Raw genomic sequence first — 218,018 nt, forward strand, 5'->3', positions numbered from 1 at the left:
TGATGGTACTGCTCGGGAGACTGGGTGGGAGAGTAGGACACCGCCGGCCACTCATCTTTGGTGAGTGAGTACGTGGTTGAGGGGAGTGGCACCGCCTGCGGGTGGTGCTGCTCCCCTCATCTGCGTTGCAGGGGCTTCGTCAACGCTGCAGGTGCTCCAGCACCCGGCCCCAGTCGCCCGCGGGCAGGCTGTCGTTCTCCTGGTGCCACGCGATCGCTGCAGCCAGCTCGGCACGGGTCGGCACGGCCGCGGATCCGCCGAGTCGCTGCACCGACAGCGACGCCGCGAGCACCGCGAAAGCCACCGACGTCGCAAGCGACCACCCAGCGGTCCGGCCCCCGCAGAACGCGGCGACGAAGCAGTCACCGGCACCCGTGGGGTCCACCGCGGCGACACGAGGGGCGGCGACCTCGCAGCGTTCCCCGGTCGCGGCGTCCACCGCGATCGCACCCGCAGATCCCCGCGTGACCACGACGAGGCTCGTGCGGGCGGCCAGAGCGTCGAGCGCGGCGGTGGCGTCGGAGGTGCGGGTGTAGGCGAGGGCCTCGTCCTCGTTGGGCACGAACGCGTCCAGCTCGGCGAGGCGGTCAAGCACGGCGGTGTCCCACTGCTCGGTCTCGTCCCAGCCGACCCCGCCGACGACGAGCGTCCCGGCGGTGCGCAGCTCAGCGACCCAGGCGGGGATTCCCTCCGCGATGCCGACGTGGCAGGCGCCGACGGACGGCAGGGGAGCGGGGAGGGCGTCGGACAGCCACGTGGCGCGTTCTTCGTAGGTGACGAAGCTGCGGTCGGCGGCGTTCGTGAGGGCGACGGTCACGGCGGTGTGGACGTCGGGGAGCTCGGCGAGCCAGCGCAGGTCGAGGCGGTCCTCGGCGGCGAGCTCGGTGCGGACGGCCGCGCCGAACACGTCCGTCCCCGTCGCGCCGACGAGAGCGGTGCGGAACCCCAGCCGGGCGCCCGCGACGGCGCGGGTGGCCGTCCCGCCGGCGGTCACGCGGAACCCGTCGGCGAACACCTCGGCGCCGATCGTCGGTGCGGCGACGCCGGACATCACGAGGTCGCAGAACACGCGCCCGCCGAAGACGAGGTCGAGGTCGGGCACGGGTGGGCTCCTCGGAACGGGTGATCGATCGTGCAAGGGATCGCGCAACAGACTAGTCACGGATGCGCGTTCGGTCATAGTCTTCATGCGTGAACGAGCAGCGAGGGGTGGGCGCGTGAAGCTGGCGATCCTCGGGGGTGGCGGTTTCCGCACCCCCTTCGTGTGGCAGGCGCTGTTGCGCGACCAGGGCGACCCGCGGATCACCGCGGTGACCCTGCAGGATGCCGACGAGTCCCGCCTCGCGGGCATGCGCGCCGTGCTCGAGCAGCTCGCCGACGGGTTCGCCGAACCCCCCGTGCTGGAGACGACCACGGACCTCGACGTCGCGCTCGAGGGCAGCGACTTCGTGTTCTCCGCCGTCCGCGTCGGGGGTCTCGCGGGCCGCTGCGCCGACGAGCGCGTCGCCCTCGACCTCGGCGTCCTGGGTCAGGAGACGACCGGTCCCGGCGGCCTCGCGTACGCGCTGCGCACCGTCCCGTTCATGGTCGACGTCGCCGAACGCGTCAAGCGCCTCGCGCCGGACGCGTACGTCCTGAACTTCACCAACCCTGCGGGCATCATCACCGAGGCCATGCAGGGCGTGCTGGGCGACAAGGTCCTCGGCATCTGCGACACCCCCTCCGGCCTCGGCCGACGCGTCGCGATGCTGCTGGGGCACGACCCGGACCACGCCCGCCTCGACTACGTCGGCTTGAACCACCTCGGCTGGCTGCGCCGCGTCGAGGTCCACGGCCGCGACGTCCTGCCCGACCTGCTCGGCGACGACGGGCTGCTGGCTCACCTGGAGGAGCAGCACGTCTTCGGCGCCCCGTGGCTCAAGGCGCTCGGCGCGATCCCCAACGAGTACCTGTACTACTGGTACCGCAACGCCGAGGCCGTCGCCCGCATCCGCGAGTCCTCCCTCACCCGCGGGGAGTTCTTGCTCAAGACGCAGGGCGACTTCTTCGACCAGCTGCCCCGCGCGGGGTCCCGCGCCGCGCAGCTGTGGCGCGAGACCGTCCTGGACCGCAGCGCCAGCTACATGGCCGAGGCCAAGGGCGGTGAGCAGGGAGCGCCGGAGAACCCCGAGCCGCCGGAGACCGACCCCTCCCAGCAGGGCTACGCGGGGGTGGCGCTGGCCGTCATGGCCGCCATCAGCCGCGACGAGCCGTCGACCGCGATCCTCAACGTCCGCAACGGCGCGACGATCGCCGGGCTCCCGGCCGACGCCGTCGTCGAGGTCCCCGTGGCCGTCGACGGGTCCGGGGTCCGGCCGTTCGCGACGGCTGCCCCGGACCTGCACCAGCTCGGGCTCATGCAGCAGGTGAAGGCCGTCGAGCGGCACGTCATCTCCGCCGCCCTGCACGGTGACGAGTCCGAGGCGCTCCTGGCGTTCGCGACGCACCCGCTCGTGCGCTCGGTCGACATCGCCGAGAAGCTGCTCGCCGGGTACGTCGACCGGATCCCCGAGGTCGCGGCCGTCTTCGGCCGGTCCTGACCCCACCCCCCGAGAACGTCAGAACCTCATCGAGGAGTCCCCGTGCACGACGACCGTTCCCTGGTCGAGGGCCGCGTCCAGCGCGTCCTGAACCACCGCATCCGCCCGGCGGTCCACCCGCAGCGCGTCCCCATGACCCTGTCGGCGTGGCTCGTGCCGGACGAACCGGTGCCCGCCCGCGACGCCGTCGCGGCGTTGGAGAACGGTGAGTTCGGCGAGTTCTCGATCGGCACGACGTGGGGCCGGCCGTGGTCGACGACGTGGGTGCGCGCGCAGGCGCAGGTTCCCGCGGAGTGGGCGGGCCGGCGCGTCGAGGCGGAGTTCGACCTGGGCTTCGTCGGGGACTGGCCGGGCAACCAGGCCGAGGCCCTCGTGCACACCCTGGACGGCGTGCCGGTCAAGGGCGTCGCGCCGGACAACAAGATCGTGCCCGTCGTCCGCGACGCGCTGGGCGGGGAGAGCGTCGACTGGCTGCTGGAGATGGCGGCCAACCCCGACGTCATGGCCGACGACATGCGCCCGACCCCGCTGGGCGACAAGTCCACCGCGGGCGAGGCGCACCTCTACACCATGAAGGTCGCCGACCTCGTCGTCCTCGACGAGGAGGTGTGGATGCTCGCCGTCGACGTCGAGTGCCTCGACGACCTCATGCGGCACCTGCCGGAGTCCGAACCCCGCCGGTACGAGATCGCCCGCGCGCTGGACCGCGCCCTGGACGCCCTCGACCTCGACGACGTCTCCGGCACCGCCACCGCGGCCCGCGCCGAACTCGCCGGAGTCCTGGCGTCCCCGGCCGTCGGCAGCGCGCACACGCTGTCCTCCGTCGGGCACGCGCACATCGACTCGGCGTGGCTGTGGCCGCTGCGGGAGACGCAGCGCAAGACCTCGCGCACCTTCGCGAACGTCACCGCGCTCGCGCAGGAGTACCCGGAGTTCGTCTTCGCCTGCTCCCAGGCCCAGCAGTACGCGTGGGTCAAGGAGCGCTCGCCCGAGGTGTACGCCCGGATGCAGGCCGCCGCCGAGGCCGGCCAGTGGGTCCCCGTCGGCGGCATGTGGGTCGAGGCCGACGGCAACCTGCCCGGCGGCGAGGCCCTCGTCCGGCAGTTCGTCACCGGGAAGTCGTTCTTCCGCGAGGAGTTCGGCGTCGACTGCAAGGGCGTCTGGCTGCCCGACTCCTTCGGCTACTCCGGCGCGTACCCGCAGATCGCGCGGCTGGCTGGGATGGATTGGTTCCTCACCCAGAAGATCTCCTGGAACCAGACGAACAAGTTCCCGCACCACACGTTCCGGTGGGAGGGCATCGACGGGACGCAGATCTTCACGCACTTCCCGCCCGTCGACACCTACAACGCGGTCTTCTCCGCCGAGGAGCTGACGCACGCCGTCGAGAACTACTCCGAGAAGGGCCGCGGCACCCGCTCGCTCGCCCCGTTCGGCCACGGTGACGGCGGGGGCGGCCCCACCCGGGAGATGCTCGAGCGCGCCCGCCGGTTCGCCGACCTCGAGGGCTCGCCGAAGGTGACGGTCCAGGACCCGAACCGGTTCTTCGCCGACGCCCGCGCCGAGTACCCCGCCCCGCCCGTGTGGGCCGGTGAGCTGTACCTCGAACTGCACCGCGCGACGTACACGAGCCAGGCCCGCACCAAGGCCGGCAACCGCCGCAGCGAGCACCTGCTGCGCGAAGCCGAGCTGTGGGCGACGACCGCCGCCCTCAATGTCCCGTCGTACTCCTACCCGCACGCCGAGCTCGACCGGCTGTGGAAGATCGTGCTGCTGCACCAGTTCCACGACATCCTCCCCGGCTCCTCGATCGCGTGGGTGCACCGCGAGGCCGAGCAGACCTACGGCCAGGTCCGCGCCGACCTCGAGGCGCTCGTCGCCGAGGCCGTCCACGCGCTCGGCAGCGGGTCGCGCGTCCTGCTCAACACCGCCCCGCACGACCGCACCGAGGTCGTCGGTGACCAGCTCGTCCGCGTGCCGGCGTCCGGGTCGGTCGTCCTGGCCGACGCGGCGCAGGAGCCGGCGACGCCCGTCACCGTCACCCGCACCGACGGCACGCTCGTCCTGGCCAACGGCGTCCTCACGGTCGTCGTCGACGCCGACGGACTGCTGGCCTCCGTCGTCGACGAGGCGGGTGACCGCGAGGTCCTCGCCCCCGGTACGCGCGGGAACCTGCTGCAGCTGCACAGCGACTTCCCGAACTCCTGGGACGCCTGGGACGTCGACCTGCACTACAGGAACCGCGTCGTCGACCTCGTGGCCGCCGACGAGGTCGCGGTCGTCGAGGAGGGCCCGCTGCGGGCCCGCGTACGCGTCGTCCGCACCGTGCGGAACTCGCGCATCGAGCAGGAATACGTGCTCGCGACCGGTTCCGACCGCCTCGACGTGCGCACCGAGATCGACTGGCACGAGCAGGAGAAGTTCCTCAAGGCGGCCTTCCCGCTCGACCTGCACGCCGCGGTGAGCTCCTCGGAGATCCAGTTCGGCCACGTGCAGCGCGCGACGCACACGAACACGAGCTGGGAGCACGCCCGCTTCGAGACGGCGATGCACCGCTGGGTGCACGTCGCCGAACCGGGGTACGGCGTCGCCGTCGCGAACGACTCCACCTACGGCCACGACACGACCCGCGCCGCCCGCGAGGACGGGGGGTCGACGACGACCGTTCGCCTGTCCCTCGTCCGCGGCCCGCGGATGCCGGACCCGCAGGCAGACCAGGGCCGGCACGTCCTGTCGTACTCCCTCGTGCCGGGCGCGCAGATCGCCGACGCCGTCCGCGCCGGGTACGACGTCAACCTGCCGCTGCGCGAGGTCGACGGCCCGGCCGAACTGCCCGAGGCGCCGGTGACGGTGACCGGGGACGGGGCGACGCTGGAGACCGTCAAGCTCGCGCAGGACTCCTCCGGCGACGTCGTGGTCCGCATCTACGAGGCGTGGGGCGCGCGGGCCAAGGGCGTCCTGCGCACGTCGTTCCCGATCGCCGAGGCCACCGTCGTCGACCTCCTCGAGGACCCGGCGCAGGACGGGACCGCGGCGGCCCGCGGGGTCGCCTCGCTGCTGGAGGACGGGACCGTCGGGTTCGCGCTGCGTCCGTTCGAGGTCCTCAGCCTGCGGCTGGCCCGCGCGTGAAGGAGTGGCTGGAGCCCGAGCACGTCGGGCGCCGTCGCGAACCCGTCGGGACGATCCGGCGGGCCGTGCCCGACGACGGGTTCACCTGCGTCGACCTCGACGGCGACTGGCGGTTCCAGCTCCGGCCGCACCCCGAGGCCGCAGAACTCACCACCTGGCGGACCGCGCAGGTCCCCGGGTGCTGGACGACCGAACCCTCGCTGTGGGGGGAGGTGGCGGACCCGCCCTGGTACACGAACGACCAGATGCCGTGGCCGGACCTGCCGCCGACCCCGCCGACCGCGCACAACCCGACCGGCGTGTACCGCCGGGACGTCACCGTCCCGGCGGACTGGGCGGGCCAACGCGTCCTGCTGCACGTCGGCGCGGCCGAGTCCCTGCTGCTCGTCCGCGTCGACGGGGAGGACGTCGGGTCCAGCACCGACTCCCACCTCGCGGCCGAGTTCGACATCACCGCCTGGGCCGCGCCCGGGACGACGGTGCAGGTCGAGCTCACCGTCGTGAAGTGGTCCGCGGCCACGTTCGTCGAGGACCAGGACCAGTGGTGGCACGGCGGGATCACCCGCCCGGTCCGGCTGTTCACCCGGCCGGTGCTGCACCTGTCCGACGTCCGGACCGTCGCGGACGCGGACGGCCGCCTGTCCGTCGACGTCCGAGTCGGGTACGACGGGGGAGAGGGCGCGCGCCGCGGGTACCTGCCCGACGGGTGGCGCGTCGCCGTCCGCCTCGGGGACGACGCGCTGGCCTTCGACGCGGCTGCGCACCGGCGCGACCTCGACGACGAGCGCATCTCCCTCCACCGCGGCCGGGCCCGGTTCCGCGGCGAGTTCCCCGGGATCGCGACCTGGACGGCAGAGACGCCGGTCCTGCACGACGTCACCGTGGAACTGCGGGACGCCGACGGGACGCTGGTGGACTCCGAGGTCCAGCGCGTCGGGTTCCGCACGGTCGAGGTCGTGGGCCCGGACCTGCTCGTCAACGGCCGCCGCATCTTCGTCCGCGGGGTGAACCGGCACGACCAGGACCCGCTGACGGGCCGCGTCGTGACCACGGCACAGGTGCGCGAGGAACTGCTGACGCTCAAACGCTTCGGTTTCAACGCCGTCCGCACGTCGCACTACCCGAACGACCCGGCGTTCTACGACCTCACCGACGAGCTCGGGTTCTACGTCGTCGACGAGGCGAACATCGAGTCCCACGCCTGGGCGCACGAGCTGTGCGACGACCCGGCCTACCTGCCGGCGTTCACGCAACGCGTGGCGCGCATGGTCCGCCGCGACCGCAACCACCCGAGCGTCATCGTCTGGTCGCTCGGCAACGAGAGCGACTACGGCGCGAACCACGACGCCGTCGCCGCCTGGGTCCGCCGCGACGACCCGACCCGCCCCGTCCAGTACGAGGGCGCCATCAAGGACGACTGGACGGCCGGTTTCGCGGCCAGCGACATCGTCTGCCCGATGTACGCCCACCTCGACCAGATGATCGAGCACGTCACCCGGAACCCGCCGCTGCGGCCCGTCATCCAGTGCGAGTACTCCCACGCGATGGGCAACTCCAACGGGTCGCTGTCGGACTACTGGGCCGCGATCGAGTCGCTGCCCGGTCTGCAGGGCGGGTTCATCTGGGAGTTCGCCGACCACGGCATCCTGCAGCGCGAGAACGACCGCCTCCCCGCGGGCCTCGCCGGTGCGGGACGGTTCACCGACGGCGTCCCCGCCGAGGGGTTCCGCTGGGCCCACGGCGGCGACTTCGGGGACACCCCGAACGACGGCGCGTTCTGCCTCGACGGGGTGGTGCTGCCCGACGGCACGCCGAAACCGGTGATGTACGAGCACCGCGAACTCGCCTCGCCCGTGCGCCTCGCGATCGAGGACGGGGTGCTGCGCGTGCGCAACGCCCAGGACTTCTCCGGTCTGGGCCACCTGCGCGCACGGTGGGTCCTCGAGGCGAGCGACGGCACGTCGCTGACGGTGCCCGCAGACCTGCCGGACCTGGCCGCGGGCTGCACCGCCGTGGTCGAGGTCCCCGCAGAACTCGCCGAGGCCGGGGCCGGGGAGCGGTGGCTGCAGCTCGCCGTGACCCAGGCCGAGGGCACGGCGTGGAACCCCGCGGGCGCGGAGGTCAGCCGGCCGTGCGTCCGGTTGCCCGACCGGGAACGGACGGTCGAGGCAGGACCCGCGTCCCCCGTCGGGCTCGACGCCGCCGGTGCTCTGGACGCGACCGGGTTCGCGCGTCCCGGCCTCACGCTGTGGCGGGAGCCGACCGACAACGACCAGATCGCCGGGGACGGTGACCGCTGGACCGCCGCGGGTCTGCGCGACGGGGACCCGGCCGTCGTGGCCGTCGACGGCTCCACCGTGGTGTCCGTCCTCAAGACCACCGCGGGCGAGGTCCGGCACACCCAGCGGTTCTCGAAGGCCGGGCGCACCCTGCACGTCGAGGACCGTGTCGAACTGCCCGCTGGCCTCGAGGACGTCCCGCGCGTCGGCGTCCGCATCCGGCTCGCCGGGACGGCCACCGGCGCCCGGTGGTTCGGCACCGGGCCCTGGGAGACCTACCCGGACCGTCGCACCGCGCCCGTCGGGTGGCATGAGCTGCCCGTGCCCGACCTCGCCGTCCCGTACGTCCGCCCGCAGGAGAACGGCGCCCGCACGCACGTGCGCGAACTCGTGGTGACGACGACCGAGGGGGTGCTGCGGTTCTCCTTCGCCCAGCCCGTCACCGTCACCGTCCACCCCGACGCCGTCGTCGTGGACGGCGCGCACCGGGGTCTCGGGACGGCCTCGTGCGGGCCGAACGCACTGCCGCCGCACCGGCTCGCCGCCGGGACGTACACGTGGTCGTGGTCCGTGACGAGCGAACCGCGGTGAAGTTGCTGCTCGTCGGGCTGGACGGGGTCCGCGTCGACCTCGCCCTGCCCGACGTGGTGGCCGGGGACCCGGCGTTCTCGGCTCCCGACCACCCGGCGGACCCGCGGTTCGTGGCCGGCCCCCGCGAGAGCCCGGTCCAGGAAGGCACCACCGAACGGGTGGCGCCCACCCTGACCCGCCTCGCGGCCGGCGGGCGCGTCGTCCCGGTCTGGGTGACCCCGCCGACGGACTCCGGCCCCGGCTGGGCCTCGCTGCTCACGGGGACGACCCACGAGCAGAACAACGTGTGGTGGAACGAGTTCGTGGGTCACCGGCTCGCGCGCTGCCCCGACCTGCTCTCGCAGGTGTTCTTCGCCGACCCTCGCGCGCGGACCTTCGCCGCGTGCACGTGGCCGGCGCTCGTCGACCCCAGCGGGTCGGGGCCGGTGATCCACACCCGCCCGGACCAGCAGGTCGGCGGGCAGCACCAGCTCTTCGGGGCCACGGACTTCACCGACGGCTGCCGGTCGGCGGACCGGCAGGTGCGCACGCGGGCGGCGTGGGTCCTGAACCACGAGGGGCCGGACGCCGCGTTCGTGCACCTGGAGGGGACGGACGAGGCGGCGCACCGGCACGGCTCGGCCGGGCCGGAGTACCTCGAGGCGCTCGCGGCCGCCGACGAGCACGTGCGGTACCTCGTGAAGGCCGTCGCCGAGCGGTACGAGCAGCTCGGGGAGGACTGGCTGGTCGCCGTGACCACCGACCACGGGCACAAACCCGAGGGTGGGCACGGGGAGGACGAGGTCGTCGTGCGACGGTCGTTCCTGCTGCTGCACCGCATCGGCGGGCGGTTGCCGCCGGCGCTGCTCGACCTGGGGACCCTGCGCAGCCACGAGGTCGTGCCCGCGCTGCTGGCCGCCGTGGGCGTGCGACCGGGGTCCTACGCCGCAAACCACCCCGTCGGGGAGGTGCGGGACGTGCCGTCCACCGGCCCCACCCGGGACCTGCGCTTCGAGTGGTGAGGCCCGCAGGTCACGCGACCGGCGCGGTGCCCACCAGCTCGACCGCGACCCCGGCGTGGTGCAGGACCGAACTCGTCTCCCCGTCCGGCAGCCGGTCGGTCAGCAGGTGCCGGTAGGCGCCGACGTCGCACACGGTGGCCGTCCCGCTGCCGGGGAACTTCGAGGCGTCGGCCAGCAGCACGACCTCGTCGGCGGCGGAGATCATCGCCCGCTTGACGGGGACCTCCTCGGCCACGGTGTCGACCGAGTGCCCGCTGCGGCGGATGCCGCTCGTCCCGAGCAGGAGCAGGTCGGCCCGCAGCTGGCGCAGGCTCTCCTCCGTCAGGTACCCCACGAGGGAGCGGTGGGCCGGGCGGACCTGGCCGCCGAGCAGCACGAGGTCGACGACGGGGTCCTCGCAGAGTTCGGCGTAGACGGCGAGGTTGCGGGTGAGGACGGTGATGGGGCGGCCGTGCAGGTGCCGGGCGACCCGGCCGACGGTCGTGCCGATGTCCAGCAGCACCGACTGGCCGTCCTGCACCCGGGCGGCCGCGGCGCGGGCGATGGCCTCCTTCGGCCCGGCCTGCCGGTCGACGAGGTCGGCGTAGACGTCGTCGCGCACGTCGACGGGCCGGGCGCCGCCGTGGACGCGTTTGAGCAGGCCCGCGTCGTCGAGCTTGACCAGGTCGCGCCGGATCGTGGCCTCGGACAGCCCGAGACGTTCGACCAGCTCGGCGACGGCCACCGGCCCCTTCAGGCGGACGACCTCGACGATGGCCTCGCGCCGCTCCCTCGCTTGCACGATCGACAGAATACCTTGCGCGTTCGCGCATTCGGCAAGTAGCGTTCGCGCAACAACGCCAGTGCTGGCCGCCGAAGATGACTGTTCGGTCACGGCGTCCGGACGTCGAGAAGGGTCTCGCCATGAACCTGTCCCGTCGCAACCTCCTTCTCGGTTCGGGGCTGGCTGCCCTGGGAGCCGGGACGTTGTCCGCCTGCTCCACCAGCGGCACCAGCGGTGGTTCAGCCGGTGGCGGCAGCGAGAGCGGAACCGCCCTCTGGTACTGGGCCGGTGGCCTCAGCGACGACGTCGTCGCGGCCGCCGCGACCCAGTTCCCCGACGCCGGCATCACCCCGTCCGTCATCGGCGGTGACTTCAAGCAGAAGCTGCAGACCACCCTCGCCGGCGGGTCGTTCATCCCGCAGATCACGGGCGTCAAGGGCGAGGACATGCCCTTCTTCCGCACGGTGGCCGACAAGTTCACCGATCTCAACACCCTCGGCGCGCAGGAGATCGCCGCCGACCAGCTCGCCTGGAAGTGGGCCGAGGCGCAGACGCAGGACGGCCAGCAGCTCGGCTTCCCCATCGACATCGGCCCGACCGCGATGTTCTACCGCGAGGACATCCTGGCCCAAGCGGGTCTGCCCACCGACCCCGCCGCCGTCGCCGCCGCGACCTCCACCTGGGACGACTTCTACGTCTTCGGGCAGGAGCTGCACGCCAAGGTGCCGGGCAGCTTCCCCGTCGGGCAGCTCTCCACGGTCTTCACGATCGTCATCGGGCAGATCCCCCAGCGCTTCGTGTCGGAGGACAACACCTTCACCGGCGACAGCGCGGAGATGAAGCAGGCCTGGGACACCACCGTCAAGGCCCAGACCCTCGGCGTCAACGCGAACGCCTCGCAGGACAAGGACGCCAGCCTCGCCTCCGGGGTGATCGCCGTGGAGATGGGCGCCGCCTGGGCGGCCCTGGACATCAAGAACGCCGCCCCCGACACGAGCGGGAACTGGCGGGTCGCGAACAACCCGGTGAAGCCGACGAACTTCGGGGGGTCCTTCCTCACCATCCCCTCCGCGACCGAGGACAAGGAGGGGGCGTTCGAGATCATCAAGTGGATCCTCAGCACGCAGAACCAGGCGCAGGCGTACACCGACGCCAGCATCTTCCCGGCCGACCCCGCCGCCTGGGACCTGCCCGCGCTGACCGGTGGTGACGAGTTCTTCGGTGGCCAGAAGACCATCGACGTCTTCGGCCCGGCCGGCTTGGAAGTCCCCCAGCAGTACGTGGCCGCGTCCGACGCCGCCGTGTCCGCGCCGTACTTCAACGAGCTGACCAACGTCGAGACCGCCGGCAAGGACCCCGAGCAGGCGTGGAACGACGCCGTCGCCGCCGCCAGGGACATCGCGAAGCGACAGGGCGTGCAGTGAGTTCGGCCGGGGTGGACCGGGGGTTCCGGCGCGTCAGCGCCAAGCCCCCGGTCCGGGCGGGTGCTCCCCGGGGGCGCCTGCGGTTCTGGCCGCAGTACGTCGCGGTCAGCCCGTTCTTCCTCCTGTTCGCGCTGTTCGGGCTCTTCCCGGTCGGGTTCTCGGCCTGGTTGGCCTTCCACCGTTGGGACGGGCTCAGCCCCGTCACCTTCGCCGGGCTGGAGCAGTTCCGCTTCCTCGCCGCCGACCCGACCTTCCGCAAGGCCGTCGTCAACACCATCGTCATCTGGGTCCTGTCCACGGTCCCGATGCTCGTCATGTCCCTGGCCATCGCGGCCCTGCTGAACTCGGTACGCCGGTTCAAGACCTTCTACCAGGTCGTGCTGTTCCTGCCGAGCGTCACCTCGATCGTGGCCATCGCCATCTTCTTCAAGGCGATCTTCAACAACCGCGTCGGGCTGGTGAACCAGGTGCTGGAGGGCATCGGCCTGCCCGCGGTGGAGTGGCTGAACGGCTGGTGGACGATCAAGATCGTGCTCGCCCTGCTCATGACGTGGCAGTGGGTCGGGTACAACGCCATCATCTACTTCGCCGGGATGCAGGCCATCCCCGGGGAGGTGTACGAAGCGGCCAAGCTCGACGGTGCCGGGCCCCTGCGGGCCTTCTGGTCGATCACCGTCCCGATGCTGCGGCCGGTGATCCTCTTCACGGTGATCATCTCGACCATCACCGGGCTGCAGACCTTCACCGAACCGCAGGTCCTGTTCGGCACCAACGCCGCGGTCAACCCCAACAGCGGAGGGCCGGGACAGGCCGGGTTGACGATGGTCCTGTACTTCTACCAGCAGGCCTTCAACTACAACAACTACGGGTACGGCGCGGCCATCGCCTACGGCGTCCTGGCGATCGTCGGGGTCTTCGCCCTCGTCAACTGGCGCCTCGTCGCCCGGTCGGAGAAGTGAGCTCGATGGCTTTGCGCACCGTTCCCCCCGCCACCGTCGGGGCCCGCCCGCGCCGGAGCCGCGGCGTGCGGAACCCGGCGCGGTGGGCGCACGTCCCCCTGGGGCTGACCGCCCTGGTGCTGTTGTTCCCGTTCTACTGGACCGTGGTCATGGCCACGAACACGAACGCGGACTTCTACCGCCGGCCCCCCGAGGTCGTGCCCGGGACGCACCTGCTGGACAACGTCTCCTCGGTGCTGACCAGCCTGAACTTCTTCGGGTCGATGGCCAACACGTTCATCGTCGCGGCGTCCGTCACCGTGCTCGTCCTGTTCTTCGACTCGATGGCGGCGTTCGCCTTCGCCAAGTACGAGTTCCCGGGCAAGCGGTTCCTGTTCGCCCTCATGATGCTGTTCTTCATGCTGCCGGCGCAGCTGTCGACGGTGCCGCAGTTCATCACGATGAGCGAGCTGGGGTGGGTCGGGACGCTGCAGGCGCTCATCGTGCCGGCGGCGGCGAACGCCTTCGGCATCTTCTGGATGCGTCAGTACATCGCCAGCGCCATCCCGGACGAGATCCTCGACGCGGCCACCGTCGACGGGTGCGGTTTCTTCCGCCAGTACCTGCTCGTCGTGCTGCCCGTCATCCGCCCCGGCCTGGCGTTCCTCGGGATCTACACCTTCGTCGCGGCCTGGAACGACTACGTCTGGCCGCTCATCGTCCTGGTGAACCCGGACATGCTCACGCTGCAGGTCGCGCTGTCGCAGCTGAACACCACCCGCGGCACCGACTACGCGGTCGTCATGGCCGGCGCCCTCATGGCCATCGTCCCGCTCGTGGTGGTCTTCCTCCTCTTCTCCAAGCAGTTCGTCGCCGACTCCGTCAAGGGCGCGGTCCGCTGATGGGGCGGACCGTCGCACGCGCCGCCCGGCCGCAGGAGCGGGAGGAGACCGGCGCCCTCGTGGGAGCCGCCTTCTCCGCCGACCCCCCGCCGCGTCGGGCGCCCGACGGTCCCGACGGCGAGCGGTTCCTGCACCGGGTGGTGGCGGACGAGGACACCGGCCGGGTCCTGGCGACCGCCGCGGCCCGCCTGTGCGGGCAGTGGTGGGGTGGCCGCCGGGTCCCCGCCGCCGCCCTGGCCGGGGTCGCGGTCGACGTCACCGCGCGCGGGCGCGGCGTCGGGCGCGCGCTGGTCGCCGACACGTTCGCCGCCGCCCGCGCGGCGGGCGCGCACGTCGTCGCGCTCGTCCCCTCCACCCACGCCTTCTACGCCAAGGCCGGCTGCGGTGTCGCCGGCCGCCGGTCCGTGTACGCGATCGGGACCCACGACCTGCGGGCCCTGCCGCGCGACCGCTCGCTGACGTACCGGGAGGCGACGGCGCAGGACGCCCCCCGCGTCGCCGAACTCGTCGCCGCGCACGGCGCCCGCACCAACGGCGTCCTGGACCACGACACCGGGACCGGCTCGGCCGTCCCCTACGTCGCCGAGCGCGACGGCGCCGTCGTCGGCTTCTGCGCGCTGGGGCGTCGGCCCGTCCGTCCCGGTCACGGCGGGAACTACGCCGTCACCGTCCTCGACCTGCTCGGTGCCGACCCCGCCGCGGAGTTCGGGCTGTGGCGCGACCTCGCCGCCGACGAACCCAGCGCCCGTGAGGTGCACGCCCTCGTCCGCCCCGGCGGGTTGCTGGAACAGCATCTGCCCCGGCAGACCGAGGTCCTCGAGGACGCCACCTGGATGCTGGGCCTGCTCGACGTCCCCGCCGCGCTCGCCGGGCGCGGGTACCCCCGAGGCGTCACGGGCGGTGTCGTCCTGGACGTCACCGGCCACGGCGTCCTCACCCTCGACGTGGCCGACGGCGCGGGCACCGTCACCCCCGGGGGAACCCCGTCCGTGCAGGTCGGCCCCGCCGACCTCGCGTCCCTCTACGCCGGGCACCTCGACCCGTCCACGGCCCGGTTCGCCGGTCTGCTGCACGGCGACGACGACGCGGTCGGCCTCCTGCGCACCCTGTTCGCCGGACCGCCCGCCGTCATCGCCCGCCCGTTCTGAACCACCCCGGCCGCACCACCCCGACGAGGAGAGAACACCCGTGACCCTGCGCTGGGGAGTCCTCGGACTCGGCACCATCAGCCGCGCGATCCACCTGCCGCTCATCGCCCGGTCGCCCGGGCACGACCTCGCCGCCGTCGCCGACCTCGACCCGGACCGGTGCGCGGAACTCGCCGCCGCGTACGGCGCCCGCGCGCTCACCCCGGAGGAACTGTTCGCCGCAGGCGACGTCGACGCCGTCCTCGTCGCCACCCCCGGCCGGCACGCCGCGCACGCCGTCACCGCGCTCGAGGCCGGCAAGCACGTCCTGGCCGAGAAACCGTTCGCCCTGTCCGCCGAGGAGGTCGGCGCGGCGATCACCGTCGCCCGCCGCACGGGACTGCACCTGCAGGTCGGGTACATGAAGGTCCACGACCGGTCCGTCGACGTCGTCGGGGCCGCGCTGCCCGAGCTCGGCGCGGTCCGCCTGGTGCAGATCAGCGTCCGCCACCCCGTCGACGCGCCGCAGGTCGAGCACCTGCGGACGGCGCCGCCGGCCCCGCTGCCCACCGCGGCGGTCCCGCTCGTCGCGGCCGACGACGCCGCCGAGGAGCGCGCCCTCGACGCGTCCGTCGGCGCGGACACGTCGCCCGCCCTGCGCCGGTTGTTCCGGTCGGTGCTGTGCGGGTCCGTCGTCCACGAGCTGTCCCTGCTGCGCGGCCTCGGTTTCGGCACCCCCGAGTTCGACCACGTCGACCTGCTCGCCTGGGAGGGGGGAGCACCGCCCACCGTGTTCGCGACCGGACGCCTCGACGGCGGGGCGCGGTTCGTCCTGGACTGGGCGTGGACGCCGGACCGCCCCGACTACACCGAGACCGTGCGCATCACCACGACGGCCGGGGAGGTCGTCGTCGACGTCGCCCCGCCGTACCGGCTCGACGCGACGAGCCAGGTGACCGTCACCGGTCCGGACGGGACGCACCACCCGCCCGCGGGGGCCGACGGCGCGTTCCAGCGCCAGCTCGAGGCGTTCGCCGCCGCCGTCTCCGGTTCCGCCCCGCACCCGGGTTCGGCGCCCGAGGGTGCCCTGCACGACCTCGCAGCGCTGCAGCGGATCGTGGAGCTGGCGCGGTGACGAACCGGGTGAGCGGCCAGTGGATCGCCGGTGCCCCGGTGAGCTTCGGCGTCTGGGGTCCGCACACCGGTGCCCCCGACGGGGACGGCGACGCGATCCTGCGCACGCTCGCGGCGCAGGGGTACACCGGCAGCGAACTGGGCGACACCGGGTTCCTCGGCGACCCGGACCGGACCGCGGACGTGTTCGCGGCGCACGGGCTCGCGCCCGCCGGGGTGTACGTGGGGCTGCCGCTGGCGCGGGGGGAGTGGAGCGCGCAGGGTCGCGCCGCGTTCGCGCTGACCTGCCGCACCCTGCGCGCCGTCGTCGACCGGCACGCCCTCACCGCCGGGGACCACGGTGCCCCGGCGGCGCGGATCGTCCTGGCCGACGACGGGGCCCCCGGGCTGGACGCGCCGCGCGACCCGGCGGACCGTTCCTCCGGCCTGGACGACCGCGCGTGGGCGCGAGCCGTGGACGTGCTCGCCGAGGCCGTCACCATCGCCTGCGAGCACGGGCTGGCCCGGACCTTCCACCCGCACCTGGGCACGTTCGTGGAGTCCACGTGGGAGGTGGACCGGCTGCTCGCCACGACCCCGCTGGGGGTGACGCTGGACACCGGGCACGCCCTGCTCGCCGGCACCGACCCCGTCGAGGCCGCCGACCGCTGGGCCGGCCGGATCGACCACGTGCACGTCAAGGACGTCCGGCTCGCGCCCCTGCACGCGGCGCGCCGGGCCGGGCCCGCGTCGCTGCGGGACTGGTGGACGCAGGCCAACGTCCCCCTCGGACGGGGGGACGTCGACCTCGCCGGTGTCCTGGACGCGGTGCGCCGCACCGGGTACGCGGGGTGGCTCGTCGTCGAGCAGGACGCCGCCCCGCACGGCGGACCGCAGTTGGCGCAGTTCGCCGCGGACCAGGAGCGCAACCTGCGCGTGCTGCGGGAACTGCTCGGCGACTGACGGACCCGGTCAGCCGTGCTGCGCCGTCCACGCCGCGTGCAGCCGCGAGTACGGCCCGCCGGCGTGGGCGAGTTCCGTCGCCGGGCCCACCTCGACGACGTGACCGGAGTCGACCACGACGACCGTGTCCGCGGCCTCGGCCGTCGACAACCGGTGGGCGATGGCCACCGAGGTGCGGCCGGACAGGACCCCTTCGAGCGCGCGCTGCAACCGCACCTCCGTCGCCGGGTCCACCGACGACGTCGCCTCGTCCAGCACCAGCAGGTCGGGGTCGGCGACGTGGGCACGGGCCAGGGCCACGAGCTGGCGCTCGCCCGCGGACAACCGCTCACCGCGCTGCCCGACGGGGGTGGCGAGCCCCTCGGGCAACCCGTCCAGCCAGGCCGTCAGACCGAGGTCGGCGAACGCCTCCCGGACGTCGGCGTCGGTCGCGCCGGGACGGCCTCGGCGGACGTTGTCCCCGACCGTGGTGTCGAACAGGAAACCCTCCTGCGGGACGGCGACGACGCGGCGGTGCAGTTCCGCCGACGGCAGGTCGCGCGCGTCGACCCCCGACAGGAGGACCTGCCCCGCGACGGGGTCGACCAGCCGCGTGATGAGCCGGGACAGCGTCGTCTTGCCCGACCCCGTCTCCCCGACGACCGCGGTGCGCGACCCGGCCGGGAAGTGCAGCGTCACCCCGGCCAACACGACCGTGGCCGACCCCGGGTAGGAGTAGGCGACGTCCTGCACCCGCACGTCGACCGGCCCGCGCGGCAGCTCGCGGGGGTCGGCCGGTTCGGGGACCGAGACGGGCGTGTCGATGAGGTCGACGACCCGGCGCCAGCCGGCGAGCGCGTTCTGCAGCTCGTTGAGCACCTCCGTCGCGGCCTGCACGGGCCCGACCCACAACTGCGCCAGGAACAGGAACGCGAGCAACCGGCCGAGGGTGATGTCACCGTCGATCCCGAGGAGGGTGCCGACGACGATGACGAGCGCCACGACGAGGCCGGAGACGAACACCCCGGAGGAGAACGTCACGGCCGTCGCGGTCTGCGCCTTCACGGCCTGCTTGCGGTGCGCCTCGATGGCGGCGTCGATCCGCTGCCAGGACCGTTCCGACGCGGCGTGCGCACGGATGACGTCCGCACCCACCACCGTCTCCGACACCGCCGCGAGCAGGTCGCCCATCCGGACCCGGACGGCCTGGTAGGCCCGCGTCACCGGCCGCTGCAACCGCTGCCGCGCCAGCACCAGCGGCACGAAGCAGCCGAGGACGACGAGGGCGAGCTGCCAGGAGTAGAAGAACATCGCCGCCGTCGCCAGCAGCACCTGACCGGCGGACAGCACGAGCACGAGCATCCCGGTCTGCAGGAACGTCGAGATCGTGTCGACGTCGCTCGTCACCCGGCTCACGAGGGATCCCCGGCGCTCGCCGCTCTGGGTGAGGACGGCGAGGTCGTGCACGTGCCGGAACGCCCGCACGCGCAGGCTCGCCAGCCCCGCCTCGGTCGCGCGGAACAGGCGCACGTTGACGATCCACGCCGTGCCGGCGGTGACGAGGACGACGAGGGCGGCGACGGCGCACAGCAGGACGATGCGGCCGACGTCCGGGCCACCCTGTGCCTGCACGCCGGTGTCGATGGTCTGCTGCACCGCGACGGGGACGGCGAGCTTGCCGAGCGTCGTGGCGGCCGCGATGGCGAGGGTGAGGCCGATCCCCTCGGCGAACTCGGGGGTGAGTTCCCGGGCCCGCGCGATGACGCCCCGGTCCACGGTGCCGGTCCGGACGCTGCTCTGGACGCTCACGCGGCCCCCTCCTCGGCGGCCCGGTCCGCGGCGGCGCGGGCGTAGGCGGTGACCAGTTCCCGGTACCCCTCGTCGCGGGCGGCGACCTCGTCGGCGGGCCCGCGGTCGACGACCCGGCCGCGGTCGAGGTGGACGACCTCGTCGGCGAGGGCGATGGTGGCGGGCCGGTACGCGACGACCACGACGGTCGTGCCCGTCCCGGACTCCTCCAGCCCGTCCAGGACGGCGCGCTCGACGGCCGGGTCGAGGGCGCTCGTGGCGTCGTCGAGCACGAGCAGCCGGGGCTGCCGCACGAGCGCACGGGCCAGGGCGAGGCGCTGGCGCTGACCACCGGACAACGTCGAACCCCGCTCGCCGACGAGCTCGTCGAGGCCGTGGGGGAGGGCGGCGACGAAACCGTCGGCGCGGGCCAGGCGCAGCGCCCGCCACACCTCCTCGTCGGAGACCTCCAGGCCGAGGGCGACGTTGCCGCGGATCGAGTCGTCGAAGACGAACGTCGACTGCGGGACGAGAGCCGCGGCCCCGGCCACCTGCCCCTCGGCGAGGCGGCGGACGTCGACGCCGTCGAGCAGCACGTCCCCGGAGGTGGGGTCGACGAGCCGCACGAGGAGACCGGCGAGCGTCGACTTGCCCGACCCGGTGCCGCCGACGACCGCGACGGTGGTGCCGGCGGCCACGTCGAGCGTGACGTCGGTGAGGACCGGCGGCGGCTCGGGGTGCCTCACCCCGGGCTCGGCGAGCGGGTCCGCGGCGGGAGCCGGGTGGCGGTAGGACAGGCCCGTCGCGGTGACGGTGAGCGGGCCGCCGGCCGGCGCGGGGTGCGTGCCCCACTCGGTCCGCGACCGCTCCTGCAGCACGTCCTGCACGCGCGCGTCGCCCGCGACCGTGCGGGGCAGGTCGGCCAGCAACCAGCCGAAGGAGCGGACCGGGAAGGCCAGCAGGCTCAGCAGGTAGGCGACCTGCACGAGGTCGCCGACGTCGGTGGCACCCGAGGCGACGCGCACCGACCCGACGACCAGGACGAGCAGCGTGCCGAGGGAGGGCAGCGCCTCGATGACGGGGTCGAAGGCCCCGCGCGTGCGGCCGGCGGCGACGTTGGCGTCCCGCAGGCGTTCGGCGTCGGCGCGGAACCGGGTGACCTCCTCCTCGGCCAGGCCGAGGGTCTTGACGACCAGGGCGCCCTCGAAGCTCTCGTGGGCCGTGGCGGAGACCTCCCCGCGCAACCGCTGGACGGCGACGACGAGGGGGGACATCCGGCGCTGGTAGACGATGTTCGAGGCCAGCAGCGCCGGCACGACGAGCAGCCCGACCGCGGCGAGGACCGGGTCGGCGGCGACCATCGCGAGGCCGGCGAACAGGATGAGCACGGCGGTGCCCAGGGCGAACGGCAGGACCATCGTCGCCTGCCACGTCGCCTCGACGTCGGAACCCGCGGTGGCCAGCAACCGTCCCGCGGGGTGGGCGTGGTGCCAGGAGAGGGGCAGGTCGAGGTAGCGGCGCGCGAGGAGGCGCCGGTACCGCGCCTGCAGCGCGAAGGTGAAGGCACCGCCGAAGATCCGGCGCAGCAGCACCGAGCCGACGAGGACCACGGTGACGCTCATGAGCGTGGCGCCCGCGAGCCACACGTCGCGGGGGGTGACCGAACCCGAGCCCGTGAGGGCGGGGACGACGACGTCGCTCGTCACCCGGCCCACGAGGAAACCCGAGAGGGCGTTGCCGCCGCCGAAGATCACCGAACCGACGATCGCGATGCGGAAGGGGCGGGGCTCCTCGCGGATCCCCCGGGCCAGTGTTCGCACGCCGTCGAGGAACGTTCCACTCACTACCTGACCCTTTCACAGGGAAAGCGCTTCCGCTGCGGCGACGAGGTCGCGGTCCGGGTGCGCGCGCGGACGAGAAGATCGAGACAACCCCTTGACCATCGATCGTGCACGATCTACGGTCGACGACACCACGAACGGCTCGACGAGGAGCAGGCGCCGACGGCGGCGCCCGAGGAGGTGAGGACCGTGCCGCACCCCGCCAGACCCCGCGCCAGGACGACCAGGACCGTCAGGAGGGCTGTCTACGATGACGCTCGTGGACCAGACGAGGACCCGACGGGCACCGGCGCCCAGCCGCCAGATGCTCGCCGACCACGTCTACGACGCCGTGCTCGACCTCCTCATCGACGGCGAGCTGAAAGCCGGCGCGGCCCTCGGGATCGACGGCCTCGCCCGCGAGTTCGGCGTGTCCCAGACCCCCGTCCGCGAGGCCCTGGCCCGGCTGGAGTCCACCGGGCTCGTCCGGCGCACCGCCCTCAAGGGGTACCGGGTGGCGCCCGTGGCGACCCCGGAGGAACTCGTCCGGCTCATGCAGGCCCGTCTCGTCCTCGAACCGGCCCTCGCGCAGATGGCGGCCGACCGGCTCACCCCGCAGGTCCTCGCCGACCTCGAACGAGCCGTCCACGACCTCGCCACCGCCCCGCTCGGGCCCTCGTTCCACGAGTTCCGCCAGTACTGGGAAGCCGACGAGCGATTCCACCGCATCATCGCCGAGGCCGCGGGCAACGAGTTCCTGCTGTCGGCCTACCAGGCCCTCGGCGGCCAGATCCAGCGCTTCCGCCTCTTCGGCGGCGGGGGCGTCACCGATTCCGACCACTGCGTCGCCGAGCACACCCGCGTCCTCGACGGCCTGCGCACGGGCGACCCCGCCACCGCCCGGGCGGCGATGGCCGCCCACATCGCCGAGGCGCGCGACCGCGCGCTCGGGGCCTACGACGCCCCCGCCTGAACCACCCCACCCCCACCAGTCGCGATCCTGTGGCTGCACCCTGCCCCGGAGGGCGAACCATGAGCACCAGCACTGCTCACAACCCCGGCCTGTCCACCGACACCAACCACTTCCCCCGCTCCGCGCCGAGCGACCCCGGCGCCCCGCACGTGGAGTCCGCCACCGTCGTCGTCGACGCCGCCGGCGACCGCGGACCGCTCACCCGGCTGTGGGAGAGCATCGGCTACGACGAGATCAACTGGACGTACACCCCGACCGGCCGGACGCTGCTGGGCACCTTCGGTGAGCTGTCCCCGCGGCCGTTCCTCGTCCGCCCGCACTACGTGTTCTGCTCGGGCACGGGTTTCGGCATCCCGCACTGGGGCAACGGGAACGTCTACCACGAAGACGCCGACGGGAACCCGCACTACGACTTCACCATCGCCGACCAGACCTACGACGCGATCGTCGAGGCCGGCCACCACGTGCTCATGGAGATCGCCTTCACCCCGCGCGACCTCCTGCCGCCGGAGGCCGACGAGCTCGCGGTCGTCCCCAGCCCCACCGTCTACAGCAACTACGAGGCCGGCGCCTGGGCCTACCCGCCGAAGGACTACGAGAAGTGGCGCGGGCTCGTCGCCGCCCACGTCCGGCACTGCGTCGAGCGCTACGGCCTCACCGAGGTGCGCGAGTGGCTGTTCGAGCTGTGGAACGAACCGGACATCTTCTACTGGAAGGGCACCCCGGAGCAGTTCTGCGACCTCTACCGCGTCACCGCCGAAGCCGTGCGCAGCGTCCTGCCCGACGCGAAGGTCGGCGGGCCCGCGGTGACGGGCGGTGGCGTGGAGTTCCTGCGCACCTTCCTGACGTACACCTCCGAGCACGACGTCGCCCTCGACTTCGTCTCGTTCCACACCAAGGGGTCGGCCTTCACCCCCTGGCGCGTCTACGGACCCACGGGCGGCCCGGCACCGGAGAAGCAGAACCCCTCGACGCACAAGATGCTCTACGAGATCCGCCGCATGCAGCGCGTCGTCGCAGAGTTCCCGCAGTACCACGGTCTGCCCGCCATCGTCGACGAGTGCGACGCGGGCGTGCCCGCGCACTACAGCGTCTACGACAACGCGAACTTCCGGTTCCAGAACACCGAGTACTACCCGGTGTTCCAGGTCAAGCTGTTCAAGAAGATCCTCGACCTCAACGAGACCGAGACCGTCACCGTCGAGCAGGCCACGTCCTGGAGCTTCTACTTCGAGGGCGAGCGGTACTTCGAGGGGACCCGCGCGTTCCTCACGGCCGGGGGGATCGAGAAACCGCTGCTCAACGCCTACCGCATGGTCTCCCGCCTCGGCGGGCGCCGGCTCACCGCGACCTCGGACGCCATGAGCCCCGTCGAGGACCTCGACGCCGGCGACGGGCGCAGCATGCGCGAGGAGGTCGACGCGCTGGCCTCGGCGGACGCCGCGGGCCGCGTCAGCGTCCTCGTCTGGCGGCACACCGACGACCAGCACCACGAGGACACCCGGTCCACCCCCGTCGCCCTGCGCGTGGAGAACCTGCCCGACGGCACGTACGCGCTGCACCACCACCGCATCGACGCCACCCACAGCAACGCCCACACCGCGTGGACGGAGCAGGGCAGCCCGCAGGACCCGACGGCCGAGCAGCTCGCCGCCGTCAAGGCCCGGCAGGGTCTGGAGGAGCTCGAACCGGCCCGCGACGTCACCGTCAGCGGCGGGACGTTCTCGGCCACCGTCGAGCTCCCCCTGCCGTCGGTCTCGCTCCTCGTGCTGGAACCGCGGTGACCGCCCCGGAACTGGACGCCGTCCGGCTGCACGACGGCGTCGCCGTCCCCCAGCTCGGGGTGGGGGTGTTCCAGGTCCCGCCGGACGACGCGCAGCGCGTCGTGGAGGACGCCCTCGACCTCGGCTACCGGCACGTCGACACGGCCGCCGCGTACGTCAACGAGGCAGGGGTCGGGGCGGCCCTCGCGGCCAGCGGGCTGCCCCGGGAGGACGTGTTCGTCACGTCCAAGCTGCGCAACGGCGACCAGGGGTACGACTCGGCGCTGCGCGCCTACGACGACACGTGCGCCCGGCTGGGGGTCGAGCAGCTCGACCTGTACCTGGTGCACTGGCCGAACCCCGCGGCCGGCCGGTACGCCGACAGCTGGCGGGCCCTGCAGCGGCTGCACGCCGAGGGGCGGGTCCGGGCGGTGGGGGTCTCGAACTTCCTCGTCGAGCACCTGGACGCCCTGGACGGGGTCCCGGCCGTCAACCAGGTCGAACTGCACCCCACGTACCAGCAGCGCGGCCTCGTCGCGGCCTGCCGGGACCGGGGGATCGTCGTGGAGGCGTACTCCCCGCTCGGGCAGGGCGCCGACCTCACCGACCCCGCGGTCGTCGGGCTCGCCGAGCGCCACGGCGTCACCCCGGCCCAGGTCGTCCTGGCCTGGCACCTGCAGTCCGGGCACGTCGTCATCCCCAAGTCCAGCCGCCGCGCGCGGCTGGCCGAGAACCTGGCCGCCGCCGAGCTGGTCCTCACCGAGGACGAGCTGGAGGCGGTGAGCTCGCTGGACCGGGGCCACCGGACCGGCGGGGACCCGGCCACCTTCTCGCTCAGCCAGATCCGGTAGGGAGGCAACCCTCGATGGCGAGAACGATCAGCCCACCCCCGGCCGTGGCTCCGACGGAGCTCGCGACCACGGGACGCCGCAAGCGCGGGATCGACACCCGCCGCCAGACGATCTGGATCTGGGCGTTCCTCACCCCCACCATCGTCCTGTACGGCCTGTACACGCTGTACCCCATCGTGGCCAGCTACTGGTACTCGCTCGTGGAGTGGAACGGGTTCTCCTCCAGCCAGCGCTTCGTCGGGATCAGCAACTACCAGGCCGTCCTGGCCGACCCCGCGTTCTGGTCGTCGGTGCGGATCACCTTGGTCTTCATGCTGCTGGTCGCGCCGGCCCGCATCCTGCTGAGCCTGCTGCTGGCCATGCTGCTGAACTCGCCGAAGCTGCCGCTGCGGAACCTGTTCCGCACCGTCTACTTCCTCCCGGTCGTCACCACGACCGCCATCGTCGGGGTCGTCATGCAGTTCGTCTTCGACCCCGCCAGCGGCCCGTTCACGGCGTTCCTCAAGGCCTTGGGGGCGGACACCGGGATCGACTTCCTCGGCGACTCCGGGACGGCGCTCGTCACGGCCGCCGCGGTGTACGTCTGGAAGTTCTTCGGGATCACGATGGTCTACTGGCTCGCGGCGCTGCAGACCGTCCCGACGGAGCTGTACGAGGCGGCCCGCATCGACGGTGCCGGGGCGTTCCACATCTTCCGGTACGTCACGCTGCCGCTGCTCGTCCCGTTCCTGCTCATCATCACCGTGCTCACGGTCGAGGACACGTTCCACGCCTTCGACCTCATGCAGACGATGACGGGCGGCGGACCGTTCTTCTCCACCGAGATCATCGAGATCTACATCTACCGCTGGGCGTTCAGCGCCTCCATCCCGCAGCTCGGCTTCGCCTCGGCGGCCGCCGTCCTGTTCGGGCTGTTCGTCATGGTCGTCGGTGCGCTGCAGGCCTGGGCGCTCGTCGTGGCCCGCCGCAGCCGGAAGGACCTCTCGTGACCACGCTCACCCGCCCCGCCCGTCCCACCGCCCCGCCCGGCGAGGGGCTCGGTCGCCGCATCGCCCGCCGGGCCCCCTGGTGGGGCGTGCTGCTCCTGCTGGCCGTCCTCGCGCTCGTCTGGGTCTACCCGTTCGTGTGGATGGTGTCGGCCTCGCTCAAGAGCTCCCTGGAGGTGTTCACGGCCGGGCTGACGCTCGTGCCGGAGGACTTCGCGTGGGAGAACTACTCCCGGGCCTGGACGGACGCGAACTTCGGCCGGTACATGGTGAACACCGTCATCCTCACGGTGTCCACCGTCGTCATCGTCGTCGTCCGCTGCGCCCTCGCCGGGTACGTGCTGGGCCGCTACCGCTTCCGCGGGCAGAAGCTCATCATCGGCGTGCTCGTCGCGACGCTGTTCGTCCCGACCGGCTACACCATCATCCCCATCGTCAAGCTGTCGATGGAGCTGGGTCTGCTGAACTCCCTCACCGGGATGGTCCTGGCCCTGTCCGGGGCGGCCAACGTGTCCGCGATCCTCATCTACGCCGGCTACTTCCGGCAGCTGCCGAAGGAGCTGGAGGAGGCGGCGACGGTCGACGGCGCGGGTTTCGGGCGCGTCTTCTTCCAGATCATGCTCCCCCTGTCGATGCCCGTCACCGCCACCGTGGCGCTGCTGACGTTCCTCGCCACCTGGAACGCGTTCTTCCTGCCCCTCGTGTTCTCCTTCAGCGACCCGGACCTGCGGACCCTGTCGGTCGGCATGCAGGCCTTCGTCGGGGAGAACGCCACCGACTGGTCCGGGATGGCCGCCGCGGGCGTCATCTCGATCCTGCCCATCGTCGCGCTGTTCCTCTTCCTCCAGCGGTACTTCGTGGAAGGCATCGCCGGAGCCGTCAAGTCCTGATCCACGCGACCACCACCCCCGCACGACCACTCTCGACGAGGAGAACCGTCATGCCCCAGATCTCGCGCCGCTCGCTGCTCGCCGGCGGCGGCGGCCTGTCCGCCCTCACCCTGCTCGCCGCCTGCGGAGGCAGCAGCGGCAACGGTGCCGGCCCCGGCGCCACCGCGTCCCTGCGGTGGTGGGACCACTTCAGCGCCCTGCAGAAGTTCCACGCCGAGTGGGCGCAGAAGGAGTCCCAGGCCCTCGGGGTCGCCATCGAGTACACCTACAACGACGTCACCCGCTCCACCGAGGCGCTGCAGCTGGCCAACCAGTCCAACCAGCTGCCGGACATCTACAGCAACGTCGTCGGCCTGCCGCTCCCGGCGCTCGTCGCGGAGGGGTGGCTGCACGAGATCACGCTGTCGGACCAGGCCAGGGCCGCGCTGCCCGAGGGTGCCTACGCCGAAGGCATCACGACGATCGACGGCAAGCTCTACGGCCTGCCCCTGTTCAGCTACCAGCAGTACTCCGCGGCCCACTGGTTCAACGTGGACGTCGTCACCGACGCGGGCCTGGACCCCGACTCCCCGCCGGCGTCCTACGACGAGTACCGGTCCAACCTGGAGAAGATCGCGGCGAGCGGCGGCGACGCGGCCCCCATGGTGCTGGCTCTCGGCGGGGTGGCCCGGATGCGCGAGCAGATCGACGACCTCGCCCAGGCCGCCGGGTTCCCCGGGTTCCAGGGCGCGAAGTACACGACGGGGGAGTACGCCTACGACGACGACACCTACGTCGACGCCATCGAGTTCTGGAAGGAGCTCAACGACTCGGGGCTCATCCTCCCCGGCAGCGGCAGCCTGACCGTCGCCGACGCCCGCACCCGCTGGGCCTCCGGTGTCGCCGGGTACTTCCCCGACGGGCCGTGGTGCGCGGGCGGGGCGAAGAACGTCGTCCCGGCGTTCGTCGACACGATGGGCGTCGGCCCGATCCTCACCCCCGACGGGTCCGACCCGACGACCTACCGGGGAACCCCGGCGGCGCAGTTCTTCATCGCCGGCAACACCGCCAACCCCGAACCGGCGAACGCCGTCATCGAGTCCATGACGACGACGGAGTACCAGAAGGGCCTGGCCGCCGGCATGGACCAGCCACCGTTCGACCTGTCCGTGGTGCAGTCCGCCGACGTCATCGAACCGTACAAGACGTTGTGCGGCTGGTTCGCCGACACCGTGAAGCGGGCACCGGAACCCATCGTCCGGAACCCGCAGATCGCCCAGGTGCAGGCGGCGCAGAAACCCGTCAGCCCGCACCTCGGCGACATCGTCCAGGGCTACCTCGGCGGGGACGTCACGGACCTGCGGGGTGCGCTGCGCGACCTGAACGCCCGGTTCAGCGCCGACCGCGAGCAGGCCATCGCCGCCGCGACGGCCGCGGGGGCGCAGGTCTCGATGGCGGACTACGCGTTCCCGGACTGGCAGCCGGGGCAGGACTGGGTGCGCCCCTCGTCCTGACCCGCGGTCGCCGACCCCCGGGGTGCGGGCTCAGCGGGACGGCGCACACTCGAAGACGTCCGGGACGACCACGACGAGAACGAGGGAGAACCACCGTGCCCGACTTCGGCGACATCACCGAGAAGGCCAGCGACGCCGCCATCGAGAAGGCCGGCGACGCAGCGGACGCCAAGACCGGCGGCCAGCACGAGGAGCAGGTCGACAAGGCCCAGCAGGCGGCCGACGACAAGATCGGCCGGTGAGGTCGCACCACCTCGGTTGAGGTGGTGCCTCGTCCACGGGCCCGGGAACACCCCGGGCCTGTGGACAACTCCCCGGACTCCCGCGCCCGGCCGCCTACGGTGGGGCTCCGCCGATCGAGGGGGCCCCGTGGGAGGACAGCGCACCGTGCGCGAGGTGGACCGGAGTTTCGCGCAGTGGCTGGCCGGTCGGGCCCCCCACCTGGGGACCGACGAGCTCGCCGCGCACCTGCGCACCTGGCGCGACTCCCGCCGCGACCTGCTGCGCGCCCGCGGGGAGGACCGCACCGACCGGGTCCTGACCGCTCTCGACACCGGCGACGTCGGCACGCTCGTGCGGTGCGCGCACCTGCGGGCCGAGCTCGACGGGCTGGACCGCCGGGCCGAAGCGGCCGCGCTCGCCGCGGTGTGGGTCCGGTACGTCGTCTTCCTCCGCGAGCTGGGGGCCTGGACCGGTGACGAGCACGGCGTGGCCGCGCTGTGGGCGGTGGCCGCGACGGAGCGCCGGGACGGCCTGCTGGGCCGGGGCACCCACACCGTCCGGTCGGGCCTGCCGGTGGAGCTCGGACCCCTGCGGCGCACCCGCGTCGTCCAGGACGCCGAGGACGTCCTGCGCGGCCGGACCGCGGGGGCACCGTGGTTGCGGGCGCGGCTGATCGCGCTGGACTACCTGCGCCCCGACGGCCGTCGCGGTCCCCAGTGGCCCGCGTGGGACAGCGCCCGCGCCGAGGACGCCGCGTTCGCCCGGCGGCGCCTCGTGGTCGCCGAGCTCGTCCACCTGCTGCGCCACGACCGGGCCGCCGCCCTCGCCCTGGCCCTCGCGACGTCCGAGGTGCCCGCGGAGGTCGCCGCCGGTGGTCGCCGGCTGCGCGAACTCGTCGCCACGGGGCACGCGACGGAGCTCCTCGCCACCGGTGTCGTCCCGGGCCGCAGCCCGTGGCGGGTGCCCCGCGGTCTGCAGCTGTCCGTGCACGTCGCCCTCACGCGGCTGGCCGACGAGGGGGCCCTGGACCTCGACCGGCACGAGAGCGGGTCCGGGGCGGCCGCCCGGGCGGGCTGAACGTTCGCGGGACGCTCACGTCCAGGACCCCGCCGGTGGTGGAGCCGGCCCCTCCGGGGGTGACAGGCTTGCCAGGTGGACGACACCCTCGAACCCGGCTCCTACGCCCTCGGCCGGCAGGCGATGGCCGACCTGCGCGGACCCTTCACCACCTGGCTCGACGAGAACGTGCACGTCGACGAGGAGGTCGGGCCCGAGGCGGTCGTGGAGGCGCTCACCGTCGGCGCCGGGGGCCTGCTGACGCTGCGGCCCGGGGCACGGCTGACGCGCCTGACCCCCGAGGACGTCGACGTGCTCCTCACCCGCGTCCTGCCGGTGATGGTCGAGGACGTCGGCGCCGACGACCCCGCCGAGATGGTCGAGGACCTGCAGGCGATCTGGTGGCAGCTGCTGACGTTCCTGGGCCAGACGGGCCGCTGGCAGGGGACCCCCGGTGACCTGGAGACGGACCTGGCGCTCGTGGCCGGTGAGCCGCCGGAGCTGGCCGAGGTGCTCGCCGCCGCCGCCGCGGACGTCGACGAGGGCGAGGAGGACGAGACGGTCCTCGCCTCCTTCCCCGTGCGGGCCGCGCAGGCCGTGCTCGCCCACGTCGGCGACGGCCTGGAGGTGCCCGACGACGCCGAGCTCGCCGGTGACGACGTCACCGCGGTCCTGGCCGCCTTCGAGCACCCCATCCCCGTCACCGCCGACACCGAGGGGGAACCGCAGGAGCTCCAGGACGTGCCGTGGCTGCGCCAGGTCGTCCTCCTCATGCTCGACCTGGACCTGCTCGACGGTGCGGACGAGACGCTGCTCGTCCCGGGCGCCGAGGCCGACGGCTGGCTCGAGCCCGCCCCGGAGCAGCGCGAGCTGCGCCGTCAGCTCGTCGGGCGCTTCGTCCTGGAGGACCCGGCGACCCTGGAGGAGGGTTTCTCCGTCGCCGAGGCCGTCCTGCCCACCGTCCTGGCCTCCGCGATGACGGGCGAGCCCTTCGACGACGTCACCCTCGACGCCCTGGTCGAGGACGGCGCCGTCCTCGGCCCGGCCGCCGGGGTGGCCGTGGAGGAGCTGAAGGAGCGGCTGTCCGACCTCGGGGTGCTCGGGGTCCTGTCCGAGCGGGCGCCGTGGACGATCGCGCGCGGGTTCTGGCCCGCGATCGCCGCCGCGGTGGGGGACGAGGAGGAGGACGACCTGCTCGGCGGCCTCTTCGGCGACGGCGACCCGCACTGGCTCGAGGGCGTCATGGGTCAGCTCGGGCTCGGCGACGACCAGGTGCAGCAGATCCGCGGGCTGCTCGGCGGTCGCTGAGGGCGGACCGGCGGACCGGGCGCGGGTCAGTCGGTTTCGACGGCGAGGTCGGCCCACACCGTCTTGCCGTCCGCGGTGACGTCGACGCCCCACGCGTCGGCGACGGCATCGACGATGGCGAGGCCCCGCCCGCCGAGCGCGTCGGGCGGGGCGTCCCGTTCGCGGGGGGACCGGGTCGAGGAGTCCCCGACCGCGATCCTCAGCCGCCGCTCCGCCCCGTCGAAGCGCAGGGTGAGCCCGGCGTCGCCGGCGGTGTGCACGAGCGCGTTCGTCACGAGCTCGGACAGGACGAGCTCGGCCTCGTCGAGCAGCTCGTCCGCCGACCACGCCGTGAGGCGCTCGCGCAGGAACCCGCGGGCCGAGGCGACCGCGCGGATGTCGGCCGGCAACCGCAGCGCGGCGTCGAGCCGGCCCGCGTCCGCGCCCGCGAACGTCGCCACGAGGAGGGCGGCGTCGTCGGTGAGCCGGTGCGGGATCGCCGCCAGGACGGTCGTCGCCAGCTCCTCGGCGGTCGGGGCCGGCGACCGGCCCACCACTGCGCGCAGGGTGTCGTGCAGCGCCCGTTCGCCCCGTTCGGACCCCTCGCCGAGCACCTCCACGACCCCGTCGGTGTGCAGCACCAGGGCGCTGCGGCCCAGCAGCCGGTACCGCGTCGAGGGGTAGACGGCGCCGTGGTCGACACCCAGCGGCGGCCCGGGGTCGACGGCCAGCTCGCGGAAGCCGGAGTCGTCCACGACCAGCGGTGGGTGGTGGCCCGCCGAGGCCACCGTGAGGATGCCGGTCGAGGTGTCCAGCCGGACGAGGCAGCACGTCGCGAACCGGCCCGCGTCGAGGTCGACGAGGAGCCGGTTCGTGCGCTCCAGGGCCGCGGAGGGGTCGTGGCCCTCGCTGACGTAGGCGCGGACGGCGGTCCGCAGCTGCCCCATGAGCCCGGCGGCGCGCGTGCTGTGCCCCTGGACGTCGCCGACGATGAGCGCCACGTCCGCCCCGTCCGCCCCGTCCCCGACGGCGTCGTACCAGTCGCCCCCGATCTCCGCCCCGGCCAGCGCCGGGGCGTACCGCGTCGCGACGTCGAGACCCGCGCGGTGCGGCAGCCGCTGCGGCAGCAGCCCGCGCTGCAGGTCGCGGGCGAGCCGGCCCAGCGCCTCGTGCGAGCGGGACAGCTCGGCGCGCGAGGACCGCTCGGCGTCCAGCAGCTGCGCCCGCTCCAGGGCCACGGCGAGCTGCGCGGCGACGGCTGCGAACAGGTCGAGGTCGGTGTGCCCCCACGGGGAGCGCTCGCCCCAGTTCACGGTCAGCGTGCCCAGGACGAGGTCGTCCCGGCCGGTCAGCGGGACCACGAGCGCGACACCGACGCGGCCGGGGTCCATCCCGTCCAGGCCCCGGTACCGGTCGACGTCCGTCCCCGTCAGGACCACCGGCCGGCCCGTGCGCACCGCCTCGCCCATCGGGGTGTCCGCGGTGCGGTGGACGCGGCGCAGGCGGGAGCCGACCGGCTCGGGCAGCGGGGGGTGCGCCTCGCCGACGAGCTCGTCGCCGTCGAGGACGTGCAGGGAGGACGACGCGCAGTCGAGGACCTCGACGACCGCGGTGGGGATGCGGGCGGTGATCTCCGCGGTCGTCGCGCTCGTCTGCAGCAGTTCGGTGACGCTCTCCAGCAGGGCGCCCCTGGTGGCCGCCGCGGCCGCCGACCGCTCCGCGACCGTCAGGTGGGCCACCTGCACGGCGAGTGCGAGGCCGAGGGCCAGGACGCCGGCCGCTTCCTCCTCCTGCGCGCAGAAGGCGTGGTCGCGGGTCAGGGCGAGAGCGCCCAGCGCGCCGCCGCCCATCGGCACGACGAGCGCGTGCGGGGCCGGTGCCGCGAGCCCGGGCAGGTCCACGTCGCGCTCGACGAGGAGGTCCCCGCCGCGACCGGTGGCCCACGCGGGCGGGTCGACGTCGAGGAACCCCTCCCCGTCGACGAGGTAGAGGCTGCCGGACGCCGCCGGGCCCCTGCTCGCCCACAGGACGCTGTGGTCGGCGTCGACCGCCACCCGGGCGGCGCGCCCGGCCGACCGCAGCACGGCGGGCAGGTCACCCGCGGCGTCGGGGCGCGAGACGGCCCGGAGGTGGTGGTGCAGGCCGGCGAGCACCCTCGCACCGTAACCGGATCGGCGGTGCGCTTCCCGTCAGCCGCTGGGCCACAGCGACGAGGGCCCGCTGGAGAGCACCGCGGCCGCCAGCGCCCGGGAGGCGGGACGGTCCTGCGTCTTGGGGTTGGTCAGCAGGACGAGGTCGATCTGACCGAGCTCGGGCAGCTTGTGCTGCGCGCCGAGCGCCACGAGCTGGGGCGGGACGAGCGAGCTGGCCAGGCACGAGACGCCGATGCCCGCGGCCACCGCGGCGATGAGCCCGTTGACGCCGCGGCACACGCACGCCGACCGGTAGCCGATGCCGACCCGGTCCAGCGCCTGGTGCATCGCCGTGCCGCTGAGGGACGGGGAGGGGTACACGGCCAGCGGCACGGGCTGGGTGAGGTCGAGCCGCGTCGAGGGGTTGCCCACCCACACCAGCCGTTCGCGCTTGACGAGCTTGCCCTCGCCCGAACCGCGCGGGCGCTTGCCGATGAAGATGTCCAGGCGGTCGTTCTCCAGCCGCCGGTGCAGCGTCCCGGACTGGTCGACGGTCAGCTCCAGGTCGACGCGCGGGTTCTCCGACCGGAAGTCGCGCAGGATCTGCGGCAGCCGGGTCAGGGCGAGGTCGTCGGACATCCCGATGCGCAACCGGCCGACCGGGCGGGCGCCGGTGAAGTAGGCCGCGGTCTGCTCGTGCGCAGCGAGGATCGAGCGCGCGAAACCGATCATGGCCTCGCCGTCGGGCGTCAACGTCACCGAGTGGGTGTCGCGGTGGATGAGCTGCCGGCCCACGGAGTCCTCGAGCTTGCGGACGTGCTGGCTCACCGTGGACTGCCGGACGCCGAGCCGCGCGGCGGCCTGGGTGAACGAGTGCGTCTGCGCCACGGCGAGGAAGGTCCGCAACTGGACGGGTTCGAAGGTTCCCGTCGGCCCCTGTCCGGCGCTCACGCCCACCGCCCCGTCGCGCCCCATCACGAGTCGTGATGACTGATAAGCCCTCAACTGCGGTGCAGCCTACCCCGCGCGTCGCCGATGATGGTCACGCAGCGTCAGTGGCCCGGGGGCACCACCCGGGGCCGCCACCCAGGTCAGCACCCGCGAGGACAGCACGAGAGGCACCCGTCCGTGACACCGGCAGCCGCCGAAGCCAGCACCGAGTCGACTCCCACCGGTCCCCCCAGCGGCCGCCGCAGCGCCCGGACGGGCAGCACCTTCGCCGCCCTGCGCGTCCGCAACTTCCGCATCTACGCCACCGGTCAGGCCTTCGCGAACACCGGTGTCTGGGTGCAGAACATCGCCCTGGACTGGCTCACCCTCGAACTCACCGGCTCCCCGGCCGCCGTCGGCATCGCGATGGCCCTGCAGTTCCTGCCCATCCTGCTGTTCGGGATGCACGGCGGGATGATCGCCGACCGCTACCCCAAGCGGAACATCCTCCTGGTCACGCAGCTGTGCAGCGCGTCGGTCGCCACGACGCTCGCGGTCCTGACCATCTCCGGGCACATCACCGTCGGCGCGATCTACGCGATGGCCCTCGTGGGTGGTTTCGTCGTCGCCCTCGACAACCCCACCCGGCAGTCGTTCGTCGGCGAGGTCGTCCCCGCGCAGTACGTGCGCAACGCGATCGCCCTCAACGCCGCGGTGTTCCAGACGACGCGCCTGGTGGGGCCGGCCGTGTCCAGCGTCCTCATCGGGACCGTCGGGTCCGGGTGGGCGTTCGCCGTCAACGCGCTGCTGTACGTCGGGCCCACCATCACCCTCGCCTCGATGCGGACCGCGGAACTGCACCGCACGACGCCGCTGCTGCGCGAGAAGGGGCAGCTGCGCTCGGCCCTGCGCTACGTCCGCGACCGCCCGCACGTCGGCTGGACCATCGCCCTCGTCGGCGTCTTCGGCACCTTCGGGCTGAACTTCCCCGTCGTCCTCACCGCCATGGCCTCCGAGACGTTCCACGCCGGTGCCGGGATGTACGGCACGTTCAACATCGTCATCGCCGTCGGTTCCATCGCCGGCGCCCTCATCGCCGGTGGCCGCAGCCACGCCCGCCTGCGGCTGATCCTCCTGCTGGGTGCGGCCTTCGGCGCGGCGCAGACCCTCGCGGCGTTCGCGCCGAACCTGGGGACGTTCACGGTGATCCTCGTCCTCATGGGCGTGACGAACCTCGCCTTCCAGGCCATCGCGAACTCCTCCGTGCAGCTGTGGGTCGACCCCGAGTTCCGCGGCCGCGTCATGGGGCTCTACGTCCTGGTGTTCATGGGTGGCACCCCGATCGGCGGCCCGATCATCGGCTGGATCACCGAGCACGTCGGCGTGCGCGCCGGGATGGCCGTGTGCGGGATCGTGCCGCTCCTCGCGGCCGTGGTGCTCGCGGGTGTGCTCGCCGCGCGACCGGCGCTGGCACGCCGGCGCCGGGGCGCGGCGGTGCTCGCGGGCTGACCCGCCCGGCCCCGCGGCCAGGAGTTTTCCGGGTGCGACCGGGTGTCGACGCTGCGTCGCCGCCGGAATCGTCCTGTGGACGACGAGCGTCACCGGCACCGTCTCGCCGGTAGTTTCCCGCCCACCGGGAGGTGGGTGTGGACGAGTTGTCGGGGTTGTCGGTCGTGGCCGCGGACGCAGCGGCCGCCACCGCCCGTGCCGCCGCGGAGGCGGCCGCCGACGTCGCCACCGACGTCGGCCGCGCCGTGGCCTCGCTCGAGTGCTGGTACGGCCTCGCCCGCGACGGGTTCACCGACCGGGTGCTCGAGCTCGACCGGCACCTGGAGACGTTGCAGCGCACCGCGCGCGAGGGCGCCCACCTCGTCGCGGAGCACGCCCGCGAACTCGGGATGCTGCAGGGGCAGCTCGCCCGCGTGGACGCGGGCCGAGCGCAGGTGCGGTCCCGGATCGACGCGGGCGTGGGGGACCTCGCGACGTGGCACGCGGACTGGGCCGAGCTCGAGCGGTGGGACGCCAGCCGCCAGGTCGTCCTGGCGGAGTTCGACACCCTGACGCAGACCTTCGCCGCCCGCGTCCTCGCCGTCGTCGACCAGGTGCCGCGCCGGCCCCGCCGCCTCGGGGAGCACGTCGACGACGCGGCCCGGACCGTCGGCGGCGCCGCGCTGGACACGACGTTCCTCGCCGCGGGGTGGACGTGGGACCGGCCGGGGTGGACGACCGCGGTGCGCAGCGCACCGGCCGCGGCGCTGGACGCGGTCGCGCACCCGGTCCGCACGCTGGCCGACACCGTCGCCTGGGACGACTGGCGGGACGGGCGCTACGGCGCCGCCGGTGCGACCCTCGGGATGGCGTTCGTCGGCCGGGGTCTGCGCGGCGGACCCCTGGGGAAGACGCTGCCGGCGGGGCACCCGCTGGAGAAACACCTCGACGCGGGCGGGGATCCGAAGCCGCAGAGCCTCGACGAGCTCCACGACGGTGTGGACCTCGGGCGCAGCGAGGTGTTCTTCCCGGCGCACACGCTCGGACGGCACGTGGAGGTGGACGATGAGTTCCTGCACCAGCGGTTGGCGACGGGACGGGTCGAGGAGGGTGTGGAGGTGCTGAGGACCCCGCCACGCGCGTCGCGGTTCGTGGACCAGGCGACCGCGGAAGCGGTCATCGGGGACGCTCTGCGGAGTCATCGAGCTGAGATCGACGCGGCGGTGGCCTCCGGTGCGCGCCAGGTGCTGGTGATCGCTCCTGCGCCGTCGACGGCAGGTGTCATCTGGAGGAAGGACGTCAGTGGTGGGTTCGAGCGAGTTGAGGTGTCGACGGTGAAGGTCGTGTTGAGCAAGGCGCGTGACGGTTCGTGGTTCGTCCTGACGGCTTACCCGGACGGTCGATCGTGATCGGCTCCTTGATCCCCCTCGCGTACGCCGATCTGGACTGGGGCCTGTGCCCCCGCGAGCGGTTGGAGCACCTGCTCGCGACGAACGGCGTCAACTTCGTGCGAGAGCGTGAGGTCTGGAGCGAGCTCCTGTCGCGTGCGCGGGCTAGTGACGTCGAGAGCGAGATCGCGGGGAGCAGCGGTGTCCACTCCGTCCTGCCGCCGGAAGGAGTTTCCTGGACGCGGTGGGCGGAGTGGTTGGACCGACGACTGAACGAGGTCGCCGCCGATCCGTCCTCCACCGTGGACCTCCCGCCCCACCTCCCGGCGTGGCGGTCCTACACCGCCGAGGTGGAGGCCGAGGCCGAGGCCGAGGCCGTGGTGCGTCGAGCGCTGGCGGGAGTGATGCTGCCGGTGACCCCCACGGTGCGGGACTTCGTGGTGGTCGACGCGGGCGAAACGGTCGGTACGGTGCTCCGCGCGGATGACGATTCCACGGAGCCGCGACCGACGGCGTCACGCTTCCTGGGGGTCGTCCTGGAGCGGACCGACCGCCTCCGCGTCGTGCGGGTGAACGTTGTCGACACCAGGAGGGACGAGCGCTCTTCCCGGTGGATTTCCCGCTGGCCGGTGCTGACCGCCGTGCTCGGCGGGTGGTTCAGCGACGCGGCCCTGGGAGCCGGTGACCCGTGGTTCCAGCAGGCCACGATGCTGGCGTCCGAGAGCGACGCGGTGCTGGCCGAGCTCGTCCGGGAAGGGCGGGAACTGCTGCTCCTGAGCGACGCGGACCTCCACGCGTTCGCCGCGTCCTCGGGGTCGTGCATCCAGCCGCCCCACCTGCGGTGGTGGTTCGAGTGGATGTTCTGGCGCATCGAGACGTTCGACTGGAAGCGCCCTTCCTGACCGGTGTGGACCTGCCGTGGCGGTGGCGCGCCGGAACCGGCTCGGTCACGGGAAGCGCCCCGTCGAGCGTCGCCGGGTGCACCCGCCGGACGGGGTGCGGGCGTCGGGCAGGATGGACCGGTGGCCGACCAGGGTTCCTCGACGATGCGCTCGCTCGACCGCAGCCTCGACGTCCTCGACGTCTTGCAGCGTGCGCCGGGGCCGTTGCGCCTCAGCGACGTCGCCCAGGGCACGGGGCTGACGTTGCCGACGGTCTCGCGCATCCTGGCCACGTTGCAGGCCCGCGGGTACGTCGCCGCGGAGGGGCGGCGGTTCCGCGTCGGCCCGTCCGTCCTGGCCGCCGCCCACTCGTTCCTCGTCAACGACCGCCTCGTCACCGCCGCGCGCCCGTTCCTGCAGGAACTCGCGGCGAGCACCGGTCTCACGTGCTCCCTCTACGAGCGCGTGGGGTTCGACCGGGTGCTCGTGGCGCGCGTCGACGGGCGGTTCCCGTTGCGCTACGAACTGCCCATCGGCCGGTGCCTGCCGCTGCACCTGGGGGCCGGCAAGGCGATCTCCGTGGACTTCGACGAGGACGAGCTGTCCGCGCTGGCCGGTCACCTCGAGCGCCACCCCGACGTCAGCGGTGTCGGGTTGGACCGCGGCGCGCTGGTCGACGACCTGGACGCCCTGCGCCGCAACGGCTACCACGTCTCCGTCGGTGAGCGGGCCGTCGGGGTGGCCGCCGTCAGCGTTCCCGTCCGGACGCCGGCCGGGGAACCGCTCGGTGCGCTCTCGCTCGCCGGGCCGGTCGAACAGGTCCCTGCCGCTGAACTGCGCGAACGGGCCGGTGAGGTGCTGCGGACGGCGGCCGCGGTGGGGGAGAGCTGGGCCCGCGGCCTGTGAGGCGGGTCAGGCCGTGGTCGTGGCCCCGTCGTCCTCGGGTTCGTGCTCGGCCGAGCGGTCCGCGCGGCCGTAGCTGAGGACGAACGCCAGCAGGCCGGCCACGCTCGCCGAGACGAGGGTGGGCGGCCCGACCACCTCCGGGACGGCCTCGAGCCAGGTGCCCCGGCCCAGGACGAGGGCGACGGCCTGCGCGGCGACGAGGACGATCCCGCCGAGCACGAGCACGACGGTGGCGAGGGTGAAGACGAAGCGGATCACGGGCAGCGTGCGGGACATCGGTCGGCTCACCTTCGAGACGGGGGACGGGACGGGGTCAGACGGGCAGGACGCCCAGGCTGATGAGCACGCCGATCGCGAGGACCGGCAGGCAGAAGTACCCGACGAGGGGTTTGAACGTCTTGCCCGGGTCGGCGCCGGCGATGCCGCTGGCGACGTAGATCGGGGCGGCCGACGGCGGGGAGGCGCCCTCGGTGGAGGCGAACACCAGCACGGCGGACGCCGCGACGGGGGCGGGAACCCCGGCACCCACGAGCGTCACCACGGCGACGGGGCCGATGGCCGCCATCGTCGCCGACCCGGTCAGCGGGATGGCCACGGCCACCACGAGCACGCCGACGCAGATCGCGAGGATCCACAGGGGCGCGTCGAGCCGGCCCAGCAGCGCCGTCAACTGGGCGGGCAGCCCGAGGCTGGCCAGGGCCCCCGACGCCGCGAACGCGCTGACGATCGTCACGCCGACGACACCGATGCGCGGTGCGCTGTCCCCGAACAGCGTCCACCACTCGCGCGGCCGCTTCGGCAGCGCGTCGCGGCCGAGGACGGCCACGAGGACCGTGAGCAGGACGGGGATCCACAGCACGAGGCTGACGGCGTCCCCCACGTCGACACCCGTCCAGGAGTTCAGGGCCCGCCCGGTCGGGCCGAGCGTCAACGCGACGGGGACGGCGATCGCGACGAGCAGCAGGAGCGAGGTCCACCCCACCCGCACGCTGCGCCGCACGGGCAGCAGGTCGGCCGGGTCCATCGCCTGGATGCCGTGCCGGCGCACGATGACGAAGGCCGCGACGAGCCGGTACAGCAGGCACCAGGCGCCCGCGATGAACAGGGGCAGGACGATCTCGTCGGCGTCCATGAGCTGGGACACCCCGGCGGAACCGACGAGGATGAACATCGTCCCGCTGAAGGGGAAGGTGATCCCCATCCCCGCGCAGCCGGCGACGACGGTCGCGGACATCGCCGGTGTCACCCCGGACCGCTTCATCCAGGGGATGGTGATGGACCCGACGGCGGCCGTCACGGCCGCGCCGATGTGGGCGATGGCGGCGAACGCGGCCCCGCCGAGGATGCTCGTGTAGACGGGACCCCCGCGCACCCGCCCGAGCAGCGAGTTGAGGATGTCGATGAGCCGGAACAGGATCGGGGTCCGGCTCATGAGGTGGCTGGCCACGACGAACGCGATGGCGGCGTAGGTGACCTCCTCCTGCATCGCGTGCGCCACCGAGGTGGCGAGCAGGGAGAACAGGTCCCTCCCGGCGAAGGCCACGGTGACGAGCAGCCCGACGAGCATCGCCTCGCCGATGTTCCGCTTGAGCGCGGCGTTCCAGACGATGATCGAGGTGATGTAGGCGCCCAGCGCCCAGATCGCGATCACCGGGGTCCGCCGGAGGCGACGATCGCGGCACGGCGGGCGTTCTCGTCGGCCTGCACCGCGAGCGCGTCGGCGAGCGTGCGCTCGGCCTCGGCGGCCGGGACGACCACCACGCCGTCGCCGTCGCCCACGACGAGGTCGCCGCGGTTCACGACGACACCGCCGACGGCCACCGGGCGACCGGCCCAGCCGGGCCCGTTCTTGTAGGGGCCGGCGGGGGAGGAACCCACCGCCCACACGGGGAACCGGAGTTCCTGCAGTTCCTCGACGTCGCGGACGGCGCCGTCGACGACCATGCCCAGGACGCCCTTGACGCGGGCGCGTTCGGCGATGAGTTCGCCCATGAGGGCGCGGTCGGGGTCGCCCTGACCGTCGACGACGAGGACGTCCCCGGGCTGGGCGACGTCGAGGGCGGCGACGATGCCGATGTTCTCCCCCTTGCGGCAGAACACGGGCAGGGCGCGGCCGACGACGCGGGCGCCCGGCCAGACGGCGCGCACCCGGCCGGCGAGCAGGCCGAGGCGGTCGCGGGCGTCGCCGACGTTGGCGACGGGGACCCCGGCGTAGGCGTCGAGGATCCCCTGTTCCAGCCGGTGCTCGTCGCGCACCGCGCCGAGGTGCAGGTCGGCGGCGGCGAGGGTCATCGTCGGGTTCACCCCGAGTTCGCGCAGGACCTGGGCCGCGGCGGAGGACTCGTGGCTGCGCCGGAGCCCGTGCTTGACGGTGCCGCGGGCGAGGCGGTCCACCCAGGCGTCGCCACCCGCGAGCTGCGCGGCGACCTGAGCGCGCACCCAGTCGAGGTCACCCGCGGCCTCGCCCGCGGCGAGGGTCTCGACCACGAGGGCGCCCAGGCCCTTCATGAAGACGCTGCGCAGGAGTTTGCGGCGGGCCGCGGCCCCCGCCTCCCCGGCCAGGACCTCCACCTCGGCGCCCAGGGCGCGGAACTCGGCGGCGGTGGCCTCGGCGCCGTCGCCGGACACGACGAGCGCGGTGCGGGCCCCGCCGTCGGGCACCGAGCCCACGACGGCGACGTCGGCGACGGCGACCCCGTCGGCGCGGCGGGCCAGGCGCTGCTTGAGGGAGGGGGACGCCGAGTTCATCTCGACGAACACGGCGTCGGGCCCGAGGTGGGGCCGGGCCGCGTCGAACACGGCCTCGGCGTGCGCGGCGCCCGTCAGGCCCAGGACCAGGTGGGCCCCGGCGACCGCCTCGGCGACCGTCGCGGCGCGCACGACGCCCTCGGGCGTGGGGACGTCGGCCGGGTCGAACCCGACGACCGTGCGTCCGGCGGAGACGAACCCCTGGGCGTAGAGAGACCCGGCCTCACCGAGACCGAGGACGGCGACCGTCATCGACTACCTCCTCGTAGCAGGTGCAACTTTCATACAGTGAAAGCTACTAACACCAGCAGGTAGTCTGCGCCGGTCGCGGGTCCGTGGTCAACCCCGGGGACGACGAAGCGGCGGCCACCGGCGGGAGCCGGGGACCGCCGCGGCGGGGTGCGACGTCAGCGGGCGAGGACCTCCGCCCGCGCCGTGCCGGTGGTGCGCACCTCCCGGTACGGCTCGGTGGGGAACACCAGCTGCGTCACCGCGACCGGCCCGGCGAGGACCTCGACCGAGCAGCGGTCGAGCAGGACGGAGAACTCCCTCAGGCCCTCGGGCAAGGGGGTGCGGTCGACGCGGGCGAACTCCTCGTGGAAGTCTACGAGCCCCGACGCGCGGCGGTCGACGACGAGCTCACCCGTCACCACGGCCAGCCGGACCACGTCGTCACCGGCGGCGAACTCCCACGAGGCGGTGGTGCCGGGCGTGAACGCGCACCGCACGAGGGCGGCGGTCGGCAGGTCGTCGACCGGGCGGGTGAAACCCGCGGTCACCTCGGGGGAGAACGTCTGCACGAGCGTCGGCTCGCCGCCCACGCTCACCAGGGACAGGTCCCGCGGAGCGGTCATCGCCCCGCGCCACGGAGCGGTCGGGGTCAGCCCCGCGTACGTCGGCTGGGCCATCCACCCGAGCAGCACCCGGCGCCCGCCGGGGGCGTCGGTCCACGTCGCGACCGCGTACACGTCCGGCCCGACGTCGAACGGCCGCGGCGGGCCGCCGCGGAACCGCGCGCCGTCGAACGTCCCCACCCGGTACTGCACCCGCGATCCGGTGGAGTCCTGCACGCTCAGCAGCAGGACCCAGGACTCCTCCCCGTCCGGCCCGTCCAGCGGCAGGGGGAACAGGTCGGGGCACTCCCAGATGCCGACGCCGGGTTCGTCGCGGAAGCTCCCCACCTCGGTCCAGGTCCGCAGGTCCTCGGAGGCGTGGACGAGCAGCGTCCGCTCGTCGGCCTCGACCGTCACCATCCGCCAGGAGTCCCCGTACCGGAACACCTTCGGGTCGCGGAAACCCGTCGAGCCGCGGTCGAGCACGGGGTTCGCGGGGTCCTTGACGAACGTCGCGCCGTCCTCGCTGCACGCCAGCGACTGCGCCTGCTTCCCGTCGTCGTACGCGCTCGTGTAGATCGCGACGACGCGACCGTCGTGGACGACGGCGCTGCCGGAGAAGATCGACTCCTCGCCCTCGCGGGGGATCGCCACCGGGTGGTGCTCCCAGGTCAGCAGGTCGCGCGACGTCGCGTGGCCCCACGACACGTTCCCCCACACCGCACCGACGGGGTTGTTCTGGAAGAACAGGTGCCACACCCCGTCGCGGTGCAGCAGGCCGTTGGGGTCGTTGAGCCACGTGTCGTGGGCGGTGAAGTGCGCCAGCGGCCGGAAGTCCACCCGTCCGAACCTACCCGTGCGCGGGGGAGGTGTCCGGGGCAGGATCAGCGGGTGAACGCCTCCCCGGTCCCCGGCCGCTTCGCCGACGCGGACGTCGTCGTGACCGGTGCCGCGCACGGCATCGGCCGGGCCTGCGCGCGGCGCCTGGCCGCCGAGGGGGCCCGCGTCGCCCTCCTGGACCGCGACGTCGCGGCGGCCGAGGCGCTGCTGCCGGAGCTGGCGGGCACCGGCCACCGGGTGCGGGCCGTCGACGTCCTCGACGACGCCTCCGTCCGCGCCGCGTTCGACGGTCTCACCGCGCACGCGCTCGTCCACGTCGCCGGCCTGGCGCTGGAGCAGGGGGAGTTCGAGGACTCCCGCGACGAGGAGTGGACGGCCAACCTCGACCTCAACCTGCTCGGCGCGGTCCGGTGCACCCGGGCCGCGCTGCCCCTGCTGCGCGAGCACGCCACGTCCGCCGTCGTCCTCGTCAGCTCCATCAACGCCCTCGCCGGGCTGGGCGGTGAGGCCTACGCGGCCGCCAAGGCCGGGCTCGGGGCGCTGGCGCTGAACCTCACCCGCACCCACGCCCGGCACGGGGTCCGCGCGAACGTCGTCGCGCCCGGCACGATCCGGACCCGCGTCTGGGACGGGCGGCCGGGGATGCCGGACGTCTGGGCGGACTGGTACCCCCTCGGCCGCGTCGGTGAACCCGAGGACGTCGCGGCCGCCGCCGCGTTCCTCGCCTCCGACGACGCGGCCTGGATCACCGGCCACACCCTCCCGGTGGACGGCGGGTTCCTCGCCAACGTCCGCTGACCACCCCGGTCACAGGGGCGGGGCGACGAGCGCCTCGTACGCGTCGAGCTCGGCGAGGAACCCCTCCTTGACCTCCTCCGACGCCCAGGAGATGTCGATGGCGTTGCGCTGCAGCTGGATGAGCTCGTCAGGACCGAGGTCGGCCGCCCGGGTCAGGGCGACGAGGTTCTCCGTCACGTACCCGCCGAAGTAGGCCGGGTCGTCGGAGTTCACGGTCACCTTGACGCCGCGGCGCAGCAGGTCGGCGATCACGGGCGCCTTGCTGTCGTCGGTGACGAAGGAGTTCGAGACCGGGCAGCACGTCAGGCCGGTCCCGCGCTCCTGCAGCAGCGCCAGCAGCCGGGGGTCCTCCACGACGTTCGTGCCGTGGTCGACGCGGTCGACCTCGATCTCCTCCAGCGCCTGCCGCAGGTGCTCGAGGGTGTCCTCCTGGTCGACGTCGCAGTGCACCGTCACCTTGAACCCGGCCTCGCGGGCGCGGGCGAACAGGTGCGCGAACCTCCCCGGCGGGTTGCCGCGCTCGTCGGAGTCCAGGCCGATCCCGACGATCTGCTCGCCGAACCCCAGCATCTCCTCGACGACCTCCTCGGCGCTCTCGACCGGCATGTCCCGGACGATGCACAGGATCAGCCCCGCGCTCAGCCCCAGCTCGCGCTGCGCCTGCTCGACGGCGTCGTGGTAGCCGAGCACGACGTCCTCGAACGCCACCCCGCGGGCGAGGTGGACCTGGGGGTCGAAGAACACCTCGGCGTGGCGCACGTTCTGCTCCGCGGCCTTGCGGAAGTAGGCCATCGCGAGGTCGCGGAAGTCCGCGCGCGTCACGAGGACGTCCATCGCGGGGTAGTAGACGGCGAGGAAGGAGGCCAGGGAGTCGAAGACGTAGGTGGCCCGCACCTCCTCGACCGTGCTCTGGCCGATGTCGACGCCGTTGCGGCGGGCCAGCTCGAGCTTCAGCTCCGGTTCGAGGGTCCCCTCCAGGTGCAGGTGCAGCTCGACCTTGGGCAGGGCGGCGGTGAAGGCGTCGAGGTCCATGCCCCGATCCTGCCCCCTCGGCGACACCGGGTCGCCCGAGGAGGCGGTCGGACGAGGCGGTCGGACGAGGCGGTCGGAGGAGGCAACACGACCGCAACACGACGGCCACCGGACCGAAACCCACCGGGGCCGCGACCGGGGCACCCTGGGAGGCCCGGACCGAGGAGGTCGACGTTGCCCACGCCGTCCACGTGCCCCGTGCTCGACCCCCGCCTCACCGACGAGCAGGCCGCGCGGCTGCACGCCGCCCGCGCGCTCGTCGACGCCGCCCTCGCCCCGCGCCACCTCGCCGGGCTGGCCGTCGCGCGCGCCCGCGCCCGTCGTCCACCGGTGCTCCTGCCCGAGCTCGGCGTCGGCGCGCAGGACCTCGTCGTCCGCGGGGCCGCCGGGCCGCGGCCGGCGCGGCGCTACGTCCCGGACGAGCTGCGGCAGTCGGCGACGGTCCTCTTCCTGCACGGCGGCGGCTGGGCGCTCGGCGACCTCGACACCGACGACCTGCTCTGCCGACGGCTCGCGGCCGCCACCGGCGCCACCGTCCTCAGCCTGTCCTACCGCCTGGCCCCCGAGCACCCGTGGCCCGCGGCGCTCGACGACGCCTCCGCCGTCCTGGAGGCGCTGGCCGCCGGCCGGGTCCCCGGGCTCACCGGCCCGCTCGTCGTCGCCGGTCACGGGGCCGGGGGACAGCTCGCGGCCGTCCTCGCGCTGCGCGCCCGCACGGGCCGGGTGCCACCGCTGGCCCACGTCCTGCTGCTGTGCCCGCTGCTGGACGACGACCTCGACCGCGACTCGCACCGCCGCTACGGCCAGGGGCTGGGGTTGTCCGTGGACGACCTCGCCTGGTTCTGGCGCATGCACGTCCCCGACCGCGCGGCCCGGCACCGCAGCGACGTCGTCCCCGTCCGGACGGGGGACCTGGCGGGGTGCGCGTCCACGACGGTCGTCGTGGCGGGCGCCGACCCGGTCCGCGACGAGGGCCTGGCCTTCGCCTCCGCCCTGGCGCGCGCGGACGTCGACGTGCGGGAGGTCCTCGTCGAGGGGGTGCCCCACGCGTTCCTGACGACGCCGGGCGTGGCGGCGGGGGAGCGGGCGGTCCTCGAGGCCGCCCGGCACCTCACCGCGACCCTGTCCGCCGACCGGGTGCTGGACCTGCGCGAGAGCGTGCCGCAACCGCGCTGACCCAGGACGGGACCGGCGGGCCCGGGGCGCTCCTTCCACCGCGCCGGGGCTCTGGACGACCCGTATGGTCCCCGGGTGACTGTTCCCAGCATCCAGCTCCACGACGGCGTCACCATCCCCCAACTGGGTTTCGGGGTCTGGCAGGTCCCCCCGGAGCAGACCGCCGAGGTGGTCCTGCAGGCCCTGCAGGCCGGTTACCGCCACATCGACACCGCCGCCGGGTACGGCAACGAGGCGGGCGTCGGTGACGCGCTGCGCGCCAGCGGGATCCCCCGCGAGGAGGTGTTCATCACGACCAAGCTCGCCAACGACGAGCACGGTCGCGACAAGACCCTCGCCGCGTTCGACGCGTCGATGGACCGGCTCGCCCTGGACTACCTCGACCTGTACCTCATCCACTGGCCGCAGCAGGCCGACGACTACGTCGAGACCTGGCAGGCGTTCGAGGAGATCAAGGCCTCCGGCCGCGTCCGGACGATCGGCGTCTCGAACTTCCAGAAGACCCACCTGCGCAAGCTCATCGACGAGACCGGGACCGTCCCGACCGTGAACCAGGTCGAGGTGCACCCCTACCTCGTCCAGGAGGACCTGCGGTCCTTCAACGCCGAGCACGGCATCGCCACGGAGTCCTGGAGCCCGCTGGCCCAGCGCCTCGGGCTGGTCGAGGACCCCGTCGTCACCGGCATCGCCGAGGAGACCGGCCGGACCCCCGCCCAGGTCGTCCTGCGCTGGCACCTGCAGCAGGGGAACGTCGTCATCCCCAAGTCCGTCACGCCCGAGCGCATCGTGTCGAACTTCGACGTCACCGGGTTCGAGCTCTCGCCCGAGCAGGTCGAGGCCCTCACCGGGCTGAACCGGGACGAGCGCACCGGCCCGGACCCCGACGTCTTCGGCTGAGCGACGTCTCCGGCCGAGTCAGCCGAGGGGCAGTTCGAACCACACGGTCTTCCCGGCCCCGTCCGGGTCCAGCCCCCACCGGTGGGCGAGGGTGTCGACGAGCGCGACACCCCGCCCGCCGGTCGCCGTGGGCGGCACGTGCCGCACCAGGGGGCGCCCCGAGCCGCCGTCGCTGACCGAGACGCGCACCGCCCCCTCCAGGTGGTGCAGCCGGACCTCGATGGGCTCACCGCCGTGGCGCACGGCGTTCGTGACCAGCTCGGTCGCCAGCAGCTCCAGCGTCTGCCGGACCTGGGTGGGGAGGGTGACGGCGGCGAGCTGCTCGCGCAACCACGACCGGGTGCGCCGAGCAGCCGACGGATCGGCCTGCAGCTCCAGACGCGTCATGCCACCTCGTTCGTCCCCGTTCCCGCGCTCGTTCCCGTCCAACTCTGGCACCCGCGGGGCCCGGGGCAACCCGGACCCGCCGGACCGGGTGACGCCGGACCGGTCGACGGGGATGATGCACCGGTGCAGACGGCGCCGACGGACCAGACCCCGGGAGGACTGGCGCAGACCACCCTGCTCCCGGCCCACCCCGACGTCGACCTGGACCGCTTCGCCCGGCTCGGGACCCTCGCCCTGGGCGTGCCGGTCGCCCTCGTCTCGATGGTCAGCCGCCACGGCCAGGTCCTCCCCGGGGCCGTCGGCCTGCCCGAGCCGTGGCAGAGCGCCCGCCGGACGCCCCTGACGCACTCGCTGTGCCAGCACGTGGTCACCTCCGGGGACGTCTTCGCCGTCGAGGACGCCCGGCGCGACCCCCTCACCGCCGACTCCCTGGCCATCCCCGACCTCGGCGTCGTCGCCTACGCGGGCGCTCCGCTGCGGCTGCCGGACCCGCGCACCGGGCTGCCGACGGCCGGGGCCCCCGTCGTCGGGGTGCTGTGCGCCATCGACGGCCGGCCCCGCCGGTGGAGCCGGGAGCAGCTCGGGGTGCTGGCGGACCTCGCCGCTGCCTGCTCCGCCGAGCTCGGGCTGCGGGTGCTGGAGGAGCGCAACCGGCTGCTGCTGCGGCTCGGGGACGCCCTCGTCGGCGCCCGGTCCGTCGAGGAGGTCAGCTCCACGGTCGCCCGCGTCACCCGCTCCGAGCTGGGTGGCGCCTGGAGCGGCCTGCTGCTGCCCGACGGGCACGGGCGGCTGCGCTTCACCACGCTGGACGCGCTGCCCCCGGGCACCCTGCCCGCCTGGACGACCATCGACCTCGACGCGCCCGTCCCGGCCGCCGCGGCCGCCCGCGAGCGCCGACCGCTCCTGTTCGCCACCGTCGAGGAGCTGCGGGAGGCGTTCCCGCTCGTGGAGACGAAGGCCCTCATGCCCGACTTCGCGGCGTCGGCGTACCTGCCGCTGCTCGTGCAGGACCGGCTCGTCGGGGTGCTGTGCCTCGTGTGGGCCTCGGAGCGCCAGACGCTGGACGCCGAGGCCGACGTGTGGAGCGCGCTGGCGCGGTTCACGGCGCAGGCCCTGGACCGGGCGACGCTGGACGCCGAGCGGCGCTCGCGCGCGCAGGTGCTGCAGCAGTCGCTACTGCCGCGGCTGCCGGAGTCGACGGGGCGGTTGCAGGTGCGCGGCCGGTACGTGCCGGCCACGCGGGAGGAGCAGATCGGCGGTGACTGGTACGACGTCGTCGTCGGCCCCGACGGCGCGGTCACGCTGGTGCTGGGCGACGTGGTCGGTCACGACATGGCGGCCGCCGCGACGATGGCGCAGGTCCGGGGGCTGCTGCGGGCGTTCGTGTGGGACCGGGCGGCGTCCCCGACCGGGCCGGTGCAGCGGCTGGACCGGGCGCTGCCGGGTCTGGGGGTGGACGCGCTCGCAACGCTGGTCGTGGCCTGCGTGGAGGAGGGCCCGGACGGGTTCGCGCTGCGGTGGACGAACGCCGGGCACCCGCCTCCGGTGCTGCTGCACCCCGACGGACGCACCGAGCTGCTGGCCGCGGCCCCGGACCTGCTGGTGGGTCTCGTCGCGGACGCCCCGCGGCACGAGCACGTGGTGCCCGTCCCGCCGGGGGCGACGCTGGTGCTGTACACCGACGGGCTCATCGAGCAACGCGGCCGCAGTCTCGTCGGGGGCATCGAGCGGGTGCGGGAGTCGTTGCGCGGCAACCGGTCGACCGATCTGGACGTGCTGCTGGACACGCTGCTGGCGGAGCTGGTCGGCGCCCGGGGCGAGGACGACTGCGCCCTGCTCGCCGTCCGGTTCCCGTGACGGTCACAGCGGGGCCGTCAGCTCCAGGTTGATGTCGTCCGGGTCCTGCAGGGACAGGATCGCGATGCCCTGGTCGAGCTCGAGGACCTGACCGTGCTCGACGCCGCGGGCGGCGAGGCGTTCGGCGGCCCGCTCGAGGTCGGCGCGGGAGCCGACCCGCAGGCTGACGTGGTCCAGCCCGACGCGGGTGGAGACGAACCGGTCGCCGGCCTCGGCGACGGGGCGCAGGCCGAGGAGCTGGTCGCCGAGGGCGAAGACGCAGCCGCCGTAGAGCCTCTCGGGGTCCTCGCGGACCCCGGGGTCGGCGGCCTCGGCGCTGAAGTCGACGGCTGGCTCGACGTCGAAGACGTCCTGGTAGAACGCCTTCGAGCGGGCGATGTCGGTCACGGTCAGCCGGACGTGGTGGATGCCGGTCGGCTGCGCGGCGGGGGTGTCGGTGGTGGTCATGCGCTCAACCTCCTCCGCCGCGGGCCGGTCCGCACGCGGGAGCGGGCTAGCGTGCGGCCGTGGCCGGATCCCGCACCGCACCCCGCACCGCCTCCCTCACCGACGTCGCCGGGCTGCAGGTCGGGCAGGTGACCCGCCGCGGGGACGGCTGGCTGACGGGGGTCACCGTCGTCCTGCCCCCGCCGGGCACGGTCGGCGGGGTCGACGTCCGCGGCGGTGGCCCCGGCACCCACGAGACCGACGCGCTCGACCCCCGCACGCTCGTCCCGACCGTCGACGCCGTCGTCCTCACCGGCGGGTCGGCGTACGGGCTCGTCGCCGCGCACGGCGTCCAGCGGTTCCTCGCCGAGCGGGGGCGCGGCTTCCCCGTCGGGCCCGGGCCCGGGCAGGTCGTGCCGATCGTCCCGGCGGCCGCGGTGTTCGACCTCGGTCGCGGTGGCGTCTTCGGGAACCACCCGACCGAGGAGATGGGGTACGCCGCGGCCGAGGCCGCGACGAGCGGCCCGGTCGAGCGCGGTGTCGTCGGCGCCGGGACGGGGGTCGTGGTCGGGGGCCGCTGGAAGGGCGGTACGGGGACCGCGTCGGCGCGGGTGCCGGCCCCGGCCGGTGAGGTCGTGGTGGCGGCGCTCGCGGTCGTCAACGCGGTGGGGGTGCCCGTCGGCGCGGGGCTCGAACCCGGTCCGGGTGCCCCGCTGAACACGACGCTGGTCGTCGTGGCCACCGACGCCGCCCTGGACCCGGCGGAGACGTCGCGGACGGCGACCGCGGCCCACGCGGGGCTGGCGCGGGCGCTGGACCCGGTGCACACGCTCGCCGACGGCGACACCGTCTTCGCGCTCGCGACGGGTGCGGTGCCGTTGGCGGCCGACCGTCCCGCGCGGGTGGGGCAGCTGGTGGAGCTGCAGCGGGTGGCGGCCGACGTCGTGCGCGCGGCGGTGCTGGACGGGGTGGCGTCCGCGGAGCCGGTGGGGGACTGGCCCCGCTTCCCGGCCTGAGCCCCCGGCGGGTCAGGCCCCGGCGGTGCGTAGGTCGATCGTGCGGGTCGAGGGCGCTGCGGCCCGCACGCGGCCCTTGCCCGACCCCTTGGCGGCGTACATGGCCTGGTCGGCCTGCTGCAGGACGCGGGTGGCATCCTGGGAGGCGTCGGCCATCGCCAGCCCCACGCTGATCCCGACCTGGAACCGCCACCCCGCGACGGGGAACGGGTCGGTCATCGCGGCGACGACCCGCTCGGCGACGTCGGCGGCGGACGCCTCGTCGGGCAGGCCGGGGCACACGACGGCGAACTCGTCCCCGCCGAGGCGCGCGACGGTGTCGCCGGGGCGGACGGCGGCGGTCAGCCGGTCGGCGACGTCGATGAGGACGTGGTCGCCGGCCGCGTGCCCGCCGGTGTCGTTGACGGGCTTGAAGTCGTCGAGGTCGCAGTACAGGAGGGCGACCCGGTCACCGCTGCGGGCGGCGGCCGACAGGGCGTGCCGCAGCCGGTCCTCCAGCAGCGTGCGGTTCGGCAGGCCGGTCAGCGGGTCGTGCAGCGCGGCCTCGCGCAGCCGGCGCTGGACGAGCCGGCGCTGGGTGACGTCGGCGACCTGCACGACGGCCCCGATCTCCCCGGGGCGGCCGCCGTCACCGGGGGCGGGCCAGGCGGCGGCGGCCAGTTCCAGCCACACCTCGCCGTCGCCGTGCTGCAGCTCGGCGTGCCAGTGCGCCTGCCGGCCCGCCCCGACCTCGAGCGCCATCTCGGTGACGGCGGTGACGAAGGTCTCGCGGTGGTCGGGGTGGACCTGCTCGGACCAGTCCGACCCGACCTCGACGTCGGCGCCGAGCATCGACTGGAGGCGTTCGTTGACGCGGGCGACGACGGCGGACCCGTCGGGCCGCAGGCGCAGGAGCGCGACGCCGAGCAGGGCGTCGTCGAACGTGCGGCGGAAGACCTCCTCGCGGCGTTCGGCGGTGACGGTGGCGCGCTCGCGGGAGCGCACGACGAGGGACATGACGAGCGTGACGGCGCCGGAGACGAACAGCAGGGCCTGCAGGGCGAGGGACCCCGTGAGGCCCTCGCCGTAGGGGGCGGGGCCGCGGGCCGTCCCCAGGGTGGCGACCACGGCCACGACGAGCTGGCAGGACAGCGCCCGGCCCACCCCGAGGCGCGCTGCGCCCCACAGGACGGGGACGATGACGAGGAAGGCCCACGAGCCGCGCGTCGTGGTCCAGGAGACGGCAGCGGACAGCAGCAGCACCGCGGCCCACTCCGACAGCGCCGCCCGCGAGCGCCGCTCGTCCGCGGGGCGGGTGTCCGCGGGGGCGAGGAGGAGCAGGGGGGCCACGAGCAGGATGCCGAGCAGCTGGGCCAGGGCGTAGGGGGCGCCGTCGGTGCGGTCGGCGGCCTGGACGAGCAGGGTCGCCGCGGCGACCCCGGCACCGGCGCCGGCGGTGAAGCGCCAGGCGTCGCGTCCCCGTCGCAGGCGCGTGGACTCCCCCCGGCCGAGCGCGGTGATCAGGGCTGCGCCGACGCCGCACTGCAGCGCCTGCGCGCTGGCGAACACGGTCACCTCGATGCCCCGGACCTGCCCCAGGTGGCAGGCGAGGACCGAGCCGACGAGCGTCCCGGCGACGCACCACCACCGCCGGGCCGGCCGGCGGACGGCCAGGCCGAGCGCCGCTCCCGCCGCGGGCCACCAGACGACCTGGGTCAGGTCCTGGGTGCGCGTCAGGGCGGGCGTCAGCGCGGTGAGGGCGGCGACGACGAGGGCCGTCGTGACCGCGAGCCGGACGCCGCCGCCGCGCACGGGGGCGTTCGGGCGAGGGGTCGGGGCGCTCTCACCCGTCCGGCCCTGCGGGAGTCTCGCGATCATGGCCACCTCCTCGGCAGGTGGGACGCCGGCCTTGAGTGCTCCGACCGAGTGAATCACTTTTCGTGTCTCAATCGTCACATGGAGTCACTGAATGTCGGTGGAGCAGCCGCCCGCCGGGACGTCAGCGGGGGGCGGTGACCACGAGGTAGCGGGTCCTCGCGCCGGGCTCAGCGCCGGGTTCAGCGGCGGGGGCGCGGAAGGTGCAGTCGGCCGCCGGGCCCAGGGTGAGGCAGTCACCGGCGGCCAGGACGTGCTCGACGGTCCCCTCGGTGAGGGACAGCGTCCCCGCCAGCACCCAGACCTGCTGGTGGACGCGCGCGTAGGCGGCGGCGGGGTAGGTCACCGCGGCACCGGCGGGCAGCTCGATCTCGGTGAGCTCGAGGTGGGCGCCCGCGGGGGACAGGGACCGGCGCCGGTACCCGCTCGCCGGGTCGGTCCACACCGGGGCCTCGGCGCCCCGGACGACGCGCTCGTCCTGGCGGCCGGGCTCCTCCACGCGGGCGAACAGCTCCGACAGCGTCAGCCCCAGGGGTCCGCAGAGCCGCCCGAGCAGCGCGGCGGACGGCTGGGACGCGCCGCTCTCGACCTTCAGGACGGCCCCGCGGGAGACGCCGGAGGCCTCCGCCAGGGCGGCGGTGCTCAGGCGCCGGTCGAGCCGGGCCGACCGCAGCTCCCGGGCGAGCCGCGCACCGAAGCCGCCCGCGCCGCCCGCGTCGCCGTCGTTCACGGGATCCACTCTAGAGAACACTCCAGTGAGCACCAGCGCCCCGTTCGTGCCTACTGTGGTGGTCGTGACCTCCTCCGCGCCGCTGCCCGACCGCGCTCCCATGCCCGTCCGCACCCCGCCGCCCGGTGCCCACGCCCTCGTCGTCGGCGCCACCGGCATCACCGGCACCGCCCTGGCCGAGCAGCTCGTCGCCGCCGGCTGGCGCACCTCCGGCCTGTCCCGGCGGGCACCCACCGTCGAGGGGGTCGAGCACGTGCGCGCCGACCTGTTCTCCCGCGACAGCCTCGAGCGCGAGCTCGCCGCGCTGGCGCCCACCCACGTCTTCGTCACCGCCTGGGCGCGGCAGGACACCGAGACCGAGAACGTCCGCGTCAACGGCGGGATGGTCCGCGACCTGCTCGCCGTCCTCGGCTCCCGGGGAACGGTCCGGCACACCGCCCTCGTCACCGGCCTCAAGCACTACCTCGGGCCCTTCGAGGCGTACGGGCAGGGCGACCTGCCCGACACGCCGTTCCTGGAGGACGCCCCGCGGCTGGACGTGGAGAACTTCTACTACGCCCAGGAGGACGAGCTGTTCGCCGCGGCCGACCGGTACGGGTTCGGCTGGTCCGTCCACCGCGCGCACACCGTCACGGGCTTCGCCGTCGGGAACGCCATGAACCTCGTCCCCACCCTCGGGGCGTACGCCGCGATCGTCCGCGCCACGGGGCGGCCCTTCACGTTCCCGGGATCGCGCACGCAGTGGGACGGCGTCGTCGACCTCACCGACGCCGGCCAGCTCGCCGACCACCAGCTGTGGGCGGCCACGACCCCGCAGGCCGCCGACACCGCCTTCAACGTCGTCAACGGCGACGTCGTCCGCTGGCGCCGGCTGTGGCCGCGGCTGGCCGAGCACCTCGGCGTCGAGCCCGCCGGGCCCGGGCAGGAACCGCTGACCCTGGCCGAGCAGATGCGGGACGCCGAGCCGGTCTGGGCGCGGCTCGTGGCCGAGCACGACCTCGCCGAACCGGACCTGTCCAACGTCGCGTCGTGGTGGCACAGCGACTCCGACCTCGGCCGCGACATCGAGGTCCTCGCCGACATGACGCGCAGCCGGCTCGCCGGGTTCGCCGGCCACGTCAGCACCGAGCGCGCGCTGCTGAACCTCCTCGACCGCTACCGCGGGGCGCGGGTCCTGCCCGCCTGAGACCGCGCGCGGCGCTCGGCCTCGAGGAACCGGTCGTGCGCCGCGTGCGCCGTCACCCGTGACGTCACGTCGACCTGGTACCCGGCCACGTGGGTCACGTCCCCGCCGCCGGCCCGGATCGGCGCCAGCAGCAGCTCGTTCCAGAAGACCGACCCGTCGGCGCGGCGGTTGAGCAGCGTCTCGCGGACGGGGTCCCCCGCCGTCAGCGCCTCCCGGATGCGGGCCCGGGAGCTCTCGCTGGTCTGCTCGGTCTGCAGGAACCGGCAGTTCACCCCGAGCACCCGCCCGGCCGGGTACCCCGTCAGCGTCGTGAACGCCGGGCTCACCCAGCAGATCGGCAGGTCCGCCGTGCCGGCGTCGGAGATGACGAGCGAGACGCCGGCGGCGTCGAGGGCCGCCTGGTCGTACCCGACGAGACCGGGCAGGACGCTCGCGTCGAGCGCGGGCGGACCGTCGGGGAACGAGGACATCGGGACCTCCCTGGGCCGCCGGGCGGGGCGGGCGCCCCCGTCTAGATGATGCCCCGCACGCGCGTGCGGCGCAGCGGAACCGTCCGGCCGGTGCAGCCGGCGGTGCCCGACACTGGGTCCGTGAGCATCCCGCACTCCTCGCACTGGGGGGCCTTCTCCGCCGTCCCGACCGACGGCGGCGTCCAGGTCCTGCCCCACCCCGACGACCCCGATCCGTCGGCGCTGCTCGCCAACGTCGCCGCCGCGGCCACCCCCACCGCCCGGGTGCTGCGCCCGCACGTGCGCCGCGGCTGGTGGGAGGACGGGCCCGGGCCGGACGAGCGTCGCGGCCGCGACGAGTTCCTGCCCGTGGAGTGGGACGAGCTGCTCGACCGGGTCGCGGGGGAGTACCGGCGGGTCCTCGACGAGCACGGCCCGCGCGGCGTCTACGCGGGGTCGTACGGCTGGGCCAGCGCCGGCCGGTTCCACCACGCCCAGAGCCAGCTGCACCGGTTCTCCCACGTCCTCGGCGGTGCCGTCCGCTCGTCGTGGACGTACAGCCACGGCGTCGGCGAGGTCCTCATGCCCCGCGTCGTCGGCAGCCAGGAGCCCCTCATCTCCCCGACGTCCTGGTCCAGCGTCGAGGAGCACACCGACCTCGTCCTCGCGTTCGGCGGGCTGCCGGCGAAGAACTCCGAGGTCGCCAGCGGCGGGATCAGCCGGCACGAGGTGGCCGGCCGGCTGCGGCGCGCCCGCGAGCGCGGGGTCGAGTTCGTCCTCGTCTCCCCGCTGCGCGACGACCTCGCCGCCGAGCTGGGGGCGCAGTGGGTCGACGTCGTCCCGGGCACGGACGCGGCCCTGCTGCTGGCGATGTGCCACGTCCTGCGCGCCGAGGGCCTGCACGACGCCGAGTTCCTGCGGCGCTGCACCACCGGGTCGGAGGAGTTCCTGGCCACCCTGGAGGAGTTCACGCCGGAGTGGGCCGAGGGCGTCACGGGGGTCCGGGCCGCGACCGTCCGCGACCTCGCCCGCCGGGCCGTCCGCGGCCGGACGATGGTGACGGTGAGCTGGTCGGTGGCCCGCGCCCGGTTCGGGGAGCAGCCGTTGTGGGCGGCCGTCGCCTTCGCCGCGATGGTGGGGCAGATCGGTCTGCCCGGCGGGGGTTTCGGCCACGGCTACGCCTCCACCGGCGGGGTCGGCAAGCGGGCGGGGTCCTACCCGTTGCCGACGTTCCCGCAGTTCGCGGACCCGCTGCGCGTGCGCATCCCGGTGGCCCGCATCGCCGACGCGCTGCTGCACCCGGGTCAGGAGTACGACGTCGACGGCCGCCGCGAGACGTACCCGCACCTGCGGCTCGTGCACTGGGCCGGGGGGAACCCGTTCCACCACCACCAGGACCTCACCCGGTTGCAGCGGGCGTTCCGCGCCGCCGAGACGGTCCTCGTCCACGAACCGTTCTGGACCGCGACCGCCCGGCACGCCGACGTCGTGTTCGCCTCGACGACCACGCTGGAGCGCAACGACGTCGGGGCCGCCCGGTACGACGACCGGCTCATCGCCATGGGGCGGGTCCACGAACCCCTCGGCGCGGCTCGCGACGACTACGACGTCCTCGCCGCGCTGTCGCAGCGCCTCGGCACGGGCGAGCGGTTCACCGAGGGCCGGACGGGTGAGGAGTGGGTCGAGCACCTGTGGGAGGAGTGGCGGACCGGCCCCGCGGCCCGCGCCGGGATCACCGCCCCGGCCTACCGCGAGTTCGTCGCGGCGGGCGAGTTCGTGCTGCCCGCCGAACCCACCGAGAAGGTGATGTTCGCGAGCTTCCGCGCCGACCCGGGGACGTACCCGCTGCGGACGCCCAGCGGCCGGGTGGAACTGCACTCGGCGACGATCGCGGGGTTCGGCTACGACGACTGCCCGGGCCACCCGGTGTGGCTGGCACCGGAGGAGGTCCCCGACGCCGAGTTCCCCCTGCACCTCGTGGCGAACAACCCCGCCACGCGGCTGCACAGCCAGCTCGACCACGGCGCCACGTCGCAGGCGGGCAAGGTCGCCGGTCGCGAACCCGTCCGGATGCACCCCGAGGACGCCGCCGCCCGCGGGTTGCGGCCGGGGCAGGTCGTCGTCCTGCGCAGCCGCCGCGGCAGCTGCCTGGGCGGGCTCGTCGTCTCCGACGCGCTGCGCCCCGGGGTCGTGCAGATGTCCACCGGCGCCTGGTTCGACCCGGTCGCCGGGGCGGCGGCCGGGGTCACCTGCGGGCACGGGAACGTCAACGTCCTCACCCGCGACGTCGGGTCGTCGCGACTGGCGCAGGCCTGCACCGGTCAGCACGCCACCGTGCAGGTGAGCGCGTTCGAGGGCGTCCCGCCGCGCGTCACGGTGTTCGACCAGCCGTCCTGACGGCGAAACCCGGTGGCGGCCGCCCGGTCACCCCGGGCAACCTCGCCCGGGTGCTCCCCGTCGACCTGCACCCGTTCGCCGCCCTGCGCCTGACCGTGCCCCACCCCGAGGGGGACGTGGAGCTGCGCGCGGGGGACCTCGAGGGCGTCGTGGAGCTCTCCCGCGTCGCCGCCGCCGGCGTCCACGCCGACGACGCGATGCCCTTCGCGTTCCCCTGGACCGACTGCGCCCCGGACGAGCGGGCGCGCCGCACCTTCCGCTGGCAGCTCGGCGGGTGGGCGTCGTGGACGCCGCAGGACTGGCGCCTCGACTTCGTCGTGCGCCGCGCCGGGGTGGTCGTCGGCACGCAGTCGCTGGAGGCGCGCGACTTCCGGGTGCTGCGCGAGGTGAGCACCGGGTCGTGGCTGGGGCGCGGGCACCAGGCCCGCGGGACGGGCACGCTCATGCGCACCGCCGTCCTGCACCTGGCCTTCGCCGGTCTCGGCGCGGCGCTCGCCCGCAGCGACGCCTTCCTCGACAACCCCGCCTCCCTCGGGGTCTCGCGCCGGCTCGGCTACCGGGACGACGGTCTGCGCACCCTCGTCCGGCAGGGCGTGCCCGCCCGGACCCAGCGGCTGCGCCTGGACGTCGCCGACTGGAGGGCCCGGGCCCGGCCGGGCGTGCGGGTCGAGGGGCTGGAGCCGGTGCTGGCGGCGCTCGCTTAGCGTGCTGGGCCCGGCACTTCAAGTCCTGACGTGCCGGATGGGCCGAACGGGTCGGCGACCGCCGCCGGTTGGGGCATCATGGGCCTCCGAACACGGCGCGCCACCCACGAGGGTGCGCAGTGCCGCCGAGGCGGGGAGGAGCCGCACGTGACGACCGAGGGATGGCCTGACGACAGGCTCACCTCCTCCGACGCCCCGTCCCTCGTGCGCCACCACGCCGGGCCGGGCGCAGACCCCGACCGCTACGAGCTGCTGGGCGAGGCCGACGGCACGGACGAGGCGTGGCACGTGCTCGACCACCGCGCGGCCGCCGGTGAGGCCCTCTTCACCCTCGCCGCGCTGCGGCCCCGCGACGTCGCCGACCTGGAGGTCCGGCACGAGCCGGAGGACGGGCACGAGCCGGCGGACGGCCCGTCCGCGGAGCAGCTGTGGCGCGAGCGCGCGGCCGGGCTGGCCCGCGTCCGGCACGCGCGCCTGGCCGGGGTCGTCGCCACCTTCTCCGGCCCCGCCCCGCACCCCCCGGGCGGCGCCGCCGACGACGGACCCGAGTGGAACTACGCCGTCCTGGAGCAGGCCGCGGGCCGGTCCGTCGCCGACTGGCTGCGCGACGACCCCGGCGCCGGGGTGGAGGAGCGGTTCACCGTCCTGGCCACCGCGGCCAGCGTGCTCTCCGAGCTGCACCGCGGCTCCGAGGACGCCCCGCCGCTCGTCCACGGCGACATCACCCCGCGCTCGGTGCGCCTCGGTGGGTTCTGGCCCGCCGACGGCGTGCGGCTGGCCGGGGCCAGCCTCGGCGGGCTGCGCCGCGGTCCGCTGCGGCACTCCCCGGACTCCCCGTACACCGCGCCCGAGGTCCGCGCCGGTGCGCTGCCGTCCGCGGCCGGCGACGTCTTCGGGTTCGGCGCCACGGCCTTTTTCCTGCTCACCGGCTCGGCGCCCGCCACGTCCCCCGACGGGGTGGTCGAGCCGGCCCTGGTCCGCCGTCAGCTCGGCGCCGCCCCGCTCACCGCCCCCCACCCGGGGCTGGCCGACCTGCTGCTGCAGGCCCTGTCGCCGGACCCGTCGCAACGACCCGACCGGCTGCCCGCGTGGGTGAACGGCATGCGCGCCTTCGTCGAGCCGCGCCCCTCCCTCGATCCCCGCGACGAGCGGTCCGCGCCCACGCCGTTCGTGCCGCTCGCCCCGGTGGGCGCGACGCGGTCCCTGCCCAAGCGGCCCGTCGTGGTCGTCGTCGGTGCCCTCCTGCTCGCGACCGCGGGCACCGCGGTGGCCATCGCCGCCGTCCAGCAGGGCAGGCTGCGCGACGTCCCCAACCCGGTGGCGATCGTCCAGCCCCCGCAGGAGTCGGCGTCCGTGCCGACCGCGGCACCGACCACGTCGGTGCCCGCACCGGGCACCAGCGCGGCCGACACCGGGCAGCGGACCGGCGGCGGGGCGCAGGGGCCGACGACGCGGCGGAGCACCTCCGCGCAGGCACCCGCGCAGACCTCGGCGCAGGAGCCGGCCCAGACCCCGTCCGGGCAGCTGCCCGGGTCCCCGCTCCCGTCCTCCGCCGCCCCGCCGGTCCTCGTGCCGCCGTTCGCCACGAGCCGGCCCCCCGCCGAGACCCCCACCGCGTCGGCCGCCCCGCCGCTCACCGGTCCCGCGGCGCCCCCGACGACCGGCCCGCCGACGAGCACCCCGCCGCCGGCGCGCCCGACGCCGAGCATCCCCTCGACGATCCGGCCGCCCACCCGGACACCACCCGTCGTGGTCCCGCCCACCCGGACGCCGGTGGCGACCCCGCCGGTGGTGACCCCGCCGGTGGTGCCCCCGCCGGTGGTCACCCCGGGCACGCCCACGACGACGCGGTCCCCGGCTCCGTCGACCCCTCCGGCCGGCCCGCCGACGACCGGTCCCACGGGCACACCCACGACCGGCCCCGCACCCACGACCGGGACCAGGCCTGCGCCCGGGACCACGCCTGCGCCCGTCGACCCGCCCACCCCGCGCAGCGGGCCCACGCCGTGACCCCCGCTCAGACGGCGACGCAGCCCCGGGCGTCGGCCGCCTGACCCGTCGGCCGCGCGGCCACGAGGCGCCGGTGGCGGGGGTGCGCGGGAGCCCGCCCAGCTCGTCCAGCACGGTCACCGGGACGCCGTGGCGAGGGCCGTAGCGAGGCTGTGGAGGTGTCGTGCGGACCCACCCGGCCACCGTCCGGCGGCCGGTGGGTCCCCCGCGCCGACGCATACTGGGACGCCAGCTGCCGATGGAACGGCTGTCACCACCCATCCCCCGGAGGACCAGAGCCCCGTGGCTTCGCGACGCCCAGCACCCGTCCCGCCGAACCGCCCCGCCGCCCGCAAGGGGGCCGGTGGCGCGCGCCCGTCCGGTCGCCGTCCGCGTCGGCGCAAGGTCCTCGGCTGGGTGCTCGGCCTCGTCGTCGCCGGTGCGGTGCTGGCCGTGGGCGGCTTCGCCGCGGCCTACGCGTTCGTCGGGGTCCCGGACCCGAACAAGCTCGCGGACGCGCAGACGAGCACCGTCTACTTCTCCGACGGCACGACCGAGCTGGGCACGTTCGCGGCGCGCAACCGCGAGAACGTCACGCTGGACCAGGTCCCCGACCACGTCCAGAAGGCCGTCCTGGCCGCCGAGGACCGCGGCTTCTACGAGAACCGCGGCGTGTCCCCCACGGGCATCGCCCGCGCCGTGTGGACCAACCTCAGCGACGGGACGACCCAGGGCGGGTCGACGTTGACCCAGCAGTACGTGAAGAACTACTACCTGAGCGACCAGCAGTCCTACACGCGCAAGGCCGAGGAGTTCTTCATCGCGCTGAAGATCGACCAGCAGCAGTCCAAGGACGAGACGCTGCAGAACTACCTCAACACCGTGTACTTCGGGCGCGGCGCGTGGGGGGTCCAGGCCGCGGCCCAGGCCTACTTCGGGGTCGACGCCGCCCAGCTCGACGTCTCCCAGGGCGCGCTGCTCGCCGCGCTGCTCAAGGGGCCCAGCAACTACGACCCGCGCAAGGGCCCCGAGCAGACCGAGGCCGCCACGGCCCGCGTCGCCTACGTCCTCGACGGCATGGTGTCCGAGGGCTGGCTGTCCCCGGCCGACCGCGCGAGCGCCGGCCTGCCGGAGACGATCGAGGCGACGCCGAACAACCAGTGGCAGGGCCCCAACGGGTACCTGCTGAAGACGGTCGAGGACGAGCTGACGGGCAAGGTCGGGCTGTCCGAGGAGGACGTCGAGGCCGGCGGTCTGAAGATCGTCACGACGTTCGACGCGAAGGCGCAGGCCGCGGCCGTCGAGGCCGTCCAGGACCAGCTGCCCTCGACGCTGCCCGAGGGCTTCCACGTGGCGCTGTCCGCGATCGACCCGGCGACCGGCGGGGTCAGGGCGATGTACGGCGGGGCGGACTACCTGGCCAACCAGTACAACGACGTGACGCGGGCCCGGGCGCAGCCGGGGTCGACGTTCAAGCCGTTCGCCCTCGTGGCGGCGCTGGAGGACGGCGTCTCGCTGCGGACGACGTTCAACGGGTCCAGCCCGCAGACCATCGACAGCTGGCCCGCCCGGAACTACGGCAACGAGCAGTTCGGCCGCATCGACCTCGTCACCGCCACCGAGCACTCGGTGAACACCGTCTACGGCCAGCTCAACGAGGAGGTCACCCCCGCCAGGACGCGCGACGTCGCGGTCGCGGCGGGCTACCCCGAGGACACGCCGGGCATCGCCGGACCGCAGTACATCTCCAACGTGCTCGGGACGTCCTCCCCGCACCCCATCGACGTCACGCAGGCCTACGCGACGTTCGCCGCCCAGGGCACGCGCACCGACTGGCACACGATCGCCAGCATCGACGACTCCACCGGGACGCGGACCTACACCGCCTCGCCCACGACGACCCAGGCGTTCCCGGGCGACGTGGCCGCCGACGCGACCTACGCCATGGAGCAGGTCGTGAACTCCGGTACCGGCTCCTACGCCAAGCGGGTCAACCGGCCCGCCGCCGGCAAGACCGGGACGACGAACGACAACCTCGCCGCCTGGTTCGCCGGGTTCACCCCCGACCTGGCCGCCAGCGTCGCCTTGTTCCAGACCACCCCGGACGGGACGAAGAACGTCCCCCTCGAGCTCGGCGGCCGGGAGGTCACGGGCGGGTCCTACCCCGTCCGGGTCTGGACGGCGTTCATGCGCGCCGCCCTCGACGGCACGCCGAAGACCGACTTCCCGGACCGGGCGAACGTCGGCTCCTCGCGGGGTTCGTCCAGCTCCTCCTCGTCCAGCTCGTCGTCTCCCTCGTCGTCCTCGACGCAGCGGCCCACGCCGAGCGACACGCCCACGCAGACCCCGACGGACAGCCCGACGGACGACCCCACGGACGACCCGACGGACGCCCCGACGGCGACCTCGACGGGCAGCCCCACCGGGAGCCCGACCCGCTCCTCGGGGGGGTCGTCCGGGGGAGCCGCCGCGACGCCGGGCACCGGTGGCGCCTCGGCCCGGCCCACGGCCACCTCCACGGCCACCGCCGGTGCGGACGCCGCCGCCGGCGGGCAGGCGCAGTCCACGGCCCGCGCGGGAGCCACCCCGTCGCCCGCCGCGGCCACCGCCCAGGGCGCGCAGGGCACCCAGGGCACGGCGGACGGCGCCGCGAGCACCCGGTAGGGGAAGCTGCAGGGGTGAGCCCGCAGACGCCGGACCCCGCTCCCGCCGTGGAGCCGCAGGTGCACCCCACCGCCGTGGACCCGCTGGCCCGCGCGGGCAGCGAGGTCCTCGGCGGACCCGCCGGCCGCCGCCTCGGCGGCGACGGGCCCTGGTGGGTGCGGGCGCTGCCCGTCTCGCTCCTGCTCGCCACGCTCGCCGTCGCGCTGGGAGCCGTCACCAAGCACCACTGCCGCGCCCGGGGCTGGGACAGCCCCGACCAGTTCGTCCACGCCTGCTACTCCGACCTGCCGGTCGTCTACACGTCCTCCGGGCTCGCCACCGGGGCCGGGCCCTTCTCCCGCGGCGTGACGCTGGACCAGCCGCCGCTGACGGCCGCGCTGTCCTGGCTCGTGGCCCGCGTCGTCCCGCACGAGGTGAGCGCCGCGGCGCAGCGGGCCTACTTCGACGCCGCCGCGCTCGTCCTGCTCCTCGCCGCGCTCGTCGTCGTCGTCGCCGTGCACGCGCTGGCGGGCCGCCGCCGCGGCTGGGACGCCGTGCTGCTCGCCGCGAGCCCCGTGCTCGTGCTGACGTCCCTGCTCTCGTTCGACCTGGCGGCGCTCGCGCTGGCGACGGCCGGGCTGGCCTGCTGGGCGCGGCGCCGCCCGGTCGCGGCCGGCGTCCTGCTGGGCCTGGCCCTCGCGGCCCGCGCCTACCCGGTGCTGCTGCTCGTGGCGCTGGTGCTCCTGGCGGTGCGCACGGGACGGCGCCGCGCGGCCGGGACGACCGTGGGGACCGCCGTCGCGGTGTGGCTGCTCGCGAACCTGCCGGTGGTGCTGACGGCGCCGGACGCGTGGACCGCCCCGGTGCGGTCGTTCCTGGACCAGCGGGCGGGCTACGGCTCGCTGTGGCTGCTGCCCCAGCTCGTCCAGCAGGCCGTCGGCGCGCAGGGGGCCTCGGGGCTGCCCGGGGGTGCGGTCGTGGCCCTGACGCTGGGGGCCTGGGTGGTCTGGGTGCTGCTGGTGGCCGTGTTCGTCCTGTGGGCGCCGCGCCGGCCGCGGCTGGCGCAGGTCGCGTTCCTGCTGGTGGCCGGGTGCTGCGTCCTGGGCCCGTCCTTCCCGCCGCAGGCGTCGCTGTGGCTGCTGCCGCTGGCCGTGCTCGCGGTGCCCCGCTGGCGCGACCACGTGCTCTGGTGGGCGGCCGAGGCGGCCTACTTCGGGGCCGTCTGGCTCTACATCGCGGGCCAGACGAACACCGAGCGCGCACTGCCGCCGGAGCTGTACGCGGCGCTGCTGCTGGCCCGGGCCGCCGCGGTGGCCTGGCTGGTGGTGTGCGTGGTCCGGCAGGCGCGGCACCCGGCCGACGACCCCGTGCGCGCCACGCGCGGTCTCGACGACCCTGCGGGCGGTGACGTCGACCGGGCTCACGACGCGCTCGTCGTCCGCGTCGCGTGACGTCCGCGGCTCCACAGGCGCCGGCCGCGCGCCGGCTGTGAACGGGGGAGCGGGGCGCGGCCGCCGTGGCGGCACGGTGGACTCCGTGGGGCCGGTAGACTCGTCGGGTTCCCCTCCTCGTCGTGGCTCGTCCACGGTCGCGGGCGGGGGCAGACACGCACCGAGACCCTCCTGCCACGGAGAGACCGTGGCCGCCTGAGACCGAAGGAGGTGGGGAATGAGCGCGCGTCAGTACGAGCTCATGGTGATCCTCGACGCGGAGCTGGAAGAGCGGACCGTCGGTCCCTCGCTCGACCGCTTCCTCAACGTGGTTCGCCAGGGTGGTGGCGAGGTCGGCAAGGTCGACATCTGGGGCCGCCGCCGGCTCTCCTACGACATCAAGAAGAAGTCCGAGGGCATCTACGCCGTCGTCGAGCTCACCACCGAGCCCGCCGTCGCGCAGGAGCTCGACCGTCAGCTGAACCTCAACGAGAGCGTTCTGCGGACCAAGCTGCTGCGAGCCGAGGCTGCCTGATGGCGGGTGAAACCGTCATCACGCTGATCGGGAACCTCACCAACGACCCCGAGCTGCGCTTCACCCCGTCCGGCGCTGCGGTGGCCAACTTCACGGTCGCCTCCACGCCCCGCACCTTCGACCGCCAGTCGAACGAGTGGAAGGACGGCGAGACGCTGTTCATGCGCTGCGCGATCTGGCGGGAGGCGGCCGAGAACGTCGCCGAGTCGCTGACGCGGGGCACCCGGGTCGTGGTGACCGGCCGGTTGCAGTCGCGCACCTTCGACACGAAGGAGGGCGAGAAGCGCACCGTCATCGAGATGCAGGTCGACGAGGTCGGCCCCTCGCTCCGCTACGCCACCGCGAAGGTCAACAAGACCTCCCGCGGCGGCTCCGGCGGCGGCGGTGGTTTCGGTGGCGGCGGCGGGTTCTCCGGCGGCGGCAACGGCGGCGGTGGCAACAGCGGTGGCGGCGGCTGGGGTGGGAACTCCGGCGGCGGTGCCCCGCAGCAGCAGGACGACCCGTGGGCCACCGGCCCGTCCGGCGGCAGCCAGGGCGGCGGCGGTGGCTGGGGTGGCGCGTCGAACGACGACCCGCCCTTCTGACAGCTCTGAACACCATTCCATCCCAGGTGTGACGCCTGGGCTCTCACGAGAGGGGAGCACCACGATGGCCAAGCCGCCCGTGCGCAAGCCCAAGAAGAAGCAGAACCCGTTGAAGGCCGCCAAGATCGAGGCGGTCGACTACAAGGACACCGCGCTGCTGCGCAAGTTCATCTCCGACCGCGGCAAGATCCGGGCGCGTCGGGTGACGGGCGTGTCCGTCCAGGAGCAGCGTCAGATCGCCAAGGCGATCAAGAACGCTCGCGAGATGGCGCTGCTGCCCTACAGCAGCTCCGCGCGCTGAGAAGGGGTAGCGAGATGAAGCTCATCCTCACCCACGAGGTCACCGGCCTCGGGACCCCCGGCGACGTCGTCGAGGTCAAGGACGGCTACGGCCGCAACTTCCTCCTCCCGCGCAACCTGGCCACCCCGTGGACCAAGGGCGCGGAGAAGCAGATCGACGCGATCCGCAAGGCCCGCAAGGCCCGCGAGATCGCCTCGCTCGACGACGCCAAGGCCGTCAAGCAGTCGCTCGAAGCCCGCACGGTGGCCTTCGCCGCCCGGGCCGGCCAGGGTGGTCGCCTCTTCGGCGCCATCACCCCGGCCGACGTGGCCCAGGCGGTCTCGGCCGCCGGTGGTCCCTCGATCGACAAGCGCAAGGTCGAGATCCCGCAGCCGATCAAGACGACCGGCACGCACAAGGCTCTCGTCCGCCTGCACGCGGACGTCTCCGCGACGGTGACCATCGACGTCGTCGAGGCCACCGCCTGAGCCGGTCCTGCTGAACGACCGGAGGCCGGTCGCACCCCCGCGGGTGCGGCCGGCCTCCGTCGTCCCCGGCGCCGCGGTCCCCGGGTCAGGGGCGGGTGCCGACGCCGGTGACCATCCAGACGTCCCCGCGCTCGCGCCGCACGAGCGTCACCAGGCGCGCGAGGGTGTAGAGCCCGGCGAACGCGATCCACAGCCAGACCAGCCCCCACCGCCCCTGCGGCGCGAGCCACAGCACCGCGAGCGCGGCCGGGACGTAGCAGGCGAGGGTGACGACGCCCGCCCGGGCCAGGTAGCGGCCGTCGCCGGCGCCGATGAGGACGCCGTCGAGGACGAACACCCAGCCGGCGGCCGGCAGGCACACCGCGAGGACGACGAGGGCCGCCACGAGGAAGTCCCGCACCTCGCCCTCGGGGGCGAAGAACCCGGCCAGCAGCGGGCTGGTGAACCCCACGAGCAGCCCGAGGCCGACGCCGACGGCGACCCCCCACTGCACCATCCGCCGGATCGTGGCCCGCACGCCGTCGACGTCACCGGCCCCCAGCGACCGGCCGACGAGCGCCTGCGCGGCGATGGCGAGGGCGTCCAGGGCGAGCGCCGTCGTCGTCCACACGGTGTTCGCGACCTGGTGCGCGGCGATGCCGGCGTCGCCCTGGGCGGCGGCGACGAACGTCGTCAGCAGGGCCGCGACGCGCAGGGTCACCGTCCGCACGAGGAGGGGCACGCCGTCGCGGGCGTTGCGCAGGACGCCGACCGGGTGCGGCCGGACCCGGGCCCCGGTGCGCAGGACGCCGCGGGCGACGACGAGGGCCAGGGCGAGCGCCATGAGCAGCTGGGTGGCCGCCGTGCCGACGGCCGACCCCGCGATGCCCCACCCCACCCCGTGCACGAGCAGCAGGTTCAGGCCCGCGTTGAGCACGGCGCCGGCGGAGGCGACGACGAGGGGCGTGCGGGTGTCCTGCAGCCCGCGCAGCACCCCGGTGGCGGCCAGCACGACGAGCATCCCCGGCAGGCCGGGCAGGCTCCAGTGCAGGTAGGTCAGGGCGTACGGCCGGGCCTGCTCGCTGACGCCGAGCAGGTCCACGACCGGCCCGGAGCCCAGCCGCAGCACCACCGCGGCGACGACGCCGAGCCCCAGCGCCAGCCACAGCCCGTCCACGCCCTGGGCCAGGGCACCGCGCAGGTCGCCCGCGCCGAGGCGGCGGGCGACGGCGGCCGTCGTGCCGTAGGCGAGGAAGACGAAGACGCTGACGGCCGTCGCCAGGACGGCCCCGGCGATGCCCAGCCCGGCCAGCGGGAGGGTGCCGAGGCGGGCGACGATCGCCGAGTCGGCCAGCAGGAACAGCGGTTCGGCGACGAGCGCGCCGAGCGCGGGGACGGCCAACCGGAGGATCTCGGCATCACGGTCGGTCACCTTGAGCCCTCTTGACACAGCGTTACCCAACCGCAACAGAACCGACTTCCCCTCGTCCGGACGAACGTTCTCGTCTCCACAGCTGGTGGACAACCTGTGGGCGACATCGTCGCAGGTCAGAGGACCCCTAGGTCTGGCCGACCACGGGTCGGACCGCGCTGTCCCCCGGTTGTCCCCAGCCTTGTCCACCCCCTGTGCACAACGGTCCCCAGTCAGTCCACAGCCTGTCCACCGCCCTGTGCACAGGGACATTTGACCGGCGGACGACTCGTCGGTCACTGTGCCCGGGGACGTGTCGGAGCCGTCCGCTAGACCTGTGCCGAGGGATCGTCGCGGGGCGTCTCCGAGGGAAGAGGGTCTGCTGCTGTGACCACGTACGACGAGCCGCCGGTCGACGTCGGACCTCCCGACGACGGGGGGCGCGGGGGGCGCGGGCGGGAGCCCCGGGGCGAGTCGTTCGACCGGATGCCGCCGCAGGACATCGCCGCCGAGCAGGGCGTGCTCGGCGGGATGATGCTGTCCAAGGACGCCATCGCCGACGTCGTCGAGGTCATCAAGAGCCAGGACTTCTACCGCCCGGCCCACGAGCTGATCTACGACGCGATCCTCGACCTGTACTCCCGGGGTGAGCCGGCCGACCCCGTCACCGTCTCGGCGGAGCTGACGAACAAGGGCGAGCTGACCCGCGTCGGCGGGACGCCCTACCTGCACGACCTCATCTCCACCGTCCCCACCGCGGCCAACGCCGCCTTCTACGCGCGGATCGTCGCCGAGCGAGCGGTCCTGCGCCGCCTCGTCGAGGCCGGCACCCGCATCGTGCAGATGGGCTACGGCTCCGACGGCATGGACGTCGAGGCCGTCGTCAACAGCGCGCAGGCCGAGGTGTACGCCGTCACCGAGAAGCGGACCAAGGAGGACTACGCCGTCCTCGGGGACGTCATCGAGGGCACCATCGACGAGATCGAGGCCAGCTCCCACCGCGGGGAGGGCATGGTCGGCGTGCCGACGGGCTTCGCCGACCTCGACGGCCTCACCAACGGCCTGCACCCGGGGCAGATGATCGTCATCGCGGCGCGGCCGGCGGTCGGCAAGGCCCTGGCTCTCGACACGCCCCTGCCGACGCCGACGGGCTGGACGACGATGGGCGAGGTCGCCGTCGGTGACGAGCTCGTCGGCGCCGACGGACGCCCGACGACGGTCGTGGCCGCGACGGAGGTGATGTTCGACCGCCCCTGCTACGAGGTTCACTTCTCCGACGGGAGCGCGATCGTCGCCGACGAGCAGCACCAGTGGCCCCTCGACCGTGATGGTCGTCCCGTGGTCCGCACGACGGGTCAGCTCCGCGCCGACCTCTCCGCGGGCACCCCTGCCAGGATCGCGCCCGCCACGGTGCCGCAGCTCGTCGGTGCCGGGGGCGGTGGACCTGTGGAGGGCGCAGGGCACGAGGTCGTCGCGGTCGTCCCCGTGGCCTCCGTCCCCGTCCGCTGCGTGGAGGTGTCGGCTGCGGACCACTTGTACCTCGCGGGCCGGTCGATGGTCCCGACCCACAACTCGACGCTGGGGCTGGACATCGCCCGCGCCGCGTCGATCAAGCACGGTCTCGCCTCGGTCATCTTCTCCCTGGAGATGGGGCGCAACGAGATCGCCATGCGCCTGCTGTCCGCCGAGGCCCGCGTCCCGCTGCAGAAGATGCGCAAGGGGAGCATGGACGACGCGGACTGGACGCGGTTCGCCCGCACGATGGGGTCCATCAACGAGGCGCCCCTCTACATCGACGACTCCCCGAACATGTCGCTCATGGAGATCCGGTCGAAGTGCCGGCGCCTCAAGCAGCGGGCGGACCTGAAACTGGTCATCGTCGACTACCTGCAGCTCATGACGTCCGGCAAGCGCGTCGAGTCGCGCCAGCAGGAGGTCTCGGAGTTCTCCCGCGCCCTGAAGCTCCTGGCCAAGGAGATCGAGGTCCCCGTCATCGCGTTGTCGCAGCTGAACCGTGGTCCGGAGCAGCGCACGGACAAGCGGCCGATGGTGTCGGACCTGCGCGAATCGGGCTGCCTGACGGCGGACACCCGTGTCCTGCGCGCCGACACCGGCGCGGAGACGACCATGGAGGAGTTGTTCGCCCTCCAGGCGCGCGACGTCCCGGTGTGGGCGCTCGACGAATCGCTGCGGTACGTGCGACGACACCTCACCCACGTCTTCCCGACGGGTGTGAAACCCGTGTTCCGGCTGCGGACGGCGTCGGGCAAGGAGGTGCGGGCGACGGCGAACCACCCGTTCCTCACCTACGACGGGTGGAAGCCGCTGGGGGAACTCGCCGTGGCGGAGCGGCTCGCCGTGCCCCGGCACGTCCCAGGCCCGGAAAAGGTGGCTGCCTGGGCGGATGACCTCGTGGTCCTGCTGGCCCACCTCATCGGAGACGGATCGTTCGTCCGACGTCAGCCGTTGCGCTACGCGAGCGTCGACGAGGACAACCTCGCTGCTGTCGCGGCCGCCGCTGCGAGTGCTTTCTCCATCACGGCCGTGCGCGACGAGTACGCCGCAGCGCGCTGCACTTCCTTGCGACTGCCTGCGCCCTACCGCTTGACGCACGGCCGACGGAACCCGGTAGCCGAGTGGCTCGACGAGCTCGGGCTCTTCGGTCGCCGCAGCTACGAGAAGTTCGTCCCCGAGGAGGTGTTCCACCTCCCCAAGCGGCAGATCGCGCTCTTCCTCCGTCATCTGTGGGCCACCGACGGCAGCGTGACCGTGAACAAGGGCGGACGGGGAGGTCGCGTCTACTACGCCTCGACGAGTCGCCGCCTCGTTGATGACGTGTCGCGCCTGCTGCTCCGGTTCGGCATCTCCGCGCGTGTCCGGGAGACGACCAAGAAGCAGGCCTACCGTCTTGGGTACACCCTCGACGTGTCGGGTGTGGACGATCAGCGGCGCTTCTTGCAGGAGGTCGGAGTTCACGGGGCTCGGGGTGTCTCGGCGCAGCAGCTCCTCGACATCGTCCGTGATGTCCCGGCCAACACGAACGTCGACACCGTCCCTCGTCAGGTGTGGGACGACGTCCGGCGACTCCTGACCGAGAAGGGGATGACCCATCGCGAGTTCGCGGCAGCGATGGGGTCGTCGTTCTGCGGGAGCACCCTGTGGAAGCACGCTCCGTCACGCGCCCGCATCGGGCGGGTCGCGCAGATCCTCGAAAGCGCAGAGCTGGACGTCATGGCGGTCAACGACGTGCTGTGGGACGAGGTCGTCGCCATCGAGCCCGACGGTGAGGAACAGGTCTTCGACGCCACCGTCGTCGGCGGCCACAACTTCGTCGCCAACGGCATCGCCGTCCACAACTCGATCGAGCAGGACGCCGACATGGTCATCCTGCTGCACCGCGAGGACATGTACGAGAAGGAGTCCCCGCGCGCGGGGGAGGCGGACTTCATCGTCGCCAAGCACCGCAACGGCCCCACGGACACGATCACCGTCGCGTTCCAGGGGCACTACTCGCGGTTCGTCGACATGGCGACCTGAGGTGCCCCCACCCGCGCAGTGACGACGCGGCTGCCGTCCTCCTCGTCCCCGTCCCCCGGCGGGGCGGGGAGGACCTCCGCGACCAGCCCGTGCTGCCGCGCGCACGCCACGGCGGGGCCGGTCTGCTCCTCGTCGAGCTCGGAGAACAACCGCCCCCGCCCGGTCAACCGCTCCCCGGCCCCGGCCAGGACGCGCCGCACCAGGTCGAGACCGTCCGCGCCGCCGTCGAGGGTCCGCCGGTCCTCGTGCTCGCGCATCTCCGCCGGCAGGTGGGCGATCTCGGTGCTCGGGACGTACGGGACGTTGGCCAGCACGACGTCGAAGCGCAGCCCGGCCGGCACCGCGTCGAACAGGTCGCCGGTGTGCACGTGGGCGCCGGGCAGGTTCACGCGGGCGCAGGCCGTCGCCGCCGGCAGCAGGTCGGCGGCGTGGACGACGAGCCCGGGGACGCGGTCGGTGAGCGCACCGGCGAGGGCCCCGGTGCCGCAGCACAGGTCCAGCACGGTGTCCCCGGGACGGGCGTGCGCGGCCGCGGCGTCGACGAGGGCGGTGCTGCGGTGGCGGGGCACGAACACCCCCGGCGTGACGACGTACCGGCGGCCGTGGAACCCGGCCCACCCCAGGACGTCCTCCAGGCGCTCGCCCGCCACCCGGCGCGTGAGCAGCGGCTCGACGTCACCGCCGGCGGCGAGCAGGAGCTCCGCCTCGCGCTCGGCGAAGACGCAGCCCGCCGCCCGCAGGCGGCGCACCACCTCGTCCGTGTCCACCCGCGGAGTCTGGCAGGGGCGCCAGCGGGGGAGTGGGCCGTGGTCCGGAATCGACGGGGGGCTGCGGCGGTTGGCACCTGCGGAAAGCACCACCCGTCGAAAGGTCGCCGTCATGTCGCTCGCGCTCTCCGTCCTCGACCTGGCTCCCATCGCCCCGGGGCAGTCGGCGGGCGACAGCATCGCGGCGAGCGTCGCGCTCGCGCAGACCGCGGAGGAGCACGGCTACCGCCGCGTCTGGTACGCCGAGCACCACAACATGCCGCACATCGCCTCCTCGGCGCCGGCGGTCCTCATCGCCCACGTGGGGTCGAAGACGTCGACCATCCGGCTCGGCGCGGGTGGCGTGATGCTGCCCAACCACTCCCCGCTGAGCATCGCCGAGCAGTTCGGCACCCTCGAGGCGATGTACCCGGGGCGGATCGACCTCGGGCTGGGCCGTGCACCCGGTTCGGACGAGGCCACCACCTACGCGCTGCGCCGCGACCCGTCGCAGTCGGCGCAGTTCCCCGAGGACGTCCTGGAGCTGCAGGCCTACCTCGCGGGCCGCTCCCGGGTCCCGGGGGTCCAGGCCACGCCCGGTGGGGGGTCCGGCGTCCCCCTGTACGTGCTGGGCTCCTCGACGTTCGGCGCGCACCTGGCCGCCCGCTTCGGCCTGCCGTACGCGTTCGCCTCGCACTTCGCGCCGCAGCAGCTGCGCGCTGCGGTCGTCTCCTACCGCAACGAGTTCCAGCCCTCGGACCAGCTCGCCGAACCCCACGTCATCGCGGGGGTGAACGTCGTCGCGGCCGACACGACGGCGCAGGCGCGGGAGGCCTTCGGGCAGGTGCAGCGGCGGTTCGCGACCTCGCTGTTCGGTCGTGGACGCACGTTCACCGAGGCCGAGGTCGACGTCCTCATGGAGACCGCCGCGGGCCAGCACGTGCAGCAGATGCAGCACTACTCCGCGGTCGGCACCCCGTCGGAGGTCCGCACCTACCTGCAGGACTTCGCCCGCGAGGCCGGTGCGGACGAGCTCATCGTCGCCCACCAGGCGCTGTCCACGCCGGCCCGGCTGCGGTCGGTGCAGTTGACCGCGGAGGCGTTCGAGGGCGCGACCGTCTGAGCGGTCCCGGTCAGCGGACCGGGCCGAGCCGGGCCTGCACCCGCGCCACCGCGGCGCGCAGGAACGGCTCGCGCTCGGCCCGCGCGCGCCGTTCGGCGTCCGCGTCGTCGCGGTGGCGGGCATGCAGGTCGCGCAGCCGGTCGGCGAACGGGACCCGCACACCGCCGGGGGTCGTCGTCATGTCGCAGTACAGCACCGCGTCGGCGACCGGGCCGCCCTCGTCGGGGTAGACGTCGAGCAGGTCCTCCAGGCCCCGGGCGCGGGCGAGGAACCGCGCACCGCTGTGGTGGGCGACGAGACCCACGAGGCGCAGCGGCCAGCCCAGACCCTTGAGGTGGTCGGCCCCGTCGAGGGGGTGGAAGCCGGTCCGCTGCACGCCCGGTGCGTAGCCGACGTCGTGCAGGGTCACCGCCGCCACGAGCAGGTCCCGGTCCTGCTCGGGCACGGTGCGGGCGACCTCGGCCGCGGTGCGGGCGGCCGTGGCCGCGTGTTCCCACCGGTGGTCCACGTCCGCGAGCAGCTCACGGGCCAGTGCCAGCGCCTCCTCGGCGCTCGTGCCGTCCATCATCCGACTCCCCGCTGCTGGAGACCGCGTCGTCACCTGCGGCCGAGCCGTCACGACGACGCGCTCGCAGGTGACCTGCCAACAGTCGGTGGAACGTCCCAGGTCGCTGTGGGTTCCCGAGCCCGGGGGGCGGGATCACCAGGCGTAGGCCTCCGGGGCGGGCTTGCTGCCGTTCGGGAACGGGGCCGGGAAGAGCTCGTCGAGGCGGTCGAGCGCGGCCTGGTCCAGCTCCAGCTCCAGGGCCCGCAGCGAGCCCGTCAGCTGCTGCACGGTGCGCGGCCCGATGATCGGGGCGGTCACCGCCGGGCGGGTCAGCAGCCACGCGATGCCGACGTCCGCGGGGTCAGCACCCAGTTCCCGGCAGAACTCCTCGTACGCCTCGATGGCCGCGCGGTTCGCCGCGAGGCCGTCGGTGTTCGACGTGCCGCGACCCTCGTCCCCGCTGGCCTGCTTGGCCAGGACCCCGCCGAGCAGCCCGCCGGCGAGCGGGGACCACGGGATGACGCCGAGGCCGAGGTGCTCGGCCGCCGGCAGGACCTCCAGCTCCACCCAGCGGGACAGGAGGTTGTAGAGCGACTGCTCGCTGACGAGCCCGACGACGCCGCGTTCGGCGGCGCTGGCCTGGGCGGCGGCGAGGTGCCAGCCGGCGAAGTTCGAGGACCCCGCGTAGAGGATCTTGCCCTGCTGGCGCAGGACGGACATGCCCTCCCAGATCTCCTCCCACGGCGTGGCCCGGTCGACGTGGTGCATCTGGTAGAGGTCGATGTGGTCGGTCTGCAGGCGTCGCAGCGACGCGTCGCACGCCTGCCGGATGTTGTAGGCGGACAGCTTGCCGTCGTTGGGCCAGTCGGTCATGTCGCCGTAGAGCTTGGTCGCCAGCACCGTCTTCTCCCGGCGACCACCGCCCTGGGCGAACCAGCGGCCGACGATCTCCTCCGTCTCGCCCTTGTGGCTGCCGTAGCCGTTGGCGGTTGGGGGCACCTCCCGGCGCGCTAGCGCCGGGGGACGAAGAAGTTGACGCCGTGCTCGTGGGCGGCGTCCATCACGGTGCGGCTGTCGGCCTCGCTGGTGCGGGGGCCGAAGTTCATGGTTCCGAGGCACAGCGGCGAGACGCGTAGACCTGTGCGGCCGAGGTGGCGGTACTCCATCCCGAAACCGTACGCGCGGGGCGCGGCTCCGGCGCGGCCGAACCGTCCCACCTGCTGCCGGGCGCGGAGGGGGCCGTCGACGTCCTCGTCCTGGACGTCGCCCTGCCCGGTCTCGACGGTGCCAGGGCACGAGTTCCGCGAGGGGGCGGGGGTTTCGAGGGGGCGACGGGCGCAGCACCTCGCGTCGACGGAGGAGTGATCGGTGCGTGCTCGTGCTGGCGCGGCGCCGGTCCTGCGGCCCGACCACCGAGGCGTTCAGCAGGACCGTGACGGTGGTGTCGAGGGTGCTGCCCGGGTGGCACCCGGCCGGGAAGTTCAGCACCGGCCTCTCCGCAGCCGACGTCGCCGCCCTCGACGAGCCCGTCCGCGAGGCCGGTCTGCCCTCTCGCTCCGCAGCTGTGCAGCGAGCCGTCCGGGCCCTGGCCCCCGGTCGTGGTCGGCGACGACCGGGCCGACGCGGTCGCTGAGCGCCTGGGGCGGGGTGTGGTGCCGGCGACCAGCGACGTCACCGGGGTCTTCCCCTCCCGGGTGCTGCTCGCCGCCCAGGACACCTCCGAGGTCGGCGACCTGCCGGTCAGCGCCGTGCGCGGTGCACCGGCCGACCTCTACCGGCGGGAGAGCCGCAGCGTCACCGTGGCGGTCCCGTCGGCACGTGCGGGGTCGGGAGGGGCCGACCTGGCACGTACCGTGCCGGTCCACTCGACCGGCGCCGAGAACGTCAGCTCGTCCTCCGCGGCGCGTTCGACGTAGACCGACCACCCGTCCCAGGGCATCCACATGCCCCACCCGTCGTGCAGCGGGGGACGCGCACCGGGGTCGACGAGGTCCCCCTCGGTCCGGTCGACCAGGAGCGAGGCGGCGTTCCCGGTGACGCGGCGAGAGGGGGACAGGACCCGGCACGCGACGCGGTGCCCACCGTCGGGGAACGAGCCCGCGCTGATCGCGTCGAGGTGGACCGCGAAGACCCCTGCGCGGATGCGGTCCAGGTGGGCGGTGGTCCGGGGCCGACCGTCGCCGCCGACCCCGAAGCGGGCCACCACCAGCGCCGGTTCGCGGCCCCGGCGCACCTCGGTCGTGACGGACAGGTCGACGGTGAAGGCGTCGGCGGGGTGGGGTTCCGGCGGGGCGGGCTCCCACGGGTTCTCCCGGTCCCGGCGTCGGTGCGCCAGGTAGGCGACGTGGCTGTCGAACCACCCCGGCCGGCCCCGTTCCCGGCGGTCGTCCTCGGCGTCCAGGCCCCGTTGCAGCCTGCGGCGGGTCAGACCGTCCAGCGGGGTGACGGTGACGTCCGGTCGCCGCCCGCGCAGCAGGTCTGCTTCGGCCGCGGTGAGGGCGGCGGTGATGACGGTTCCGCCGTCGTCGACCTCGGCGAGGGTGTTCTCGGCGGCGTCCAGGACGCGGACGCCGAGGCTGGCGGTGGCGTAGGTGCGGGCCGTGACCCACAGGGCGTCGTCACCGGCGTCGATCCACACCGCGCCGGGCCAGCGGCCGGTGCGGGTGGGGGCGGGCAGTTCGCGCAGGTCGTGCTCGGCCCACCGCTGCTGGGGGTGCAGGTCGACGGGCAGCAGGGAGGAGTCGTCCTCGACCCAGCGGTCGGCGGCCAGGTCGACGACCAGGCTCGTCGTGACCGGCCGCAGGACGTCCAGGGTCGCCACGACCGCCCGGGCCCGGTCGGTGGGGTCGGGCCAGCTCGCGTCCACCCGTCGGGGGGCGACGACGTGGACGAGGCGACCGGGCAGGTCCGAGCGGGACAGCACACGGTGATCCTGCCCCGGCGGCGGCTGCCCGCGCAGCCCGGTTCCAGCGCCCTGCGGGACGCCGGGCCACCGCTCGCGGGCGCTTCTCAGGAGACCGGTTCGGTGGAGACGCTGCTCCCGACGTTGAAGACGATCACCTCCGAGCCCACGTCGACGCCGCACTCGCGCAGCGCGTCGGCCGCGTCCGGGCCGCAGAGCGAGTCGACCGAGGACGTCGTCATGCTGCCCCCGCCGCCGGAGACGTCGTCGCCCAACCCGACCGGAGTGCTGTCCGGGAGCACCAGGGACTCCGCGTCCTCGTCCCAGCTGACGCCGTCGGGCCACACCACCATCGACTCGCCCAGCCCGATGCAGGGACCGACCCGGGCGAGCTGACCGCCCAGTGCCGCCGCCATGCCGCTGTCCCACCGCCCGTCCGAGACCAGGAGGGGCCCGTGCAGCCTCGCCGAGGCCGAGGAACCGGAGCAGGCCGTCAGCAGGGAGACGCACACCAGGGCACCGGCGGCGGCCAGGGGTCGAACCATCGCGTCACGCTCCTCCACCACCACCACCACCACGGGGTCCGGCCTCGCTGGTGACCCGCGCTTCGACGCGCCGGCGGGCGTCGGCGTTCCCGGTCCTCCCGCGGGTAGGTCCCGGTGGAGCGGGGCTCGTCGCTCGGGTACGCGGTTCACCACCCGGATCGGGCGGTCCACGCCGGCCGGCGCCTGCACGGACTGCGCGGCGACGACGCACGCCGGCGCGAGGACGGCCGCGGTGTCCGCCCGGGTCCCGCCGTGCCCGGCCTCATCGTCTCCTCGCCCGGGGTCGCACCGGTGCGGCTGCTGACCGTCGTCGATCCCGCTGGCCGCCGGTCCCGGCGGTGCTGCCCGCGCGTGCCGGGCACCGGTGGCCGGTGTTGGGCCGACCGGGTCACCGGCGGTGCAGCGCCGGACCGCGGCTGCCGAGGACCAGAGCGTGGGGGGAGACGAGACGGGGTCGGCGCTGCGCGCCAGCCAGGTCTTCATCGTGCTGTGCGCCCCGGCCCTGCTCCTGCTCGCGCTGGTGGTGGTGCTGCTGGTGCCGGACGTCCTGCGTCCCGGCACCGCGCCCGGTGTCCTCGCGGCGGGGTTCGCGGCGCCGCCGGTGGCGCTGCTCGCGGTCGTGCGGCACCGCCGGACCGGGCGTCCGCAGGGGTGGTGGTCGGTGTGGGCGACGGCTCTCCTCGCCGTGCTGGCGCTGTGCGTCGCCGACCCGGTGTTCCGGCAGGCCACCGTCTCGGGCCTCGTCGTCGGTCCCCTCTACGTCGCGATGTTCTGCGGGAAGCGGTCGACGGTCCTGCACCTGGCCCTCACCGCGGTCGTCGCGGGAGTGCTGGTGGCGGTCCTGCCCGGTGAGCCGCTGGTGCGGGCGGTGCGCGTGATCGGGGTCGAGGTGGTCCTCGTCCTCACGGTCGCCGGGCTGGCGGTGCTGCGGGCCCGGCTCGACGCCGCGGTGACCCGCGCGGTGGCCGCCCGGGACCGGGCCGACCTGAACGCGGCGCGCGACCCGTTGACGGGTCTGCTGAACCGCCGGGGGTTGCGCTGCGAGCTGTCCGGGGTCGAGGACCGCCCCGTGGGTGCGGTGCTGCTCGACATCGACCACTTCAAGCGCGTCAACGACGCCTTCGGGCACGGCGCCGGGGACGACGTCCTCGTCCGGGTCGCGGCGGTGCTGGCCGCGACCGTCCGCCCCGGTGACCTGGTCTGCCGCATCGGTGGGGAGGAGTTCTTCGTCCTGGCCCCCGCCGGCGGGATCGAGGAGGTGGCGGCGCTGGCCGAACGGTTGCGCGCCGCCGTGGCCGCCGACGTCGGGGTGCCCCCGGTCACCGTCAGCGCCGGGGCGGCGGTGCGGTTCCCGGACGGCACGGCCGGGGACGTCGTCGACGAGCTGTACGCCCGCACCGACCGGTTGCTCTACCGGGCCAAGCACGAGGGGCGCGACCGCGTGTGCGCGGAGCCGGGGGCGGGGGCCGGAGCGGCGGTGCCCTCGGCGGGCTGACCGGTCGGGTCAGGAGGTGCCGCAGCACCACCTCACCGGCGCCTCCCGGGGGCGGCACCCGCCGCGACCACAGCGTCACCGCCCGCACGCCCGGGCACCCACCGCGCCCACGGCGGGAGCGGTGGGGGTCGGCACCGGGGCGGGGTGCCCGGGGCCGCGGCGCTCGTCACCGGACCGCCGGAACGCTCAGGACCCTGACTGTTGCGTCGATAAAACGACGGGTCCTCGGGCGTCGAGGCGATCAAGGAGGTCGAGGTAGTCCGTGTCGGTTCGTCTGCGCGATCTGCGCGTGTCCACGAAGCTCGTCGCCGGTTTCGGCGTCGTGGTGCTGCTGCTGGTGGTGATCACCGGTTTCGCGGTGCTGCGGCTGCGGGCCGCGCAGGACAACCTCGAGCACCTCTCCACCTCCGGCGTCGCCTCCGTCGCCGCGGCCGGTCACCTCGAGACCTCGTTCGGCACCGTCCGCGAGGACCTCCTGCGCGCCTCGCTGCCCGGGGCCGACATCGGGGCCGCGTTGTCGACCCTCTCGGACGACGAGGCCGCGCTGGACCAGACGTGGGCCGACTACCGGGCCGCGGGGCCCGCGGCCACCGCCGACCAGCAGTCCGCCTACACGGCCGCGCTGACGACGTACCGCGCTGCGGTGCAGGAGTTCATCACGGTCGGCACCTCCTCCGGCCCGGAGGCCGCGACCGCTCTCGCTGCGCAGGAGATCGCGCCGGCCGCCCAGCAGGTCAAGGCCGCGCTCGAGGACCTGACGAGCGCGGAGTCCGCCTCCGCCGCCGAGATCGCCGCCCGCGGCGGCGCCGACCACCGGCGCGACCTCGTCGCGCTCCTCGTCGTCGCGGCGTCGGCCGTGGCGCTGGCCGTGGCGCTCTCGCTGTCCACCGCCCGGTCGATCTCGCGTCCGCTGGCCCAGACGCTGCGCGTCGTCGAGGGGCTCGCGCAGGGCAGGCTGGACCGCCGCGTCCCGAACCCGGGTCGCGACGAGGTCGGGCGCCTGGCGGCGGCCACGAACGACTCGATGGACACCCTGACGACGTTGCTGCGCGACGTCACGTCCACCGCGGGTGCGCTCACCTCCTCCTCCCAGCGGCTCACGGGGGTCGCCTCGCAGTTGTCCGCCGGTGCGGCGCAGTCCGCCTCGCAGTCGCAGGTGGTCTCGGCCGCGACCGGGGAGATCAGCGCAAACATCGGGACCGTCGCGGCGGCCGGGGAGGAGATGACCTCGGCGATCCGGGAGATCGCGTCCTCGACCGCGGCGGCCTCGCAGACGGCGGCCACGGCGGTGGCCGCGGCGGCCGACGCCGAGGCGACCATCTCCCGGTTGGGGGCTTCGAGCCGGGAGATCGGTGAGGTGGTCAAGCTGATCACCTCGATCGCGGAGCAGACGAACCTGCTGGCGTTGAACGCCACGATCGAGGCGGCGCGGGCCGGGGATGCGGGCAAGGGGTTCGCGGTGGTGGCCGGTGAGGTGAAGGAGCTGGCGCAGCAGACGGCGCGGGCGACGGAGGAGATCGTGGCGAGGGTGAACGCCACGCAGGCCGATGCGGGGGCTGCGACGGGGGTGATCGGGCAGATCGCGGAGGTGATCGGGCAGATCGACGGGTTGCAGGCCACGATCGCGGCGGCGGTGGAGGAGCAGTCGGCGACGACGAGTGAGATGGTGCGCAACGTGACGGAGGTCTCGGGCGGGTCGCAGGAGATCGCGGCGAGCATCACCGGTATCGCGCAGGCGGCGGGTCAGACGACCGAGAGCGCGTCGGTGACCGCGGCCACGGCTGAGGAGGTCTCCCGCGCGGCGCACCGGCTGGAGGAACTGGTGGCGGGCTTCCGCCTCTGATCCGGGCGGGCGCCGGGGGACGGGACGGGCATGATGGCTGCCATGAGCAGCTTGCCGACCACGCCCGACCGGAACCTGGCCCTCGAACTCGTCCGGGCGACGGAGGCGGCGGCGATCCGCGCCACCCCGTACATCGGCCGCGGCGACAAGAACGGTGCGGACGGGGCCGCCGTCGACGCGATGCGCGAGTTCCTCGGCACCGTCGACTTCGCCGGTGTCGTCGTCATCGGCGAGGGCGAGAAGGACGAGGCGCCCATGCTGTTCAACGGCGAGGAGGTCGGCACGGGGAACGGCCCGGCCTGCGACATCGCCGTCGACCCCATCGACGGGACCTCCCTGACCGCGCTGGGCCGCCGCAACGCGATCTCCATGATCGCGGCCGCCGACCGGGGGGCGATGCTCGACGCCCACTCGGTCTTCTACATGGAGAAGATCGTCACCGGCCCCGAGGGGCACGGGGTCGTCGACCTGCGCCAGCCGGTCGGGGAGAACGTGCGCGCGCTGGCGCGGGCCAAGGGCAAGGACGTCTCGGAGATCTCCGTCGGCGTCCTGGACCGTCCCCGCCACGAGCAGCTCATCGCCGACATCCGCGCGGCCGGGGCCGGGACCCGCCTCCTGCTGGACGGCGACGTCGCCGGCGGCATCGACGCCGCGTCCTACGAGGGCCGGCTCGACATGTGCGTCGGCGTCGGCGGCAGCCCCGAGGGCGTCGCGACGGCGTGCGCGATCAAGGCGCTCGGGGGTCTCATCCAGGCCCGGCTCGCCCCCAAGACCGACGACGAGCGCCAGCACGGCCTCGACGCGGGGCTGAAGTTCGACCACGTCTACACCGCTGACGAACTCGTCAGGGGTGACAACACGTTCTTCGTCGCGACCGGGGTGACGGACGGGAACCTCGTCGGCGGCGTGCGGCGGCTGGGGCCGGTCATCCGCACCGAGTCCATCGCGCTGCGGGCCCGTTCCGGCACCATCCGGCACATCCGGGCCGACCACCTCGCCGAGAAGTGGCTCTGAGGTCCGCTCAGGACCGTTCCGTGCGCGCGGGTCGGTCGTGTCCGCCCAGCCACCCCGACGGCAACGTCCGCGCGCGCCGTCCCAGGGCCGCGCGGCGGGCCGCGGAGAACTCCACGAACTCCTCGACGGCCGGGTGGTCCCCGGCGCGGGTCCACGCGCCCACGACCCGGCCACCCGCGACGACCGTGCCGCGGAAGACCCCGTTCCCACCGGGGGTGAGGCGGCCGGCGAACTCGGGGTCCAGGACGGCGGACCGGTCGGCGTAGCCCAGCAGGAACTCGTCGAAACCCGGGAGCAGGTGCACCCGCCGGGCGGCGGTGCGGTGGTTCGCGACGAGGTCGGGCAGCGCGGGGTCGACGAGGTGTTCCGCGCCGTCGAACCCCTCGACCTGGACGGCGTCGAACTCGGCGCGGACGGCCTCGAACCCGCGCCGCGCGGTGCCCAGGGGCAGACCGGTCCAGAACGCGGCGTCGGCGGGCGTCGCCGGGCCGTGCCCGCGCAGGTAGCGGCGCGTCCACTCCGCGAGCGGATCCGGTGGAGCCTGCGCCGCCTGGACCCACGAGGCCGAGGGGACGAACAGCTGTTCCCGCCCGGCGAGGGGGCCCAGGCACACGTCGCCCGTGAGCGCGAGGTGGTGCAGCAGGTGGTAGCCGCGCCCGCCGCCCGTGGCCTGCCCCACCGCCTCGAGCGCGGCGAGCACCGCCGCCCGGGTCGTTCCCCCCGGCGGGCAGTGCGCGAGGACGGTCTCGCGGGCCACGGCGAGGTCGGCGTCGGAGATGGACAGCTGCTCGCGCCGTCGGCGGGTGGCCGCGATCGTGCGGGGGCCGCACAGGGCCAGCACCCAGGGCAGGTCGACCGCCCGCAGCAGGTGCAGGGTGCCGCGCATCGGCCAGGACCTGACCACCGTCCCGGCGTCCAGGGCGGCGGCCAGGCCGGTCGGTGTGCCGGTGCCGGTCGGGGTGGCCGTCCGCAGCGCCACGGCCGTCGCCGCGGCCCGCAGGTCCTGGGCCTGCACGGCCCCGAGGTGCGCCACGGCCGCCGCGGCGTCCTCGGACGGGGTGACGACCCGCTGGGCGACGAGTCGCCAGGTCCCCACGTCCTGGCGCCGGATCCGGAACACCGGCCCAGCCTGCCGGACGCCGGCCGGTCAGCGCAGCAGGTTCAACCCCGAGACGACGGACAACCCGAGCACCCACTTCTCGAACGTCCTGATGTCCATCCGCTTCGCGACCCACCACCCGATGAGCGCCCCCGCGACGACGGCCGGCGCCAGCCGCAGGTCCAGCCACAGCGAGTCGACGCTGATGAGGCCGAGGCCGACGCTGAACGGCACCTTGAAGCAGTTGACGATGAAGAAGAACCAGGCGCCCGTGCCGAGGAACGACATGACGCCCAGCCCCATGGTGAACAGGTAGATGGACATCGGGGCCCCGCCGGCGTTGGCGACCATCGTCGTGAACCCGGCGAGGAAACCGAGACCGATGGAGGCCCAGCGGCGCCTGGTCGCCGACATCGGCACGACGTCGGTGTTCTGACGCAACTTCCGCTGCCGCCAGACGTGGATCGCCACCAGCAGGACGAGCAGCGCGCCGATGGAGCGGCGCATGACCGTGTCGTCGACGAGACCGACGAAACCCGCCCCGGCCACGACCCCGACCGCCACGTACGGGAAGAGCCGCACCAGCAGGCCCCAGTCGGCGTGCCGGCGGTAGATGGAGATGGCGAAGAGGTCACCGAGGATGAGCAGGGGCAGGATGATCCCCGTGGACTCCTTGGCGGGCAGCACCGCGGCGAACACCGCGACGGCGATCGTGCCCGCCCCGCCGATGGAGGTCTTGGAGAACCCGATGACGAGGGCCGCCAGGTACAGGGGGATCAGGTCGGTCGTCGACAGGTCCAGCACCGGGGGAGCGTAACCGTGACTCGGTGCCGGTCGTGACGGACCCGTCCGTGCCCGGAGTCATGCACCTCGACCTCGACGCGTTCTTCGCGGCGGTGGAGCAGCGGGACAAGCCCTCGCTGCGCGGCAAACCCGTCGTCGTGGGCGGGACCGGTGGCCGCGGCGTGGTGTCCACCGCGAGCTACGAGGCGCGGGTGTTCGGCATCGGGTCGGCCATGCCGACGGCCCGCGCCCGCCGCCTGTGCCCCAACGCGGCCTACCTCGCGGGCCGGTTCGACGCCTACCGGGAGGTCTCCCGCCACGTCATGGACCTCGCCCACGAGTTGTCCCCGCTGGTGGAGCCGCTGTCGCTGGACGAGGCGTTCGTCGACCTCGCGGCCGTCCACCCCGGTCTCGACGTCGCGGCCGCGACCGCCGTCGCCACCGACTTCCGGGCGGCCGTGCGCGCGCGGACGGGGCTGACGGTGTCGGTGGGGGTGGGGGCGAGCAAGCTGGTCGCGAAGATCGCCTCGGACCTGCGCAAACCCGACGCCCTCGTCGTCGTGCCCCCGGCCGAGCAGGAGGCGCTGCTGTCCCCGATGAGCGTCCGCACCATCCCCGGGGTCGGCGCGGTCACGGGCGACCGGCTCGTCCGGGCGGGGCTGAAGACCATCGGGGCGCTCGCGGCGGCCGACGAGGCCGAACTGGTGCGGATGCTCGGCAAGGCGCACGGCACCGCCCTGCTCGCCTTCGCCCGCGGCGTCGACCCCCGGCCGGTCGTGGCCGAGCGCGAGGCGAAGTCCGTGTCGGCCGAGGAGACGTTCGCCGTCGACCTCACCGACCGCCGCGACCTCGCGGAGCGGTTGCGGCGCATGGCGGACCGGGTGGCGGCGCGGCTGGCGAAGGCGGGGTTGTCGGGGCGCACGGTGACGGTCAAGGTGCGGCGCTACGACTTCTCGACGTTGAACCGCTCGCGCACGCTGGCGCACGCGACGAGCTCGGCGCGGGAGATCGCGCACAACGCCGGTGAACTGCTCGCCGGTGTCGACGTCGCCGACGGGGTCCGGTTGCTGGGGGTCGGGGTGTCGGGGTTGAGCGAGTTCAGCCAGATCGACCTGCTCGCCGAGCTGGAACCCGACCCCGTGCAGGACGAGGAGACGGGCACCGCCGAGGAGGAACCCCTGGAGTCCCCGCAGCCCTACGGCCCGCCCGCGGCGCCGGGCTGGCGCCCGGGCCAGGACGTCGAGCACGCCGAGTTCGGGGCCGGTTGGGTGCAGGGGTCGGGCGCGGGACGGGTCACCGTACGGTTCGAGGGTCCGCACACCCCCGTCGGCCGGATCCGCACGTTCCGCGACGACGACCCCGCCCTGGCACCCGCCGACCCGCCCGTCTTCGACCCGGAGCACCTGTGAAACTGCCCGTCCCCGGCGGTCTGGCCGCCGAACCGTTGCGGCGCTGGCTGCTCGCGCACGCCCTGCCCGGGGCCGAGACGCACTCCGGCGGCGTGCACCGCAGGGTGTTCTGGACCAGCCGCGGCCCGGTGGAGGCCTCCGTCGACCTCGGGACGGGGGAACGCTGCGACGGCGTCCTCCTCGACGGTCCGCACCTGGACGAGATCGCGCCCGCCGTGCGCCGCTGGCTCGACCTCGACGGGCACCAGGCGCAGGCCGAGCGCCACCTGGCCGGGGACCCGCTGCTCGCCCCGCTCGTCGCGGCCCGCCCCGGGCTGCGGGTCCCGCGCGCGGTGTCGGGGGCCGAGACGGCGCTGCTCACGGTGCTGGGTCAGCAGGTCTCGCTCGCGGCGGCGCGCACGTTCGCCGGCCGCCTCGTCGCCGCGTACGGCACCCCCGTCGCCTCCCTGACCGCGTTCCCCACCCCCGACGCCCTCGCCGGTGCGGGCCCGGACGCGATCCGCGCCGTCACGGGGGTGACGGGGGCGCGGGCCAGGACGCTGCACGTCCTCGCCCAGACGCTCGCCGACGGCCTCGACCTGGACGCCGCGGCCACCACCGACCCCGCCGCGGCGCGCGCCGAGCTCCTCGCGCTGCCGGGCATCGGGCCGTGGACCGCGGACTACGTGGCCCTGCGCGTCCTGGGTGACTCCGACGCCTTCCTGCCCTCCGACCTCGTGCTGCGCCGCGCGCTGGGCGGGATCACGGCGCGGGAGGCGACGGCGCGCGCCGAGGCGTGGCGGCCCTGGCGCGGCCACGCCCTGCTGCACCTGTGGACCGCGGAGGTCTTCGTCGACTGACGTTTCGCTACGGTGCGTCGGTGCGAGGAACCGTCGTCGTGACCGGTGGCAGCCGCGGGATCGGGGCGGCGGTGGTCCTGGCGCTCGCCGCGCGCGGGGTGCGGACCTGCTTCGGCTACGCCACCCACCGGGAGGCCGCGGACGAGGTGGCCGCGACCGCGGCCGACCTCGGGACGCCCTCCATCGCCGTGCGGGCCGACGTGTCGGTCGAGTCCGACGTCACGCGCCTGTTCCAGGCCGCCCGCGAGCTCGGCCCCGTGACGGGTCTGGTCAACAACGCCGGCATCACCGCGCCGCGGTCGAAGGTCGTCGACCTGGACGCCGACCGGATCCGGCGGCTCCTCGACGTCAACGTCGTCGGGGCGTTCCTGTGCGCGCGCGAGGCCGTGAAGCACCTGACGGCCGCCGGCGGCGGGACGATCGTCAACGTCTCCAGCCGGGCCGCCGTCCTCGGCAGCCCGGGGGAGTACGTCGACTACGCCGCCTCCAAGGCCGCCGTCGACACCCTCACGGTCGGTCTCGCGCACGAGGTCGCCGCCGACGGGATCCGCGTCGTCGGCGTCCGGCCGGGACTCATCCGCACCGACATCCACGCCGCCTCGGGGGAACCCGGCCGCGTGGAACGGCTGCGGGGGACGGTGCCGCTGGGGCGGGGCGGGGAGGCCGACGAGGTGGCCGAGGCCGTGGTGTGGTTGCTGTCGGACGCCGCCTCCTACGTCACGGGCACGACGCTGGACGTGTCCGGGGGCCGCTGAGCCGCTCGACCCGCGCGCATCCTGACCGCCCTGGCCGGGCAGGTGGAGCACATCGGCTCGACGTCGGTGCCCGGCCTGGCCGCGAAACCCGTCGTCGACGTGGTCGTGGTCGTGGTCGTGGAGGACATCACCGTCGAGGAGGACCACCTCGACCCGCTGCTGGCCGCCGGGTACGTGCTGCGCGTGCGGGAACCGGGGCACCGGCTCGTCCGCACACCCGGGCGCGACGTCCACGTGCATGTCCACGTGCACGTCCACGGCCGCGGTGACCGGGCCGTCGAGGACCACCTGCTGCTGCGCGACCGCCTGCGCGTCGACGCCGCCGACCGCGAGCTCCACGAGGCGACCGAGCGCGAGCTGGTGGCGAGGACGTGGGACGACACGAACGACTGCGCCGAGGCCAAGACCGAGGTCATCACCGCCATCAGGGCGCGGGCGCGCCGGGCCCGGCGGGGAGGCTCCCGCCGGTGACCCCCGGGCCGGGTCCGGCCCGGCGCCGTCCGACCACTCGCGCTCGGGCCCGGACGTCCGCCACACTGGGGGTGCGCCGCCGGGCGGGACGTCGTGGGGAAGCTTCGTCCGGCCCGGCGGCGTCCGCACGTCCCGCCGGTCTCAGGGCAGCAGCAGGTCCCGGCGCGCCAGCACCACCTCGCGGAACGCGGCCGCCACCCGGGGCAGCTCCCCGTCGCGCCGGACCAGCCCCAGGACGCGCCTGGACCCCGGCCCGGTGAGCGGCCGTTCCACGACCCCGGCGAACGCCTCCGACGTGCCGCGCTGCGCGGCCGGCAGGACGGCCACGCCCAGACCGGCCGCCACGAGGCCCCGCAGCGTGTGGCTGTCCTGGCCCTCGAACGCGACGCGGGGCACGACGCCGTGCTGGGCGAACAGCACCTCGGCGGCCTCGCGCAGCCCGTAGCCCGGCTCGAACAGCACGAACTCCTCGTCGGCGACGGCCGACAGCGCGACGGGACCCTCCACGGCCATCGGGTGCTCGGCGGGGAACCCCACGACGAGCTGCTGCTCGACGAGCGGGTCGGTCCGCAGGCCGGGGCGGTCGGGGACGGGGGAGGTGAGGACGAGGTCCACCTCGCCGGCGGTGAGCTGGTCCAGCACGGCCCCCGCCGCCCCCTGGTGGAGCTGGAAGCGGACCCCGGGGTGCTCCTGCCGGAACGCGCGCACGAGCCCGGGGACGGCCGCGGCCCCGAGCGTGTGGAGGAACCCCAGCGCCACGCGGCCCGTGTCGACGGCGTCGTCGTCGCGCACGGTCCGCACCCCGCGGTCCAGGTCGGCCACGGCCCGCGCGGCGACGTCGGCGAGCGCCCGGCCCGCGGCCGTCAGCCGGACACCCCGCCCCTCGGGCACGACGAGCGGCACCCCCACGGCCCGCTGCACCCGGGCCAGCGCCCGGCTCACCGTCGGCTGCTGCAGGTCCAGCGCCTCCGCCGCCCGGGTCACGTGCCGGGTCTCGCCGACCGTCGCGAGCACCCGCCACGGCCCCGCCAGCGCCTCCGCCTCGTCCACTCCCGCAGTGTGCACCACGCCAGACGCATGATTCCGGCCCGGTCGGGGCATTGGACGCATGACTCACCCGTTCCTACCGTCGACGGGTGACCCTCGACGCCCGCACCGGCACCCCGCCCTGGCTGGGGCACGAGCGCGGCACCCCCGGCTACCGGCGCCTCGTCGTCGCCCTCTTCGCCGCGGGCGTCGCCACCTTCGCCCAGCTGTACTCGGTGCAGTCCGTGCTGCCCGCGCTCGCGACCGGCCTGCACCTGCGGGCCTCGCAGGCCGCGCTCGGGGTGTCCGTCGCGACCGGGGCGCTCGCGGTGTCCGTCGTCGGCTGGAGCGCCCTGGCCGACCGGCTCGGCCGCGTCCCGGCGATGGTCGTCTCCGTGGTGGTGGCCAGCCTGCTGGGCCTCGCCGTCCCGCTGGCCCCCTCGCTGGGGCCGCTGCTGGTCCTGCGCGCCCTGCAGGGCGCGGCGCTCGGGGGGTTGCCCGCCGTGGCGATGGCCCACCTCGCCGAGGAGGTGCACGCGCGCGAGGTCGCGCTCGCCGCCGGCGCCTACGTCTCGGGGAACTCCGTCGGTGGGCTCACCGGCCGCATCGTGTCCTCCGGGGTCGCCGACCTGTTCGGCTGGCGGTGGGGGGTCGCGGCCGTCGCCCTCGTCGGGATCGCCGCGACGGCCGTGTTCTGCGTCCTGGTCCCCCGCTCGCGGGGTTTCGTCCGGCACCGCCGCGCCGGCGGCCCGCCGCTGCGGGAACGGTTGCGGCGCGCGCTGTCCGACCCCGCCCTCCTCGTCCTCTACGCGCAGGCGCTGCTGCTCATGGGTGGTTTCGTCACGGTCTACAACTACCTCGGGTTCCGACTCCTGCAGGCCCCGTTCTCGCTGTCCCAGACCGTGGTCGGGTTGCTGTTCGTCGTCTACCTCGCCGGCACGCTGAGTTCCTCGGTCGCCGGGCGCCTCACCGCCCACGGCCGGTTGCGGGTCCTGCTGGGGGCGTGCGCCGTCTTCGCGGCCGGTTGCGCGCTGACGCTGTCGGGGCAGGTCGTGGTGGTCGTCGCCGGGCTGGTGCTGCTGACGGCGGGGTTCTTCGCCGCGCACGCCGTCGCCAGCGGCTGGGTCGGGGCGCGGGCTCAGCCGGGGGTGCGGGCGCAGGCCTCGGCGCTCTACACGTTCGCCTACTACGCCGGGTCCAGCCTCGTCGGCTGGCTCGCGGGCTTCGCCTTCGCCGGCGGTGGCTGGGTCGTCGTGGTGGGGGTCGTCACCGGGCTCGCCGCGCTCGCGGCCGTCCTGGCGACCCTGGGTCTGCGGAGCCGGACGCCGGCGGGCAGCATGGGGACGTGATCGAGGAACTCGCCGGTCTGGTCGGCGCGGGTGGGGTCTGCGTGCTCGAGGGCGCCGGGATGTCGACCGGCTCCGGGATCCCCGACTACCGCGGGCCGAACGGGTCCCTGCAGCGGCACACACCCATGACCTACCGCGAGTTCACGGGGTCGGCGGAGAACCGGCGACGGTACTGGGGGCGCAGCCACGTCGGGTGGGAGCACTTCCGCAGGGCGCAGCCGAACGACGCCCACCGGGCCGTCGCCGCCCTGGAACGTGCGGGGTTGCTGACGGGCGTCATCACGCAGAACGTCGACGGGCTCGACCTCGCCGCGGGCACGCGGGAGGTCGTCGAACTGCACGGGAACCTCGACCGCGTCGTCTGCCTGCGGTGCGGGGAGTCCACCGACCGCGCCGAACTCGCCGAACGGCTCACGGCCGCGAACCCGGGGTTCACCGGCCGCGTCCAGGAGTTCCGGGCGCTGAACCCCGACGGGGACGCCGACCTCACCGACGCCCAGCTCGAGGGGTTCACCACCGTCCCGTGCCGGCGGTGCGGGCAGGACGCGCTCAAGGCCGACGTCGTGTTCTTCGGTGAGACGGTGCCGAAGGACCGCGTCGCGCGGTGCTTCGAACTGCTCGACGGGTCCCGTTCCCTGCTGGTGCTCGGGTCCTCGCTGGCCGTCATGTCGGGCTACCGGTTCGTGCTGCACGCGGCCAAGCACGCCCGGCCCGTGGCGATCGTCACCGCCGGTCCGACCCGGGGTGACGCGAAGGCGACCGTCCGCCTCGACGCCCCCCTGCAGGACGTCCTGCCCGACCTGCTGCGCCGTCTCGGCTGAGCCCCCGATCGTCGAGACGCGGCCGGGCGGGCACCCCGGTTCCACCTGCACCCCACCCCGACCTGCTCAGCGCAGCGACCACCGCGGCGTCCGGGCCCTGGAGGAGGACGCTAGACGCCGGTGGGGTCGTGGACCGTCCCGGACGGGGGCTGGGACGCAGCCGTGGGCGAGGACACGGTGGTGGTGGTGGACGTGGTGCGCGCGTCCAGGGGGGCCGGGCGGCCGTACAGGTAACCCTGCACGAGCCGCACACCCAGTTCGTGCACCGCGGCGGCCTCCTCGGCCCGTTCGACCCCTTCGGCGACCAGGTAGGCGCCGCTCTCCTGGGCGAAGGTGACCAGGGCGCGGGTCAGGGCCTTCTTCACGGGGTCGGCGTCGATGTCGCGGATGAGGCTGATGTCGATCTTGATGACGTCGGGTCGCAGCTGCAGGATGTGGTTGAAGCTGGCGAAGCCGGCGCCGGCGTCGTCGACGACGATCAGCGCTCCGGCCGCCTTCAGCCGTTGCGTCGCCGCGGCCAGGGCGGGGTAGTCGCCGACCCGCGTGTGCTCGGTCACCTCGACCCCGACCATGCGCCCGGTCTGCCGCGCGCGGGCGCAGGCGCGCAGGAGGACGTCCTGGGTGGGCTCGTCGACGATGGCCTCGGCGGACAGGTTCACGCACATCAAGGTCCCGATCTCGAGGCGGTCCAGCTGCTGCAGCGCGGTGTGCGCGGCCAGCCGTTCCAGCTCGACGCCCAGACCCACCCGGGCGGCGGCCGCGAAGGCGACGTCGGGTCGGGTGAAGACGGTGTCGGGGAAGCGGGCCAGCGCCTCGTACGCCACCGCCTGCAGCCGGCCGCCGGGGGTGGCCGGAGAGGGGTCGGCGCGGTGAGCGTCGACGTCGTGGCCGGTGCCGGCCGCGGTCGGCGGGTCGGGCAGACGCCACACCGGCTGGAAGACCATGCGCACCGATCGCTGCTCGAGCAGGGCCCGCACCTGCTGCACCAGTCGCTCCTGCTCCGGCTCGACGGGGTCCGCGCTCAGCTCCCCGGGCGCGCTGTCGGTGTCGGCGTCGGCGTGGACGTCGCTGACGAGGTCGGCGACGAAGGCCAGGAAGGTGCCGGCGGTGTCGTCCAGCGCGGGGTTGGCGCTGCGGCTGAGGCAGCACACCATGCCGACCACGCGGCCGTCGCGGTCACGCACGGGGGCGCCGACGTAGGAACCGATCCCCAGGTCGGCCGTGACCGGCAGGTCGCGGGTGACGGGATGGCGGCGGGCGTCGGTGACGGTGGCCGGCAGCCCACCGGCGAGGACCCGCACGCAGAAGGAGCCGGACCGCTCCAACCGCGCACCGGGGTGCACGCCCATGGCCTCGGCGTCGCCGTCGACGACGTCCAGCACCTGCGCGTCCGGCACGTCCCGGTCGCTGCGCGTGGGGTCGACGTCGAAGTGGGAGGTCCAGGCCAGGTCCATGCCCAGGTGGGTGCGGGCGCGCTCCAGGATGCGCTGGACGCGCCGGTCAGTCGCACCGGCCCGCGCGGGGCGCAGCGGCTCCGTCGCCGTCCCGCCGGACCTGCCCGGGGCCTCGAACCCGGTGCCGGGGTGCGCCGCGGGGCCGGAGCGGGAAGGGGCGGACGTGGGCGACGACCGCGGTGCGCGGTGGTCGGAGTCACGGGTGCTCATCGTTGCCCCCTCTCGAGCTGGACGTTCGCGTCTGCGGTGACTGCTGAGCGCACCGGTGGTCATCTGTCGATCGGCAGGTCTCCGCCGGACTTGAGCCCTGCGCGGGGTCCGGCGCGTGGACGGTGACAGCTCGTGCGGTCCCGGTCGGGCAGGCGTCGTCAACGGGGCGGGTGCAGGACGGTGCGGTCGCGTCCGCTGCTCTTGCCCCGGTACAGCGCGGCGTCGGCCTGCGCGAGGGCCTCGGTGGCGGTGGTGCCCCGGACCCACTGGACGACCCCGATGGTGGCGCTCTGCCCGGCCGGGACGCAGCCGCGGATGCGGTCGGCGATGGCCACGGCGTCGGCACCCGCGCAGCGGGGCAGGACGGCGACGAACTCCTCCCCTCCCCACCGGGCCAGGACGTCGACCTCGCGCAGGCAGCCCCGGGCGGCGGCGGCGAAGTCGCGCAGCAGTTCGTCCCCGGCCAGGTGGCCCCGGGTGTCGTTGTAGGTCTTGAAGTGGTCCAGGTCGACCAGCAGGAACGACAGCGGCTCGCCGTCGCGGGTGGCGCGGGCGATCTCCCGGGCCGCGTGCCGGTCCCAGCTGCGGCGGTTGGCCAACCCCGTCAACGGGTCGTGGTCGGCGGCCCGGGCCAGTCGCTGCAGCAGCGCGTCGCGTTCGATGGCGGCCGCGGCCTCCCCGGCCAGGGTGCTGAGCATGGCCCGCGTGGTCGCCGGGACGTCGTCGACGGGGCGGTTCCAGACCACCGCGAGGACCCCCACGGACTGACCGGCGGTCCTCCCGGCCCCGCGCTCGAGCCCGCCGAGGTGCTGGGTGCCGGCATCGCCGGGGTCGTGGTCGGCACCGACCCCGGCGCGCACGGTGATCGGCTGCCACGCACCCGAGACCGTGTCGCAGACCGCACGCAGGCTCTCGTCGCGCCGCGGGTCGGCGGCGACGTCGGCGACGAAGAGGAACTCCCCGGAGGTGAACGACGTCGCGGCCAGGCTCTGCGGGAGGCCGTCGGTGGTCGCGCCCGTCACCCCGGCGGTCCCGGTCAGGGGCACGGGCAGTGCTGCGGCGAGGTGCGTGCCGGCGGGCAGCCCGGACGTCGCGGTCGCTTCCAGCCGCCCGCCGCGGGGCTGGAGCAGGAAGGCGGCATCGGCGTCCATGAGCTCCCGGACGGCGTCGCAGATGGCCTGGCGGGGGTTCTCGGCGGTGGTGACCGAGTGCGCGGCGCGGGCCAGGGTCGCCGCCTGGTCGGCGTGGCGGGTGAGCTGGTCGTGAGCGTCCTGCAGGGCGCTCTCGCGGGCGCGCAGGACCGACACGTCGTGCAGCGCGGCGACGGCGCCGGTCAGGACGCCGTCGTCGTCGTGCAGCGGGCGGGCCGAGCAGACCACCGCCCGTCGGGTGCCGTCGGGGGCGACGATGACCATCTCGACCTGGTCGACGGGTCCCTCGTTCAGGGCCCGGTGCAGCGGCAGGTCACCGGTGGGCAAGGTGGTGGTGCCGTCGGCGCTGCGCAGGTCGTAGGCGCCGGCGTGCTCGTCCAGGGACAACCGGGGGTCGATGGGCCGGCCCAGCCACTGCGTCGCGGTGCTGTTCATCGTCATCAGGTGCCCGTCGACGTCGGAGACGACGATGCCGACGCCCGCGCTGTCGAAGACGGCCTCGAGGAGCCGGTGGCGGTGGTCCGCCTCGGCGATGAGCAGCTCGGCCAGGGCGCGCTGCTCGTCGGCTTCGGCGACGAGGCGGGCGCTGAGGTGGGCCTGGCGTCGTCGTTCGAACAGGGAGACCACGACGCGGGACAGGTCGCTCAACGCGCCGAGCTGGTCCGCGGTCAGGGTGCGGGGGGCGGTGTCGGCGACGCACAGGGTGCCCAACGGGTGGCCGTCGTCGGTGACCAGGGGGACCGAGGCGTAGGCGCGCATCGAGCCCAGCCGGCCGTCGACGTGGGCGTTGCCCGCCAGGCGCGGGTCCAGGCTGGCGTCGGGGGTGTGGACCAGCTCCCCGTCGAGGAAGTGGGTGGCGCAGGGGGACTCGGCGCGCGGGCTGGTGGAGGCGGGGAACCCGACGGTGCTCAACTGCACCTGGCGGGTGGCGTCGAACAGGTTCAACGCCGCCAGGGGCAGCCCCGTCACGACGACCGCCAGCCGGGTCAAGGCCGCGACGTCCTCGCGGATGTCGGCGGCGGACTCGCCGGGGTGGCGGTCCGCGGCGGGCGTCACCCCCTCGAGCGGTGCGGCCTGCCCGAGCAGGCGGTACCGGGCGAGCGCCTGCAGGCGCCGGTCCTCCGACGACTGCTCCGCGGGCTGGGCCACCGCTGGATCCACCACCTTCCTGGTTCCTGTCCGCCCGTCCATCGGCTGCGGTCACGGGAACCTTCGCGGCCACCCGCCTCCGGACCCGGCCGGCTCCGCCGCCGGGCGCGCGCCCGGGGCCGGTGCCGGTGAGCTCACGGGGTCGTCGAGGTCGACTCCGACCGTTCGCCCGTGGACCGCCCGGACGCGCCGCGGCGCCCGGCGAGGACCATGACCGTCACGCCGAGGACGGCGGCGGCGATGGAGCCGGTGAAGATGCCGACCTTGGCGGTGGCCACGAGGGCGGGGTCGGTGTAGGCCAGCTCGGCGATGAACAGGGAGACGGTGAACCCGATGCCGGCCACCGCGGACACCCCGGCCACGTGCAGGGGCCGCACCCCCTCGGGCAGCCGGCCCAGGCCGGTGCGCACGCACAACCAGACGGCCGCGCAGATCCCGACGATCTTTCCCACGACCAGGCCGAGGGCGATGGCCCAGGTCAGGGAACTGCCCATCGCCTCGCCGAACAACCCCCCGCGGAAGTCGACACCGGCGTTGGCCAGGGCGAACAGCGGGACGATGAGGAACGACGAGAAGGGGTGCAGCCGGTGTTCGAGGGTGTCCAGCACGTCGCGGCCACCGACGGAGCCGGTGGGGGTGAGCAGGCCGAGCGCGACCCCGGCGATGGTGGCGTGCACCCCGGACTCCAGGGTGCACACCCACGCCGCGAGCCCCACGAGCACGTAGGGCCAGATGGCGTGCACGCCCAGCCGGCGCAGCAGGACCACGACGGCCAGCGAGGCGACCGCCCCGGCCAGCCAGAGGGCCGAGACGGTGTCGGTGTAGAAGACGGCGATGACCCCGATGGCGATGATGTCGTCGACGATCGCGGCGGTCAGCAGCAGCAGCTTGGCCCCGACCGGGACCCGCTTGCCCAGCAGCGCCAGGACTCCCACGGCGAAGGCGATGTCGGTCGCCATCGGGATGCCCCACCCGGCGGAGGCCGGGCCCGACGTCAGCGCGAGGAAGATGGCTGCCGGCAGCAGGACCCCGCCGACGGCGGCGACGGCCGGCAGGGCCGCGGCGCGGGGGTCGCGCAGTTCCCCGGTGACGAGCTCACGCTTGATCTCCAGGCCCACGACGAAGAAGAAGACCGCCATGAGCCCGTCGTTGACCCAGTGCTGCAGGTCCTCGGTGATCGCCGCCGGACCCCAGCCCAGGGTGAGGTAGTGACCCCAGAAGGAGGTGTAGGCCCCGGAGGCCGGGCTGTTGGCCCACACGACCGCTGCCACCGCGGCCACGACGAGGACCACCCCGCCGGCCGCCTCGTCGTGCAGGAAGTGCCGCAAGCGGTCGGTGAACCCCGACGGGGTGGGCGTGGAGGTGGGGGGTGAGGACGACATGTCGTGTGCTCCCGGAGCGGTGGTGGACAGGGTTCACCTCAGCGAACGCCGACCAGACTTCCCGGCACACCGAGGTCGAGGTTATCGCCGTCCCGGTCGGTGCGCGAACACCGGGCCCGGGACGGCGGGGTCAGGTCCCCGCCTCCTCCGTGCGGGCCAGCAGCACGGCGGAGGAGATGAGACCGATGTGGCTGAACGCCTGCGGGAAGTTCCCGAGGAACTCCCCGGACGTCGGGTCGACCTCCTCGGCCAGCAACCCCACGTGGTTCACCCGGGCCACCAGGCTCTCGAACAGTTCACGCCCCTCCCGCAGCCGGCCGCTCTGCACGAGGTTGTCCACCCACCAGAACGAGCACAGCAGGAAGGCGCCCTCGTCGCCCTGCAGGCCGTCGGGGGAGTCGGCGTGCAGGTAGCGGAACAGGAGCCCGCCACCGGCGGACAGCTCGCGGGCCACGGCGTCCACCGTCGCGACCATCCGCGGGTCGGCGGCGTCGACCACGCGCCGCAGGGGCAGGGCGAGCAGGCTCGCGTCGAGCGTCCCCGGCTGGTCGAGGTGCTCGGTGAAGCAGCCGTCCTCCTCGCTCCAGGCGCGGTCCAGCAGCTCGGTGCGGACCTCGTCAGCCAGGGTCCGCCAGTGCTCGGCGCGCCCGGGCCGTCCCGTGACCTCGGCCAGCCGCGCGAGGCGGTCGAACGCGACCTGGCACATCGCCACCGAGTAGGTGAACGGCCGGCCCGTGTCGCGGATCTCCCAGATCCCCTGGTCGGGCGTCAGGTGGTGCCGCTCGGCGAGCCCACCCAGCCGTTCGAGGTGTTCCCACTGCCCGTCGTCGAGGGTCCCGCCGTGCCGGACGTACTGGTAGGCGCAGTCGAGGATCTCCCCGTAGACGTCGTGCTGCAGCTGCCCGCTCGCGCCGTTGCCCCAGCGGACGGGAGCCGAACCCCGGTACCCCTCGAAACCCTCGTCCTCCACCTCGGCCGCCGGGAACGTCCCGTCCAGCGTGTAGAGGACGTCCGGGCGCCCGTCCTCCCGGGTGCAGGCCTGCAGGACCCAGTCCAGGAACGCGTCGGACTCCTCGACCATCCCGATGCGCCGCAACGCGTACACCGTGTACGCGGCGTCGCGGACCCACGTGAAGCGGTAGTCCCAGTTCCGTTCCCCGCCGATCGCCTCCGGCAGCGACGACGTCGGGGCGGCGACGACGGCACCGCTGGTGTGGTGGTCGCACAGCTTGAGCGTGATCGCGCTGCGCAGCACCAGGTCGGCGTACCGGCCCCGGTAGCTCACCCCCGCGCTCCACCGCCGCCACGCCTCGTCCGTGCGGGCCAGGGCGTCGGCGAGGGCGTCGGCTCCCAGGTCGAGCGGTTCCCCCCGCCACGACAGCGTCAACGCCCAGCGCTCCCCGACGCCGAGGTCGTGCTCGGCCCCGGTGTCGCGGGAGGACGACAGGTGCAGGCGGCGCTCGCCGCCGCCGGGCAGCGGGACGACCGCCCCCTCGACCGGCGCACCGTCTCGCCCGCGCAGGAGGCTGCGGACCGACACCGTCCCGCTGGTCACCTCCAGGAGCCGGCCGAAGGCGTGCGTCGCGACCGAGCGGCGGGGTTCCAGCGCCCCGTCCAGGAGCAGGGCGTCGGTGACGCGCAGCGTCCCGGTGCCCGTCGTCAGCTCGGTGACGAGCACCGCCGAGGACGGCAGGTAGTGCTGGTGGCTGCTGCGCAGGTCCTGCACCGGCAGGTCCCACCGGCCACCGCGGTCGGCGTCGAGCAGCGAGGCGAACACGGCGGGGGAGTCGAAGCGCGGCAGGCACGCCCAGGCCACGCGCGCGTCCAAACCCACGAGGGCGGCGGTCTCCCCGTCCCCGACCAGGGCGTGGTCGGCGATGGGCGGGTAGCGGTCGGCGAGGTCCCGGCGGACGTCGTCGGTCTGCACGGGGCGGTTCATCGTCGTCACGGGCGTCTCCCGGCTCGTGGCTGGCGGTGGGGGACACGTTAGGGCGGACCGCGGTGCGCCGCCCGCCGACGGTCGCGGGACGACCGGCCCGCGAACCACCCGTCCGGGCGCTCCGCACCGCCCCCGACGGTGCCGATGCCCACGTCGACCGCGCCGACCGTGAGGAAACCGTGCACCCGTCCACCGACACCGCTGCGGCCTCCCCCCGAGCGGGGGACGGCCCCGTGCGGGGCTGCGACCTGCCGCACCCGGTCACCGGCGTCCCCGACGCCTCCGCCGTGCTGGCCCGGCACTGCGTGAACGTCACCGGCGACCCCGACGGACCGGTGCTGCTGCTGGTGCACGGCTTCGGGGCCGGGCAGCAGGCGTGGCAGCGACTGCTGCCGCACTTCACCGACCACCGGGTCGTCCTGTTCGACGGCGCGGGGTCCGGTGCGACGCGGCTGGCGGACTTCGACCCGGTGCGCCACGGCACGCTGACCGGGTACGCCCAGGACCTCCTGGAGGTCTGCGCCGCGCTCGACCTGCGCGAGGTCCACGTGGTGGCCCACTCCGTCAGCGCAGTCGTCGCCCTGCTGGCCGCCGCGGCCCAGCCCGACCGGTTCTCGACGCTGTCCCTGGTGGCTCCCTCCCCCCGTTACGTGGACGACCCCGAGACCGGGTGGACGGGTGGTTTCTCCCTGCAGGACGTCGTGGAACTGCTCGAGTCCCTGGACAGCAACTACTACGCCTGGTCCGCGGCCGTGGCGCCGGTCGTCATGGGGACGCCGGAGGCTCCGGAGCTGGGCCGGGAGCTGACGAACAGCTTCCTGGGCACCCACCCCGACGCGGCCGCCACCTTCGCGCGGGCGATCTTCCTCAGCGACGCACGCTCGGTGCTGCCCCGGGTGGACGTCCCCACGGTCGTCCTGCAGTGCCGGCACGACGCGCTGGCGCCGCAGGAGGTGGGCGCCGCCGTGGCGGCCACCTTGCCGCACGGGCACCTCGTCCCCCTGCGGGCCACGGGGCACTGCCCGCACATCAGCGCCCCCGAGGAGGTGGCCGCGGCCGTGCGCGCCCACCTGCTCCGTCACGCGGGCGGTGCGGTGTGCCGGACCTGACACCGCCGGCGGCCGTCCCGGACGAGTGGTGGCAGGCGTCCCCGTGCGCCCACCTCGTCCTCGACGGGGACGCCGGGCTCGTGCTGGACGCCAACGGGACGTTCGCGGTCTGGACCGGTCTGAGCCGCGACCAGGTCGTGGGGACGCCCTTCGCGCGGTTGCTGCCGGTGGGGGACCGCATCGTGTGGACCACCCACGGACTGCCGAAGCTCGCGACGTCCGGTGCCGTGCAGGAGGTCTCGGTCGAGGTGCTGGGAGCCGGGGGGACGCGGCACGCGGCCTTCCTCAGCGCCGTCACCCTGCCCGACCCCACCGGCGGGGACGGCGGGGGCGGGTCGGGCGACCGCGTCCTCGTCGCCCTCTACGGGGCCCGGGAACGCCGGCGCTACGAGCAGGAGCTGCTGGCCTCGACCCGGGCCGCCGAGGCCTCCGAGGCGCGGCGGGCTCGTGCGGAGGCGCACCTGCAGCACCTGGCCCACCACGACCCGGTCACCGGGGCGCTGAACCGCGCCGGGCTGCACGCCGCCCTCACCGGCGCCCTGAGCACCGCCCCGGCCGAGGGGGTGGGCCTGGCCGTGTTCTTCCTGGACCTCGACGGCTTCAAGGCGGTCAACGACAGCGTGGGGCACGCCGGGGGGGACGAACTGCTGCGCATCCTCGCCGGGCGCCTGCGGGCCGCGTTGCGGCCCGAGGCCGTCCTGGCCCGGTTCGCCGGGGACGAGTTCGTCGTCCTGGAGTTCCTGGCCGGTGAGGCCGAGGCGGTCGCCCTGTGCCGTCGGCTCCTGGCGGCGCTGGCCGTCCCCGTCGTCGTGAGCGGGATCGAGGTCGTCCCCTCGGCCAGCGCCGGGATCGCCCTGGCGCAGGGGCTGGAGGACCTGACGGCCCCGTGCCGCGTGGACGAGGCGGTGGACGAGGCGGTGGACGCGGCGGCGGTCGGCGGTGCGCGGGCGTGCGGGGAGGCGGCCGACGCGTTGCTCCGCCGGGCCGACACCGCGATGTACCAGGTCAAGAGCAGCGGACGCGGCGGGCTGGCGGTGCACGACCTCCGGGGCGCCGACGGCGCCGCCGACCGGTTGCGGCTGCTGCAGGAACTGCGCACGGCGCTCGCCGAGGACCAGTTCCGCCTGCACTTCCAGCCCCGGGTCCGGTTGTCCGACGGGTCGACCACGGGGGTGGAGGCGCTGGTCCGCTGGCAGCACCCCGAACGCGGTCTCCTCAGACCCGAGGCGTTCATCGAGGTCGCGGAGGCGTCCGGCCTCATTCGCGAGATCGGCGCGTGGGTGCTGGACGGGGCGGTGGCGCAGGCGGCGGTCTGGAACGCGGCGGGTGCCGGTGCGCAGGTCAGCGTGAACATCTCGACGCGGCAGCTGAACGACCCCGACCTCGTGCTGCTGGTGACCAGCGCGCTGGCCCGGCACGGGGTTCCCGCGGCCCAGGTGGTGCTGGAGATCACCGAGACCGCGTTGATGGTGGACCCGGACGCCGCGCTGGTCACCCTGCGGGCCCTGGCGGAGCTGGGGATGCAGGTCGCCGTGGACGACTTCGGCACGGGGTACGCGAGCCTGACGTACCTGCAGCGGTTCCCCGTGCACGAGCTGAAGATCGACCGGTCCTTCGTCGCACGCGTCGTGGACAGCGCGTCGGACCGGGCCATCGTCGGCGCCTGCGTCCACCTGGCGCGTTCGCTCGGACTGGTCAGCGTGGCGGAGGGGGTGGAGACCCGGGAGCAGCGCGACGCGCTGGTGTCCCTCGGCTGCGACCTGGCGCAGGGGTACCTGTTCAGCCCGCCCCGGCCGCCCGGACCCCACCCCTGACCCGCGGTGCGGTAGAACGGCGGGGACCGATCGGGCGACCTGGGGGACGGGCGTGGGGAAACTGGTGCGCGACCACATCCCGGACGTGATCCGGGCGAACGGGGAGGAACCCGAGGTCCGGGTCCTGACCGAGGACGAGTTCGCCGGTGCGCTGCTCGACGAGGTGGTCGAGGAGGCGCTGGAACTGCGCGCCGCGACGAGCGTGGACGACCGGCTGACCGAGGCGGCCGACGTCTACGAGGTGCTGCTGGCCGTCGCCCGCCTGTGCGGCACCACGATCGAGGAGGTCACCCGCCGGGCGGACGCCAAGCGCGCGGCGCGCGGGGGGTTCGAGGACCGCGTCTGGCTCGACTGACGGGTCCCGCGCGGCGCCCGGGGCCCCGGGGGCTCTGAGATGATGGGGGCCTCATGCAGTGCTCGTACTTCGACGCCCACGCCTGCCGCTCCTGCACCCTGATCGAGCTGCCCTACGCCGACCAGGTGCGCGGCAAGGAGGAGCGCTGCGCCGAGCTGCTGGGCGAACACCCGGGCCTGCAGTGGCTGCCCACGGTGCGCAGCCGCGAGGACGGGTACCGCAACAAGGCCAAGATGGTCGTCGGCGGGACGGTGGAGCGGCCGACCCTGGGCATCCTGGACGCGGGCGGCCGGGGCGTCGACCTGCGGGAGTGCCCCGTCGTGGCCGACGGGATCCGCGCCGTGCTGCCCCAGGTCGCGCGCTTCGTGACGCGCGCCGGGCTCACCCCGTACGACGTGCCCCGCCGCCGCGGCGAGCTCAAGCACGTGCTCGTCACGCAGTCGCCGACGGGTGAGCTCATGGTGCGGTTCGTCCTGCGCTCCGACCGCGCCCTGGCGCGGCTGCGCGAGCACCTGCCGCGCCTGCTCCGGGAGGCGCCGGGCGTCGCGGTCGTCACGGCGAACCTCCTGCCCGAGCACAAGGCGGTGCTGGAGGGCGACGTGGAGGTCGCGCTCACCGGGCGGACGACGCTGCCCATGCCGCTGGGGGCCGTCGAACTGGACCTGCGCCCGCGCAGCTTCTTCCAGACCAACACGGACGTCGCGACGGCCCTCTACGGGCAGGTCCGGCAGTGGGTCGACGAGGTGGCCCCCTCCTCGGTCTGGGACCTGTACTGCGGTGTCGGTGGCTTCGCGCTGCACTGCGCGGCGCCCGGCCGCCGCGTCGTGGGCATCGAGGTGAGCGAGGAGGCCGTCGAGAGCGCGCGCCTGGCCGCGCGGGACCTGCCGGACGTCGAGTTCACCGCCGGTGACGCGACGTCCTTCGCCCTCGCGGCCACGGACGTCCCCGACCTCGTCGTGGTCAACCCGCCCCGCCGGGGCACCGGCCCCGAGCTGGCGGGCTGGCTCGAACGCTCCGGCGTCCGCCACGTCGTCTACTCCAGCTGCAACCCCGAGACGCTCGCCGCGGACCTGCGGGAGATGCCCTCGTTGCGGCCCGTGCGGGCGAGGGTCATGGACATGTTCCCGCACACCGCGCACGTCGAGGTCGCCGTCCTGCTCTCGCGCCGACCGGCGGCCTGAACACCGCGCGCCGGTCCTGCGGGAACTCCCCCCCCCGTGGAACGGTGGGTGGGGTTCTGCTCACCGCGCGGCGGTTTCCATCGTTGCAGAGGTGCTGGAGTTCTAGACAACGGGGTTCGGTGGCCCCTGTTCGACCGCTCAGGCGCAGGAGCCGTCGAGCCAGCTCTGCAGGACCCGGCACAGCGGACGGAGTTCCTCGTCCAGCTCGGAGAGCTGCGCGCGTCCGGGGTTCTCGATCTGCAGCCAGCGGCGCAGCATCGCCACGTACCCGCCGTGGACGGCGCCGGCGATGCTCTGGGGCGCCACGCCCCGTGCCTCGAACCCGTGCCGCCGGGCCACGAACGAGGCGACTCGGTCGCGCCACGCGGCCCACTGCTCGGACTCGCCCGAGCGCAACTCGGTGGACTCCTCCAGGACCCTGACGCGTTGCATCCAGAGCCCCTCCTCGTCGATGACCCGTTCCACCGCAGTGACGATGCTCGACCGGACGAGGTCCATCGTCGCGTCCGGGGAGGTCGCGACGGCGTCGAGCGCCTCCGCGAAACCCGCCGTGAACTCGTCGAAGCGCCACCAGATGATGGATCCCTTGGACGGGAAGTAGCGGAAGAAGCTCGTCTTGCTGACCCCGGCCGCCGCGGTGATCTCCGCCAGCGTCGTCTCCTCGAACCCCCGCCGCAGGAAGAGTTCGATGGCGACGGTCTCGATCTCCTCGCGGGAGGAGGCGGGCGGGCGTCCACGGCGCGGGGCGGCGGTTGCTTCCACCGACTGCTCAGTCACGGGTGACAGCGTGCCACAGCCCCGACTCCCGGGAGGGGGTTGTCGTGCCCGTCGTCACCCGGACGAAGGGGTCGGCGAGAGCGTGCAGGTCGACGCACGCGAGCAACGGGCCGGTGGCCGAACTCGTCCGCACGAGCGGGGCGCGTTCCTCGGCCGCGGCCTCGTCCAGGTCCTCCCGCCAGACGGGCCGCTCGATGTCGGACAGTCCCTCGACGACCAGCCCGACCCGCCGCGGGGGACCGTCCGGGTCCCCGGCCGGGGGCCGGACCAGCAGGACGACGCCCGCGGTGGGGTCGGCGAGCCGGCCGCGCCCCAGGAGCTCGGCCAGGTCGACGAGCGGCACGACGTCGTGGGCGGTGACGAGGGCGCCGAGGTCGGAGCGCCCGCCGATCCACGGCACGGGGTCGGCCGGGAACGGCACCACCCCGTCGACCTGGTGCAGGGGAGCGGTGACGGTCCCGCGGGCCCGGAACAGGACGACGGGCTCCAGGAGCGGGTCCCCGGTGCCGGCCCGGTCGGTGGGCGCCGTGGCCGACCCCGAACCGGTGTTGAGCGACGTGAGGGCGCTGACCTCGGGGTCGGCGAGCAGCGCGGGGACGTCCAGGACGAACGCCGGCCCCTGCGGCAACCGGGCGACCCCCCGCACGACGGTGGCCGCCAGCCCGTGCGAGACCGGGGCGAGCGAGTGCGCCGACGGCGCCACGCGCACGATGTCGAGCGCCTCGGCGAAGACGAGGGCGAGCAGACCCCGGTCGGAACGGACGAGCAGGGCCTGCCAGGCGGCGGTGCGGTCCGCGGGCGGCAACCCCAGCAGGGCCAGCGGGTCGAGCACCGGCAGGCGGACGTCGCCGTGGTCGGTGACGCCCAGGCAGGACGCCGAGGACAGCTGCGACGGCCGGGGGGTCAGCGAGGGCAGGGTGGTCTGGACGTCGGCGACGTCGAGCGCCAGCAGGACGTCCGCGGTGCCGTCGGCCGAGGTGCAGCGCACGACGAGGTGGGCCGGGTCGAGCTCACCGCCACCGGTCCCCGCCGGCGGCGCCCCACCCCCGTCCCGGCTCGTCGTCATGGCCAGGACGCCGGGGACGCCGAAGACGGCCGCCGGGTCCAGCAGGCTGCCCACCTCGCCCGTGCCCGGTCGCACGAACGCGGCCGTGAACAGGCGCTGGTCCCCGGCGGCGAGGGGCTGCAGCGCGGCGGTGTCCAGGGTGACGACGTCGTGCACGCTGTCGACGAGCAGCCCGAGGGCGCGGCCGTCGTGGACGAGGACGACGACCCCCATCGCCGCCTGCGTCGCCGGACCCGTGCCCGTCGTGCCGCTGAGCGCGGCGAGGTCGAGGACCGGCAGCACCGACTCCCGCAGGAGCACCGCCCCCACGAGCCCCGGCGCGGCCGTCGGGAGGGCGTCGAAGCGTTCGGGCAGGGGGACGACCTCGCGCAGCACGTCGACGGGCAGGGCGACCAGGGCGCCCTGCACGCGCAGCAGCCCGACCTTCACGACTCGGCGCCGGTCCTGGCCGCCAGGTCGGCGATGAGGGCGCGCACGACGGCGGAGGTGTCCTGCTGCAGCTGGGTGGCACCGGCGATCGTCGAGATCGACTCCGACGTCTGCGCGACGCTGCTCACGATGTTCTCGAACGCCTCCTGGGCGGCGCGGGAGACCTCGGCGCCCTCGGCGACGCGGGTCTCGGACTCGGCGATGAGCTCGGCGATCTGCCCGGCCGCGGTGGACGAGCGTTCCGCCAGCTTGCGGACCTCCCCGGCCACGACGGAGAACCCCACCCCGTGCTCACCGGCCCGCGCGGCCTCGATCGAGGCGTTGAAGGCCAGCAGGTTCGTCTGCGCCGCGATCTCGGTGATGACGCGGACGATCTCGGCGATCGACCCGGACGAGCGCCGGATGAGCTCGATCGCCGCCATCGAGCTCTTCAGCGCCTCGAACCCCGTCTGGGCGTCGCCGTGGGTCCGGGCGGCGAGGTCGCTGGCCTGCACGGCGTTGGTGGCGATGGAGTCGATGGAGTGCGACAGCTCGGCGACGGTCTCGGTCATCTCCCCGCTCTTGGCGGTGATGAGCTGTTCGAGCTGGGCCTGCGCCGTGACGTCGTCGGCGTACTTGATGACCTTGAACGGCCGGCCGCGCAGGTCGAACACGGGGTTGTACGTGGCCTGGATCCACACGTCCCGGTCGAACTTGCCGACCCGGTGGAACCGGCCCGCGATGAAGTCGCCCTTGCGCAACCGCAGCCAGAAGTCGCGGTACTCCGGCGAGACCCGGTACTCGGGCGAGCAGAACAGGCTGTGGTGCTGACCCTGCAGCTCCTTGAGCGAGTAGCCCATCGTCCGCAGGAAGTTCTCGTTGGCCGTGAGCACGTTGCCCTCGAGGTCGAACTCGATGACGGCCTGGGCACGGTCGACCGCCTGGACGCGACTGGCGAACTCCGCGTTCTCCACGGTGTTCTGCGTGACGTCCACGGCGTACTTGACGACCTTCAACGGTCGGCCCTCTGGGTCGAGGATCGGGTTGTACGTCGCCTGGATGAAGACGTCCGCCCCGGACTTGGTGATCCGGCGGTAGGTGCCCTCGTCGTAGTGCCCGCGCGCGAGCTTCTCCCAGAACCTCTGGTACTCCACCGACGCCGCGTCCTCGGGGTCGACGAACATCCGGTGGTGCTGGCCCACGACCTCGGCCTCGGAGTAGCCCAGCAGGGTGAGGAAGTTCTCGTTCACCGCGGTCACGGTGCCGTCGAGGGCGAACTCGATGACCGCCTGGGACCGGTCGATCGCCGCCACCCGCCCCTCCAGCTCCACGGCGCGCCGGGCGGCGCCGGTGACGTCGTAGGCGTACTTGATGACCTTGACGACCTTGCCGTCGGCGCCGAAGACGGGGTTGTAGGTGGCGCGGATGCGGATCTCCTGACCGCTGGCGCCGTAGCGGGTGAACTCCCCCGCCTCGGTGCTGCCGGCGCGCAGGCGGCGCCAGAACGCCGTGTAGTCCGGGCTCGCGGCGTAGGCCGGGTCGCAGAACGCGCGGTGGTGCTGCCCGACGATGTCGTCGGCCTCGTAGCCGAGGAGGTCCAGGGCGGTGTCGTTGGCCCGGAGCACGACGCCCTCGGGGGACAGCTCCACGACGACCTGGGAGCGTTCGACGGCGCGCGCCTTGCTGCGCAGGTCCCACAGCTCGGCGCGGGCGGTGCTCACGTCCGCCAGCAGCACGAGGGTCGCCCCGGTCCCGTCGATGCGCCGGGAGGTGCAGCGCGCCCAGCGCTCGCCCGCTGCGCCGTTGACGAGGGCCTCCAGGGCCTGGCTGCGGTCGCCGAGCAGTTCGGCCACGTCGCCGCCGGGCGGGGTGGTGAACAGGTCGGTCAGGCTCCGGCCCGTGAGCTCCTCGAAGGAGGAACCGAGCAGTTCGGTGGCCCGCGGGCACGCGTGCAGGACGGCGCCGCTGGTGGCGTCCACGACGAGGAAGGCCTCGCGCTCGGCCAGGAGCGCCGTGAGCGTCTGCTGCAGGGGGGCCGCCGACAGGTCGACGGGACGGACGGCGGTGGGGCGGGCGGTCACCCCCGCAGGATCGGCGCCTCGGGCGGTCGGCTTGAGCCCGGTGCGATGGCCTAACCTCGACGTGTGGTGACTGACGGGCAGCGGACGACCTACGTCGTCGTCGACGGCGAGAACATCGACGCGACGCTGGGGGCCTCGATCCTCGAGGGCCGCCCCGGGCCCGAGCAGCGTCCCCGGTGGGAACGCCTGCTGAACTTCGCCCGCACCACCTTCGACCAGCCCGCCAAGGGGCTGTTCTTCCTCAACGCCTCCAGCGGGCACCTGCCGATGTCCTTCGTGCAGGCGTTGCTGGCCCTGGGCTACCAGCCGATCCCGCTCGCCGGGGGCCCGGGGGAGAAGGTCGTCGACATCGGCATCCAGCGCACGCTGGACGCGCTCGTCGAGCGCGAGGGCGACGTGCTCCTCGGCTCGCACGACGTGGACTTCCTGCCGCAGGTCGACCGCCTGCTGACCGGTGACCGGCTCGTCGGCATGGTCGGTTTCCGCGAGTTCATGAACTCCCAGTACGCCGGGCTGGCCGAACGCGGCCTGAAGGTGTTCGACCTCGAGGACGACGTCCGCGCGTTCAACGTCGTGCTGCCGCGCGTCCGGATCATCCCGCTGGCCGACTTCGACCCGACGCGGTACCTCTGACGGTCTCGAGGGTGTCGGCGTCCGCGGCGGTCTTGTCGTCGCGGTAGCGCACGACGCGCGCGAACCGCAGGGCCACCCCGCCGGGGTAGCGGGTCGAGCGCTGCAGCCCGTCGAACGCGACCTCCACGACCTGTTCGGGGCGGACGCGGACCACGTGCCCGTCCTCACCCACCTGCAGCTCGCGGAAGCGCTGCGTCTGCCACGCCAGCACCTCGTCCGTCATGCCCTTGAACGTCTTGCCCAGCATGACGAAACCGCCCGTCCCCGGGTCCCGGGCGCCGAGGTGGACGGTGGACAGCCACCCCGACCGGCGTCCCGAGCCGCGTTCGACGGCCAGCACGACGAGGTCGAGCGTGTGGACGGGTTTCACCTTGACCCACGCCCCGCCGCGCCGGCCGGCCGCGTACGGCGAGGCCAGGTCCTTGACGACGACGCCCTCGTGCCCGGCGGCCACCGCCTCCCGCGAGAACGCGGTGGCGGCACCGGAGTCGGCCGTGACGAGGCGCGCGACGCGGTGCCGCTGCGGCACCAGGTCGTCCAGGACGTCCAGCCGCTCGCGCAGCGGCACGTCGAGCAGGTCGCGGCCACCGGCGTGCAGCACGTCGAAGAAGAACGGGGTGAGGACCGTCCCGACCCCCGCCGCCGTCGTCCGGGCCGTGCGGGAGGCCGTGTCCTGGAACGCCGCCGGTCGGCCGTCCTCGTCCAGCACGAGCACCTCGCCGTCGAGGACGACGTCGCCGCCGGGCAGCGCCTCGACGACCTCGACGACCTCGGGCAGCCGCGCGGTGACGTCCTCCAGCGTGCGGGTCGCGACGAGCACCCGACCGTCGCGGCGGTGCACCTGCACGCGGATCCCGTCGAGCTTGGTGTCGACGGCCACCGGACCCCCGCCCAGGCCGGTCAGGGCGTCGGCGACCGCCGTCGCGCTCGAGGCCAGCATCGGCAGCAGCGGACGACCGACCTCCAGCCCGAACCCCGCGAGCTCCGCCGCCCCTCCGTGCAGGGCCGCGACGACCGCCGCCACCGTCGAGCCGGCCAGCATCGCCGCGCGCCGCACGTCCGCGGCGGGTACGCCCGCGACGGCGGCCGCCGCGTCCTGCACGAGCGCGTCGAGCGCACCCTGCCGCAGCTCACCGGTGACGACGCCGCGCAGCCACCGCTGCTCCTGCGCTGTGGCGCGGCCGAGCAGGTCGGTGACCGCGGCCTCCCGGCGCCCCTTCGACCCGGTCCCGGTGAGCGCCGCGATCGCCTCGAACCGGGCGTGGACGTCGCGCACCTGCAGGGAGGGCACCGCGGCCGCCGGCGGCGCGGACGCCATCGACCGCCAGCCCAGCCCCGTCCGGCGCTGCGGCAGGCTCCCGGCGAGGTAGCTGGCCACGACTCCCGTCAGCTCCAGCCCCGCGGGGTCGCCCGGCTGCAGGCGGCGCAGCAGCGCGGCGAGCTCGGCGACCTTGCGCGTGCGCGCCCGGGTCGCGGCCACGGCGGCGGAGGTGGTGACGACGTCGGCGAGGAGCACCCGGCCATCCTGCCCATCCCCACCCGCGAGCGCCGTCCGTGTGCCAGGGTGGCCGGGTGCGGTGGCGCCGGGACGAGAGAGCTCATCCGAGCGGCTCCGGGGTTCCCCCGGGGACAGCACGTCACCTCCGGCACGACACCGCAGGATCCTGTGTGCGCTGCGCGCACGGTGGATCCCGCACCGCAGGACAGGTCGTCCCGGCCCACCGCACCCGTGCCTGACCGCCGGGGCGAGCCCGCCGACCCCGTCGCCGCGGCGCTCGCGGCGGCGTTCCTCGACGGCCCCTGGACGGTGGCCGACCTCGACCGGCGCGGTCGGTGGGCCGTGGGACGGCCCCGGGCGCGCTGGGTCCGGCAGCTCGCCGGGACCGTCCTGGAACGGTTCCCGCGTCCTCCGCTCGACGAACCCCGCGCGCTGCGGGCGTTCGTGGCGGGGTCCACCCCGTACGCGCGGGCCCGTGCCGCCGCGTCCGGAGCGGGCGAGCCCCTGCGGGTCGCGCACCTGGCCGCGACGACGACCGCGATGGGCCGCGACCGGTGGGGGGTGCCGGGTCTGGACACCGTCGCCGACCTCGCCGCGTTCCTCGACCTCGACGACGCCCACCTGGACTGGTTCGCCGACCTGCACCGCTTCCAGGTCCGCGCCCCCGCCGGGCCGCTGCACCACTACCGGTCGCGGTGGGCCGGGAAACGGGGTGCCCCGCGGCTGCTCGAGGCGCCGCTGCCGCGGCTGAAGGTGGTGCAGCGCACGCTGCTGCACCGGGTGCTGGCCCGGTTCCCGGTGCACGACGCCGCGCACGGTTTCGTCCCGGGCCGGTCGGCGTTGACGGGGGCCTCGCAGCACGTGCGGGCCCGGACCGTCGTCCGCTTCGACCTGGAGGGGTTCTTCGCCGCCGTCCCGGCCGGGCGGGTCTTCGGGTTGTTCCGCCAGGGCGGGTACCCCGAACCCGTCGCGCACGCGCTGACGGGTCTGGTCACCCACGTCACCCCGCTGACGGTGCTGCGGGCCATGCCCGACGGTGGCTCGGGGGACGAGCGGCACCGGTTGCGCCGCAACCTGTCCCGGGCGCACCTGCCGCAGGGGGCGCCGACGTCACCGGCGCTGGCGAACCTGGTCGTGCTCGGGCTGGACCGTCGCCTGGCCGGCTGGGCGCGGGCCGGGGGCCTGACGTACACGCGCTACGCGGACGACCTGACGTTCTCCGCGGCCGACGGCCTCGACCCGCACCGGCTGCGACGGGCGGTGGTGGCGATCGCCGCCGACGAGGGGTTCCGGCTCAACGCGGCCAAGACGCGGGTGCGGGGGGCCGGGGCGCGCCAGCTCGTCACGGGCCTGGTCGTCAACGAGCGGCTCAACGTGCCGCGCGAGGAGTTCGACCGGCTCAAGGCCGTGCTGCACCACTGCGCGCAGCACGGCCCGGACGGTCAGGACCGGGAGGGCCACCCGGACTTCCGCGCCCACCTGCTCGGCCGCATCGCCCGGGTGGAGGCCGTCAACCCCGCGAAGGGGCGGCGGCTGCGGGCGCGCTTCGACGCGATCGCCTGGTGAGCAGGCCCTGGCGCAGCAGCCAGCGCTCGAAGACGATGGTGCCGAACGGGGGGACCCCCGCCGCGAGACCGACCACGAGGGTCTTGACCGTCCAGCGCATCGTGCGGGCGGCCCACAACGTCGAGAGCAGGTAGACGACGAACCCGATCCCGTGGACCATCCCCACGACCGGGACCCCGCCCTCGTGGGGGGCGTGGACGACCCACTTGAGGAACATCGCGATGAGCAGCGCGGTCCACGAGATCGCCTCGAACGTGGCGATGAGGCGGAACCAGCGGGCGGCGAGCGGCCCGGACGTCATGGGGTCCTCCTTCGACGGGGTGGTCCCCCGAGTCTGACGGGCTGTCGTAGACGCGGGGACCAGCGGAGCTGTGGGATCGCTCACCCGAGGACGACGCGGTCCCGTCCCGTCGCCTTGGCCGCGTACAGGGCCGCGTCGGCGCGCGAGAGCAGGGCCGAGAGGTCGAAGGGGCCAGGGCCGGTCGCGGCGACGCCGGCGCTCACGGTCACGGGTGCGCCGGCGGCCGTCGAGGCCTCGGCCACCCGGTCGCGGAACCGGTTGGCGGAACCGACCGCGGCGTGGACGTCGGGCCAACGCCCGATCCAGGCGAGTTCCTCGCCGCCGAGGCGCACCAGCACGTCGTCGGGCCGGGAACACTCTCGCAGGGCCTGGGCCACGACGACGAGGACGGCGTCGCCGACGTCGTGCCCGTGGCGGTCGTTGATGCTCTTGAAGTGGTCGATGTCGGCGACGACGGCGGTGACACCCTCCCCGCCCAGCCCGGTGCAGGCGTCCCGCAGACCGCGCCGGTTCAGCAGCCCCGTGAGGGCGTCGGTGCCGGCCGCCCGCGTGGTCGCTCGCAGGGCGCGCCGACGGCCGTGCTCGAGCCAGGCGATCACCCCCGTCGTCGCCACGCCCGCGGCGACGACGGTGCAGACGTCGGCGAGGAGTCGCGGTGTCGAGGTACCGCCGTCCACGGCGTGCAGGAGGACGGCCTGTCCGACGGCGGCCGGCAGGACGACGAACGGCAGGTGCCGGGTACGGGTCAGGAGAGCGGCCGCGGCGCACAGCGCCAGCAGTCCGACCGAGGCCGTCGTGACGTTGCCCGGCCTCGGTGGGGACAGACCGCTCAGGGTGAGGACCACGACGTCGAGCGCGAGGGCGACGGTGACGATCGGACGGGCGGCGCGACGGTCCCGGCGGGCGGCCCGCAGCGCGACGACGGCGAGCACGGACCACAGCACCGCGCTCGCGGCGACCGGCGCGAGAGCGTCGAGGCTCCGCGTCAGCACGGCGACCGCGAGACCGGGCAGGTGCAGCGCCGCGAAGACGCCGAAGGCGACGGCCTCGACGCGGCCGTCGCGCAGGTCGAGGTCAGGCACGAGGAGAACATCGACAGGCACCGGTCTCACCTTGATCGTTCCGACCCGTCAGCCCGCCAGCACCTCCTCGCCCGCGCGACCGGTGCGTCGCACGAACCCCGGCACGTCCGCCGCGGGCATCGCCGTCCCGAACAGGTGCCCCTGCGCCCGGCGCACGCCGAGGGCCCGCAGCGGGGCGACCTGGTCGGCGTGCTCGACGCCCTCGGCGAGGATCTGCACGTCCAGCGCCCGGCACAGCGCGGCGATGCCCTCCAGCAGCGCGGTGTCCCCGCCGGTCGCCAGCGTCGTCAGCGAGCGGTCCAGCTTCACCGTCGAGACGGGGAACCGGCGCATGTACGACAGCGACGTGTAGCCGATGCCGAAGTCGTCGAGGTCGAGCCGGAAACCCGCGGCGACGACCTCGCGCAGCGACGCCGCGATGCGGGGGTCGTCCGGCAGTTCCTCGTGCTCGGTGATCTCCAGGTGCACCCGGCCGGGGTCGATCCCGTGGCGGGCGGTCAGCTCCGAGATCCAGCGGGCCGTGCCCCGGCGGTGCAGGCTGCCGATGCCGAGGTTCACGGCCAGGTGGAGCCCGCCCGCGCCGGCCGCGTCCCAGCGGGCGAGGTCGCGCAGCGCCCGGCCGGTGACGTGCTCGTCCAGGCGCGCCCCCAACCCCGCGTCCTCGGCGTGCTGGAGGAACCGGTCGGGCAGCAGGAGCCCGCGGCGGGGGTGGTCCCAGCGCACGAGCGCCTCGACGCCGACGACGCGCGGGCCGCCCTCGCCCGCCAGGTCCACGACCGGCTGGTGCACGACGAGGAGCTCCCCGACGTCCTCCGGGCGGCCGCCCTGCAGCAGGAGGGACCTCAGCTCCTGCTGCACGACCAGAGCGCCGAGGACCTTCTCGCGCAGCTGCGGCCGGTAGACCAGGGCGCGTCCCTTGCCGGCCTGCTTCGCGGCGTACATCGCGACGTCGGCGTCGACGAGCGCCTCCTCGAAGGCCACGCCCGCGCGCAGCGGGGCGATCCCGATGCTCGCGCTCACCCGGTAGGGCAACCGGTCGGGCTCGAAGGGCGCGTCGAGCGCCTCCAGCACGAGGTCGGCCGGGCCGCCGTGGTGGTCCTCGGCGGTCCACACGACGACGATGAACTCGTCCCCGCCGGTGCGGGACACGACCCCGTGGCGCCCCACCGCCCGGCGCAACCGGTTCGAGACCTCGACGAGCAGCGCGTCGCCGACGGCGTGCCCGCGCGTGTCGTTGATCTGCTTGAAGTCGTCGAGGTCCACGAGGCACAGGTGCAGGTCCCGGCCGTGCAGCCGTCGTCGCAGGTCCTCCGCCGCCCCGGGCAGCCCGCGGCGGTTCACCAGGTCGGTGAGCGGGTCGCGCTCGGCGCTGCGCTCGGCCCGCCGCACCGCGAGCGCGGCCCAACCGACGCCCGCGCAGGCCAGGACGTACCCGCTGGGTGCGACCACCTCGACGGCCACGTCCGGCAGCACGTGCACGCTGCCGAGCAGCCACAGCGCCGGCACGGTGCAGAACACCGGCAGCACGCTCAGCAGCCGCTGCCCGTCACCGCGCAGCGCACCACCCGCGCAGGGGGTGCCGACGTGGCGCATGCTCGGGTGCAGGGCGGCCGCGGCCAGCAGCACCACCGCCAGGCTCTGGGTGGCGTGCAGCACGTGCCCGCCACCGCCGAGCAGGTCGGGGCGGGCGGTGACGAGCGCCGCCACGGCCAGCAGCAGCCCCGCCGCCAGCAGCACGAGGACCGTGGCGGGGGCCGTGCCCGTGCGGGTCGTGAGGATCCGCAGCAGGACGATGGCCAGCACGATGTCGGCGGCCGTCCCGACGAGCACGGCCGGGTCGCGGCCCAGGCCGGTCTCGTGCAGCATCCCGAGCACCTGCGCGACGACGAGCGCCCCCGCGCACGCGGTGAGGACGACGTCGGGCCACGTGCGGCGGCCGGGCACCCGGGCCTGGCGCAGCGTGCGGACCACGAAGGGCACGAGGGCGAGGGCGACCACCTGCACGGCGACGACGCCCCACCGGGCCCACGACGTGCCCGGACCGGTGAGCAGGCACCCCGCCGTCGCCGCCGTCGCGGCGAGGACGAGGGCCAGGACGGCCCCCCACGCCTGCGGCAGCACCGGGCGGTGCCGGCGGATCCCGAGGACCGTCAGCGCGAGGGCGCCCACGTCGACGACGAGCGCGACGACGGTCCCCGCGCCACCGGTGGCGACGGGCAGCGCCACGAGGAGGCCGAGGACGGCCAGCGCCGCCAGCGCCGCCACGTCGCGCCTGGTCATGGCCCTCCCCGTGCTCCGTGGTCCGTGGGGAGATCCCCGCCGTCGGTGCTTCGGCGCGAACGGGTGTGGACTTGTTCGCCCGATCAGGGGGCGGTGCGGCTGGAACAGCGGTGCCCCGGGCACGGTTGGCGACCCCATGAGCGTGATCAGTCTGTGGGGCGGCGGCCCGTGGCAGGACCCGTCGAGGGCCGAGGAGGCGAGGGAGGTCGCGGCCGAGGTCGAGGAGCTGGGCTACCACCGCCTGTGGTTCTCCGGCGGTTTCGAGCCCGGTGTCCTGCCCGCCTTCGGGGAACTGCTCGACGCGACCCGCACCCTCGGGGTCGCCAGCGGCATCGTCAGCATCTGGACGGCCACCCCCGACCAGTCCGCGGAGGCGTTCGCGCGCCTGGAGGCCGAGCACCCGGGGCGGTTCCTGCTGGGGCTGGGCAACTCCCACGCCCCGGCGGTCGAGGGGCAGGGGCAGCGGTACGACAAGCCGTACACGCGCACGGTCGAGTACCTCGACGCGCTCGGCGACCGGGTCCCGTCCGAGCGGGTGGTCCTGGCCGCGCTCGGGCCGAGGATGCTGGAGCTGGCCCGCGACCGGACCGCGGGGGCGCACCCCTACTTCGTGACGGTCGAGCACACCGTCGCCGCCCGCGCGGCGCTGGGCGCGGGGTCGTGGCTGGCCCCCGAGGCGGCCGTCGTCCTGGACGAGGACCCCGCCACCGCGCGGGCCACGGCCCGCGAGCACCTGGCGACGTACCTCGCGCTGCCGAACTACACGAACAACCTCCGCCGCTACGGCTGGGGCGACGACGACCTGCTGCACGGCGGCAGCGACCGCCTCGTCGACGAGCTCGTCGCCTGGGGGTCGCTGGACCAGGTGGTCGCCGGGGTGCGCCGGCACGTCGACGCGGGGGCCGACGAGGTGGCGCTGCAGGTGCTGGGCGGGCGCGGCGGGTTCCCGCGCGCGGCGTTCCGGGAGCTGGCGGGGGCGTTGTCGGGCTGAGCGCCCACCTCCCGGTGCGGTGCCAGGTCGTGGTGGGCAGGAGGACACGCTCTCCTGCACCTCCACGACCCGGCGGCGCGGCGCCGGTCGACGGTTCACGGCACCTCCTGCACCGCTGACGTGCGCCCGGGGACCGTCCAGAGGAGCCGCGGAGCGCTTCCCGGCTCCGGCTCTGCTCAGCGGTCGTCACGGCTCTCGTCCTGATCCGGCTGGACGACCGACACCGGTGGAGCCCCGGCAGCAGTACCGACGGGGAGCGCGCGAGCTCCGCGTCCGGGCGAGGGGGACGAGCCTCCCCCTCCGCGTCGCTGCTCGGGCTGTCCGGGCGAAACCCGTGTTCCTCGATCTGCCGGCTGGTGGGCGCGCTTCCCGTCCGGAGGAGGTGATCGCGAGAGTTCGACCGGGGTGCGCACCACCGGTCCGGGATCGTTACCCCATCGAGACCCCGAATCCGTTCCGGTGGTCAATGAACTCCGATAGCCCTGCAGGGCAAAACGATCGCTGTCGAACCGAGCTGTGGACGAGACCTGTCGATCTGGACGGCCACCTCCTCGCGAGGGTGAGCTCGCAGCACCGGTGCGGTGCCGGCTCGAGATCTCGGTTACGGTCGACGCGACCTGATGGACGGAGAAGCGCGCCGCTCAGCGGTGCATGAAGAGGTTCACACCGAGAGCCCTTCTCGTCGTCTTCTTGTGCCCTGGACCGAGTGGTCCAGCGGTGTGCGGTGGGGTCGGCCGGGACTCGCGGCCGAGCATCGTGTTCGCAGCGCCGAGACACCGGCGTGCGACCGGGGGTCGAGGTCGTTCCGCCGCGCGTCGTCGTGGGTTCGAGGAGGATGAGGAGGTCGCCTGTGCCGGACGTGCACGCGCGAGGACTGTTCAAGGTGTTCGGCAGGAAGCCCGAGGAGGCCGTCCAGCGGTTGCGGGACGGGGCCACGGCCGCCGAGCTGCGGGCCGAGGGGATCTCGGCCGCGGTCGTCGACGTCGATCTCGACGTCGCTCCGGGCGAGATCTTCGTCGTCATGGGGTTGTCCGGATCGGGCAAGTCCACGCTCATCCGCATGCTCAACGGGCTGCTCAGGCCCAGCGCCGGCACCGTGGAGATCGACGGCCAGGACATCACGGCCCTCGACGAGACCGGTCTGCGGCGAGTGCGGCAGGACACCATGAGCATGGTCTTCCAGCACTTCGCGCTCCTGCCGCACCGCACCGCCCTCGACAACGCCGCGTACGCCCTCGAGCTGCGGGGTGTCCCGACGCAGGAACGCCGCGCCACCGCCGCCCGGGCACTGCGGCGCGTCGGCCTGGGCGGCTGGGAGGACCGCTACCCCGGTGACCTGTCCGGCGGGATGCAGCAGCGCGTCGGTCTGGCCCGTGCGCTGGCCGCCGGTACGGACCTGCTGCTGATGGACGAGGCGTTCAGCGCCCTCGACCCGCTGATCCGTCGCGAGATGCAGGACGAGCTGCTCACCCTGCAGGAGGAACTCGGGCAGACCATCGTCTTCATCACCCACGACCTCAACGAGGCCATGCGCCTGGGCGACAGGGTGATGGTCATGCGCGACGGGCGCAGCGTCCAGGTGGGCACGCCGCAGGAGATCCTCCTCGATCCCGTCGATTCGTACGTCGCCCAGTTCCTGGCCGACGTCGACCGGGCCCGCGTCCTCACGGCTGCTGACGTCAGCAGGAGAACCGGTCGCGGCGACGGTGCGGACGCCGTCCCGTCCAGCGCCCCCGTGGGCCGGGTCAGCGCCGACACCCCGCTGGCCGACCTGCTCGAACCCATGGCCGCCACCGGTGCCCCCATCACCGTCGTCGACGAGGCCGGCAACCCGCAGGGGTTCGTGGAGACCGCGGACGTCCTCGGTGCCCTGAGCGCCGCGACCGCCCCCCCGACCGGGGAGAGCCCCCGGGCCGCAGCGGAGAAGGAGGATGCCCGTGCGTGACCTGTTCCCCGTCCCCCGACTGCTCGTCGGGGACACCTTCGACGTCGCCTTCGACTGGATCACGACCCACCTGGCGTGGTTGTTCGACGCGATCGCCTGGGTGACCGGGGGGGCCACGGAGCTGTTGACCGACGCGCTGGCCTGGCCGCCGCCGGTCGTCCTGGCGCTGGCGCTGGCGATCCTGGGGGTGCTGCTGCGTTCGGTGACCTTCGGTGTCGTCTCCTTCGCCGGTCTGCTCCTGGTCATCAGCATGGAGCTGTGGACCGAGGCGATGGAAACCCTCGCCCTGGTGCTGACCGCCACCATCGCCGCGACGGTGATCGCTGTTCCCGTGGGGATCCTCGCCGCCCGGTACGACCGGTTCAGCACCGTTCTCCGGCCCGTCCTGGACTTCATGCAGACGATGCCCGCGTTCGTCTACCTCGTCCCGGCCGTCACCCTCTTCAGCATCGGCACCGTCCCGGGCGTGGTGGTCACCATCATCTTCGCGATGCCTCCCGGGGTCCGCCTCAACGAACTCGGCATCCGCCAGGTCGACGCGGAGGTCGTCGAGGCCGGCAACGCGTTCGGCGGGTCCCCGCGGCAGATCCTGCGCGGCATCCAGTTGCCCCTGGCCCTGCCGACGATCATGGCCGGCGTCAACCAGGTGATCATGCTGGCCCTGTCCATGGCCGTCATCGCCGGCCTCATCGGCGCCAACGGGCTCGGGTCCACCGTGACCACCGCCATCTCCCGCCTGAACGTCGGCCTGGGGGTCGAGGCCGGTCTCTCGGTCGTCGTCATCGCCATCTACCTGGACCGGATCACCGGCGCCCTCGGCACCGACGGCGGTCTGCTGCGCGCCCTGCGCCGGCGGGGAGCGGCCGGGACCTCCAGGGTCACGCGGTCGGCGGCGAAAGAACCCGCCGGCGTCTGAACCGCTCGTCCAGCACCAGAACCCGTATCGACAGGAAGAGATCTCGTGACCCAGAAGACAGTGTCCCGCGCCACCTTCGGCCGTCTGAGCGTCGGTCTCGCAGCAGCCGGGGTGGTGGCGGCGTGCTCCGGTGAGTCGGCCACCAACTCGGCCGGGAGCAGCCAGGCCAGCACCAGCGACGACGTCCGCACCGTCAACCTGGGGTTCCTCCCCGGGTGGACCGACGGTCTGAGCACCGCCTACCTCTGGAAGAACCTCCTCGAGGGTGAGGGGTACGCCGTGGAGTTCACGGAACTCTCCGACGCCGCCCCGTTGTACACGGCGCTCGCTCAGGGCGACGTGGACGTCTACCCCTCGGGCTGGCCGCAGGTGACCCACCAGGACTACATGAACCAGTACGGCGACCAGATCGAGGACCTCGGTGCCTGGTACGAGGGGGCCGTCCTGACCCTGGTCGTCCCGGAGTACACCGACGTCGACTCGATCGACCAGCTCGCCGGGCAGGGAGCTCGTTTCGGTGGCCGGATCGTCGGGATCGAACCCGGCGCGGGTTTGACCCGCATCACCCGCGAACAGGCCATGCCCGAGACCTACGAGGACGCCGACGGCGACGAGCAGCAGGGGTACGGCCTGGAGGGTGAGTACGAGCTCGTCACCTCCTCGACCGCCGCCATGCTCGCGGAACTGCAGTCGGCCACCGATGCCCAGCAGGACATCGTCGTGACCCTGTGGCGCCCGTTCTGGGCCAACACCTCCTTCCCGGTGAAGGACCTCGCCGACCCCCGGGGCGCGATGGGGCAGGCCGAGACGCTGAACTCCCTGGCCCGACAGGGGTTCGCCGAGGACATGCCCGACGTGGCGGACATGATGTCGAACTTCACCTTGACCGACGAGCAGTACGGCACGCTCGAGGACACGGTCGTGAACGAGTACGGCGAGGGCCGCTACGACGAGGGCGTGCAGGCCTGGCTCGACCAGAACCCGGACTTCCGGGAGAGCCTGAGGAGCTGATCGGCGGGAACTGCGCCTCGGGCTCCCACCGGGGCGTCGTCCGGTGCTGATGCCGCTGGTCCCGCGGGCCGTGACCCCGGTGCGCTCCAGGGCCGTGGCGCACCGCTCACCCCGACCTCGTGAGGGACCGAGGTCAGTCGTGCGCGCCGCTCTCGTGCCCGGAGTGCCCGACGGGTTCGAGCTGGAACGTCGCGTGCTGCACGGCGACGGGGAAGTGCTCGGCCACGCACGCCTGCAGCCGGTCCAGGATCTCGGGTGCGTGACCGTCCCGGAAGCACGTGTCGTCCAGGACGACGTGCGCCGACAGGACGGGCAACCCGGAGGTGATCTGGCTGGCGTGCAGGTCGTGCACGGCGTGCACGTGCGGCAGCTCCAGCAGGTGGCGGCGGACGTCCTCCAGGTCCAGCCCGGGCGGGGTGGACTCCAGGAGGACCGACGTCGTCTCCCGCAGCAGCTTCACCGTCCTCGGCACGATGAGGACGCCGATGAGCAGCGAGACGACGGCGTCGGCGCGGGTCCAGCCGGTGAGCGCGATGACGGCGGCCGCGACGAGGACGGCGATCGAGCCCAGACCGTCGTTGACGACCTCCAGCACGGCGGCCCGCACGTTGACGTTCGCCTCCCCGGTCCCGCGCAGGAGCAGCCACAGGGCGACGACGTTGCCGACCAGACCGACGGCGCCGAAGACGACCATGGCCCCGGAGCTCACCTCCGGGGGTGTCAGCAGGCGCCGCACCCCCTCGACGAGGACGAGGACGCCGACGGCGAGCAGGGCGGCCGCCTGCAGCGTGGCGGCGAGCACCTCGGCCCGCCGGTAGCCCCACGTGCGCTGCGCCGACGCCGGGCGCGCGGCGAGGGTCGCCGCGATGAGCGCGATCGTCAGCCCGGCGACGTCGGTGAGCATGTGACCGGCGTCGGCCAGCAGGGCCAGGGAACCGGACACGAGGGCGCCGACGGCCTCGGCGACGAGGACGGTCGCGGTGACGGCGAGGGCGGCTGTCAGCCGGCGACGGTTCCGGGCGAGGTCGGCGCCCCCGTGGCCGTGCCCGTGGCCGTGTCCGTGGCTCACCCGGCCACCGCCTCGGCCGCGCAGTGGTCCTCGCCGACCGCCAGCACGACGCCGAGGAGGTCCCCCAGGGCGTGGCTGAGCCGGGCGTCGGCGATCTCGTAGCGCACCCTGCGGCCCTGCGGCACCGAGACGACGAGGCCGCAGCCGCGCAGGCACGCGAGGTGGTTCGACAGCGACTGGCGCGAGACGCCGAGGAGGTCGGCCAGCTCCGCGGGGTACCCCGGAGCCTCCCGCAGCGCGAGCAGCAGCCGGGTCCGCGTCGGGTCGGACAGGGCGTGCCCGAAGCGGGCGAGGACCTCTGCGTGGCCGATTGCCTGCGGTGCGATCACGCGACGACAGTACATCGAGAACTGGACGATGGGGGACTTGACCCTGACGCGACGTCAGGCGTGAGCGTGCTCCTCGTGCGCTACGTCGTGGACACCTCCCACAGCACCGTCCCCCTCCCGGCCCTGGACGCCGAGCCCCCGCCCGTCGAGGACCGCGTCTACGGGATGCCGATGTTCCCCACGCTCCCGACCGCCGACCTGGCCGCGTCGGTCGGGTTCTGGACGCGTGGGCTGGGGTTCGTCGAGCTGTTCTCGATCCCCGGCCACCTGGTCCACCTGCGCCGGTGGCGCTTCCAGGACGTCCTGCTCGTCCTGGGCGAACCCCCGGCCGCACCGCCACCGGGCACCCTGAGCGTGGCGTGCGTACCGCGCCAGCTCGAGGAGGTCGCGGCGGCGTGCGAGGCGTTGCGGCCGGGCAGCACGAGCGGCCCGGAACGCCGGCCGTGGAACAGCGTCGACCTGCACGTCGTGACGCCGGAGCGGGCGCGGGTGGTGTGCACGGCGGTGCTGCCCCTGGACTCCGGCGCGGCGCGCGACCTGCGGGCGGTGGGCGTCGATGCGCCCCCGGTGACACCCTCGACGTCGTGGCGGAGACCGGACCGGGGCGGGGTGGGGTGCTGACCGTGGGCCGGGTGGCGGAACTGCTCGGCGTCAGCGTCCGCACGCTGCACCACTGGGAGTCGCTGGGACTCCTCTCCGCCTCCCGGACGGCCGGCGGGTACCGCACCTACGGCCCCGACGAGGTGGCGCGCCTGCAGCGGGTCGTGCGCTACCGCGAACTCGGGGTTCCGTTGGCGGTGGTCGCCGAACTCCTCGACGACGGTTCGCCCTCCGGCGGCCTGGACGCCCTGCGCCGGCAGCGGGCGGAACTCCTCGACCGGCTGGACCGGACCCGCGACGCCCTCGAAGCGGTGGACCAGCTCATCGACGCCACCGAACGTGGCACGACGCTCAGCTCGCAGGAGCAGGCCGCCCTGTTCGGCGCCGACTGGGACCCGTCCTGGCCCGGGCAGGCGCGCGAGCGGTGGGGGGGCTCGCCCCAGTGGCGACAGCACGCCGAACGGGCGGCCGACCGGGCATTCGCGGACTGGGCCGCGCTCGCCGCGCGGGTCGAGGCCCTGGAGGCCGATCTCGCGGCGGCGTTCCGCGCCGGGACCGCACCGGGTTCGGAGCGGGCCGCGGAACTGGCCGAACGGCACCGCGCGTCGGTGGCCGAGCACGTCGACTGCACGTACGCCGTGCACGTCTGCCTGGCCCGCGGCTACGTCGACGACCCCCGGTTCCGCGAGCACTACGACCGCCGCGAACCCGGTCTGGCCACGTGGCTGCGGGCCGTCGTGGCGGAGAACGCGCGGGCCCACGGCGTCGACCCCGCCACCGCCGTGTGGGAGTAGCGTTCCGCGGGTGAGGATCCACGAGGGCATCCACGACGACAGTGCGGACGGCGTGCCGGTCCGGGTCTACCGTCCTGACACCGAACTCCACCCCGAACCCCGGGCCGCCCTCGTCTGGGCGCACGGCGGGGGTTTCGTGGTCGGCGACCTCGACATGCCCGAGTCCGACGCGGTCGCGCGGCGCTTGCAGGAGAACGGGATCCTCGTCGTCGCGGTGGACTACCGCCTCGCCGGCCCCGGTACCACCTACCCCGCCCCGTCCGACGACGTGCTGACGGCGTGGCGGTGGGGCCGGGAGTTCTGCCGTTCCTCGGGTGTTCCGGTGCAACGCATCCAGCTCGGTGGCGCCAGTGCCGGCGGGAACCTCGCCGCGGGAGCGGTGCTGCGCCTGCTCGCGGGTGGGGGCGACGTCCCGGCCGCGGTGTTCCTCGCCTACCCGACGCTGCACGCCGTCCCGCCGGCCGCCTCGTCCGTGGCGCAGGCCGCCGTCGGGACGCTGCCGCAGGACGAGCGGTGGTCACCGGCCCAGGTCGCGGCGATGTACGAGGCGTACCTCGGGGGTCCGCTCGACGAGGCTCCCGCACCCGCCGTCCCCGGCACCGCCGACCTGGAGGGTTTCCCGCCGACGTTCGTCCTCACGAGCGAGACCGACGGGTTGCGCGGCTCGGCCGACGAGTTCGCCCGCCGGCTCGTGCTGGCGGGTTCGCCCGTGGTGTCGGTGTGCGAACCGGGCACGGTGCACGGCCACCTCAACACCCCCGGTCCGCTGTTCGACGCGAGCCTGCGGCGGGTCGTGCGCTGGCTGCTGTCGGCGGGTGAGCTCGCAGGCTGAACCTCCGACGGTCCACGGCGGCGGCCGTCGGCGGCACCGCGCGAGCGGCCGCGGTGCTCACCCGGACCCCGCTCGGTTCCCGGTCAGTCCTCGACGTCGAAGATCGTCACCAGCTTGGTGACCTGGAGCAGGTACAGCACCTGCGGCGCGGGTTTCACGAGGGTGACCCGGTGCGGTGCGGCCGCCCGGGTCAGGCGCACGAGGAACGAGGCGCCGGTGGACTCCAGGAACGTCACGGCGGACAGGTCCACGCGCACGGGCAGGCCGGCGGCGTCCGCGCGCGCGTGCAGGTCGTCGAGGACCGACCCGAGGGCCGCGTCCACCTCACCGTGCAGGGTGATGACGGTGAGCCCGGCCTCGTGGTCGACCTCGAGGTGACCGCCGTCGGTCGCCTCGTCGGGGCCCTGGTCGCGCTCGGAATCGCTCACACTGGTCCTTCGCTTCGTCGTCCACCCCGGTCCGGGGCGGTCTCACGGGGAGAGTAGGTCACGTCGGCTCGCCCCCACAGGGGCCGGCGTGGCGCGCTGGTCCCTCGTCCGCCCGCCGTCGTCGTGCCGCGGTCCGGGCCCGGGGGCGTCCTGCCGGCTGAGCCGGCACCACACGGTCTTGGCGAGGGCGGCGTCGTGGGGGTGGCCGTCCGCCCCGCCGCGGTCGGGGTGGTGGTCGACCCCCCAGGCCCGGCTGAGCAGGTCCACGAGGTGCACCCCGCGACCACCGAGGTCCGAGGGGTCGGCGAGCGTCGTCACGGGTGGTGCCGGGTCGCCGTCGCTGACGGACAGGACGACACCGTCGGCCTCCACGCACTCCACGCGCAGCAGGATCGGCGGGCCGGCGTGCCGGACGGCGTTGGTCACCAGCTCGGTGAGCAGCAGCTTCGCCTGGTCCAGGGGGGCGCTGGAGTGCTGGTGGCACCAGTGCTCCTCCAGGAAGTGCCGCGCCACCCTTCCCGACGACAGGGCGCCGGCGACGACCAGGGTCGAGGCCGGGGTGGGGGAACACACGTGTTCATCGTGGACGGCCGGGACGTTCCGCGCGCGCCGGCGCGTCACCGCACCCGGGGTGCGGGCTCCTCCGCGTCGTCGCGCGGCCGCCGGTCCGCGGGGGTGGGAGTGCGCGCGGAGACGATCGTCACGGCCCTCCTGGCCGGTTCCCCCGACCCGGGATCGTCCGACTCGCGGCAGGAGGGGTCACGTGGTGCGCTTCACCCGGACCGGGGGCACCGCCGTCCGGGAGACCCCGTGGAGAAGACCCCGTGGAGAAGACCCCGTGGATGCAGGACGCGCTGAGGTCGCCGACGACGTGCTCGCCCGGCGGGCGGCTCTGGGGGACCGCGACGCCTTCGCGCTCATCGTGGACCGGCACGGCCCGGCGCTCCTGCGGTACACCGGCAACCTGCTCCGCCGCGGTGACCAGGCGGAGGACTGCGTCCAGGACACCTTCCTCGCCGCCTGGCGGGGTCTTCCGTCCTTCCGCGGGGACTCCTCGCTGCGCACCTGGCTGTTCACGCTCGCCCGGCACGCGGCCTTCGCCCGGCTGCGGCGGTTCCCGGCCGGGGGCAGCCGCCCCTTCGTCCCCGTGGAGGAGGTGCAGGACCGGCTGCGTGACCTGCGGGAGGACCCCGAGCGGTCCAGCGTGGAGAACGCCCTGCGGGAGGCCCTGGAACTGGCGCTGCAGCTCCTGCCGCCGCGGCAGCGGACCGCCTGGCTGATGCGCGAGGTGGAGGGCATGAGCTACGAGGAGGTCGCCTCCGTCCTCGGCACCACCACGACCGCGGTGCGCGGACTCCTCGAACGCTCCCGGACCACCCTGGCCACGACCCTGGAGGAGTGGCGGTGACCACCACCCCGCAGCACTCCCACGGGGAGCAGGTGCTGGCCCGGGCGACCGGCTCGCTGCGCCTGCACACCCCCGCGGGCTGGCGGGTCTCCCGCGCCGACCTCCTCGAGACCGTCCGCCGAGCCCACCGGCCCGCCGCACCGGTCCGCGGGCGGCACGCGCTGGGGGAGTTCGTCGTCTCCTGCGACGTGCTGACCACCGGTGTGCGGGGGGCCGTGGACCGGCTGCCCCGGGCGGACGTCACCACCGTCCGCTGCGTCACCGACGCCGAGGACCACCTCGACCTGCTCACCGTCGAGACCGGTGTCCGCTACGGCGCCCACGTCCCCACCACGGCCGAGGAGGTCCGCACCGCCGTCGTCGCCGCGGTCCGCGACCTGCTCGGCGAGGTCGACGGCCTCCGGGTCCACGTCCACGTGGGCGACGTCTTCGAGTGACCACGCCCTCGTCCCTCCCTGCGGGGAGGGCCGAGGGCGAGGTGGTCAGCTCCGCCCGCCGGGCAGCAGGCCCTTCACGACCTGGGACGCCTTCTGCTGCTCGCCCTGCTGGGCCGTCAGCACGAGGAGGACGCCCGTCAGCGCGGGGACGGTCCACTGCAGCACCTTGAGCCGCTTCATCGACGTGGCGACGTCCGGCGGGGTGTCGGCGTTGGGGTCGACACCGGAGTTCGCCGGGGCCTTGGAGTCCTTGCCGAGCCGAGCCCCCTCGATCCCCGACCAGGCGGTGGCGCCCATCGCGGCCAGGGTGATGACGGTCTTGACGGCGGTGTTGCCGCGCGTGCCGGACTGGGCGACGACCCGGCCGCGGTTCGCGCGGAGCAGGCCGATCGCCCCCACCGAGTGGGCGGCCAGCGCCGCGGCGTTGACGGGCGCCCAGCGGGCCCAGCCGGCGGCGGCGACGTGCGTGCGGTCGGAGGGGTCGCCCACGGCGGCGGAGGCACCGTTGAGGCCGACCGCCCCGAAGAGCGAGCCGCCGAACCAGGCGGCGAGCCCGATGTCGTGCAGCGAACGGATGACGGTCTGACGTTCTCCCACGGTGTCCTGCTCCTCCTCGGTCGTCCCCGCCCGCGGTGACCCGCGGGCGGCGCCGGTGCGGTGACCGGCAGCCTCCCCCTACCCCGTGCGGTCCCCGGCAACCCCCCGCGGTCGGAAGTGCCCCGCCGCGGGCAGGGGGAGTGCGCAGGTCGGTGCGACCACGAAGCGCCGCGGCCAACGGACGAGGGGGAAGGCGTTGCCCCGCAACAGCTCCACCCCCGAAGACCCGCGCGAGGCCACCGTCGCCGGTGATGACGACCGCGCGATCGTCGAGGTCGAGGGCGTCTGCCTCGACGACGGCACCGGCCAGCCGGGGCGGGTCCTGCGTCACGGCCGGCCCGGCTGGCGAGCTCGCCGTGGTGACCCTGACCGGGGAGGACGTCGCCGGGGCGGCGCTGCGCCCCGAGCGGTCCGAGGTGCTCGGGCAGCCGTCCCCGGACGCCCGAGCACCGGGAACCGACCGGCCGGGGAGGCGTTCAGCAGGAGTGGAGGCACTGGGGGTGCTCGCGCGGACGCTGCGCGACAGGGACGGGGGCAGGGTCGACCGGCCCCTCGCCGGTGGCGGCTCGTTCCCCCTCAGCTGGGTGCGGTCCGGGCCCGCGGACGATGTGCCCGTCCTCTTCGTCCCCGGCGGGCCGGGCATGGCGACCGTCCTGCCCTACGAGCGGTTGCGGGCGACGGCGGCCGCCCACGGCGTCGGCAGCGTCATGGTCGAGCACCGCGGGACCGGGCTGTCGCGCGAGGACTCCCGCGGCCGGGACCTGAGCCTGGGCGACGTCACCGTGGAGGCGGCGGCCGACGACCTCGCGGCCGTGCTGGACCACCTGCGCGTCGAGCGGGCGGTCGTCCACGGCAGCTCCTACGGCACCTACCTGGCTCAGGTCTTCGGCGTCCGGCACCCGGGGCGCGTCGCCGCGATGGTGCTCGACTCACCGCTGCTGTCCGTCGCGGGCGACCTCGCCGACGTCCGGGCGCACCGGCGCCGCCTGCTGTGGGACGCCGACACGGACCTGGCCGCGGCCGTGCGCTCGGCGCCGGCACCGGCCGACGAGGTCGCCGCGGTCGTCCCGACCGTCTACGAGTTCGCCGGCCCCGACGCGCTGCTGCGCCTGCTGGCGGCCCGGCGCGAGGGGCGGCTGGGGACGGTGTGGCGGCAGCTGGCGCACCTGGTCGACGGCGAGTTCGAGGGCCGCGGAGTGCGGCACGTCACCGAACCTGACCTGGTCGCGGGCATCGCCTTCGGCCAGCTCGGGTTCGGCCTGCCCCCCGACGGCGGGCCGCTGGACCCGCAGGTGGCCTTCGCGCGCGTCGCCGCCGACCGCCCGCCCTACCGGGGGGAACCGTACGACCTGCCCTCGCTGCTGCCCGGTTTCCCGTGGCCGACGGTCGTCGTCTCCGGCGAGCGCGACCTGACGACACCCCGGTCCACCGCCGAGCGGGTGGCCGGTCTGCTGCCCGCGGGGGTCCTGCTCGACCTGCCCGGCCTGGGGCACAGCGCGATGGACACCCACCAGCGGGCGGCCGTCCTCGTCGCCGCCGCGGTCCGGGCCGGCAACGCCCGCCGGTTGCCGGCGCTGGCCGAGCGCATCGCGGCCCTGCCCCGGCGGGGGGCCTCGCGCTGGCTCGGCACGGCCGTGCGGGCGGCGGTCCGCCTCGGCGGGTAGGCCCGGTCCTCACTCACCGTCGGCGAGCACGAACGGCGACACCGAGTCCGCCCCGGCCCGCCGGAGCTGGCGCGCGGCGACCGTGAGCGTCCAGCCGCTGCGGGCCCGGTCGTCGACGAGCAGGAGGTTCCGGCCGCGGACGAGGTCCGGGTCGGGCAGCTCGAACCGGCGCACGACCTGGGCGAGCCGGTGCGCGGAGTTCACGTCCGTGCGCGTGGGGGAGTCCTCCAGCAGCCGGAACGTCGTGACGAGCGGCAGACCCGTGTACCGCGCCAGCCCCTCCGCGAGGTGGGACACGAGCTGCGGGCGCGAGGCCGAGCACATCGCCACGATCCCGTCCAGACCCGACCCGCGGGCCCAGTCGTCGAGCACCGCGGCCGCGGCGTGCCGCAGGGGGACCGGGGTCTGCTGGTCGGGCGACCCGGGGGCGAAGAGCGCGCGCACCGCGCCGCCCCAGCCGAGGTCGGTCGTCCGGGCCACGGCGCGGCCGGTGCGCGGTTGCTCGGCCGGGGCGATCCGTCCCGACAGCGCGACGTCGAGCCCCTTCATGCCCGTCGGCCACACCTTCTTGGGTTCCAGCGGGACCCCGGGGCGGTCGAGGTCGGCGCCGGCCCGCGCCACGGCGGCCTCGTCCACGTCGACCGGCACGGCGAAACCGCCGCAGTTGTCGCAGCGTCCGCAGGGCGCCGCGTCGGGGTCGTCGAGGGCCCGGCGCAGGAACTCCAGCCGGCACCCGTCGGTCGTGACGTAGTCGACCATCGCCTGCTGCTCGACCTCGCGGGTCGCGCCCACCCGCGCGTACCGCTCGGCGTCGTAGACCCACTCCTGCCCGGTGGCCTGCCAGCCGCCGCGGACCCGGCGCACCGCGCCGTCGACGTCGAGGACCTTCAGCATCAGCTCCAGACGGTTGCGCCGCAACGCCACCCGGGTCTCCAGGGCCTGCGTCGACAGGGGTTCCCCGGCGTCGGCCAGGACGCTCAGCGCGAGCCGCACGTCGTCCTCGGCGGGGAACCCGATCGAGGCGAAGTACCGCCAGACGTCCCGGTCCTCGGCGCCGGGCAGCAGGACGACCTCGGCGTTCTCGATGCCGCGCCCGGCGCGCCCGACCTGCTGGTAGTAGGCGATCGGGGAACCGGGTGCTCCCAGGTGCACGACGAACCCCAGGTCGGGCTTGTCGAACCCCATGCCCAGCGCGCTCGTCGCCACGAGCACCTTCACGCGGTCGTGGACGAGGTCGTCCTCGGCCTGCAACCGCTCGGCCGCCTCCGTCTGACCGGTGTAGGGGACGGCCTCGATCCCGTGGGACCGCAGGTGCTGGGCCACGTCGGCCGCCGCGGACACCGTCAGCACGTAGACGATCCCCGACCCGGGAAGCTCCGGCAGGTGCTGCACCAGCCACGCGAGCCGGTGGGCGTGCGAGGGCACCCGGACCACGGCCAGCCGCAGCGACTCCCGGTCCAGGGAACCGCGCAGGACGAGCACGTCCTCGAGGGTGCGCGTGCCCGTCACCGACAGCTGCTCGGCCACGTCGGCCGTCACGCGCTCGTTCGCCGTCGCCGTCGTGGCCAGGACGGGGATGCCGTCGGGCAGGTCGGCCAGCAGGGTGCGGATGCGGCGGTAGTCGGGGCGGAAGTCGTGGCCCCAGTCCGAGACGCAGTGCGCCTCGTCGACGACGAGCAACCCCGTCGTCGCGGCCAGCGGGGGCAGCACCTCGTCGCGGAAACCCGGGTTGTTGAGCCGCTCGGGGGAGACGAGGAGGACGTCGACCGCGCCGGCCCGCACCTCCTCGTAGACCCGCCCCCAGTCGTCGCCGTTCGTCGAGTTCACCGTCACCGCCCGCACACCCGCCCGCTCGGCGGCGGCGATCTGGTTGCGCATCAACGCCAGCAGCGGGGAGACGATGACCGTCGGCCCGGACCCCCGCGCCCGCAGGAGCGCCGTCGCGACGAAGTACACCGCCGACTTGCCCCACCCCGTCCGCTGGACGACCAGGGCCCGGCGCCGGTCCGCCACGAGCGCCTCGATCGCCGTCCACTGGTCCTCGCGCAGGGCGGCGGAGGGGTCCCCGACGAGGCGGCGCAGGACCTCCTCGGCCTCGGCGCGCAGGTCGGCGCGGGCGTCGAGGCCGGTGTCGAGGCCGGTGTCGGGGCCGGGAGCGGTGACGGGTGCGTCGGCGGGCATGCCCCGGATGCTGCCACCGTCCTCCGACACGGGGCGGCGGCGGACCGGGGGGCTGTGGACGACACGGCCACCCGCCGCCCGAGGGCGGGCACCGCCCGCCGACGCCGCCGTCCCACCGGGTCGCCCCGGCGGGCAGGTGCTTGACTGCGTCGGTGCGCTACGTCGTCATCGGAGCAGGAGCCATCGGCGGGACCCTCGGGGGCCGCCTGGGCCAGCACGGTCACGAGGTCGTCCTCGTCGCCCGTGGGGCGCACGCCGACCGCCTGCGCGCCAAGGGGTTGCGACTCCTGACGCCGACCGGTCCCGTCGAGCTGCACGCCCCCGTCGCCAACTCCCCGGCCGACGTCGAGCTCACCGCCGACGACGTGCTGGTCCTGGCCGTGAAGGTGCAGGACGCGGCGGGCCCGCTCGCCGACTGGGCCGCCGCCCCCGTCGGCGGCTCCACGGCCGGGCAGACGCTGCCGGTGGTCTGCGCGCAGAACGGCGTCGAGGGCGAACGGCTGGCGCTGCGCTGGTTCCGGCGGGTCGTCGGGGCCTGCGTGTTCCTGCCGGCCAGCCACCTCGAACCCGGTGTGGTGATCTCCGAGGGCGCGCCCGTCTCCGGCGGCCTCGTCCTGGGGCGGTACCCGCACGGGCGCGACGAGGTCGTCGAGCGCATCGCGGCCGACCTCGCCGCGTCCGGCTTCGCGACGGCCGTCAGCGACGACGTCATGGCCGCCAAGCGCGGCAAGCTGCTCGACAACAGCGGCAACGCGCTCGACGCGGTCTGCCGCCCGGGGCCGGGCTGGGAGGACCTGCGGGAGCGGGCCCGCGCCGAGGGCGAGGCCGCCCTGGCCGCCGCCGGGACCCCGGCGCTGGGCCGGGAGCAGGCCCTCCCGCAGCTGGCCGAGATCGGCTTCCGGACCGCGCAGGTCGCCGGGACCGAACGGCTGGGCTCCTCGAGCTGGCAGAGCCTGCACCGCGGCGGGTCCATCGAGACCGACTGGCTCAACGGCGAGATCGTCCACCTCGGCCGGCAGCACGGGGTGCCGACCCCGGTCAACGAAGCCCTGCAGCTGCTGGCGGCGACGTCGGTGCGCGAGGAGCTCGGTCCCCGCGCCTTCGAGGTCGCCGACGTCCTGGCCCGCTGCGGGGCCCGCACCGGGGGGCCCGCGGCGGTCGGCGCGGAACGGGCCTGAGAAGCTGACCGGCATGCGCGTGGACCACGTCGGCTTCGCCGCCGGGCCCCAGGGCTTGTCCGAGACCGCCCGGTCCCTGGCGGCACGGCTCGGCGTGCGCGTCGTCGACGGTGGGCCCCACCCCCGCTTCGGCACCCGCAACGTCGTCCTGCCGTTGTCCGAGGGCACCTACGTCGAGGTCGTCGAGGTGCTCGACCACCCCGTCGCCGACAAGGCGCTCTTCGGCCGGGCCGTCCGCGAGCGCACCGAGGCCGGCGGTGGCTGGTTCGCCTGGAGCGTCCTCGTCGACGACCTCGAGAGCTACCGCGACCGCCTCGGCGAGGAGATCGAGGAGGGCGTCCGCCGCCGTCCCGACGGGGTCGAGCTGCGCTGGCGGCAGATCGGCGCCCCCGCGCTCAACACCGAACCGCAGCTGCCGCTGCTCATCGAGTGGGACGGCCCGCAGACCCAGCACCCGTCGGCGCTGTCGCTGGCCGGCGGCACCCGGCTGACCGGTCTGACGATCGCCGGCCAGCGCTCGCGCGTCCGCAACTGGCTGGGACTGCCGCCGGAGTTCAGCACCGACCGCGTCGAGTTCACCTGGCTCGACGTCGTCGGCAGTCCCCGCGCCACGGGCCTGCGCTCGGTGACGTTCGAGACCACCCGCGGTACCGTCGAGATCTGAGCGACCACCCGGTGGACTGGCCCGACTGGCTCCCTTCGCTGACGGCGTCGGCCGTCGCCCTGCTCGTCGTCGACCTCGTCGTGCGCGTCACGGCCGTCGCCGTCGTCCCCGTCAACCGCCGCCCCAGTTCCGCCCTGGCCTGGTTGCTGACGATCTTCTTCGTCCCCTACCTCGGTGTCGCCGCGTTCCTGCTCATCGGCAACCCCAAGCTGCCGCGGGCCCGTCGGCGCAAGCAGCGCGAGATCAACCGGCTGATCCTGGACTCCACCAAGGGCATGGACCTCGTCTCCACCGAACACCCCTGGCCGCCGTGGCTGTCCGGGATCGTGGAGCTGAACCGCAACCTCGGGTCGATGCCGCTCGTCGGGGGGAACTCCGCGGTGCTGTGCGGGGAGTACGACGAGGCGATCCGGGCGATGGCGCGCAGCATCGACGCTGCCCGCGAGTACGTCCACGTCGAGTTCTACATCATGACCAAGGACGCCACGAGCGAACCGTTCTTCACCGCTCTGCAGCGCGCGGTCGAGCGTGGCGTGAAGGTCCGTCTGCTGCTGGACCACGTGGGGTCCCTGCGCTACCCGGGGTACCGCCGCACGATCCGCTTCCTCGACAGGATCGGCGTCGAGTGGCACCCGATGCTGCCCGTCCAGCTGCACAAGCTGAAGTACCAGCGCCCGGACCTGCGCAACCACCGCAAGCTGCTCGTCGTCGACGGCGAGACCGCGTGGCTGGGTTCGCAGAACGTGCTGGACCGCAGCTACAACAAGCGCGCCAACGTCAAGCGCGGTCTGCAGTGGCAGGACCTCATGGTCCACCTCGAGGGGCCGGTCGTGTCCGGGGTCGAGGCCATGTTCATCACCGACTGGTACTCCGAGACCGACGAACTGCTGCAGGCCGAACGGCCGGAGGTGTCCCCGGTGGGGTCGCCGGGCCGGCTGGAGTGCCAGGTCGTGCCGAGCGGCCCGGGGTTCGACGGGGAGAACAACCTCAAGCTGTTCAACGCGCTGCTCTACTCGGCCCAGCGCCGCATCTCCATCACGAGCCCGTACTTCGTGCCGGACGAGTCGATGCTGTCGGCGATCACGACGGCCGCCGAACGGGGGGTGGACGTCGAGCTGTTCGTCTCCGAGTACGGCGACCAGTTCTTCGTGCACTACGCCGAGTGCTCCTACTACGAGAACCTGCTGCGCTCCGGGGTGCGGATCTTCCGCTACCCCGCGCCGTACGTGCTGCACGCCAAGCACATGACCATCGACGAGGAGGTCGGCGTCATCGGTTCCTCGAACATGGACATGCGCTCGTTCATGCTCGACCTCGAACTCACCCTCATGGTGTGCGGGCGGGAGTTCTCCGAGGCGCTGCGCCGCGTCGAGGACGGTTACCGGGCCAAGTGCACCGAGCTGACGCTGGAGCAGTGGCTGGCGCGGTCGCGGATGCAGGTCATCAAGGAGAACGTCGCGCGGCTCACGTCCGCGCTGCAGTGAGCCCCCGGGCCCGCCGGACCCCCAGCGCCGCCAGTTCCAGGTCCGCCAGCGACCCCACGACCGTCGCCTCGCCCCGCAGCCAGGCCGTCGCGGGGTCGGGGTCGAGGCCCAGCAGGACCTCGCCCGGGCTGCGCTGCAACGCCCGCAGCGCCAGCACCCGTTCCCCGGCCGCGGTGCCGGCGAGCCGGTGCGCGTCCCGGACCCGCGCGGCCCATCGCAGGCGTTGCACGGCCCGCACGCCCACGACGAGCGCGATCGGCAGCAGCGCCGTCAGCAGACCGAGGACGACGGCCAGGTGGAGCACGGCGTCGCGCTGCTCACCGGCGGCCCGGGCCAGGGAGGCGGCGCTGTCGGCCGACCGGCCCAGCAGGTCCGCCACGTCGTCGCCGACCAGGGGCGCGCGCCCCAGCGAACCGCCCGTCGACCGCAACCCGTCGGCCAGCGCCGTCGACCCGTCCGCGAACCGGCGTGCCGGTTCGGCCACGCCCGCGACGGCCGCGTGCACCGCGCGGCCGGCCGCCACCGAGGCGACGACGACGAGCAGGCAGCCGGCGTCGGCGACCACCTGCCGGGTCCGGCGGGCGGGGAGGTCGGCGTAGAGGGGCACTGCTCCAGTCTGGTTCAGCCGGGCCGGTTCAGCCGAGCCGGGCGTCCACCCAGCACCACCGCCACGCCTCACCGGGTTCGGCGCTGACCACCGTCGGGTGCGCGGTGGCGGTGAAGTGGGCCCGGGAGTGCTGGAGCTCGGAGGAGTCGCAGCACCCGGTGTGGCCGCAGTGCAGGCAGGTCCGCAGGTGGACCCACGCCGTGCCCGCGGCGACGCACTCGTGGCACTCCAGCGGTGGCTCGCCCCAGCGGGCGGTCGCCTCCTCGCGGCCGACGGAGACCCGCAGGTGGTCGCAACCGTCCCCGCCCGAGCGCGGGGCCAGCGCGCGGTCGGGGGCCAGCGGCTCCAGCTCCTCGAGGCGGTCCAGCAGCGACTCCTCGACGTCGACGTCGGCCAGGGCGCGCCGCAGGACCTCCGGGCTCGCGGCGCCGCGGTCGCGGGCCTCGACGACGACCGCGCGTTCGGCGGCGAGCATCTCCAGCCGCAGCCTGGAGTACAGGACCGAGGGGGTCGTGACGTCCGTCAGGGGCCGGCCCAGCCGCTCCCACGCCGCGTGCGAGCGGGCCCGGGAACGGCCGCGCAGCTGCCTGACCACGTGCTCGGGTTCGTCGCCGGTCAGGAGGTCGTCGAGGCGCCGCAGCCCCGCGCCGGCCGCGGCGTCCCCGAGGGCGGCGGCCGCCAGTGCGTCCTGGGCGGGGTCGGGACCGGGGATCGCGAGCCGCCGGACGACCGTCGGCAGGGTCAGCCCCTGCACGAGCAGCGTGCCGACCACCGTGGCGAACGCCGCCAGCAGCAGGACGTCGCGGCCGGGCACGTCCCCCGGGATGAGCTGCGCGGCGGCGAGGGTCACGACCCCGCGCATCCCCGCCCAGGACAGCAGCAGGGACACCCCCGGTGACCAGGCGCGCGGACGCAGCCGCGGCACGGCGTGGAAGAACCCCGACGCGGCGAACACGAACGCGAACCGCGCCGCGATCGTCGCGGCCAGGACGCCGAGGCAGACGGCGAGGACGCGGGCGCCGGAGTACCCGCTGTCACCGGCCCCGGCCAGCAGCAGGGGGAACTGCAGCCCGATGAGCAGGAACACCGCGTTCTCCAGCAGGAACGCGACCGTCCGCCAGTTCAGCGTCTCGGCCACGCGGGAGGCCGCCGTCTGCACGCGCGGGGAGACGTGCGCCATCGCCAGGCCCGTGACGACCACGGCCAGCACCCCGGACACGCCGGCGGCCTCGGCGGGCAGGAACGCCAGGTACGGGGCGAGGAAGGAGACCGTGGTGTCCAGGACGGGGTTCTGGATGCGGCGCCGGGCGACGGCGAGCACGACCGCGACGACCCCGCCGACGGCGACCGCCCCCACGACGGTGAGGACGAACTGGCCGCCGATGCGCCACGGCGACAGCTCCGTCGTCAGCGCCGCCGTCGCCGTGGCGAGGGCGATGAGGGCGGAGGCGTCGTTGAGCAGGCTCTCCTCCTCCAGCATCGTCGCGACCCGGCGGGGCAGGCCGAGGCGCCGCCCGATCGCCGTGGCCGCCACCGCGTCCGGCGGGGCGACGACCGCACCCAGCGCCATGCACGCCGCCAGCGCCACCCCCGGCAGCAGCCACGACGTCGTCCAGCCCACGACGAGCGTCGTGAACACCACGAGGACGACCGACAGCAGGACCGTCGGGGTCTTGTTGCGGCGGAAGTCGACGAGCGACGTGGACGCCGTGGCGGCGTAGAGCAGGGGCGGGAGCAGGCCGTTGAGGACGAGCTCGGGGCCGAGGGTGAAGGTCGGGACCCCCGGGACGAGGGCGGCGAGCGCCCCGACGACGACGAGGACCAGCGGGGTCGGCCACCCGAACCGGTCGCACGCCGCCGCCACCGCGCACACCCCGACCGTCAGCGCCACGAGCGCGAACGCGATCTCCACGGCGCGGAGACTACGGCGCGCCCCTGCGCGGCGGGGCCGGTCCCACGGTGGCGACGACGTGGGACCGGCCCCGGGGTCCCGTCAGAACGGGTAGGACCCCGGCCGGCGGCGCACCGTGATCCACCGCGTCTCGGTGAACGCCTCGACGTTCGCCTCCACCCCGCCGTGCCGCGACCCCGTGCCCGAGGACCCGACGCCGCCGAAGGGGGCGTTCGCCTCGTCGTTCACCGTCTGGTCGTTGATGTGCACGATGCCGGTCGGGATGCGCTGCGCGAGTTCGTACCCGGCCATCGCGTCGGCCGTCACGATCCCCAGGGACAGGCCGTACTCGGAGTCGGTGGCCAGGGCCACGGCCTCGTCGTCGTCGCGGAAGGGAACGACGGAGGCGACCGGGCCGAACACCTCGTCGCAGTACGCGGCGGCGTCGCGCGGCGGGTTCGCCAGCACCGTCGGCCGGTAGAACAGGCCCTCGTAGGTGCCCCCGGCGCGCAGGTCGGCGCCCTTCGCGACGGCGTCGGTGACGAGGCCGTGGACGCGGTCGCGCTGCGTCTCGTCGATGAGCGGGCCGAGGTGGACCTGACCGGCCGCGGGGTCGCCCACGTGCATCGACTCCGCCTTCGCCGCGAGCTCGTCGACGTAGGACTCGTAGAGCGACTCGTGCACGAGGTGGCGGCCCACGGTCATGCAGATCTGCCCCTGGTGCAGGAACGCGCCCCACGTCGCGAGGTTCACGGCCTCGTCGACGTCGGCGTCGTGCCGGACGAGGAAGGCGGAGTTCCCGCCGAGCTCGAGGTGGGCGCGCTTGAGGTGCTTGCCGGCGAGCTCGCCGACGCTGCGCCCGGCGCGGGTGGAACCGGTGAAGGCGATGACGCGCACGCGCGGGTCCGTGACGAGGGCCTGCCCGACGTCGCCGCCACCGGGGAGGAGCTGCAGCACCCCCGGCGGCAGCCCCGCCTCCTCGAAGATCCGGACCATCGTCACGCCGCCGGTGACGACCGTGCGGGGGTCGGGCTTGAGCAGGACGGCGTTGCCGAGGGCCAGCGCCGGTGCGACGGCGCGGATGCCGAGGATGAGCGGCACGTTGAAGGGGGAGATGACGCCGACGACGCCGACCGGGACGCGCTGGGCCAGCGACAGCCGCGGTTCCTCGCTGGTCAGCACCGACCCCGACGTCGCCGACGGCAGCGCCGACGCCTCGTAGCACTCGGCGGCGGTCACGTGCAGGGCGAACCCGGCCAGCGGCGGGACGGCGCCGACCTCGCGCACGTTCCAGCCGGAGATCTCCTCGGCGTGCTCCTCCCACAACTGCCCGGCGCGGCGCAGGACGGCGGCGCGGGCGGGGTGGGGCAGGGCGGCCCACGCGCGCTGGGCCTTGGCGGCGCCCTCCGCGGCGCGGGCGACGTCGTCCGCGTCGGCCATCCCGACCTCGACGAGGGTCTTGCCCGTGGCGGGTTCGAGGCTGGGGGTGGTGCCGCCGCCGCCGGGCACCCAGGCGCCGTCGACGTGGATGCGGCCGGCGAAGTCCTGCGGGTCCAGAAGTGTCACGAGTCCTCCTCGACAGGTGTGGACCCCCATCGTGCCGGACGCGTCAGGGCCGCAGGACGGTGATCCCCGCCGTCGTCGCGGCGCCCACCTCGGCCAGGGCGCGGGGCCCGGCCTCCAGCGGCAGTTCGCGGGTCACGAGCTGCGCCAGCGGGAAGCGCCCCGAGGTCACGAGCGCCAGCAGGCGCGGGTAGTCGTGGGCCGCCATGCCGTGGCTGCCGAGCACCTGCAGCTCCCCGGCGATGACGAGGTCCATCGGCACCGCCGGTCTGCCCGCGGCCGCGGGCAGCAGGCCGACCTGCACGTGCCGCCCGCGCCGGCGCAACGAGCGGACGGACCCCTCGCACGTCGCCGGCAGCCCGACGGCGTCGAGGGAGACGTGCGCTCCGCCGCCGGTGAGGTCGCGGACCGCCTCGACGGCCCCGTCGGCGGCGACGGCGTGCTCGGCCCCGAACGTCAGGGCCAGGTCGCGGGCGGCCGGGGAGGGGTCGACGGCGACGACGCGCGCCCCGGCCGCCGCGGCGACGGCGACCGCGGACAGGCCCACCCCGCCCGCGCCGTGGACGGCGACGAACTCCCCGGCGCGCACGGCCCCCACGTCGGTGACGGCCCGGAAGGCCGTCGCCACCCGGCAGCCCAGCGCGGCCGCGGAGGAGGCGGGGAAACCCTCGGGCAGCGCCACGAGGTTCACGTCGGCGTGGTCGAGCGCGACGAGGTCGGCGAAGGAACCCCAGCCGGTGAACCCCGGCTGGGTCTGCGACCGGCACACCTGCTGGGCGCCGGCGGCGCACTCCGGGCACGTCCCGCAGGCCGTGACGAACGGCGTCGTGACGCGGTCCCCGACGTGCCAGTCCCGCACGTCGGCACCGACCGCGGCGACCGTCCCGGCCAGTTCGTGCCCCGGCACGTGCGGCAGGACGACGTCGTCGTCGTGCCCCTGCCAGGCGTGCCAGTCGCTGCGGCACACGCCCGTGGCCTCGACGGCCACGACGACCCCGTGCGGGGCCGGGGCCGGGTCCTCGACGTCGGCCAGGCGCGCCGGGGCGCCGAACCCGGTGACCAGGACGGCGCGCACGTCAGCCCTCGTCGAGGACGGAGACCAGCGCGGAGGCGTCCCCGGTGTAGTCGGCCGGCGTCAGCAGCGACAGCCGCGCCGCCTCGCCCTCGGGCAACCCGAGACCGGCGACGAACTCCTGCAGCTTCGCCTGGTCGACCTTGCGGCCGCGGGTGAGTTCCTTGAGGCGCTCGTAGGGCTTGGGCAGCCCGTGCACGCGCATGACCGACTGCACGGCCTCGCCGAGGACCTCCCAGTTGTGGTCCAGGTCGGCGGCCAGGGCCGCGGGGACGGCGTCCAGACCGGCCAGCCCGCGCCGGGCGTTCTCGATCGCCAGCAGCGAGTGCCCGAACGCGACACCGATGTTGCGCTGCATCGAGGAGTCGGTGAGGTCGCGCTGCATCCGCGACGTCGTCAGCGTCTCCTCCAGCACCCGGAACAACCCGCCGGAGACCTCGAGGTTGGCCTCGGCGTTCTCGAACCGGATGGGGTTCACCTTGTGCGGCATGGTGGACGAGCCGACGGTGCCCTGGCCGCGGACCTGGGCGAAGAACCCGTAGGAGATGTACGTCCACACGTCGGTGCAGAGGTTGTGCAGCACCCGGCCGAAGCGGGAGACGTCGGCGTACAGCTCGGCCTGCCAGTCGTGCGACTCGATCTGCGTCGTGAGCGGGTTCCAGGTGAGACCGAGCCCGGTGACGAACTCGCGCGAGACGGCCGGCCAGTCCGTCGAGGGGACGGCGGCGCGGTGCGCGGCGTAGGTGCCCGTCGCGCCGTTGAACTTGCCGAGGAACTCCGACTCCCCGACGCGACCCAGCTGGCGGCGCAGCCGGTGGGCGAGCACGGCGAGTTCCTTGCCGAGCGTCGTCGGCGTCGCGGGCTGGCCGTGGGTGCGCGACAGCATCGGCACGTCGCGCAGGTCGTGGGCCATCCGCACCACGTCGTCGACGAGGTCCGTCGCGGCCGGCAGCCAGACCTGCTGCACGGCGTCGCGCACCATGAGGGCGTAGGACAGGTTGTTGATGTCCTCGCTGGTGCAGAACAGGTGGGTGAGTTCGGCGACGTCGGCCAGCGACGTGCCCTCCAGGCGGCGCTTGATCCAGTACTCGACGGCCTTGACGTCGTGGACGGTGACGCGCTCGATCTCACCGAGTTCAGCGACGGCCGCCGCGTCGAAGCGCAGGGGGAGTTCGCGCAGGAACGCGGTCTCCTCGTCCGTGAGCCGGCGGACGCCGGGGACGACGTCGTGGGTGCCGAGGAACACGAGCCACTCGACCTCGACGTGGACGCGCCGTCGGTTCAGCGCGGCCTCGGACAGGTGCGCGGCCAGCGGCGCGACGGAGCGGCGGTAGCGCCCGTCCAGGGGGCCCAGCGCGGGCTCGCCCAGGTCGGCGGCGGTGAGGGTGGTGGCGGCGTCCGGCTCGTTCGTCACGGGCCACATGGTCCCACGCCGCCACCACCGCTCCCGCGGCTGCGGTGCGTACCCGGCCGGGTCAGGTCTTGTCGACCGAGGACTCCTTGTGCGCGGCCTCCTTGCCGGACTTCTCGCTCTCCACGATGACCTGCGGGTCGTCCTCGGACGCCTTGCGCTTCTGGCCGTACAGCTCGAAGTCGTCGGTCTTCTTGTCCGTGACCTTCCCCTCGGTCGTCCCCTGGGGGGTGTTCCACTCGACGTGATCGCCCTTCTTCACCATGGGGTCAGCGTCGGGGCACTCCCGGTACCCCGCACGTCAGGGCAGCGGGTGCCGGCGCAGCACGGGCTCTCCCGCGCGGGCGGGGTCCAGCGGGACGGGCGAGCGCAGCACCCCGGCGCCGAGGGCGAGGTGGCCGTCCGTCGTCGGGGTGCAGCGCAGGCCGCCGCGCCCGCGCAGCGCCCGGTGGGCCCCGGGGGCGGCGACGCGGTCCATCCAGGCGCACGGGTTCGCCGGCCGGCCGCCGTGGAACGTCACCGACCCGGCCGCCGTCACCACCTCGAAGTCGTGGCCCCGCAACGGGTCCAGCTCGACCCCGCGGACGACGACGTTGCGCCGCGCCAGCAGCGGGTCGGGGACGGCGTCCAGCTCCAGGTCGCGGGCGACGGCCTCCCACGCCTCCAGGGCGAAGAACGTGACCGCCGCGTCCATGTGCGCGGCCTTGCCGAAGAACCGGTCCCCGCGGATCCCCTTGCCGGCGACGACCTCGACGACGTCGGGGGTGTGCGTCGGGACGTCCGCCGCGCCGTCGCGGGGACGGCCGAAGTAGGCGTGCTCGGGGGAGACCAGCAGGTGCACGACCTCGACCGGGTGGTCGATCCAGTGCTCGTGGCCCGTCACAGGGCCAGGGTCTCGCGCGCGGCGCGGACCGCCTGCCCGGCGTACCCGCCGCCGAACAGGACGGTGTGCACCAGCAGCGGGTGCAACTGGTGCAGCGCCACGCGGCGACGCCACCCCGGCGGGGTCGAGGCGGCCTCGGTGTACGCGGCGAGCACGCGGTCCAGGTGCGGGAGCCCGAACAGCGCCAGCATCGCCAGGTCCGTCTCGGGGTGACCGCCGTGCGCGGCCGGGTCGATGAGCACCGCCCCCTCGCGCGACCACAGGACGTTGCCCGACCACAGGTCCCCGTGCAGCCGGGCCGGTGCGGACGGTTCCCCGGGCAGGTCCCCGGCGCCCAGGCGCTCGCAGACCGCCTCCAGGACCCCGGCGTCGGCCGTGGACAGGTCACCGGCGTCCCGCGCGGCGCGCAGGTAGGGGCGCAACCGCTGCTCGGCGTAGAAGGAGCCCCACGACGCCGGTTCCGCCGTCGTCATCGGCAGCGGCAGCGCCGCGATCCAGCCGTCCCCGTCCAGGCCCGGGGGCGGCGCGCCGAACCGTTCCGCCCCGGCCGCGTGGGTGCGCGCCAGGGACCGGCCGAACTCCTCGGCCGCCCCGGGGGTGGGGCGCACCTCCTCGACGCGCTCCAGGACCAACCCGTCGTCGCGGACGGCCAGGACGGGGCAGACGGGGACCGCGTCCGCGGCGGCCAGCCACCGCAGGCCCGCGGCCTCCGCGTCCCGCGGCCCGGGCCGGTCGTGGCGCTTGAGGAACGTCCCGGGCACCTGGTTCACCCCGCCATCTTCGCGCTGGGGACGCGGGACCGCAGCGGACGCCCCGGTCCCCACAGGGCGCGGTGCCGGCGGTCCGTCCACACCAGGGCCCGCCGCCGCCGCGGGCACCGACGCGCCCGACCTACGGTCGCCCCGGCGTCGACCACGGCGCCTCCCCCCACGGCAGGAGCTGAGCATGGATCCCGGTCAGGCCCACGTCGACACCCTGGCCCGCCGCCTCGCCGTGGAGGCCGACGACGTCCGCGCCGTCCGGCGCCACCTGCTCACCTCCGCGGACGTGGGGTGGACGGGCGCGGCCGCCACCCGCTTCCGCGCCGAGCTCGGCCTCGCCGGCGAGCGGGTCGACCGGCTGGCCCGGGCCGTCGAGGACGCGGCGGGCAGCCTCCGGGCGCACTCCGCTGCGATGGCGGGGGGTCCGGCGTGAGCGGCGGGATCACCGTCGACGCGGGGCTGGCCGTGGACCCCGACCAGCTCGACGCGGTGGCGGCGCAGCTCGCGGGGACGGCGGCCACGGTGGCCGGGGTCGGTGCCGTCGCCGTGCAGACGGCCGCCGACCCCGTGTTCGCGATGTCCGTCCCCCTCGCGCCGGTGACGGCCGCCCGGGCGGCCGGTGACCTCGCCCGGGTCGTCGTGGGGGGCGCCTCGGCCCCCGCCGTCGCCGCCCGGGTCCTGGACCTGGCCACCCGCCTGGAGGTGGTCTCGCTGCGCTACCGCGTCGGGGACGGGACCGCCGCGGCCGTCGTGGCGCTGGCCCGTCGGGCGGTGGCCGGCGCCGTCGTCGAGGCGGCCCCCGAACTGGCCGGTGCGGCCGGGACGCTCGTGGCCGCCGACGTCCTGTTCCGGGTGCGCGAGGCCGGGTACCGCGTCCTCGTCGCGGCCGTCGCCCAGGCCGTCGAGGGCGACGTCGACCTCGACGCGCTCGGCGCCACGGCGGCCGCCGAAGCGGGGGAGGTCGACGACCGGGTGCTCGCCGACCTGCGGGGCGCGGGGACGCTGCTCGCCGCGCACCCGGGGGTCGTCCGCGAGCTGGCCGCGTCGACGCCGTACCTGGCCGCGGCCGCCGGGGTGCCCGGGGTCGAGGACGTGGGGGACGTCGCCGCCCTCCTCACCTCCGCGGGCGCGGTGACGCCGCTGTTCCGCGAGACCCCCGTGCGGGTCACCCCGCAGACCGTCCCCCGAGCCGTCCCGTCCCGTCCCCCGCGCGGGCTCGCCGAGGTCCTGGACGGGGTGGCCCACCAGTCCACCGGGTACGAGGCCGCGCACGGGTCGGTGGGCGGTCGCCTGGCGAGCGCCGGGAAGCCGGATCCCGGCGGCCTCCGGCTGGAACGCGTCACCCACGCCGACGGGAGCGTCGCGTGGATCGTGGAGGTCCCCGGCACCCAGGACTGGACCCCGCTGCCCGGCAGCACCCGCACCCCGATGGACCTGACGACGAACCTGCGCGCCGTCGCCGGCGAACCCACGGCCACGGGAGCCGCCGTCGTGGACGCCCTGCGGCAGGCGGGAGTTCGGCCCGACGAACCGGTGCTGCTCGCCGGGCACAGCCAGGGCGGGCTCACCGCGGCCGCGCTGGCCGCCGACCCGGCCGTCGTCGCGGAGTTCCACGTCACGCACGTGCTGACCGCCGGGTCCCCGACCGACGGCCTGCCCGCCGCCCCCGGGATCCGCACCGTCTCCCTGGAGCACACCGGCGACGTGGTCCCCGCCCTCGACGGCACGGACGCGGAGGGCTCGGCGGACCGGACGGTCGTGCGGCGGGACGTCTCGGACGAGGAGGAGGTTCGCGAGAACCCCGTGGCCGCCCACGGGTGGTCGCGCTACCTGCGGACGGCGGCGCTCGCCGACGCCTCCGAGGACCCCGCGCTGAGGACCTTCCGCGAGTCCGGCAGCGCGTTCTTCGACGCTCCCGGGGCGCGGGTGGACGTCTTCGACTACACCGCGGAACGGGTGCCGTGATCCGCTCGCGCCCGGAAGCCCGTGGCGCGGCTGGTGCCCGCGCGCTCGCGAGCCGCACCGGTGCCGGGCACGTCGAAGGGGCAGCTGGCCGGCGCCCGGGCCGCACGGCGCTCCCCGGCCGTCGTCACGGTCGACCGGCGCTCCAGCGCCGACGACGTCCGGCTCCCGCACACCTCCCGGGCGGCCCCGGGGACGGACGCCTCCTAGGCCGGCGGCTGCGCCGCGCCGCGGGTCTGCCGCCCGGCGCTCGCGGTCGCCCGCAGCGTCGTCCCCCACCGGCCGACGTAGGCGGCCAGCGCCGGGGTGTCGGCGCCCTGGGCCTCGGCCTCCCGGTCGATGAGGTAGAGCCCCGGCGCCGGCACGGCCGCGCCGAGTTCGACGAGCACGGGCTTGAGCAGCAAGTCGGGTGCCATCGCGTGCGCCGGGCCGGCGCCGAGCATGAGCGGCACGGCGGTGACGCCGCGCAGACCCTCACCACCGGCGAACTGGTCGAGGAACAGCTTGAGCAGGCCGGTGTAGGTGGCCTTGAAGGTCGGGGAGGCCACGACGAGCAGGTCGGCGGAGGCGACGTCGGTGACGACCTGCCGCACGGTCGGGTCGCCCCAGCCGAGCAGCCCCGGGCCCAGGGTCGTGACGTCGACGACCTGGTCCACGGGCGCCTGCGCCACCAGCTCGGCCGTCGTGACGGCAGCGGTCAGCGTCCGGGAGGCCGGTTTGGGGTTCCCGGTGACGACGACGGTCCTCATCGCGGTGACGGGCCCGCTCACCCGGCGGTCTTCGGGGTCAGGGTGCGGAAGCCGGAGGAGTGCCAGACGAGGGGTTCGGTGTCGGGGGCGGTGCCGGCGGCCTGGACCTGCAGGAGGACGACGTCGTGGTCGCCGGCGGGGAACTCCGAGTGGACGGAGGCCTCGATCCAGACGGGCGCGCCGTGGATGAAGTGGGCGCCGCTGTCCGTGGTGGTGGTCCGGATGCCGGCGAAGCGGTCGGTGGCCTTCGACGCGAGCTGGCGGGCGGCCAGGTCGTGGGCCTCACCGAGCACGGAGACCCCGATGCGGGGGGCGGCCTTGAGCTTGGGCCAGCTGGTGGAGGTGTGCTGGACGGCGAACAGGACCAGCGGGGGGTCCAGGGAGATGCCGACCTGGAAGGAGGACGCGACCAGCACGACCGGTTCGGGGCCCTGACCGCTGTCGACGACGGCGGAGAGGGCGGCGACGCCGGTGGGGAAGAGGGCGAAGGTGGTGCGCAGCGCCATCGGGTCGGCGTCGACGGCGACGAGGTCGGGCGGGGTGGGGGTCTCGGTCACGGTGGGGCCTCCTGCTGGTGGGGACGTGGCGTCCGAGTCAACCGCACGCCGTCGCCCCGCCTTCCGCGGGCGTGACGGAAGTCGCAGCCCCGGCGTCCGTACCCTGGCGCGCATGACGACTCCCAGCACCCCCCCGGCCCCGCGGCTGCGGGCCAGCATGGCCAAGGTCCCGGCGTACGTCGCGGGGAAGCCGGCCGTGGCCCGGGAGGGCCTGGAGGTCTTCAAGCTGTCCTCCAACGAGAACCCGTACCCGCCGCTGCCGAGCGTCCTCACCGCGATCACCCGCGCTGCGGCGACCGTGAACCGCTACCCCGACCCGGTGGCGACGCGGATGGTGGCGACGATCGCGGGGACGTGGGGCGTCGAGCCGGCGAACCTCGCCGCCGCGACAGGCAGCGTGCGGCTGCTGGCCCAGCTCGCCGAGATCACCTGCGCCCCCGGGGACGAGGTCGTCTACGCCTGGCGGTCCTTCGAGGCGTACCCCATCACGGTCGCCATCTCCGACGCCGTGCCCGTCGAGGTCCCCCTGACGGCCGACGCCCGGCACGACCTGCCCGCGATGCTCGCCGCGATCACCGAGCGGACGCGGCTGGTCGTCCTGTGCTCGCCCAACAACCCGACCGGTCCGGCGCTGCGCCGCGGCGAGCTGGCGGAGTTCCTGTCCCAGGTGCCCCGCGACGTCCTCGTCGTCCTCGACGAGGCCTACCGCGAGTTCGTCGACGACCCCGACGTGCCGGACGGCGTCGACGTCGCGCGCGAGCACCAGAACGTCGTCGTGCTCCGGACCTTCTCCAAGGCGTACGGCCTGGCGGGTCTGCGGGTCGGGGTCGCCGTGGCCCACCCGGAGGTCGCGGCCACGCTGCGCAAGGCGGCCACGCCCTTCGGCGTCTCGGCCATCGCCCAGGCCGCCGTCGTCGCCTCGCTGCAGACCGCCGCCGAGGCCGAGCTGATGGAGCGGGTGTCCGCCCTCGTCGCGCAGCGCCGCGTCGTCGTGGACGGGCTGCGCGCCCAGGGCTGGGACGTCCCCGACGCGCAGGGCAACTTCCTGTGGCTGCCGGTGGGCGAGGACGCCGTGCCGCTGGCGGAGGCGTTCGCGGCCGAGGGGCTCGTGGTGCGCGCGTTCGCCGGCGCCGGCATCCGCGTCACCGTGGCCGAGGAGGCGGCGAACGCGCGTCTCCTGGACGTCGCGGGGGCGTTGCTCGCCGCGCGCGCCTGACCCCGAGCAGCCGGACCGGTCCACCCGCGTGGCGGTTCGCAACCTACGGTTCCGTAACGTACGCTCGCGTCACCTACGGAACCGTAGGTTGGTGACGATCGTCAGAGTGCTCGCACCCGACGACCCACGGAGGAACGCACGTGACCGACACGGCGGTCGGCCCGGTACGGGCCCACGCGCAGCAGCCCGCGCCCCGGCGGCAGGAGATGGTCCAGCTCCTCGACGAGCACGGGGTGCGCCACCACGACCCCGAGCACGACGTCGACCTCTCGCCCGCCGAGCTCCGCGGGCTCTACCGCGAGATGGTGCTCATGCGCCGCCTCGACAGCGAGGCCGAGGCCCTGCAGCGCAAGGGGCAGCTCGGCCTGTGGGCCGGCAGTCGCGGCCAGGAGGCCTCCCAGGTCGGTGCCGGCCGCGCGGTCCGCCGCCAGGACCAGCTCTTCCCCAGCTACCGCGACCACGGCGCGCTGCTGGCCCGCGGGGTGGACCCGCTGCACGTCCTCAGCCTCTTCCGCGGCGTCGACCACGGCGGCTGGGACCCGGTCGAGGTGGGGGTCCACCCCTACACCCTCGTCATCGCCGCGCAGATGCTGCCCGCCGTCGGGTACGCCATGGGCGTGCAGCGCGACGGGGCCGTCGGCACGGGCGACCCGGACCGCGACACGGCCGCCATCGCCTTCTTCGGCGACGGCGCCACGTCCCAGGGCGAGGCCGCCGAGGCGCTGAACTGGGCGTCGGTCTTCAACGCCCCGGTCGTCTTCTTCTGCCAGAACAACCAGTGGGCCATCTCCGAGCCGGTCTCGCGCCAGTCGCCCGTCCCGCTGCACCGGCGGGCCGAGGGCGCCGGGATGCCCGGCGTGCTCGTCGACGGCAACGACGTGCTCGCCGTTCTGTCCGTCGTGCGCAGCGCGCTGGACCGCGCCCGCGGCGGCGGCGGCCCCACCTTCGTGGAGTCCTTCACCTTCCGGATGGGGGCGCACACGACGTCGGACGACCCGACCCGCTACCGCCTCGCCGCCGAGGTCGACGCCTGGCGCGAGAAGGACCCGATCGACCGCCTGCGGACGTACCTGACCGCCGAGGGCGAGCTGGACGAGGAGTTCGAGACCGCCCTCGCGGCCGAGAGCGAGGCCTTCGCGGTGCGGCTGCGCGAGGGCGTGCCCGCCCTGCAGGACCCCGCCCCGGCCTCCATGTTCGACCACGCCTACGCCGAACCCCACCCCCAGGTGCTCGCCGAGCGCGACGAGTTCCTCGCCGCCTGGGAGCAGCAGGACGCCGACGCACACGCCGCAGCTCACGGAGGGACGCGCTGATGGAGACCATGGCGATCGGCCGCGCGATCAACGCCGGCCTGCGAGCGGCGATGGACCGCGACCCGCGGGTCCTGCTCATGGGTGAGGACATCGGCGCCCTCGGCGGGGTGTTCCGCGTCACCGACGGCCTGCAGAAGGACTTCGGCGAGGACCGCGTCATCGACACCCCGCTCGCCGAGGCCGGCATCGTCGGCACCGCGATCGGGATGGCGCTGCGCGGGTACCGCCCCGTCTGCGAGATGCAGTTCAACGGGTTCGTGTTCCCCGCGTTCAACCAGATCACGACCCAGCTGGCCAAGCTGCGCGCGCGTTCCCGGGGCCGGCTGTCGGTGCCCGTCGTCCTGCGCATCCCCAGCGGCGGCGGCATCGGGTCGGTCGAGCACCACTCCGAGAGCCCCGAGGTCCTCTTCGCCCACACCGCCGGGTTGCGGGTCGTCGCCCCCAGCACCCCGCACGACGCGTACTGGATGGTCCAGCAGTCCATCGCCTCGGCCGACCCCGTGCTGTTCCTCGAACCCGAACGCCGCTACTGGCAGAAGGGCGAGGTCGACACCGACCTCGGTCCGGGCCAGGTCACCCCGCTGCACCGGGCCCGCGTCCTGCGGCCCGGCACGGACGCGACCCTGGTCGCCTACGGGCCGACGACGCAGCTCGCCCTGGACGCCGCGGCCGCCGCCGCGCAGGACGGCACCGAGCTCGAGGTGGTCGACCTGCGCTCGATCTCCCCGCTCGACGTCGACACGGTCGCGGAGTCGGTGCGCCGCACCGGCCGCCTCGTCACCGTCTCCGAGGCGCCCACGTTCCACGGGCCGATGGCCGAACTCGCCGCGCGCATCCAGGAGTCGTGCTTCTACTCCCTGGAGGCCCCCGTCAAGCGCGTCGGCGGCTGGCACCTGCCCTACCCGGTCGCCCGGGTGGAGGAGCACTACCTGCCGTCGGTCGACCGCGTGCTCGACGCCGTCGAGCAGTCGCTGGCCGCCTGAGAAACCCCTACCCCCGAAGGACTCCGTTGAACCAGCGGTTCGCCCTGCCCGACGTCGGTGAAGGCCTCGCCGAGGCCGAGATCGTCTCCTGGAAGGTCCGGCCCGGTGACACCGTCGCCGTGAACGACGTCCTCGTCGAGATCGAGACGGCGAAGTCGCTCGTGGAACTGCCGAGCCCGTGGGCCGGCACGGTCGCCGAACTCCTCGCGGCCGAGGGCGACACCGTCGAGGTCGGCACGGACATCGTCGTCGTCAGCGACGGTTCGGCGACCCCGGAACCCGCGCCGGCACCGGCCACCCCGGAACCCGAGGCGGCTCCTGCGCAGGACGGGTCGGGTGCGACCCTCGTCGGGTACGGGACGAAGGAGAGCGCCCCCCGGCGCCGCCGCGGGACCCCGGCGCCTGCTCCCGCCCCGAGCGCCCCGGCCGTCCCCGCCGAGGTGCACGTCCTGGCCAAACCCCCCGTGCGCAAGCTCGCGCGCGACCTCGGCGTCGACCTCACCGCGGCGACGCCCACGGGCCCGGGGGGCACGGTGAGCCGCGCCGACGTCCTCGCGCTGGTGCCCGCCACGCCCGCCGAACCCGAGCGGCGCTTCGTCGAGCACGAACGCGAACGACACGTCCCGATCCGCGGTGTCCGCAAGGCGACGGCCGCGGCGATGGTGGAGAGCGCGTTCTCGGCCCCGCACGTCACCGTGTTCACGACCGTCGACGCGACCCGCACGATGAAACTGGTGCAGCGGCTCAAGACCGACCCGGAGTACGCCGGCATCCGCGTCTCGCCCCTGCTGCTCGTGGCCAAGGCGCTGCTCGTGGCGGCCAAGCGCAACCCCGACATCAACTCCACGTGGGACGAGGCCAACCAGGTCATCGTCGTGAAGAACTACGTGAACCTCGGCATCGCCGTCGCCACCCCGCGCGGTCTGCTCGTCCCGAACGTCAAGGACGCCGACGACATGTCGCTCAAGGAGCTCGCCGTCCACCTGGGTGAACTGGCCGCGACGGCCCGGGAGGGCAAGGCGAAACCTCGCGACCTGGCCGAGGGCACCATCACCATCACCAACGTCGGGACGTTCGGGATCGACACGGGGACGCCGATCCTCAACCCCGGCGAGGCGGCGATCCTCGCGGTCGGCAAGATCTCCCAGCGGCCGTGGGTGCACAAGGGCAAGGTCAAACCCCGCTACCTGGCTCAGCTCGGCCTGTCGTTCGACCACCGCATGCTGGACGGGGAGAGCGGGTCCCGCGCCCTGGCCGACATCGCCGCCGTCCTGGAGGACCCGGCCCGCGCGCTCACCTGGAGCTGACCGCTGCCGGCGGCAGGGGGTGGCCCGGGCGGGGGCTCACCCCCGGCTCGTCACAGGGGGCGGATGCCGTAGGCGTCGGCGAGTTCCTGGATGCGGCGGGCGCGACCCAGGCGCGGCAGGTCCGAGCCGTCGCGGACGACGCCGCCGCTGCGCTCGAAGTCGGCGATGAAGTCGCGCGCCCACGTGGCGTCCGAGACGTTGGGGCTCATGACCTCGTTGATGACGTAGGTCTGCTCGGCGTCCAGGCACAGCTTGCCCATCATGCCCATCGCGACGCCGACGCCGGAGGCCTCGCGCAGCTCGGGGTGACCACCGCCGGTGGTGGGTCCGTCGATCGGTCCGGGCAGCTTGCCGATGGCGCTGGCGATGACGAGCTTCGTGCGCGGGTAGGCCATCGCCATGTCCTCCGCGCTGGCCCCGGTGTCGCGGCGGTAGTCGCCGGAGCCGAACGCGAGCCGGAACGTGCCCTTGGCGCAGGCGATCTCGCGGGCGGCCTCGATGCCGAGCGCGGACTCGCACAGGGCGACGACGGGGACGGACCCGCCGAGGGCGTGCCAGGTCGCCTCGACCTGCTCACCGGCCTCGGTCTTGGCGAGCATGACGCCCAGGAGGTTCGGGACGCCCTTGAGCGCGTCGACGTCGTCGCGCCAGTGCGGGGTCGTCACGTCGTTGATGCGGACGAACGCCTGCCCGCCGCCCGCGAGCCACTCGATCGAGTCGGCACGCGCGGAGTCCTTGCGGCTGGGGTCCACCGCGTCCTCGATGTCCAGGACGACCTGGTCGGCGCGCGAGCGCGCGGCCACGTCGAAGAGGTCCGTGCGGGTCGCGTTCACGAGCAGCCACGTCCGCGCGTACTTGGGCTCGACGATGTGCACCTGGCGTTCGGCGGGTTCTGCGGTCATGGCACCCGACCGTAGCGCCGCCGCGACGGTGGGTCCGTCCGGCCGGCACGCCGAGTGGGGAGTCTCACGTCACCCCCGGGCCAGGACCCGTCCGCGGGCGGCGACGAGGTCGGCCACGGCCCGGTCGACGTCGGTGGTGCGCAGCCGCCCGTCCTCCACGACGACCCGGCCCTCGACGGTCGACAGCGCCAGCGGTGGGGTCGGTCCCACGACGAGCGCGACGACGGGGTCGTCGAGGTCGGCGTGACCGAGGCCGGTGAGGTCCCACAGGGCCAGGTCGGCCCGCTTGCCCACCTCGATCGAGCCGATCTCGCCGTCCCGCCCCAGGCACGTGGCCCCGCCGACGGTCGCCGCGCGCAGCGCGTCGCGGGCGGAGACAGCGGTCGGACCGCCGACGGCGCGGGCGACGTAGAGCATCTGCCGCAGCTCGTCGGCGAGGCTGCCCTGCTCGCTGGAGGCCGCGCCGTCCACGCCGAGGCCGACGGGGACGCCGGCGGCCAGCAGGTCGCGGGTCCGCGCGATGCCCGCGCCGAGCCGGGCGTTGGAGCTGGGGCAGTGCGCCACCGACGTGCCGGTGCGGGCGAGCGTGGCGATGTCGGGGTCGGACAGGTGGACGCAGTGGGCCAGCCAGACGTCCGGGCCCAGCCAGCCGAGGTCCTCCAGGACCTCGACGGGGCGGCGGCCGAAGGTCTGGGCGCAGTACTCCTCCTCGTCGGCGGTCTCGGCGAGGTGGGTGTGCCGGCGGATGCCGAGCTCGGCGGCCTGGGCGGCGCTCTGGCGCAGCAGGTCGGGGGAGACGGAGAACGGGGAGCAGGGGGCGGCGCCCACCCGCACCATCGCGCCCGGTGCGGGGTCGTGGAAGCGGGCGACGGCGTCGGCCGTCGCGGCCAGGACCGCGTCGACGGTCTCCACGACGGAGTCCGGCGGCAGTCCGCCGGCGGCGGCGCCGAGGTCCATCGAGCCGCGGGTGGGGGAGAAGCGCAGGCCGACCGTGCGCGCCGCCTCGACGGTCGCGGCGAGCTGGTCGCCGCCGTCGCGGGGGTGCAGGTAGTGGTGGTCGCTCGTCGTCGTGCAGCCGGTGAGGGCGAGGCGCGCCAGGCCCGCCCGGGCGGCGGCCTCGACGTCCGCGGCGTCCAGGCGCGCCCACACCGGGTACAGCGTCGTCAGCCACTCGAACAGGCCCGCGTCGACGGCGAAACCCCGGGTGGCCCACTGGTAGAGGTGGTGGTGGGTGTTGACGAACCCCGGCGTCAGCAGGTGCCCGCGGCCGTCGAGGACCCGGTCCGCGGTGGTCCCGGGCGGCGGGTCACCCGGCCCGACGGCGGCGACGACGCCGTCCTCCACGACGACGAAACCCCTCCGGTGTTCCGTGCCGGAGGGGTCGACGGTGGCCACGGCGGCCCCGGTGATCAGCAGGGTCGGCATGGGCCGATCCTGCCCGACCGGGGCCGCCGGGCGGTGCTGGTGCTCAGCGACGGCGCGGCGCGCGGTTCTCCGCACCGATCAGCCAGGCCTGCTTCTCCAGGCCGAGGATGAAGCCGTGCAGCAGGTCGGCGGTCGAGGGGTCCTCGGCGTCGATCGGGTCGTGCACGCGGCGGATGGTGTCGACCGCGCGGCGGGTCATCGCGACGATCGCCTCGACGGCGGCCCGGGTGTCGATCTCGTCCGCGCCGAAGTCGCCGATGGTCGTGGTGGTCGCGACGGTGGTGGGGCGGGCGTCGGGGACACCGCCGACGGCGCGCATGCGCTCGGCCGCGTCGTCGGCGTAGGTGCGTGCGGCGTCGATGAGCTCGTCGAGCTGCAGGTGCAGGTCGCGGAAGTTCGCCCCGACGATGTTCCAGTGGGCCTGCTTGCCCTGCAGGTGCAGCGCGGTGAGGTCGACGAGGACCTCCTGCAGACCCGAGTTCAGGCGCGAGCTGGCGTCGAAGCCGACGACGGCGCTCTGGGTGAGGCCGGCGGTGGTGATGTCGTCGATCGTGGTCACGGTGTCCTCCATGAGTGGGGTGTCGGGTCGGGGGTTCAGCGGGTGCGGGGGTTCAACGGGGTGCGGGGGCGCAGTCGGTGCACAGCCCCCACCACGTGACCTCCGCCTGGTGGACGACCGGGAAGCCCGGCGCCTCCGCGGGGGTCAGGCAGGGACTCGTGCCGACGGCGCACGGGACGTCGACGACGGTCCCGCACCCGCGGCAGACCAGGTGGTGGTGCTCGCCCGCCACCGCCGTCTCGTAGCGCGGGGTCGAGCCCGCCGGTTGGATGCTGCGCAGGAGGCCCGTCCGGGTCAGGTCCTCCAGCACGTTGTAGAGGCTCTGCCGGGACATGCGGTGACCCGCCGTCCCGAGCAGCTCGGCCAGTCCCGCGGCGGTCACGTGCGGGTGGTCGGCCACGGCTTCCAGGACCGTCCGCCGCGGGGCCGTGCTGCGCAGGCCGGCCTCGCGCAGCACCTCCTCCGGGGGGGTGCGGTCGGTCGGCGTCATGGTTCGAGAGTACACCTTCTTTGGACTGTGTCAAAAGAAGGTGAGGCTCGCTTTCGTTCGGTCAGCCTCACCACATCGTCTGCCGCAGAACGGGGCAGGGCCCCGGAGCGGGTGCTCCGGGGCCCTGCGGGGGTGTGCGTGCTGTCAGTTCTGCGCGCCGAGCTCCTCGCGCGCGGGGACGTCCTCGCTCGCCCCGGCGTGCCGGCCGCGCGGGGTGGCGGCGTCCTCGCCGAGCGCCGCCTCGATCGAGGCCTCGTCGAGGCCGAGGTCGCGCAGGTTCTCCACCGCCGCGTCGAACGCGGCCTCGCGGCGCTCCGCCTCCAGGGCCAGCTCGGCCATGGCCTGCTGGGCCGCCTTGGCCTGCTGGACCCCGCTGCGGAGGCGTTCGGCCAGTTCCCCGGGGGCCATCGACTCGTTCACGGGCTCGACGGTAGCGACGCCGGCGGCGACCGCGCCACCGCTGGTCGCCAGCGGCGCACCGGCCGCCTGGGCGGGGGAGGCGGCCGCGGCGGTCGCGGTGCCGACCGGGCTCTGGTCGGTGCCCTCGGGGGCCGGGCCGGCGGCCGCCGGTGCGCCGCCCTTCAGGGGCAGCGACGGCAGGAACAGCATGGTGACCAGACCGGCCAGCATGACGAACGTCGCGACGAGGTAGATCGTGCTCGTCGACTCGGTGAACCCGACCTTGAACGGGTGGGCCAGGACGCTCGGCAGCTGCCCCAGGACCGAGGTGTCGTCGGTCGCGCGGCCCAGCGTGGCCTGCAGGTCCCCGCCCCAGGTCTGCAGCGCCCGGCCGAACTCCGGGGTGGTGGACGCCGACTCGTAGGAGCTGGAGACCTTCTCGCCCAGGGTGGAGAACAGGATCGAGAGGAACACCGCGGTGCCGAGCGTGCCGCCCATCTGGCGGAAGAACGTCACCGAACTGGTGGCGACGCCCAGTTCGCTGCGCTTGGCCGCGTTCTGGACGGCCAGGATGACCGGCTGCATGTTGCCGCCCAGGCCCCAGCCCATGATCAGCATGACGATCATCGTCTGCCAGATCGGGGTGTCGGCGTTCACGCGGGAGAACAGGAACAGGGCGACGACCATGAGGCCGGTGCCGACGACGGGCAGGACCTTGTAGGTGCCGGTGCGGGCGATGAAGCGCCCCGAGAACATGCTCCCGGACATGATGCCGACGACGACCGGGAGCATCGCGAGCCCGCCCCTGGTGGGACTGAGGTCCTTGACGACCTGCAGGTACTGCGGCAGGACGGCGAACACCCCGAACATCCCCATGCCCAGGATGAACGAGCCCAGCGAGCCGACGACGAACGTGCGGCCGCGGAACATCCGCAGCGGCAGCAGGGCCTCGTCGCCGTAGGCGCGTTCGGCGAGGATGAACCCGACGAGGCCGACGACGCCGATGACGTAGCAGACGATCGACTTGGTGTCGCCCCAGCCCCACTCCCGGCCCTGCTCGGCCACGATGAGCAGCGGCACCAGGGTCGTGACGAGGGTGAGCGCGCCGGGCCAGTCGATCCGGTGGTGGCTGGACCGCTTGGGCAGGTGCAGGTTCTTGGAGACGACGAGGAGCGCGAAGGCGCCGATCGGGACGTTGAGCCAGAAGATCCAGCGCCACCCGGCCAGCCCCGCGAGGGAGTCCAGGCCGGAGAAGAACCCGCCGGCGACGGGCCCGAGCACGCTGGAGGTGCCGAACACCATCATGAAGTAGGCCTGGTACTTGGCCCGCTCCCGCGGCGGGACGATGTCACCGATGATCGTCAGGGCCAGCGACATCAGGCCACCGGCGCCCAGGCCCTGCAGGGCGCGGAACCCGGCCAGCTCGTACATCGAGGTCGAGATCCCGCACAGGGCGGAACCGACGATGAAGATGAGGATGGCGGCGATGAAGAACTTCCGCCGGCCGTACATGTCGGACAACTTGCCGTACAGCGGCGTGGAGATCGTCGACGTGATGAGGAAGGCGGTCGTGGCCCACGCCTGCAGCGAGAAGCCGTCGAGGTCGTCGGCGATCGTGCGGATGGCCGTCGAGACGATCGTCTGGTCCAGGGCGCCGAGGAACATCCCCAGCAGCAGGCCGGACAGGATCGCCATGATCTGGCGGTGGGTGAAGACCGGGGCCTCCGGTGCCGGCGCTGCGCCGGCGGTCGTGCTGCTCATGCGTTCTCCCCAGGGGCGGTCGTGGTGGTCCGGAGGCAGTCGGTGCGGGCTCGTTCGAGCCCACCGGCGAAGCGGGACAGCAGGGCGGTGAACGTCGCCAGGTCCTCGTCGGAGAAACCGTCGACCGCGCGGGCGAGGTGCTCGTGGCGCCGCTGCTTCATCTGGGCGACGACCTCGTGGCCGGTGCCGGTGACGTCCAGCAGGCTCGCGCGCCCGTCGTCGGGGTCGGGCAGCTTGCGCAGCAGGCCGCGGCGCATGAGCTCGCCCGTCTGCCGGCTCGTCGTGGACGGGTCGGTGCCCAGCCTCTCGGCCAGGGCGCTGCCCCGCAGGGGGCCGACGTCGGCCAGCACGTACAGGACGACGTGCATGGCCCGCTCGACGTCGCTCTCGCCGCGGGCGATCTGGGCCTTGAAGGAGTGCAGGGCCCGCAGCTGGCGACCGACCTGGTCGGCGACGGCGGCCACGAGCGCTTCGTGCCCGTCGAGGTCGGACGCGGTGGCCGGTGGGGTGCTGGCCGAGGTGCCGGCCGGCTCCTCGGTGGTGGTGCGGGTGGTCATCCGGGTGCCCCCACGGGTCTGTCGGGTGTGTCGTCTGGTCGAACGACCGTCGCGTGCTGTAACGGAGCACGGTCGTGCGGCGAACTACTCCCGGGACTTCGGCCCGGCCGGAGCGATCCTTGAGTGCTACACGCAACGACATGGACAAGCTAGCAGGCTCGAGCGAGGACCGGGGGTCTCTCATGAGGGTGGAGCGCGCACCGTGGGGACGGCGACCGGCGGGTGCCGGGTCCCGGGCGGCGGCCGGGTGGGCCGCGCTGTCGGGTGAGTCCTGCGCTACCGTTCCTGATAACCCTACGTACCAGGAGAGTCACTCAGTGTCGTTCACGAACTGGTCGCGCGAGACGACGCTGGCACCCGTGCCGCTGTCCTCGCGAGCGGCCCGGCACTTCGTGGCCGACTGGTGCATCAGCGAGGGCGTCATCGGCGACGTCGTCGACACCCTGCTCCTCCTGACGGCCGAGACCGTCACCAACGCCGTGCTGCACGGCCGCAGCGACGTCGTCCTGCGCATCGGCCGCGTCGGGTCCCGCGTCCGCGTCGCCGTCGGCGACGAGAACACCCGCCTGCCGATGCGCCGGGAGTCCGACCCCGAAGCCCTCAACGGCCGCGGCATCGCCCTCGTCGAGGCCCTGGCCGACGCGCACGGCGTCGACGTCGACCCCCTCGGCAAGACCGTCTGGTTCGACGTGGCCACCGCCCTGGCCCCCGTCCGGTCGGTCCGCGCCACCGCGTGAGCCCGCTCACCCGAGGCGTCGCGGGGGGCCGAGCCCCCGCTGGCGCGACCTACTCTTGAGGGGTGGCCGCTCCTCCCCGCACGGCCCGCAGCGCACCCGGCGCGAACGGCCTCCTGCTCACCTCCTCGGCCGTCGTCCTCGCCGCGCTCGCGGTCCTGCTCACCGCCCTCGCCCTCGCCGGCGGGCTGAACCCCTCCGTCCTCGGCGATCCCGGCGCCCTCGTCCGCTACGGGCTCCCGATCACCCGGACGGTGCACGACCTGTCCGCCGCCCTGGCCGTCGGCGGCTTCGCCGTCGCCACCTGCCTGCTGCCGCACCCCAGCGACGCCTGGGACCGCGCCGTCCGCGCGGCGGGTGTCGCGGCGGGCGCGTGGGCGGTCACCGCGTTGCTCGTCCTGGTCCTCACAGCGATGGACGTCATCGGCGCCGCGCCCGGTGCTCCCGGCTTCGGGGCCCAGTTCGCCCAGTTCGCCCAGTCGATCGACCTCGGGCGCGCCCTGCTCGTGACGACCGTCCTCGCCGCCGTCGTCGCCACCGTCGGCGCGGCGGCCGCGACCCCCACGGGCGCGGCGTGGGGCCTCGCGCTGTCCGTGCTCGCCCTCATGCCCCTGTCGCTGTCCGGCCACGCGTCCGGGTCGGCCTCGCACGAGACGGCCGTCAGCTCGCTGGCCATGCACCTCGTCGGCGTCACCGTGTGGGTCGGTGGGCTCGCCGCCGTGCTGCTCGTCCTGCCGCTGACCGGCCGGGGCGGCAGCACCGCCAAGGGGCGCCGGCCCGTCGACCTCACCGCGCTCGCCTCCCGGTACTCCACCGTGGCGCTGTGGTGCTTCGCCGCGGTCGCGCTGTCCGGGGTCCTCAACGCCTCCGTCCGCCTCGGCGGGTGGTCCGGGCTCGCGACCGCCTACGGGGCGCTCGTCGTCGGCAAGGTCGTCGCGCTCGTCGCGCTGGGCGCCCTGGGCGCCTGGCACCGCCGCCGCACGATCCCGCTGCTGGCCACCCGTCCGGCGGCCTTCGCCCGCATCGCCGCCGGCGAGCTCGTCCTCATGGGCGCCGCGATCGGCCTGGGCGTGGCGCTGAGCCGCAGCCCCACGCCCGTGCCGGACGACGTCCCGGGCACGGGCCGTGCCGAGGCGCTGCTCGGCGAACCGCTGCCGCCGATGCCGGTCACCGTCGGGCGCTGGTTCACGCAGGTCAGCCCCGACCTGCTGTGGCTGACCATCGGCGGGCTCGCCCTCGTCGGCTACCTGCTCGGCGTGCGGCGGCTGCGGTCGCGCGGGGACTCCTGGCCCGTGGGACGCACGATCTGGTGGGTGGCCGGCTGCCTCGCGCTGCTGTTCGTCACCAGCGGCGGCCCGGCCGCCTACGGGCGGATCACGTTCAGCGCGCACATGCTGCAGCACATGCTGCTGACGATGGCGGCGCCGCCGCTGCTCGTCCTCGGGGCACCCGTCACCCTGGCGATGCGCGTGCTGCCGGCGCGCCGGGACCACTCCCGGGGCGCCCGCGAGTGGCTGCTGGAGCTGGTCCACTCGCGCTACCTCGCCGTCGCGGGCCACCCGCTCGTGGCGGCCGTCCTCTTCGCCGGCTCGCTCATCGTCTTCTACTACTCGCCGCTGTTCGAGCTCGCCCTGCGCACCCACGTCGGGCACGAGCTCATGATGTTCCACTTCCTCGGCACCGGGTACCTGTTCTCCTCGGCGCTCATCGGGGTGGACCCGGGCGGCCAGCGACCCGCCTACCCGCTGCGGCTCATCCTGCTGCTCGCCACGATGGGCTTCCACGCCTTCTTCGGCGTCGCGCTCATGCAGGGCACGACCCTGCTGGCCCCCGACTGGTTCGCGCAGATGACCCCCGACGCCGACCTGTTGGCGAACCAGCAGGAGGGCGGGGACATCGCCTGGGGCATCGGTGAGGTCCCCACGCTCGTCCTCGTCCTGGGGGTGGCGATCGGCTGGTCGCGCTCGGACGACCGGGAGAACCGCCGCCGCGACCGCAAGGCCGCGCGCGACGGCGACGCCGACCTCGCCGACTACAACGCGATGCTGCAGCGGCTGGCCGACCGGGAGGGTCCCCGGACCTGACGGCCGGCCTGGTGGCGGGCCCGGTGGCGGGGCAGGAGCTCAGACCAGCCGCACCTGCAGCACCTGCGCGTCGATCGTCTTGGTGAACGGGCAGATCGCCAGCGCCTGCTGCAGGACCGCGTCGGCGTCGCCGCCCGCGTCCGGCAGCTCCACGCCGAGGTCGTAGCGCGCCGAGTACCCGGCGCCCTCGCCCGCGGACAACGTCACGCGGGCCTCCACGCTCGCCCCCTCGGTGCTGCCCCCGGCGCTCGAGGCGGCGATGCGCAGGGACTCCAGCAGGCACGAGCCGAGGGCCGCGGCCATGAGCTGCTCGGGGTTGGTGCCCTCGCCGGAACCCTGCAGGGCGGTCGGTTCGTGCACGTCGAGGGACAGGGCGCCGTCGTCCGAGCGGGCCGAGCCCTCGGTGGCGGTCACGGTGCCGGTGTACAGGTCGTCAGCCATGGGGCCGACGCTAGGCACGGAACGGCGCGAGCGCGCGACGGGCGGTGCCCGTGGACCCCCGGGGTGATCGGGGTCACGGGTCTGACCGATGATGGGGGTTCGCCCTCCTCCGTCGCGAAAGGACCGCGCGCTCATGGCCGAGCCCACCGACCGTCCCACGAGCCGTGAGCCCATCGACTTCACCGTCGAGACGCTCGGTCCGTGCACCGTCGACTCGCCGCTGGCGCCCCGGTTGCAGGCCCGTCGCACCACGCACCACTACATCGACGAGAGCGACCGCGTGCTGTTCGACGACACGCTGTCGAAGGTCTCCCGCCGCGACGGCGACCTCACCGACCTGCCGAGCCTGGAGCCGACGGGCCCCCGCAAGCGGATCTTCTTCGACCCGTCCAAGACGCGCGTCGGCATCGTCACCTGCGGCGGGCTGTGCCCGGGCATCAACAACGTCATCCGCGGCCTGGTCTCGGAGCTGACGACCCACTACGGCGTCCGCCGCATCCACGGCTTCAAGAACGGCTACCAGGGTTTCATCCCGCGCTACGGCCACGACGTCATCGACCTCACCCCGCAGGTCGTGGAGAACATCGACGGCGAGGGCGGCACGATCCTGGGGACCTCCCGCGGTCAGCAGGACTTCGTCGAGGTCGTGGACTGCCTCGAGCGCATGGGCATCTCGATCCTGTTCGTCATCGGCGGGGACGGGACGATGCGCGGGGCGCAGAAGATCGCCGCCGAGATCAAGGAGCGCGACCTGAAGATCGCGATCGTCGGCATCCCCAAGACGATCGACAACGACATCCCGTTCATCGACCAGAGCTTCGGGTTCCAGTCCGCGTTCAGCGAGGCGTCCCGCTCGATCCGGTCGGCCAAGGTGGAGGCGCGCACCGCGCCGAACGGGGTCAGCGTCGTCAAGCTCATGGGGCGGCACTCGGGGTTCATCGCGTGCTACGCCGCCCTGGCCCAGAACGACGCCGACTTCGTCCTCATCCCCGAGGTGCCGTTCACGCTCGACGGCCCGGGGGGTTTCCTGGAGCGGTTGCGCGAGAAGGTGGCGACGCAGGGGCACGCGCTCGTCGTGGCGGCCGAGGGGGCCGGGCAGGAGCTGTTCGACCCCGCCGACGCCGCCGCCTCGCTCAAGGACGCCTCGGGGAACAAGCGGCTGCAGGACGTCGGCCGTCTGCTGCGGCAGGCGATCACGGACGACTTCGCCGCGCACGACCTCGAGCTGAACATGCGCTACATCGACCCCAGCTACGTCATCCGCAGCGTCCCGGCGAACCCGTACGACGCCGTGTACTGCATCCGCCTGGCGCACGCCGCGGTGCACGCGGCGATGGCCGGGCGGACGAACATGGTCGTCGGCCGGTGGCGGCGGCGCTTCGTGCACATCCCGATCGGGCTGGCCGTCTCGGACCGCAACCAGGTCGACCCGCACGGGGACCTGTGGTGGTCGGTGCTGGAGGCGACGGGCCAGCCGTGGTCGTTCGGGGAGTTCTCGGCCGAGCAGGTCACGGCGTTCGGCGGGCAGTGACGTTCCGGTGAGCTTCCGGTGGTGGACACCGGTGGTTCACAGAGGTCCCACAGGGTGGGGGCACCCCGACCGAGAGGTGCACTCCCGTGCGAGAGCCCACCCGTCCCCCCGCCCGTCCCCGGCGTCGTGCCCTGGCGCTCGGCGCCGGTGTCCTCCTGGGCGCCGGCGCCCTGACCCAGGTGCCCAGTTCCGCGGCCCCCGAGGCCACCACCACCCCCGCCGAACGACCCCCCTACGTCGGCGCGGTCGAAGTCGTCCGCGACGTCGCCTCCCCCAGCACCCGTTCCGGCGGCGGCGAGGTGCTGCGCGGGAAGGTGTTCGACGACAGCGACCGCGACGGCCGCAGTTCCGGCGACGAGGGGGTCGAAGGCGTCTCGGTGTCCAACGGCCGCGAGGTCGTCGTCACCGACGCGGACGGGAACTACGAACTCCCCGTCCGCGACGGCATGACCGCCTTCGTCACCCAGCCCGCCGGCTGGCAGGTCCCCGTCGACGCCGACGGCGTCGCGCAGTTCTCCTACCACCACCTGCCCGCCGGTTCCCCCGAGCTCCGGTTCGGCGGCCTGGGACCGACCGGGCCGCTGCCCTCGGCGGTGAACTTCCCGATCGCCCGCGGCGGCGAGACCGCCCAGGACGACACCACCCGTTGCGCGGTGCTGGCCGACGTCCAGACCTACAGCGGCCGCGAACTCGGGTTCGCCCGCGACGGCCTGCTCGCCGACCTGGTGCAGGAGGAGGACGTCGCCGAGTGCGGTGCCCTCCTGCTCGGTGACGTGGCCGGTGACGACCTCGGGCTGTACCCGCGCATCAAGGAGGTCCTCGGGGCCTCCGGTCTGCCGCTGCGGTTCGTCCCCGGCAACCACGACCTCGACCTGGACGCCACCGACGCCGCCCACTCCTTCGACACGTTCAAGCGCGAACTCGGGCCCACGACCTACAGCTACGACGTCGCCGACGTCCACTACGTCGTCCTGAACAACGTGAAGTACCCCTGCACGCCGCTGGACGACACCGACGGGAAGCGCCCGCACTGCGCCGACCCGGAGAACGCCCCGACCTACTCCGGGCAGCTCGGCGACGACCAGGTGACCTGGCTGGAGAACGACCTCGCGCAGGTCCCCGAGGACAAGCTCGTCGTCCTCGCCTCGCACGTCCCGCTCGTCTCCTTCGCCGACCAGACCTCCACCAAGCACCAGACGAAGGAGGTCCGCGAGGTGCACGAACTCCTCGAGGGCCGTCCCGCGCTGTCGGTCTCCGGGCACACCCACTCCACCGAGCGGATGAACACCGGTGACAGCTACGCCGGCTGGAGGACCGCCGTCGGGGTCGACGAACTGCCGTTCCCGCACGTCGTCGCGGGCGCACCCAGCGGTGACTGGTACTCCGGTGACCTCGGGGTCGACGGCCGCCCGATGGCGCTGCAGCGCGACGGCGCCCGCCCGGGGTACCTGGTGCTCGACGTCGAGGGGTCGGACTACGTCGACAGCTTCCGCGCCATCGGCGAACCCGACGGGAAGCAGATGGCCGTCTCGCTGAACTCCCCGCGCTGGCGCGAGTGGTACACGACGATCACCGAGTGGGCGCAGACCCGCGAGGGCTGGGAGGAGGCGCCCCCGGTCAACGTCAACGACCTCGGCGACCCCGGCCTGGTGACGACGGCCGACGTCGCCGCCGACACGTTCCTCACGGCGAACGTCTGGTACGGCTCGACCGACACCGAGGTCTCGGTCTCCCTCGACGGGGGTGAGGCGCAGGCCGCGACCCGCACCCAGCAGGCCGCGGGGGAGGCGGCGAAGACCGGTGCGCTGCACGCCGATCCGGCCGCGGCGACCCGGCAGCTGCAGGTCGCCCGCTTCGGGTTCGCCTCGACCTCCGGGGACGAGTCGGCCCAGGGGTTCGAGTTGTACGCGGGCAGCGACTACGGCCCCGGCCCCGCCCAGCCCGGGAACAACGTCGCCGACCGCGCGACGCACCTCTGGCAGTTCCGCCTCCCCAGCGGGCTGTCCGAGGGCGTGCACACCGCCGAGGTGACGGCCACCGACTCCTTCGGCCGCGCGTTCACCGAGACGCACGTGTTCGAGGTGCGGTCCGAGCTGCCGCAGCAGGGGTTCCGCACGGACCTCTTCGCGCAGGACTGACCCGTCCTGCGCCGTGCGGGGTTGGTCCTCGTTGCCTCCCCGGGGCCGGTCATCGGCCCTGGGGAGGCAACGGGGGCACCGCCGTCACCGCGGGGAGGGTCACTTCGCCTCCGACCACCGCCGCACCACCGACACGTCGGCGACGAACCGCACCCCCGAACCCGCCGCCCACCGCGTCGCGGTCTGCTGCAGCGCCGACTCCAGCAGCCCCGCGGCCCGGTGGGCGGCGGGTTCGGGCACGTGCAGCAGCAGCTCGTCGTGCAGGCACAGCACGACCCGCCCGCCCGACCCGGCGAGCCCGGCCCGCACCGTCGCGGCCCACGCCTTGAACAGTTCCGCCGCCGCGCCCTGGACGACGGCGTTGCGCGCGAACCGCCCGCGGGCGGCGGTGGCGGCACCGGGTTCGGCGGGGGCCAGGTCGGAGATCCGCACGAGCCGGCCGCCGTAGGTCCGCACGTCGCGGCCCTCCCGGCCGGCCTCCTCCGCCGCGCGCAGGTACGCCAGGGCCCGCGGGTAGGCGCGCTCCATGCGGCGCAACGCCTCTCCCGCCGCCCCGGACGTCTGGCCGTACATCGCGGCGAGCACGGCGACCTTCGCGGTGGGCCGGTCCGCCCCGAGCGCCGCGGCGACGGGGGCGTAGAGGTCCTCGTCGCGGGTCGCCGCGACCAGACCGGGGTCACCGGAGACGGCCGCGAGCACGCGCGGTTCGACCTGGCCGAGGTCGGCGCGGACCAGGACGTGCCCGGGTTCGGCGGCCACCGCCGGCCGCAGTTCCGCCGGGAGGTTGTGCAACCCCGCCTGCGCCGTCATCCGTCCCGCCGCGGCGTCGGCCGACGACCAGGCCCCGCGCAACCGCCCGTCGGTCCCGACGTGCTCGTCGAGCCAGGGGTAGCCGTACGTCGTCGCGAGGCGTTCGGCCTTGCGCCACACCAGGAGCGCGGCGACGGCGGGGTGCGCCTCGCGCAGCCGTTCCAGCCGGTGCGCGCGGGTGTCGGGCAGGTCGAAACCCAGGCCGCGCAGCGCGGCGAGGACGTGGGCGGGGTTGCGGAGGTCGACCGTCGCGCCGCCCGGGCCGAGGTGCCGGCGCACGAGGTCGTCGCGCGCCGCGCGGGCCCCCCGCTCCGCTGCGGCGTCGGCCGGACGGGGGCCGACGGCGGTCCGCACGATCTCCTCCGCCGTCGCCCGGTCCAGCGGCAACCCCGTGCGGGACAGCTCGACCGCGAGCGCCGCGGCCGCCGACTCGGCGTAGCCCGTCTGCACGGGCAGGGGTGGTCCGGCCGGTTCGGGGCGCCGGTCGGGCAGGGCGGTGAGCCGGGCGTCCTGGGTGTCGGCGACGTCGAGGGCGAGGGCGGCCCACCGTCCGGCGCGTTCGAGGCGTTCCGCGGGGTCGGTGTCGAACGCGCGGCCGTCGGCCCACGCCGGGGCCAGCGACCCGTCCGCCGCGACGGGTTCGCCGCTGTCCGCCGCGCCGTCGAGGTCGAGCAGCCCGGTGCCGTGGGCGGCGGCCGGTCGCCGCGAGGGCGGGGACGGGACGGGGAGCCCTCGCGCCGCCGCCCAGACCGCACCCGGGTCCTCCCGGGAACCACCGTCGAGGACGCGGTGGACGGCGGCGAGGTCGTGGCAGCGGGCGAGGTGGACCGGTGGGAGGTGCCCGAGCACGGCGGCCGCGGACCACCACGTCCAGCGCGGGGCGAACTCGACGTCCAGCGCGGTGAGCAGCCCGGCGGGGTCGGTGGTGGGGACCGCCCACCCCTGCCCGGGGACGGCGAGCCCGATGCCGCCGGGGACGACGGCCAGCCCGAGGCGGGGCACGCGGCCGAGGGGCCGGAGCCGGTCGACGACCTGCTGCTCGGCGACGTGCACGGGGTCAGTCTGGACCAGCGCCCGGGGTTCTCGTGCGGCGGCGGGACGGGCCGGGCCGCTGCTCCGAACGGGCGACGGTGGTCCACTCCACCGCTCGTGGCGACGAGACACGGGAGAGGAGCCCGGTGGAACAGGCCGCCGGACCGAGCGCAGGAGGAGGGACCGGACGATGACCCTCGTGGCGCGCCGGATGGGAGTGGGAGTCCGCCTGGGGGTGGCGTTCGGCGTCGTGCTGGTCCTGCTCGGCCTGACCGGGGCGGCGGCCCTGGTGGGCGGACGGGCGCAGACCCGGGCCGCGGACCACACGGCCGACCTCGCCGTCCTGACGGCCTACGTGGCCGACCAGAAGTACTACGACGCGGACGTGTCCGGCTGGCAGGCCGCGTACGCGTGGGACACCTACCGCCTCGGGCCGGCCGCGGCCGTGGCGCCGGAGGCGGCGAACCGCGCCGGGTTCCTCACCGACAAGGCCGCGCTCCTCGCCGCGCTCGACGCCGCTCCGGTCGAGCACATGACGGCCGCCGAGCGGGCCGTCAACGAGACGATCGCCGCGAAGTGGGCCGCCTACTTCGACTCCGACGACCGGGCCGTCGCGCAGTACGGCGCGGGTGACCTCGCCGGGGCCGAGGACACCATCCAGAACGAGAGCTGGGTCGTCTACGCCGACATCCTCGCCGAGACGCAGAAGCTCACCGACTCCGTCGCCGGGCGGGCCGCCGCCGTGCAGGCCGACGGGCGCGCCGCAGCCGACCGCAGCCGGGTGCTCGTCCTGGTGGCCGTCGCCGCGGCCCTCGTGCTCGTGGTCCTGCTGCTCCTGGTGCTGACGCGCAGCATCGTGGTCCCGCTGCGGCGCAGCGTCTCGGACCTGGGCCGCATCGCCGGCGGCGACCTGACGGTCGAACCGGTCGTGGACGGCCGGGACGAGTTCCGGCAGATGGCGCAGGCCCTGGCCGCCGCGGTCGGCGCGACGCGCAGCACCGTGGCCGGGGTGGACGAGCAGGCGCGGGCCGTCGCCGGTCAGGCCGACGACCTCGCCTCCCGCGCGGCGTCCCTGTCGGCCGCCAACGCCCGCACGGGCACCGAGACCGAACGCGCGGCGGCGTCGGCGGGTTCGGTCTCCGGCGAGGTCACGACCCTGGCCACCGGTGCCGAGGAGCTGGGCGCCTCCATCGCCGAGATCTCCGCCGGCATGGCCTCCTCGGCGTCGGTGGCGCGCGAGGCGGTCGAGGTCGCGGAGGCGACGCGCGCCGCCGTGGCCGGGCTCGGTGAGGCGACCCGCGACATCGCCACCGTCGTCGGGACGATCACGTCCATCGCCGCGCAGACCAACCTGCTGGCCCTGAACGCCACGATCGAGGCCGCTCGCGCCGGTGAGGCCGGGCGCGGTTTCGCGGTGGTCGCCGGTGAGGTCAAGGAGCTCGCCCAGGAGACCGGGGCCGCGACCGAGGACATCGCCGGGAAGGTCGCGGCGATCCAGCGCGGCAGCGAGGAGGCGGCGACCGCGATCAGCCGCATCGCCGAGGTCATCGGACGCATCGACGACTACCAGGCCTCCATCTCCGCGGCCGTGGAGGAGCAGAGCGCGGTGACCGCGGACCTCGCCCGCACGGTGGCCGGCGCGGCCGCCGGCGCGGACGACATCTCGACGATGCTCGCGGACGTCGCCGCCTCCGGGGCCGATGACCGGGTCAGCCTGGAGGTCGTCACCGGATCGGTGGAATCGCTGCGCGAGAGCGCGTCCCGGCTGCGAGGGGCCGTCGGCGCCTTCCGGCTGTGAACGCCTCCCCGGCCCGTGTCGGAGGAGGGGGGTAGGACTGGTCGGGTGCCGGACACCACCGCCAGCTCCGCTCCCTCCTCCGCGTTCGCCGACCTGGACGCCTTCACCGCGCTGCCGCGCGTCAGCGGCCTGGCCCTGTCCCACGACGGGACGCGCCTGGTGACGACCGTCGCGACGCTCACCCCGGACCGCACCCGGTGGCGGGGTGCGCTGTGGGAGGTCGACCCGGTGGGGGGACGCCCGGCCCGCCGCCTGACCCGCGGTGCCGCCGCGGAGTCCTCACCGGTGTTCACCCCCGACGGCACGCTGCTGTTCACCTCGGCGCGGCCGGACCCGCAGGCCCCCGCCACCGACGACCCGCCCGCGGCGCTGTGGGCGCTGCCGCCGACGGGGGAGGCGCGCTGCGTCGCCGCGCGACCCGGCGGGGTCTGCGGTCCCCGGACGGCGCGGACGTCAGCGGCCGTCGTCGTCGCGTCCCCGACGCTGCCCGGCGCCGACGACAGCACCGAGGGGCCGACGTCGGACGCGGCGCGCCGCGAGGCCCGCGAGGACGCGAAGGTGTCGGCCGTCCTGCACGCGGGGTACCCCGTCCGGTACTGGGACGCCGACCTCGGACCCGACGAACCCCGCTGGCTCACGCTGGACCTGCCGGCGGACACACCCGCGGGCGCGCGGGACGAGGTGCGGTGGCGCGACCTCACCCCCGCCCCCGGTCGCCGTTTCGACGAGGCGTCGGCGGCCCTGGTCCCCGACGGCTCCGCCCTCGTCACCACCGAGAACGTGGCCGGTCCGGGCGGGTCGCAGCGCACCCGGCTCGTCGTCCTCGACCGTGCCGACGGCTCCGTGCGCGCCCTGGCGGACGATCCCGGGCGGGAGTTCACCTCGCCGTCGGTCTCCCCGGACGGGCGGTGGGTCGCGGCCGTCGCCGAGAGCCTGTCGACCCCCACCAGCCCGCCGACGCTGCGGCTGGTGCTCGTCCCGCTCGACGGTTCCGCGGCGCCGCGCGACGTGGTCCCCGGCTGGGAGGTCTGGGGGACGGGCACCCCGCAGTGGGGGCCGGGGTCGGACGCCCTGTTCCTCGCCGTCGACGACCACGGCCGCGCCCCCGTGCACCGCGTCGACGTGGCGGACGGTTCGGTGCGCCGCCTCAGCACGGACGACGGTGCCTACTCCGACCTGCAGGTCGCGCCCGACGGCACGGCGGTCTACGCCGTCCGCTCGGCCGTCGACGCCCCTCCGGCGGTCGTGCGCCTCGACGCGTCGAGGCCGGGGGACCCGGTCGTCCTCCCCGGTCCGGCGCCCCGACCGGAGCTGCCCGGCACGCTGACGGAGGTGTCCACGACGGCCGCGGACGGCGCCGAGGTCCGGGCCTGGTTGTGCCTGCCGGCGGACGCCGGGCCCGAGCACCCGGCCCCGCTGCTGCTGTGGATCCACGGCGGCCCGCTGTCCTCGTGGAACGCCTGGTCGTGGCGGTGGAACCCCTGGCTGGCCGTGGCCCGCGGTTACGCCGTCCTGCTCCCGGACCCGGGGCTGTCGACGGGGTACGGCGCGCAGTTCCTGGCCCGCGGCTGGGGGGCGTGGGGCGCGGAGCCGTACACCGACCTCATGGCCGTCACCGACGCCGCGCTGGAACGCGACGACCTCGACCCGGAGCGCACGGCCGCGATGGGCGGTTCGTTCGGCGGGTACGTGGCGAACTGGGTCGCCGGGCACACCAACCGGTTCCGCGCGATCGTCACCCACGCGAGCCTGTTCGCGCTCGAGCAGTTCGGGGCCACGACGGACGCGGCGCACTACTGGGAACGGGAGATGACCCCGGCGATGGTGGCGGCCAACGACCCGGCCGCGCACGCCGCGAACATCGTCACGCCGATGCTCGTGATCCACGGCGACAAGGACTACCGCGTGCCGGTCGGGGAGGCCCTGCGGCTGTGGTGGGTCCTGAACCGGCAGTGGACGGGCGACCCGGCGGACCTGCCGCACCGGTTCCTGCACTTCCCGGACGAGAACCACTGGGTGCTCACCCCCCGGCACGCGGTGCTCTGGTACGAGACGGTGTTCGCGTTCCTCGCCGCGCACGTGCACGGGGTGCCGTTCCGGACGCCGGAGCTGCTGCGGTGACGGCGCTGCGGGCACGGATCGGCCTCGGCCCGTGAGCGGGCGCGCGAGCCTCACCGTCCAGGGCGAGGGCCGGGTCGAGGGCCCGCCCGAACTGGCGACGGTGTCCGCGGTGCTGCACACCTCCGGCCGCAGCCCCACCGTCGTCACCGGGGCGCTCGCCGACCTCGCGCGGCAGGTCCACGAGGTCCTTTCCGGGTTCGCCCCCGACTCGGTCCGCACCGACCCGTTGTCGGTGAGCCCCGTCGTCGACCGCCGTTCCGGCACCCGGATCACGGGCTGGACCGGCCGGTTCTCGACGCGGGTGACCCTCGCCGCCGACGCCACCGACCTCTCCGCCCTCGTCGTCGCGTTCACCGGCCTGCCCGGTGTCGCGGTCGACGGACCCTGGTGGTCGCTGCGTCCCGGCTCCGACCTGGAACGGCGGGCCCGGGCGGCCGCCGTCGCCGCCGCGGTCGCCCGCGCGCACGACGACGCGGCGGCCCTCGGCGCCACCCTCGGCGACCTCCTGGAGCTGTCCGACGCCGGGGGCTCCCCGTTCCCGACGCCCCGGATGGCGGCCACGGCCTTCCCGGCCGCGGACGGATCCCCGCCCGAGCTCGACCTCGACCCCCAGCCCCAGACCGTCGCGGCCGTGGTGACGGCGCGGTTCGAGCTCGTCGACGTGCCCCCGTCGGCCGAGCTGCCCGGTGCCCCGGGACGGGCCGGCTGAGGTCTCGTGGGGTCTCGTCGGGCGGCGTGCGCCGGTGGCAGAGTGCGGGCATGCGCTCTGCCACCGGCGACCACGACCCCGGCTCGGCGTGGACGGAGGTCGACGAGTACCTCGTCCAGACGTTGCTGCCCGAGGACGAGGTCCTCGAACTCGTCGTCGACGAGAACCAGGCCGCCGGGTTGCCGGCGATCGACGTGTCCCCGCTGCAGGGGTCGCTGCTCTCGCTGCTCGTGCGGATGACCGGAGCCCGGCGGGTCCTGGAGATCGGCACGCTCGGCGGGTTCAGCACGATCCACCTGGCGCGAGCCCTGCCGCCCGGCGGCCGGGTCGTCACGTGCGAGTACGAGCCCCGGCACGCCGAGGTCGCCCGCCGCAACCTCGACCGGGCCCGTTTCTCCGACGTCGTGGACGTCCGCGTGGGCGCCGCCCTCGACACGCTGCCGCAGCTCGCGGCGGAGGGCGGCGACCCGTTCGACCTCGTCTTCATCGACGCCGACAAGCCGAACAACCCGCACTACCTCGAGTGGGCCCTGCGGCTGACCCGCCCCGGCAGCGTCATCGTCGGGGACAACGTCGTGCGCGGCGGCCGGGTCGCCGAGGAGGCGAGCACGGACCCCGCGATCACGGGGACCCGCACGTTCCTGGAGGCGCTGGGGGAGGACCCGCGCCTGGAGGTCACCGCGCTGCAGACCGTCGGGGCGAAGGGGTGGGACGGGTTCGCCCTCGCGCTCGTGCGCTGAGCCGCGGGGTCAGGACGGCGGCAGCTCCGGCGCGATGTCCGCGAGGCGGGCCGCGACGGCCGCCTCGAGGCGCTCCGACGGGGCGATCGCGAAGAACTCCTCGTCCAGCCGGTCCCACAGCTCCTCGTCGGCGGCGGACAACTCCTCGTACCCGGTGGGCCGGAACCGCAGGAACTCCCGACGTGCTCCGAGGACGAGGTCCGCGACGTCGTCCAGGCCCAGCCACCGCAGGCCCGCCGCAGCGTCGTCGACGGAGTCCAGGCGCCGGCTGAAGAAGAGGTTCTCCACGCCCCCGCCCACCAGCCCGCCGTTCTCGGCGATGCCGTGCAGGGCCAGCACCGCCCCCAGGGATCGCAGACCCGGGGTGGCGGCGTCGTCCCCCCACTCGTAGGCCGTGATCGCCGGGACGTTCAGCGCGTCGAGCAGCGGGGTGCCCACGGGTCCGTCAGTCGCCCTCGGAGTACCCGTGCAGGTCGAGCTCGGCACCGTGCACCTGGACGTCGCGCTCGTCCGGGTCGGTGACGTGCAGGACGCGGCCGTCGACCCGCGCGGGGAAACCCGCGTCCTGCAGCCGCGCGGCCACGGTCTCCAGCGGCTCGGTCGTCGAGAACGCCAGGTCGGTCGTGCCGGCCTCGCGCGGCGCGGCGGCGGTGGCGACGTCGTGGAGCCCGACCTCCCCGCCGCCGGCGGCTTCCAGGCTCACCCAGGACCCGTCCTCGCTGCTCTGCGTGCCCGCGAGGCCGAGAGCGCTCAGGAAGCGCCGCATGGCGGCGACGTCGCGGGTGAAGCGGACGGGAGTGACCTTCACGGGACCCACCTTCGATCGGAGCGTGCTGCGGGACGATCATGCCCGCCCGCGGCGCCGGGCGCGCGTCGCGCCGAGGTGTCGGGGCAGCTGCCCGGGGTCACCGTTCCCGGGTCCGCCGGCGGAACCGTCGACCTCGGCGGCAAGACCGTCCGACGACTCGGCCACGGCGCCACGCGCATCACCGGTGACGGCGACGTCGTCATCGCCACCGAGGGCGGGCTGACCCGCACGGCCCGGACGTGTGGCCGCCGCTGGGCCGCCCGGAGCACCTGCGCCGGTTCGGCGTCGACGACGTGGAGGAGGCCCGGGCGGCCGGGCTGGGCATCGCCTCGGTGCAGAACCGCTACGACCTCGGCGACCGGCGGGCCGAGGACCTGCTGACGCACTGCGAGGAGCAGGGCATCGCCTTCACCCCGTGGGTCCCCGTCGACGCCGGCAGCCTGGCCCGTCGGCGTTCAGGCGTCCAGGAGCCCCGCGTCGTGCGCCACGATCGCGACCTGCACGCGGTTGTGGGCCTCCAGCTTGGTGAGCAGCCGCGACACGTGCGTCTTCACCGTCGCCTCGCTCATGAACAGCTCCTTGCCGATCTCGGCGTTCGACAACCCCCGGCCGACGGCGCCGAGCACCTCGCGCTCGCGGTCGGTGAGCAGCTGCAGCCGTTCGGCGGCCTCGCGGCGGCGCGGGTTCACGGTGTCGGCGGCGTAGTGCCCGACGAGCCGGCGGGTCACGGTGGGCGAGAGCATCGCCTCGCCCGCGGCGACGACACGGACGGCGGAGACGAGCTCGCGCGGCGGGGTGTCCTTGAGCAGGAACCCCGTCGCGCCCGCCTGCAGCGCCTGGAAGACGTACTCGTCCAGGTCGAAGGTCGTGAGCATGACGACGCTGGGGGCCTGCGGTCGCTCGGTGATGGCCTTGGCGGCGGTCAACCCGTCCATGACGGGCATCCGCACGTCCATGAGGACGATGTCGGGCCGGTGCGCGGCGACACCCTCGAGGGCCTGGGCGCCGTTCTCGGCCTCACCGACGACCTCGACGTCCTCGGCGCTGGACAGGATCATCCGCAGACCGGCACGCACCAGCGCGTCGTCGTCCACCAGCAGGACCCTCGTCGGCCTGCCCCGCTGCTCGTCCGCGTTCACGTCGGCGTCCGCCTCCACCTCAGCCGTTCCCCTCGCCCGTGCCGGAGCCGGCCGGTGCGCGGACGATCCTCGCATCCGGCGGGGTCCAGGCGGCGGAGGCGCCGGGACGCGCCCGCCCGTCCGGGGCCGGCCACGGCATCCGGGCGCGGACGGCGAAACCACCGCCCGGTTCGGGGCCGGAGGTGATGGTGCCGTCGGCCAGGCCCACGCGCTCGGACAACCCGACGAGCCCGGACCCCGCGCCCGGCAACCCCGCGGGCGCCCCGTGCGGGCGGGCGTTGACCACCGAGACGAGCATCTCCCGGCCCACCTCGCCGGAGACGGTGACGACCGTCTGCGCCGACGGAGCGTGCTTGTGCACGTTCGTCAGCGCCTCCTGCACCACCCGGTAGACGGTCCGGCCGAGGTCGGCCGGCACGTCGGCGTGGACGGGCACGTCCGTCCGGAACACGGCGTCCACCCCGGCCTCCCGCGTCGACTCCACCAGCCGCCGGACGTCGACGAGCGTCGGCTGCGGCACGAGCTCGGCCGCGGTGGTGGCCGCGGACCCCGTGCCCGGCGCCCGCAGCACCCCCAGCACCCGGCGCAGGTCCTCCAGCGCGGTCCGGGCGGTCTCGCGGATCGTCGCCGCGGTCGTCTCGACCTGGTCGGGGCCGACGTCCGGGCGCACCTCCAGGCCCCCGGCGTGCAGGGCGACGAGCGAGATGCGGTGGGCCAGGACGTCGTGCATCTCGCGGGCGATGCGGGTCCGCTCGGCCAGCCGGGCCTGCTCGGCCCGCAGCACCTGCTCGTGCTCGGCCCGTTCGGCGCGCTCGCGCAGGGAGGTCACCAGGTCGCGGCGGGCGCCGACGAACGCGCCGACGAAGACGCACAGCGAGACCCCGACGACCGCGAAGACCGCCGACCAGACGAGCCCGTTCCCGGTCGTGCGCAACGACACCAGCGTGGCGGCGACCCCGGCCACCACCGACAGCAGGACGAGCAGGCGGTCGCGCCGGCGCGCCGCCAACGTCAGCAGCGCGAAGCACAGCGCCCCGTCGAAGGCCAGCACCCCGGCCGCGGCCAGGGACACCAGGCACAGCAGGACCGGCTGGCTGCGCCGCCACCACAGGGCCAGGCAGTTCGCGACGACCAGGACGCAGGCGAGCACCTCGCCCACCCCGGCCCCGGTGACCCACGACAGCCCGTCGAAGAGGACCGGGGGCCCACCGGGCTGCGGCCGGACCGGGCCCACGACGACCGCGTGGAACCAGGTCACGGCCAGGGCGAGGGCCAGCAGGACGGCGACGACGTCCCGGGCCCGGGGGGCGAACCGCCAGCGCGTCGCCCACGGGTCGGCGGGCGGAGCGACGGGGTGCGCGAGCTGGCTCACCGCCTCAGGGTAGGGAGGTGGTTGAGCGTCCGTCGTCCCCCGATCGTCCCTGCGCTCCTCCGGCGTCCGTCGCACCCGTCACCCCGCGCGTCACCCACCGTGTCGCCCGTCCCCGAGGAACGCCCCGTGAACCCTGCTGAACCCCGCTCCACGATCGCCTTCCTCGGCCTGGGCCGGATGGGCCGCGTCCTGGCCGGCCACCTCCTGGGGGCCGGCCACGACCTGCGCGTCTGGAACCGCACCCCCGGCCGCGACGGCGAGCTCGTCGCCGCCGGCGCGACCTCCGCCTCGTCCGCGGCGCAGGCCCTCGACGGTGCCGACGTCCTGGTCACCGCCCTGTTCGGACCACCCGCCGTCCGCGAGGTCGTCCTCGACGGGCTGTCCCCGGCGGCCGGGACGTTGTGGATCGACGTCACGACGATCGCCCCCGCCGACGCCGCCGAGCACGCGCGCTGGGCCGCCGGGCGCGGCGTCGACCACGTCCACTCCCCGGTCGTCGGGTCGCTCGGCCCGGCCGCGAACCGCTCCCTGGGCGTCCTGGCCGGTGGGCCGCGAGCCGAGCGGGCGCTGCCCTACGTGTCCCTGTGGGCCGACCCGGACCGGTTGCAGGTCCTGCCCGAGGCCGCCGCCGCCGCGACGGGGAAGCTCGTGGCAAACCTGGCGCTCGCCGTCTCCTTCCAGGGGCTCGTCGAAGCCGTCCGGCTCGGCGCCTCCGGGGGTCTGGACGTCGAGCAGGTCCTCACCACGCTGAGGGGCACGGGGCTGGGTCCGATCGCGGCGATGAAGGGGCAGAACCTGCGGACGGGGGAGTTCGGGGACACCCAGTTCTCGACCGACCTGCTGCTGAAGGACACGGGTCTGATGATCGACACGTCCCGCTTCCCGCTGCCGGCCCTGACGGTGGCGGCCCAGGCGCTGCTGGCCGCCCGACGGGCCGGGCACGGGGACGAGGACTTCTCCGTCGTGGCCCGCGACGAACCCCGCTGAGCCTGCGCGGGACCCGCGGCCTGGACGGGGCACCCGCCGGGAGCGGGTAGACTCCTGCCTGCCGGTCCCGGTCACGGGATCGACGCTGGGGCCCCGTTGTGTAGCGGCCCAGCACGCCGCCCTCTCACGGCGGTAGCGCGGGTTCGAATCCCGTCGGGGCTACCGAGGAAGGCCCCCGGTCCACCTGGACCGGGGGCCTTCTCGCGTCCCGGGTCCGTCCGCTCGCCGGTGCAACGCACCGGCCGTCCAGCGCGTCTGCTGCTCGGAGGTCGCAGGGGGCGGCCCGGTGGAGGGGAGGACGGCGTGAGTGGTCACCGGAGGGGAGCCGACCCGGCGGAGGACGACCTGGTCCGTGCGCTGCGGCGCGCGGGCACGGCCGACGCCGGGGTCGACGTGACCGTCCTCGTCGCAGGAGCGCGGGGGCGCGCCCGCACCCTGCGCCGTCGCCGCCGGGGGGTGGCCGGTGTCGTCGCCGTCCTCGCCCTCGGGCTGCCGCTCGGGGTGTCCCAGTGGGCCCAGGACCCGACGACGGTGCGGCCCGTCGTCCCCGCCACGACGCCCCCGGCGACGGCGGTCCCCAACGAGGCCCTGCTGACCACGCGGGACGTCGAGGCGGTCGTGCCCGGTCTGGAGCTGTCGGGGCAGAACGTCTCCGTGAACTCCGGCTTCTGCCAGGACGACGCCTACGACGGGACGGACACGATCGTCGACAGCCGGGCGGCGGGGTGGGGCGGGTCGCCGACCGCGCGCCCGGGCCCGCCGGAGGACGTCGGGCTGCGCGTGCTGCTGTTCCGCGGCACGGCCGCACAGGACTGGACGGCCGCCACCGAGCAGGACGCCCGGGACTGCGCGACGACGCAGCTGGAGGGCGCGTCCTGGACGCTCGCCCCCGCGGCCGTCGCCGCCGAGCAGGTGATCGCCGGCTACCGCCCGGCCACCCTCGGCGACGACCCGTCGTGGCAGGCGATCGTGGTGGCGCGCTCGGGCCAGCTCGTCGTGAAGGTCACGACGACCACCTACCAGCCCGACGGGCAGGCCACCCTCGACCAGGCCGCCGCCCTGGCCTCGCGCGAGCTCGACCTCGCGGCGGCCCTCACCGAGGCCGGGGGTGCGCCGCGGTGACGATCCCCGGCACGCCCACCCGTCCGCCCGGCACCGGGGCCCTCACCTTCGAGGAGTTCGTCACCGCCCGCGGCCCGGCGCTCGTGCGCCTGGCCCGCGGGCTGCTCCGCGACCCGCACGCGGCCGAGGACGTCGTCCAGGACGTGCTCGCCAAGGCCCTGCTGAAGTGGGGCCGGGTGAGCGCGGCCGACGACCCGGTCGCCTACGTGAACCGCATGGTGGTCAACGCCTCCACCTCCTTCTGGCGGCGGGCCGCGCGGCGCGAACGCCCCACCGGGGACCTGCCCGAGAGCGCGACCGCCGACCGCAGCGGGCAGTTCGCCGACCGCGACGAGCTGCTCACCGCGCTGCGCCGGTTGCCGACCAAGCAGCGCACGGTGCTCGTCCTGCGCCACTTCGAGGACTGCTCGGACGAGCAGATCGCCGACCTGCTCGACGTCACGACGGGCACGGTCCGCAGCAACGCCCACCGCGGGCTGGCGACCCTGCGCGAGCACCTGGCGGGGGACCGGGGCCGCTGACCTCAAGTTCCCCCCGCACCCGGCCGAAGTACTCACAGGAGCACCGCTTCTAGAACTTTCGTCACCCGGTGTGGGGGAGCTACCAGTGTTCGGACGCCAGAAGGTCACCGTCGGTCACGTCGCCACGGGACCGATGCCGCGCGACGTCGAAGCGCTGGAGGCGGTCCTCGCCGCGCTCGACGGGGGCATCACCACCGAGCTGGAGGCCCAGCTCGCCTGCGTCCGGGCGCTCGCGGGGGCGCTCGACCTCAGCTACGGCGCGGTCTGGCTGCCCGGTCCGGACGGCCGCTTCACCGTCGCGGCGGAGGTGGGTCCGCTGAGCCAGGCCCTGTCCTCGAGCCGGTCCATCGCCGTCGGCGCCGGGGACGGGTGCGGCGGCAAGGCCATCACCTCCCGCGAACCGGTGCAGTGCGACGACTCCCCCGAGGCGATGGCCTGCCAGCGCTGGCGCGACGCCCGCGCCGCCGGGGCCAAGAGCGGTGGTCAGCTGCCCGTCGTGGAGAACGGCCGGGTGGTCGCGATCCACGAGTACTACTCGCGCAACGAGCTGCCGTTCTTCGGGGGCCGGGCCGAGAAGTGGTCGGCCATCCAGCGGGTCGCCGCGCACTCCCGCCGCCGCGCGCTGGACACGGCGACCCTGCAGGAGACCCTCAACGACCGCGCCGCGGTGACGACCGTCGTGACCACCGTCGGTGCCGCCGCCACCCAGGAGGCCGCGCTGCGCACCGCCCTGGAGACCGTGCGCGAGGCGTTCGGCTGGGCCTACGGGTCGTACTGGGCGCTGGACGAGGAGAGCGCGACGCTGAGGTTCGCGGTCGAGTCGGGGTCGGCGGGGGAGGAGTTCCGCCGCGTCACCCTCGCCGCGAGCTTCGCCGAGGGCGTCGGCCTGTCCGGACGGGCCTGGCGCCAGCGCGACCTCGTCTACGTCCGCGACCTGGCCGAGGTGACCGACTGCGTCCGGGCCCCCGCGGCCCAGCGCGCCGGCGTGAAGTCCGGCGTGTGCTTCCCGGTCCTGTCCGAGGGCCGGGTCGTGGGGACCATGGACTTCTTCGCCACCGACGTCATCGAGCTGTCCGACTCGCGCGCCTCCTCGCTGCGCAACGTCCAGCAGCTCGTCTCGCAACGGCTGGACGTCCTGCGCCGCAGCGAGCACGACGCAGCCCGGTCGCACGAACTGCTCGACACGGTCTCGCGGCTGCGCGACGCGGTGAACGACGCGGGCCGCGTCGCGGACGCCGCCGTGGGCCAGGCCTCGACCATGACGGGTGAGGTGGACGCGCTCACCCAGGCGTCGGCGGCGGTCGGGGAGGTCATCAAGATCATCTCCGGGATCGCCGACCAGACGAACCTCCTCGCGCTCAACGCCACGATCGAGGCCGCCCGCGCCGGGGAGCTCGGCCGGGGTTTCGCCGTCGTCGCCAGCGAGGTCAAGGACCTGGCGCGCGAGACCGCCGACGCCACCCAGCGCGTCGCGCAGCAGGTCGCCGGCATCCAGGCCTCCAGCTCGGCCGTCTCCGGCGGCATCAACGAGACCGCCGCGATCATCCGCGAACTGGACGCGGTGCAGGCGCGCATCTCCGAGGTCATCGACGAGCAGGTCGCGATGGCGACCGCGTACGAGCACCCCTCGTCGCGCTGACCCCCTGAACCCGCCGCACCGTCGTCCGCCCTGAGCGGACGGCGGTGCGGCGGCCCCACCCGTCCCGTAGCGTCACCGGGAACCGACCGGTGGAGGTTCCCGTGCGCACGTCGACCGTCGTCCCGTCCCGCCGCGTGCGCCGCCGGCCGGACCCGCTGCTGCGCGACGTCCTCGGCGGCGTGCTGCGGGCCGAGCGGACCGCGCAGGCCCGCACCCTGTCCGACGTCGCCACCGCCGCGCGGGTGTCCCTGGCGCACCTGTCCGAGGTCGAGCGCGGGCGCAAGGAGCCGTCCTCGGAGGTGCTGGCCGCCATCTGCGGTGCCCTCGGCCTCGACCTCGCGGACCTGCTGCTGCGCACCGGCCGCCACGTGCGCGACCTGACGTCGGTCACCGCGCCGGCGGCCCCCGCCGCGGGGTCCTTCCGCGCCGGGCCCGGCGTCTCGCTCTCGCTCGTCGCCTGAGCCGGCGGGTCCCACCCCGTCGGGGTCGCGGAGGCGTCGTGGACGTCAGGGCGTGCGCCGTCGCGGTGCCGGCCCGGTGGACCCCGCGGCGACGAGGTCGAGCATCCGGTCCCGCCCCCCGCCGGGAGCGCCCCGGTCGAGCTCGGAACGTATCGAGTCGGCGATGAAGGCGGCGGCGCCGGCGAAGTCGTAGCGGACGCTGCTGAGCGTCGGGGTGAGGAGCGCGCCGAACGGGTCCGCGTCCACGCCGACGACGGACAGGTCGCCGGGCACGTCGATCCCCTCGCGCGCCGCGGCGAGCAGGACCGCCCCCGCGAAGAGGTCGTTGAAGCAGCAGACGGCGGTCACCGGGTGCCTCCCGCCCACCCACCGCCGCAGGACGGGCCGCAGGGCCTCGCCCGCGTCCGTGAGCGCTCCCGGGACCACGTGCGGCGGGACCGCGAGCCCGTGGGCCCGGGCTGCGAGCCGCACCCCCTGCGCGCGGTTCGCGCTGAGGGTGGCGAGCAGGGCGTCCTCGACGGTCACGTGCGCGAGCCGGCGGTGCCCCAGGGCCACGAGGTGCTGCACCTGCAGGGCCCCGACGGCGCGTTCGAGGTGCTCGACCGAGTGGGCGATGCTCAGCACGGGGATGCCGGCCCCCCGCGCCGCGGACCGGTCGTCGGCGGTCAGGGGCATCACCTCGACGACGACCCCGGGGTTGACGTCGCGCAGCACGTCGGCCAGCCGGGCACCGCCGCCGGCGGTCCACGTGAGCAGCGACCGGCCCCGCTGGGCGAGGGCGTCGGTCAGCTGCCCCAGCAGCCGGTCCACGTTGCCCGCGAACGGGAGCCGGCCCAGCGCCACGAGGACGCAGTGGTAGTCCCCGCCCCGCAGGCTGCGCGCGGCGGCGTGGGGGATGTACGCCAGGCGCGAGGCGGCCTCCTCCACGCGCCGGCGCGTCTCCTCGGGGAAGGAGTGCCGGGTGCTGCCGCTCAGGACGTAGCTCACCGTCGACCGCGAGACACCGGCCGCGGCGGCCACGTCAGCGCTCGTCGCCCTCCTGTGCACGCGTCCTCCGTGGGTCTCGTCCCAGCGCACGGTAACCGATCGACCCACCCCGGTCGGCGGACCGCGCGAAGGGGTGGTTCCCTGGCACCCCTTGAGTGGATCGATTCAATCGCCTACCGTGGTCACACGTGTGAGTGAGAAGTACGCCCGAGTTCGAAGGAGAACCCGCCATGTCCCCCCTCCCCACCCCGCCGTCCGACCCGTCGGTCGCCGCGCGCCCGAACCCCTGGCGCGTCGGCGTCATCGCCGGGATGGCGTCCTACATCGACGCCGCCGCCCTCGTGACGTCCGGCATCGCCCTGGTCATCTACGGGATGACCGTCGGGATCACCCAGGACCAGATCGCCCTGCTGTCCGGGGCCCTGACGTTCAGCGTCGCCGCCGGAGCCCTGGTCGGCGGCCGGCTCGGCGACCGCTTCGGCCGGCGCCGCGTCTTCCTCGTGACGATGCTGTTCATCGTCGCGGGCTCCGCCCTCGCCACCGTCGGGACGACGTTCGGGGTCCTGCTGGTCGCGATCGTGCTGCTGGGCCTCGGGGTGGGCGCGGACCTGCCGGTCTCCCTCGCCACGATCGCGGAGGCCGCCGACGACGGGAACCGCGGCAAGATCATCATCCTGTCGAACTCGCTGTGGCTGGTCGGCATCATCGTCGCCGTCGGGATGGCGGCCTTCGTCGGTGACCTCGGACGCCTCGGCGGGCAGATCATGGTCGGACACGTCGGCGTCGTCGCCCTGGTCGTCCTGCTGGCCAGGCTCACGGTTCCCGAGTCGCAGGTCTGGCTGGCCGCCCGCCGCGCCGGGACCCTGCCCTCCACCACGCCCGGTGTCCGGGTGCGCGACCTCTTGCGCACCCCCTACGCCCGGCCGATGGTGGCGCTGGTGGTGTTCTACGCCCTGACGAACCTGGGCGCCAACACGTACGGGCAGTACAACACCTTCATGGCGACCACCTACGCCGGGGCGACCGTGGCGCAGTTCAACCGGTGGGCGCTGGTGGTGCTCATCGCCTCGCTCGTCGTCGGCCTGGGTTACATGCGGTTCGTCGACACCCACCGCCGCTTCGCGTTCTTCGCGGTCGGCGCGCTGCTCACCACGTCCAGCTACTTCGTCCTCGGCATCGCCGGGTTCACCCTCACGACGCTCGTCGTCGCACTCGTGATCAGCAGCCTGGGCAACAGCGTGGCGTTCGAGGGCATCATGAAGATCTGGACCCAGGAGTCCTTCCCCACGACCCTGCGGTCCACCGCGCAGGGCACCATCGTCGCGGTCGCCCGCATCTCCGCGGCCATCCTCGCCGCCGCGACACCCGCCCTGCTCCGGTTCGACAACCAGGGTTTCTTCCTCGTCCTGGGTGCGGTCGTGGCCGTGGGGTTCCTCGTGGCGGGTCTGACGTTCCGGCGTCCTCCCGTGAACACCTTCGTCGACGACCCGACGACCCCGACCGCCGAGACCGGCCACCCGGCCACCGCCCGGTCCTGATCCGCGACCCGCAGGAGTTTCTCGATGGTCCCCACCCCGTCCGCCCCCGTCTTCGAGCACCACGCCCCTCACCGGCTGGGGACGGGGGAGGCGGCCCCGCGGCTGTCCTGGCTGGTCGACGGGGCGGCGCAGGGTTACCGGCAGCACGCCGCCCGGGTGCAGGTGCTCACGACGACGCCGCGCGGGCAGCAGACCCGCAGCACCCACCACCTGCCCGGTCCGGACCAGGTCCTCGTGCCCTGGCCCTCGGCGCCGGTCGCCTCCCGGACCCGGATCGCCGTGCGGGTCCAGGTGGACGACGGTGATGCCTGGAGCCCCTGGGGTCCGTGGGGGCACGTCGAGACCGGGCTCCTCGACCCGGCGGACTGGACGGCTCGACCCGTCGGCCCGCCACCGTCGCAGGACGGCGAGCCCGGCCGCGTGCGGGCGACGTTCCACCTGCCCGCCGACCCGGTGCACGCCCGGCTCTACCTGTCCGCCCACGGACTGGTAGAGGCGGAGGTCAACGGCCGGCGCGTGGGGGACGAGGAACTCACGCCAGGCTGGACGAGCTACCGCCACCGCCTGCGGTACGCCACCTTCGACGTCACCGAGCAGGTGCGCGCGGGGGAGAACGCGCTGGGCCTGTGGCTCGGGGACGGCTGGTGGCGGGGACGTCTGGGGTTCGGTGAGGGCGTCGAACGCTTCTACGGCGACCACCTCGCCGTCATCGCCCAGCTCGAGGTCGTGGACGCCGACGGCGAGCGGCACGTCGTGTCCTCGGGGCCGGGGTGGCGCACCGGTCGCGGTCCCGTGCGAGCCAGCGGCCTCTACGACGGCGAGCACGTCGACCTGCGCGACGACGACCCCTCGTGGTCCACGCCGGAGCACGACGACGCCACGTGGGGACCGGTCGTCGTGCACGAGCTGGACCCCGGCAGCGCCCTCGTGGCCCCCACCGGGCCGCCGGTGCGCTGCGTGGAGGAGCTCGAACCCGTCTCGGCGGTCGAGCGGGAACCCGGTCGCTGGGTGCTCGACTTCGGGCAGAACCACAGCGGGCGCCTGCAGGTGCGGGCCTCGGGCCCGGCGGGGCACCAGCTGCGGTTCCGGCACGCGGAGGTGCTCGTCGACGGCGAGCTGCACACCGCGCCGCTGCGCAGCGCCCTGGCCACGGACGTGCTCGTCCTCGACGGGACCGACGTCGAGTGGGAACCCCGGTTCACCGTCCACGGCTACCGGTACGCGGAGGTCAGCGGCTGGTCCGGACCCCTGCGGCCCGGGGACGTGGTCTCCCGCGTCCTGAGTTCCGACGTGCCCCGGACCGGGTGGTTCCGCTGCTCCGACCCGCTGCTGCAGCGGCTGCACGAGAACGTGGTCTGGGGCGCGCGGTCGAACTTCGTCGACGTCCCGACGGACTGCCCGCAGCGGGACGAACGGCTCGGCTGGACGGGGGACCTGCAGGTGTTCGCGCCGACGGCGGCCTTCCTGTTCGGCGTGACCGGGATGCTCACCTCGTGGCTGCGCGACCTCGCGGCCGAGCAGGAGGAACTCGACTGGGTCCCACCCTTCGTGCCCTACCTGCCGCTGCCCCCGTTCACGGAACTCCCGCGCGACCCGATGGCCGTCTGGGGAGACGTCGCGGTCCTGACACCCGACGTGCTGCACACGGCGACCGGGGACGCGGCCCTCCTGCGGGCGCAGCTGCCCAGCGCCGTCCGGTGGTTGCAGCACGTGGAGCGGTCGGCCGGGCCGGGTCGCGTGGTGCACGACACCGAGCAGCTCGGCGACTGGCTGGACCCGGCCGCCCCGCCGGAGAACCCCTTCGAGGCCACCACCGACCGCTTCCTCGTGGCCACCGCCTACTTCGCGCACGCCGCCGCGCGGCTCGCCGCCACGGCCCGGACGCTGGGGGAGGACCGCCTCGCCCACGAGCAGGAGGTCCTGGCGGGCGAGGTGCGGTCCGCCTTCGCCCGCGAGTTCCTCACCCCCGACGGCCGCCCCCGCGACGACACCCAGACGGCGCACGCGCTCGCCACGGTGTTCGGGCTCTGGCCGGACGAGCGGACCGCGGCGGCAGGGGGTCGCCGGCTCGCCGAGCTCGTGCGGGAGGCCGACGGCCGCATCGCGACGGGTTTCGCGGGAACACCCGTCGTCTGCGACGCGCTCACCCGCGCCGGTCACGTCGAGGAGGCGTACCGGTTGCTGCAGTCGACGCACTGCCCCTCCTGGCTCTACACCGTCCTGCAGGGGGCGACGACGATCTGGGAGCGCTGGGACGCCATCCGCCCCGACGGCTCGGTCAACGACCCCACGATGACCTCGTTCAACCACTACGCCCTCGGAGCGGTCGCGGACTGGCTGCACCGCGTCGTCGCCGGGCTCGCCCCCGCAGCCCCCGGGTACCGGCACGTCCTGTTCGCCCCCAGGCCCGGCGGGACCCTGACGAGCGCCGGGGCGACCCACTCGTCCCCGTACGGGACGGTGTCGATCGACTGGTCCCTCGCGCCCGAGGGGATGCACGTGGAGGTCGTCGTCCCCCCGGGCGTCACCGCGACCGTCGACCTGCCCGGTGCCCCGCCGGTGCAGGTCGAGCACGGCCGGCACACGTTCCACCAGCCGGTACCCCGCCACCCCGACCAGCACGACCAGCACGACGCCCAGGAGGCCCTGTGACCACGAGCACCCCGTCCACCACCGGGGACCGCGCCGTCGACGCCCAGGTCGGGATCGAGGTCGTGGACCGCACGGTGCCCGGACCGCACGGCCCGGTCCCGGTCCGCGAGTACCGTCCCGCCGGACCGGTGGTGGCGGGTCTCGCGTGGGCGCACGGAGGGGCCTTCCAGCACGGTGACCTCGACGTCCCCGAAGCCGACTGGGTCAGCCGCTGCCTGGCCGCCGCAGGGGTCCGCACCGTCTCGGTGGACTACCGCCTCGCCGTCGGCGACGTGTTCTTCCCCGTCCCGAGCGACGACGTCCTCGCCGCCTGGACGTGGGCCTGGCACGAGGGGTTCCGCGACCTGCCGCCGGAGCGCCGCCACCTCGGGGGTGGCAGCGCCGGCGGGAACCTGGCGGCCTCGGTGAGCCTGCAGGTGCGCGACGGCGCCGGGCCGCTGCCCGCCACGACCGTGCTCGTCTACCCGGTGCTGCACTCGGTCCTGCCCGCTCCCTCCCCCGAGCTCGCCGCCGCGTTGGCGACGTCGGGGACGGGGGAGCGGTTCGACGCCGCCCGCACCCGCGAGCTGAACCTCGCCTACGTGGGCCGGGAGGAGCTGCTGTCGCACCCGTACGCGTTCCCGGCGCACGGTGACCTCACCGGGTTGCCGCCGACGCTCGTGGTGACCTCCGACCTCGACGACCTGCGGCCCTCGGGGGAGGCCTACGCGGCGGCGCTCGTCGCGGCCGGGGTCGAGGTCACGGTCGTCCGGGAACCCGGGGTGCCGCACGGGCACCTGAACTTCCCCGAGACGGCGGGGGCGCAGCGGACGGTGGCCCGGCTGGTCGCCTGGCTCACCGCGGGCGCCCGGCCCTGAGGAGCCGGGCGCCCGGCGGTCAGTCCAGGAGCACGACGACCTTGTCGGCGGCGCCCGGGGTGGCTGCCAGCGTCAGCGCGTCGAGGGCACGGTCGAAGGGCAGGGTGTCGCTGACGACCACCGCGTACTCCTGCCAGTTCTGCACGAGGTCGTCGGTGACCTCGAAGATCTCCGTGGGGTACCCCATGGCCCACACGAGGTTCAGCTCCGTGGCCAGGACCGCGCCGAAGTCGATCTCGACGGGGGTCTTGTGCACCGCGACGACCCCGAAGGTGGCGCCGTGCTTGGCGATCGAGGTCACGGTGCGGGGGACGACCGGGGCGCCGGCCGCGTCGAGGTAGATGTCGGTCCCGGGACGCACACCCCGCACGCGCGGCGTGGAACCGTCCCCGTGCAGTTCCACCAGGCGGGCGGCGACGTCCTCCTCGGCGGAGTTCACGACGGCGTCCGCCCCCACCTGCAGCGCCTTCTCCAGGCGCGAGGGGACGATGTCCACGACGACGACGTGCTCGACCCCCTTGCGTCGGTACCCCAGGACGGCGCCCAGGCCGATCGGCCCGGCCCCGAACACGACCACCTTGTCCCCGGGGCCGGGAGCGGTGCGGTTGACCGCGTGCAGGGCGACGGCCATCGGCTCGTTGAGGGCGGCCACCTGCCAGGGGACGTGCCGGGGGATCACCTTCACCTGGCGACCCACCTCGGCGTCGCGGACCACGACGAACTCCGACAGCGCGCCCTGAGCCCCACCGCTCCCGAGCAGACCGTCGGTGAAGGCCATGGTGTCCAGCACGACGTGGTCGCCGACCGACAGGCCGTCGACCTGGTTCCCGACCTCCACGACCTCCGCGGCCGGTTCGTGTCCCAGGGGGGTCGCGCCCTGGCGGGGCGGGATGCCGCCGTGGCTGGTGTAGAGGGCGTCGGACCCGCAGATCCCGCAGGCCCGGACCCGCAGGAGCACGTCGGCGGGTCCAGCGGTGGGGCGGTCCACCTCCACCCAGGACGCCGTGCCGGGGCCGGTGACGTGGACGGATCGCATGACGGGTCTCCTCGGGTGGGGCGGGGACGGGGGCCGGGCACCGACGTGGTGCGGTGGGGCCATCCTGGTCGACGCGCCGGCGCGGGGCGTCACCCGTCCGGATGACGCCCAGCGCAGGACCGCGGGTCGAGGGTCACGCCGAGGGACCGGACCCCGAGGACGGGGTGAGCGCTGCGGCGGGCGAGACGACCCGGTCGGCCACCCCGTACTCCACCGCCGCGGCACCGGGCAGGACGAGGTCGCGGTCGAGGTCGCGGCGCAACACCTCGACGTCGCGGCCGGTGTGCCGGGCGAGCAGGTCCTCGATCTCCGACCGGATCCGCAGCACCTCCTTCGCCTGGATCTGCAGGTCCGCGGCGGTGCCCTGCGCCCCGCCGGACGGCTGGTGCAGCAGGACGCGGGAGTGCTCCAGCACCGACCGCTTGCCGGGCGCGCCGGCCGCCAGGAGCACGGCCGCGGCCGAGGCGGCCTGCCCGACGCAGAACGTCGCGACGTCGGGCTGGATGAACCGCATCGTGTCGTAGACCGCCGTGAGCGCCGTCGCCGAACCTCCCGGGGAGTTGATGTAGAGGCTCACGTCGGCGGTCGCCGACTCCGACGCCAGGTGCACGAGCTGGGCGATGACGACGTTCGCGACGGCGTCGTCGATCTCGCCGTGCAGGAACACGATGCGGTCGGACAGCAAGCGGCTGAACACGTCGGACGTGCGGTCGCCGCGGGGCGTGGACTCCACCACGTAGGGGATCGGCCAGCTCATCACAACCCCACCTTCCGGGCCGCGCCGAGGTGGACGTCGGAGACCGCCGTGACGACGTGGTCGACCATGCCGTACGCCAGGGCCTCCTCGGCCGTGAACCACCGGTCCCGTTCGGAGTCCGTCCGGATCGTGGTCTCGTCCTGGCCCGTGTGCTGCGCGGTCAACCGGGTGAGGACGGATCGCGTGTGCTCCAGGTTCTCGGCCTGGATCGCGATGTCGGCCGCGGTGCCCCCGATCCCGCCCGAGGGCTGGTGCATCATGACGCGCGCGTGCGGCAGGGCGTAGCGCTTGCCGGCCGTCCCCGCGCACAGCAGGAACTGCCCCATGCTCGCGGCCATCCCCAGGACGAGCGTCGAGACGTCGTTGGGGATCAGCCTCATGGTGTCGTAGATCGCGAGACCGGCCGTCACCGAACCACCGGGGGAGTTCACGTACAGGGCGATGTCGGAGCGCGGGTCGTCGGCCGACAGCAGCAGCAGTTGCGCGGTGATCCGGTTCGCGGCCGCGTCGTCGACCTCCTGCCCCAGGACGACGATCCGCTGGAACAGCAACCGTTGGGACAATTGGTCCTCGAACGGTCCGGTGGTGGTGGTCATGCCCGGTCTCCTCTCCTGCGGGGACCCGGCGCCCCCGCACCACCAGCGTCGTCGCGTCGGGCCGGAGGAGGGGAGGGTCTTCTGCCCGCAGGAGATCTCCTCCCGGCGAACAACCCCGTCGGCGTCGTTCTCACTCGGTGAGAAGGACGCTGGACCCGGTGCCGGACGGACGGGTTGGCTGCCGGGCACCACAAGCCCCCACTGGTCGAGGAGGACTGGAATGAGTTCGGACGCACGTGTCGCGGTGGTCACCGGAGCGGCTCGCGGGATCGGGCGCGGGATCGCCGAACGCCTCGGGCGCGACGGCCTGCACGTCGTGGTCGCCGACCTGCCCACCATGAAGAGCGGCATCGACGAGACCGTGCAGGCCATCGGGGACGCCGGGGGCACCGCCACCGGCGCCGAGGTCGACGTCACCAGCGAGGAGTCGAACGAGCTGGTGGTGCGCGCAGCCGTCGAGGCCGGCGGGCACCTCGACGTGTTCGTCGCCAACGCCGGGATCGCACAGGTCGATGAACTGCTGGAGTACGACACGGCCGACTTCGAGAAGATCTTCGATGTGAACGTCAAGGGCGTGTTCTTCGGGTACCGCGCCGCGGCCAAGCAGTTCATCGCCCAGGGCGGCGGCGGGAAGATCATCGGTGCGGCCTCGATCGTCGCGTTCCGCCCGTTCGCACTGCTCGGTCCGTACTCGGCGACGAAGTGGGCCGTTCGTGGTCTCACCCAGGCCGCCGCGATGGAGTGGGCCGAGCACGGCATCACCGTGAACGCCTACGGCCCCGGCATCGTCGGTACTGCGATGTGGGACCTCATCGACGAGAAGCTCGCGGCCAAGCACGGCCAGCAGAAGGGTGAGGCGCTGGCCGAGAACGCACGGTCGATCCTGCTCGGGCGCGTCTCCGTCCCCGACGACGTCGCGAAGATGGTGAGCTTCCTCGCCTCCCCGGACTCCGACTACGTCACGGGCCAGACGATGCTCGTCGACGGCGGGATCCAGTTCTCCTGAGCGGTCCTCGGGTCAGCCGGTGCGCAGCCACCGGCTGACCCGGTTCGCGCTCTCGCGCAGCGCGTTCTCGAGTTCACCGGCTCGGCGGAGGTCCACCTCGTCGTCCACGGTGCTGATCGCGACCGCGCCCACCACCGAACCCGCGGGGTCGTGCACGGCGACGGCCGCGCACGCCGCGCCGGGCACGAACTCCTCGCGCTCCCAAGCCAGGCCGCGCCGTGAAACCTCGGCCAGGTGGGCGCCCAGCGCGGACCGGTCGGTGATCGTCGTCGGCGTCAGCGCCGGGGTCCCGTGAGCGTCGAGGTACTCGGCGGCGTCCTGGGAGGACATCCCGGCCAGCAGGATCTTGCCGAAGGCCGTCGCGTGCGCGGCCTCGTGGAACCCGAAGTTCATGGGCGTCAGCCGCGGGTGCGCGGGGGAGTCCGCCACGTGCGCGACGACGACGTCGGCCCCTCGGTACACCGCGAAGTAGGCCGCCGCCCGCACCGAACCGTGCAGCCGGCAGATCTCCTGCCGCACGGTGGGGGGGACCCCGACCTGCCGGTGCAGGCTCACCCCGAGGCGGTCCAGCTTGTAGCCGAGCTCGAACCGCTTGTCGGCCTTGAGGTGGACGAGGTAGTCGCAGCCGACCAGGACCTGCAGCAGCCGGTACGTCGTCGGCAGCGGGAACCCCAGGGCCTGCGACACCTCCCTGGCCGTGGCCCCACCGCGCTCGGCCACGACCTCCAGCACCGCGAGCGTCTTCTCGGCCGTGGCGACCCCGCCGTCCCGTGAACGCCGTCCGCGGGCGTTCCCCCGGGCCGCACCGGCTGTCGGCCTCGTGTCGTCGTCGAGCACGCCCGCAGTCTGGCGCGCCGGCCCCCGTCCGTCCACGTCGGGGCGGTGGACCGCCGGTGACCCCTGCGTGCGGTCGCGCGGCCCGTCAGGCCCGCCAACCACCGTCGGAGAACAGCAGCTGCCCGTTGACCCAGCCCCCGCGGTCGGACAGGAGGAACGCGACGAGGTCGGCGGTGTCCTGCGGCGTGCCGAGCCGCCCGCGCGGGTTCGCGGCGAGCACCGAGGCGCGCAGGTCGTCGTCCATCCAGCCCGTGTCGACGGGGCCGGGGTTCACCACGTTGGCCGTGAGGCGCTGGTGCTGCAGTTCCCGCGCGGCGGCGAGGACGATCCGGTCCATCGCGGCCTTGCTCGCGCCGTACGGGAGGTTGTGGACGGTGTGGTCGCTCGTGATCGCGACGATCCGGCCCGTGCCCGGTTCCACCCGCAGCCGGCGGGAGAACTCCGCGACGAGCAGCCACGTCGCCCGGGCGTTGAGCGCCATGTGCCGGTCGAAGCTCTCGACGCTCGTGTCGAGGATGGAGGAGTCCACCGACTCGCAGTGGCACGCCACGAGCGCGGTCACCGGCCCCAGCGCCTCCTCCACCGCGTCGAAGAGCCGGGCCGGTGCGGCCGGGTCGGTGAGGTCGGCGGGAACGGCGGCGGTGCGCGCTCCGGCGGCCCGCAAGCCGGCGTGCACGTGGTCGGGGTCCTCGGGGTGCGGTCCCCACGGCATCCGCTCGTCGTACGGAGTCCAGTGGGTGGTCGCGACGTCCCAGCCGTCCCGCGCCAGCCGGGCGGCGACACCGGCACCGATGCCGACCCGTCTCCCGACCCCCGTCACGAGCACCACCGGTCGCCGCGTCACGCCCCCACCCTGGCCCGGGCCGGGGTGGGGGACGCAACGGGTTTCCCTACTGGCGGTAGTGCTCGACCTCGTCGACGGGCCGGGCCGCCGCCTCCTGCGGGTCCTGCCCGGCGGCGCGGCGCGCGTCGCGCTGCCGCAGGAGGTCCCAGCACTGGTCGAGCGCCTCCTCGGCGGCCCGCAGCCGCGCGTGCTCCTCCTCGGCGCTCAGCTCGCCCCTCTGCAGGGCCTCCCGCAGGCGGTGCTCGGTGGCGACCAGGTCGCTGATCCGCTGGTGGATGTCGTGCTCGTCCATGCCCGGATCCTGCCGCGACGCGGGGCGGACCGCGAGCGCGGGGCGGGTTCGGGTTTCCCGGCGCGCACCGGCCCGGGAACTACTACCATTCCCGCGTGATCCCCACCGATCAGCAGGTCGACGAGGACGTCGAAGCGGTGCTCGCAGGTTCGCGGGCCATCGTGGGCATCAGCGTGCGCTCGCTCGCCGAGGCCATGGAGTCCCTCACGCTCCAGCAGTACCGCGTGCTCGTGCTCATCTGCGGGCGCGGACCGCTGCGCAGCGGGGCGCTGGCCGCGGCCATCGGTGTCCACCCGTCCACGTTCACGCGGGCCGTCGACCGGCTCGTCGCCGGTGGGTGGGTGACGCGCGAGGACAACCCGGACACCCGCCGCGAGGTGCTGGTGGCCCCCACCGAGCGGGCCCGCGACCTCGTCGACCAGGTCCTCGCCCGCCGTCGCGCGTCGTTCGAAGCCGTCCTGGAACGCATGGACGACGACGGCCGCGCCGCCGTGCGGGAGGGGTTCGCGCGCTTCGCCGAGGCCGCGGGGGACACCGACATGCCCGAGGCGACGACCCTGGGCTACGAGAGCTGACGTTCTCGCAGGTCGATCTCCCGGTGGGTGGCGGTCTGCCGGCGCGTGTGGTGCCGGCGGCAGAGCACCTCGTAGGCCACGGTGCCCACCGGGCCCACGTCGAGCGTCCCCTCCGCGCGGGTGAGGTCCCCCACGACGACCTGCTCGCCCGCGACGACCATCTCCCCGTCCACGGTGCGGGCGTTGTGGGTGGCGCGCCGTCCGCACCAGCACAGCGCCTCGACCTGCGGCACCTGCACGCGGTCGGCGAGCTCGATGAAGCGCGCGGACCCGGGGAACAGGCGCGTGCGGAAGTCGGACGTGATCCCGAACGCGAAGACGTCGACGTCGAGGTCGTCGACCACCCGGGCGAGCTGCTCGACCTGGTCGGGGTCGTAGAACTGCGCCTCGTCGCACACGACGTAGTCCAGCGGGTCGGCCGCGTGCCGTCCGCTGACCTCGACCCACAGGTCGGTGCCGGCGCCGACTTCGAGGGCCGCCCGCGCGAGCCCGATGCGGCTGGAGATGACCGCCGCCCCGGCGCGGTCGAAGCGGGTGAACAGCAGGCCCCGCCGTCCCTGGACCCGGTGGTTGTGGTCGGTCTGCAGCGCGAGCGTCGACTTCCCGCAGTCCATCGTCCCGGAGAAGAACACCAGCTCGGCCACGGGCGTCGATCGTGCCACACGCCCGGGTCCGGGGTGCGGGGCCGTCAGGCGTCGCCGGCGGTGACGGCCTGCGCCTCGGCGGTCGAGTGCGGGGCCGGCTCCCCGTGCACGACGACGAGGTGGCGGCGGCCGGAGAGCAGCACGGCCAGGCCGACGACGACGCCGAGCGCCCCGAGCGCGAACGGCGACCAGTCGGTGAAGACCTCGCCGAGCTCGCCCGCGGCCCAGGCGGCGATGGCGCCGCCGATGAACCGGACGAAGGAGTAGGCCGCGGACGCCGTCGAGCGCTGGACGGGGGAGACCTCCATGACGAGTTCGGTGACGATCGTGTTGTTCACCCCGAGGAAGACCCCGGCGACGATCGTGCCGACGACGAGGACGGGCTCCACGTCCACGAACACGGCTTCGGCGACGAGGACGAGGGCGAACAGCGCCAGCATGGCCGCCATGACGGGGACGGACCCGAACCGGCGCTGCAGCCGCGGGGCGAGGGCGACGGACGCGATCGCGAGGCAGACGCCCCAGCCGAAGAACACGAGGCCGAGCCCGATCGGGGAGGAGATCCCCAGCGCGAACGGCGTGTAGGCCAGGAGGGTGAAGAACCCGAAGTTGTAGAGGAAGGCCATGGCCGCGACGGTCGCGAGCCCGCGGTGGCGCAGCGCGCGGACGGGGTCGGAGATCCTCGTGGCGACAGCGGGTCTCGGCGTCGAGGGCAGCAGGGTCACGATCGCGGTGAAGGCGACGGCCATGAGCACGGCGGTGCCGAAGAACGGCCCGCGCCAGGACACCTCGCCGAGGAGGCCGCCCACGAGGGGGCCGGTGGCGATGCCGAGGCCGAGCGCGGCCTCGTAGAGGATGATCGCGTTCGCCATCCCCCCGCTCGCGGCGCCGACGATGGTGGCCAGGGCGGTCGCGATGAACAGCGCGTTGCCCAGGCCCCAGCCGGCGCGGAACCCGACGATCTGCGCGATCGACGAGGACGACCCGGCCAGCGCGGCGAACACGACGATGAGCGCGAGCCCGGCCATGAGCGTCTTCTTCGCGCCGAACCGGCTGGAGATCCAGCCGGTGAGCAGCATGGCGAGGCCGGTGATGCCGAGGTAGGACGTGAACAGCAGCAGGGTCTGGGCCCTGGTGGCGCCGAGCTCGCCGGCGATGGCGGGCAGGATCGGGTCGACGAGGCCGATCCCCATGAACGAGACGACGGCGGCGAAGGCGACGGCCCACACGGCGACCGGTTGCCTCAGCAGACCGGGGCGAGCGTCGGTCGCGGTGCCTGAGGGGGTGTCAGTCGACACGGGGCGTCCTTCCTGGGGCGAGTGCGGTGGTGACGTCCTCGAGCAGGCCGGTCAGTCGTTCGAGGTCGCCGGGCGTGGCCGGCAGGTCGTGCAGGGCCCGGGCGAGCGGGGCTCGCAGGGCGCGGCGGTTGGCCAGCAGGACGTCGCGGCCCTCGTGGGTCAGCGCGACGAGGACGGCGCGGGCGTCGGCGGGATCGGCGGTGCGGGTGACGAGGCCGGCGTCGGTCAGCCGGGTCACGAGGCCGGTCATGCTCGGCTGGGCGCAGCCCTCCAGCTCGGCGAGCCGGCTCACCCGCAGGGGGCCGTCGCGGTGCAGGGTGCCGAGGACCCGGGCCTGGGTGAGGGACAGGCGGGTTCCGGTGGCGGCGGCCGCGGCTTCCCGCGTCAGGGCCGCGCAGCTGAGGAGCAGCCGTTCGGCCAGGTCCTCATCAAGTTGCATAGGGACACTATATGACGCTGCGCGGGGTCGGGCAACGTGACAGCGGGCACGCAGCGTGGTGAGCTGAGTCCGTGAGTGATGAAGGAGCGGCGGGGCGGGCCGACGAGTCCGACGAGTCCGACGAGGACCGCCGGCACCGGGTGGACCGCCGGACCACCATCGACCTGACCCGCGCCGAGCGCGGCGAGCCCGAGCGCCGCCGCCTGCCCGGCGTCGACCGCCGGGACAACCCCGACTCCCAGGACCGGTGACCACCCCGTGCAGCGGCGGTGGCGGGTGCGTCAGGACAGGGCGCTGAAGGCCTCGACGTCCCGGATCTGCCCGGACACGATGATGACGTCGTCGGCCGCGAGCACCGTCTCGGGCGTGGCGTAGGTGAACCCCCCGCCCGCGCGGTGGTGCGCCACGACGGTCACCTTGTAGGTGCTGCGCAGCTTCACCTGGCCCAGGCTCTTGCCGACGATGGGGCTCGGCGGGGTCGTCTTGACCATCGCGTAGCCGTCGTCGAACTCGATGTAGTCCAGCATCCGCCCCCGCACGAGGTGCGCCACGCGCTGGCCCATCTCGTGCTCGGGGCGGATGACCTTGTGCGCGCCGAGCTGGGTGAGGATCCGCGCGTGCGAGTCGCTGATCGCCTTCGCCCACACGTTGCGGATGCCGAACTGCAGCAGCGTCGAGACCGTGAGGATGCTCGCCTCGAGGTTGGTGCCGATGCCGACGACCGCGCGGTCGAACTCGTGCACCGACAGCTGCCGCAGCGCCTCCTCCTTGGTGGAGTCGGCGACGACGGCGTGCGTGAGGGAACCGGCGAGCTCGTCGACGAGGCTCGGGTCGTTGTCGATGCCGAGGACGTCGACCTGCCCGTCCTCCATGAGCTCCAGGGCCAGGGAGCGGCCGAACCGGCCGAGGCCGATGACGACGACCGACCGGGGGCTGGCCAGAGCCGAACGCTTGCTACCCAATGATCGGCCTTCCTTCGGGGTACTCGTACAGGCGGGTGCGTTCGCGCAGCGCCAGGGCGGCGCCGAGCGTGATCGGGCCGATGCGGCCGAGGAACATCAACAGGGCCAGGATGACCTGTCCCGACTCCGGGAGCTGCACCAGCAGCCCCGAGCTGAGCCCGACCGTGGCGAAGGCGGAGATCACCTCGAAGACGACCGCGTCCAGGGGGGCCCTGGTCATCTCCACGATGACCAGCGTGGCGACCACCACGACGCCCAGGGACGCGAGCGCCACGGTCAGGGCCTGCCGCACGACGCGGTCGGCCACCGTCCGGCCGAACACCGTGACCGTGGGTTCGCCGCGGAACTCGGCGTACACGGCGAGCGCGAGCAGGGCGAAGGTCGTCACCTTGATGCCGCCGGCCGTCGAGGCCGAGCCGCCGCCGATGAACATGAGCACGTCCATGACCAGCCAGGACCCCCCGTTCATGGCCGAGACGTCGATCGAGTTGAACCCCGAGCTGCGGGTCGCCGAGGCCTGGAACAGCCCCGCCAGGGGGCGGGCCCACCAGTCCAGCGGCGCCAGCGTCGCCGGGTTGTGCCACTCGTTGACGGTGAGGAAGACGGCCCCGATGAGCAGGAGGGGGACGGTCGTGGCCAGCGTCAGCTTGGTGTGCAGGGACCAGCGCTGCGGGAACCGGAACTGCTTGCGCAGCTCCAGCAGGACGGGGAACCCCAGCCCCCCGATGACCGAGGCCCCCACCACCGGCAGGCACATCCAGGGGTCGGCGACGAAGTCGCTCATGCTGTTCGAGCGGAGCACGAAACCGGCGTTGTTGAAGGACGAGATCGCGAGGAACGTCCCCTCCCACACCGACTGGCCGATGGTGCGGTCGTAGCCGGCGAGCAGCCGCGAGGTCAGCAGGACCGCCACGACGACCTCGACGAGCAGGGAGGCGCGCACGACGCCGAGCAGGACGGTGCGCACGTCGCCGAGGTTCAGGCCGCGCGACTCCGTGGCCGTCAGCACCCGTGAGCGCAGCCCGAGGCGCCGGGAGGCGAAGACGCCCAGCAGCGAGGCCGACGTCATGATCCCGAAGCCGCCGACCTGGGCCAGGGCGAGGATGACGACGAGCCCGAACGTGGACCAGTGCGCGCGGGTGTCCACGACGACGTGCCCCGTCACGCACAGCGCGCTGACGGCGGTGAAGAGGGCCTCGACGAAGGTGGCCGCACCGGCACCGCGGCGGGCGACGGGCAGCCACAGCAGGGTCGTCCCGATCGCGACGGCGAGGGAGAAGCCGAGGGCGACGACCTGGGCGGGGTGGAGCAGCACGCGGTGACGGCGACGGGTCGCGCGGGCCTGCGCCACGTGCTGCCTCCGCCGTGCCTGGTGCCACCGCGGGTCCGCCCGCGCACGGCGCGGGCGCGCCGACGTCGGCCAGGCTAACGGTGCGCGCCGGGCGCGGCGGGGAGGTCAGTCGGGTTCGGGGACCTCGAGCAGCTCCAGGAGGTCCTCGCGGGCGAAGAAGCGCGCGGCCTCCAGCGCGTTGGGGGTGCCGAGGTAGGGGTCGGCGTCGGCGGCCACCAGCGCGGCGACGACCTCCACCTCGCCCTTGAAGACGGCACCGGCCAGCGGCGTCTGCCCGCGGCCGTTGGTGCGGTCGGGGTCGGCGCCGCGCTCGAGCAGCGCCAGCACCGTGCGCGGGTGACCGTGGTAGGAGGCGAGCATGAGGAGCGTGTCGCCGTCGGCGTCCGTCGAGTTCACCGGGACGCCGAGGTCGAGGTAGCCGCACAGCTCGCGGACGCGCCCGTTGCGGGCGTGCTCGAAGACGCGGTGCGCCAGGGCGAGCGCGCGTTCCTCGCCCTCGTCGGTGGGGCCCGCGGGGACGGCACCCACCGCGGTGCCGGCGTCCGCCGACCCGGAGCCGGGGTCCTCCCGCTCGCTGGTCACGGCGTCAGGGTAGGTCCGCCTGAGCGCGGAGTGCACGCCCGTTGCGTGTCCGACGTCAGGGCCGGTCCAGGACGGAACTCACGGTGACCATCGCACCACTGAGAGCTGTTAGATAAGCGCGGGAGACCTCGTAGACGGCGTGACCGGCGTCCGTGATGACGAACGGGTCGTCCTCCTCGTACGCGAGGACCGCCCGCAGGGCGCCACCGGCGGGTCCCCGGCGGTGGACCAGCGCGGCCCGCACCGACTGCGCGACGCCGGTGGTGTCGACGAGCTCGTCCTCGCGCATGCCCAGCACCGACGCGACCCCGGACAGCAGACCCACCGTGTAGGCGAGGTCGGCGTCCTGCGGGGCCAGCCGTGCGCAGGCCGACGCCCGGGCCAGCACCATCGTCAGGGCCTCGGTGTCCACGCTCGTCACCCCGCCCAGGAGCATCAGGACGACCCAGGAGCAGAGCTGGCGGCGGCCGAGCAGGACGATCGCCTGCCGCAGCGAGGTGATGCCCGACTTCGTCCCCGCCGCGGCCGACGAGACGGTCTTCAGGACGCGCAGGCTGAGCGCGGGGTCGGAGGCGACGAGCTGCTCGATCTCGCGCAGCGGCGCGTCGGCTCCGGTGAGCGCGCGCACCAGGCGCAGGCACACGAGCTGCGACGGCGTCAGGCTGACGGCCTCCAGCGTCACGGGGCGCTGCAACCCGTACCCCTGGAACAGGTCCGCTCCCGCCGCCAGGCACCGGGCGAAGAGCTCGTCGTCCTCGATGCGCTCGACGACGACGAGGGCCGTCGGGTTGTGCGCGCGCGCCAGGTCCAGGACGCGCTCGACGTCGGCACCGGCGGCCTCGACGTCGATCTTGATGTAGTCGGCCAGGGCGACGGCCGGCAACCGCGACTCCTCGCCGATGAAGTCGTCGATCGCGATGCGGTAGCCCCGGGCGCGCAGCCGGCGCAGCCCCTCAAGGACCTCCTCGTCGACCTCGACGTTCTCCAGCAATTCCAGCACGACCTGCTCGGGGGAGCACGGGATCGGCAGGGCGCCCGTGAAGAACCCCCGCGTGAGGTTGATGAACAGCAACCGGTCGCCGGCGATCTGCCCCACGCCGAAGTCCCCGAAGGTGGCGCTGATGACCTGCGACGTCGCGTGGTCCTGCTCGGCGCCCTCGGCGAGCTCGGCGCTGGCCCGGCCGTGGTTGCGGAACAGCAGCTCGTAGGCGACGAGCCGGCGCTCGGTGTCGTAGATGCCCTGACGGCCCACGCGCACGGGGGAGACGCAGGTGGTGACGTCCCCGGTGGGCGCGGGGTCGGCGGGTGCGGGTGGTGCCGGGGGGTGCGCGTCCACTGCGGTCCCCTCCCCGTCCGTCGTCACCGCGAGCTCCACACCCGTCTCAACGGCTCGCCCGCTGCGCGACTGAACCGTTCTTCGTCACGACTGGGCCGAACGGGTGGGCTCGCCCCCCGGTCAGACCGCGGTGCGGTGGAACCCCTGCGCCGAGCGGCTCGGCGTCGGGCCGCGCTGGCCCTGGTACCGCGACCCCGCCGCGCCGCTGCCGTAGGGCTGCTCGGCGGGGGAGGACAGCCGGAAGAAGCAGAGCTGGCCGATCTTCATGCCCGGCCACAGCGTGATGGGCAGCGTGGCGACGTTCGACAGCTCCAGCGTCACGTGGCCGGAGAAGCCGGCGTCGATGAACCCCGCCGTCGAGTGGGTCAGCAGACCGAGACGACCCAGGCTGCTCTTGCCCTCCAGCCGCGCGGAGATGTCGTCGGGCAGGGAGACGACCTCGAACGTGGAGCCGAGGACGAACTCGCCCGGGTGCAGGATGAACGCCTCGTCGGGCGCGGTCTCGACCAGCCGGGTGAGCTCGGGCTGCTCCTGCGCGGGGTCGATGACCGAGTACTTGTGGTTGTCGAAGAGCCGGAAGAAGCGGTCCAGCCGCACGTCGACGCTGCTCGGCTGGACCATCGACGGCTCGTACGGGTCCAGGGCGACCCGCCCGGAGTCCAGCTGGGCGCGGATGTCGCGGTCGGAGAGCAGCACGGGCGTCACGGTACCGCCGGTGCGAGCACCCGCCGGCGTCCGTTACAGTGGTCGAGTCCTGCTGGGCTCGACCCGTCGGCAGGGCACGCGGGCGTAGTTCAATGGTAGAACCTCAGCTTCCCAAGCTGATGGTGCGAGTTCGATTCTCGTCGCCCGCTCCAGCGCGAAGGCCCCGGTCCGGTGGACCGGGGCCTTCGTCGTTCCTCACCGCCTCAGCGCGTCCCCTCCGGCCCCTGGTCGGCGGGCACGGCGTTCGCGGCGTCCTCTTTGCTGATCTCCACGCCGGCGATCGGGTTGCCCTGACCGGTGCCGTCGGCCACGTCGTCCTCCTGGCCCAGCGGGTCCTGGGGGTCGCGGGCCGGGCTCGGCACGGGGCCGGAGTCGGACGCGCGGGCGTTCTCCCGGCTGCCGGACTCCTGGACGGTGCGGACCTCGGCGTTGTCGCGCGGGTCCACGTGGGGTGTCGTCTCCTCGCTCACCCGCCCACTGTGCTGGCCCCCGGCCGTCCGCGCGCGCCGAGGTGGTGCCTGCACCACCTCCGGTCGTCCAGCCCGCGGGATCGATCGGGCGGGGCGGTCCGGGAAGGCTCGGAGCACACCGAGCAACGCCAGACCAGGAGGAACCCGTGACCACCACGACGACCCGTCCCCGCCGCCGCTCGCTCGCCGCCGCCCTCGCCGGCGCCGCCGTCCTGTCCCTGGGCCTGACGTCCGCCGCGACCGCTGCGCCCGGGGCCCACCAGGCCCCGCCGCGGTCGGCCGCCGTCCAGCGAGAGCTCGACGACCTCGTCCGCGAGAACGGGTTCCCCGGCGTCCTCGCCGCCGTCCGCGACGCCGACGGCCGCGTGACGAACTACACCGCCGGCGTGCAGGACCTCGCCACGGGCGACCCGATCCACGCCGACGGCCGCGTCCGCATCGCCTCCAACACCAAGACCTTCACCGCGGTCGTGGTCCTGCAGCTCGTCGGGGAGGGGGAGGTCTCCCTCGACGCGCCCGTCGAGACCTACCTGCCCGGCGTCGTCCGCGGTCCCGGCGGCGACGGCCGGTCGATCACCGTCCGCCAGCTGCTGCAGCAGACCAGCGGCCTGCCCGACTACGACACCGTCGTCGCCGACGTGACCCGGGGCGACACCGCGCTGCTCGACATCCGGCACACCTACTTCGAGCCGTCCCAGCTCCTGCAGGCCGCGTTGGCCGCCCCGGCGGAGTTCGCGCCGGGCACGGCGTGGCAGTACAGCAACACGAACTACCTGCTGGCCGGGCTGCTCGTGCAGCGGGTCACGGGGCGGCCGATCGGGGAGCAGATCACGCAGCGCGTCATCGACCGGCTCGGGCTGGAGGACACCTACTGGCCCGCGGCCGGGGAGCAGGGGATCCGCGGCGAGCACCCCCGGGGGTACCTCGCGGCCGGGGAGGACGCGCCGTGGACCGACGTCACCGAGACCGACCCCTCCCTGGGCTGGGCCGCCGGTCAGCTCGTCTCCACCCCCTCCGACCTGGCGCGGTTCCAGGCCGCCGTCCTGGGTGCGGACGGCGCCGAGGGTTCCGACGTCCTCGCCCCCGCGCAGCGGGCCGAACTGCTGCAGACCGTGCCGGCCGCGGAGTTCGAACCCGAACCGGGCTGGAGCTACGGGCTGGGCCTGGCGCACCGCACGCTGAGCTGCGGGGTCGAGGCGTGGGGGCACGGCGGTGACATCCAGGGCTACGAGACGCGCAACCTCGTGACGTCCGACGGCCGGTCCGTCGTGGTCGCGGTGACGGCGCTGCCGCGGACGCTGGAGGACCTCTCGGACGTCAACGCGGCCGTGGAGGCCGCCGTCTGCGACGGCCGGTCGTGAGACCCCCGGCGGGTGTCGGTGCCGGAAACGGCCTCTAGGGTGGGGGCACCCGACGGGGTCGTCGGGCGACGACGGGAGGAAACGTGCGCGTCCTGTTCATCGGTGGCACCGGAACCATCAGCTCCGCCTGTGCCGACCTCGCCGTCCGGCGGGGGATCGACCTGACCGTCCTCAACCGCGGCTCCGGCCGACGCCGGCTGCCCGAGGGGGTGACGACCCTGACGGCCGACGGCCGCGATCCCGCCGCCGTGCGGGACGCGGTGGGGGACGAGACGTTCGACGTCGTCGTCGACTTCGTGGCGTTCACCCCCGAGCACGTCGCCGCGGACGTCGAGCAGTTCCGCGGGCGCACCGGGCAGTTCGTGTTCATCTCCAGCGCCAGCGCCTACGCGAAACCGGTGGGGCACCTGCCCATCACGGAGTCGACGCCGCTGCGGAACCCGTTCTGGCAGTACTCCAGGGACAAGATCGCCTGCGAGGAGCTGCTCACCCGGGAGTGGCGGGAGAACGGGTTCCCGGCGGTGCTGGTGCGGCCCAGCCACACCTACGACCGCACGATGGTCCCGCTCGACGACGGCTGGACGGCGGTCGACCGGATGCGGCGGGGCAAACCGGTCGTCGTGCACGGGGACGGCACCTCCACGTGGGTCCTGACGCACACCACCGACTTCGCGCAGGGTTTCGTCCCGCTGCTCGGCGAACCGGCCGTGACCGGGGAAGCCGTGCACATCACCTCCGACGAGGTGCTGACGTGGGACGGGATCGCCCGTCGCCTCGCCACGGCGGCCGGCGTCCAGGACCCGCAGCTCGTGCACGTGCCCAGCGACGTCATCGCGCGGGAGGCGCCCGACCGGGGGCCGGGCCTGCTGGGCGACAAGGCGCACTCGGTGGTGTTCGACAACAGCGTGCTCAAGCGGCTGGTCCCGGGTTTCGCGGCGACGACGAGCTTCGCGCAGGGCGCGCAGGAGATCGTCGCCCACCACGACGCCCACCCGGACCTGCAGGTCGTCGACCCCGACGTCGACGCCCGGCAGGACCGGCTCGTGGAGCGGTTCGGCTGAGGCTCAGCCGGGGGGTCAGCCCTTGAAGGCGTCCTTGACGTGCTCGCCGCGCTGCTTCAGGTCGGCGGCCGCCTGGTCCTTCTGGCCCTCGGCGCGCAGTTCGCTGTCGTCCGTGGCGCCGCCGGCGGCCTCCTTGGCCCGGCCGGAGACGTCCTGGGCGGCGTTCTTGATCTTGTCGGTGGCGCTCATGTTCACCCTCCTCGGTGACCGGGGGTCTCCCGGTGCGGTCCCACTGCAGCACCACTGCCGCGGGACCGCACCCGGGACGCCGCCGGGTGGGGTCGCCTCACCGCACCCCACGACCCCGTGAACGCGTCAGGAGTACTTCTCGACCTCGCCGTCGGTGCCCGGGCCGAGACCGGGGGGCAGTTCGCCGAAGCTGTTGCGGTACCAGACCGCCGCCTGCCGCTCCACCAGCAGCCGCGTGATGCCGATGACGGCGCCGGAGGCCAGCGCCCACACCACCGCCTCGCGCCACGCCACGTCCGGGTCCTCGGGGTTCTCCGGCGGCGGCGACTTCGTCACCGCGACCCAGACCTTCTTCGTGACGCGCCTCGCGACCGCGGTCGCGAGGATGCCGGCGCCGGGCCCGGCGAACTTCCAGACGATCGAGCTCATGGTCACGCACCCTGCCCTACAGCAGACCCAGGAGCCAGCCCAGCACCGGTGTCAGCGCGGCGGCGCTGCCGGCGAGCACCGCCAGCACGACCACCAGCGTCAGGAGCTTGACCGCCCGCGACGGCCCACCGTCCGGTCCCCGCATCATCCGCAGCACCGGGCCATCCTCCCCGCACCGTCGAACGCCGTGCCGGGGTACCCTCGCCGGGCAACGACAGGGGAGCGCCGTGGGGCGCTGAGAGTGCGGGGATCCGCAGACCCTCGAACCTGATCCGGTTCACACCGGCGTAGGGAGTCGGGACGTCCTCGACGTGCGACCGCCGTGGTCGCCCGTCCCCCTCCTGGGACCAGGAGGAACCACCGTGAGCACCACGCTCAACCGTTCGCGCGCCGCGCACCGCTGGCGCACCGTCGACCTGCTCACCGCCGCCGTCCTCGGCGTCGCCTTCGGCGTCGTGTTCTGGGGCTGGGGCATCCTCTACACCTCGCTCACCCCGCTGTTCGCCGCCGTCCCGTTCGTGCAGAGCATCCTGTCCGGCGTCTGGCTGCTGCCCGCGGTCGTGGCGGCGCTCGTCGTCCGCCGACCGGGGGCGGCGCTGCTCGCCGAGATGACGGCCGCCTCCGTCGAGGCGCTCATGGGCAGCCACTGGTCCACCGGGGTGCTCGTCTCCGGCGCGATCCAGGGCATCGGGGTGGAGCTGGCGGTGGCGCTGTTCGCCTGGCGCCGGTTCGGCCCCGCCGTCGCCGTGCTCGCCGGCGTGCTCGCCGCCGTCCTGGAGGGCGTGTACGAGCTGTTCGCCTACTACGCCGGCGCCTGGACCCTCGGGTTCCAGGTCCTGTACGTGGCCTGCTTCGCCGTCTCCGGCGCTCTCGTCGCGGGCCTGGGGGGCTGGGCCCTCGTCCGGTCGCTGGCCCGCACCGGTGCCCTCTCGGCGTTCCCCGCCGGGCGCGAGCACCGCGGCTGACCGGCGCTCGGCCGTGCCCGACCTCGCGCTGCGCGGGCTGACCGTCACCACCCCCGCCGGCCGCACGCTGGTCCGCGACGTCGACCTCGACGTCGCGACCGGCGAGCGGGTCCTGCTCGCCGGGCCCAGCGGCGCGGGCAAGTCGACCGTGCTGCGGGCCCTGGCCGGGCTGCTCGAAGAGGACGTCGAGGCCCGCGGCGACGTCCGCCTCGACGGCCGGGAGGCGCTCGCGGGGGAGGTCGGGCTGCTCGTGCAGGACCCCCTCGACGCCCTCGTGGCCGAGACCGCGGGCCGGGACACCGCGTTCGGCCCGGAGAACGCCGGCCTGGACCGGCCCGGCACCTGGCGGCGGGTGGCCCGCGCGCACGCGGCCGCCCGGTACCCCGCCGGCCGCGACCGGGAGGTGCGGACGCTGTCGGGCGGTGAGCGCCAGCGGCTCGCCCTGGCCGGGACGCTGGCCGCCGACCCGGCCGTCCTGCTCCTGGACGAACCGACCTCCATGCTCGATGCGCCCACCGCGGCCGCCGTGCGCGCGGCCGTCCTGGACGCGGCCGGCCGGGACCGCGGCCTCCTCGTCGTCGACCACGACGTCGCCGGCTGGGCCCCCCACGTCGACCGGGTCGTCGTCCTCGGTGCCGGTGGCGACGTCGTGCACGACGGGCCGGCCGCCGCCGCGGGGCGGTCCCCCACCGGGACGGGCGACCTGTGGTGGCCCGGGGTCGCGGCCCCCACCCCGCTCGACGTCCCGGCCGGGCTGCTCACCCCCGCCCTGGACCCGGGGGGCGGGGACGTCCTGCACGGGGAGGGCCTGGGGCTCGTGCGCACCCGCCGCGGCCTGCGACCCCGGCCACCGGCCACCGTCCTGAGCGGGGTGGACGTCGCCCTCCCGACCGGTGCGCTCACCCCCGTCACCGGCGACAGCGGGGCAGGCAAGTCGAGCCTGCTCGCCCTCCTGGCCGGTCTGGCCGCCCCCACGTCGGGGCGGTTGCTCGCCGCGCCGGCGCTCGCGGGCCGACGCGGGCGGCGGGCCCCGCACACCTGGACGTCCCGGGAGCTGGCCGCCCGGGCGGGCTGGGTCCCGCAGTTCCCCGAGCACACCTTCGTCGCCGCGACCGTGCGGGCCGAGGTCGCCGTCACCGCCATCGTCCTGGGCCGCGACACCGGCCGCGGGGAGGCGCTGCTGGAGCTGCTGGGCCTGTCCGGCCTCGCCGACGCCCACCCCTTCCGGCTGTCCGGCGGGGAGCAGCGCCGGCTCGCGCTGGCCGGTGCCCTGGCCGCGGGCCCCGCCCTCGTCGTGGCCGACGAACCGACCGTCGGGCAGGACCGGGGGACCTGGGCGGTCGTGGCCGGGTTGCTGGCCGCGGCGGTGCGGGACGGTGCCGCCGTGGCCGTCGGCACCCACGACGGCCCGCTGCTCGGGGCGCTGGGGCCGCGCGCGGGGACGGCGGTCCGGCTGCACCGCGGCGTCCCCGCGGAGGTGGCCGCGTGAGGCGCGGGGGGCGCGACGGTGTCCACACCTCTGTGCACAGCACTGTGGACGACCCTGTGGGAACCGCCGTGCAGCGTGTGGGCGAGGGTGTGGGCGCAGCTGTGGACGACGGGGTGCCGACCACCGCCGCGCAACGCCGGGGCGCGGGCCCCGGGCCCGTCGTCCGGCACTGCGGCCCGTTGCCCCTGCTGGCCGTCGCCGTGCTGTGCGCCGCCGGTGCCTTCGCCGTCCGGGACTGGTGGCAGGCCGCCGGAGCCCTTGCCGTGCAGGCGCTCTGCCTGCCGCTGGTCGTCGGCGACGTGCGGGCCGCGGTGCGGCGACTGCTGCCGCTCGCCCTGGCGGCGCTGTCCGTGGGCTGGTCCACCGTCCTCGCCGGTGACAGCGCCGATCCCCTGTGGACGGCGCTCACCGCCGCCCTGCGCCTCGTCGTCCTCGTCCTGCCCGGTGCCCTGCTGCTCGGCTGGCTCGACGCCGCCGAGGTCGGCGACCACCTCGCCCAGCGCCTGCGCGTGCCGGGCCGCGTCGTCGTCGCCGTCGTCGTCGCGCTCGGCAGGCTCGACGCCCTCGTCGACTCCTGGGACCAGGTCGCCGCCGCGCGGCGCGTGCGCGGTCTGGGCCCCGGGCGCGGTCCCGCCGGCCGGGTCCGCTGGGCCGCCTCCACGTCCTTCGGCCTGCTCGTCGACGCCGTGCGCGGCGCGGGCCGCGTCTCGCTGGCGATGGACGCGCGCGGGTTCGCCGGTGAGGGCGCCGGCCGGCGCAGCTGGGCCCTGCCCGCCCCGTGGCGGCGGGCCGACACCGTCCTGCTGCTGGCCGGGACCGCCGTCGCGGCGGTGCCGCTGCTGCTGCGGGTGGGGGGTGCGTTCCTCACGTCCACGAGCTGACGGGTGACCTACCGCGCGCCGCGGCCGACGGACAGGCTGACCGCAGGGCCCGTGCCGTGCGGTGCCGCTCGGGGGAGGGCAGGGGGTCGGGCAGCGTGGCGGGACGCAGCGCACCGGTGCCGGACGGCGTGGGGGACGCCGCCGGGCCGGTCGCGGTGCCGGGGGACCGGCACCGGTCTGCGCCCGCGATCACGGCGCTCGGCGTCCACGTGCGGTCCGGGCCCCCCTTCCCGGGGGACGGGACCGTCACGCTGCTGGAGGGCGTCGACCTCGACGTGCGCCCCGGTGAGGTGCTCGCCGTGGTCGGGCGGCGCGGGGCCGGCACGTCCACGCTGCTGTCCGTCCTGTCGGGCCGCACCCGCCCCAGCGAGGGCGTCGTCCGCGTCCTGGGACGGGACCCGGCCGGCGGGGCCGGCGACGACGACCTGGCGACCCTGCCCTCGCACGCGGCCCTGTTCGACCACCTCACCGTCGAGGAGACGCTGTCGCTGTGGGCCGGTCTGCGCAGCCGGCCGGGGGCCGAGACCGGTGAGCTGCTCGACCTGGCGGGCCTGACCGGGGCCGCGCACCGGCTCGTCCGCGGCCTCGACCACGGCCACCGGCAGCGTGTGCAGCTGGCGGTGACGTTCGCCGGTGCGGCACCGGTCGTCGTGTGCGACGAACCCGTCGGAGGGGCCGCCCCGGGGACGGGGGCCGCGCTGGCCGCCCTCCTGCGCCGGCACCGCGCCGGCGGCGGGACCGCCGTCGTCGCGGGCGGACGACCCGAGGTCCTCGAGACGGCCGACGGGACGGCGCTGCTGGCCGCCTGCGACCGCGTCGGCGTCCTGCGCCGGGGCCGGCTCGTCGTCGCGGCCCCCGCCCGCGACGTCGTGGACCGCTTCGCCTCCCACGGCGGGGTCAGCGCCCTCGTCGGCGACGCCGGTGAGGCCAGCTCCCTCGCCGCCACCCTGCCCGGCGCCACCTTCCAGCGCGTGGGGGAGCTGACCCGCGTCGACGTCCCCGACGTCGCCCCGGAACGGTGGTGGGCGCTGACGGCCGCGCTGACCACCCTGCGGGAGGTGCGGCACCACGACGCCACGCTCGCCGACGCCGTCCGCCGGGCCACCGCCGACCGGCGCCCCGCCGACGTCCGGCCCCCGGACCCCCGGGGAACCCCGTGAGCCTGGCCCGGACGACCGGGCACGACGCCCGTCCCGACCCGCCCGCCCCCTCCCCGCGCCGGCGCTGCCCCGGCAGGCTCTCCCCGGCCGGTGCGGCGCTCCGCGAGTCGCTGCGGGACCGGCCGCTGCTGGCCCAGGCGGTGCTCACCCCGCTCCTCGTGCTCGTCCTGGCCCTCCTCCTGGGGCGGTTCGCCGCCTCCGAGGACCCCCGCGTCGTGCAGGTCGCCGGCACCCCGCCCGCCGCCACCACCGTCGAGCGGGCCCTCGCCTCCGCCGGGGAGGAGGTCGGCCGGCCGACCGGCGCGGGCGGCTCCACCGCCGTCCCCGGTGCCCCCGGCCCCGGTGTCGACGCCACCGTCAGCGTGCCCGCCGGCGGCCCCGTCCTCGTGCGGGTAGCCCCCACCGCGACGTGGGAGGTCGCGGACCTCGTCGAGACGGTCCAGGGCGCCCTGCCCGGTCGCACCGTCCACGTCGTCGGTCCCGACGGCCGCGCCACCCACGGCCTCGACGGTCAGCTGCTGCCCGCGGTGCTCGTCCTGACCGCCGTCGTCCTCGCGCTGCCCGGCACCGCCGGCCGCGTCCGGGCCTGGCGGCGCCGCGGGACGCTCGGGCTGGTCACGGGCACCACGACCGTCCGCGGGGTGCGCGCGGCGCGGCTCGCCGGTGCCCTGCTGCCCTCGCGGTTGCTGCTGGTCGTGCCCGCCGTCGTCGTCCTCACCGCCGCCGACCTGCCCGGCGCCAGGACCCTCGCACTGCTCGTCCTGCTCGCCGCGACCGGGACCGCCGCCGGCACCGCCGTCGGCGCCCTGGCCGGCGGGCTGCTGCGGACCGGCGGCGAGACCGGCCCGGTGCTGTGGGTCCTCGCCGTCCTCGTCGGGTTGTTCGGCGGGGTGCTGCTGCCGGCGTCCGTGCTGCCGCCCGCCGCCGACGCCGTCCTGCGCCTCACCCCGACCGCGTGGTTCGCCGACGGGGTGCGGGCGGCGCTCGCCGGCGGCCCCGCGGCTCCGGCGCTGCTCGCCGCGGCGGGTTTGACGGCCGTCTCCGTCGCGGCGTGGGCCGCTCTCGCGGGGATCTGCGCGCGGACGGCGCGGCGCTGACGGGTGGGCCCCGACAGCCGGTCGACCGACCGTGAGGAACGCACCCGCGAACGGTGAGCGGCGCACTGCCGCCGCGGCGTGGTGGGGGACAGGCTCGCCACGTCCGCACCGACCGGCAGTTCCCAGGGGGTTCTCGTGAACGTGACCACCGAACGCGTCAGCACCGGACCCGGACCGCGCACCGGGTTGGACGCCGAACTCGACCGTCTCCTCGCCGCGGCCCCCTCGGACCCGGTGCGCCGGCGGACGACCCCGCCCCCGCTGGCCAGCCCGTTATGCCTGTGCTGGCCCGCCGAGACCGACGAGTGAGCCGACCGTGACGAACGGCCCTCGCGGACTCGCGCCGCGAGGGCCGTGGCGTCTGCTGCGCGACCCCGGCGGGGGTTTCCTGCTCGACGACGACGAGGGGCGGGTCCGGGTTCCGGACCGCCCCGCCCACGTGCTGGAACTGCTGCGCGACCGCGGTGGTCTCGCGACCGAGGAACTGCTGGGCGATCTCGGGGTCCGCCCCGACGAGGTGGCGGACCTGGCCGTGGAACTGGCCGACCTCGTGCGCAGCGGTGTCCTCGTCCGCACCCCCGGCGGTCCCCGCCCGACCGTCGCCGTGGAGGGGATCGGCCGCAGCGCCACCGCGGAACTGCGCACCGTCCTCACCGCCCCCGGGAGCCCGAGCGCCGGTACCACCGCAGGGACCGCCGACCTCGTCGTCCTCACCTGCGACGACCACGCCGACCCGCGGTTGCCCGACCGGCTGACGGAGGTGGCCGGCCGGTCCGCCGTGCTGCTGGTCCGCTGGGGTGCCGGGAGGTGTTGGATCGGTCCGCTCATCGCCGCGGGTCGAGGGCACCGTCCCGTGGGTGCCTGCCCCTCGTGCCTCGTGGAGGCGTTGCGGGGCAACGTCGAACCGGACCTCGCCGGGGCCGCCCACCCCGTCGGAACCGGCGGTGCCGTCCTGCGCGCCGCTGCGGTCGGCGCGGTCGCTGCGGTGGTCGACGGCATCCTCGAGGAGTTCGCCGGTCCCGGTTCGGCACCGGTGCCCGCCCCCTCGACCCCGTGGCGCGCCGGCATCCGGGAACTGCGCCTGCGTGCGGCCGAGGTGGTGGTCCACCCCGTCCTGCCCTGCGCCGGCTCGAGCGCGACCACCTCGACCACCGAGGTCGACCTCGTCCGCCGGCTCGACGGTTTCGTGTCCGGGCTGACGGGTTTCCTCGACCGGCCGCGGGTGCGGCGCTCGGCGGCGGGGCGGTTCCTGGCGACGACCACCCACCCCCTCCGGGCACCGTCCGCGGGCGCCGGCGCGCACGGGCGCCGGGCGACGGCGTTCGGGGCGGGCCGGACGGACGGTGAGGCCGTCACCGCGTGCCTCGGTGAGGCCGTCGAACGTTTCAGCACCACGTGGCGCCCCGATCCGGACGCCGTCGTCACGACGGCGACCGCGTTGCGGGCCGCGGGTTCGCGGGTCCTCCTCCCGGGATCGGCCGGGAACGGGGCGTGGCGGGACGAGGAGGCGACGGAGTTCCGTCGCGTGCGCGCGGTTCCCGACGGGTCCTGGACCGGCGCCTGGGTCCCGGCCGCGGCCGTGACGTTCGGTCACCCGCACCAGTGGGCGGTCGCGGCGGCCCGGCCGGACTCGACGGGGTGCGCCGCGGGCCGGGACACGGCCGACGCCGTCCGCCGCGGGTTGGCCGAACTCGTCGAACGCGACGCCGTCGCCGCCTGGTGGTGGTCCCGGGAACCACGACCGGGCGCCGCCCACCCCGACCCCGGCGGCATCACCGCCGACCTCGCCGCGCACGGCCGCCGCGGGTGGTTCCTCGACCTCACCCACCGCGCCGGGATCCCCACCGCCGTCGCCGTCTCGGTGCTGCCCGACGGCACCGGTGCGACGCTCGGTTTCGGCGCGGCACCGACCCCGGCCGAGGCGGTCGTGCGCGCGGGGGAGGAACTGCTGCAGGTCCTCGGCTGCCTGGAGTTCGGTGACGAGCTGGGCCTGACGGGGGCGGGGTCCCCCGCCTGGCAGGGGCAGCACGTGGAGGACCACCCGCACCTGCTCCCGCACGGGCGGCCCCGCACCACCCCCGTCCCCGGCGGCCCGGACGTCCTGGTGGACTGGAACTCCCGGCTCGCCGCCGCCGGTTGCGAGGTGGGTTTCGTCGACCTCACGCACCCGCGGCTGGCGGTTCCCGTCGTCCGCGTCGTGAGCCCGCAGTTGCGGCCGTGGCGCCGGCCGGCGGGTGCCGCCGTCCCCGTCGACGTGAACCCCTGGGACCTGCCGGTCTGAGCGTTCCGCGGGAGGTTCGGCGGGACACGGTGTCGGGATACGGTGTCGGGCGTGCGTCCCCCCACCGTTGCCCGCACCCGGAGGGCACGGGTGCGCCGCGTCCTGCCGGTGGGGGGAACCGTGACGCGCCGGTTGCAGGCGCTGGCCGTGGTGCTGTTCCTCCTGTGCGCCCTGGGGTTGTCCGTCTCGGTGGTCGGGGACGTGCGCTCGGGGCGGATCGCGTGGGTCCGGCCGGACTCGCCCTCGACCGTGACGCTCGCCCTCGCCGCGGTCGGCGTCAGCGCGGTGACGGCGGGTGCCGTCACCGTCGCCGTGCTGCGCCGCACGCTGTCGCGGTCCGGCGTGCGGTCCCGGGGTTCGGCGCTGCTGGCGCTGGCGGCGGTCGCCTACCTCCCCGCGCTCCTCCTGGGGTCCGGCTGGCTGGCCTGGTCGGCGGTGACGGCCTGCTTCGTGCTGGAACTCCTGTCGGCCCGACCGGCCCTCGTCCTCACCTCGACCGGGCTGGTCCTCCAGGTGGCCCTGACCCGGACCGCGGGGGCGGAGTGGGGCACGTCGGTGTTCGCGGGCGTCAGCTACGTCGCGACGTCCGTGCTGCTGTTCCTCGTCCTGCGGTGCGTGAACACCTACCGCGAACTGGAACTGGCGCGTGCGGAGCTCGCGCACGCCGAGGTGCTCGCCGAGCGGGTGCGGGTCTCCCGCGACCTGCACGACCTGCTGGGGCGCAACCTGGCCGCGATCTCCCTGAAGGTCGAGCTCGCCCGCCGGCACCAGCGCGGCGGGCGCGGCGAGGCGCTGGCCGGGGAGCTCGACGAGGTCCTGGGGCTGAGCCACGCGGCCGCCGCCGACCTGCGTGCCCTCGTGGCCGGGTACCGGGTGCTGACGGTGCGGACCGAGCTCGCGGCCGCCGTGCGCCTGCTCACGGACGCGGGGGTGCGCTGCGAGGTGGACGCCGCTCTGGACGGGGACCTGGAGGCCGATCTCGGAGCGGCCGACGACGTCGTGGCGTGGGTCCTGCGGGAGGCGGCCACCAACGTCGTCAAGCACGCCGACGCGACGTGGTGCACGGTCTCCGTGGGGCCGGCGGCCGACGGTCCGTCCCGGGTCGTCGACCTGGTGGTGGAGAACGACGGCGCCGCCACGGCCACCGGCGGGGGCGACGGGACGGGCCTGCTCGGGGCGCGCGAACGGGTGCGCGTCGTCGGCGGGGCGCTGGAGGTCTCGGTGCGCCGGGAGGTGTTCCGGTTGGAGTGCCGCGTGCCGGTGGGTGTGCTCGCCCGTGCTCAGGAGGAGGGGGAACCGCTGTGATCAGGCTGCTCGTCGCGGAGGACATGCACATCGTGCGGTCCGCGCTCGTCGCGCTGCTGGACGGGGAGGACGACCTCGAGGTCGTCGCGTCCGTGGCCCGGGGGGACCAGGTCCTCGACGCGCTGGGCTCGGCCGCCGTGGACGTGGCCGTCCTGGACCTGGAGATGCCCGGCGGCGACGGGGTGTCCGTGGCCGCCCGGATCCGCCGGGAGGCGCCCGGGACCAAGGTCATCATCCTCACGGCGCTCGGCCGGCCCGCCGCCGTGCGCGGCGCGCTCGCCGCGGGTGTCGACGGGTTCGTGCTGAAGAACGCGCCGGTGGAGGACCTCGTCGACGGCATCCGCCGGGTCGCCGCCGGCGGACGGGTCCTGCACCCCGAGCTCGCCGCGGCCGCCGTCCAGCGCGGCGACTCCCCGCTGACCCAGCGCGAGGCGGGGGTCCTGTCCCTCGTCGCCGAGGGCTGCACGGTGCGGGAGGCGGCGCAGCGGCTGTCGCTGTCGGAGGGGACGGTCCGGAACTACCTGTCGATGGTCGTCGACAAGCTGCACGCCCGGAGCCGGACGGACGCCGTCAACATCGCGCAGGGCAACGGCTGGATCTGAACCTACTGCCGTTAGGTTCTCGCCTGTGTACGCTAGGAACCGTGTCCCGCCCTCCCCTGTCCACCTCTGCGGTCGTCCTGCGCGCCGCGCAGCTCGCCGACGCCGACGGTCTGGGTGCGGTCACGCTCGCGGCCGTGGCCCGCTCGCTGGGCGTGCGGACGCCGAGCCTCTACAGCCACGTCCGCGACCTGGCCGCCCTGCGTGACGGCGTCACCGTCCTCGCCCTCGACGAACTCGCCGACCGCGTGGCCGACGCCGTGGTGGGCCGGTCCGGTGGTGAGGCGCTGGCGGGTTTCGCCGCGGCGCACCGGTCCTACGCGCACGAGCACCCCGGCCGCTGGGAGGCGCTGCACCGGCGGGCCGGACCGGCTGCGGTGCAGGCGCCCGCGGCGGGCCGGGTCGTCCGGCTCACCGAGGCGGTGCTGCTCGGCTACCCCGTCCCGCCGGCCGACCGCGTGCACGCCACCCGGTTCCTCGGCGCCACCCTCAGCGGTTTCCTCGACCTCGAACGCCTCGGCAGCTTCGACCACAGCTCCCCGGCGCCGGTGCAGTCCTGGCGCGAACTGCTGCGCTCGCTGCACCTCGTCCTGTCGCACTGGTCCACGCGCGACCCGATCCCCCCGCAGGAGTCCTCGTGATGCACGCCCTGACCCCCGAGCTGTTCCACGGTGCGCTGGAGGTCCAGCCGACCGATCGCGGGGTGCGGCCGCACCGGTTGCCGCCCGCCGTTCGGACGCGGGACGCCGACGCGCAACTGCTGTCCGCCCAGGCGCAACCCTCGGGCGTCCGGGTCGTGGTGGCGACCACCGCCCGGCGCCTGGACCTCGGGGTGCACGCCACGCGCCAGGCCCTCGGTGGTGCGCAACGGCTCCGCGGGGCGGTCGACGTCCTCGTCGACGGGGAACTCCTCACCACCCACGTCCTGGCCGGCGGCGACCTCGTGGACGTCGACCTGCGGACGGGGACGGTGACGACGACGCGCGGACCCGGCGACCACGTCGTCGTCGACGACCTGCCCGGCGGGGACAAGGTGGTGGAGTTCTGGCTGCCGCACCTCGAACAGGTCGACGTCACGGGTCTGAGCGCCGACGCGCCGGTGGGTCCGGTGGCCCTGCCCGGACCGCTCTGGGTCCACCACGGCAGTTCCCTCAGCCACGGTTCCAACGCGTCGAGCCCCACCCGCACGTGGCCGGCGATCGCCGCGCGGGCGGCGGGGGTGCGGTTGCAGAACCTGGGGTTCGGCGGCAGCGCCCTGGTCGACCCGTTCCTGGCCCGCGTCGTGCGGGACCTGCCCGCCGACCTGGTCAGCGTCAAGCTCGGCATCAACGTCGTGGGTGCCGACGCCATGCGGCGCAGGACGTTCGTCGCGGCCGTCCACGGGTTCCTCGACACCGTGCGGGACGGGCACCCCACGACGCCGCTGCTGCTCCTGTCCCCGCTGCACTGCGCGCTGCACGAGGACACCCCGGGGCCGGGGTCCCTCGACCCCGAGGCGCTGGGTCGTGGCGAGCTGAGGTTCACGGCGACGGGCCGGCCCGGGGACACCGCAGGTGGGCGGCTCACGCTGCGGGTCGTGCGGGACGCGCTGCGCGAGGTCGTCGCCGCCCGCGCCGACGACCCCCACCTGCACCACCTCGACGGACTCGACCTGTTCGGCGAGGCCGACGAGCGCGAGCACCCGCTGCCCGACGCCCTGCACCTGGACACCGCGGCGCACTCCCTCGTCGGGCGCCGGTTCACCGACCTCGCCTTCGGTGCCGGGGGCCCGTTCGCCGGCGCTGCACCCGGCCGGTGACCCCGGGAACACATCCGGCCCGTCACTGGTTGAGCCCATCAGACTCAAGTTCACGGAGTCTCGGCTTGACAGATCCGAGGCGGTCCGCGAACTTGAGTGGAGAACGCTCAACAGCTCCACTTCGCTCGGGAGGGCATCCACCATGGCACGTGCGGTCGGCATCGACCTCGGGACCACCAACTCCGTCGTCTCCGTCCTCGAGGGCGGCGAGCCGACGGTCATCGCCAACGCCGAGGGTGGGCGCACCACGCCCTCCGTCGTCGCCTTCGCCAAGAACGGTGAGGTGCTGGTCGGCGAGATCGCCAAGCGCCAGGCCGTCACCAACGTCGACCGCACGATCCGGTCCGTGAAGCGCCACGTCGGCACCGACTGGACCGTCGAGATCGACGACAAGAAGTACACTCCGCAGGAGATCAGCGCCCGCATCCTGCAGAAGCTCAAGCGCGACGCCGAGAGCTACCTCGGCGAGACCGTCACCGACGCCGTCATCACCGTCCCGGCGTACTTCTCCGACGCGCAGCGCCAGGCCACCAAGGAGGCCGGCGAGATCGCGGGGATGAACGTCCTGCGCATCATCAACGAGCCGACCGCGGCGGCCCTCGCCTACGGGCTGGAGAAGGGCAAGGAGGACGAGCTCATCCTCGTCTTCGACCTCGGCGGCGGGACGTTCGACGTGTCCCTGCTCGAGGTCGGCAAGGACGACGACGGGTTCTCCACCATCCAGGTCCGCGCGACCTCCGGTGACAACCACCTCGGTGGTGACGACTGGGACCAGCGCGTCGTCGACCACCTGCTCAAGAAGGTCCAGGGGTCCTACGGGATCGACCTGTCCAAGGACAAGATCGCGATGCAGCGCCTCCGCGAGTCCGCCGAGCAGGCCAAGAAGGAACTCTCGACGGCCACCAGCACCGGCATCTCGCTGCAGTACCTGTCGATGACGGAGAACGGCCCCGTCCACCTGGACGAGCAGCTGACCCGCGCGCAGTTCGAGCAGATGACCCAGGACCTGCTGGACCGCACCAAGAAGCCGTTCCACGACGTCATCCGCGACGCCGACGTCAAGCTCGCCGACATCCACCACGTCGTGCTCGTGGGCGGTTCCACCCGCATGCCGGCCGTGACGAACGTCGTCAAGGAGCTGACCGGCGGCAAGGAACCCAACAAGGGTGTGAACCCGGACGAGGTCGTCGCCATCGGCGCGGCCCTGCAGGCCGGTGTCCTCAAGGGTGAGCGCAAGGACGTCCTGCTCATCGACGTCACCCCGCTGTCCCTGGGCATCGAGACCAAGGGCGGGATCATGACCAAGCTCATCGAGCGCAACACGGCCATCCCGACCAAGCGCTCGGAGGTCTTCACGACCGCCGACGACAACCAGCCCTCGGTGCTCATCCAGGTGTTCCAGGGCGAGCGCGAACTGGCCCGCGACAACAAGCCGCTGGGCACGTTCGAGCTGACCGGCATCGCCCCCGCCCCCCGCGGGGTCCCGCAGGTCGAGGTCACCTTCGACATCGACGCCAACGGCATCGTGCACGTGAACGCGAAGGACCGCGGCACGGGCAAGGAGCAGTCGATGACCATCTCCGGCGGCAGCGCGCTGTCGAAGGAGGACATCGACCGGATGGTCAAGGACGCCGAGCAGCACGCGAACGAGGACAAGCAGCGTCGCGAGGAGGCCGAGGCCCGCAACCAGGCCGAGGCGCTCGTCTACCAGACCGAGAAGTTCGTCGCCGACAACTCCGACAAGCTGCCCGACGACGGCAAGGCCAAGGTCGAGTCCGCCGTGGCGGAGCTGAAGACGGCGCTGAACGGCACGGACGCGGCCGAGATCAAGGCGAAGTCCGACGCCGTCGCGCAGGCCTCCCAGGAACTGGGCGCGGCGATGTACGCCGCGCAGCAGTCCGAGGGCGCGCCGGCCGGTGACGCGGGTGCCCAGGACGGCCCCGACTTCAGCAAGAGCTCGTCCTCCGACGAGGACGTGGTGGACGCCGAGGTCGTCGACGACGAGAAGGACAAGTGATGTCGGAGGAGTTCGCCGAACCCACCGTGGTCCGCGACAACCGACGCATCGACCCCGAGACGGGTCAGGTGCGGAGCCAGGGCGAGGACCTCGCCGCCGACGCCGAGACCCCCGCGGCCCCGGCCGCGGGGGGCCCGGACGACGGGGCCGCCGACGCCGAGCTGGAGGCCGCGAACACCCTCGCGGCCTCGCGGCTGGACGAGCTGCAGCGGTTGAACGCGGAGTACGTGAACTACAAGAAGCGGGTCGACCGCGACCGCGACGTCGCCAAGAACGCGGCGGTCGCGGGCGTGGCCGAGGCCCTGCTGCCGGTCCTGGACGACCTCCACCTCTCGCGCGAGCACGGTGACCTCACCGGCCCGTTCTCCGCGATCGCGGACAAGCTCGAGGCGACGCTGCACCGGTTCGGCCTCGAGCGGTACGGCCAGGACGGCGAACCGTTCGACCCGGCCGTGCACGAGGCGCTCATGCACAGCCACTCCGACGAGTACGAGGTGGCGACGTGCACGAAGGTCCTGCAGCCGGGGTACAAGCTGGGGGAGCGGATCCTGCGTCCGGCCCGCGTCGCGGTGGCCGACCCGCAGGGATGACCTGCCACGACCAGCACGAGACCGAGGGAGGGGGACGCCGGTGAGCATGCAGGACTGGGCCGAGAAGGACTTCTACGCGGTCCTCGGCGTCTCCCACGACGCCGACGCGGCCGAGATCAAGAAGGCCTACCGCAAGAGGGCGCGCACCCTGCACCCGGACGCGAACCCGGGTGACGCGGCCGCCGAGCAGCGTTTCAAGGAGGTCGGCGAGGCCTACGCGGTCCTGTCCGACCCCGAGCAGCGTCAGCAGTACGACGGCATCCGCGCCATGGTCGGCGGCGGCGCCCGCTTCTCCTCCGGGGGATCGGGCGGCGCGGCCGGCGGCGCGGGGTTCGAGGACCTCCTCGGCGGGTTGTTCGGCCAGGGCCGCGGCGGGGCGCCGGGCGGCGTCCGCTTCGGCACCCCCGGCGGTGGTGCCGGTGGGGGCGCCGGCGGAGGTTTCGAGGACCTCCTCGGCGGGTTGTTCGGGCAGGGCGGCGCTGCTCCCGGGGGTTTCCCGGGTGGTTTCGGTGGCGCCGGCACCCAGACGCCCGCGCGCGGTCAGGACCTCGACGCCTCGGCGCGCGTCACCTTCCGCGACGCCCTGGAGGGCAAGACCGTCTCCCTGCGGGTCCCCGACCCGCGGGGTGGCCCGGCCCGGACCGTCAACGCGCGGCTGCCGCAGGGCGTCCGCGACGGGCAGAAGGTCCGGTTGCGCGGCAAGGGGCTGGCCGGTCCCGGCGGCACGGGCGACCTGCTCGTCACGGTGCACGTCGAACCGCACCCGGTGTTCCGCCGGGACGGCGACGACCTGCGCATGACGCTGCCGGTGTCGTTCGACGAGGCCGTGCTCGGCGCGACGGTCGAGGTCCCGACCCTGGACGGCGCGACCGTCAAGGTGAAGGTCCCCGCCGGGACGCCGTCGGGCCGGTCGCTGCGGCTCAAGGGCCGCGGGGTCAAGCGGTCCCGGTCGACCGACGAGCGGGGCGACCTGTTCGTCACGATCGAGGTCGTCGTCCCGCAGCGGGTCGACGGGGCCGTGCGCGAGGCCGTCGAGGCGTTCGCGAAGGCGACGGCCGGCGACGACCCGCGCGCCGGGCTCGCCGACCGCGCCCGCAGCTGACGGGCCGGCACCACGACGAGACGGGGACGAGATGAGGAGGGGAGCGGTGTACCAGGACGACAGTCCGCTGTTCGTGATCTCGGTCGCGGCCGAGCTCGCGGGGATGCACCCGCAGACGCTGCGGCAGTACGACCGCCTCGGCCTCGTCTCCCCGAGCCGGGCCCGTGGGCGGGGCCGCCGGTACTCCGCGCGGGACATCGCCCAGCTGCGGGAGGTGCAGCGCCTGTCCCAGGAGGACGGGGTGAACCTCGCGGGCGTCAAGCGGATCCTCGACCTCGAGAACCAGGTGCTGGCCCTCGGGCAGCGCGTGGCGGAGCTGGAGACCGAGATCGCGATCGTCCGGCAGCAGGCCCGGCGGATCTTCGCCGCCGGGGTGGCCGGTGACATCGTCGCCACCCCCATGGGTCGGCGGCCGGAGTCGCAGCGCTCCACCGCGCTCGTCGTCTGGCGGCCCGACCGCAGCCGCTGAACCCCGCTGGGGAACACCCGGAACCCCGTCCACCGCACGGTGGGCGGGGTTTCCTGCTTCCCTGGTCCGGTGGACGACGCCGCACTGCCCTGGGCCGTCGCCGTGCTCCGTCGCGCGGGGGCCGGTCCCGGGTCCGCCGAACTCGTCAAGGACCGCCCCTGGTCGACGGTGTGGCGGTTGCCGACGACCACCGGCCCGGTGTGGCTCAAGGCGTGCCCGGTGCGCACCCGGCACGAGGTCCGGTTGCTGTCCGCCCTGGCCCGCTGGGGCGTCCCGCACGTCCTGGTCCCGCTCGCGGTCGAGGAGGACCGCGGCTGGGTGCTGCTGCCCGACGGCGGCCCGACCGTCCGGGACGTCCTGCTGGACCCCGTCGCGGCCGGGGGTCGCTGGCGTGACGTGCTGGCGGCCTACGGCGAGGTGCAGCGCGCCACCGCTCCCCACGCCGACGACCTCGTGGCGCTCGGTGTCCCCGACCTCCGGCTGCCGCAGCTGCCCGCGGCCTTCGAGCGGCTGGCGCAGCGCTGGGCGCCCGACGTGCTCCCCCTGCTGCCCCGCGTGCGCGACGAGGCCGCCGAGCTCGCCGCCGCGGGGTTGCCCGCGACGTTGCAGCACGACGACCTGCACGACGGCAACGTCTTCACCGTCGGGGCGCGCCCCTTCGACTGGGGCGACGCCTGCGTCGGCCACCCCTTCACCAGCCTGCTCGTCGCCCTCGACGCCGCGCCGGAGGGGCCGTCCCCCGACCCGCGCGGTCCTGCCGCCGCCTACCTCGCGGGGTGGCCCGGCCTCCCGGACCCCGCCCGCGTCCTGCAGCTCGCCGTCCGGCTGGCCGTCGTCAGCCGCGCCGACAGCTGGGACCGGGCCCTCGCCGGGTGGCCGGACCCCCCGGCGGGGTTCCGGGACGCGCCCGGGGACTGGTTGCGGCGGCTGCGGTGAGCCCTCGCGTTGTCCGGCTGGTGGTCGTGCTGCGCAGCGCCCGGCACGGTGTCGCGACCCTGGAGGCCGGCGGGGGTTCCCCGCTCGGCGCCGACGTCGAGGAGCGCTCCACCCGGCTCGTGGAGTTCCTCGACCGCGGACTGCGCTGATCACCGCCGGGCCCGCAGCAGGAACCGCCGCTCGGTGAACCGCAGTTCCGGGCGTGCGTGCAGGGCGAGCAGGGACCCGGCGCAGCCCTCGACCGTGAAACCCGCCGGCAGTTGCCACGGGACCATCCGCAGGAACGACACCAGGGTCGCCACGTCCGCGAACCGGACCGGGCCGCTCCACGACTCGGCCACCTCGACACCGAGCCCGGCGGACCGCGCGGCACGGCCGGCGTTCTCGAGGGTCACGTCCGGGAACGCGGGTCCGGTCCCGAACACCGCCGCGAGGTCGTCGAGGTTCCGCCCGTCGACCTGCTGGGTCAGGAACGTCCCGCCCGGTCGCAGCACGCGGGCCACGTCGTCGGCCGCGTAGGCCGTGTGCCGGGACAGGACGACGTCGAAGCGGCCGTCGGGGAAGGGCAGCCGGTCCCGCGCCGCGTCGTGCGCGACGACGCCGACACCGAACGGGGCGAGTGCCGCGCGGGCGACGGGCAGGTTCGGCGCCCAGCCCTCCGTGGCGTGCGTGTCCGGGGGCAGGACGTCCGCCAGTCCGGTGAGGAACTCCCCGCCCCCGGTGCCGAGGTCGAGCGCGGAACCCGCCCCGGTCAGCGACTCGCGGGCGAGCGCCGTGTACGACCAGGGGGGACCGGAGGTCTGCACGACGTCGGTGAGCGCTGTGAACGACCAGCCCGAGACGGGTTCGGCGAACCGCCGCGACCAGTCGGCGAGGAGGTCGGCGGTGGGGTCCACGCCTCCACCGTCTCCCCGTTCGGCTGTCCGGGGCAACCGGGTTGGTGCGGGCCCGCGACGGGATCGACACTGAGCGCGTGTGGTGGCGCTGGTACACGGCCCCCGCCTGGTGGCGGGTCCTCGAGTTCAGCGTCCTGTTCGCAGCCGTCTACGCGGTGGGTGCCGCCGTCACGGGTCCGGACGGGACGGGCTTCACCCTCTGGACGGGTCTCGTCGCCGGCCTCGTGGTCGGTCTGTCCCTCGGGACGCGGACGGCGGCCGCACGGCGGCGTCTCGTCCGCTCCCTGCCCCCGGGGACCACCCCGGAGCAGGTGCGCGCCGCCGTCCGCGCCAGTCGTCGCGGGCCGGTCCCGCACGACCCGGTCGTGCGGGTCGTCGCGACCGTCCTGCTGCGGCAGCGGGTGGCCGGGGCGCTCGGCACCCGCCGGTGGTCCGCGGTCGTCGGCGCCGTCGGGACGGTCGTGGGCGTCGTGCTCGCCCTGACGTCGGAGCCGGGCGGGTGGTTGCTCGCGGCGGTCTTCCTCCACGCGCTCGTCGAGGCGTTCTGGGCGCCCCGCCGGCTGGCCGGGCGGCTCGTCGTCGTCGCCGACGACTGATCCACGCGCGCCCGGGGCCGGATCGGCGCGGCGGTGCGCCGACCCGGCCTGCCCGGCGGTGCCTCAGCCGGCGAGCCGGCGCACACCGACCCCGTGGCGCGTCGCCACGAGTTCGGCCCGGCCGCCGCCGATGACCACGACCGCGCCGAACCCGCCGCGCACGGAACGGGCTTGCAGCACGGGCTGAACCTCCCCGACGCGGCAGTCGTCGGCCAACTCCACCTCCAGCCGGCTGCCGGGCGCGAGCGTCGCCGTCCCGCGCACGGTCAGCGGAGCGTGCCGACCACCCGCGGGGACGTGCAGGACGGCGCCCGGGGCCTGCGTCAGGTTCCCCTCGACCCGGAGTTCCGACGCGAGGGTCAGCGTGCCCCCGCGCAGGTCGACGTCCCCGCACCCCAGCGCCGCCGCGGACGCCGCGACGAGTTCACCCGCCTCGAGGCGAACCCCACCGCGGAAGGAGTTCCGGCCCGTGAGGGCGAGCCGGCCGGAACCACGCTTGACGAGCCCGCCCGCGCCGCCGATGTCGTTGCGCCACGCGTCGGTCGCGCAGAAACCTCCCGCGGCGGCGTCCAACCGCACCGCGACGGTCGTGTCGAAGCGGCCGTAGCCGTCGGCGGCGTCGAAGAGGTTCAGCCGTCCCCACAGCTCCGGGCCGTCCAGGACCGGGTACCCCGACGGCAGGGCCGTCGAGCGCAGGACCTCGCGGCGCTGGTCCCGGTCGAGGTAGGGGTGCCGGGTTTCCAGCAGCACCTCGGCCCCCTTCGGGACGACCATCGCGCGCCGTGGTCCGGTCCGGGGGAAACCGAGGGTCAGGTGGTCCAGGACCTGCGCGCGCACGGCGTCGCGGTCGAACGCGGTGAGTTCCACGAGTCCGGTGGCGTCCTGGCCGGTGGCGTCCTCGAAGTGGGCGAGCGCCGTGGCGCGGGCCGCGGTCTTCACGGCCGCGTTCGCCGGGTCGGCCAGGGTCGCGGCGGCGAGGGCGGTGGCCAGCGTCCGCCCGCCGAGCACGTCCAGCGGCGAGTGCATGCCCGCGACGATCCGCAGGTGCGAGCGTTCGAGGGCCCGGGTCACGAGCGCCTGGTAGCGCTCGGGGACGGCGTGGGCGTAGGCGAGGGCCGCGAGGTGGAAGGCGTTGGTGTGACCGCTGGGGTAGCCGCCGTCGGTCTCGGGGGTCGTCGAACGCTGCCGCAGCAGCGTGGGCACGACGGCCACGTCCGAGCGGTAGACGGGGTAGCCGAGGGCGTCGGTGCGGCCCGTCGGCTGGACGGTGCTGTCGGGGGCGAGCCGCCACGGGCGCGGGTACTGCAGGACGTTCTTGCTGGGGTTGCTGGAGGCGAACGGTCCGCGGACGGTCTGGACGAGGCGGACGACGTCCCCGAGGTCGGAGTCGACCGACCCGGCGCCGGTCGCCGCGCCCGCGGGGGCGTCCTCGGGGACCTCGTCCTCGATCTTCGTCGGCGGTGTCGTCGCCGGCGCCCGGGTGATGCTCGTGACCGCCAGGCTGCCGTCCAGGTACGGCCGGGCCAGCGGGCCCAGGCCGGCGATGAGCGCGTAGCTCTGGTCCTGCCGGTCGGCGACGAAGGCCTCCGCCGCCTGCTCGGCGGTGCGCGCGGCGGTGGTGCGGGCGCAGTACCGCACGTTGCGGCGCAGCGTTCCCGGGTCCAGGACCCGGCCGGTGTCCCACGTCGGGCCGGTCCGCCAGAACCGGCCGAGGTCCGACAGGACCCGCACGGCCGCGTTCGTCTCGGCCGTCGTGTTCGCCGCGACGTTCGTGCGGTAGCTGTCGACGAAGGCCGGGGCCGGCGGTGCCGGCGGGGCGGCCTGCGCGGTGCGGGCCGGCGTGAGCAGGGCGGCGGGTGCGGCGAGCCCGACGGCGAGCAGGCTGCGGCGGGTGGGGGC

196 protein-coding genes, 2 tRNA genes, 4 pseudogenes and 1 riboswitch are annotated in these 218,018 nt (G+C 74.7%); of the genes and pseudogenes, 117 read left to right on the forward strand and 85 right to left on the reverse strand.

What is annotated here, in order from left to right; all coding sequences use genetic code 11:
- Positions 1-139: 139 nt before the first annotated feature.
- Positions 140-1,102, reverse strand: coding sequence for a carbohydrate kinase family protein (locus AB2L28_RS16145; protein WP_370720013.1), 963 nt, complete (start codon positions 1,100-1,102; stop codon positions 140-142).
- Between the two features lie 115 nt (positions 1,103-1,217).
- Between AB2L28_RS16145 and AB2L28_RS16150 the strand changes: the two genes are divergently transcribed.
- From AB2L28_RS16150 to AB2L28_RS16165, 4 genes are read left to right on the forward strand one after another with little or no spacing between them, the layout of a single operon-like run.
- Positions 1,218-2,579, forward strand: a complete 1,362-nt coding sequence (locus tag AB2L28_RS16150; protein ID WP_370720014.1) for a 6-phospho-beta-glucosidase — start codon at positions 1,218-1,220, stop codon at positions 2,577-2,579.
- Positions 2,580-2,621: 42 nt separating this feature from the next.
- Positions 2,622-5,708 (forward strand): alpha-mannosidase, encoded by a 3,087-nt coding sequence (locus AB2L28_RS16155; protein ID WP_370720015.1) that lies wholly within the window; start codon positions 2,622-2,624, stop codon positions 5,706-5,708.
- The gene (locus AB2L28_RS16160; protein ID WP_370720016.1) at positions 5,705-8,578 is read left to right on the forward strand and encodes a glycoside hydrolase family 2 TIM barrel-domain containing protein; all 2,874 of its coding nucleotides are present in this window, start codon (positions 5,705-5,707) and stop codon (positions 8,576-8,578) included. Before AB2L28_RS16155 ends, AB2L28_RS16160 begins: the two co-directional genes overlap by 4 nt.
- A complete protein-coding gene (locus AB2L28_RS16165) occupies positions 8,575-9,579 on the forward strand; it encodes an alkaline phosphatase family protein (RefSeq protein ID WP_370720017.1) in 1,005 nt (334 codons plus the stop codon). The genes AB2L28_RS16160 and AB2L28_RS16165 overlap by 4 nt, the downstream gene beginning before the upstream one ends.
- A 10-nt stretch (positions 9,580-9,589) precedes the next feature.
- Here the strand turns inward: AB2L28_RS16165 and AB2L28_RS16170 are convergent, their stop codons facing one another.
- Positions 9,590-10,360, reverse strand: coding sequence for a DeoR/GlpR family DNA-binding transcription regulator (locus tag AB2L28_RS16170; protein ID WP_370720018.1), 771 nt, complete (start codon positions 10,358-10,360; stop codon positions 9,590-9,592).
- Between the two features lie 122 nt (positions 10,361-10,482).
- Between AB2L28_RS16170 and AB2L28_RS16175 the strand changes: the two genes are divergently transcribed.
- The 6 genes from AB2L28_RS16175 to AB2L28_RS16200 are packed head-to-tail and all read left to right on the forward strand — an operon-like array spanning position 10,483 to position 16,809.
- A complete protein-coding gene (locus AB2L28_RS16175; protein WP_370720019.1) occupies positions 10,483-11,766 on the forward strand; it encodes an ABC transporter substrate-binding protein in 1,284 nt (427 codons plus the stop codon).
- Positions 11,763-12,725 (forward strand): carbohydrate ABC transporter permease, encoded by a 963-nt coding sequence (locus AB2L28_RS16180; protein ID WP_370720020.1) that lies wholly within the window; start codon positions 11,763-11,765, stop codon positions 12,723-12,725. The genes AB2L28_RS16175 and AB2L28_RS16180 overlap by 4 nt, the downstream gene beginning before the upstream one ends.
- A 5-nt stretch (positions 12,726-12,730) precedes the next feature.
- Positions 12,731-13,606, forward strand: coding sequence for a carbohydrate ABC transporter permease (locus AB2L28_RS16185; protein WP_370720021.1), 876 nt, complete (start codon positions 12,731-12,733; stop codon positions 13,604-13,606).
- Positions 13,606-14,754 (forward strand): GNAT family N-acetyltransferase, encoded by a 1,149-nt coding sequence (locus AB2L28_RS16190; protein WP_370720022.1) that lies wholly within the window; start codon positions 13,606-13,608, stop codon positions 14,752-14,754. The genes AB2L28_RS16185 and AB2L28_RS16190 overlap by 1 nt, the downstream gene beginning before the upstream one ends.
- A gap of 40 nt (positions 14,755-14,794) precedes the next feature.
- Positions 14,795-15,868, forward strand: coding sequence for a Gfo/Idh/MocA family protein (locus tag AB2L28_RS16195; protein ID WP_370720023.1), 1,074 nt, complete (start codon positions 14,795-14,797; stop codon positions 15,866-15,868).
- 8 nt (positions 15,869-15,876) lie between these two features.
- Positions 15,877-16,809 carry a TIM barrel protein gene (locus AB2L28_RS16200; protein WP_370720024.1) on the forward strand — a complete coding sequence of 311 codons (933 nt, stop codon included), beginning with the start codon at positions 15,877-15,879 and terminating at the stop codon, positions 16,807-16,809.
- Between the two features lie 9 nt (positions 16,810-16,818).
- Here the strand turns inward: AB2L28_RS16200 and AB2L28_RS16205 are convergent, their stop codons facing one another.
- Both AB2L28_RS16205 and AB2L28_RS16210 read right to left on the reverse strand, forming a co-directional pair.
- The gene (locus AB2L28_RS16205; protein WP_370720025.1) at positions 16,819-18,597 is read right to left on the reverse strand and encodes an ABC transporter ATP-binding protein; all 1,779 of its coding nucleotides are present in this window, start codon (positions 18,595-18,597) and stop codon (positions 16,819-16,821) included.
- Positions 18,594-20,420, reverse strand: coding sequence for an ABC transporter ATP-binding protein (locus AB2L28_RS16210; protein WP_370720026.1), 1,827 nt, complete (start codon positions 20,418-20,420; stop codon positions 18,594-18,596). Before AB2L28_RS16210 ends, AB2L28_RS16205 begins: the two co-directional genes overlap by 4 nt.
- 247 nt (positions 20,421-20,667) lie before the next feature.
- Here AB2L28_RS16210 and AB2L28_RS16215 point away from each other — a divergent pair, with 247 nt between their 5' ends.
- From AB2L28_RS16215 to AB2L28_RS16255, 9 genes are all read left to right on the forward strand, one after another.
- A complete protein-coding gene (locus tag AB2L28_RS16215; protein ID WP_370720027.1) occupies positions 20,668-21,369 on the forward strand; it encodes a GntR family transcriptional regulator in 702 nt (233 codons plus the stop codon).
- Between the two features lie 59 nt (positions 21,370-21,428).
- The gene (locus AB2L28_RS16220) at positions 21,429-23,153 is read left to right on the forward strand and encodes a GH39 family glycosyl hydrolase (protein WP_370720028.1); all 1,725 of its coding nucleotides are present in this window, start codon (positions 21,429-21,431) and stop codon (positions 23,151-23,153) included.
- A complete protein-coding gene (locus AB2L28_RS16225) occupies positions 23,150-23,983 on the forward strand; it encodes an aldo/keto reductase (RefSeq protein WP_370720029.1) in 834 nt (277 codons plus the stop codon). The genes AB2L28_RS16220 and AB2L28_RS16225 overlap by 4 nt, the downstream gene beginning before the upstream one ends.
- Before the next feature lie 44 nt (positions 23,984-24,027).
- Entirely contained in the window at positions 24,028-24,972 is a 945-nt protein-coding gene (locus AB2L28_RS16230; protein ID WP_370720030.1) for a carbohydrate ABC transporter permease, read from the forward strand.
- On the forward strand, positions 24,969-25,859 hold the full coding sequence (locus tag AB2L28_RS16235) for a carbohydrate ABC transporter permease (protein ID WP_370720031.1): 891 nt from the start codon (positions 24,969-24,971) through the stop codon (positions 25,857-25,859). Before AB2L28_RS16230 ends, AB2L28_RS16235 begins: the two co-directional genes overlap by 4 nt.
- A 50-nt stretch (positions 25,860-25,909) precedes the next feature.
- Positions 25,910-27,352: an ABC transporter substrate-binding protein gene (locus tag AB2L28_RS16240; protein WP_370720032.1), complete on the forward strand. Its 1,443-nt coding sequence runs from the start codon at positions 25,910-25,912 to the stop codon at positions 27,350-27,352.
- A 95-nt stretch (positions 27,353-27,447) separates the two neighbouring features.
- Positions 27,448-27,594 (forward strand): antitoxin, encoded by a 147-nt coding sequence (locus AB2L28_RS16245; RefSeq protein ID WP_370720033.1) that lies wholly within the window; start codon positions 27,448-27,450, stop codon positions 27,592-27,594.
- Between the two features lie 127 nt (positions 27,595-27,721).
- Positions 27,722-28,651 carry a hypothetical protein gene (locus AB2L28_RS16250; RefSeq protein WP_370720034.1) on the forward strand — a complete coding sequence of 310 codons (930 nt, stop codon included), beginning with the start codon at positions 27,722-27,724 and terminating at the stop codon, positions 28,649-28,651.
- 75 nt (positions 28,652-28,726) lie between these two features.
- Entirely contained in the window at positions 28,727-29,938 is a 1,212-nt protein-coding gene (locus AB2L28_RS16255; RefSeq protein ID WP_370720035.1) for a hypothetical protein, read from the forward strand.
- A gap of 26 nt (positions 29,939-29,964) precedes the next feature.
- Here the strand turns inward: AB2L28_RS16255 and AB2L28_RS16260 are convergent, their stop codons facing one another.
- The gene (locus tag AB2L28_RS16260; RefSeq protein WP_370720036.1) at positions 29,965-32,070 is read right to left on the reverse strand and encodes an ATP-binding SpoIIE family protein phosphatase; all 2,106 of its coding nucleotides are present in this window, start codon (positions 32,068-32,070) and stop codon (positions 29,965-29,967) included.
- 36 nt (positions 32,071-32,106) lie between these two features.
- Positions 32,107-33,000, reverse strand: coding sequence for a LysR family transcriptional regulator (locus AB2L28_RS16265; RefSeq protein WP_370720037.1), 894 nt, complete (start codon positions 32,998-33,000; stop codon positions 32,107-32,109).
- Positions 33,001-33,177: 177 nt separating this feature from the next.
- On the opposite strand from AB2L28_RS16265, the gene AB2L28_RS16270 reads away from it, so the two are divergent.
- The 4 genes from AB2L28_RS16270 (at position 33,178) to AB2L28_RS16285 (ending at position 37,642) form a co-directional block, all read left to right on the forward strand.
- Positions 33,178-34,488, forward strand: a complete 1,311-nt coding sequence (locus AB2L28_RS16270; RefSeq protein ID WP_370720038.1) for an MFS transporter — start codon at positions 33,178-33,180, stop codon at positions 34,486-34,488.
- 137 nt (positions 34,489-34,625) lie between these two features.
- Positions 34,626-35,876 carry an RNase A-like domain-containing protein gene (locus AB2L28_RS16275; protein WP_370720039.1) on the forward strand — a complete coding sequence of 417 codons (1,251 nt, stop codon included), beginning with the start codon at positions 34,626-34,628 and terminating at the stop codon, positions 35,874-35,876.
- A complete protein-coding gene (locus AB2L28_RS16280) occupies positions 35,873-36,757 on the forward strand; it encodes a hypothetical protein (protein ID WP_370720040.1) in 885 nt (294 codons plus the stop codon). Before AB2L28_RS16275 ends, AB2L28_RS16280 begins: the two co-directional genes overlap by 4 nt.
- A 120-nt stretch (positions 36,758-36,877) precedes the next feature.
- Entirely contained in the window at positions 36,878-37,642 is a 765-nt protein-coding gene (locus tag AB2L28_RS16285) for an IclR family transcriptional regulator (RefSeq protein WP_370720041.1), read from the forward strand.
- Between the two features lie 6 nt (positions 37,643-37,648).
- On the opposite strand, the gene AB2L28_RS16290 is transcribed toward AB2L28_RS16285, so the two are convergent.
- From AB2L28_RS16290 to AB2L28_RS16305, 4 genes are all read right to left on the reverse strand, one after another.
- The gene (locus AB2L28_RS16290) at positions 37,649-37,930 is read right to left on the reverse strand and encodes a hypothetical protein (RefSeq protein WP_370720042.1); all 282 of its coding nucleotides are present in this window, start codon (positions 37,928-37,930) and stop codon (positions 37,649-37,651) included.
- Positions 37,931-37,955: 25 nt separating this feature from the next.
- Positions 37,956-39,293 carry a TRAP transporter large permease subunit gene (locus tag AB2L28_RS16295; RefSeq protein WP_370720043.1) on the reverse strand — a complete coding sequence of 446 codons (1,338 nt, stop codon included), beginning with the start codon at positions 39,291-39,293 and terminating at the stop codon, positions 37,956-37,958.
- Entirely contained in the window at positions 39,290-40,642 is a 1,353-nt protein-coding gene (locus AB2L28_RS16300; protein ID WP_370720044.1) for an RraA family protein, read from the reverse strand. The genes AB2L28_RS16295 and AB2L28_RS16300 overlap by 4 nt, the downstream gene beginning before the upstream one ends.
- A gap of 155 nt (positions 40,643-40,797) precedes the next feature.
- Positions 40,798-42,063, reverse strand: a complete 1,266-nt coding sequence (locus tag AB2L28_RS16305; RefSeq protein ID WP_370720045.1) for a glycoside hydrolase family 32 protein — start codon at positions 42,061-42,063, stop codon at positions 40,798-40,800.
- A gap of 51 nt (positions 42,064-42,114) precedes the next feature.
- On the opposite strand from AB2L28_RS16305, the gene AB2L28_RS16310 reads away from it, so the two are divergent.
- Entirely contained in the window at positions 42,115-42,861 is a 747-nt protein-coding gene (locus AB2L28_RS16310; RefSeq protein WP_370720046.1) for an SDR family NAD(P)-dependent oxidoreductase, read from the forward strand.
- Between the two features lie 9 nt (positions 42,862-42,870).
- Here AB2L28_RS16310 and add read toward each other — a convergent pair whose 3' ends face one another.
- The gene (gene add, locus AB2L28_RS16315) at positions 42,871-43,893 is read right to left on the reverse strand and encodes an adenosine deaminase (protein ID WP_370720047.1); all 1,023 of its coding nucleotides are present in this window, start codon (positions 43,891-43,893) and stop codon (positions 42,871-42,873) included.
- A gap of 174 nt (positions 43,894-44,067) precedes the next feature.
- On the opposite strand from add, the gene AB2L28_RS16320 reads away from it, so the two are divergent.
- Both AB2L28_RS16320 and AB2L28_RS16325 read left to right on the forward strand, forming a co-directional pair.
- Positions 44,068-45,069 (forward strand): alpha/beta hydrolase, encoded by a 1,002-nt coding sequence (locus tag AB2L28_RS16320; protein ID WP_370720048.1) that lies wholly within the window; start codon positions 44,068-44,070, stop codon positions 45,067-45,069.
- Positions 45,070-45,144: 75 nt separating this feature from the next.
- On the forward strand, positions 45,145-45,966 hold the full coding sequence (locus AB2L28_RS16325) for an aldo/keto reductase (protein ID WP_370720049.1): 822 nt from the start codon (positions 45,145-45,147) through the stop codon (positions 45,964-45,966).
- An 18-nt stretch (positions 45,967-45,984) separates the two neighbouring features.
- Here AB2L28_RS16325 and AB2L28_RS16330 read toward each other — a convergent pair whose 3' ends face one another.
- Entirely contained in the window at positions 45,985-46,353 is a 369-nt protein-coding gene (locus AB2L28_RS16330) for an ATP-binding protein (RefSeq protein ID WP_370720050.1), read from the reverse strand.
- A gap of 123 nt (positions 46,354-46,476) precedes the next feature.
- On the opposite strand from AB2L28_RS16330, the gene AB2L28_RS16335 reads away from it, so the two are divergent.
- Positions 46,477-48,210, forward strand: coding sequence for a GAF domain-containing SpoIIE family protein phosphatase (locus AB2L28_RS16335; protein ID WP_370720051.1), 1,734 nt, complete (start codon positions 46,477-46,479; stop codon positions 48,208-48,210).
- 3 nt (positions 48,211-48,213) lie between these two features.
- Here the strand turns inward: AB2L28_RS16335 and AB2L28_RS16340 are convergent, their stop codons facing one another.
- Positions 48,214-48,657, reverse strand: a complete 444-nt coding sequence (locus tag AB2L28_RS16340) for a VOC family protein (RefSeq protein WP_370720052.1) — start codon at positions 48,655-48,657, stop codon at positions 48,214-48,216.
- A gap of 59 nt (positions 48,658-48,716) precedes the next feature.
- Here AB2L28_RS16340 and AB2L28_RS16345 point away from each other — a divergent pair, with 59 nt between their 5' ends.
- Positions 48,717-49,652: a P1 family peptidase gene (locus tag AB2L28_RS16345; protein WP_370720053.1), complete on the forward strand. Its 936-nt coding sequence runs from the start codon at positions 48,717-48,719 to the stop codon at positions 49,650-49,652.
- A gap of 12 nt (positions 49,653-49,664) precedes the next feature.
- On the opposite strand, the gene AB2L28_RS16350 is transcribed toward AB2L28_RS16345, so the two are convergent.
- Positions 49,665-51,509: a diguanylate cyclase domain-containing protein gene (locus tag AB2L28_RS16350; RefSeq protein ID WP_370720054.1), complete on the reverse strand. Its 1,845-nt coding sequence runs from the start codon at positions 51,507-51,509 to the stop codon at positions 49,665-49,667.
- Positions 51,510-51,630: 121 nt separating this feature from the next.
- Positions 51,631-52,236, reverse strand: coding sequence for a helix-turn-helix domain-containing protein (locus AB2L28_RS16355; RefSeq protein WP_370720055.1), 606 nt, complete (start codon positions 52,234-52,236; stop codon positions 51,631-51,633).
- Between the two features lie 100 nt (positions 52,237-52,336).
- Here AB2L28_RS16355 and AB2L28_RS16360 point away from each other — a divergent pair, with 100 nt between their 5' ends.
- Positions 52,337-53,422, forward strand: coding sequence for an SDR family oxidoreductase (locus AB2L28_RS16360; protein WP_370720198.1), 1,086 nt, complete (start codon positions 52,337-52,339; stop codon positions 53,420-53,422).
- On the opposite strand, the gene AB2L28_RS16365 is transcribed toward AB2L28_RS16360, so the two are convergent.
- The gene (locus AB2L28_RS16365) at positions 53,392-53,892 is read right to left on the reverse strand and encodes a PAS domain-containing protein (RefSeq protein ID WP_370720056.1); all 501 of its coding nucleotides are present in this window, start codon (positions 53,890-53,892) and stop codon (positions 53,392-53,394) included. The genes AB2L28_RS16360 and AB2L28_RS16365 overlap by 31 nt on opposite strands.
- A gap of 120 nt (positions 53,893-54,012) precedes the next feature.
- Here AB2L28_RS16365 and AB2L28_RS16370 point away from each other — a divergent pair, with 120 nt between their 5' ends.
- The 9 genes from AB2L28_RS16370 to rplI all read left to right on the forward strand — a co-directional run bounded on the left by AB2L28_RS16370 (position 54,013) and on the right by rplI (position 64,921).
- Positions 54,013-56,268 carry a molybdopterin-dependent oxidoreductase gene (locus tag AB2L28_RS16370; protein ID WP_370720057.1) on the forward strand — a complete coding sequence of 752 codons (2,256 nt, stop codon included), beginning with the start codon at positions 54,013-54,015 and terminating at the stop codon, positions 56,266-56,268.
- Positions 56,269-56,318: 50 nt separating this feature from the next.
- Positions 56,319-56,972, forward strand: coding sequence for a GNAT family N-acetyltransferase (locus AB2L28_RS16375; RefSeq protein ID WP_370720058.1), 654 nt, complete (start codon positions 56,319-56,321; stop codon positions 56,970-56,972).
- A gap of 147 nt (positions 56,973-57,119) precedes the next feature.
- Positions 57,120-58,982: a serine/threonine-protein kinase gene (locus AB2L28_RS16380; protein ID WP_370720059.1), complete on the forward strand. Its 1,863-nt coding sequence runs from the start codon at positions 57,120-57,122 to the stop codon at positions 58,980-58,982.
- A gap of 282 nt (positions 58,983-59,264) precedes the next feature.
- A complete protein-coding gene (locus AB2L28_RS16385; RefSeq protein WP_370720060.1) occupies positions 59,265-61,625 on the forward strand; it encodes a transglycosylase domain-containing protein in 2,361 nt (786 codons plus the stop codon).
- Between the two features lie 14 nt (positions 61,626-61,639).
- Complete coding sequence (locus AB2L28_RS16390) at positions 61,640-63,055, forward strand: glycosyltransferase 87 family protein (protein ID WP_370720061.1); 1,416 nt, start codon at positions 61,640-61,642, stop codon at positions 63,053-63,055.
- A 217-nt stretch (positions 63,056-63,272) separates the two neighbouring features.
- A complete protein-coding gene (gene rpsF / locus AB2L28_RS16395) occupies positions 63,273-63,569 on the forward strand; it encodes a 30S ribosomal protein S6 (RefSeq protein WP_367637934.1) in 297 nt (98 codons plus the stop codon).
- Positions 63,569-64,153, forward strand: a complete 585-nt coding sequence (locus tag AB2L28_RS16400) for a single-stranded DNA-binding protein (protein WP_370720062.1) — start codon at positions 63,569-63,571, stop codon at positions 64,151-64,153. Before rpsF ends, AB2L28_RS16400 begins: the two co-directional genes overlap by 1 nt.
- Positions 64,154-64,217: 64 nt before the next feature.
- Positions 64,218-64,454, forward strand: coding sequence for a 30S ribosomal protein S18 (gene rpsR / locus AB2L28_RS16405; protein ID WP_106215016.1), 237 nt, complete (start codon positions 64,218-64,220; stop codon positions 64,452-64,454).
- Between the two features lie 14 nt (positions 64,455-64,468).
- Positions 64,469-64,921, forward strand: coding sequence for a 50S ribosomal protein L9 (gene rplI, locus AB2L28_RS16410; protein WP_370441032.1), 453 nt, complete (start codon positions 64,469-64,471; stop codon positions 64,919-64,921).
- Between the two features lie 85 nt (positions 64,922-65,006).
- Here rplI and AB2L28_RS16415 read toward each other — a convergent pair whose 3' ends face one another.
- Positions 65,007-66,332 (reverse strand): MATE family efflux transporter, encoded by a 1,326-nt coding sequence (locus AB2L28_RS16415; protein ID WP_370720063.1) that lies wholly within the window; start codon positions 66,330-66,332, stop codon positions 65,007-65,009.
- A gap of 465 nt (positions 66,333-66,797) precedes the next feature.
- On the opposite strand from AB2L28_RS16415, the gene AB2L28_RS16420 reads away from it, so the two are divergent.
- Positions 66,798-69,848, forward strand: coding sequence for a replicative DNA helicase (locus AB2L28_RS16420; RefSeq protein WP_370720199.1), 3,051 nt, complete (start codon positions 66,798-66,800; stop codon positions 69,846-69,848).
- On the opposite strand, the gene AB2L28_RS16425 is transcribed toward AB2L28_RS16420, so the two are convergent.
- Positions 69,818-70,615, reverse strand: a complete 798-nt coding sequence (locus AB2L28_RS16425) for a putative protein N(5)-glutamine methyltransferase (protein WP_370720064.1) — start codon at positions 70,613-70,615, stop codon at positions 69,818-69,820. The genes AB2L28_RS16420 and AB2L28_RS16425 overlap by 31 nt on opposite strands.
- Positions 70,616-70,727: 112 nt before the next feature.
- On the opposite strand from AB2L28_RS16425, the gene AB2L28_RS16430 reads away from it, so the two are divergent.
- Positions 70,728-71,717 (forward strand): LLM class flavin-dependent oxidoreductase, encoded by a 990-nt coding sequence (locus tag AB2L28_RS16430; protein WP_370720065.1) that lies wholly within the window; start codon positions 70,728-70,730, stop codon positions 71,715-71,717.
- Between the two features lie 10 nt (positions 71,718-71,727).
- On the opposite strand, the gene AB2L28_RS16435 is transcribed toward AB2L28_RS16430, so the two are convergent.
- The 4 genes and pseudogenes from AB2L28_RS16435 to AB2L28_RS16450 all read right to left on the reverse strand — a co-directional run bounded on the left by AB2L28_RS16435 (position 71,728) and on the right by AB2L28_RS16450 (position 75,711).
- On the reverse strand, positions 71,728-72,282 hold the full coding sequence (locus AB2L28_RS16435; RefSeq protein ID WP_370720066.1) for an HD domain-containing protein: 555 nt from the start codon (positions 72,280-72,282) through the stop codon (positions 71,728-71,730).
- 135 nt (positions 72,283-72,417) lie between these two features.
- A pseudogene (locus tag AB2L28_RS16440) lies at positions 72,418-73,430 on the reverse strand (aldo/keto reductase).
- Between the two features lie 605 nt (positions 73,431-74,035).
- Positions 74,036-75,187 (reverse strand): hypothetical protein, encoded by a 1,152-nt coding sequence (locus AB2L28_RS16445; protein ID WP_370720067.1) that lies wholly within the window; start codon positions 75,185-75,187, stop codon positions 74,036-74,038.
- Between the two features lie 86 nt (positions 75,188-75,273).
- Positions 75,274-75,711 (reverse strand): hypothetical protein, encoded by a 438-nt coding sequence (locus tag AB2L28_RS16450; RefSeq protein WP_370720068.1) that lies wholly within the window; start codon positions 75,709-75,711, stop codon positions 75,274-75,276.
- 433 nt (positions 75,712-76,144) lie between these two features.
- Between AB2L28_RS16450 and AB2L28_RS16455 the strand changes: the two genes are divergently transcribed.
- The 3 genes from AB2L28_RS16455 to glpX all read left to right on the forward strand — a co-directional run bounded on the left by AB2L28_RS16455 (position 76,145) and on the right by glpX (position 80,063).
- Positions 76,145-77,206, forward strand: coding sequence for a GGDEF domain-containing protein (locus AB2L28_RS16455; protein WP_370720069.1), 1,062 nt, complete (start codon positions 76,145-76,147; stop codon positions 77,204-77,206).
- Positions 77,207-77,495: 289 nt separating this feature from the next.
- Positions 77,496-79,049 (forward strand): methyl-accepting chemotaxis protein, encoded by a 1,554-nt coding sequence (locus AB2L28_RS16460; protein WP_370720070.1) that lies wholly within the window; start codon positions 77,496-77,498, stop codon positions 79,047-79,049.
- A gap of 42 nt (positions 79,050-79,091) precedes the next feature.
- Positions 79,092-80,063: a class II fructose-bisphosphatase gene (gene glpX / locus AB2L28_RS16465; RefSeq protein WP_370720071.1), complete on the forward strand. Its 972-nt coding sequence runs from the start codon at positions 79,092-79,094 to the stop codon at positions 80,061-80,063.
- Between the two features lie 7 nt (positions 80,064-80,070).
- On the opposite strand, the gene AB2L28_RS16470 is transcribed toward glpX, so the two are convergent.
- Both AB2L28_RS16470 and AB2L28_RS16475 read right to left on the reverse strand, forming a co-directional pair.
- Positions 80,071-81,183, reverse strand: coding sequence for a winged helix DNA-binding domain-containing protein (locus AB2L28_RS16470; RefSeq protein ID WP_370720072.1), 1,113 nt, complete (start codon positions 81,181-81,183; stop codon positions 80,071-80,073).
- A gap of 27 nt (positions 81,184-81,210) precedes the next feature.
- Positions 81,211-81,966: a sulfite exporter TauE/SafE family protein gene (locus AB2L28_RS16475; protein ID WP_370720073.1), complete on the reverse strand. Its 756-nt coding sequence runs from the start codon at positions 81,964-81,966 to the stop codon at positions 81,211-81,213.
- A 47-nt stretch (positions 81,967-82,013) separates the two neighbouring features.
- Here AB2L28_RS16475 and AB2L28_RS16480 point away from each other — a divergent pair, with 47 nt between their 5' ends.
- The 4 genes and pseudogenes from AB2L28_RS16480 to AB2L28_RS16495 all read left to right on the forward strand — a co-directional run.
- Positions 82,014-83,354 carry a DNA polymerase IV gene (locus tag AB2L28_RS16480; protein ID WP_370720074.1) on the forward strand — a complete coding sequence of 447 codons (1,341 nt, stop codon included), beginning with the start codon at positions 82,014-82,016 and terminating at the stop codon, positions 83,352-83,354.
- Positions 83,351-84,193 carry a DNA-3-methyladenine glycosylase 2 gene (locus AB2L28_RS16485; RefSeq protein WP_370720075.1) on the forward strand — a complete coding sequence of 281 codons (843 nt, stop codon included), beginning with the start codon at positions 83,351-83,353 and terminating at the stop codon, positions 84,191-84,193. The genes AB2L28_RS16480 and AB2L28_RS16485 overlap by 4 nt, the downstream gene beginning before the upstream one ends.
- A 20-nt stretch (positions 84,194-84,213) precedes the next feature.
- Positions 84,214-84,948, forward strand: a complete 735-nt coding sequence (locus AB2L28_RS16490) for an SDR family oxidoreductase (protein ID WP_370720076.1) — start codon at positions 84,214-84,216, stop codon at positions 84,946-84,948.
- 15 nt (positions 84,949-84,963) lie between these two features.
- Positions 84,964-85,419: pseudogene (locus tag AB2L28_RS16495) on the forward strand (GrpB family protein); the annotation flags it as partial.
- 141 nt (positions 85,420-85,560) lie between these two features.
- Here AB2L28_RS16495 and AB2L28_RS16500 read toward each other — a convergent pair.
- Positions 85,561-86,469, reverse strand: coding sequence for a LysR family transcriptional regulator (locus AB2L28_RS16500; RefSeq protein WP_370720077.1), 909 nt, complete (start codon positions 86,467-86,469; stop codon positions 85,561-85,563).
- 86 nt (positions 86,470-86,555) lie between these two features.
- Here AB2L28_RS16500 and AB2L28_RS16505 point away from each other — a divergent pair, with 86 nt between their 5' ends.
- Positions 86,556-87,794: an MFS transporter gene (locus AB2L28_RS16505; protein WP_370720078.1), complete on the forward strand. Its 1,239-nt coding sequence runs from the start codon at positions 86,556-86,558 to the stop codon at positions 87,792-87,794.
- Positions 87,791-88,615 carry a Sir2 family NAD-dependent protein deacetylase gene (locus AB2L28_RS16510; protein ID WP_370720079.1) on the forward strand — a complete coding sequence of 275 codons (825 nt, stop codon included), beginning with the start codon at positions 87,791-87,793 and terminating at the stop codon, positions 88,613-88,615. Before AB2L28_RS16505 ends, AB2L28_RS16510 begins: the two co-directional genes overlap by 4 nt.
- A 110-nt stretch (positions 88,616-88,725) precedes the next feature.
- Here the strand turns inward: AB2L28_RS16510 and AB2L28_RS16515 are convergent, their stop codons facing one another.
- The 4 genes from AB2L28_RS16515 to AB2L28_RS16530 all read right to left on the reverse strand — a co-directional run bounded on the left by AB2L28_RS16515 (position 88,726) and on the right by AB2L28_RS16530 (position 95,909).
- Entirely contained in the window at positions 88,726-90,279 is a 1,554-nt protein-coding gene (locus AB2L28_RS16515) for a sensor domain-containing phosphodiesterase (protein WP_370720080.1), read from the reverse strand.
- A 158-nt stretch (positions 90,280-90,437) separates the two neighbouring features.
- Positions 90,438-92,579 carry a diguanylate cyclase domain-containing protein gene (locus AB2L28_RS16520; protein WP_370720081.1) on the reverse strand — a complete coding sequence of 714 codons (2,142 nt, stop codon included), beginning with the start codon at positions 92,577-92,579 and terminating at the stop codon, positions 90,438-90,440.
- A 134-nt stretch (positions 92,580-92,713) separates the two neighbouring features.
- The gene (gene nhaA, locus AB2L28_RS16525) at positions 92,714-93,961 is read right to left on the reverse strand and encodes a Na+/H+ antiporter NhaA (RefSeq protein ID WP_370720082.1); all 1,248 of its coding nucleotides are present in this window, start codon (positions 93,959-93,961) and stop codon (positions 92,714-92,716) included.
- Between the two features lie 130 nt (positions 93,962-94,091).
- Positions 94,092-95,909 (reverse strand): glycoside hydrolase family 15 protein, encoded by a 1,818-nt coding sequence (locus AB2L28_RS16530; protein WP_370720083.1) that lies wholly within the window; start codon positions 95,907-95,909, stop codon positions 94,092-94,094.
- A 239-nt stretch (positions 95,910-96,148) separates the two neighbouring features.
- Here AB2L28_RS16530 and AB2L28_RS16535 point away from each other — a divergent pair, with 239 nt between their 5' ends.
- The 4 genes from AB2L28_RS16535 (at position 96,149) to rlmC (ending at position 100,359) form a co-directional block, all read left to right on the forward strand.
- Complete coding sequence (locus tag AB2L28_RS16535) at positions 96,149-97,009, forward strand: alpha/beta fold hydrolase (RefSeq protein WP_370720200.1); 861 nt, start codon at positions 96,149-96,151, stop codon at positions 97,007-97,009.
- Positions 96,997-98,823 carry a sensor domain-containing protein gene (locus AB2L28_RS16540; RefSeq protein ID WP_370720084.1) on the forward strand — a complete coding sequence of 609 codons (1,827 nt, stop codon included), beginning with the start codon at positions 96,997-96,999 and terminating at the stop codon, positions 98,821-98,823. Before AB2L28_RS16535 ends, AB2L28_RS16540 begins: the two co-directional genes overlap by 13 nt.
- 64 nt (positions 98,824-98,887) lie before the next feature.
- Positions 98,888-99,178, forward strand: a complete 291-nt coding sequence (locus tag AB2L28_RS16545) for a nucleoside triphosphate pyrophosphohydrolase (RefSeq protein WP_370720085.1) — start codon at positions 98,888-98,890, stop codon at positions 99,176-99,178.
- A 53-nt stretch (positions 99,179-99,231) separates the two neighbouring features.
- A complete protein-coding gene (gene rlmC / locus AB2L28_RS16550; RefSeq protein WP_370720086.1) occupies positions 99,232-100,359 on the forward strand; it encodes a 23S rRNA (uracil(747)-C(5))-methyltransferase RlmC in 1,128 nt (375 codons plus the stop codon).
- A 138-nt stretch (positions 100,360-100,497) separates the two neighbouring features.
- Here rlmC and AB2L28_RS16555 read toward each other — a convergent pair whose 3' ends face one another.
- The 3 genes from AB2L28_RS16555 to AB2L28_RS16565 are packed head-to-tail and all read right to left on the reverse strand — an operon-like array spanning position 100,498 to position 104,691.
- Entirely contained in the window at positions 100,498-101,136 is a 639-nt protein-coding gene (locus AB2L28_RS16555; protein WP_370720087.1) for an acyl-CoA-like ligand-binding transcription factor, read from the reverse strand.
- Positions 101,129-102,631 carry a chemotaxis protein CheW gene (locus AB2L28_RS16560; RefSeq protein WP_370720088.1) on the reverse strand — a complete coding sequence of 501 codons (1,503 nt, stop codon included), beginning with the start codon at positions 102,629-102,631 and terminating at the stop codon, positions 101,129-101,131. The genes AB2L28_RS16555 and AB2L28_RS16560 overlap by 8 nt, the downstream gene beginning before the upstream one ends.
- Positions 102,628-104,691: a PAS domain S-box protein gene (locus AB2L28_RS16565; RefSeq protein ID WP_370720089.1), complete on the reverse strand. Its 2,064-nt coding sequence runs from the start codon at positions 104,689-104,691 to the stop codon at positions 102,628-102,630. The genes AB2L28_RS16560 and AB2L28_RS16565 overlap by 4 nt, the downstream gene beginning before the upstream one ends.
- Positions 104,692-104,754: 63 nt before the next feature.
- Between AB2L28_RS16565 and AB2L28_RS16570 the strand changes: the two genes are divergently transcribed.
- Entirely contained in the window at positions 104,755-105,324 is a 570-nt protein-coding gene (locus AB2L28_RS16570; protein WP_370720090.1) for a nuclease, read from the forward strand.
- Here AB2L28_RS16570 and AB2L28_RS16575 read toward each other — a convergent pair.
- Positions 105,284-106,840 (reverse strand): ATP-dependent DNA ligase, encoded by a 1,557-nt coding sequence (locus AB2L28_RS16575; RefSeq protein ID WP_370720091.1) that lies wholly within the window; start codon positions 106,838-106,840, stop codon positions 105,284-105,286. The genes AB2L28_RS16570 and AB2L28_RS16575 overlap by 41 nt on opposite strands.
- A 213-nt stretch (positions 106,841-107,053) precedes the next feature.
- Between AB2L28_RS16575 and AB2L28_RS16580 the strand changes: the two genes are divergently transcribed.
- Positions 107,054-108,388 carry a reverse transcriptase family protein gene (locus tag AB2L28_RS16580; RefSeq protein ID WP_370720092.1) on the forward strand — a complete coding sequence of 445 codons (1,335 nt, stop codon included), beginning with the start codon at positions 107,054-107,056 and terminating at the stop codon, positions 108,386-108,388.
- Here AB2L28_RS16580 and AB2L28_RS16585 read toward each other — a convergent pair.
- From AB2L28_RS16585 to AB2L28_RS16595, 3 genes are all read right to left on the reverse strand, one after another.
- The gene (locus AB2L28_RS16585) at positions 108,333-108,689 is read right to left on the reverse strand and encodes a DUF3817 domain-containing protein (RefSeq protein WP_370720093.1); all 357 of its coding nucleotides are present in this window, start codon (positions 108,687-108,689) and stop codon (positions 108,333-108,335) included. The genes AB2L28_RS16580 and AB2L28_RS16585 overlap by 56 nt on opposite strands.
- An 80-nt stretch (positions 108,690-108,769) precedes the next feature.
- Positions 108,770-109,771 (reverse strand): GGDEF domain-containing protein, encoded by a 1,002-nt coding sequence (locus tag AB2L28_RS16590; protein ID WP_370720094.1) that lies wholly within the window; start codon positions 109,769-109,771, stop codon positions 108,770-108,772.
- Positions 109,772-109,819: 48 nt separating this feature from the next.
- On the reverse strand, positions 109,820-112,051 hold the full coding sequence (locus tag AB2L28_RS16595) for a putative bifunctional diguanylate cyclase/phosphodiesterase (RefSeq protein ID WP_370720095.1): 2,232 nt from the start codon (positions 112,049-112,051) through the stop codon (positions 109,820-109,822).
- A gap of 136 nt (positions 112,052-112,187) precedes the next feature.
- Between AB2L28_RS16595 and AB2L28_RS16600 the strand changes: the two genes are divergently transcribed.
- The 4 genes from AB2L28_RS16600 (at position 112,188) to AB2L28_RS16615 (ending at position 116,914) form a co-directional block, all read left to right on the forward strand.
- Complete coding sequence (locus tag AB2L28_RS16600; RefSeq protein ID WP_370720096.1) at positions 112,188-113,042, forward strand: TIGR03620 family F420-dependent LLM class oxidoreductase; 855 nt, start codon at positions 112,188-112,190, stop codon at positions 113,040-113,042.
- A gap of 850 nt (positions 113,043-113,892) precedes the next feature.
- Complete coding sequence (locus AB2L28_RS16605) at positions 113,893-114,987, forward strand: quaternary amine ABC transporter ATP-binding protein (protein WP_370720097.1); 1,095 nt, start codon at positions 113,893-113,895, stop codon at positions 114,985-114,987.
- The gene (locus AB2L28_RS16610) at positions 114,974-115,903 is read left to right on the forward strand and encodes an ABC transporter permease (RefSeq protein ID WP_370720098.1); all 930 of its coding nucleotides are present in this window, start codon (positions 114,974-114,976) and stop codon (positions 115,901-115,903) included. Before AB2L28_RS16605 ends, AB2L28_RS16610 begins: the two co-directional genes overlap by 14 nt.
- A gap of 45 nt (positions 115,904-115,948) precedes the next feature.
- Complete coding sequence (locus AB2L28_RS16615; RefSeq protein ID WP_370720099.1) at positions 115,949-116,914, forward strand: glycine betaine ABC transporter substrate-binding protein; 966 nt, start codon at positions 115,949-115,951, stop codon at positions 116,912-116,914.
- A gap of 133 nt (positions 116,915-117,047) precedes the next feature.
- Here the strand turns inward: AB2L28_RS16615 and AB2L28_RS16620 are convergent, their stop codons facing one another.
- Both AB2L28_RS16620 and AB2L28_RS16625 read right to left on the reverse strand, forming a co-directional pair.
- A complete protein-coding gene (locus AB2L28_RS16620; protein ID WP_370720100.1) occupies positions 117,048-117,983 on the reverse strand; it encodes a cation diffusion facilitator family transporter in 936 nt (311 codons plus the stop codon).
- Positions 117,980-118,327, reverse strand: a complete 348-nt coding sequence (locus AB2L28_RS16625; RefSeq protein ID WP_370720101.1) for an ArsR/SmtB family transcription factor — start codon at positions 118,325-118,327, stop codon at positions 117,980-117,982. Before AB2L28_RS16625 ends, AB2L28_RS16620 begins: the two co-directional genes overlap by 4 nt.
- A gap of 45 nt (positions 118,328-118,372) precedes the next feature.
- On the opposite strand from AB2L28_RS16625, the gene AB2L28_RS16630 reads away from it, so the two are divergent.
- The 3 genes and pseudogenes from AB2L28_RS16630 to AB2L28_RS16640 form a co-directional block, all read left to right on the forward strand.
- Complete coding sequence (locus AB2L28_RS16630) at positions 118,373-118,933, forward strand: VOC family protein (protein ID WP_370720102.1); 561 nt, start codon at positions 118,373-118,375, stop codon at positions 118,931-118,933.
- The gene (locus AB2L28_RS16635) at positions 118,897-119,706 is read left to right on the forward strand and encodes a MerR family transcriptional regulator (protein WP_370720103.1); all 810 of its coding nucleotides are present in this window, start codon (positions 118,897-118,899) and stop codon (positions 119,704-119,706) included. Before AB2L28_RS16630 ends, AB2L28_RS16635 begins: the two co-directional genes overlap by 37 nt.
- A 4-nt stretch (positions 119,707-119,710) precedes the next feature.
- A pseudogene (locus tag AB2L28_RS16640) lies at positions 119,711-120,538 on the forward strand (alpha/beta hydrolase); the annotation flags it as partial.
- A gap of 83 nt (positions 120,539-120,621) precedes the next feature.
- On the opposite strand, the gene AB2L28_RS16645 reads toward AB2L28_RS16640, so the two are convergent.
- Together AB2L28_RS16645 and AB2L28_RS16650 are read right to left on the reverse strand one after the other, a co-directional pair.
- Positions 120,622-120,966 (reverse strand): STAS domain-containing protein, encoded by a 345-nt coding sequence (locus tag AB2L28_RS16645; RefSeq protein ID WP_370720104.1) that lies wholly within the window; start codon positions 120,964-120,966, stop codon positions 120,622-120,624.
- Positions 120,967-121,008: 42 nt separating this feature from the next.
- Positions 121,009-121,539 (reverse strand): ATP-binding protein, encoded by a 531-nt coding sequence (locus tag AB2L28_RS16650; RefSeq protein ID WP_370720105.1) that lies wholly within the window; start codon positions 121,537-121,539, stop codon positions 121,009-121,011.
- 265 nt (positions 121,540-121,804) lie between these two features.
- Between AB2L28_RS16650 and AB2L28_RS16655 the strand changes: the two genes are divergently transcribed.
- Positions 121,805-122,374 (forward strand): RNA polymerase sigma factor, encoded by a 570-nt coding sequence (locus AB2L28_RS16655; protein WP_370720106.1) that lies wholly within the window; start codon positions 121,805-121,807, stop codon positions 122,372-122,374.
- Positions 122,371-122,811, forward strand: a complete 441-nt coding sequence (locus AB2L28_RS16660; protein ID WP_370720107.1) for a hypothetical protein — start codon at positions 122,371-122,373, stop codon at positions 122,809-122,811. The genes AB2L28_RS16655 and AB2L28_RS16660 overlap by 4 nt, the downstream gene beginning before the upstream one ends.
- 45 nt (positions 122,812-122,856) lie before the next feature.
- On the opposite strand, the gene AB2L28_RS16665 is transcribed toward AB2L28_RS16660, so the two are convergent.
- Positions 122,857-123,408: a hypothetical protein gene (locus tag AB2L28_RS16665; protein WP_370720108.1), complete on the reverse strand. Its 552-nt coding sequence runs from the start codon at positions 123,406-123,408 to the stop codon at positions 122,857-122,859.
- Between the two features lie 356 nt (positions 123,409-123,764).
- On the opposite strand from AB2L28_RS16665, the gene AB2L28_RS16670 reads away from it, so the two are divergent.
- Positions 123,765-125,072, forward strand: a complete 1,308-nt coding sequence (locus tag AB2L28_RS16670) for an alpha/beta hydrolase (RefSeq protein ID WP_370720109.1) — start codon at positions 123,765-123,767, stop codon at positions 125,070-125,072.
- A 9-nt stretch (positions 125,073-125,081) separates the two neighbouring features.
- On the opposite strand, the gene AB2L28_RS16675 is transcribed toward AB2L28_RS16670, so the two are convergent.
- Positions 125,082-127,253: a RecQ family ATP-dependent DNA helicase gene (locus AB2L28_RS16675; RefSeq protein WP_370720110.1), complete on the reverse strand. Its 2,172-nt coding sequence runs from the start codon at positions 127,251-127,253 to the stop codon at positions 125,082-125,084.
- 152 nt (positions 127,254-127,405) lie between these two features.
- Between AB2L28_RS16675 and AB2L28_RS16680 the strand changes: the two genes are divergently transcribed.
- The 3 genes from AB2L28_RS16680 to cls are packed head-to-tail and all read left to right on the forward strand — an operon-like array spanning position 127,406 to position 130,579.
- On the forward strand, positions 127,406-128,431 hold the full coding sequence (locus AB2L28_RS16680; RefSeq protein ID WP_370720111.1) for a ketopantoate reductase family protein: 1,026 nt from the start codon (positions 127,406-127,408) through the stop codon (positions 128,429-128,431).
- 13 nt (positions 128,432-128,444) lie between these two features.
- Positions 128,445-129,095, forward strand: a complete 651-nt coding sequence (locus AB2L28_RS16685; RefSeq protein ID WP_370720112.1) for a VOC family protein — start codon at positions 128,445-128,447, stop codon at positions 129,093-129,095.
- An 11-nt stretch (positions 129,096-129,106) separates the two neighbouring features.
- On the forward strand, positions 129,107-130,579 hold the full coding sequence (cls, locus tag AB2L28_RS16690) for a cardiolipin synthase (protein WP_370720113.1): 1,473 nt from the start codon (positions 129,107-129,109) through the stop codon (positions 130,577-130,579).
- Here the strand turns inward: cls and AB2L28_RS16695 are convergent.
- The 8 genes from AB2L28_RS16695 to AB2L28_RS16730 form a co-directional block, all read right to left on the reverse strand.
- Positions 130,560-131,186: a hypothetical protein gene (locus AB2L28_RS16695; protein WP_370720114.1), complete on the reverse strand. Its 627-nt coding sequence runs from the start codon at positions 131,184-131,186 to the stop codon at positions 130,560-130,562. The genes cls and AB2L28_RS16695 overlap by 20 nt on opposite strands.
- Before the next feature lie 28 nt (positions 131,187-131,214).
- Complete coding sequence (locus AB2L28_RS16700) at positions 131,215-133,098, reverse strand: cation:proton antiporter domain-containing protein (RefSeq protein ID WP_370720115.1); 1,884 nt, start codon at positions 133,096-133,098, stop codon at positions 131,215-131,217.
- 81 nt (positions 133,099-133,179) lie between these two features.
- On the reverse strand, positions 133,180-134,643 hold the full coding sequence (locus AB2L28_RS16705) for an aldehyde dehydrogenase family protein (RefSeq protein WP_370720116.1): 1,464 nt from the start codon (positions 134,641-134,643) through the stop codon (positions 133,180-133,182).
- 43 nt (positions 134,644-134,686) lie between these two features.
- A complete protein-coding gene (locus AB2L28_RS16710; protein WP_370720117.1) occupies positions 134,687-135,715 on the reverse strand; it encodes a zinc-binding dehydrogenase in 1,029 nt (342 codons plus the stop codon).
- Position 135,716: 1 nt separating this feature from the next.
- Positions 135,717-137,135, reverse strand: a complete 1,419-nt coding sequence (purB, locus tag AB2L28_RS16715; protein ID WP_370720118.1) for an adenylosuccinate lyase — start codon at positions 137,133-137,135, stop codon at positions 135,717-135,719.
- Positions 137,136-137,187: 52 nt separating this feature from the next.
- Positions 137,188-137,388 (reverse strand): hypervirulence associated TUDOR domain-containing protein, encoded by a 201-nt coding sequence (locus tag AB2L28_RS16720; protein WP_370720119.1) that lies wholly within the window; start codon positions 137,386-137,388, stop codon positions 137,188-137,190.
- Positions 137,389-137,424: 36 nt separating this feature from the next.
- On the reverse strand, positions 137,425-138,006 hold the full coding sequence (locus tag AB2L28_RS16725) for a molybdenum cofactor biosysynthesis protein (protein ID WP_370720120.1): 582 nt from the start codon (positions 138,004-138,006) through the stop codon (positions 137,425-137,427).
- The gene (locus AB2L28_RS16730; RefSeq protein WP_370720121.1) at positions 138,003-138,776 is read right to left on the reverse strand and encodes a fructosamine kinase family protein; all 774 of its coding nucleotides are present in this window, start codon (positions 138,774-138,776) and stop codon (positions 138,003-138,005) included. Before AB2L28_RS16730 ends, AB2L28_RS16725 begins: the two co-directional genes overlap by 4 nt.
- A 175-nt stretch (positions 138,777-138,951) precedes the next feature.
- Between AB2L28_RS16730 and AB2L28_RS16735 the strand changes: the two genes are divergently transcribed.
- The 3 genes from AB2L28_RS16735 to AB2L28_RS16745 are packed head-to-tail and all read left to right on the forward strand — an operon-like array spanning position 138,952 to position 140,939.
- Complete coding sequence (locus AB2L28_RS16735; protein WP_370720122.1) at positions 138,952-139,200, forward strand: hypothetical protein; 249 nt, start codon at positions 138,952-138,954, stop codon at positions 139,198-139,200.
- The gene (locus AB2L28_RS16740) at positions 139,197-140,732 is read left to right on the forward strand and encodes a hypothetical protein (RefSeq protein WP_370720123.1); all 1,536 of its coding nucleotides are present in this window, start codon (positions 139,197-139,199) and stop codon (positions 140,730-140,732) included. Before AB2L28_RS16735 ends, AB2L28_RS16740 begins: the two co-directional genes overlap by 4 nt.
- Before the next feature lie 60 nt (positions 140,733-140,792).
- Positions 140,793-140,939, forward strand: a complete 147-nt coding sequence (locus AB2L28_RS16745; protein WP_370720124.1) for a hypothetical protein — start codon at positions 140,793-140,795, stop codon at positions 140,937-140,939.
- On the opposite strand, the gene AB2L28_RS16750 is transcribed toward AB2L28_RS16745, so the two are convergent.
- The gene (locus AB2L28_RS16750) at positions 140,936-141,478 is read right to left on the reverse strand and encodes an NADPH-dependent FMN reductase (protein WP_370720201.1); all 543 of its coding nucleotides are present in this window, start codon (positions 141,476-141,478) and stop codon (positions 140,936-140,938) included. The two genes, AB2L28_RS16745 and AB2L28_RS16750, sit on opposite strands and share 4 nt — an antisense overlap.
- Positions 141,479-141,495: 17 nt before the next feature.
- Positions 141,496-141,984, reverse strand: a complete 489-nt coding sequence (locus tag AB2L28_RS16755; RefSeq protein ID WP_370720202.1) for a flavin reductase family protein — start codon at positions 141,982-141,984, stop codon at positions 141,496-141,498.
- 163 nt (positions 141,985-142,147) lie between these two features.
- Between AB2L28_RS16755 and hisC the strand changes: the two genes are divergently transcribed.
- From hisC to AB2L28_RS16775, 4 genes are all read left to right on the forward strand, one after another.
- A complete protein-coding gene (hisC, locus tag AB2L28_RS16760; protein ID WP_370720125.1) occupies positions 142,148-143,251 on the forward strand; it encodes a histidinol-phosphate transaminase in 1,104 nt (367 codons plus the stop codon).
- 140 nt (positions 143,252-143,391) lie between these two features.
- Entirely contained in the window at positions 143,392-144,564 is a 1,173-nt protein-coding gene (gene pdhA, locus AB2L28_RS16765) for a pyruvate dehydrogenase (acetyl-transferring) E1 component subunit alpha (RefSeq protein ID WP_370720126.1), read from the forward strand.
- Positions 144,564-145,547, forward strand: a complete 984-nt coding sequence (locus AB2L28_RS16770; RefSeq protein WP_370720127.1) for an alpha-ketoacid dehydrogenase subunit beta — start codon at positions 144,564-144,566, stop codon at positions 145,545-145,547. Before pdhA ends, AB2L28_RS16770 begins: the two co-directional genes overlap by 1 nt.
- Before the next feature lie 26 nt (positions 145,548-145,573).
- A complete protein-coding gene (locus tag AB2L28_RS16775; protein ID WP_370720128.1) occupies positions 145,574-146,854 on the forward strand; it encodes a dihydrolipoamide acetyltransferase family protein in 1,281 nt (426 codons plus the stop codon).
- A gap of 50 nt (positions 146,855-146,904) precedes the next feature.
- On the opposite strand, the gene AB2L28_RS16780 is transcribed toward AB2L28_RS16775, so the two are convergent.
- The 6 genes from AB2L28_RS16780 to AB2L28_RS16805 form a co-directional block, all read right to left on the reverse strand.
- Positions 146,905-147,756, reverse strand: a complete 852-nt coding sequence (locus AB2L28_RS16780) for an HpcH/HpaI aldolase/citrate lyase family protein (RefSeq protein ID WP_370720129.1) — start codon at positions 147,754-147,756, stop codon at positions 146,905-146,907.
- Between the two features lie 69 nt (positions 147,757-147,825).
- Positions 147,826-149,181 (reverse strand): 8-oxoguanine deaminase, encoded by a 1,356-nt coding sequence (locus AB2L28_RS16785; RefSeq protein ID WP_490054860.1) that lies wholly within the window; start codon positions 149,179-149,181, stop codon positions 147,826-147,828.
- A 43-nt stretch (positions 149,182-149,224) separates the two neighbouring features.
- Entirely contained in the window at positions 149,225-149,740 is a 516-nt protein-coding gene (locus tag AB2L28_RS16790) for a Dps family protein (protein WP_370720130.1), read from the reverse strand.
- Positions 149,741-149,792: 52 nt separating this feature from the next.
- On the reverse strand, positions 149,793-150,230 hold the full coding sequence (locus tag AB2L28_RS16795) for a Fur family transcriptional regulator (RefSeq protein WP_370720131.1): 438 nt from the start codon (positions 150,228-150,230) through the stop codon (positions 149,793-149,795).
- A 144-nt stretch (positions 150,231-150,374) separates the two neighbouring features.
- Entirely contained in the window at positions 150,375-152,390 is a 2,016-nt protein-coding gene (locus tag AB2L28_RS16800) for an MDR family MFS transporter (RefSeq protein ID WP_370720132.1), read from the reverse strand.
- Positions 152,387-152,947: a MarR family winged helix-turn-helix transcriptional regulator gene (locus AB2L28_RS16805; RefSeq protein ID WP_370720133.1), complete on the reverse strand. Its 561-nt coding sequence runs from the start codon at positions 152,945-152,947 to the stop codon at positions 152,387-152,389. The genes AB2L28_RS16800 and AB2L28_RS16805 overlap by 4 nt, the downstream gene beginning before the upstream one ends.
- A gap of 317 nt (positions 152,948-153,264) precedes the next feature.
- Here AB2L28_RS16805 and AB2L28_RS16810 point away from each other — a divergent pair, with 317 nt between their 5' ends.
- Both AB2L28_RS16810 and AB2L28_RS16815 read left to right on the forward strand, forming a co-directional pair.
- The gene (locus AB2L28_RS16810) at positions 153,265-153,684 is read left to right on the forward strand and encodes an ATP-binding protein (protein ID WP_370720134.1); all 420 of its coding nucleotides are present in this window, start codon (positions 153,265-153,267) and stop codon (positions 153,682-153,684) included.
- Between the two features lie 62 nt (positions 153,685-153,746).
- Positions 153,747-155,765, forward strand: a complete 2,019-nt coding sequence (locus AB2L28_RS16815) for a bifunctional copper resistance protein CopD/cytochrome c oxidase assembly protein (RefSeq protein ID WP_370720135.1) — start codon at positions 153,747-153,749, stop codon at positions 155,763-155,765.
- A 39-nt stretch (positions 155,766-155,804) separates the two neighbouring features.
- On the opposite strand, the gene AB2L28_RS16820 is transcribed toward AB2L28_RS16815, so the two are convergent.
- A complete protein-coding gene (locus tag AB2L28_RS16820) occupies positions 155,805-156,206 on the reverse strand; it encodes an OsmC family protein (RefSeq protein ID WP_370720136.1) in 402 nt (133 codons plus the stop codon).
- 133 nt (positions 156,207-156,339) lie between these two features.
- Between AB2L28_RS16820 and AB2L28_RS16825 the strand changes: the two genes are divergently transcribed.
- Together AB2L28_RS16825 and AB2L28_RS16830 are read left to right on the forward strand one after the other, a co-directional pair.
- Positions 156,340-157,737, forward strand: a complete 1,398-nt coding sequence (locus AB2L28_RS16825; RefSeq protein WP_370720137.1) for an ATP-dependent 6-phosphofructokinase — start codon at positions 156,340-156,342, stop codon at positions 157,735-157,737.
- A gap of 86 nt (positions 157,738-157,823) precedes the next feature.
- Positions 157,824-159,875, forward strand: a complete 2,052-nt coding sequence (locus AB2L28_RS16830) for a calcineurin-like phosphoesterase C-terminal domain-containing protein (RefSeq protein WP_370720138.1) — start codon at positions 157,824-157,826, stop codon at positions 159,873-159,875.
- 99 nt (positions 159,876-159,974) lie between these two features.
- Here the strand turns inward: AB2L28_RS16830 and AB2L28_RS16835 are convergent, their stop codons facing one another.
- Entirely contained in the window at positions 159,975-161,738 is a 1,764-nt protein-coding gene (locus tag AB2L28_RS16835; RefSeq protein WP_370720139.1) for a DNA polymerase, read from the reverse strand.
- Positions 161,739-161,907: 169 nt separating this feature from the next.
- Here AB2L28_RS16835 and AB2L28_RS16840 point away from each other — a divergent pair, with 169 nt between their 5' ends.
- The 4 genes from AB2L28_RS16840 to AB2L28_RS16855 are packed head-to-tail and all read left to right on the forward strand — an operon-like array spanning position 161,908 to position 167,085.
- Complete coding sequence (locus tag AB2L28_RS16840; protein ID WP_370720140.1) at positions 161,908-163,515, forward strand: methyl-accepting chemotaxis protein; 1,608 nt, start codon at positions 161,908-161,910, stop codon at positions 163,513-163,515.
- Between the two features lie 45 nt (positions 163,516-163,560).
- Positions 163,561-165,636 carry an alpha/beta fold hydrolase gene (locus AB2L28_RS16845; RefSeq protein ID WP_370720141.1) on the forward strand — a complete coding sequence of 692 codons (2,076 nt, stop codon included), beginning with the start codon at positions 163,561-163,563 and terminating at the stop codon, positions 165,634-165,636.
- A gap of 31 nt (positions 165,637-165,667) precedes the next feature.
- Positions 165,668-166,345, forward strand: coding sequence for an SIMPL domain-containing protein (locus tag AB2L28_RS16850; protein WP_370720142.1), 678 nt, complete (start codon positions 165,668-165,670; stop codon positions 166,343-166,345).
- A gap of 50 nt (positions 166,346-166,395) precedes the next feature.
- Entirely contained in the window at positions 166,396-167,085 is a 690-nt protein-coding gene (locus tag AB2L28_RS16855) for an O-methyltransferase (RefSeq protein WP_370720143.1), read from the forward strand.
- Between the two features lie 9 nt (positions 167,086-167,094).
- Here the strand turns inward: AB2L28_RS16855 and AB2L28_RS16860 are convergent, their stop codons facing one another.
- Both AB2L28_RS16860 and AB2L28_RS16865 read right to left on the reverse strand, forming a co-directional pair.
- On the reverse strand, positions 167,095-167,523 hold the full coding sequence (locus tag AB2L28_RS16860; RefSeq protein WP_370720144.1) for a DMP19 family protein: 429 nt from the start codon (positions 167,521-167,523) through the stop codon (positions 167,095-167,097).
- 7 nt (positions 167,524-167,530) lie between these two features.
- Positions 167,531-167,893: a VOC family protein gene (locus tag AB2L28_RS16865; RefSeq protein ID WP_370720145.1), complete on the reverse strand. Its 363-nt coding sequence runs from the start codon at positions 167,891-167,893 to the stop codon at positions 167,531-167,533.
- Between the two features lie 332 nt (positions 167,894-168,225).
- Here AB2L28_RS16865 and AB2L28_RS16870 point away from each other — a divergent pair.
- A pseudogene (locus AB2L28_RS16870) lies at positions 168,226-168,339 on the forward strand (oxidoreductase); the annotation flags it as partial.
- Between the two features lie 9 nt (positions 168,340-168,348).
- Here the strand turns inward: AB2L28_RS16870 and AB2L28_RS16875 are convergent.
- Positions 168,349-169,032 carry a response regulator gene (locus tag AB2L28_RS16875; protein WP_370720146.1) on the reverse strand — a complete coding sequence of 228 codons (684 nt, stop codon included), beginning with the start codon at positions 169,030-169,032 and terminating at the stop codon, positions 168,349-168,351.
- A 19-nt stretch (positions 169,033-169,051) separates the two neighbouring features.
- Positions 169,052-170,404 carry a sensor histidine kinase gene (locus AB2L28_RS16880; protein ID WP_370720147.1) on the reverse strand — a complete coding sequence of 451 codons (1,353 nt, stop codon included), beginning with the start codon at positions 170,402-170,404 and terminating at the stop codon, positions 169,052-169,054.
- 126 nt (positions 170,405-170,530) lie between these two features.
- Here AB2L28_RS16880 and AB2L28_RS16885 point away from each other — a divergent pair, with 126 nt between their 5' ends.
- From AB2L28_RS16885 to AB2L28_RS16910, 6 genes are all read left to right on the forward strand, one after another.
- Positions 170,531-171,391 (forward strand): NAD(P)-dependent oxidoreductase, encoded by an 861-nt coding sequence (locus tag AB2L28_RS16885; protein WP_370720148.1) that lies wholly within the window; start codon positions 170,531-170,533, stop codon positions 171,389-171,391.
- An 89-nt stretch (positions 171,392-171,480) separates the two neighbouring features.
- A tRNA-Glu gene (locus AB2L28_RS16890) sits at positions 171,481-171,553 on the forward strand.
- Positions 171,554-171,694: 141 nt separating this feature from the next.
- On the forward strand, positions 171,695-172,513 hold the full coding sequence (locus AB2L28_RS16895) for a hypothetical protein (RefSeq protein WP_370720149.1): 819 nt from the start codon (positions 171,695-171,697) through the stop codon (positions 172,511-172,513).
- Entirely contained in the window at positions 172,510-173,034 is a 525-nt protein-coding gene (locus AB2L28_RS16900; protein ID WP_370720150.1) for a SigE family RNA polymerase sigma factor, read from the forward strand. The genes AB2L28_RS16895 and AB2L28_RS16900 overlap by 4 nt, the downstream gene beginning before the upstream one ends.
- 85 nt (positions 173,035-173,119) lie before the next feature.
- On the forward strand, positions 173,120-174,673 hold the full coding sequence (locus AB2L28_RS16905; protein ID WP_370720151.1) for a methyl-accepting chemotaxis protein: 1,554 nt from the start codon (positions 173,120-173,122) through the stop codon (positions 174,671-174,673).
- A gap of 101 nt (positions 174,674-174,774) precedes the next feature.
- Positions 174,775-175,134, forward strand: a complete 360-nt coding sequence (locus tag AB2L28_RS16910; RefSeq protein ID WP_370720152.1) for a helix-turn-helix domain-containing protein — start codon at positions 174,775-174,777, stop codon at positions 175,132-175,134.
- Between the two features lie 45 nt (positions 175,135-175,179).
- On the opposite strand, the gene AB2L28_RS16915 is transcribed toward AB2L28_RS16910, so the two are convergent.
- Positions 175,180-176,154 carry a LacI family DNA-binding transcriptional regulator gene (locus AB2L28_RS16915; protein ID WP_370720153.1) on the reverse strand — a complete coding sequence of 325 codons (975 nt, stop codon included), beginning with the start codon at positions 176,152-176,154 and terminating at the stop codon, positions 175,180-175,182.
- A 197-nt stretch (positions 176,155-176,351) separates the two neighbouring features.
- Between AB2L28_RS16915 and AB2L28_RS16920 the strand changes: the two genes are divergently transcribed.
- Genes AB2L28_RS16920 through AB2L28_RS16930 form a run of 3 tightly spaced genes read left to right on the forward strand, consistent with a single transcriptional unit; the run spans position 176,352 to position 181,168 of the window.
- The gene (locus AB2L28_RS16920; protein WP_370720154.1) at positions 176,352-177,659 is read left to right on the forward strand and encodes an MFS transporter; all 1,308 of its coding nucleotides are present in this window, start codon (positions 176,352-176,354) and stop codon (positions 177,657-177,659) included.
- A 24-nt stretch (positions 177,660-177,683) separates the two neighbouring features.
- Positions 177,684-180,311: a glycoside hydrolase family 78 protein gene (locus AB2L28_RS16925; protein WP_370720155.1), complete on the forward strand. Its 2,628-nt coding sequence runs from the start codon at positions 177,684-177,686 to the stop codon at positions 180,309-180,311.
- Positions 180,308-181,168 carry an alpha/beta hydrolase fold domain-containing protein gene (locus AB2L28_RS16930; RefSeq protein WP_370720156.1) on the forward strand — a complete coding sequence of 287 codons (861 nt, stop codon included), beginning with the start codon at positions 180,308-180,310 and terminating at the stop codon, positions 181,166-181,168. The genes AB2L28_RS16925 and AB2L28_RS16930 overlap by 4 nt, the downstream gene beginning before the upstream one ends.
- Positions 181,169-181,187: 19 nt before the next feature.
- Here the strand turns inward: AB2L28_RS16930 and AB2L28_RS16935 are convergent, their stop codons facing one another.
- The 3 genes from AB2L28_RS16935 to AB2L28_RS16945 form a co-directional block, all read right to left on the reverse strand.
- Positions 181,188-182,204, reverse strand: coding sequence for a zinc-dependent alcohol dehydrogenase (locus AB2L28_RS16935; RefSeq protein ID WP_370720157.1), 1,017 nt, complete (start codon positions 182,202-182,204; stop codon positions 181,188-181,190).
- A 133-nt stretch (positions 182,205-182,337) separates the two neighbouring features.
- The gene (locus AB2L28_RS16940; RefSeq protein ID WP_370720158.1) at positions 182,338-182,961 is read right to left on the reverse strand and encodes a ClpP family protease; all 624 of its coding nucleotides are present in this window, start codon (positions 182,959-182,961) and stop codon (positions 182,338-182,340) included.
- Positions 182,961-183,557, reverse strand: a complete 597-nt coding sequence (locus tag AB2L28_RS16945; RefSeq protein WP_370720159.1) for a ClpP family protease — start codon at positions 183,555-183,557, stop codon at positions 182,961-182,963. Before AB2L28_RS16945 ends, AB2L28_RS16940 begins: the two co-directional genes overlap by 1 nt.
- A gap of 220 nt (positions 183,558-183,777) precedes the next feature.
- Between AB2L28_RS16945 and AB2L28_RS16950 the strand changes: the two genes are divergently transcribed.
- The gene (locus tag AB2L28_RS16950; protein ID WP_370720160.1) at positions 183,778-184,563 is read left to right on the forward strand and encodes an acetoin reductase; all 786 of its coding nucleotides are present in this window, start codon (positions 183,778-183,780) and stop codon (positions 184,561-184,563) included.
- Between the two features lie 12 nt (positions 184,564-184,575).
- On the opposite strand, the gene AB2L28_RS16955 is transcribed toward AB2L28_RS16950, so the two are convergent.
- The 3 genes from AB2L28_RS16955 to AB2L28_RS16965 all read right to left on the reverse strand — a co-directional run bounded on the left by AB2L28_RS16955 (position 184,576) and on the right by AB2L28_RS16965 (position 186,536).
- Positions 184,576-185,400 carry an IclR family transcriptional regulator gene (locus AB2L28_RS16955; protein WP_370720161.1) on the reverse strand — a complete coding sequence of 275 codons (825 nt, stop codon included), beginning with the start codon at positions 185,398-185,400 and terminating at the stop codon, positions 184,576-184,578.
- Between the two features lie 85 nt (positions 185,401-185,485).
- Positions 185,486-186,244, reverse strand: a complete 759-nt coding sequence (locus AB2L28_RS16960; RefSeq protein ID WP_370720162.1) for an SDR family oxidoreductase — start codon at positions 186,242-186,244, stop codon at positions 185,486-185,488.
- Between the two features lie 46 nt (positions 186,245-186,290).
- On the reverse strand, positions 186,291-186,536 hold the full coding sequence (locus tag AB2L28_RS16965) for a DUF2630 family protein (protein ID WP_370720163.1): 246 nt from the start codon (positions 186,534-186,536) through the stop codon (positions 186,291-186,293).
- A 95-nt stretch (positions 186,537-186,631) separates the two neighbouring features.
- On the opposite strand from AB2L28_RS16965, the gene AB2L28_RS16970 reads away from it, so the two are divergent.
- Positions 186,632-187,111, forward strand: a complete 480-nt coding sequence (locus AB2L28_RS16970; protein ID WP_370720164.1) for a MarR family winged helix-turn-helix transcriptional regulator — start codon at positions 186,632-186,634, stop codon at positions 187,109-187,111.
- Here the strand turns inward: AB2L28_RS16970 and AB2L28_RS16975 are convergent.
- From AB2L28_RS16975 to AB2L28_RS16985, 3 genes are read right to left on the reverse strand one after another with little or no spacing between them, the layout of a single operon-like run.
- Entirely contained in the window at positions 187,099-187,755 is a 657-nt protein-coding gene (locus AB2L28_RS16975) for a thymidine kinase (protein WP_370720165.1), read from the reverse strand. The genes AB2L28_RS16970 and AB2L28_RS16975 overlap by 13 nt on opposite strands.
- 44 nt (positions 187,756-187,799) lie before the next feature.
- Positions 187,800-189,053, reverse strand: coding sequence for an MFS transporter (locus tag AB2L28_RS16980; protein ID WP_370720166.1), 1,254 nt, complete (start codon positions 189,051-189,053; stop codon positions 187,800-187,802).
- Positions 189,043-189,492 (reverse strand): MarR family winged helix-turn-helix transcriptional regulator, encoded by a 450-nt coding sequence (locus tag AB2L28_RS16985; protein ID WP_370720167.1) that lies wholly within the window; start codon positions 189,490-189,492, stop codon positions 189,043-189,045. The genes AB2L28_RS16980 and AB2L28_RS16985 overlap by 11 nt, the downstream gene beginning before the upstream one ends.
- A gap of 71 nt (positions 189,493-189,563) precedes the next feature.
- On the opposite strand from AB2L28_RS16985, the gene AB2L28_RS16990 reads away from it, so the two are divergent.
- Positions 189,564-189,743 (forward strand): hypothetical protein, encoded by a 180-nt coding sequence (locus AB2L28_RS16990; protein ID WP_370720168.1) that lies wholly within the window; start codon positions 189,564-189,566, stop codon positions 189,741-189,743.
- Positions 189,744-189,773: 30 nt separating this feature from the next.
- Here the strand turns inward: AB2L28_RS16990 and AB2L28_RS16995 are convergent, their stop codons facing one another.
- The 5 genes from AB2L28_RS16995 to dcd form a co-directional block, all read right to left on the reverse strand.
- Positions 189,774-190,454 (reverse strand): potassium channel family protein, encoded by a 681-nt coding sequence (locus AB2L28_RS16995; RefSeq protein WP_370720169.1) that lies wholly within the window; start codon positions 190,452-190,454, stop codon positions 189,774-189,776.
- Positions 190,447-191,769, reverse strand: a complete 1,323-nt coding sequence (locus AB2L28_RS17000; RefSeq protein ID WP_370720170.1) for a TrkH family potassium uptake protein — start codon at positions 191,767-191,769, stop codon at positions 190,447-190,449. The genes AB2L28_RS16995 and AB2L28_RS17000 overlap by 8 nt, the downstream gene beginning before the upstream one ends.
- A 141-nt stretch (positions 191,770-191,910) precedes the next feature.
- Positions 191,911-192,333: an ankyrin repeat domain-containing protein gene (locus AB2L28_RS17005; protein WP_370720204.1), complete on the reverse strand. Its 423-nt coding sequence runs from the start codon at positions 192,331-192,333 to the stop codon at positions 191,911-191,913.
- A 109-nt stretch (positions 192,334-192,442) separates the two neighbouring features.
- Positions 192,443-193,723, reverse strand: a complete 1,281-nt coding sequence (locus AB2L28_RS17010) for an EAL and HDOD domain-containing protein (RefSeq protein WP_370720171.1) — start codon at positions 193,721-193,723, stop codon at positions 192,443-192,445.
- Positions 193,724-193,843: 120 nt separating this feature from the next.
- A complete protein-coding gene (dcd, locus tag AB2L28_RS17015) occupies positions 193,844-194,419 on the reverse strand; it encodes a dCTP deaminase (protein WP_370720172.1) in 576 nt (191 codons plus the stop codon).
- Positions 194,420-194,506: 87 nt separating this feature from the next.
- Between dcd and AB2L28_RS17020 the strand changes: the two genes are divergently transcribed.
- Positions 194,507-194,580, forward strand: a tRNA-Gly gene (locus AB2L28_RS17020).
- 51 nt (positions 194,581-194,631) lie between these two features.
- On the opposite strand, the gene AB2L28_RS17025 is transcribed toward AB2L28_RS17020, so the two are convergent.
- A complete protein-coding gene (locus tag AB2L28_RS17025; RefSeq protein WP_370720173.1) occupies positions 194,632-194,898 on the reverse strand; it encodes a hypothetical protein in 267 nt (88 codons plus the stop codon).
- 146 nt (positions 194,899-195,044) lie between these two features.
- Between AB2L28_RS17025 and AB2L28_RS17030 the strand changes: the two genes are divergently transcribed.
- Both AB2L28_RS17030 and AB2L28_RS17035 read left to right on the forward strand, forming a co-directional pair.
- Positions 195,045-196,259 (forward strand): serine hydrolase domain-containing protein, encoded by a 1,215-nt coding sequence (locus AB2L28_RS17030; protein ID WP_370720174.1) that lies wholly within the window; start codon positions 195,045-195,047, stop codon positions 196,257-196,259.
- Between the two features lie 83 nt (positions 196,260-196,342).
- Positions 196,343-197,320 (forward strand): SDR family oxidoreductase, encoded by a 978-nt coding sequence (locus AB2L28_RS17035; protein ID WP_370720175.1) that lies wholly within the window; start codon positions 196,343-196,345, stop codon positions 197,318-197,320.
- 15 nt (positions 197,321-197,335) lie between these two features.
- Here AB2L28_RS17035 and AB2L28_RS17040 read toward each other — a convergent pair whose 3' ends face one another.
- The 3 genes from AB2L28_RS17040 to AB2L28_RS17050 all read right to left on the reverse strand — a co-directional run bounded on the left by AB2L28_RS17040 (position 197,336) and on the right by AB2L28_RS17050 (position 198,095).
- Complete coding sequence (locus tag AB2L28_RS17040) at positions 197,336-197,509, reverse strand: CsbD family protein (RefSeq protein ID WP_370720176.1); 174 nt, start codon at positions 197,507-197,509, stop codon at positions 197,336-197,338.
- A 126-nt stretch (positions 197,510-197,635) separates the two neighbouring features.
- On the reverse strand, positions 197,636-197,938 hold the full coding sequence (locus AB2L28_RS17045; protein ID WP_370720177.1) for a DUF4235 domain-containing protein: 303 nt from the start codon (positions 197,936-197,938) through the stop codon (positions 197,636-197,638).
- Positions 197,939-197,954: 16 nt separating this feature from the next.
- The gene (locus AB2L28_RS17050; protein WP_370720178.1) at positions 197,955-198,095 is read right to left on the reverse strand and encodes a hypothetical protein; all 141 of its coding nucleotides are present in this window, start codon (positions 198,093-198,095) and stop codon (positions 197,955-197,957) included.
- A gap of 49 nt (positions 198,096-198,144) precedes the next feature.
- Positions 198,145-198,249: riboswitch (TPP riboswitch) on the forward strand.
- Positions 198,250-198,300: 51 nt separating this feature from the next.
- On the opposite strand from AB2L28_RS17050, the gene AB2L28_RS17055 reads away from it, so the two are divergent.
- From AB2L28_RS17055 to AB2L28_RS17135, 17 genes are all read left to right on the forward strand, one after another.
- Positions 198,301-198,903 carry an ECF transporter S component gene (locus AB2L28_RS17055; RefSeq protein WP_370720179.1) on the forward strand — a complete coding sequence of 201 codons (603 nt, stop codon included), beginning with the start codon at positions 198,301-198,303 and terminating at the stop codon, positions 198,901-198,903.
- Between the two features lie 13 nt (positions 198,904-198,916).
- Positions 198,917-200,392 (forward strand): ATP-binding cassette domain-containing protein, encoded by a 1,476-nt coding sequence (locus tag AB2L28_RS17060; protein ID WP_370720180.1) that lies wholly within the window; start codon positions 198,917-198,919, stop codon positions 200,390-200,392.
- A 113-nt stretch (positions 200,393-200,505) separates the two neighbouring features.
- On the forward strand, positions 200,506-201,273 hold the full coding sequence (locus AB2L28_RS17065; RefSeq protein WP_370720181.1) for an energy-coupling factor transporter transmembrane component T family protein: 768 nt from the start codon (positions 200,506-200,508) through the stop codon (positions 201,271-201,273).
- Between the two features lie 95 nt (positions 201,274-201,368).
- Positions 201,369-202,433 (forward strand): ATP-binding cassette domain-containing protein, encoded by a 1,065-nt coding sequence (locus AB2L28_RS17070; protein WP_370720182.1) that lies wholly within the window; start codon positions 201,369-201,371, stop codon positions 202,431-202,433.
- Complete coding sequence (locus AB2L28_RS17075; protein WP_370720183.1) at positions 202,430-203,530, forward strand: hypothetical protein; 1,101 nt, start codon at positions 202,430-202,432, stop codon at positions 203,528-203,530. The genes AB2L28_RS17070 and AB2L28_RS17075 overlap by 4 nt, the downstream gene beginning before the upstream one ends.
- Positions 203,531-203,665: 135 nt before the next feature.
- Complete coding sequence (locus AB2L28_RS17080; RefSeq protein ID WP_370720184.1) at positions 203,666-203,839, forward strand: hypothetical protein; 174 nt, start codon at positions 203,666-203,668, stop codon at positions 203,837-203,839.
- Between the two features lie 7 nt (positions 203,840-203,846).
- On the forward strand, positions 203,847-205,811 hold the full coding sequence (locus AB2L28_RS17085; RefSeq protein ID WP_370720185.1) for a YcaO-like family protein: 1,965 nt from the start codon (positions 203,847-203,849) through the stop codon (positions 205,809-205,811).
- Positions 205,812-205,862: 51 nt separating this feature from the next.
- Positions 205,863-207,116 (forward strand): sensor histidine kinase, encoded by a 1,254-nt coding sequence (locus tag AB2L28_RS17090; protein ID WP_370720186.1) that lies wholly within the window; start codon positions 205,863-205,865, stop codon positions 207,114-207,116.
- Positions 207,113-207,718: a response regulator transcription factor gene (locus AB2L28_RS17095; protein ID WP_370720187.1), complete on the forward strand. Its 606-nt coding sequence runs from the start codon at positions 207,113-207,115 to the stop codon at positions 207,716-207,718. Before AB2L28_RS17090 ends, AB2L28_RS17095 begins: the two co-directional genes overlap by 4 nt.
- A gap of 41 nt (positions 207,719-207,759) precedes the next feature.
- The gene (locus AB2L28_RS17100; protein ID WP_370720188.1) at positions 207,760-208,356 is read left to right on the forward strand and encodes a TetR/AcrR family transcriptional regulator; all 597 of its coding nucleotides are present in this window, start codon (positions 207,760-207,762) and stop codon (positions 208,354-208,356) included.
- Positions 208,356-209,513 carry a GDSL-type esterase/lipase family protein gene (locus tag AB2L28_RS17105; protein WP_370720205.1) on the forward strand — a complete coding sequence of 386 codons (1,158 nt, stop codon included), beginning with the start codon at positions 208,356-208,358 and terminating at the stop codon, positions 209,511-209,513. Before AB2L28_RS17100 ends, AB2L28_RS17105 begins: the two co-directional genes overlap by 1 nt.
- Before the next feature lie 142 nt (positions 209,514-209,655).
- A complete protein-coding gene (gene dnaK, locus AB2L28_RS17110; RefSeq protein ID WP_370720189.1) occupies positions 209,656-211,530 on the forward strand; it encodes a molecular chaperone DnaK in 1,875 nt (624 codons plus the stop codon).
- Positions 211,530-212,120 carry a nucleotide exchange factor GrpE gene (gene grpE, locus AB2L28_RS17115; protein ID WP_370720190.1) on the forward strand — a complete coding sequence of 197 codons (591 nt, stop codon included), beginning with the start codon at positions 211,530-211,532 and terminating at the stop codon, positions 212,118-212,120. Before dnaK ends, grpE begins: the two co-directional genes overlap by 1 nt.
- A gap of 40 nt (positions 212,121-212,160) precedes the next feature.
- The gene (locus tag AB2L28_RS17120) at positions 212,161-213,222 is read left to right on the forward strand and encodes a DnaJ C-terminal domain-containing protein (protein WP_370720191.1); all 1,062 of its coding nucleotides are present in this window, start codon (positions 212,161-212,163) and stop codon (positions 213,220-213,222) included.
- Between the two features lie 31 nt (positions 213,223-213,253).
- Positions 213,254-213,691: a heat shock protein transcriptional repressor HspR gene (locus tag AB2L28_RS17125; RefSeq protein WP_370720192.1), complete on the forward strand. Its 438-nt coding sequence runs from the start codon at positions 213,254-213,256 to the stop codon at positions 213,689-213,691.
- A gap of 69 nt (positions 213,692-213,760) precedes the next feature.
- Entirely contained in the window at positions 213,761-214,627 is an 867-nt protein-coding gene (locus AB2L28_RS17130; protein ID WP_370720193.1) for an aminoglycoside phosphotransferase family protein, read from the forward strand.
- Positions 214,624-214,776 carry a hypothetical protein gene (locus AB2L28_RS17135; protein WP_370720194.1) on the forward strand — a complete coding sequence of 51 codons (153 nt, stop codon included), beginning with the start codon at positions 214,624-214,626 and terminating at the stop codon, positions 214,774-214,776. Before AB2L28_RS17130 ends, AB2L28_RS17135 begins: the two co-directional genes overlap by 4 nt.
- On the opposite strand, the gene AB2L28_RS17140 is transcribed toward AB2L28_RS17135, so the two are convergent.
- The gene (locus tag AB2L28_RS17140) at positions 214,777-215,523 is read right to left on the reverse strand and encodes a class I SAM-dependent methyltransferase (protein WP_370720195.1); all 747 of its coding nucleotides are present in this window, start codon (positions 215,521-215,523) and stop codon (positions 214,777-214,779) included.
- A gap of 77 nt (positions 215,524-215,600) precedes the next feature.
- On the opposite strand from AB2L28_RS17140, the gene AB2L28_RS17145 reads away from it, so the two are divergent.
- Positions 215,601-216,119 (forward strand): hypothetical protein, encoded by a 519-nt coding sequence (locus tag AB2L28_RS17145; protein WP_370720196.1) that lies wholly within the window; start codon positions 215,601-215,603, stop codon positions 216,117-216,119.
- A 63-nt stretch (positions 216,120-216,182) separates the two neighbouring features.
- On the opposite strand, the gene AB2L28_RS17150 is transcribed toward AB2L28_RS17145, so the two are convergent.
- The coding region (locus AB2L28_RS17150) for a phosphatase PAP2 family protein (RefSeq protein WP_370720197.1) at positions 216,183-218,018 on the reverse strand (1,836 nt) is incomplete at its 5' end.

This window comes from Kineococcus mangrovi (assembly GCF_041320705.1).
Classification (GTDB): domain Bacteria; phylum Actinomycetota; class Actinomycetes; order Actinomycetales; family Kineococcaceae; genus Kineococcus; species Kineococcus mangrovi.

What these genes read in the sequence shown, in the direction of transcription:
- AB2L28_RS16175 (WP_370720019.1), top strand. Translation starts at nt 10,483, where the DNA reads ATGAACCTGTCCCGTCGCAACCTCCTTCTCGGTTCGGGGCTGGCTGCC.
- AB2L28_RS16185 (WP_370720021.1), top strand. Translation starts at nt 12,731, where the DNA reads ATGGCTTTGCGCACCGTTCCCCCCGCCACCGTCGGGGCCCGCCCGCGC.
- AB2L28_RS16190 (WP_370720022.1), top strand. Translation starts at nt 13,606, where the DNA reads ATGGGGCGGACCGTCGCACGCGCCGCCCGGCCGCAGGAGCGGGAGGAG.
- AB2L28_RS16215 (WP_370720027.1), top strand. Translation starts at nt 20,668, where the DNA reads ATGACGCTCGTGGACCAGACGAGGACCCGACGGGCACCGGCGCCCAGC.
- AB2L28_RS16220 (WP_370720028.1), top strand. Translation starts at nt 21,429, where the DNA reads ATGAGCACCAGCACTGCTCACAACCCCGGCCTGTCCACCGACACCAAC.
- AB2L28_RS16240 (WP_370720032.1), top strand. Translation starts at nt 25,910, where the DNA reads ATGCCCCAGATCTCGCGCCGCTCGCTGCTCGCCGGCGGCGGCGGCCTG.
- AB2L28_RS16300 (WP_370720044.1), bottom strand. Translation starts at nt 40,642, where the DNA reads ATGACGGTCGCCGTCCTCGGTCTCGGTGAGGCCGGGTCTCTCTACGCC.
- add (WP_370720047.1), bottom strand. Translation starts at nt 43,893, where the DNA reads ATGGACCTCGACGCCTTCACCGCCGCCCTGCCCAAGGTCGAGCTGCAC.
- AB2L28_RS16330 (WP_370720050.1), bottom strand. Translation starts at nt 46,353, where the DNA reads ATGACGCGTCTGGAGCTGCAGGCCGATCCGTCGGCTGCTCGGCGCACC.
- AB2L28_RS16340 (WP_370720052.1), bottom strand. Translation starts at nt 48,657, where the DNA reads ATGACCACCACCGACACCCCCGCCGCGCAGCCGACCGGCATCCACCAC.
- AB2L28_RS16350 (WP_370720054.1), bottom strand. Translation starts at nt 51,509, where the DNA reads ATGATCGCGAGACTCCCGCAGGGCCGGACGGGTGAGAGCGCCCCGACC.
- AB2L28_RS16360 (WP_370720198.1), top strand. Translation starts at nt 52,337, where the DNA reads ATGCCCGTCCGCACCCCGCCGCCCGGTGCCCACGCCCTCGTCGTCGGC.
- AB2L28_RS16365 (WP_370720056.1), bottom strand. Translation starts at nt 53,892, where the DNA reads ATGTCCTCGTTCCCCGACGGTCCGCCCGCGCTCGACGCGAGCGTCCTG.
- rpsF (WP_367637934.1), top strand. Translation starts at nt 63,273, where the DNA reads ATGAGCGCGCGTCAGTACGAGCTCATGGTGATCCTCGACGCGGAGCTG.
- AB2L28_RS16400 (WP_370720062.1), top strand. Translation starts at nt 63,569, where the DNA reads ATGGCGGGTGAAACCGTCATCACGCTGATCGGGAACCTCACCAACGAC.
- rpsR (WP_106215016.1), top strand. Translation starts at nt 64,218, where the DNA reads ATGGCCAAGCCGCCCGTGCGCAAGCCCAAGAAGAAGCAGAACCCGTTG.
- rplI (WP_370441032.1), top strand. Translation starts at nt 64,469, where the DNA reads ATGAAGCTCATCCTCACCCACGAGGTCACCGGCCTCGGGACCCCCGGC.
- AB2L28_RS16420 (WP_370720199.1), top strand. Translation starts at nt 66,798, where the DNA reads ATGCCGCCGCAGGACATCGCCGCCGAGCAGGGCGTGCTCGGCGGGATG.
- AB2L28_RS16430 (WP_370720065.1), top strand. Translation starts at nt 70,728, where the DNA reads ATGTCGCTCGCGCTCTCCGTCCTCGACCTGGCTCCCATCGCCCCGGGG.
- AB2L28_RS16435 (WP_370720066.1), bottom strand. Translation starts at nt 72,282, where the DNA reads ATGGACGGCACGAGCGCCGAGGAGGCGCTGGCACTGGCCCGTGAGCTG.
- AB2L28_RS16450 (WP_370720068.1), bottom strand. Translation starts at nt 75,711, where the DNA reads ATGGTTCGACCCCTGGCCGCCGCCGGTGCCCTGGTGTGCGTCTCCCTG.
- glpX (WP_370720071.1), top strand. Translation starts at nt 79,092, where the DNA reads ATGAGCAGCTTGCCGACCACGCCCGACCGGAACCTGGCCCTCGAACTC.
- AB2L28_RS16515 (WP_370720080.1), bottom strand. Translation starts at nt 90,279, where the DNA reads ATGAGCACCCGTGACTCCGACCACCGCGCACCGCGGTCGTCGCCCACG.
- nhaA (WP_370720082.1), bottom strand. Translation starts at nt 93,961, where the DNA reads ATGTCGTCCTCACCCCCCACCTCCACGCCCACCCCGTCGGGGTTCACC.
- rlmC (WP_370720086.1), top strand. Translation starts at nt 99,232, where the DNA reads ATGCAGTGCTCGTACTTCGACGCCCACGCCTGCCGCTCCTGCACCCTG.
- AB2L28_RS16585 (WP_370720093.1), bottom strand. Translation starts at nt 108,689, where the DNA reads ATGACGTCCGGGCCGCTCGCCGCCCGCTGGTTCCGCCTCATCGCCACG.
- AB2L28_RS16595 (WP_370720095.1), bottom strand. Translation starts at nt 112,051, where the DNA reads ATGACCAGGCGCGACGTGGCGGCGCTGGCGGCGCTGGCCGTCCTCGGC.
- AB2L28_RS16600 (WP_370720096.1), top strand. Translation starts at nt 112,188, where the DNA reads ATGAGCGTGATCAGTCTGTGGGGCGGCGGCCCGTGGCAGGACCCGTCG.
- AB2L28_RS16610 (WP_370720098.1), top strand. Translation starts at nt 114,974, where the DNA reads ATGCCCGTGCGTGACCTGTTCCCCGTCCCCCGACTGCTCGTCGGGGAC.
- AB2L28_RS16625 (WP_370720101.1), bottom strand. Translation starts at nt 118,327, where the DNA reads ATGTACTGTCGTCGCGTGATCGCACCGCAGGCAATCGGCCACGCAGAG.
- AB2L28_RS16675 (WP_370720110.1), bottom strand. Translation starts at nt 127,253, where the DNA reads ATGCCCGCCGACGCACCCGTCACCGCTCCCGGCCCCGACACCGGCCTC.
- AB2L28_RS16685 (WP_370720112.1), top strand. Translation starts at nt 128,445, where the DNA reads ATGCGCGTGGACCACGTCGGCTTCGCCGCCGGGCCCCAGGGCTTGTCC.
- purB (WP_370720118.1), bottom strand. Translation starts at nt 137,135, where the DNA reads ATGTGGCCCGTGACGAACGAGCCGGACGCCGCCACCACCCTCACCGCC.
- AB2L28_RS16720 (WP_370720119.1), bottom strand. Translation starts at nt 137,388, where the DNA reads ATGGTGAAGAAGGGCGATCACGTCGAGTGGAACACCCCCCAGGGGACG.
- AB2L28_RS16735 (WP_370720122.1), top strand. Translation starts at nt 138,952, where the DNA reads ATGGATCCCGGTCAGGCCCACGTCGACACCCTGGCCCGCCGCCTCGCC.
- AB2L28_RS16750 (WP_370720201.1), bottom strand. Translation starts at nt 141,478, where the DNA reads ATGAGGACCGTCGTCGTCACCGGGAACCCCAAACCGGCCTCCCGGACG.
- AB2L28_RS16755 (WP_370720202.1), bottom strand. Translation starts at nt 141,984, where the DNA reads ATGGCGCTGCGCACCACCTTCGCCCTCTTCCCCACCGGCGTCGCCGCC.
- hisC (WP_370720125.1), top strand. Translation starts at nt 142,148, where the DNA reads ATGACGACTCCCAGCACCCCCCCGGCCCCGCGGCTGCGGGCCAGCATG.
- AB2L28_RS16770 (WP_370720127.1), top strand. Translation starts at nt 144,564, where the DNA reads ATGGAGACCATGGCGATCGGCCGCGCGATCAACGCCGGCCTGCGAGCG.
- AB2L28_RS16780 (WP_370720129.1), bottom strand. Translation starts at nt 147,756, where the DNA reads ATGACCGCAGAACCCGCCGAACGCCAGGTGCACATCGTCGAGCCCAAG.
- AB2L28_RS16785 (WP_490054860.1), bottom strand. Translation starts at nt 149,181, where the DNA reads ATGCCGACCCTGCTGATCACCGGGGCCGCCGTGGCCACCGTCGACCCC.
- AB2L28_RS16795 (WP_370720131.1), bottom strand. Translation starts at nt 150,230, where the DNA reads ATGACGCCGACCGACCGCACCCCCCCGGAGGAGGTGCTGCGCGAGGCC.
- AB2L28_RS16800 (WP_370720132.1), bottom strand. Translation starts at nt 152,390, where the DNA reads ATGAGCAGCACGACCGCCGGCGCAGCGCCGGCACCGGAGGCCCCGGTC.
- AB2L28_RS16805 (WP_370720133.1), bottom strand. Translation starts at nt 152,947, where the DNA reads ATGACCACCCGCACCACCACCGAGGAGCCGGCCGGCACCTCGGCCAGC.
- AB2L28_RS16820 (WP_370720136.1), bottom strand. Translation starts at nt 156,206, where the DNA reads ATGGCTGACGACCTGTACACCGGCACCGTGACCGCCACCGAGGGCTCG.
- AB2L28_RS16825 (WP_370720137.1), top strand. Translation starts at nt 156,340, where the DNA reads ATGGCCGAGCCCACCGACCGTCCCACGAGCCGTGAGCCCATCGACTTC.
- AB2L28_RS16840 (WP_370720140.1), top strand. Translation starts at nt 161,908, where the DNA reads ATGACCCTCGTGGCGCGCCGGATGGGAGTGGGAGTCCGCCTGGGGGTG.
- AB2L28_RS16855 (WP_370720143.1), top strand. Translation starts at nt 166,396, where the DNA reads ATGCGCTCTGCCACCGGCGACCACGACCCCGGCTCGGCGTGGACGGAG.
- AB2L28_RS16920 (WP_370720154.1), top strand. Translation starts at nt 176,352, where the DNA reads ATGTCCCCCCTCCCCACCCCGCCGTCCGACCCGTCGGTCGCCGCGCGC.
- AB2L28_RS16925 (WP_370720155.1), top strand. Translation starts at nt 177,684, where the DNA reads ATGGTCCCCACCCCGTCCGCCCCCGTCTTCGAGCACCACGCCCCTCAC.
- AB2L28_RS16935 (WP_370720157.1), bottom strand. Translation starts at nt 182,204, where the DNA reads ATGCGATCCGTCCACGTCACCGGCCCCGGCACGGCGTCCTGGGTGGAG.
- AB2L28_RS16940 (WP_370720158.1), bottom strand. Translation starts at nt 182,961, where the DNA reads ATGAGCTGGCCGATCCCCTACGTGGTGGAGTCCACGCCCCGCGGCGAC.
- AB2L28_RS16945 (WP_370720159.1), bottom strand. Translation starts at nt 183,557, where the DNA reads ATGACCACCACCACCGGACCGTTCGAGGACCAATTGTCCCAACGGTTG.
- AB2L28_RS16950 (WP_370720160.1), top strand. Translation starts at nt 183,778, where the DNA reads ATGAGTTCGGACGCACGTGTCGCGGTGGTCACCGGAGCGGCTCGCGGG.
- AB2L28_RS16965 (WP_370720163.1), bottom strand. Translation starts at nt 186,536, where the DNA reads ATGGACGAGCACGACATCCACCAGCGGATCAGCGACCTGGTCGCCACC.
- AB2L28_RS16985 (WP_370720167.1), bottom strand. Translation starts at nt 189,492, where the DNA reads ATGCAACTTGATGAGGACCTGGCCGAACGGCTGCTCCTCAGCTGCGCG.
- AB2L28_RS17040 (WP_370720176.1), bottom strand. Translation starts at nt 197,509, where the DNA reads ATGAGCGCCACCGACAAGATCAAGAACGCCGCCCAGGACGTCTCCGGC.
- AB2L28_RS17045 (WP_370720177.1), bottom strand. Translation starts at nt 197,938, where the DNA reads ATGAGCTCGATCGTCTGGAAGTTCGCCGGGCCCGGCGCCGGCATCCTC.
- AB2L28_RS17105 (WP_370720205.1), top strand. Translation starts at nt 208,356, where the DNA reads ATGCACGCCCTGACCCCCGAGCTGTTCCACGGTGCGCTGGAGGTCCAG.
- dnaK (WP_370720189.1), top strand. Translation starts at nt 209,656, where the DNA reads ATGGCACGTGCGGTCGGCATCGACCTCGGGACCACCAACTCCGTCGTC.
- grpE (WP_370720190.1), top strand. Translation starts at nt 211,530, where the DNA reads ATGTCGGAGGAGTTCGCCGAACCCACCGTGGTCCGCGACAACCGACGC.
- AB2L28_RS17125 (WP_370720192.1), top strand. Translation starts at nt 213,254, where the DNA reads ATGAGGAGGGGAGCGGTGTACCAGGACGACAGTCCGCTGTTCGTGATC.